The 230,686-nt window shown below is 40.2% G+C and carries 217 protein-coding genes, 6 tRNA genes, 1 other RNA gene and 2 pseudogenes (2 of these 226 cut by a window edge); 115 read left to right on the top strand and 111 right to left on the bottom strand.

What is annotated here, in order from left to right; genetic code table 11:
- The 8 genes from ACWIWK_RS03160 to efp all read right to left on the bottom strand — a co-directional run.
- A protein-coding gene (locus tag ACWIWK_RS03160) for an RNA ligase (RefSeq protein WP_454150758.1) crosses the window boundary here: on the bottom strand, positions 1–2,380 show its 5' portion. 65 nt of this gene lie to the left of the window's left edge; only the first 2,380 of its 2,445 coding nucleotides appear in the window; it begins with the start codon at positions 2,378–2,380; the stop codon falls past the left edge of the window.
- A 62-nt stretch (positions 2,381–2,442) separates the two neighbouring features.
- Entirely contained in the window at positions 2,443–3,036 is a 594-nt protein-coding gene (locus tag ACWIWK_RS03165; protein ID WP_454150760.1) for a hypothetical protein, read from the bottom strand.
- On the bottom strand, positions 3,033–3,866 hold the full coding sequence (locus ACWIWK_RS03170) for a 4-(cytidine 5'-diphospho)-2-C-methyl-D-erythritol kinase (protein WP_454150762.1): 834 nt from the start codon (positions 3,864–3,866) through the stop codon (positions 3,033–3,035). Before ACWIWK_RS03170 ends, ACWIWK_RS03165 begins: the two co-directional genes overlap by 4 nt.
- Position 3,867: 1 nt before the next feature.
- Positions 3,868–4,107, bottom strand: a complete 240-nt coding sequence (locus ACWIWK_RS03175) for a carbon storage regulator (protein ID WP_454150763.1) — start codon at positions 4,105–4,107, stop codon at positions 3,868–3,870.
- Positions 4,079–4,969 (bottom strand): tRNA pseudouridine(55) synthase TruB, encoded by an 891-nt coding sequence (gene truB, locus ACWIWK_RS03180; protein ID WP_454150765.1) that lies wholly within the window; start codon positions 4,967–4,969, stop codon positions 4,079–4,081. The genes ACWIWK_RS03175 and truB overlap by 29 nt, the downstream gene beginning before the upstream one ends.
- Positions 4,970–4,986: 17 nt before the next feature.
- Positions 4,987–5,766, bottom strand: a complete 780-nt coding sequence (locus ACWIWK_RS03185) for a hypothetical protein (RefSeq protein ID WP_454150767.1) — start codon at positions 5,764–5,766, stop codon at positions 4,987–4,989.
- A gap of 102 nt (positions 5,767–5,868) precedes the next feature.
- Positions 5,869–6,606, bottom strand: a complete 738-nt coding sequence (locus ACWIWK_RS03190) for a DJ-1/PfpI family protein (RefSeq protein ID WP_454150768.1) — start codon at positions 6,604–6,606, stop codon at positions 5,869–5,871.
- A 20-nt stretch (positions 6,607–6,626) separates the two neighbouring features.
- Positions 6,627–7,190 (bottom strand): elongation factor P, encoded by a 564-nt coding sequence (gene efp / locus ACWIWK_RS03195; RefSeq protein ID WP_454150770.1) that lies wholly within the window; start codon positions 7,188–7,190, stop codon positions 6,627–6,629.
- Positions 7,191–7,509: 319 nt separating this feature from the next.
- Here efp and ACWIWK_RS03200 point away from each other — a divergent pair, with 319 nt between their 5' ends.
- The gene (locus ACWIWK_RS03200) at positions 7,510–7,701 is read left to right on the top strand and encodes a hypothetical protein (protein ID WP_454150772.1); all 192 of its coding nucleotides are present in this window, start codon (positions 7,510–7,512) and stop codon (positions 7,699–7,701) included.
- A complete protein-coding gene (locus tag ACWIWK_RS03205; RefSeq protein WP_454150774.1) occupies positions 7,688–9,088 on the top strand; it encodes an alanine/glycine:cation symporter family protein in 1,401 nt (466 codons plus the stop codon). The genes ACWIWK_RS03200 and ACWIWK_RS03205 overlap by 14 nt, the downstream gene beginning before the upstream one ends.
- 30 nt (positions 9,089–9,118) lie before the next feature.
- Here ACWIWK_RS03205 and kdsB read toward each other — a convergent pair whose 3' ends face one another.
- Complete coding sequence (gene kdsB / locus ACWIWK_RS03210; RefSeq protein ID WP_454152017.1) at positions 9,119–9,841, bottom strand: 3-deoxy-manno-octulosonate cytidylyltransferase; 723 nt, start codon at positions 9,839–9,841, stop codon at positions 9,119–9,121.
- Between the two features lie 181 nt (positions 9,842–10,022).
- Between kdsB and ACWIWK_RS03215 the strand changes: the two genes are divergently transcribed.
- The 3 genes from ACWIWK_RS03215 to ACWIWK_RS03225 all read left to right on the top strand — a co-directional run bounded on the left by ACWIWK_RS03215 (position 10,023) and on the right by ACWIWK_RS03225 (position 15,364).
- Positions 10,023–12,839, top strand: coding sequence for a TonB-dependent receptor plug domain-containing protein (locus tag ACWIWK_RS03215; protein WP_454150776.1), 2,817 nt, complete (start codon positions 10,023–10,025; stop codon positions 12,837–12,839).
- Positions 12,840–12,892: 53 nt separating this feature from the next.
- A complete protein-coding gene (locus tag ACWIWK_RS03220) occupies positions 12,893–14,101 on the top strand; it encodes an FtsW/RodA/SpoVE family cell cycle protein (protein WP_454150778.1) in 1,209 nt (402 codons plus the stop codon).
- Between the two features lie 147 nt (positions 14,102–14,248).
- Positions 14,249–15,364 (top strand): Cj0069 family protein, encoded by a 1,116-nt coding sequence (locus tag ACWIWK_RS03225; RefSeq protein WP_454150780.1) that lies wholly within the window; start codon positions 14,249–14,251, stop codon positions 15,362–15,364.
- A 111-nt stretch (positions 15,365–15,475) separates the two neighbouring features.
- Here ACWIWK_RS03225 and ACWIWK_RS03230 read toward each other — a convergent pair whose 3' ends face one another.
- Genes ACWIWK_RS03230 through ACWIWK_RS03240 form a run of 3 tightly spaced genes read right to left on the bottom strand, consistent with a single transcriptional unit; the run spans position 15,476 to position 18,476 of the window.
- Positions 15,476–16,354, bottom strand: a complete 879-nt coding sequence (locus ACWIWK_RS03230) for a biotin synthase (protein WP_454150782.1) — start codon at positions 16,352–16,354, stop codon at positions 15,476–15,478.
- A 9-nt stretch (positions 16,355–16,363) separates the two neighbouring features.
- The gene (locus ACWIWK_RS03235; protein WP_454150784.1) at positions 16,364–17,335 is read right to left on the bottom strand and encodes a Gfo/Idh/MocA family protein; all 972 of its coding nucleotides are present in this window, start codon (positions 17,333–17,335) and stop codon (positions 16,364–16,366) included.
- Between the two features lie 16 nt (positions 17,336–17,351).
- Positions 17,352–18,476: a DegT/DnrJ/EryC1/StrS family aminotransferase gene (locus ACWIWK_RS03240; protein WP_454150786.1), complete on the bottom strand. Its 1,125-nt coding sequence runs from the start codon at positions 18,474–18,476 to the stop codon at positions 17,352–17,354.
- A 124-nt stretch (positions 18,477–18,600) separates the two neighbouring features.
- Between ACWIWK_RS03240 and ACWIWK_RS03245 the strand changes: the two genes are divergently transcribed.
- On the top strand, positions 18,601–20,160 hold the full coding sequence (locus ACWIWK_RS03245) for a flagellin A (RefSeq protein ID WP_454150788.1): 1,560 nt from the start codon (positions 18,601–18,603) through the stop codon (positions 20,158–20,160).
- A 74-nt stretch (positions 20,161–20,234) separates the two neighbouring features.
- Here the strand turns inward: ACWIWK_RS03245 and ACWIWK_RS03250 are convergent, their stop codons facing one another.
- Genes ACWIWK_RS03250 through ACWIWK_RS03265 form a run of 4 tightly spaced genes read right to left on the bottom strand, consistent with a single transcriptional unit; the run spans position 20,235 to position 23,096 of the window.
- Positions 20,235–20,588 (bottom strand): arsenate reductase family protein, encoded by a 354-nt coding sequence (locus ACWIWK_RS03250; RefSeq protein WP_454150789.1) that lies wholly within the window; start codon positions 20,586–20,588, stop codon positions 20,235–20,237.
- A 10-nt stretch (positions 20,589–20,598) separates the two neighbouring features.
- Entirely contained in the window at positions 20,599–21,648 is a 1,050-nt protein-coding gene (locus ACWIWK_RS03255; protein ID WP_454150791.1) for a sensor histidine kinase, read from the bottom strand.
- Positions 21,648–22,034: a hypothetical protein gene (locus ACWIWK_RS03260; RefSeq protein WP_454150793.1), complete on the bottom strand. Its 387-nt coding sequence runs from the start codon at positions 22,032–22,034 to the stop codon at positions 21,648–21,650. The genes ACWIWK_RS03255 and ACWIWK_RS03260 overlap by 1 nt, the downstream gene beginning before the upstream one ends.
- Positions 22,035–22,052: 18 nt before the next feature.
- Entirely contained in the window at positions 22,053–23,096 is a 1,044-nt protein-coding gene (locus ACWIWK_RS03265; protein ID WP_454150795.1) for a flagellar basal body P-ring protein FlgI, read from the bottom strand.
- 198 nt (positions 23,097–23,294) lie between these two features.
- On the opposite strand from ACWIWK_RS03265, the gene ACWIWK_RS03270 reads away from it, so the two are divergent.
- Positions 23,295–24,326, top strand: a complete 1,032-nt coding sequence (locus tag ACWIWK_RS03270; RefSeq protein WP_454150797.1) for a cytochrome-c peroxidase — start codon at positions 23,295–23,297, stop codon at positions 24,324–24,326.
- Between the two features lie 41 nt (positions 24,327–24,367).
- Here the strand turns inward: ACWIWK_RS03270 and dnaB are convergent, their stop codons facing one another.
- Positions 24,368–25,822, bottom strand: a complete 1,455-nt coding sequence (dnaB, locus tag ACWIWK_RS03275; protein ID WP_454150799.1) for a replicative DNA helicase — start codon at positions 25,820–25,822, stop codon at positions 24,368–24,370.
- A 16-nt stretch (positions 25,823–25,838) separates the two neighbouring features.
- Positions 25,839–27,113, bottom strand: coding sequence for a cell envelope integrity protein CreD (gene creD, locus ACWIWK_RS03280; protein ID WP_454150801.1), 1,275 nt, complete (start codon positions 27,111–27,113; stop codon positions 25,839–25,841).
- 154 nt (positions 27,114–27,267) lie between these two features.
- Between creD and nth the strand changes: the two genes are divergently transcribed.
- The 12 genes from nth (at position 27,268) to ruvB (ending at position 35,553) form a co-directional block, all read left to right on the top strand.
- On the top strand, positions 27,268–27,963 hold the full coding sequence (gene nth, locus ACWIWK_RS03285) for an endonuclease III (RefSeq protein ID WP_454150803.1): 696 nt from the start codon (positions 27,268–27,270) through the stop codon (positions 27,961–27,963).
- 72 nt (positions 27,964–28,035) lie between these two features.
- On the top strand, positions 28,036–28,470 hold the full coding sequence (locus ACWIWK_RS03290; protein ID WP_454150805.1) for a chemotaxis protein CheX: 435 nt from the start codon (positions 28,036–28,038) through the stop codon (positions 28,468–28,470).
- Positions 28,471–28,502: 32 nt separating this feature from the next.
- Entirely contained in the window at positions 28,503–28,862 is a 360-nt protein-coding gene (gene fliN, locus ACWIWK_RS03295) for a flagellar motor switch protein FliN (protein ID WP_454150807.1), read from the top strand.
- A 26-nt stretch (positions 28,863–28,888) separates the two neighbouring features.
- A complete protein-coding gene (locus ACWIWK_RS03300) occupies positions 28,889–29,839 on the top strand; it encodes a hypothetical protein (RefSeq protein WP_454150808.1) in 951 nt (316 codons plus the stop codon).
- 4 nt (positions 29,840–29,843) lie between these two features.
- A complete protein-coding gene (locus ACWIWK_RS03305; RefSeq protein ID WP_454150810.1) occupies positions 29,844–30,692 on the top strand; it encodes an energy transducer TonB in 849 nt (282 codons plus the stop codon).
- 77 nt (positions 30,693–30,769) lie between these two features.
- The gene (locus ACWIWK_RS03310; protein WP_454150812.1) at positions 30,770–31,189 is read left to right on the top strand and encodes a DUF4878 domain-containing protein; all 420 of its coding nucleotides are present in this window, start codon (positions 30,770–30,772) and stop codon (positions 31,187–31,189) included.
- A 61-nt stretch (positions 31,190–31,250) separates the two neighbouring features.
- Entirely contained in the window at positions 31,251–31,991 is a 741-nt protein-coding gene (locus tag ACWIWK_RS03315; RefSeq protein ID WP_454150814.1) for an RluA family pseudouridine synthase, read from the top strand.
- Positions 31,991–32,524, top strand: a complete 534-nt coding sequence (locus ACWIWK_RS03320; protein WP_454150816.1) for a hypothetical protein — start codon at positions 31,991–31,993, stop codon at positions 32,522–32,524. Before ACWIWK_RS03315 ends, ACWIWK_RS03320 begins: the two co-directional genes overlap by 1 nt.
- Complete coding sequence (locus ACWIWK_RS03325; RefSeq protein ID WP_454150818.1) at positions 32,521–32,874, top strand: hypothetical protein; 354 nt, start codon at positions 32,521–32,523, stop codon at positions 32,872–32,874. The genes ACWIWK_RS03320 and ACWIWK_RS03325 overlap by 4 nt, the downstream gene beginning before the upstream one ends.
- Positions 32,871–33,764: a prolipoprotein diacylglyceryl transferase gene (lgt, locus tag ACWIWK_RS03330; protein ID WP_454150820.1), complete on the top strand. Its 894-nt coding sequence runs from the start codon at positions 32,871–32,873 to the stop codon at positions 33,762–33,764. Before ACWIWK_RS03325 ends, lgt begins: the two co-directional genes overlap by 4 nt.
- Positions 33,745–34,536 carry a 3-methyl-2-oxobutanoate hydroxymethyltransferase gene (gene panB / locus ACWIWK_RS03335; RefSeq protein ID WP_454150822.1) on the top strand — a complete coding sequence of 264 codons (792 nt, stop codon included), beginning with the start codon at positions 33,745–33,747 and terminating at the stop codon, positions 34,534–34,536. Before lgt ends, panB begins: the two co-directional genes overlap by 20 nt.
- On the top strand, positions 34,537–35,553 hold the full coding sequence (ruvB, locus tag ACWIWK_RS03340) for a Holliday junction branch migration DNA helicase RuvB (RefSeq protein WP_454150824.1): 1,017 nt from the start codon (positions 34,537–34,539) through the stop codon (positions 35,551–35,553).
- Here ruvB and pgeF read toward each other — a convergent pair.
- Positions 35,550–36,347, bottom strand: coding sequence for a peptidoglycan editing factor PgeF (gene pgeF / locus ACWIWK_RS03345; protein ID WP_454150826.1), 798 nt, complete (start codon positions 36,345–36,347; stop codon positions 35,550–35,552). The genes ruvB and pgeF overlap by 4 nt on opposite strands.
- A 263-nt stretch (positions 36,348–36,610) precedes the next feature.
- Between pgeF and nrfH the strand changes: the two genes are divergently transcribed.
- The 3 genes from nrfH (at position 36,611) to pflB (ending at position 41,472) form a co-directional block, all read left to right on the top strand.
- Entirely contained in the window at positions 36,611–37,114 is a 504-nt protein-coding gene (nrfH, locus tag ACWIWK_RS03350) for a cytochrome c nitrite reductase small subunit (protein WP_454150828.1), read from the top strand.
- Positions 37,115–37,172: 58 nt separating this feature from the next.
- Positions 37,173–39,023, top strand: coding sequence for an ammonia-forming cytochrome c nitrite reductase subunit c552 (locus tag ACWIWK_RS03355; RefSeq protein WP_454152018.1), 1,851 nt, complete (start codon positions 37,173–37,175; stop codon positions 39,021–39,023).
- A gap of 205 nt (positions 39,024–39,228) precedes the next feature.
- On the top strand, positions 39,229–41,472 hold the full coding sequence (gene pflB / locus ACWIWK_RS03360) for a formate C-acetyltransferase (protein ID WP_454150830.1): 2,244 nt from the start codon (positions 39,229–39,231) through the stop codon (positions 41,470–41,472).
- A 248-nt stretch (positions 41,473–41,720) separates the two neighbouring features.
- Here the strand turns inward: pflB and ACWIWK_RS03365 are convergent, their stop codons facing one another.
- Genes ACWIWK_RS03365 through ACWIWK_RS03375 form a run of 3 tightly spaced genes read right to left on the bottom strand, consistent with a single transcriptional unit; the run spans position 41,721 to position 44,905 of the window.
- Positions 41,721–42,875, bottom strand: a complete 1,155-nt coding sequence (locus ACWIWK_RS03365; protein WP_454150832.1) for an HNH endonuclease — start codon at positions 42,873–42,875, stop codon at positions 41,721–41,723.
- A 3-nt stretch (positions 42,876–42,878) separates the two neighbouring features.
- Positions 42,879–44,438 (bottom strand): DNA-methyltransferase, encoded by a 1,560-nt coding sequence (locus tag ACWIWK_RS03370; RefSeq protein ID WP_454152019.1) that lies wholly within the window; start codon positions 44,436–44,438, stop codon positions 42,879–42,881.
- Positions 44,405–44,905, bottom strand: a complete 501-nt coding sequence (locus ACWIWK_RS03375; RefSeq protein WP_454150834.1) for a DNA methyltransferase — start codon at positions 44,903–44,905, stop codon at positions 44,405–44,407. The genes ACWIWK_RS03370 and ACWIWK_RS03375 overlap by 34 nt, the downstream gene beginning before the upstream one ends.
- Positions 44,906–45,011: 106 nt before the next feature.
- Between ACWIWK_RS03375 and ACWIWK_RS03380 the strand changes: the two genes are divergently transcribed.
- Positions 45,012–45,227, top strand: a complete 216-nt coding sequence (locus ACWIWK_RS03380; RefSeq protein WP_454150836.1) for a DUF5131 family protein — start codon at positions 45,012–45,014, stop codon at positions 45,225–45,227.
- Positions 45,228–45,575: 348 nt separating this feature from the next.
- Here ACWIWK_RS03380 and ACWIWK_RS03385 read toward each other — a convergent pair whose 3' ends face one another.
- The 5 genes from ACWIWK_RS03385 to ACWIWK_RS03405 form a co-directional block, all read right to left on the bottom strand.
- Entirely contained in the window at positions 45,576–47,612 is a 2,037-nt protein-coding gene (locus ACWIWK_RS03385) for a restriction endonuclease subunit S (RefSeq protein ID WP_454150838.1), read from the bottom strand.
- Positions 47,613–47,791: 179 nt separating this feature from the next.
- Positions 47,792–48,052: a type II toxin-antitoxin system RelE family toxin gene (locus ACWIWK_RS03390; RefSeq protein ID WP_454150840.1), complete on the bottom strand. Its 261-nt coding sequence runs from the start codon at positions 48,050–48,052 to the stop codon at positions 47,792–47,794.
- The gene (locus tag ACWIWK_RS03395) at positions 48,045–48,323 is read right to left on the bottom strand and encodes a type II toxin-antitoxin system RelB/DinJ family antitoxin (RefSeq protein ID WP_454150842.1); all 279 of its coding nucleotides are present in this window, start codon (positions 48,321–48,323) and stop codon (positions 48,045–48,047) included. Before ACWIWK_RS03395 ends, ACWIWK_RS03390 begins: the two co-directional genes overlap by 8 nt.
- Before the next feature lie 47 nt (positions 48,324–48,370).
- The gene (locus ACWIWK_RS03400; protein ID WP_454150844.1) at positions 48,371–50,281 is read right to left on the bottom strand and encodes an N-6 DNA methylase; all 1,911 of its coding nucleotides are present in this window, start codon (positions 50,279–50,281) and stop codon (positions 48,371–48,373) included.
- Positions 50,281–50,436, bottom strand: coding sequence for a hypothetical protein (locus ACWIWK_RS03405; RefSeq protein ID WP_454150846.1), 156 nt, complete (start codon positions 50,434–50,436; stop codon positions 50,281–50,283). Before ACWIWK_RS03405 ends, ACWIWK_RS03400 begins: the two co-directional genes overlap by 1 nt.
- Before the next feature lie 165 nt (positions 50,437–50,601).
- Between ACWIWK_RS03405 and pflA the strand changes: the two genes are divergently transcribed.
- The 4 genes from pflA (at position 50,602) to ACWIWK_RS03425 (ending at position 56,159) form a co-directional block, all read left to right on the top strand.
- Positions 50,602–51,366, top strand: a complete 765-nt coding sequence (gene pflA, locus ACWIWK_RS03410) for a pyruvate formate-lyase-activating protein (RefSeq protein WP_454150848.1) — start codon at positions 50,602–50,604, stop codon at positions 51,364–51,366.
- A gap of 89 nt (positions 51,367–51,455) precedes the next feature.
- Complete coding sequence (locus tag ACWIWK_RS03415; RefSeq protein ID WP_454150849.1) at positions 51,456–51,596, top strand: hypothetical protein; 141 nt, start codon at positions 51,456–51,458, stop codon at positions 51,594–51,596.
- Positions 51,597–51,750: 154 nt separating this feature from the next.
- Positions 51,751–55,071 carry an N-6 DNA methylase gene (locus tag ACWIWK_RS03420; RefSeq protein ID WP_454150851.1) on the top strand — a complete coding sequence of 1,107 codons (3,321 nt, stop codon included), beginning with the start codon at positions 51,751–51,753 and terminating at the stop codon, positions 55,069–55,071.
- Complete coding sequence (locus ACWIWK_RS03425) at positions 55,029–56,159, top strand: restriction endonuclease subunit S (protein WP_454150853.1); 1,131 nt, start codon at positions 55,029–55,031, stop codon at positions 56,157–56,159. The genes ACWIWK_RS03420 and ACWIWK_RS03425 overlap by 43 nt, the downstream gene beginning before the upstream one ends.
- 69 nt (positions 56,160–56,228) lie before the next feature.
- On the opposite strand, the gene ACWIWK_RS03430 is transcribed toward ACWIWK_RS03425, so the two are convergent.
- Positions 56,229–57,581: an acetyl-CoA carboxylase biotin carboxylase subunit gene (locus tag ACWIWK_RS03430; RefSeq protein ID WP_454150855.1), complete on the bottom strand. Its 1,353-nt coding sequence runs from the start codon at positions 57,579–57,581 to the stop codon at positions 56,229–56,231.
- Between the two features lie 12 nt (positions 57,582–57,593).
- A complete protein-coding gene (gene accB / locus ACWIWK_RS03435) occupies positions 57,594–58,058 on the bottom strand; it encodes an acetyl-CoA carboxylase biotin carboxyl carrier protein (RefSeq protein ID WP_454150857.1) in 465 nt (154 codons plus the stop codon).
- Positions 58,059–58,167: 109 nt separating this feature from the next.
- Here accB and dcd point away from each other — a divergent pair, with 109 nt between their 5' ends.
- From dcd to luxS, 13 genes are all read left to right on the top strand, one after another.
- Positions 58,168–58,737: a dCTP deaminase gene (dcd, locus tag ACWIWK_RS03440; RefSeq protein ID WP_454150858.1), complete on the top strand. Its 570-nt coding sequence runs from the start codon at positions 58,168–58,170 to the stop codon at positions 58,735–58,737.
- A gap of 60 nt (positions 58,738–58,797) precedes the next feature.
- Positions 58,798–60,192 carry a phosphopantothenoylcysteine decarboxylase domain-containing protein gene (locus tag ACWIWK_RS03445; protein WP_454150860.1) on the top strand — a complete coding sequence of 465 codons (1,395 nt, stop codon included), beginning with the start codon at positions 58,798–58,800 and terminating at the stop codon, positions 60,190–60,192.
- On the top strand, positions 60,189–60,908 hold the full coding sequence (locus ACWIWK_RS03450) for a hypothetical protein (RefSeq protein WP_454150862.1): 720 nt from the start codon (positions 60,189–60,191) through the stop codon (positions 60,906–60,908). The genes ACWIWK_RS03445 and ACWIWK_RS03450 overlap by 4 nt, the downstream gene beginning before the upstream one ends.
- Positions 60,909–60,996: 88 nt before the next feature.
- The gene (locus ACWIWK_RS03455) at positions 60,997–62,553 is read left to right on the top strand and encodes a phospholipase D family protein (RefSeq protein ID WP_454150864.1); all 1,557 of its coding nucleotides are present in this window, start codon (positions 60,997–60,999) and stop codon (positions 62,551–62,553) included.
- A gap of 10 nt (positions 62,554–62,563) precedes the next feature.
- Entirely contained in the window at positions 62,564–62,941 is a 378-nt protein-coding gene (locus ACWIWK_RS03460; protein ID WP_454150866.1) for a hypothetical protein, read from the top strand.
- 65 nt (positions 62,942–63,006) lie between these two features.
- Entirely contained in the window at positions 63,007–64,212 is a 1,206-nt protein-coding gene (locus ACWIWK_RS03465) for a multidrug effflux MFS transporter (RefSeq protein WP_454150868.1), read from the top strand.
- A gap of 81 nt (positions 64,213–64,293) precedes the next feature.
- Positions 64,294–64,722, top strand: coding sequence for a 50S ribosomal protein L13 (gene rplM, locus ACWIWK_RS03470; protein ID WP_454150870.1), 429 nt, complete (start codon positions 64,294–64,296; stop codon positions 64,720–64,722).
- Positions 64,723–64,738: 16 nt separating this feature from the next.
- Positions 64,739–65,128 carry a 30S ribosomal protein S9 gene (rpsI, locus tag ACWIWK_RS03475; RefSeq protein WP_454150872.1) on the top strand — a complete coding sequence of 130 codons (390 nt, stop codon included), beginning with the start codon at positions 64,739–64,741 and terminating at the stop codon, positions 65,126–65,128.
- Between the two features lie 81 nt (positions 65,129–65,209).
- The gene (locus tag ACWIWK_RS03480; protein ID WP_454150874.1) at positions 65,210–66,151 is read left to right on the top strand and encodes a branched-chain amino acid transaminase; all 942 of its coding nucleotides are present in this window, start codon (positions 65,210–65,212) and stop codon (positions 66,149–66,151) included.
- A gap of 28 nt (positions 66,152–66,179) precedes the next feature.
- The gene (locus ACWIWK_RS03485) at positions 66,180–67,322 is read left to right on the top strand and encodes an SPFH domain-containing protein (RefSeq protein WP_454150876.1); all 1,143 of its coding nucleotides are present in this window, start codon (positions 66,180–66,182) and stop codon (positions 67,320–67,322) included.
- Between the two features lie 53 nt (positions 67,323–67,375).
- The gene (gene hisIE, locus ACWIWK_RS03490) at positions 67,376–68,056 is read left to right on the top strand and encodes a bifunctional phosphoribosyl-AMP cyclohydrolase/phosphoribosyl-ATP diphosphatase HisIE (protein WP_454150878.1); all 681 of its coding nucleotides are present in this window, start codon (positions 67,376–67,378) and stop codon (positions 68,054–68,056) included.
- On the top strand, positions 68,057–68,974 hold the full coding sequence (locus ACWIWK_RS03495) for a DUF2393 family protein (RefSeq protein WP_454150880.1): 918 nt from the start codon (positions 68,057–68,059) through the stop codon (positions 68,972–68,974).
- Between the two features lie 61 nt (positions 68,975–69,035).
- The gene (gene luxS, locus ACWIWK_RS03500; RefSeq protein ID WP_454150881.1) at positions 69,036–69,524 is read left to right on the top strand and encodes an S-ribosylhomocysteine lyase; all 489 of its coding nucleotides are present in this window, start codon (positions 69,036–69,038) and stop codon (positions 69,522–69,524) included.
- 16 nt (positions 69,525–69,540) lie between these two features.
- Here luxS and rplI read toward each other — a convergent pair whose 3' ends face one another.
- Positions 69,541–69,990: a 50S ribosomal protein L9 gene (gene rplI, locus ACWIWK_RS03505; RefSeq protein WP_454150883.1), complete on the bottom strand. Its 450-nt coding sequence runs from the start codon at positions 69,988–69,990 to the stop codon at positions 69,541–69,543.
- A 67-nt stretch (positions 69,991–70,057) separates the two neighbouring features.
- Here rplI and ACWIWK_RS03510 point away from each other — a divergent pair, with 67 nt between their 5' ends.
- Positions 70,058–70,687 (top strand): M48 family metallopeptidase, encoded by a 630-nt coding sequence (locus ACWIWK_RS03510; protein ID WP_454150885.1) that lies wholly within the window; start codon positions 70,058–70,060, stop codon positions 70,685–70,687.
- Positions 70,688–70,732: 45 nt separating this feature from the next.
- Here the strand turns inward: ACWIWK_RS03510 and ACWIWK_RS03515 are convergent, their stop codons facing one another.
- Entirely contained in the window at positions 70,733–71,674 is a 942-nt protein-coding gene (locus ACWIWK_RS03515; RefSeq protein ID WP_454150887.1) for an MBL fold metallo-hydrolase, read from the bottom strand.
- Between the two features lie 103 nt (positions 71,675–71,777).
- On the opposite strand from ACWIWK_RS03515, the gene mnmG reads away from it, so the two are divergent.
- The gene (gene mnmG / locus ACWIWK_RS03520) at positions 71,778–73,670 is read left to right on the top strand and encodes a tRNA uridine-5-carboxymethylaminomethyl(34) synthesis enzyme MnmG (RefSeq protein WP_454150889.1); all 1,893 of its coding nucleotides are present in this window, start codon (positions 71,778–71,780) and stop codon (positions 73,668–73,670) included.
- A gap of 10 nt (positions 73,671–73,680) precedes the next feature.
- Positions 73,681–74,058, top strand: a complete 378-nt coding sequence (locus ACWIWK_RS03525; protein ID WP_454150891.1) for a methionine-R-sulfoxide reductase — start codon at positions 73,681–73,683, stop codon at positions 74,056–74,058.
- A gap of 19 nt (positions 74,059–74,077) precedes the next feature.
- On the opposite strand, the gene ACWIWK_RS03530 is transcribed toward ACWIWK_RS03525, so the two are convergent.
- Genes ACWIWK_RS03530 through hslV form a run of 4 tightly spaced genes read right to left on the bottom strand, consistent with a single transcriptional unit; the run spans position 74,078 to position 77,948 of the window.
- Positions 74,078–75,097: a L,D-transpeptidase family protein gene (locus ACWIWK_RS03530; protein ID WP_454150893.1), complete on the bottom strand. Its 1,020-nt coding sequence runs from the start codon at positions 75,095–75,097 to the stop codon at positions 74,078–74,080.
- Positions 75,098–75,117: 20 nt separating this feature from the next.
- Positions 75,118–76,032, bottom strand: a complete 915-nt coding sequence (gene era / locus ACWIWK_RS03535) for a GTPase Era (protein ID WP_454150895.1) — start codon at positions 76,030–76,032, stop codon at positions 75,118–75,120.
- Positions 76,033–76,077: 45 nt separating this feature from the next.
- Positions 76,078–77,394 carry an HslU--HslV peptidase ATPase subunit gene (hslU, locus tag ACWIWK_RS03540; protein ID WP_454152020.1) on the bottom strand — a complete coding sequence of 439 codons (1,317 nt, stop codon included), beginning with the start codon at positions 77,392–77,394 and terminating at the stop codon, positions 76,078–76,080.
- Positions 77,395–77,402: 8 nt separating this feature from the next.
- Positions 77,403–77,948 carry an ATP-dependent protease subunit HslV gene (gene hslV, locus ACWIWK_RS03545; protein ID WP_454150897.1) on the bottom strand — a complete coding sequence of 182 codons (546 nt, stop codon included), beginning with the start codon at positions 77,946–77,948 and terminating at the stop codon, positions 77,403–77,405.
- A 129-nt stretch (positions 77,949–78,077) separates the two neighbouring features.
- On the opposite strand from hslV, the gene ACWIWK_RS03550 reads away from it, so the two are divergent.
- The 8 genes from ACWIWK_RS03550 to ccoG all read left to right on the top strand — a co-directional run bounded on the left by ACWIWK_RS03550 (position 78,078) and on the right by ccoG (position 89,016).
- Positions 78,078–79,490 carry an apolipoprotein N-acyltransferase gene (locus tag ACWIWK_RS03550; RefSeq protein ID WP_454150899.1) on the top strand — a complete coding sequence of 471 codons (1,413 nt, stop codon included), beginning with the start codon at positions 78,078–78,080 and terminating at the stop codon, positions 79,488–79,490.
- 65 nt (positions 79,491–79,555) lie between these two features.
- The gene (locus ACWIWK_RS03555; RefSeq protein ID WP_454150901.1) at positions 79,556–80,296 is read left to right on the top strand and encodes a hypothetical protein; all 741 of its coding nucleotides are present in this window, start codon (positions 79,556–79,558) and stop codon (positions 80,294–80,296) included.
- 9 nt (positions 80,297–80,305) lie between these two features.
- On the top strand, positions 80,306–81,706 hold the full coding sequence (locus ACWIWK_RS03560) for an aminotransferase class V-fold PLP-dependent enzyme (RefSeq protein ID WP_454150903.1): 1,401 nt from the start codon (positions 80,306–80,308) through the stop codon (positions 81,704–81,706).
- Between the two features lie 109 nt (positions 81,707–81,815).
- Positions 81,816–82,868, top strand: coding sequence for a glycosyltransferase family 2 protein (locus ACWIWK_RS03565; protein WP_454150905.1), 1,053 nt, complete (start codon positions 81,816–81,818; stop codon positions 82,866–82,868).
- Position 82,869: 1 nt separating this feature from the next.
- The gene (locus ACWIWK_RS03570; protein ID WP_454150907.1) at positions 82,870–84,627 is read left to right on the top strand and encodes a glucosyltransferase domain-containing protein; all 1,758 of its coding nucleotides are present in this window, start codon (positions 82,870–82,872) and stop codon (positions 84,625–84,627) included.
- A gap of 26 nt (positions 84,628–84,653) precedes the next feature.
- Positions 84,654–85,067: a GtrA family protein gene (locus tag ACWIWK_RS03575; RefSeq protein ID WP_454150909.1), complete on the top strand. Its 414-nt coding sequence runs from the start codon at positions 84,654–84,656 to the stop codon at positions 85,065–85,067.
- Positions 85,068–85,164: 97 nt separating this feature from the next.
- A complete protein-coding gene (locus tag ACWIWK_RS03580; RefSeq protein WP_454150911.1) occupies positions 85,165–87,417 on the top strand; it encodes a TonB-dependent receptor in 2,253 nt (750 codons plus the stop codon).
- 156 nt (positions 87,418–87,573) lie between these two features.
- A complete protein-coding gene (gene ccoG / locus ACWIWK_RS03585; RefSeq protein WP_454150913.1) occupies positions 87,574–89,016 on the top strand; it encodes a cytochrome c oxidase accessory protein CcoG in 1,443 nt (480 codons plus the stop codon).
- Between the two features lie 75 nt (positions 89,017–89,091).
- Here the strand turns inward: ccoG and ACWIWK_RS03590 are convergent, their stop codons facing one another.
- A complete protein-coding gene (locus ACWIWK_RS03590) occupies positions 89,092–89,925 on the bottom strand; it encodes a flagellar hook-basal body protein (RefSeq protein WP_454152021.1) in 834 nt (277 codons plus the stop codon).
- A gap of 128 nt (positions 89,926–90,053) precedes the next feature.
- Here ACWIWK_RS03590 and fabI point away from each other — a divergent pair, with 128 nt between their 5' ends.
- Together fabI and rimO are read left to right on the top strand one after the other, a co-directional pair.
- Positions 90,054–90,884 (top strand): enoyl-ACP reductase FabI, encoded by an 831-nt coding sequence (fabI, locus tag ACWIWK_RS03595; RefSeq protein ID WP_454150915.1) that lies wholly within the window; start codon positions 90,054–90,056, stop codon positions 90,882–90,884.
- A 3-nt stretch (positions 90,885–90,887) separates the two neighbouring features.
- The gene (gene rimO, locus ACWIWK_RS03600; RefSeq protein ID WP_454150917.1) at positions 90,888–92,201 is read left to right on the top strand and encodes a 30S ribosomal protein S12 methylthiotransferase RimO; all 1,314 of its coding nucleotides are present in this window, start codon (positions 90,888–90,890) and stop codon (positions 92,199–92,201) included.
- Between the two features lie 20 nt (positions 92,202–92,221).
- Here the strand turns inward: rimO and ruvX are convergent, their stop codons facing one another.
- The 7 genes from ruvX to modA all read right to left on the bottom strand — a co-directional run bounded on the left by ruvX (position 92,222) and on the right by modA (position 97,510).
- On the bottom strand, positions 92,222–92,713 hold the full coding sequence (ruvX, locus tag ACWIWK_RS03605) for a Holliday junction resolvase RuvX (RefSeq protein WP_454150918.1): 492 nt from the start codon (positions 92,711–92,713) through the stop codon (positions 92,222–92,224).
- A gap of 9 nt (positions 92,714–92,722) precedes the next feature.
- Positions 92,723–93,505, bottom strand: a complete 783-nt coding sequence (locus tag ACWIWK_RS03610) for a DNA-processing protein DprA (protein WP_454150920.1) — start codon at positions 93,503–93,505, stop codon at positions 92,723–92,725.
- Positions 93,489–94,436: a divergent polysaccharide deacetylase family protein gene (locus ACWIWK_RS03615; RefSeq protein ID WP_454150922.1), complete on the bottom strand. Its 948-nt coding sequence runs from the start codon at positions 94,434–94,436 to the stop codon at positions 93,489–93,491. Before ACWIWK_RS03615 ends, ACWIWK_RS03610 begins: the two co-directional genes overlap by 17 nt.
- Positions 94,437–94,520: 84 nt before the next feature.
- Positions 94,521–95,414: an ABC transporter ATP-binding protein gene (locus tag ACWIWK_RS03620; protein ID WP_454150924.1), complete on the bottom strand. Its 894-nt coding sequence runs from the start codon at positions 95,412–95,414 to the stop codon at positions 94,521–94,523.
- 27 nt (positions 95,415–95,441) lie between these two features.
- Positions 95,442–96,143, bottom strand: coding sequence for a molybdate ABC transporter permease subunit (gene modB / locus ACWIWK_RS03625; RefSeq protein WP_454150926.1), 702 nt, complete (start codon positions 96,141–96,143; stop codon positions 95,442–95,444).
- 16 nt (positions 96,144–96,159) lie between these two features.
- Positions 96,160–96,600 carry a hypothetical protein gene (locus ACWIWK_RS03630; protein WP_454150928.1) on the bottom strand — a complete coding sequence of 147 codons (441 nt, stop codon included), beginning with the start codon at positions 96,598–96,600 and terminating at the stop codon, positions 96,160–96,162.
- Positions 96,601–96,760: 160 nt separating this feature from the next.
- Positions 96,761–97,510: a molybdate ABC transporter substrate-binding protein gene (gene modA / locus ACWIWK_RS03635; RefSeq protein ID WP_454150930.1), complete on the bottom strand. Its 750-nt coding sequence runs from the start codon at positions 97,508–97,510 to the stop codon at positions 96,761–96,763.
- 576 nt (positions 97,511–98,086) lie between these two features.
- On the opposite strand from modA, the gene ACWIWK_RS03640 reads away from it, so the two are divergent.
- Positions 98,087–99,286, top strand: coding sequence for a hypothetical protein (locus tag ACWIWK_RS03640; RefSeq protein WP_454150932.1), 1,200 nt, complete (start codon positions 98,087–98,089; stop codon positions 99,284–99,286).
- 209 nt (positions 99,287–99,495) lie between these two features.
- On the opposite strand, the gene ACWIWK_RS03645 is transcribed toward ACWIWK_RS03640, so the two are convergent.
- The 9 genes from ACWIWK_RS03645 to ACWIWK_RS03685 all read right to left on the bottom strand — a co-directional run bounded on the left by ACWIWK_RS03645 (position 99,496) and on the right by ACWIWK_RS03685 (position 108,949).
- Entirely contained in the window at positions 99,496–99,777 is a 282-nt protein-coding gene (locus tag ACWIWK_RS03645) for a type II toxin-antitoxin system RelE/ParE family toxin (RefSeq protein ID WP_454150934.1), read from the bottom strand.
- Positions 99,770–100,108 carry a hypothetical protein gene (locus tag ACWIWK_RS03650; RefSeq protein WP_454150936.1) on the bottom strand — a complete coding sequence of 113 codons (339 nt, stop codon included), beginning with the start codon at positions 100,106–100,108 and terminating at the stop codon, positions 99,770–99,772. The genes ACWIWK_RS03645 and ACWIWK_RS03650 overlap by 8 nt, the downstream gene beginning before the upstream one ends.
- A gap of 110 nt (positions 100,109–100,218) precedes the next feature.
- Entirely contained in the window at positions 100,219–100,530 is a 312-nt protein-coding gene (locus ACWIWK_RS03655; RefSeq protein ID WP_454150938.1) for a hypothetical protein, read from the bottom strand.
- Between the two features lie 11 nt (positions 100,531–100,541).
- Positions 100,542–101,927 carry an NFACT family protein gene (locus ACWIWK_RS03660; RefSeq protein WP_454150939.1) on the bottom strand — a complete coding sequence of 462 codons (1,386 nt, stop codon included), beginning with the start codon at positions 101,925–101,927 and terminating at the stop codon, positions 100,542–100,544.
- Between the two features lie 23 nt (positions 101,928–101,950).
- Complete coding sequence (locus tag ACWIWK_RS03665) at positions 101,951–103,495, bottom strand: AAA family ATPase (protein WP_454150941.1); 1,545 nt, start codon at positions 103,493–103,495, stop codon at positions 101,951–101,953.
- Positions 103,492–104,358: an NAD(+)/NADH kinase gene (locus ACWIWK_RS03670; protein ID WP_454150943.1), complete on the bottom strand. Its 867-nt coding sequence runs from the start codon at positions 104,356–104,358 to the stop codon at positions 103,492–103,494. Before ACWIWK_RS03670 ends, ACWIWK_RS03665 begins: the two co-directional genes overlap by 4 nt.
- Positions 104,359–104,469: 111 nt before the next feature.
- Positions 104,470–106,557 (bottom strand): ATP-dependent helicase, encoded by a 2,088-nt coding sequence (locus ACWIWK_RS03675; RefSeq protein ID WP_454150945.1) that lies wholly within the window; start codon positions 106,555–106,557, stop codon positions 104,470–104,472.
- 18 nt (positions 106,558–106,575) lie between these two features.
- Complete coding sequence (locus ACWIWK_RS03680) at positions 106,576–107,673, bottom strand: SAM-dependent methyltransferase (protein ID WP_454150949.1); 1,098 nt, start codon at positions 107,671–107,673, stop codon at positions 106,576–106,578.
- A complete protein-coding gene (locus ACWIWK_RS03685; RefSeq protein WP_454150951.1) occupies positions 107,636–108,949 on the bottom strand; it encodes an acetylornithine transaminase in 1,314 nt (437 codons plus the stop codon). Before ACWIWK_RS03685 ends, ACWIWK_RS03680 begins: the two co-directional genes overlap by 38 nt.
- A 162-nt stretch (positions 108,950–109,111) precedes the next feature.
- Here ACWIWK_RS03685 and ACWIWK_RS03690 point away from each other — a divergent pair, with 162 nt between their 5' ends.
- Together ACWIWK_RS03690 and ACWIWK_RS03695 are read left to right on the top strand one after the other, a co-directional pair.
- Positions 109,112–109,717 carry a hypothetical protein gene (locus tag ACWIWK_RS03690; protein ID WP_454150953.1) on the top strand — a complete coding sequence of 202 codons (606 nt, stop codon included), beginning with the start codon at positions 109,112–109,114 and terminating at the stop codon, positions 109,715–109,717.
- A 105-nt stretch (positions 109,718–109,822) separates the two neighbouring features.
- Positions 109,823–109,899, top strand: a tRNA-Met gene (locus ACWIWK_RS03695).
- Between the two features lie 41 nt (positions 109,900–109,940).
- Here the strand turns inward: ACWIWK_RS03695 and hypE are convergent.
- The 6 genes from hypE to traF (ACWIWK_RS03725) are packed head-to-tail and all read right to left on the bottom strand — an operon-like array spanning position 109,941 to position 116,710.
- Positions 109,941–110,936: a hydrogenase expression/formation protein HypE gene (gene hypE, locus ACWIWK_RS03700; RefSeq protein ID WP_454150955.1), complete on the bottom strand. Its 996-nt coding sequence runs from the start codon at positions 110,934–110,936 to the stop codon at positions 109,941–109,943.
- A gap of 12 nt (positions 110,937–110,948) precedes the next feature.
- Positions 110,949–112,679, bottom strand: a complete 1,731-nt coding sequence (locus ACWIWK_RS03705; RefSeq protein WP_454150957.1) for an AAA domain-containing protein — start codon at positions 112,677–112,679, stop codon at positions 110,949–110,951.
- A 22-nt stretch (positions 112,680–112,701) separates the two neighbouring features.
- Complete coding sequence (gene hypD, locus ACWIWK_RS03710) at positions 112,702–113,805, bottom strand: hydrogenase formation protein HypD (protein ID WP_454150959.1); 1,104 nt, start codon at positions 113,803–113,805, stop codon at positions 112,702–112,704.
- 9 nt (positions 113,806–113,814) lie between these two features.
- Positions 113,815–114,075 carry a HypC/HybG/HupF family hydrogenase formation chaperone gene (locus tag ACWIWK_RS03715; protein WP_454150961.1) on the bottom strand — a complete coding sequence of 87 codons (261 nt, stop codon included), beginning with the start codon at positions 114,073–114,075 and terminating at the stop codon, positions 113,815–113,817.
- A 22-nt stretch (positions 114,076–114,097) separates the two neighbouring features.
- Positions 114,098–114,772, bottom strand: a complete 675-nt coding sequence (hypB, locus tag ACWIWK_RS03720; RefSeq protein WP_454152022.1) for a hydrogenase nickel incorporation protein HypB — start codon at positions 114,770–114,772, stop codon at positions 114,098–114,100.
- Positions 114,773–114,829: 57 nt separating this feature from the next.
- Complete coding sequence (gene traF, locus ACWIWK_RS03725; RefSeq protein ID WP_454150962.1) at positions 114,830–116,710, bottom strand: conjugal transfer protein TraF; 1,881 nt, start codon at positions 116,708–116,710, stop codon at positions 114,830–114,832.
- Between the two features lie 206 nt (positions 116,711–116,916).
- Here traF (ACWIWK_RS03725) and ACWIWK_RS03730 point away from each other — a divergent pair, with 206 nt between their 5' ends.
- The 6 genes from ACWIWK_RS03730 (at position 116,917) to folP (ending at position 122,014) form a co-directional block, all read left to right on the top strand.
- Positions 116,917–117,603: a tetratricopeptide repeat protein gene (locus ACWIWK_RS03730; protein WP_454150964.1), complete on the top strand. Its 687-nt coding sequence runs from the start codon at positions 116,917–116,919 to the stop codon at positions 117,601–117,603.
- A gap of 22 nt (positions 117,604–117,625) precedes the next feature.
- Positions 117,626–118,276: a tetratricopeptide repeat protein gene (locus ACWIWK_RS03735; protein WP_454150966.1), complete on the top strand. Its 651-nt coding sequence runs from the start codon at positions 117,626–117,628 to the stop codon at positions 118,274–118,276.
- A gap of 75 nt (positions 118,277–118,351) precedes the next feature.
- Positions 118,352–119,560, top strand: coding sequence for an aspartate kinase (locus ACWIWK_RS03740; protein ID WP_454152023.1), 1,209 nt, complete (start codon positions 118,352–118,354; stop codon positions 119,558–119,560).
- Between the two features lie 8 nt (positions 119,561–119,568).
- Entirely contained in the window at positions 119,569–120,138 is a 570-nt protein-coding gene (locus tag ACWIWK_RS03745; protein ID WP_454150968.1) for a HobA family DNA replication regulator, read from the top strand.
- 17 nt (positions 120,139–120,155) lie between these two features.
- Positions 120,156–120,827, top strand: a complete 672-nt coding sequence (locus ACWIWK_RS03750) for a DNA polymerase III subunit delta' (protein WP_454150969.1) — start codon at positions 120,156–120,158, stop codon at positions 120,825–120,827.
- A complete protein-coding gene (gene folP, locus ACWIWK_RS03755; protein WP_454150971.1) occupies positions 120,824–122,014 on the top strand; it encodes a dihydropteroate synthase in 1,191 nt (396 codons plus the stop codon). Before ACWIWK_RS03750 ends, folP begins: the two co-directional genes overlap by 4 nt.
- 37 nt (positions 122,015–122,051) lie before the next feature.
- Here folP and ACWIWK_RS03760 read toward each other — a convergent pair whose 3' ends face one another.
- The 4 genes from ACWIWK_RS03760 to ACWIWK_RS03775 form a co-directional block, all read right to left on the bottom strand.
- Positions 122,052–122,813, bottom strand: a complete 762-nt coding sequence (locus tag ACWIWK_RS03760) for a hypothetical protein (protein WP_454150973.1) — start codon at positions 122,811–122,813, stop codon at positions 122,052–122,054.
- 74 nt (positions 122,814–122,887) lie between these two features.
- The gene (locus ACWIWK_RS03765; protein WP_454150975.1) at positions 122,888–123,211 is read right to left on the bottom strand and encodes a hypothetical protein; all 324 of its coding nucleotides are present in this window, start codon (positions 123,209–123,211) and stop codon (positions 122,888–122,890) included.
- Positions 123,212–123,353: 142 nt separating this feature from the next.
- Positions 123,354–124,124, bottom strand: a complete 771-nt coding sequence (locus ACWIWK_RS03770; protein ID WP_454150977.1) for a hypothetical protein — start codon at positions 124,122–124,124, stop codon at positions 123,354–123,356.
- Between the two features lie 18 nt (positions 124,125–124,142).
- Entirely contained in the window at positions 124,143–124,454 is a 312-nt protein-coding gene (locus ACWIWK_RS03775; protein ID WP_454150979.1) for a hypothetical protein, read from the bottom strand.
- Positions 124,455–124,720: 266 nt separating this feature from the next.
- Here ACWIWK_RS03775 and ACWIWK_RS03780 point away from each other — a divergent pair, with 266 nt between their 5' ends.
- The 3 genes from ACWIWK_RS03780 to ACWIWK_RS03790 are packed head-to-tail and all read left to right on the top strand — an operon-like array spanning position 124,721 to position 128,029.
- Entirely contained in the window at positions 124,721–125,728 is a 1,008-nt protein-coding gene (locus ACWIWK_RS03780; protein ID WP_454150981.1) for a hypothetical protein, read from the top strand.
- A gap of 19 nt (positions 125,729–125,747) precedes the next feature.
- Positions 125,748–126,986 (top strand): exodeoxyribonuclease VII large subunit, encoded by a 1,239-nt coding sequence (gene xseA, locus ACWIWK_RS03785; protein ID WP_454150983.1) that lies wholly within the window; start codon positions 125,748–125,750, stop codon positions 126,984–126,986.
- Positions 126,987–127,039: 53 nt separating this feature from the next.
- Entirely contained in the window at positions 127,040–128,029 is a 990-nt protein-coding gene (locus tag ACWIWK_RS03790) for a catalase (protein WP_454150985.1), read from the top strand.
- A gap of 102 nt (positions 128,030–128,131) precedes the next feature.
- Here the strand turns inward: ACWIWK_RS03790 and ACWIWK_RS03795 are convergent, their stop codons facing one another.
- Together ACWIWK_RS03795 and ACWIWK_RS03800 are read right to left on the bottom strand one after the other, a co-directional pair.
- On the bottom strand, positions 128,132–129,529 hold the full coding sequence (locus ACWIWK_RS03795) for a 2-hydroxyglutaryl-CoA dehydratase (RefSeq protein WP_454150987.1): 1,398 nt from the start codon (positions 129,527–129,529) through the stop codon (positions 128,132–128,134).
- 21 nt (positions 129,530–129,550) lie between these two features.
- Positions 129,551–132,634, bottom strand: a complete 3,084-nt coding sequence (locus ACWIWK_RS03800) for an acyl-CoA dehydratase activase (protein ID WP_454150989.1) — start codon at positions 132,632–132,634, stop codon at positions 129,551–129,553.
- Positions 132,635–132,889: 255 nt separating this feature from the next.
- Between ACWIWK_RS03800 and ACWIWK_RS03805 the strand changes: the two genes are divergently transcribed.
- Together ACWIWK_RS03805 and pseC are read left to right on the top strand one after the other, a co-directional pair.
- Entirely contained in the window at positions 132,890–133,624 is a 735-nt protein-coding gene (locus ACWIWK_RS03805; protein ID WP_454150991.1) for a hypothetical protein, read from the top strand.
- A 20-nt stretch (positions 133,625–133,644) separates the two neighbouring features.
- Positions 133,645–134,811 (top strand): UDP-4-amino-4,6-dideoxy-N-acetyl-beta-L-altrosamine transaminase, encoded by a 1,167-nt coding sequence (pseC, locus tag ACWIWK_RS03810; protein ID WP_454150992.1) that lies wholly within the window; start codon positions 133,645–133,647, stop codon positions 134,809–134,811.
- 40 nt (positions 134,812–134,851) lie between these two features.
- Here the strand turns inward: pseC and ACWIWK_RS03815 are convergent, their stop codons facing one another.
- Positions 134,852–135,592, bottom strand: coding sequence for a hypothetical protein (locus ACWIWK_RS03815; RefSeq protein ID WP_454150993.1), 741 nt, complete (start codon positions 135,590–135,592; stop codon positions 134,852–134,854).
- Between the two features lie 176 nt (positions 135,593–135,768).
- Positions 135,769–136,575 (bottom strand): hypothetical protein, encoded by an 807-nt coding sequence (locus tag ACWIWK_RS03820; protein WP_454150995.1) that lies wholly within the window; start codon positions 136,573–136,575, stop codon positions 135,769–135,771.
- A gap of 105 nt (positions 136,576–136,680) precedes the next feature.
- On the opposite strand from ACWIWK_RS03820, the gene glyS reads away from it, so the two are divergent.
- Genes glyS through ACWIWK_RS03850 form a run of 6 tightly spaced genes read left to right on the top strand, consistent with a single transcriptional unit; the run spans position 136,681 to position 142,836 of the window.
- Complete coding sequence (gene glyS / locus ACWIWK_RS03825; protein ID WP_454150997.1) at positions 136,681–138,816, top strand: glycine--tRNA ligase subunit beta; 2,136 nt, start codon at positions 136,681–136,683, stop codon at positions 138,814–138,816.
- Entirely contained in the window at positions 138,813–139,757 is a 945-nt protein-coding gene (rsmH, locus tag ACWIWK_RS03830) for a 16S rRNA (cytosine(1402)-N(4))-methyltransferase RsmH (RefSeq protein WP_454150998.1), read from the top strand. Before glyS ends, rsmH begins: the two co-directional genes overlap by 4 nt.
- A complete protein-coding gene (locus ACWIWK_RS03835; RefSeq protein ID WP_454151000.1) occupies positions 139,758–140,054 on the top strand; it encodes a hypothetical protein in 297 nt (98 codons plus the stop codon).
- A 35-nt stretch (positions 140,055–140,089) separates the two neighbouring features.
- On the top strand, positions 140,090–141,103 hold the full coding sequence (gene purM, locus ACWIWK_RS03840) for a phosphoribosylformylglycinamidine cyclo-ligase (RefSeq protein WP_454151002.1): 1,014 nt from the start codon (positions 140,090–140,092) through the stop codon (positions 141,101–141,103).
- 37 nt (positions 141,104–141,140) lie between these two features.
- A complete protein-coding gene (locus ACWIWK_RS03845; protein ID WP_454151004.1) occupies positions 141,141–142,001 on the top strand; it encodes an SH3 domain-containing protein in 861 nt (286 codons plus the stop codon).
- Positions 142,002–142,008: 7 nt separating this feature from the next.
- Positions 142,009–142,836, top strand: a complete 828-nt coding sequence (locus ACWIWK_RS03850) for a shikimate dehydrogenase (protein ID WP_454151006.1) — start codon at positions 142,009–142,011, stop codon at positions 142,834–142,836.
- Positions 142,837–142,854: 18 nt separating this feature from the next.
- On the opposite strand, the gene ACWIWK_RS03855 is transcribed toward ACWIWK_RS03850, so the two are convergent.
- The 9 genes from ACWIWK_RS03855 to ACWIWK_RS03895 all read right to left on the bottom strand — a co-directional run bounded on the left by ACWIWK_RS03855 (position 142,855) and on the right by ACWIWK_RS03895 (position 146,717).
- A complete protein-coding gene (locus tag ACWIWK_RS03855) occupies positions 142,855–143,295 on the bottom strand; it encodes a hypothetical protein (RefSeq protein WP_454151007.1) in 441 nt (146 codons plus the stop codon).
- Positions 143,282–143,692, bottom strand: a complete 411-nt coding sequence (locus ACWIWK_RS03860; RefSeq protein ID WP_454151009.1) for a hypothetical protein — start codon at positions 143,690–143,692, stop codon at positions 143,282–143,284. The genes ACWIWK_RS03855 and ACWIWK_RS03860 overlap by 14 nt, the downstream gene beginning before the upstream one ends.
- A gap of 6 nt (positions 143,693–143,698) precedes the next feature.
- The gene (locus tag ACWIWK_RS03865; RefSeq protein ID WP_454151011.1) at positions 143,699–145,030 is read right to left on the bottom strand and encodes a UDP-N-acetylmuramoyl-L-alanyl-D-glutamate--2,6-diaminopimelate ligase; all 1,332 of its coding nucleotides are present in this window, start codon (positions 145,028–145,030) and stop codon (positions 143,699–143,701) included.
- Entirely contained in the window at positions 144,999–145,730 is a 732-nt protein-coding gene (locus ACWIWK_RS03870) for a hypothetical protein (RefSeq protein ID WP_454151013.1), read from the bottom strand. Before ACWIWK_RS03870 ends, ACWIWK_RS03865 begins: the two co-directional genes overlap by 32 nt.
- Before the next feature lie 16 nt (positions 145,731–145,746).
- The gene (locus ACWIWK_RS03875) at positions 145,747–146,175 is read right to left on the bottom strand and encodes a hypothetical protein (RefSeq protein WP_454151015.1); all 429 of its coding nucleotides are present in this window, start codon (positions 146,173–146,175) and stop codon (positions 145,747–145,749) included.
- Between the two features lie 140 nt (positions 146,176–146,315).
- Positions 146,316–146,392, bottom strand: a tRNA-Arg gene (locus ACWIWK_RS03880).
- 30 nt (positions 146,393–146,422) lie between these two features.
- Positions 146,423–146,499: transfer RNA gene (locus tag ACWIWK_RS03885), tRNA-Arg, on the bottom strand.
- Between the two features lie 36 nt (positions 146,500–146,535).
- Positions 146,536–146,612 (bottom strand) — tRNA-His (locus tag ACWIWK_RS03890).
- Positions 146,613–146,639: 27 nt separating this feature from the next.
- Positions 146,640–146,717 (bottom strand) — tRNA-Pro (locus ACWIWK_RS03895).
- Positions 146,718–146,890: 173 nt separating this feature from the next.
- On the opposite strand from ACWIWK_RS03895, the gene thiD reads away from it, so the two are divergent.
- The 10 genes from thiD to ACWIWK_RS03945 all read left to right on the top strand — a co-directional run bounded on the left by thiD (position 146,891) and on the right by ACWIWK_RS03945 (position 157,429).
- Entirely contained in the window at positions 146,891–147,835 is a 945-nt protein-coding gene (thiD, locus tag ACWIWK_RS03900) for a bifunctional hydroxymethylpyrimidine kinase/phosphomethylpyrimidine kinase (RefSeq protein WP_454151016.1), read from the top strand.
- Positions 147,836–147,948: 113 nt separating this feature from the next.
- The gene (locus ACWIWK_RS03905) at positions 147,949–148,833 is read left to right on the top strand and encodes a hypothetical protein (protein WP_454151018.1); all 885 of its coding nucleotides are present in this window, start codon (positions 147,949–147,951) and stop codon (positions 148,831–148,833) included.
- 88 nt (positions 148,834–148,921) lie between these two features.
- The gene (gene fliK / locus ACWIWK_RS03910; protein ID WP_454151019.1) at positions 148,922–150,325 is read left to right on the top strand and encodes a flagellar hook-length control protein FliK; all 1,404 of its coding nucleotides are present in this window, start codon (positions 148,922–148,924) and stop codon (positions 150,323–150,325) included.
- A gap of 15 nt (positions 150,326–150,340) precedes the next feature.
- On the top strand, positions 150,341–151,162 hold the full coding sequence (gene flgD, locus ACWIWK_RS03915; RefSeq protein WP_454151021.1) for a flagellar hook assembly protein FlgD: 822 nt from the start codon (positions 150,341–150,343) through the stop codon (positions 151,160–151,162).
- Positions 151,163–151,180: 18 nt separating this feature from the next.
- Positions 151,181–153,394, top strand: coding sequence for a flagellar hook-basal body complex protein (locus ACWIWK_RS03920; RefSeq protein WP_454151023.1), 2,214 nt, complete (start codon positions 151,181–151,183; stop codon positions 153,392–153,394).
- 145 nt (positions 153,395–153,539) lie between these two features.
- Positions 153,540–154,100: a pyruvate flavodoxin oxidoreductase subunit gamma gene (locus tag ACWIWK_RS03925; RefSeq protein WP_454151025.1), complete on the top strand. Its 561-nt coding sequence runs from the start codon at positions 153,540–153,542 to the stop codon at positions 154,098–154,100.
- 94 nt (positions 154,101–154,194) lie between these two features.
- Positions 154,195–154,599 (top strand): 4Fe-4S dicluster-binding protein, encoded by a 405-nt coding sequence (locus ACWIWK_RS03930; RefSeq protein ID WP_454151027.1) that lies wholly within the window; start codon positions 154,195–154,197, stop codon positions 154,597–154,599.
- A gap of 66 nt (positions 154,600–154,665) precedes the next feature.
- Positions 154,666–155,913 carry a 2-oxoacid:ferredoxin oxidoreductase subunit alpha gene (locus tag ACWIWK_RS03935; protein WP_454151029.1) on the top strand — a complete coding sequence of 416 codons (1,248 nt, stop codon included), beginning with the start codon at positions 154,666–154,668 and terminating at the stop codon, positions 155,911–155,913.
- A gap of 67 nt (positions 155,914–155,980) precedes the next feature.
- Entirely contained in the window at positions 155,981–156,130 is a 150-nt protein-coding gene (locus ACWIWK_RS03940) for a hypothetical protein (protein ID WP_454151031.1), read from the top strand.
- A gap of 333 nt (positions 156,131–156,463) precedes the next feature.
- Positions 156,464–157,429 carry a thiamine pyrophosphate-dependent enzyme gene (locus ACWIWK_RS03945; RefSeq protein ID WP_454151032.1) on the top strand — a complete coding sequence of 322 codons (966 nt, stop codon included), beginning with the start codon at positions 156,464–156,466 and terminating at the stop codon, positions 157,427–157,429.
- Between the two features lie 41 nt (positions 157,430–157,470).
- Here ACWIWK_RS03945 and ACWIWK_RS03950 read toward each other — a convergent pair whose 3' ends face one another.
- The 8 genes from ACWIWK_RS03950 to recR form a co-directional block, all read right to left on the bottom strand.
- A complete protein-coding gene (locus ACWIWK_RS03950) occupies positions 157,471–157,554 on the bottom strand; it encodes a hypothetical protein (protein WP_454152024.1) in 84 nt (27 codons plus the stop codon).
- A gap of 11 nt (positions 157,555–157,565) precedes the next feature.
- Positions 157,566–157,688 (bottom strand): hypothetical protein, encoded by a 123-nt coding sequence (locus tag ACWIWK_RS03955; RefSeq protein WP_454151034.1) that lies wholly within the window; start codon positions 157,686–157,688, stop codon positions 157,566–157,568.
- A 228-nt stretch (positions 157,689–157,916) separates the two neighbouring features.
- Positions 157,917–160,415, bottom strand: a complete 2,499-nt coding sequence (locus tag ACWIWK_RS03960) for a hypothetical protein (protein ID WP_454151036.1) — start codon at positions 160,413–160,415, stop codon at positions 157,917–157,919.
- A gap of 53 nt (positions 160,416–160,468) precedes the next feature.
- Entirely contained in the window at positions 160,469–161,128 is a 660-nt protein-coding gene (gene rpe / locus ACWIWK_RS03965) for a ribulose-phosphate 3-epimerase (RefSeq protein WP_454151038.1), read from the bottom strand.
- 82 nt (positions 161,129–161,210) lie between these two features.
- Positions 161,211–161,834, bottom strand: coding sequence for a phosphoserine phosphatase SerB (gene serB / locus ACWIWK_RS03970; RefSeq protein ID WP_454151040.1), 624 nt, complete (start codon positions 161,832–161,834; stop codon positions 161,211–161,213).
- Positions 161,835–161,837: 3 nt separating this feature from the next.
- A complete protein-coding gene (locus ACWIWK_RS03975) occupies positions 161,838–162,878 on the bottom strand; it encodes an alanine racemase (protein ID WP_454151042.1) in 1,041 nt (346 codons plus the stop codon).
- Positions 162,879–162,950: 72 nt separating this feature from the next.
- A complete protein-coding gene (locus ACWIWK_RS03980) occupies positions 162,951–163,250 on the bottom strand; it encodes a c-type cytochrome (RefSeq protein WP_454151044.1) in 300 nt (99 codons plus the stop codon).
- 176 nt (positions 163,251–163,426) lie between these two features.
- A complete protein-coding gene (gene recR, locus ACWIWK_RS03985; protein WP_454151046.1) occupies positions 163,427–164,017 on the bottom strand; it encodes a recombination mediator RecR in 591 nt (196 codons plus the stop codon).
- Between the two features lie 128 nt (positions 164,018–164,145).
- Here recR and dnaJ point away from each other — a divergent pair, with 128 nt between their 5' ends.
- The 4 genes from dnaJ to ACWIWK_RS04005 are packed head-to-tail and all read left to right on the top strand — an operon-like array spanning position 164,146 to position 167,536.
- Positions 164,146–165,252 (top strand): molecular chaperone DnaJ, encoded by a 1,107-nt coding sequence (gene dnaJ, locus ACWIWK_RS03990; RefSeq protein WP_454151048.1) that lies wholly within the window; start codon positions 164,146–164,148, stop codon positions 165,250–165,252.
- Positions 165,249–165,854 (top strand): hypothetical protein, encoded by a 606-nt coding sequence (locus ACWIWK_RS03995; RefSeq protein ID WP_454151050.1) that lies wholly within the window; start codon positions 165,249–165,251, stop codon positions 165,852–165,854. The genes dnaJ and ACWIWK_RS03995 overlap by 4 nt, the downstream gene beginning before the upstream one ends.
- Positions 165,841–166,725 carry an SAM-dependent methyltransferase gene (locus ACWIWK_RS04000; RefSeq protein ID WP_454151052.1) on the top strand — a complete coding sequence of 295 codons (885 nt, stop codon included), beginning with the start codon at positions 165,841–165,843 and terminating at the stop codon, positions 166,723–166,725. Before ACWIWK_RS03995 ends, ACWIWK_RS04000 begins: the two co-directional genes overlap by 14 nt.
- A complete protein-coding gene (locus ACWIWK_RS04005) occupies positions 166,679–167,536 on the top strand; it encodes a bifunctional riboflavin kinase/FAD synthetase (RefSeq protein ID WP_454151054.1) in 858 nt (285 codons plus the stop codon). Before ACWIWK_RS04000 ends, ACWIWK_RS04005 begins: the two co-directional genes overlap by 47 nt.
- On the opposite strand, the gene ACWIWK_RS04010 is transcribed toward ACWIWK_RS04005, so the two are convergent.
- On the bottom strand, positions 167,533–169,923 hold the full coding sequence (locus ACWIWK_RS04010; protein ID WP_454151056.1) for a tetratricopeptide repeat protein: 2,391 nt from the start codon (positions 169,921–169,923) through the stop codon (positions 167,533–167,535). The two genes, ACWIWK_RS04005 and ACWIWK_RS04010, sit on opposite strands and share 4 nt — an antisense overlap.
- Positions 169,924–169,934: 11 nt before the next feature.
- A complete protein-coding gene (serS, locus tag ACWIWK_RS04015) occupies positions 169,935–171,215 on the bottom strand; it encodes a serine--tRNA ligase (protein WP_454151058.1) in 1,281 nt (426 codons plus the stop codon).
- Positions 171,216–171,378: 163 nt separating this feature from the next.
- Here serS and tatB point away from each other — a divergent pair.
- The 6 genes and pseudogenes from tatB to ACWIWK_RS04045 all read left to right on the top strand — a co-directional run.
- Positions 171,379–171,571: pseudogene (tatB, locus tag ACWIWK_RS04020) on the top strand (Sec-independent protein translocase protein TatB); the annotation flags it as partial.
- A gap of 425 nt (positions 171,572–171,996) precedes the next feature.
- Complete coding sequence (tatC, locus tag ACWIWK_RS04025) at positions 171,997–172,782, top strand: twin-arginine translocase subunit TatC (protein WP_454151060.1); 786 nt, start codon at positions 171,997–171,999, stop codon at positions 172,780–172,782.
- On the top strand, positions 172,783–173,880 hold the full coding sequence (queA, locus tag ACWIWK_RS04030) for a tRNA preQ1(34) S-adenosylmethionine ribosyltransferase-isomerase QueA (RefSeq protein ID WP_454151062.1): 1,098 nt from the start codon (positions 172,783–172,785) through the stop codon (positions 173,878–173,880).
- Complete coding sequence (gene rsmG, locus ACWIWK_RS04035; RefSeq protein ID WP_454151064.1) at positions 173,877–174,482, top strand: 16S rRNA (guanine(527)-N(7))-methyltransferase RsmG; 606 nt, start codon at positions 173,877–173,879, stop codon at positions 174,480–174,482. Before queA ends, rsmG begins: the two co-directional genes overlap by 4 nt.
- Before the next feature lie 8 nt (positions 174,483–174,490).
- A complete protein-coding gene (locus ACWIWK_RS04040) occupies positions 174,491–174,751 on the top strand; it encodes a PP0621 family protein (protein ID WP_454151066.1) in 261 nt (86 codons plus the stop codon).
- Positions 174,752–174,818: 67 nt separating this feature from the next.
- On the top strand, positions 174,819–176,081 hold the full coding sequence (locus tag ACWIWK_RS04045; RefSeq protein WP_454151068.1) for an Opr family porin: 1,263 nt from the start codon (positions 174,819–174,821) through the stop codon (positions 176,079–176,081).
- Between the two features lie 20 nt (positions 176,082–176,101).
- Here the strand turns inward: ACWIWK_RS04045 and ACWIWK_RS04050 are convergent, their stop codons facing one another.
- The 7 genes from ACWIWK_RS04050 to traF (ACWIWK_RS04080) form a co-directional block, all read right to left on the bottom strand.
- Complete coding sequence (locus ACWIWK_RS04050) at positions 176,102–176,938, bottom strand: MnmC family methyltransferase (RefSeq protein ID WP_454151070.1); 837 nt, start codon at positions 176,936–176,938, stop codon at positions 176,102–176,104.
- A gap of 7 nt (positions 176,939–176,945) precedes the next feature.
- On the bottom strand, positions 176,946–178,133 hold the full coding sequence (locus ACWIWK_RS04055; protein WP_454151072.1) for a sensor histidine kinase: 1,188 nt from the start codon (positions 178,131–178,133) through the stop codon (positions 176,946–176,948).
- Complete coding sequence (locus tag ACWIWK_RS04060) at positions 178,123–178,833, bottom strand: response regulator transcription factor (protein ID WP_454151074.1); 711 nt, start codon at positions 178,831–178,833, stop codon at positions 178,123–178,125. The genes ACWIWK_RS04055 and ACWIWK_RS04060 overlap by 11 nt, the downstream gene beginning before the upstream one ends.
- A 47-nt stretch (positions 178,834–178,880) precedes the next feature.
- A complete protein-coding gene (locus ACWIWK_RS04065; protein WP_454151076.1) occupies positions 178,881–179,267 on the bottom strand; it encodes a DUF1104 domain-containing protein in 387 nt (128 codons plus the stop codon).
- A 106-nt stretch (positions 179,268–179,373) separates the two neighbouring features.
- Positions 179,374–179,598, bottom strand: a complete 225-nt coding sequence (locus ACWIWK_RS04070; RefSeq protein WP_454151078.1) for a hypothetical protein — start codon at positions 179,596–179,598, stop codon at positions 179,374–179,376.
- Positions 179,599–179,625: 27 nt separating this feature from the next.
- A complete protein-coding gene (gene traF / locus ACWIWK_RS04075; RefSeq protein WP_454151080.1) occupies positions 179,626–181,335 on the bottom strand; it encodes a conjugal transfer protein TraF in 1,710 nt (569 codons plus the stop codon).
- Positions 181,336–181,382: 47 nt separating this feature from the next.
- Positions 181,383–182,516, bottom strand: a complete 1,134-nt coding sequence (gene traF, locus ACWIWK_RS04080) for a conjugal transfer protein TraF (RefSeq protein ID WP_454151081.1) — start codon at positions 182,514–182,516, stop codon at positions 181,383–181,385.
- A gap of 159 nt (positions 182,517–182,675) precedes the next feature.
- Between traF (ACWIWK_RS04080) and ACWIWK_RS04085 the strand changes: the two genes are divergently transcribed.
- Genes ACWIWK_RS04085 through ACWIWK_RS04095 form a run of 3 tightly spaced genes read left to right on the top strand, consistent with a single transcriptional unit; the run spans position 182,676 to position 184,542 of the window.
- Entirely contained in the window at positions 182,676–183,350 is a 675-nt protein-coding gene (locus tag ACWIWK_RS04085) for a hypothetical protein (protein WP_454151083.1), read from the top strand.
- Positions 183,351–183,384: 34 nt separating this feature from the next.
- Positions 183,385–183,996: an orotate phosphoribosyltransferase gene (gene pyrE / locus ACWIWK_RS04090; RefSeq protein ID WP_454151085.1), complete on the top strand. Its 612-nt coding sequence runs from the start codon at positions 183,385–183,387 to the stop codon at positions 183,994–183,996.
- On the top strand, positions 183,997–184,542 hold the full coding sequence (locus tag ACWIWK_RS04095) for an RDD family protein (RefSeq protein WP_454151087.1): 546 nt from the start codon (positions 183,997–183,999) through the stop codon (positions 184,540–184,542).
- A 19-nt stretch (positions 184,543–184,561) separates the two neighbouring features.
- Here the strand turns inward: ACWIWK_RS04095 and purU are convergent, their stop codons facing one another.
- The 6 genes from purU to ACWIWK_RS04125 all read right to left on the bottom strand — a co-directional run bounded on the left by purU (position 184,562) and on the right by ACWIWK_RS04125 (position 192,010).
- Positions 184,562–185,539, bottom strand: a complete 978-nt coding sequence (gene purU / locus ACWIWK_RS04100; RefSeq protein WP_454151089.1) for a formyltetrahydrofolate deformylase — start codon at positions 185,537–185,539, stop codon at positions 184,562–184,564.
- Positions 185,540–185,694: 155 nt separating this feature from the next.
- Positions 185,695–185,943 carry a hypothetical protein gene (locus ACWIWK_RS04105; protein ID WP_454151091.1) on the bottom strand — a complete coding sequence of 83 codons (249 nt, stop codon included), beginning with the start codon at positions 185,941–185,943 and terminating at the stop codon, positions 185,695–185,697.
- 63 nt (positions 185,944–186,006) lie between these two features.
- Positions 186,007–189,702: a type ISP restriction/modification enzyme gene (locus ACWIWK_RS04110; protein WP_454151092.1), complete on the bottom strand. Its 3,696-nt coding sequence runs from the start codon at positions 189,700–189,702 to the stop codon at positions 186,007–186,009.
- Between the two features lie 70 nt (positions 189,703–189,772).
- The gene (gene sppA, locus ACWIWK_RS04115) at positions 189,773–190,654 is read right to left on the bottom strand and encodes a signal peptide peptidase SppA (protein ID WP_454151094.1); all 882 of its coding nucleotides are present in this window, start codon (positions 190,652–190,654) and stop codon (positions 189,773–189,775) included.
- Between the two features lie 26 nt (positions 190,655–190,680).
- Positions 190,681–191,241 (bottom strand): HP0838 family lipoprotein, encoded by a 561-nt coding sequence (locus tag ACWIWK_RS04120; RefSeq protein WP_454151096.1) that lies wholly within the window; start codon positions 191,239–191,241, stop codon positions 190,681–190,683.
- A 64-nt stretch (positions 191,242–191,305) separates the two neighbouring features.
- Positions 191,306–192,010, bottom strand: a complete 705-nt coding sequence (locus tag ACWIWK_RS04125) for an LPP20 family lipoprotein (protein ID WP_454151098.1) — start codon at positions 192,008–192,010, stop codon at positions 191,306–191,308.
- Between the two features lie 268 nt (positions 192,011–192,278).
- Here ACWIWK_RS04125 and ACWIWK_RS04130 point away from each other — a divergent pair, with 268 nt between their 5' ends.
- Together ACWIWK_RS04130 and ACWIWK_RS04135 are read left to right on the top strand one after the other, a co-directional pair.
- The gene (locus ACWIWK_RS04130) at positions 192,279–192,671 is read left to right on the top strand and encodes a winged helix-turn-helix domain-containing protein (RefSeq protein ID WP_454151100.1); all 393 of its coding nucleotides are present in this window, start codon (positions 192,279–192,281) and stop codon (positions 192,669–192,671) included.
- Between the two features lie 108 nt (positions 192,672–192,779).
- Entirely contained in the window at positions 192,780–193,244 is a 465-nt protein-coding gene (locus tag ACWIWK_RS04135; protein ID WP_454151102.1) for a MarR family winged helix-turn-helix transcriptional regulator, read from the top strand.
- Between the two features lie 8 nt (positions 193,245–193,252).
- Here ACWIWK_RS04135 and rnpB read toward each other — a convergent pair.
- Positions 193,253–193,664, bottom strand: an RNA gene (gene rnpB, locus ACWIWK_RS04140) — RNase P RNA component class A.
- A gap of 98 nt (positions 193,665–193,762) precedes the next feature.
- On the opposite strand from rnpB, the gene ACWIWK_RS04145 reads away from it, so the two are divergent.
- The 4 genes from ACWIWK_RS04145 to ACWIWK_RS04160 all read left to right on the top strand — a co-directional run bounded on the left by ACWIWK_RS04145 (position 193,763) and on the right by ACWIWK_RS04160 (position 202,361).
- Positions 193,763–194,911 carry an efflux RND transporter periplasmic adaptor subunit gene (locus tag ACWIWK_RS04145; protein ID WP_454151103.1) on the top strand — a complete coding sequence of 383 codons (1,149 nt, stop codon included), beginning with the start codon at positions 193,763–193,765 and terminating at the stop codon, positions 194,909–194,911.
- Complete coding sequence (locus ACWIWK_RS04150) at positions 194,904–198,488, top strand: efflux RND transporter permease subunit (protein WP_454151105.1); 3,585 nt, start codon at positions 194,904–194,906, stop codon at positions 198,486–198,488. The genes ACWIWK_RS04145 and ACWIWK_RS04150 overlap by 8 nt, the downstream gene beginning before the upstream one ends.
- Before the next feature lie 14 nt (positions 198,489–198,502).
- The gene (locus ACWIWK_RS04155) at positions 198,503–199,798 is read left to right on the top strand and encodes a TolC family protein (RefSeq protein WP_454151107.1); all 1,296 of its coding nucleotides are present in this window, start codon (positions 198,503–198,505) and stop codon (positions 199,796–199,798) included.
- Positions 199,799–199,955: 157 nt separating this feature from the next.
- Positions 199,956–202,361: a TonB-dependent receptor domain-containing protein gene (locus ACWIWK_RS04160; RefSeq protein ID WP_454151109.1), complete on the top strand. Its 2,406-nt coding sequence runs from the start codon at positions 199,956–199,958 to the stop codon at positions 202,359–202,361.
- A 79-nt stretch (positions 202,362–202,440) separates the two neighbouring features.
- Here the strand turns inward: ACWIWK_RS04160 and ACWIWK_RS04165 are convergent, their stop codons facing one another.
- Genes ACWIWK_RS04165 through tig form a run of 5 tightly spaced genes read right to left on the bottom strand, consistent with a single transcriptional unit; the run spans position 202,441 to position 207,704 of the window.
- Positions 202,441–204,042: a YifB family Mg chelatase-like AAA ATPase gene (locus ACWIWK_RS04165; RefSeq protein WP_454151111.1), complete on the bottom strand. Its 1,602-nt coding sequence runs from the start codon at positions 204,040–204,042 to the stop codon at positions 202,441–202,443.
- A complete protein-coding gene (gene def / locus ACWIWK_RS04170) occupies positions 204,035–204,628 on the bottom strand; it encodes a peptide deformylase (protein WP_454151113.1) in 594 nt (197 codons plus the stop codon). The genes ACWIWK_RS04165 and def overlap by 8 nt, the downstream gene beginning before the upstream one ends.
- The gene (locus ACWIWK_RS04175; RefSeq protein WP_454151115.1) at positions 204,600–205,715 is read right to left on the bottom strand and encodes a GGDEF domain-containing protein; all 1,116 of its coding nucleotides are present in this window, start codon (positions 205,713–205,715) and stop codon (positions 204,600–204,602) included. The genes def and ACWIWK_RS04175 overlap by 29 nt, the downstream gene beginning before the upstream one ends.
- A gap of 12 nt (positions 205,716–205,727) precedes the next feature.
- Positions 205,728–206,318 carry an ATP-dependent Clp endopeptidase proteolytic subunit ClpP gene (gene clpP / locus ACWIWK_RS04180; RefSeq protein WP_454151116.1) on the bottom strand — a complete coding sequence of 197 codons (591 nt, stop codon included), beginning with the start codon at positions 206,316–206,318 and terminating at the stop codon, positions 205,728–205,730.
- Positions 206,319–206,342: 24 nt separating this feature from the next.
- The gene (gene tig, locus ACWIWK_RS04185) at positions 206,343–207,704 is read right to left on the bottom strand and encodes a trigger factor (protein ID WP_454151118.1); all 1,362 of its coding nucleotides are present in this window, start codon (positions 207,702–207,704) and stop codon (positions 206,343–206,345) included.
- 123 nt (positions 207,705–207,827) lie between these two features.
- Here tig and fliI point away from each other — a divergent pair, with 123 nt between their 5' ends.
- Both fliI and galE read left to right on the top strand, forming a co-directional pair.
- Complete coding sequence (gene fliI / locus ACWIWK_RS04190) at positions 207,828–209,183, top strand: flagellar protein export ATPase FliI (RefSeq protein WP_454151120.1); 1,356 nt, start codon at positions 207,828–207,830, stop codon at positions 209,181–209,183.
- Between the two features lie 25 nt (positions 209,184–209,208).
- Positions 209,209–210,245, top strand: a pseudogene (galE, locus tag ACWIWK_RS04195) (UDP-glucose 4-epimerase GalE).
- A 25-nt stretch (positions 210,246–210,270) separates the two neighbouring features.
- On the opposite strand, the gene oadA reads toward galE, so the two are convergent.
- The 3 genes from oadA to ACWIWK_RS04210 are packed head-to-tail and all read right to left on the bottom strand — an operon-like array spanning position 210,271 to position 214,208.
- Entirely contained in the window at positions 210,271–212,088 is a 1,818-nt protein-coding gene (gene oadA / locus ACWIWK_RS04200; RefSeq protein WP_454151122.1) for a sodium-extruding oxaloacetate decarboxylase subunit alpha, read from the bottom strand.
- A 38-nt stretch (positions 212,089–212,126) separates the two neighbouring features.
- Entirely contained in the window at positions 212,127–212,879 is a 753-nt protein-coding gene (gene yaaA / locus ACWIWK_RS04205; RefSeq protein ID WP_454151123.1) for a peroxide stress protein YaaA, read from the bottom strand.
- 3 nt (positions 212,880–212,882) lie between these two features.
- On the bottom strand, positions 212,883–214,208 hold the full coding sequence (locus ACWIWK_RS04210) for an NAD(P)/FAD-dependent oxidoreductase (RefSeq protein ID WP_454151125.1): 1,326 nt from the start codon (positions 214,206–214,208) through the stop codon (positions 212,883–212,885).
- A gap of 195 nt (positions 214,209–214,403) precedes the next feature.
- Here ACWIWK_RS04210 and ACWIWK_RS04215 point away from each other — a divergent pair, with 195 nt between their 5' ends.
- Positions 214,404–216,239: a sulfatase-like hydrolase/transferase gene (locus tag ACWIWK_RS04215; protein ID WP_454151127.1), complete on the top strand. Its 1,836-nt coding sequence runs from the start codon at positions 214,404–214,406 to the stop codon at positions 216,237–216,239.
- A 97-nt stretch (positions 216,240–216,336) separates the two neighbouring features.
- Here ACWIWK_RS04215 and ACWIWK_RS04220 read toward each other — a convergent pair whose 3' ends face one another.
- Positions 216,337–218,349, bottom strand: a complete 2,013-nt coding sequence (locus ACWIWK_RS04220; RefSeq protein ID WP_454151129.1) for an ATP-dependent helicase — start codon at positions 218,347–218,349, stop codon at positions 216,337–216,339.
- 93 nt (positions 218,350–218,442) lie between these two features.
- Between ACWIWK_RS04220 and ACWIWK_RS04225 the strand changes: the two genes are divergently transcribed.
- Together ACWIWK_RS04225 and tpx are read left to right on the top strand one after the other, a co-directional pair.
- On the top strand, positions 218,443–221,148 hold the full coding sequence (locus ACWIWK_RS04225) for a valine--tRNA ligase (protein WP_454151131.1): 2,706 nt from the start codon (positions 218,443–218,445) through the stop codon (positions 221,146–221,148).
- A gap of 127 nt (positions 221,149–221,275) precedes the next feature.
- Positions 221,276–221,779: a thiol peroxidase gene (tpx, locus tag ACWIWK_RS04230; RefSeq protein WP_454151132.1), complete on the top strand. Its 504-nt coding sequence runs from the start codon at positions 221,276–221,278 to the stop codon at positions 221,777–221,779.
- Between the two features lie 151 nt (positions 221,780–221,930).
- Here the strand turns inward: tpx and ACWIWK_RS04235 are convergent.
- Positions 221,931–222,018 (bottom strand) — tRNA-Ser (locus tag ACWIWK_RS04235).
- A gap of 72 nt (positions 222,019–222,090) precedes the next feature.
- The gene (locus ACWIWK_RS04240) at positions 222,091–222,765 is read right to left on the bottom strand and encodes a DedA family protein (RefSeq protein WP_454151134.1); all 675 of its coding nucleotides are present in this window, start codon (positions 222,763–222,765) and stop codon (positions 222,091–222,093) included.
- A 111-nt stretch (positions 222,766–222,876) separates the two neighbouring features.
- Between ACWIWK_RS04240 and ACWIWK_RS04245 the strand changes: the two genes are divergently transcribed.
- The 3 genes from ACWIWK_RS04245 to ACWIWK_RS04255 are packed head-to-tail and all read left to right on the top strand — an operon-like array spanning position 222,877 to position 225,761.
- A complete protein-coding gene (locus ACWIWK_RS04245; protein WP_454151136.1) occupies positions 222,877–223,524 on the top strand; it encodes a carbonic anhydrase in 648 nt (215 codons plus the stop codon).
- Between the two features lie 11 nt (positions 223,525–223,535).
- Complete coding sequence (kdsA, locus tag ACWIWK_RS04250; RefSeq protein ID WP_454151138.1) at positions 223,536–224,372, top strand: 3-deoxy-8-phosphooctulonate synthase; 837 nt, start codon at positions 223,536–223,538, stop codon at positions 224,370–224,372.
- Positions 224,373–224,393: 21 nt separating this feature from the next.
- A complete protein-coding gene (locus ACWIWK_RS04255; RefSeq protein ID WP_454151140.1) occupies positions 224,394–225,761 on the top strand; it encodes an MATE family efflux transporter in 1,368 nt (455 codons plus the stop codon).
- Positions 225,762–225,772: 11 nt separating this feature from the next.
- On the opposite strand, the gene flgG is transcribed toward ACWIWK_RS04255, so the two are convergent.
- Complete coding sequence (flgG, locus tag ACWIWK_RS04260) at positions 225,773–226,561, bottom strand: flagellar basal-body rod protein FlgG (protein ID WP_454151142.1); 789 nt, start codon at positions 226,559–226,561, stop codon at positions 225,773–225,775.
- A gap of 201 nt (positions 226,562–226,762) precedes the next feature.
- On the opposite strand from flgG, the gene ACWIWK_RS04265 reads away from it, so the two are divergent.
- The 5 genes in view from ACWIWK_RS04265 to ACWIWK_RS04285 are tightly spaced (at most 22 nt apart) and all read left to right on the top strand, a layout consistent with a single transcriptional unit that may run on beyond the window.
- Entirely contained in the window at positions 226,763–227,443 is a 681-nt protein-coding gene (locus ACWIWK_RS04265; RefSeq protein WP_454151143.1) for a trimeric intracellular cation channel family protein, read from the top strand.
- The gene (locus ACWIWK_RS04270; RefSeq protein ID WP_454151145.1) at positions 227,443–229,029 is read left to right on the top strand and encodes a DNA polymerase III subunit gamma/tau; all 1,587 of its coding nucleotides are present in this window, start codon (positions 227,443–227,445) and stop codon (positions 229,027–229,029) included. Before ACWIWK_RS04265 ends, ACWIWK_RS04270 begins: the two co-directional genes overlap by 1 nt.
- A gap of 22 nt (positions 229,030–229,051) precedes the next feature.
- Entirely contained in the window at positions 229,052–229,483 is a 432-nt protein-coding gene (gene tsaE / locus ACWIWK_RS04275) for a tRNA (adenosine(37)-N6)-threonylcarbamoyltransferase complex ATPase subunit type 1 TsaE (protein WP_454151147.1), read from the top strand.
- Entirely contained in the window at positions 229,476–230,198 is a 723-nt protein-coding gene (lptB, locus tag ACWIWK_RS04280) for an LPS export ABC transporter ATP-binding protein (protein ID WP_454151149.1), read from the top strand. Before tsaE ends, lptB begins: the two co-directional genes overlap by 8 nt.
- Positions 230,195–230,686, top strand: partial view of an RNA polymerase factor sigma-54 gene (locus ACWIWK_RS04285; RefSeq protein WP_454151150.1) — the beginning only. The gene runs 840 nt beyond the window's last position; 492 of the gene's 1,332 nt are visible here — the first part of the coding sequence; its start codon is at positions 230,195–230,197; its stop codon lies beyond the right edge, outside the window. The genes lptB and ACWIWK_RS04285 overlap by 4 nt, the downstream gene beginning before the upstream one ends.

The raw sequence follows: 230,686 nt of genomic DNA on the forward strand, positions 1-230,686 counted from the left end.
CACGCTCCACCAGCTCGCTAAGATATGCCCAAAATGCTAGGGCTTGTTTGTCGTGGATAAATGCTGGCAACACCATTTGTTGTTTATCAAGGCTTTTTTCAACCGCATTACGCAAACCTTTCCACATCGTGTAATATGGCAATTTTAACTTAAACATAAAGCCATTTTTATCCTCAATCACAAAGCCCTCAATGTGTCGTTTAGCTTCCTCTTTGTCGCTTGATTGTGCTGGATTCTCAAAGTCGCTTTGTGTTTCAAAGTTTGCTTGAAAATCCTTTTGAGAATACATAAAATCTGGGGCTTGCACTTTGTCGATGAAAGATTGCAACTCACCAAAATCACTAATTTCACACACTTTAGCCTTGTGCTCTATGCCAAGTTTTTTGGCTAAATCACACAGATAGCGGAAATCTATGCGCCTTGTTTGCAACGCATTAGCAAAGCCATCGAGTAAAATGACTTTAGGCGTGTCATACGCGATAATGTGTGGGTCGCGTATGGGGTCAATCACTTCAAACACAAGACTTATATCTCGCTCTACAATGGCATTTTTAAGTAGCTCACGCGCCTCATCGTTTAGTGAGTTAAATAAAATTTCTTTAAAATATCCGCTAAACGCACTTGTCGGGTCAGATTTAGAGGTAATCAAAAATTCATTTGTATGAGAATCTACGCTTAAGATTCCCAAAAATCCATTTTCTTTTACAAAGCATTTCAGTGGATAGCACAGCTCCTTTAGGTTTTCTAAGCGCGTTTTTGGCACTTCGTTGAGATTGAAAAATTTATCAAAACTGCGCGCTACCACTTTGTTATGCAAAACATCAATAAAAAGTCCTCTAGCCTTGCAAGTGAGGTCATTCCACGCTTTAGTGTAAAATACCTTTTGATTAAAGTTAAAGCTACAAATACGCCCATCAAAATATTGTTTTTCCCGCACAAACGCACTCTTACGCAGATTTTGTATAAGCTCTATTATGGCGTAAGTGTTTTGAAAATCTGCATTATTCCTATGCACAGGATTTGTAATTCTCACTTCGCCCCACCCATCTCGGTGGATTGTATGTGTGATGGCAAGTGAGAGCTCTTTTTGAGGCTCTTTGTGGGATTTTTGTGTGAGTGTTATTGTAGATTCTTGTTTTTTGTGAGAATCTGCGCCCTCAAGAGTAGCTATGCGTAATTCACCACCAAACTCTACGCCACCTTCAAGCACAAAACACCGCTCATTTACACGCATCGGCAATTTTTCCCTATTGCGATGCCCAAAGACCTGAAAACAATGTGCTGGCGTGTTTTGTTTCCAATTTTTGGTGCATTCATTCACATCACTATAACCACCACTTCCATAGATGAGCCCGCGCGTGCTTATTAGAGTGAGATTCTCTGGTAGGCTTGCTAGCCCTCCGTGCGTAGCGAGCACACGCTTGTCTTTAAAGTCATAAAACGCACATTGACGGAGTTTGCGCGTGAGATTGCGCGCGTCTTTTTGTGTAATGTGAGAATCTTTGAGTTCTTTGAGTGTGAAATGAGCAAATTCATTGGAATATTGTGTTGTTTGCTCTTGAGTGTTTGTTTGTATTTGCTCTTCACCCCATTTGCGTAGCCAACGCTCGTGATTGCCCTCTAGCAAGCACACATTTGGCAAGTCCATTATTGCCAGCATTAACGCTACGACTTGTGCATTTTCAATCCCTCTATCAATGTAATCACCACAGAAAATATAATATTCATCTGGGTTTAAAAGTGCCTTGTAATCAGTTATTTGCCCGCTAGATTGTGTGTGGTGATTCTTACATTGCCATTGTAAATACGCCACAATAACGGTGTAACAACCCTGCAAATCGCCTATGTGATGAATTTTTTTGTAGGCATTTAAATCAATGGGTGTAAAGAGGAGTTTGTGTATTTCGCTTGGTTTAATGATTTGATAACGCTTTGGCAATGGATTTTGCAGGCTTTGTATAAGTCGTTCGTGCATTGTGGTAATGATTGTATCACTTACGCGTTTGTATTCACGATTGGCATTGTGTTTGAGTGCTTCTTGTAATGTTATATCGCTAAAATCCACCACCACAATGTGGTAGCGATATTTTTCAGCCAAATCTTCATACGCTCTAATGGCTTTTGCGCTTATATGTGTTGCATCGATAATGCTCAATTCACCATTTTTCATACGCGATTCTAATATCTCAAAAAGTAGCTTCCACGCGGTTTTATCATTATCTTGGCTAATGGTGTAAGTGCCATTTTTACCTAAAATAGGCGAGGCGAGAGAGAGTCGCAGGGAATCTGGACTAAGCGCGTAAAGTTCTAAATTATGTTCTTTTAACCAACTACTTTTACCACTAGCTGGGATACCGCGCAATAAGACTAAAGTTCTCAAATATAATCCTTATTTTTTGAAATAAAAGCAAAAAATAAGCCATAAGTGCTTGTCAGTGAGAGCTACCATTCCTCGCCAATGCCAAACAAAATGCAGTTGTCAAATCTTGGAAGCACACACATCGCATAAATGCGTATATTATCTTGCTCTTTTAATAGCTCTAAGTCGCTAAAATAGCGAGAATCAAAGTGATAGTAAGTGGGCTTTGCGTCATCATCTGCTCGAAGTGTCCCGCTTATGCCTATGCCACCAAGCTCGCTGTATTTCATAAAGCCATTTGGATAGAATCTGCTTAGCACCAATGCGTTATGGAGGGATTTTTTTTGCGCATTATTTAGGGCGTTATACGCATTATGTTCAATAAGAGTGCGGGAGCGAAAATGCGCGTATTGTTTGTTTTGTGAGTTCCTTGCGAGCGTGTCATAAAAGGCTGCAAGTTTTTTAGAATCTTTATTTAGGTAATATAGCGCGTTATTTTCCCTTTGATACGAGCTTTTTGAGTTTCTTCCGCGCTCATCACTCTCGCCAAAGCCATAAGTCTTTTGTTCTTTTTTTGGGCGAATGGATAGCCTGCTTTCATCTGCAGGATAGCATAATAGAGCGTTTATACCTAATGCAAAAAGGATAAAGATTCTAAGGATTTTGTGTTTTTTCATCGTGCCAACCGAAAAAAACTTGACCCAGAACCACTAAAAAACCATTCATCACCCAAATCTCGTGCTACTTGCGCTAATTGCGGATAGGCGTGTAGGGCTGCGATATATAGCCCATTGAGATTCTCTTTTGTGTGTGTGCGTAGGATTTGTTCGCTTTTAAGAGCAAACAAATCGCGTGATTGCTTAGAATCTGCGTATTGCGCGAGTTTTTTAGCTACCATTTCATCGAGTGTTTGATACACAAGCGGTGTATTGCAAGCAATGCTAGGCGTGAAAATCTCAAATGTCAAATCCTCCTCGTTAAACTCCTCTACTACTTCGCCGACCCCCGAGACATTCGCGCTTGTATGACAATGGAGAAAAAATGCCACATCTGCACCACTTTTTTGCGCAATATGCAAAATTTCAGCGTTTGAGAGGGTGAGCTCAAAATGCGCACAAAATGCGTTGATAACAGCTCCTGCATTACTGCTTCCTCCACCAAGCCCAGCTCCCTTTGGGATTTTTTTTTCTACGGTGATATGGAGATTCTCCACCATATCAATACTATCATTTAAATGCGGGGTAGGGGATTTGCTATTATTTAGTCGCTTGATGAGCACTTCCTTGAGCGCGAGAATGGCTTTATAAATGGTGTTGTTTGGCATTTCGCAGCCAAAGTCGCCATCAATGTTAAGCATATTGCCTTTTTGTATGTGTATGGTGTCAAACAGCGCGCCTTTTGCTAAGACAAAGCGCGAAGCAATAGTGTGGAATCCATCGCTACGCCTGTTTAGAATCTGCAAAAAAATGTTGAGTTTAGGGTAGCTTTTTATGCAAAGCTTAAGCATATTATTTCTTTTTGATAATCCCTATTTCACTTGCTTGTGGAAGGACATTATTGTCGGCATTGAGTGAGGCTTGTTGGTTTTGTAGTGCGACTGCATCTTTAAGCTCGGAGCGCAAAATGAGCATATCTTTTGGCGCATTAAGTCCTAAGCGCACACTTCCCTTTTCGATAGAGATGACTTTGATTTCAATCTCATCTCCTATAATCACACCATCATCTTGTTTTCTCGATAGTATTAGCATATTCAATCCTATTGCATAAATATTTTACTTCCTTGTTTGGTAAAACTTCGATAAGTGAAAAAAACCTCTCAAAACACCATTTATATACACCACATTTCTGCGTAAGTAGCAAAACTTTACGCCCATTAAAGACAGCATTTTCAAATTCCTCACTCTGAACCTCCAATGTCTCAAAGGGCAGAATCTGCACGCTATCAAGGTGATACAATGGGTATTTCACTCCCAAATCGATAGAATCTTTACCTACACTTTGCATATAAGCAAGACTAATTCCACATTCTGCAATACGCTCTAGTGAGCTAAGGCAAGCATCTACACCAAGCCTATTTGCGATAATCTCACCTAAAGAGCGCACAAATCCGCCTCCAGATAGCGTTACCTCAAAATGTAAAAATGGGTGCGTGTAGTGGAGGATTTTTAGCGTAAAAATATCCATTACGCATTTTTTTAATCTTACCTCTTTTCCTTCTCTGGCGAGTTGATATGCTCTTTTGCCATTGATTTTCTTTGCGCTAAAAGCAGGTGGCGTGTATGAAATTTTACCCACAAGCGAGCTAAAGAGATTCTCAATCGCACTAATAGGGAATCTTGGCACAATATTCACATTTGAAATACCCTCAATATCAAGTGTTTTTGACTTTGCGCCAAGCCAAAGTGTCGCACGATAAGTCTTTTTAGCCTTATCTAAAAATGGCAAAAGTTTGGTATGTCCGCCAAACGCCACGACTAAAAGCCCCTTAGCAAATGGGTCAAGTGTGCCAAAAAACCCTGCCTTTTGACAATTAAAATGTTTTTTTAGCTTATTTAAAAACGCATTAGAGCTCATAAATGGTGGTTTATAAGTGGCTATAATGGCATTCATTGTGCTTGTTGTTTATGTTAAAATCCAGCATTTTGTAAAAACAACGATTTATCCACATTGGCTAATATTTTTTTCATTGTCCCCTTTTTGGTGGATATTTTAGGTAAGAGGTTTTCAAAATAAATTTCTTTTATAAATCGTTCTGTTGGATATAAAGAGCTTATGTAGATTCTATAAAAATCATCACTAGCCTTTTTACACGATTGTATTTTTGTGGGTTTCCAGCCAGCCCATTGAAATGGTCTGCCTCGTATGAGGGAGTAAATTTTACCATCTGTTTTGCCCAAAAGTTTGCCTTTATCAAATTCCGCGATAATATCGCCATCACTATCTGTATGTGTGTGTGATGCAACTAATTCAAAATTTTCTCCTTTTTTAGCGTAAGTGATACTATCTTGCTCAAATCTATCCCCCAAATCTATCAAACACTCTTTAAGTGTAAATTTTTGAGAATCTACAAAGCAAAAATAGCTTAATTCTTTAGCTAATTTACCACTTCCTGCCTCTATATAATTCCCAATAATTTCAATCGTATCTATACCCATTTTATGCAATAATCCACCCAACAATTTGTGCCTATCTTTATTTTCATTGTAAGGGATTTTATATTCCTTGATGACTTTAGGATTTTTTTGCATCATTTCACTTTCATTTTCCCAGCCATCTCTATATTGTCGAAATGCTGATATGCTCCCATATTGATAGTTTTGCGTGTGTTGGTATATCCTGCTTAATCCCGCACTTTGTATGTCGCTTGCCGATACAGAATCTATAAGATTGCTCTTTTTCAAAGCCATTTTATTATTCCTTTGTTTTTAAATGTATTTATATTATAAACAATTTAATTTTGGCATTTAAAACTAAAATTAGGCAAATTTGTATTTATCTAATCTGCAATCTCACAAATCCCGCACAATCTTAGCATTTGATTTGAGATAAGGCACAAGCATTTGCTCGGCTATCTCGTTTGATTTTGCTTGCCCCAAAAGGTAGCTTATGATTTCAAGCGCAAATAAAATCCCTGTGGCAGGACCCGCTGCGGTGATGAGATTGCCATTTCTCACAACACTTGCATTTGGCTCATACTCGCCATTTAGGGGCTTTGGCTGTGGTGTTTGTCTTGCTTTGTTATTGTTTTTGTCCGTGCTAGATTCTGCGTTTTTGTCTGCATTATCGCTCGCAGACTCATCTGTGAATGCCTCACAGCTAGGGTAGCACGCAAACTTCCCGCTTAGCACGCCTGCGCTATCTAGCACGATAGGCGAGGCGCAAATCGCGCTTACTAGCTTGCCCTGCGTTTTAAAATCGCGCAAAATATCGCGCAGTTTTTGACTAGATTTTAGGTTTAGCATTCCCTGCCAGCCCCCTGCCAAAGCTACGCCATCAAATCCCGCCAACGCGCTAGAATCTAACCCCTCCAAAGACACTTCCGCGCATATCTCTACGCCGTGCGCCCCTGTGTAGATTCCCGCGCTATTTCCACTTGCGCGCAAATCCTTTTTCACCCCTACTTCGTTAGAGCTATTAACGCCAGCGATGACTACCTCCACCCCAGCCCTACGCAAAGTATCTACAATGCTTACAAACTCGATTTCTTCAAACCCCTCTGCCAAAGGCACTAAGACTCTTTTTGCCATTTTTGTCCCCTTTTTACCCCCTACTTCACTTTCTCCACATATTCGCCTGTTTCGGTATTTACGCGGATAGTCTCGCCCTCTAGTATGTGAAATGGTATCTGCACCACCGCTCCAGATTCTAAAGTGGCGGGCTTTTTGCCAGCAGATGAGGTGTCGCCCTTGAAGTTTGGCGGGGTTTCTATGATTTTTAGCTCGACTATTTGAGGCACACTCACGCTTATCGCCTTGTCGTTGTGTAGCAGGACGCTGACATTCATACCATCAAGTAGCCATTTGGTTGCTTCGCCCACCTGCTCGGCACTCATCGCGGTTTGCTCATAGCTTTCCGTATCCATAAACTGATAGCTGTCCCCATCGTGGTAGAGGTATTGCATAGGCTTTTCTACGATGTTTGGCTCTTCGCATTTATCGCCCGCGTGGAAAGTCTTTTCGATGACTTTGCCGTCCAAAAACGACTTGATTTTGGCGCGCACAAACGCCGCTCCCTTGCCCGGTTTGACATGCTGATACTCTACGATACGATAGGGGATTCCCTCGATTTCGATTTTTAGCCCTTTTTTAAGCTCGCCCATTCCTATTGCCATTGTTGCTCCTTTGATTAGATTTTGGGGGCTTCTTGCCACATTATGATTGCCCCGCTTTTGATTTTGCATTTTTAAGTTTAAATTTTAAAACGCAAGGGGCAGAATTGTAACAAAGATTTTGCAACAAGGCAAGTTTTGGTATTTTGAGCTTAGCGCGGGCTTTTGTCGTTATTGGGGGCGTGTGCGAAGCAAAGTGAAACGAATACAAACGAAACAGTCCACTAAAAATACTTGCGAATCTGTGTGAATACAAATTTCCGCTATAATTGCGATTTATTTTAAACGGAGCGACAAATGGCAAAGATTATTTTTCAACGCGGTGGATTTAGGGATTTTTTGTGCTGTTTTTAAGGCACTCTGTGCAATCAAATGTCTGTATCCAAATGATGAGTTGTTCATTCATCATTACGGCATTTCGCAAGGTTTTATACAAAAAGTGGGCTTTATCGGTGGCGTGATTAACGCAAATGAGGTGGCAAAAAACAAAAGGAAACAAAATGCAAGTATTTAACGACTTTATAGGCAGTTTTAGCGGGTTTTTATACACTTATTGGCTCGTGTTTGCGTTACTACTTTGTGGGGCGTATCTTACCATTCGCACGCGTTTTATTCAGTTGCGATTTTTGCGCGATGTGTTTGCCGTCCTAAAAGAAAAAAGCGAGAAAGAGCATATTTCGCCATTTGGTGCGCTGATGATTTCGACTGCTTCACGCGTGGGCATAGGCAATATTGTGGGCGTGAGCGTGGCTATCGCTAGCGGGGGAAGTGGTGCGCTATTTTGGATGTGGGTTAGCGCGATTGTAGGCGGGGCAAGCGCGTTTGTAGAATCCACTCTCGCGCAAGTGTATAAACGAAAAGTCGGCACACACCGCTACAAAGGCGGTCCTGCCTACTACATAGAATCTGCGCTAAATTCTAGAAAACTTGGCATTATCTTTGCGATTTCGCTCATATTTTGCTTTGCGCTTGGGTTTAATGCCCTGCAGGCTTTCACGCTGACTTCGTCATTTGAGATTTTTGTGGGCAAAGAAGTGTTTGAAAACTCCCCGCTAACGATTTTTGTGGGGCTAATTTTAGCGATTTTGGTGAGTTTCTTTTTCTTTGGCGATGACAAAAAATCCGCGCTCATTTCCTCCATACTCGTGCCGATAATGGCGTTTGGCTACTTCGTTGTGGCACTCGTAGTTGTGGGGCTAAATGTGGATAAAATCCCGCTCATTTTCTCTAGTGTGCTAAAAGAGGCGTTTGATTTTAGCGCGATATTTGGGGGATTTGCAGGGAGTGCGATAGTCATAGGGATTAAGCGCGGGCTTTACTCAAATGAAGCGGGTATGGGCTCTGCGCCAAATGCCGCTGCGAGCGCACACACTAGCCACCCCGCTAAGCAAGGAATGGTGCAAACGCTATCAGTTTTTATCGACACGCTTATCATCTGCTCGGCAAGCGCGTTTATGGTGCTTTGCTCTACCGTGGATACAAGTGGATTAAGCGGAATGGCAGTGATGCAAGCGGTGATGAGGGGGCATTTTGGCGATTTTGGGCTTATCTTTGTAAGCGTGGCAATCGTGCTTTTTGCCTTTACTTCGCTTATTGGGAATTATTTTTATGCGGAGGCAAATTTTAAATTTATCACAGAGCATACAATCGCTTTGCAAATATTTAGGTTTTTTGCTGTGGTGATGGTGTTTGTCGGGGCGCAGTTAAATCTGGCTTTGGCGTGGGATTTGGCAGATATTTTTATGGGGCTAATGGCGAGCATAAATATTGTCGTAATTTTGCTTTTAAGCAATATCGCGTGTAAAGTCTTGCGTGATTACGAAGCGCAGAAAAAGGCGGGCAAAAATCCTGTATTTAGCGCACACAGCGTGGGAATCAATAATACGGAGTGTTGGAAATAGGAAATTTGTGATAAGCCATTGTCGAGTAGTTTATTTTTCAATGCGTTGCTTTGCTTTTTGTAAATCCTCTTGCGTATCGATACCTATGCTTTGTGTTTGCACGATTGAGAGTGCGATTTTTTTGCCATAATACAGCGCGCGGAGTTGCTCGAGCTTCTCAATGTCCTCTAGCGGGCTTTTTGGTAGAGTGCAAAAGGCTTGAAGATTCTCATTGATAAAGCCATAAAGTCCCAAATGTCCCAAATACGCGTGGCTAGCCTGCACTCCCTGCGCTCTATCACGCCAATATGGAATCCCAAGCCGTGAGAAATACAACGCCTCATTATTGGCGTTAAGCACAACTTTTACGAGATTTGGGTCATCTCTCTCATCAATGCTAATTTCCTTTGCCAAAGTATTCATAAACGCACCACTGCGTTGCGTGAGGGATTGAAGTGTTTGGAGTAAGGAATCTTCGATAAAGGGCTCATCGGCTTGGAGGTTTAAAATGATTTCTTTAGAATCTAGCCCTAAGATTCTCGCAGCCTCTGCGCATCTATCTGTGCCACTTGTGTGATTTTTATCAGTCATTACGCACTTAATGTTATGGCTTTGACACACTTGCATAATCGCTTCATCATCACACGCTACGATGACTTCATCGACTTTGCTGGCATTTTTTGCGCTTAGCACGACCATCGGTAGTCCGCCAATTTCGCACAGCACTTTTTGGCTTAGGCGGGTGGATTGTAAGCGGGCAGGGATTATAATCATCATAAATCCTTAATTTAAGTTTAGAGAGATTTCTAACATTGTAGCAAAAAGCGAGAAAAATTACATAAAAATTATCTTAAAGATTTAATTATAATAAAATTATTTCTCATTATTTAAGCTAAATTTAAGATTTTATGTGTTAGATTCCTACCTTTTATTTTATATTTTGTAGGAATTGATAATGAACGCTAGAATCTTATGTGTTGCATTTGTGCTCTGTGGCTTTGCATTAAGCGATGAGTTAGAGCAATCATCAAAGAGTCCCCCCCCCCCCGAAACACAAGATAACAATCAAGTAGAAAACAAAAAGGATTTGCAAAAAGTCCAATTAGGCAAGGTAACTGCTACGGCGGAGAGAGAATTTGAAGCCTATCAAAGTGGTAATCAAATTGGACGAGAAATATTAGATTCTAATCCAAGTGGGAATGGAGACATTGGCTCGATTCTTAGAATCCTCCCAAATGTGCAGTTTGATAATGCACAAAATCGCTCGACTACGCCGGGCGAGATTGACCCTGCGAGAATCAGCATTAGCGGGGGATTGCATTATCAAAACAATTTCCAACTTGATGGAATGAATATGAATAATGACTTAGACCCAGCTGGCTCTGCTGATTGGCTTGGTGGTGCTCCGGGCAGAAGTCAAGGGCTTGCCATAGACACAAATTTATTAGAATCTATCACCGTGCAAGATTCAAATATTTCTGCTTCTTATGGAGGATTCACAGGTGGCGTAGTGGAGGCAAACACACGGCGTCCCACCAAAAAATACGGCGCAAATATTTCTTATCAATTCACGCAGGGCAACGCCGACCCAAAGGCATTCAGTCTTACAAATTATCATCTTTATGGTAATGCAAGTTTGGAGAACTTTTTAGATTCTGTAACACAAAGCTACAATGACAACAACTCGCCATTTTTCACCAAGCACATTATCCGCGCAAGTGTAGAATCTAAAGTCAATGACAAATTTGGCATAATCGCTAGCTTTGCTACCACACAGAGCTTTATCCCGTTGCGCTATAATAGCGATGTTAGCACATCACAAGCCACACCCGTAGATCCAAAAGACTTAACTACGCGCAAACAAACCCAAAAACGCCAAATCTATAATTATTTCATTAAAGGTTACTATGACCCGAGTGATTCTGTGCGTTTAGAGCTCAGCTACACTTATGCTCCGCAGTTTGATTATCGCTTTATGAGTGGGACATTGGGAGATTTTTTTAGCTTTGATTCTGGGGGACATCAAGTGGGCTTTAAAACCACTTGGCAAAATGCGGTTGGAGTGCTTACAAATACTTTAAGTTACTCGTTTTTGGAAAATTCTACGATTTTGCACGGATTTGAGCATACAAAATATTGGATTACTTCAAGTAGCAAAAATTGGGGAAGGTTTGGCGTGTTTGTGCGTGAGGGAGGATATGCGCCTACGGCGAGCACACAGCATACTTTAAGCGAAAAAATCGTGCAAGATTTTACCCCATTTGATATATCTATCACCACGCACGCCTTTAGTGCAGGGCTAGAGCTAGGCTATCAATACGCACAATTTGGCTATACACAAGATTATTTTTTCGCCCGAAATAACGGCAATCAAAAGCAAATGACACAAGCGCAGCAAGCATTATGCACGGGACAATATTTAGAATGGTGCGACCCACAAAGGGCGTATTATTCTGGCGGTGTAGAATGGGCGTATGGACAATATTTTGGGCATGTAGAGCTCTATCGTAAGGCAAATGTTGATTTGCATAATGCCCTAGCAAGCGCGTGGCTAGAAGATGACATTACTATTCCCTTGCATAAAGCGGGCGAATTACACACGCGACTTGGTGTGCGATTTGATGCAGATAGCTATATGGGCAAGGCAACTTACGCGCCGAGATTCTCGCTTAACTACATCACACCCGCGCCAAAGGAGCTAACCACGCAAATCACTTTTGGTGCAAACCGCTACTATGGGCGCAATATCTTTGCTTATGCGCTCAAAGCAAAACAAAATTCTATGAGTGTGGGCATAGCAAGGGATAATCCTAATAAAGATTGGTATGAGATTTTAGAATCTGGAGTGCAATGCACAGGGAGCAATTATGATAACAGCGGAAAAGCGAATTGTATCACCCCTTATAAAGATGATATTAAGTTTAGCAAGTTAAAAGTGCCATTTGTCGATGAGCTAATGGCTGGGATTGTGCAACGCGTTTATAATGCTCATATAGAAGCAAAATATATCTATCGACTTGGCAAAGATGATATTCGCTATGTGCGAAGCGATTATGTGGGATTAGCCCCTGATAGCAACTACACGACTACTTATTACACTTATACAAATGAGGGCAAATCCTATACCGATGTCATTGTTCTTGTTGTATCGCACGACAATCCATTGGAACTTGGAGGCGTGAAGCATTATGCGAGTTTTAATGTGGATTGGACAAATGTGAAGCGAAATTTTGTTGATTATGCAGAAAGTGCGAATGCTTCACAAATAGCAGATGATGACATCGTATGGGAGGGCAAAGTCGTGCCTTATTCACAACGCCCTGCGAGTAACTTCGTCCGTCCTTTTACGCTACGCCTAAATACCACGCATAGCTTTAATATTGGCAAATTTAAGTGGCTCTTAAATAACTTTTTGCGCTATCGTTCATCATATAAAGCAGTGGCAAAAATCCACACTGCAGGGGCGAATTATGATAGATGTGCGACAAATTCGCGATTTTGCCCATCGCCAAGTTATGACCCCGCGCATAATGACAAAGACCAATTTATCGCTCAGATTTTAAAAGGCGCGTTTAGTTGGGATATGCGTTTGGGATTTGAGGTGGATATATGGCGTGGAAATGCGCTGTATATGAATATGGATATTTTTAACTTACTCAATGCCAAAAATCCTACCATAGCTACTACAAATTACGCAGGCACGAGCTCAAGCCCCACTATCGTATATGAAGTGGGACGACAATTTTGGCTACAAGTGGGGTATAAGTTTTAGGGGGATTTTTTATAAATTTCGCTACAATGAGCGCAAAAATTTTAAGGATAGCAGTGATTTGCTCAAAGCTCTTTTTTACCGCTGTTGGCTTAATGTGCGTGGGCGTGGTAATGTCATATTCACTGAGTTCATATTTTGTGGGCTTTTATCATTATGGAGAGTTTCATTTTTTGTGGCGTGAGATATTTGCCGCAGTGCTTGGGATAGTGATAATGTGGGTGTTTGCACAGCTCAACCCTGATAGTGGATTCCAAAAGATTGGTTGGCTTCTATTTTTGTTTTCTATTGTGTTAATGGTAGGAATGCACTTCTTACCACAAGGCTATGTAAGCTCGGCTGGTGGAGCAAAGAGATGGATTAGACTGCCGTATTTTTCTCTCGCACCGAGCGAATTTTTTAAGATTGGATTTGTGTTTTTCCTCGCGTGGAGTTTCTCGCGCAAGTTTGGGAGTGGTGAGAGACGCACTTTGAGCGATGAGATAAAGCTTTTTATCCCGTATTTGTTTTTGTTTTTAGTGGCAGTGGTGCTTATCGCTGTGTTGCAAAATGACTTAGGACAAGTCATTGTGCTTGCACTCACTTTGGCATTTATGCTACTTTGTGCGGGAGGGAGTTTGCGATTTTTGGGACTTTTGATGCTTCTTATTGCTGCGGTTGGGAGTATTGCGGTTATTTCTAAGCCCCATAGAATCTTGCGTGTAAAAACTTGGTGGGCAAACGCTCAAGATTCTATCCTTTCATTTTTTCCACAAGATTTAGCAAGTTCATTGCGTGTGGAGGACTTACCAGAACCATATCAAATTTATCACGCTACAAACGCTATTTATAATGGTGGATTATTTGGCAATGGACTTGGAGAGGGCGTTATCAAACTTGGATTCTTAAGTGAGGTGCATACAGACATCGTGCTCGCTGGCATTGCAGAGGAGCTCGGGTTTGTGGGGCTTTTGCTTATCGTGCTTGCCTTTATCGCGCTCAATTTTTATATTTTAAAAATTGCTAATCATTTGACAGATAACACGCATTATCTTTTTTGCGTTGGTGTCGCACTTTTGCTTAATTTTAGTTTTATCATCAATGCCTTTGGAATCGCTGGAATCACACCTATTAAGGGGATTGCTGTGCCATTTTTAAGTTATGGCGGGAGCTCACTTATCGCAAATTGTGTCGCTATCGGACTGGTGTTAAGTTTAGCACAAAAGGCGGATTTTAGCCCAAAACCACAACCACAGGAGAATCAAAAATCAACACAAGATTCCTAAAATTAAGAAAGACAAAAAGTGTTAAGCAGTGAAAATATCGTGCATAAGGGAAATTGTGTATAAATGTGATGGGCAAGTTGCATTTAATGGAATTTTAGGTGCGAATTTATGGTAGAGTCTAGGAAATCTATTTTTAAGGAGTTGGCAATGAAAAAGAGCATTGTATTTTTTGAAGCAAAGGGCGGAAGCGACAAAGGACCTGATGGGTATCGTAAAGACACGATGCCTATGGTAAATGCGCTTAAAGCAAAGGGTTGGAATGCAGAGGTAATCTTTTTTACCGATGAGATTTTGCGCGATGAATCTGCGCGCAATAAAATCTATGAGGAAGCAAAGGGCAAGTTTGATGGCTATGTCTCTCGTGTGAATCCGGGCAACTTAAAAGAGGAAAAACTCTACTTTGATGTGCTTCGCAAACTCTGTGATGCGGGGCTAGTGGGTATGCCTCACCCTGATGCGATGATAGGCTATGGCGCAAAAGACGCGCTTACCAAGCTCCGCAATACCGAGCTTGTGCCAACAGATACGCTAGCGTATTATGAGCCAAACGAAGCAGCGAGAATCGGCGTGAAATGGGAAGCAGGTGGCGAGCACGACTTTAAGAAAAATTTCCCCAAAACTTTAGCAAAGGGCGAGCGCGTGCTAAAGCAAAATCGTGGCTCCACAGGCGAGGGAATCTGGCGCGTGCGTCTAGAATCTTCTAGCGAATATGGCAAGGTAGATTCGCTACCTCTTGATACCAAAATCATCTGCACGGAAGCCAAAGACAACCACAGCGAAAACCGCCAACTAGGCGAGTTTATGGATTTTTGTGAAGCGTATCTAAAGGGCGATAATGGAATGCTTGTGGATATGACATTTTTGCCACGCATTAAAGAAGGCGAGATTAGAATCCTAATGCTGTATAAAACGCCTGTGTATGTCGTGCATAAAAAGCCAGCTGAAGGCGGAGATGCGTTTTCTGCGACACTCTTTAGCGGGGCGAAATACCGCTATGATGAGCCAAAAGATTGGCAGAGTTTGATTGATTGGTTTTTAGCGCAGTTGCCTGAGATTCGCCAAAAGCTTGGTAACTATGACTTGCCACTCATTTGGACGGCGGATTTTATCCTCGATACAGATTCTGCGGGCAAGGATAAATATGTGCTAGGCGAGATAAACTGCTCGTGTGTAGGATTTACAAGCCCTGCGGAATTTATGGAAAAAATCGCGCTAATGGTGGGGGACAATATCGTAGAAATCGTAAGCGAGAAAAAAGCGTAATAAAACACAAACGCGCTATAGCCCTAGCTTAGGCTAGGGTGATTTTTGATTCTCACGGCTTTTAGCAAAACTTCTATAAAACAAAATCACTTACAATCTATGATGTTAGCTTTAATGACAGCTCAGCGCAGGCACATAACCATAGGAGCGCAGACGCGCGACATCGTTTTTTGGTGCTTCCCCTTGCGTAGTAAGGTAGTCTCCTAGCACTACGGCATTTATCCCGCAGTCATAGAGGGCTTTTTGATTCTTGCCAAAGATATGTTCTCTCCCACCTGCTATCATTAAGCGCGTTTTTGGCAAGTATTCCCTAGCGAGAATCACGCATTCTAAGGCTTCTTGTTTGCTTAGCTTTTTTGTGCCAAGCGGTAAATGTGGATTGGCAATGTAAAAGTTGATAGGGCTTGAGTGTGGGGTAAGAGATTGGAGGGACTTTAGCAAGCTAATTCTATGCTCCCAGCTCTCCCCAAGCCCAAAGATTCCCCCGCTACATAATCCAAGCTCTGCACGCAAGGTATTTTCACAAGTCTCAAATCGCTCCGTCCAAGTGTGTGTGCTACAAATCTGGCTAAAAAACTCCTGCGCGCTTTCTAAGTTGTGGTTGTAGCTATCCACGCCATTTTTTTTGAGATATTTGAGGGAATCTAAATCCGCCCTCCCACAGCACGCGATAATATGCAATCCCAAATCAGCCTTTTTAATGGCGTTAGCGGCTTTGGCGATATATTCACATTTTTTAGAATCTAATCCGCGTCCTGAAGTAACCAAGCAAAACCCAAGCGCACCATATTCTGCTAGTGTCCTTGCTTCTTTGAGAATCTCCTCTATTGGCTTATTTTTATAGGTGTTTATGCCTGTGTTGTAATGCGAGGATTGCGTGCAGTATTTGCAGTCTTCTGCGCAGTTGCCTGATGTTACATTGCAAATTGAGCACAAAAAGATTTCTTTTGCTTTTTGGTTGGTTTGTGTGTTTTGTGGTGATATACTCATTTTTTCTCCTTAGTTGTTTTTTTGGTGGATAAGTTTTTGGATTTGGCTTGCTATAAGCATCGCATTTTTTCCATCTATTTCATTAGGTGGGCGCGTTTGCAATGTCTTGCCTCGCACCATTTCACTAAAATCAAGCAATTCTAAAAGTAACGCTTCTTGTGCGCGCACCTCGATAGATTCTGAGCGAGAAGAAATTGAAATGTTATGCAAGTGTTGCTCTAGGGTTTGTTTATTGACAAGCACTTCTTTGCTTAAAAGATTGCAATCCACATACATATCCTCACAAGTTACGCTGATTTGGCGGATTCTCTTTTCGGTTACGCGTGAGGCAGTAATGGTGCTAAAAGAGCCATTTTTGTGCGTGAGATTCGCACGCGCGTATTCGATGATTCCATTCATTACTACGCCGTGCGCGTGGATTTCCTCAACTTCACCATTAAAAAGCAAACTCAAATCAATATCGTGAATCATCAAATCCATTACCACATCGACATCGGTTATGCGGTTGCTCATTTTATTGGTGCGGGTAAAGTCAATGTTAAAGATTCTCGCGGAGTTTTTAAGAAGTTTTTTAAGCGTGTTGATAGCGGGATTATACCGCTCTATGAAGCCCACTTGAATGTTGAGATTTTTTTGCTTTGCTATTTCTACGATTGTTTGTGTGGTCTCAAGCGTGTCTGTTAGGGGCTTTTCGACAAAGATATGTTTGGTATGATTGGCGACTTTTTGGATATAGTCATAATGCGTAAATGTCGGCGTAACGATAATCGCACCATCACTTGCGCTTAGTGCAGATTCTAGCTCACTTTCATCGTGCAAGGCTTTCAAAGAAAATTCTTTGGCGGTTTTTTCCAGCAACTCCTTATTGACATCATAGATAAATCCCACTTCGACATTTTTTAGCATATTGAGGTTGCGTAGGTGGTTTTGCCCCATTTTGCCAATGCCTAAAAGCCCGATTTGCACAACTTTATTTTCCATTCTCTGCCTTATAACATTATTTTAGGGAATCTGTGATGTCATTAAGTGTTTGTATAATGTAATCTTGCTCTTCTTGTGAGAGAAAGGCACTAAAGGGAAGTGAAAAGATTTCTTTTGCGATTTTTTCGCTCACGAGGAAATCCCCCTCTTTATACCCAAGAGGACGCAAAGATTCTTGCAAATGCAGGGGAATGGGGTAATGCACGGCGGTTGGCACGCCTTTTTGGTTGAGTTGCTCGCATACACGCTCTCTTGCCCCCTCTTTAGAGATATTTGCATTAAGGCGCACGGAATATTGCGCATACACGCTTTCATAGTCCTGTGCGATAGTTGGCAGGATAAGATTTTTTAAATTATTGCCGTAGTGCTGTGCTTTTTGCGTTCGCACTTCACATTCTTTGGCAAAGTGCTTGAGCTTCACGCGCAAAACCGCACATTGGATAGAATCAAGCCGTGCATTAAGCCCGATGTATTTATGCACATAGCGCGCAGTTTGTCCGTGATTAAGCAGTGAGCCAATTTTGCTATCAAGATTCTCATCATTGCAAAACACCGCACCTCCATCACCATAGCACCCAAGTGGCTTTGAGGGGAAGAAACTTGTCGTGCCAATGGTAGAGAGATTGCACGAGAATCTCCCCTTATATTTTGCTCCAAAACTTTGGCAACCATCTTCGATTACGGGAATCTTATGAGAATCTGCAATAGCGTTAATGCTCTCCATATCCGCGCATAGTCCATAGAGACTTACGGGGATTATTGCTTTTGTGCGGGGCGTTATGGCGGATTCTAAATTTGCAGGGTTGATATTATAAGTGTGCTCATCTATATCTATAAATACAGGCTTGCCACCAAGCAATGCTATCATTTCCGCAGTGGCGATGAAAGTAAATGGCGTGGTGATGACTTCATCGCCTTCTTTAATATCAAGTGCCATAAGGCTTAGCAAAAGCGCGTCTGTCCCGCTAGATACCACGCGAGTGTATTTCGCACCACAAAATGCGCTAAGCTCCTCTTGCAACGCATTCATATCATCGCCCATTATATATTGGGTAGAATCTAAGACATTTTCCATAGCCTTATCAATCTCTTCTTTGTAGGCTCTATACTGCGCGTTTAGGTTAATAAAAGGGATTTTCATATCTTTGCCTTTTGTAGAAATTAGTGCAATTTTACCAAAATTCCATTAAAGTTTTATTTATTCGCCCGATTTAGACTACAACTTGTCGCACGGAAGCGCAAGATTTAAACACAAGGAGTAAAAAATGGCTTTTCAGGTCAATACTAACATTAACGCAATGAATGCGCATGTTATGGGAGTTTTTACCCAAACGGGTATTAAGAATTCGTTGGAAAAGTTGAGTTCAGGTCTTCGCATTAACAAAGCAGCAGATGACGCTTCTGGTATGTTGATTGCCGATAGCTTGAGCTCACAGGCAAACGCGTTAGGACAAGCGATTAGAAACACGAACGATGGTATGGGGATTATCCAAATCGCGGATAAAGCGATGTCGGAGCAAACAAAAATCCTCGACACCATCAAAACTAAAGCTGTCCAAGCGGCGCAAGATGGACAATCTAAACAATCGCGTCAAGCGATTCAATCAGACATTAGACGCTTGATTGAGAGTTTGGACAACATTGGTAACACAACAACTTACAATGGTCTTGCATTGCTTGCTGGAACATTCTCTAACAAAGAATTCCAAGTGGGTGCGTATTCAAACCAAAGTATCAAGGCTTCTATTGGTGCAGCGGTAAGTAGTAAAATCGGTCAAACGAGAATCGAAACAGGTCAAGTGGTTACATCGACAGGAAATGTGCAAGTAACATTTAAAAATGTTGATGGTATCAATGATGTGGTTTTGGAATCTGTGATTGTTTCTACTTCTGCGGGCACAGGGCTTGGCGCGTTGGCTGAGATTATCAACAAAAATAGTGATAAAACAGGTGTGCGTGGCTTTGCAAGTGTTATCACTACAAGTGATAAAGCGATTAAAGCTGGTAGCCTAGGTGGGGTACATATCAATGGACAATCTATCGGCGATATTATTGGTATTAAAGATAACGACAGCGATGGTCGTTTGGTTTCAGCGATTAACGCGGTTACTCAAGATACAGGCGTGGAGGCTTATACAGATAATGTGGGTCGTCTAAACCTACGAAGTATCGATGGACGCGGGATTATCTTTGGTATTACGGGTAAGGCTGGTGAGCAAGGCAAAAAAGCAGACCCTCTAGCGATTGAAACAGTCAATGGTAACTATAACATTATGATGAAGAAAAACGGCACAGGTGGGAATATCAATATGGGTCGTCTCTCACTCGTGCGAACAGACGCAAGAGATATTATCGTTAGTGGAGCAAACATCTCTGCGACAGGTTATGACGCTGATAACGGACAAAAACAAGCCCAAGAGACTGTAAACCTTCGTGATGTTACAGGAAACTTCGGCACAGATACTCGCTCTGCGGCTGGTGGAAACTACAATGGTATGTTTATCAATGAAGCTACTGACCTTGGTGCGGGTGTTACTTCGTTGCGCGGTGCGATGGTGGTTATGGACATTGCAGAATCTGGTATCAAAATGCTCGATAGAGTGCGTGCGGACTTAGGTTCTGTGCAACAACAAATGATAAGCACAGTAAATAACATTAGCGTAACGCAAGTGAATGTGAAGGCTGCTGAGTCTAACATTCGTGAGGTGGATTTCGCTGGTGAGAGCTCAGAATTTACTAAGCTTAATATTTTGGCACAATCTGGTAGCTACGCGCTTGCTCAAGCTAACGCAGTGCAACAAAATATCTTAAGACTTTTAAACTAAACCCCACTAGGAGATTTAGATAGTCTCATTCAAAGCCTAGAATCTTCTAGGCTTTGTTCTCCTTTGTATTACAATTACTTGATACTGCTTATTGTATCTTCATTAAATCCTATAATAAGATTCTCTACTTTGTTTGATTGGATAATTTCAATTACGGGTCGCTTGATAAGATTTGGCGATTGGTGCATCGCCTCTATTTTTTGTGTTTCATTAAGGTTTTTATCTTTTAACCCCAACTTTTTGTAAGTCTGCCCTTTTGTGTTAAGCACTATTTCAATGCCCGCTGTGCTTACCCATTGCGCTATTTGCTCTTTGCTTGGTGTGGTGGTTTTAAAGTCGATAAACTCATATTTCACACCATTTGCATTAAGTGTATCAAGGGCTTTTTTCACACTGCCACAATTTTTGATGCCATAGATTTTTACCATTATTTGCTCCTTATGAGAGAGTATTTTCATTTGGGATTTGTATGATGAAAGTTTTAGAATCTTTTTGTGATTGCAATCGCACTTCTCCGCCGTGTGCGTCAATAATCTGCTTGCTTAATGCAAGCCCAAGTCCGTTGCCTTTGAGTTTGGTAGTTTTAAACGGCTCAAAGAGAATGTCCTCATTTTCAATTTTTTTGCCATTATCGCTGATGAAAAACGCACTTTTGTGCTGCTCTTTAGTGTATTTTACGCGTATAAGTCCATTTTCGCATTCTCCCTCCTCAATCGCATCAATGGCATTAAAAATAAAATTTTGTAACACGATGATAAAGAGGTCAAAATCTACAAATATTTCTATGCCCTCATCAAGCATAAAATCAAAGGCGATTTCTTTGGTGTATGTGTAAGAAGCGATAGATTGCGTAATTTCTGTCTTAATCTCGCCAAGCGTGTGTGATTTTTTGCTTATGCTAATGCCTTTTGAAAAAAGCAATGTTGCGTTAATTAGTCGCTCAATGCGCCAAATGGACTTTTTAATCTCCATAGCAATAGGCATAGTTGCATTATCCCCGCGCTTAAGCAAGCTCGCAGTAAGTAGTGAGATTGAGCCCACAGGATTGCGGATTTCGTGGGCTAAGTGTGCAGAGATTGTCCCCATTGAAGCAAGTCGCTCTTGACGCTTTTGGGCAGTTATGTCAATGGCGGTGATGACAATTTTGTTTGAGAGAAAATCCACTTTATAGAGGTAAGTGTTTCCTTTATACTCCAATTCGCTTTCTTGTCTGGTGTGTGGGAGGATATTTTTTTTGATGATTTCTAAAATATGTGTAAGGGCGTAAGATGGTTTGTTTTGATAATACATCTCCAAAGTAGATTCTAAAATCCAAATCGCATCGGGGAGGAGCTCTAGCACATCATCATAGATTTTTTTTAATTCATTAAATTGCGCTTCTGCCTCGTGTGTGTTGTCAATAAGCACTTTTAGAAGGTTAAGAACTTCTTGCTTGTCTTTAGAATCTAAATTCTTAATAATGTTTTGGTTTATGAGGCTTTCAGTCATTATTTTTGCAAATCTTTAAGGTAGTTAAACAAAAGCTCACTATATCCAAAATCCCCGCTTAGAGAATCTGCGAGATTTTCTAAATACATTGAGTGATAAATATCGCTCCCGGGTTGCTTGGGGTAGAGCGGATTTTCATTTTTGATTGCGTCTTTTAGCATTATTTGGAGCAAGATTGCTTCAAAGTTATCTGTTTGCTCTCGTAGTTTTGCGTCCTCATCTTGGCGCATTTTTTCTAGGCTAGTTTTAGAATCTGTGCCTTGTAGCTCTTGTCGCATAGCATTTTTTGCTTGCGCCATTTTAGCGCGCATTTCTAGATTCTCTAATGCGTTGCTTTGTGTGCTTTGATTATACGCATTGAGTGTGCTTTGCGTGTCTATGGTCATTAGAATTCCTTTATAGTTTTAAATCACTTCGATTTCTGCGCTGATAGCACCACTGCGTTTCATTGTCTCTAAGATTGAGATGATATTTTTGGGACTTGCGCCCATTTTTTGCAATGCACGCACGACATTTGCCACGGTTGGTTTTTTGCCATTAGTTGAGAGAGTATTTTGCGCTTGTGAGATGCTTATATCATCGCCTAGCGAGACTGCGTCTGGGTCGCTTTGCTCCTCATCAGAAATCTTAATGGTGAGCTCGCCGTGTGTGATGATAATAGGCTCAATGGTAATGCTTAACCCAGCGACAATGGTCCCACTTTTCTCATCAATAACGACTTTTTGCTTTTGCACATAATCAATCTCTACTTCCTCTACAAGTGCCAAAAACTCTACCATACTCATTTGCTCTGGCTTTTTGAGTTTGATTGTGCGAGAATCGAGCGCGTTTGCCACATATTCATTAAATGTTTCGTTGAGTTTTTGTTGCATTTTAAGTGCGTTTTGGAGGCTTGATTTTTTCAGGCTTAGTGTCGCGCTATCTTGTGTAGCGATATTATAGCTTATCTCACGCTCGATAGTCGCTCCGCCAATAAGCGTGCCTGATAGCGAGTTTGAAGTTTCTCCAAGTGTGATTGCGCCTTGCGCTAGAGCATAAATGTTGCCATCGACTGCGCTTAATGGCGTAAGCACGAGTGTGCCACCATTGATAGACTTCGCATCGCCGATAGAGGAGACTTGTATATCAATCTTGTCGCCAGCCCTAGCGAATGGAGGCATTTTTGCCGTTACCATTACAGCGGCAACATTTTTTGATTTAATATCATTTGCCGAGAGTTTGACATTCATACCCTCAAGCATATTTGCCATACTTTGCATTGTGAATTTCGAGCCGTTTTTATCGCCTGTGCCATTTAGCCCTATGACTAAGCCATAGCCTACAAGTGAATTATCTCTAATGCCGACAATTTGTGCTAAATCAGAAATCTTCTGCGCCCATAGTGGCGAGATACAAAAAAGAAGTGCGATGAAAAGTTTTATCCGCTTTGCTACCATACTTGCGTTCATTCTATCTCCTTAAAATACAAAAACTTCCATAAATAAACAGAGCGTTTAAGGACTAAAAAGCAAAGAGCATTCCGCTTGGTGTATCTTTTTAGTATGCAGCTGATTATGAGATTTTATCAAAATGCTTATATTTATGATAAAATTGATTTGCAAGTTTATGGATATAAACTTGCAAATAAACAAACAAGGAGAAAAGGAATGATGAAAAAAGGTATTCTATCATCAAGTGCAGTGTTAATGTTAAGTTGCTCTTTTGCTTTTGGGAATCCTCTCTTACAGCAAGCAAAAGATGTCGGGCTAGCCCCATTGCCAAATAATCAAAAAGAGGTTGAAGCGATTTTAAAGGAAAATGGCGTAAAATTCAGTGCTTTTAGTGAGGCAAAGGCTGAGCTTGGAAAGAAACTTTATTTTGAGCCACGATTAAGCGCAAGCGGGATTATCTCGTGTAATACTTGCCATAATTTAGGATTTGGCGGAATCGATGGTGTAGAAGCTGCCATAGGGCATAAATGGAGCGCAAACCCTCACCATCTAAACTCCCCAACGGTGTATAATTCTGTGCTTAATGGAGTGCAGTTTTGGGACGGGAGGGCGAAAGACTTAAAAGAGCAAGCAAAAGGACCTATCCAAGATAACGCAGAAATGGCTGCGCCATCAAGCTTAGCAGTCAAAAGAATTGCTTCAATGCCTGAGTATGTCAATGAGTTTAAAAAAGTCTATGGCAGCGGTGTAACATTTGATAATATTGCTGATGCGATTGCTACATTTGAGCGCACTTTGATTACGCCTTCAAGGTTTGATGAGTTTTTGCGTGGCAAGGAAAATGCACTTAACGCACAGGAAAAAGAGGGCTTAAAGCTCTTTATTGATAAGGGTTGTGTGAGTTGCCATAGCGGGGTGAATCTCGGTGGTTCTATGCAGGCTTTTGAAGTGGCTGGAAAATATAAATACGCTAATGTCGGGGATTTTAAAGGCGATAAAGATGGTATGGTAAAAGCCCCAACGCTAAGAAATATCGCACAAACTGCCCCATATTTCCATAATGGGAAGATTTGGAGTTTGCAAGAAGCCATTAAAGAAATGGGGAAAATCCAACTTGATATAAAACTAAGCGATAAAGAAGCACAAGCCATAGAATCTTTCTTGCGCTCACTCACAGGCAAAAAGCCCGTAGTTACTTATCCACAACTACCAAACATTACAGATAAAACTCCAAAGCCTAGTCTTTAATCCACATTCCCCCGCAATTTGGGGGAATGTGCGTAACCAAATTACAAGTTTTCAATAGTTTTCATTAGCTCATCTTTAGCAAGCGAGGGTTCGTATTGGTTTGAGGGATATTCCATTTTTGTGGGTTGGTAATTAGAATCTAGTGGCTCTTCAGGATTCTCAAAACGCATAAATTTTTTGCGAAATTGAATATGCACGGTCTTTGTCTCGCCGTTGCGGTTTTTTGCTACGATGATTTCAGCAGGCTCAATCTCACGCTCCTCGTATTCTGGCTTAAAGTCCTTATCCTTGCCATCTTTTTTAAGCCTTGCTAATCGCTCCTTATCCTCACGCCGTTTATATACATCATCGCGGTAGAGGAAAAATATCATATCTGCATCTTGCTCAATCGCCCCAGAATCTCGCAAATCTGAAAGGATAGGGCGTTTATCATCGCGTCCTTCTACGGAGCGATTAAGCTGAGAGAGTGCGATTATCGGCATTTCTAGCTCTCTTGCAAGTGTCTTTAACCCACGCGAAATATCACTAATTTCCACATTTTTACCCAGACTTCTATCCCCTTGCATTAGTTGGAGGTAATCTATTATCGCCACACCGACATCTTTGTATTGCTTTTTAAGAGCGCGGAGTTTAGAGCGTAAAAGCGCGATATTAAGGTTGCTTTCATCATTGATAAAAAGCGGTTGCGCGCTTATTTTGTTGCTTACTTGGCTTAATTTTTCCCATTGATAATCCTCAAGCCTTGCATCTCGCAAAATTTGCATAGGGATACCACTTAGCGAGCTTAGCATTCGTAGCATTAGTTGGGTTGATGGCATCTCAAGGCTAAAAATCGCCACCCCAACACCAGAATCTAAAATATTTTGTGTGATATTAAGTGCGAGCGAAGTTTTCCCCATTGATGGGCGCGCACCAATGATAATCAAATCACCCTTATTAAGCCCTGTGGTAATATGATTGAGCTCGCTAAAGCCCGTGCTTATACCAGCTAACGCATTGCCACGACTTTTTAGCTCTTCTAAGGATTGTATGGTTTTTTGTGCGATTTGTTTGGAATCTTCAAAGCCCTTGCCCGTTATGTTGCCAATAGCAATGTCATTCACACGAGATTCTATGGTGTTGATGATTTCCTCTACGCCTATGGCTGTGTTTGTAGATTGTTCGCGCAAGAGATTTGCTAGCTCCCCTAAAGCGCGTTTGAGTGAAGATTTTTTAATCTCTTGTGCATACGCGGAGAGATTGACAATGGGGCTAATGGAGTGAATCTCGGCAATATCAGATTCTTTGAGCTTGCCTTGAGCGCGTTGTAAAATGATTTTTTCATCAATGGGGAGTTGGAGTTTTTCGCATTCCCCCATTAACTCAAAAATTTTGGCGTGAATGGGGAGGACAAAGTCTTTATGTGTGATGAGCGAGGCGATGTCCTCGTAATTACTCGGGGACATAAAAATCGAGGAGAGAATCGCTCGCTCAATGTTGATGATAGTTTCATTCATTGTCCTCTTTTTCCCTTTATCCTCTATGTAAGTTGCGCGTGAAATACATCATCGCATAGAGCACAGTCATCACTAATATACTGCCTAATAGCAATGAGTAGTTTTCAATCTTTAAGATTCCAAAGAGCACGAGATACATCGCGCTAAGTGAGCCACCAACGATTATGGAAAATTTCTTATCACCCAAGATTCCAAAACTATACAGCGATATAGGCACGATGACACAAAGTGCTGCAAGAATGTAAGCAAGAGAGAATCCAATCTGCTCGGATAAAGAGAGTAGAAGTAAATAAAATGCCACTAATGACGCACCAATAATACCATATTGCAAGATATGGAGTGATTTTTTCGTCCCTACATCACAGACAAAGAGTAATGAAAGCGTCAAAAGCACAAATAACACGCCATATTTGATACTGCGCTCAATAAGGCGGTATTGCGTGATAGAATCAAGAAGATTTACCCCGACATAATTAGCCCGTCCATCGCTATAACTCTCATTGGTAGCGTGAATCATTAGCACATCTAAACTATCCACATTAAGGTAAGTAGGTAATTTGCTTACCTCATAAAACGCACCAGAATCTGCATTTTGTGCATATTCATCAGGGAGCAATCCTGTGTAAGAAAGATTACTCCAAGTTGAGGTGATGTGAATTTTTTCACTCTCAGCCATAGGGATAAATGTGAATGATGAAGAGCCCTTAAACTCCAATTCAAGAGCAACATCTACTTGCCTATCTCTATCCATGGCAAAAGGTAGAACTACAAAGTTAATGTTATCGTTGTCTTTGCGGGTTCTAAATGAAAGGATTTGATTATTTTTTGTATTAGTGATTTTAAGCTCTGCACTTTCGTCCATACGAAAATATAAATAGGCCTGTGCATATTCTAAATGACTGATGTTGAACCCTCGATTCTTGGTTGCCTGCATAAACTCCTCTAAGTCATAATGCAAGGAAAGCTGTGCCTGTGCTTCATACACAAGGGCACGGTAGATTCCGCGTTTTTTGACTTTATCTTTTAAATCAATACTGCTTTGCGCTTCTTTTGCTCCAATCACGGCTAATCCCGCAAGATAGCGACCATTTGCTGTTGTCCCTATATAAGGCATAACGAGATAAGGGGTTGAAATTTGTTGCTCCTTGCCATAGGAGCGAGCGATACTTTCTATGGCTACTATTTCATTTTTTTTTCTATCGTTTAGCATATCATAAATAAGTGCTAGCGGGAGACACAGCACGATGACAATTCCTAGTAAAACAATGGCTTTTGTGGTATAAGATTTCATAATAATCCTTTTAATATTGGGATACAAAGTGTAATACTAAACTATACTATACTAAACTAAATGCACCTTTGCAATCAAAAATGATTCCTAAATATCCAAAATACACTATAATGCTACAAAAATACGCAAAATTGAGCACGAGGATTGTCAAGTAATGAAAACACAAAAAAATCCAAAAACACCATCTAAAAATCTCCAAAAACCACGCGCCAAAGTCTCTAATGCGCGTGTTAAAGAGATTAAAAAGCGATTTTTGCAACAATACAAAAACGCCAAAACAGAGCTGGTCTATACAAATATATATGAACTCTTAGTATGTGTGATGCTCTCAGCCCAATGCACTGATAAACGCGTAAATATCGTAACACCAGCACTTTTTAAGAAATATCCAAACCCCGCTACTCTTGCAAGCGCAGACATTGATGAGATTAAAGAGCTCATTAAATCTGTGAGTTTTTTTAATAATAAAGCAAGCAATCTCAAAAAAATGGCAATGCAGGTGATGAGTGATTTTGGCGGGGAGATTCCCACTACACAAGAGGAACTAAAATCGCTTGCAGGAGTAGGACAAAAGACTGCAAATGTGGTGCTTATTGAGTTTTTTGAGGCGAATTATATGGCGATTGATACACATTGCTTTCGCGTTTCGCATAGGCTTGGGCTAAGCAATGCTAAAAGCGCGCTTGAGACAGAATCTGAGCTTAGCGCACTTTTTAAAGACAATCTCTCTACGCTTCATCAAGCGTTTGTGCTTTTTGGACGATACATTTGTAAAGCACTCAATCCGCAGTGTTTAGAGTGTTTTGTGAGTGATTTATGTCATAATAAACAAAATTTTAAGCCAAGATAAAAAATATTACGCAAAAAGTTTAGGTATAATGGCAAGGATTTTTTGTGAATTTTATTGTCTAAGGAATACAAAATGGATAGCTTTCAACTTATTCGCCAAAGTTTTATCGAGGTGATGAAAAACAGCATTGCCAAAGAACCGCAAGATTCTATACTGCCGTTAAAAAAAGGCTATCTTACGCGTATAGATACACTTGATAGTGAAAACAAAACAATGCAAGATGTGGTGTTTTTGCTTTTTGATAAGCCCTTTTTACGAATAGTGTGCGAGGACTTTTTGGGTGATGATGACCCAGATGACCAAGCATTGGAGGATATGGCAAAAGAGCTTACAAACCTTATCGTAGGGCACGCAAAGGTGTTAGCCCAAGATGCAGGAGAGAAGAGCTTTAATATTTCATTGCCTGAGTATTTAGGAGTGAAACTTATTAAAAATTATGACAAGGGTTTGCATTTTAAGCTAGAGCAGGGACATTGCGGAATCTATATACGCAACTCGCACGCGTAAAGAAGCAATGAGATTATAACAAGGAGCATTCTATGGCAGGTGGGGATACAATCTTAGATAAACAACGCATTCACACTCCTAAAGAAGTCGAGTTGGCGACTTACTTAGAAGATATGATGCAAAACTACAACGGCTTGCTTGATATGGAAGTGATTTTTAACGCTGAATTGGGGAGCACGAAGATTCCACTTGGTGAGATTTTGCGCTTTGAAAAAGGCTCTATTATTGATTTAAACAAGCCCGCAGGTGAGAGCATTGAGACATTTGTCAATGGAAGGGTGATTGGCAAAGGCGAAGTAATGGTGTATGAAAAGAATCTCGCTATAAGGATAAATGAAATTTTAGATTCTAATGCGATTGTGTATTATCTCACGCGTGAAACAATCCAATAATTCTTTGTTGTGAAAAGGAGTTTGTAATGAGGATTATATGGCTTATAGGTATTTTTTGTATAGGTGCATTTGGAGTAGATGTCAAAAAGGCTGATATTATCGTCAATGCCAATGATGGAGAGCACGAAGTGATTTTGGAGTTTGATTCTGATTACACACTCACGCCAAAGACTAAGGAGACAAGCGGGTTTAGGGCGATAGTTTTTGAGGGGGTAAGTGCGAATTATAAGACTCGCCGTAATGAACGCATACAAGATTCCTTTCTCACAGAAATCCAAATTTTTAATCTCAGTGATGAGGGATTGCATATTCTTGGTATTGGAGATTCAAAGGATTTTACCATAAACCTCACGCGAGCGCAAAACACCTTTAAAATCACTTTTGCTAAAGCCACTCCACCACTCTCTCCGCTTGATACATTATTAGAAACCCCTCGCCCTATGCAAAAGATAAATCCTGCGCAAGCCCAGCAAGATTCCCCACAGGTGGAATCTACCCCAAGCACTTCATCGCCATTGCTTAGCGATGTCAAGCGCGAGCCTATGTCTATTGATTTATGGCGGTATTTCGCGCTTGTAGGAGTTATGCTTCTTTTAATCGCTGTGCTTATTTGGCTTAGGTCTTCTATGAAGGGCGGTGTGAAATCAAATGGCAACTTCACAAATATCTTTGGTGGCACGGCTAGCAAGGGAAATGTCAGTATAGATGGTTTTGATTCTAGCTTTAAAATCATCGCACAAAAAAAGCTTGATGCTAAAAACAAGATTCTCACTATTGAGACAAACGGCTATCGCTACCTTGTGCTAATGGGGCAAAATAATAACACTATTATTGATAGGTTTAAAATCGCTACAAATACGCCCAATGGTGCAAATGGCGTAAATATCAATAACCTTATCATTGAAGATACGCAGTTTGCCAAGCTCTTAGAGAAAAAGGAGCAACGCATAAAGCAACTCAAAAGTCAAAGTGTCTAGGTGTATGCGAGCTAATGATTCTCGTTTAAGTGTTTGTTTTGCTCTTTCATTTGCTATCCACGCACTTTTAGTGGGACTTTTGGTGTGGTATTTCCTCTCTGAAAATCTTCGTTTTAAAAGTGGGACAGGGCAGATTCCCAATAAAATTAAAATCTCTGGCTTTATAGAAAACGCCCCAAAAAGACATATCTTCACCCCGCCAAGCGCGAGCGGTGATGATGGAGTAAATAACGCCAATAGCCCACAGCTTAATGCAAGCTCGCGCGCTCAAGCGAGTAATTCCTCAAATGCTCCACTTTTGCAAAATATCCCAGAGGCTACCAAAGAAAAAAATGACCGCATACCTAAAGATTCTCTCAATCAAGCAAGCACGCCACAAACACAGCAAAATCTCACAAAAATTGATTTAAACTCCCTTACGCTTAATTCCCAAAGTGCCACCAAAAAGGGCAAAAGAGGCTCTATCGCTCAAGCATTTGCGCGACATAGCTATATCGATGAAATTACTAAAAAAAATATTTTTGAGCTTTATGGTGAGGAATTTGGGGATTATGGAATGGTCGAGCAAGATTTTCTCATCAATAATTTGCGTGATATTGGGCGCATTACACAGCGGTATCTCAAATATCCCCCAGATGCGATTCGCTTAGGACAGCAGGGCAAAAGTGCCGTAGAGTTTTATTTACACCCCAATGGCGATATTACTGAACTGAGAATCATCAAGCCTTCAGGCTATGAAATCCTTGATAGAAACTCAGAGCGCACTATCGAGCTAGCATATAAAGACTATCCACACCCTGTATCCAAAGTGCGGATTCGCATTTTTGTAGATTTAGGACTTTATTACTATTAAGAAGTGTTGAAATACACTTGCATTTGCACCTAAAAAAAGCTACAATGCGGACTTAAATTTATTTCAAAGGATTCGTAATGTTTAGAAAGTCTTTTATGTGGGCGTTGTTTAGCGTAGTGTTTGTAGCTTTTGTCGGTTGTGGTGGTAGTCATTCCAGCCCTGAGAAAGCCGCAGAAGAGTTTGTAAAACTAATGGTTGATAACAAAGTGCCCGAGCTTATGAAAGAAGTGCGCAAGGCAGATGGTAAAGAATTTAGCGGTGATGAGAGTGAATCTATGGGTGCTAAAATTTCTATGGGTATTATGGGGCTTAAAATGCAGGGCGAAGTCGCAAGCATAAAAACTCAAGAAGTAGAGTATAATAGCGATAAAACAGCTGCTAGAGTGCCTGTAAAAGTAGAATTTAAAAATGGCAAAGATGATATTGTCCCAGTTGATGTGAGACTTTTTGATGGCAAATGGTATGTAGTTTTAGAGTTGCCCGATTTTGGCTTTTAAATCAAAATTTTAATAAATCAAAAAAGCAAAAGTTTTCAAAAACTTTTGCTTGTAATCCACAATGGAAAAAGCCTACAAACTCCTAGCAAATGCAAAAAATCTCTCCCACAAACACGCTAAGAATCTTATAGATAGAGGATTGGTGCTCGCAAATGGACAAAAAATCCCCCTAGCACGCACACTTTTATCAGCTAAAAGCACTTTTGTTATCCAAGAGGTTCGAGCACCAAGTATTTTGCTCCACGATGAGAATCTACTTGCCATTGATAAGCCTGCGTTTGTTGAATCTTATGAGCTTTTATCGTGGGCTTTGACACACACAAATATAAAGGACTTCGTGTTGCTCCATAGGCTTGATAAGGACACAAGTGGAGCGTTGCTTTTTGTTAGAGAGGGAAGTGAGTTTGCTAAAAAAGCAAGGTTAGAGTTTAAAAATCGCCGTGTGTATAAGGAATACAGAGCTTTAGTAAGTGGCATAATCGCAGAATCTCACACAATCAACAAACCTATAAGCACCAAAAAGGGCAAATTCGCCAAATCAAAGATTGACAAAAATGGCTTAGAGGCGATAAGCCATATCGAGCCAATAGGCATTATAGGTAAAAAGACTTTGCTTAAAGTTGTCATTGAGACGGGCAGGACTCATCAAATCCGCATTCATTTGCACTCTCTTTCACACCCAATAGTTGGCGATAGCCTCTATGGCGGGATAAGCGCACCACGACTTATGCTCCACGCCTACAAGATTAGTCTTTTGGGCTATGACATCATTGCAAATCCACCCAAAGAGCTTGAATTATAATGCTCTATCGCACATTGCGCCCCAGCGTAGAGAATCTAAGTGGATTTATCGCCACATTGGAGCAGTATTTTAAGGGAGATAAAGGAAGTGAATGGGTGGTAAGTGCGTTTGAAACTCTTAGTAATATAATGGAGCATAATTTTTATGGCAAAAAGATTCCGAGTTTATCAATTTCTCAACTAAAACGAGAATCCAAAAAGCACCATAAACATAAGATTTTTGTGAAAATTTCTACGCAAAGCCTAATCCAAAATAAAGCGAGTGGGTTTCACACTTCACAAACGCCTAAAAGATTTGCCCTGCGTTGTGTTTTTACCCCCATATTTACTCCGCAGATTCTTTTGTCCCCGCGCTTGTATAAAAATATGGAATCAAAAAGTCGTGTAAAATCATCACAAGCACCGCGTTACAAATTTTGTAGGAGTTTTTCACAAAATGGTAGAGGAATGCACATAATTTATAGATTTTGCACCCTAAGACTTGTTAAAATTACACCCAAAAAATATTGCATAACATTAAAAGGATATGAATGACTATCTCAAAAGTGTCTTTGGCGGAGGGTGGCGATATTGTTAGGGTGGTTGGCAAGATTAGCAACTACCATACTTTTTTAGACTTCAAGCAAGAATTGTATTTCTATTTGCAAGCTTTCAAAAACAAAGACAAAGAGGGCAAATATGGAATGGATTGCGAGATTTTTAGAATCTATTTTGTGCGAAGTTATCCGCTTAATTCCTATGTGCTTGGCTTGCTTGCGAAGCTAAAAATGCACGATAAATTAGAATTAGAAGTAGTGGTGGATTCTCTTAGGGCGTTTTTGTTCCTTGAAGAGATTGGGCTATCAGATTTATTTGCGGTTAAAATCAAAGAGGATGAACAATGAACTCGCTCAATGCGTGGAATGTCTTTTATGCACATTTTGACCCAATCGCGTTTGAAGTCTTTGGGCTTAAGGTGCATTGGTATGGCTTATGTTATGTTATTGCTTTGCTTGGCGCACTTTTTATCGCTTCATTTTTTATCAAAAAGTATCCAAATCGCTTCAATATATCCTCACAGATTTTAGAATCATATTTTTTATGGGCGGAAATTGGCGTGATTGTAGGAGCGAGACTTGGGTATCTCGCGGTTTATAGTGATGTGGGACTTTGGTATTATCTTATCCACCCACTTGATATTTTTAATCCCTTTAACGCACAGGGGCAGTTTATTGGGATTGCTGGATTTAGTTATCACGGCGGTGTTGTAGGGTTTTTAGTTGCTACGATTGCTTTTAGCATATTAAAAAAACAAAACTTGCTTAGCATTTTAGATTTAGCCACATTTTCAATCCCTCTTGCCTATACTCTTGGCAGGATAGGAAATTTTCTCAACAAAGAACTTTTTGGACGCGTTATCCCGCAAGATTCTGCTTTGGGATTTTTGGGTGTGTTGGTTGATGATGAGTTGCGCTATCCAAGCCAACTTTTTGAAGCATTTTTTGAGGGGATTGTGCTTTTTGTGATAATGTTTGTTGTCTTTAAAAAAGTCCAAAAAACAGGTGCGCTTTGCGTTACTTATGGGATTGGATATGCTTTAGCGCGCTTTTTTTGTGAGTTTTTTAGGGAGGCAGATTCCCAAATGGGATATTATGCTTTTGGGCTTTCAATGGGGCAAATCTTAAGCGCAGTGATGTTTGTCGCTGGGCTTGGAGTTTTGGTATATATTTGCTTGCACGCAAAATCTGTGCCACCACACGCAAAGAGGAGAAAAAATGAAAAAAATAACGCTTAACACACTGAGACAATATAAACAAGATGGCAAAAAGATAGTTGCCATAACCGCCTATGATGCGCTAATGGCTGGAATCTTTGATGAGGTTGTCGATGTGATTTTAGTAGGCGATAGTCTTAATATGAGCTTTAATGCCAAGCACGACACTTTGGGCTTAAGCGTGCGCGATATGCTCTATCATACAAAGGCGGTGTGCTCTGGAGCAAGTAGAGCGTTTATTATTGCCGATATGCCTTTTGGGAGCTATGCCACAACGCAAAAGGCACTCAAAAATGCCCTAAGATTCTATACGCAAACAAATTGCGATGCGCTAAAACTTGAGATTAACGAGGATAAGCTAGATATTGTAGAATCGTTAGTTAAAGAGGGCTTTGCCATTATGCCTCATATTGGATTATGTCCGCAAAGCGTGAGAGGTGAGGGTGGCTACAAAGTCAAAGGCAAAGATAGTCTGAATGCAAAAAATCTCCTTAATCTTGCCAAAGAATGCGAGCGTGTAGGCGCGTTTGGAATTTTGCTTGAGGGTATTACAAGCTCTCTTGGCGCAGAGATTTCAAAAAGTCTTACAATCCCAACTATTGGCATTGGCGCGGGCGTGGATTGCGATGGGCAAATCTTAGTATGGAGCGATGCGTTTGGCTTTTTTGATGCGTTTAAACCCAAATTTGTGCGCCGTTACCTTAATGGCAAAGAGCTGTTACACAATGCAATTCAAAACTATGCTAGCGATGTGAGAGAGCGGAGATTCCCAAATGATGAGGAAAGCTATTAAATGGAAAAGGTAAGCCTAGATAGAATCATAGAAGTGCAAAAAATTGATTTAGAAGAGAATGACATTTCACTGCGTCCGAGTGTTTGGGAGGATTATATCGGGCAAGAGAGTGTAAAAAAAAATCTTAAAGTGTTTATCGAAGCCGCAAAGCTGCGCAATGAATGCTTAGACCACATTTTATTTTTCGGTCCTCCCGGACTTGGCAAGACGACACTAAGCCATATCATCGCCAATGAAATGAATGCAAGTATCAAAGTAAGTGCCGCGCCAATGATAGAAAAATCTGGCGATTTAGCCGCGATTTTAACCAATTTAGGCGATGGGGATATTTTGTTTATTGATGAGATTCATCGTTTAAGTCCTGCGATTGAAGAGATTTTGTATCCTGCAATGGAAGATTTTAGGCTTGATATTATCATTGGGAGCGGACCTGCAGCCCAAACACTTAAAATTGATTTAGCCCGTTTTACCCTCATTGGCGCGACTACGCGAGCAGGAATGCTAAGTAATCCTTTGCGTGAGCGATTTGGTATGAATTTTAGATTGCAATTTTATGAGCCAAGTGAGCTTAGTGAGATAGTGATGCGCGCGGCTAAAAAGCTCAATAAAGATTTGCACGCAAGTGCCGCGCAAGAAATTGCCAAACGCTCTCGTGGCACGCCAAGAATCGCACTTAGGCTTTTAAAAAGAGTGCGTGATTACGCCCAAGTGGCTAATGAAGATTCTATAACGCTTGAACGCACGCAATACGCGCTTAATGAGCTCGGTGTCAATGAAATGGGCTTTGATGAGCTTGATTTGCGCTATCTTGGAATCTTAGCGCAAAACAAACGCCGTCCAATGGGATTAAACGCTATCGCAGCAGCAATGAGTGAAGATGAGGTAACCATAGAAGATGTTATTGAGCCCTACTTGCTTTCACAAGGATATTTAGAGCGCACTGCAAGGGGGAGAATCGCCACCATTAAGACTTATGAGTTGCTTGGTTTTAGCAATGCAGGCAATACACTTTTTTAAAATATTTGTGCGATAAGTCCAAAACGACCACTTTTACCATCTCGGCGATACGAGAAAAATGACTTATCACAATGCGTGCAATTTTGAGATATATAAAAATCAATAATGCCTAGCGAAATGAACTCATCTTGTAACATTGCGCTTAAATCAAGCATATAAGAATTTTTGGGTGTTTTGCGCGTGTAAGATTCTCTTTGTTGCGTGCCAAGCCTCATTGCAATGTCTTCGCCCACTTCATAGCAACACTGCCTAATCCCAGCTCCCACGAAGGCAAAAATATCGCTCGCATTGGTGTGAAATGCTTTTTGCATTTGTGTAAAAGTGTGCGTGCAAATATGTCTAAAAACCCCCTCTCTTCCAGCGTGCATAATGGCTACAACACAATTTTTTTTATCAAAAAAGAGCACAGGATTGCAATCTGCTACGAGGATTAAAAGGTTAATCCCCCTTTGGTTAGTGATAAGCGCATCAGCCTCTCCAGCGTTGTGTATGCCATTAGGTTTGGTGATAGTGATTGAGTTTGTGCTGTGAATCTGTGTGAGGAAATTCACATTATCAGTGCGCAATAAGCGATTGCAATCTTTTATGCACGGCAAATCCTGCCCATTTTTAGCAAAATTTTGCAAGAGTAAATCAATGTTTTTTGCCACAGCATTTTGATTATCGCCCACATTAAAAGAAAGATTGAGACTATCAAATGGCGCATTACTCACGCCACCAAGACGATTACTAATCCCAAAGGCAACGCCACTATTTTTTGTCGCATTCATAACGCAATCCAAGTGAGAAAACATCGCTACTCCTTAAATCAATCTATAAAATTAACCCTAAAATAAGAGGGTATTGTATTATGTTTTGTAGCAAATTGTAACCGATAGTGTTTTTTTTTTAGAAAATAAACAAAAAGTAAATGGATTTAAGGAATCTTTAAAGCGAGATATATTAAAATTCCTATCGTGTCTAAGTATTTAAGAATCTAGGGCTTCCCAAAAATGATTTATTTTTGAAAAAGTCTTAGGTTTATAGACATTAACAACAAAGTCTTAAAGGAGGAGTTTTGAGTTCAAGCAACAATTCGTCTCTCTTATCCAAGATTTTTGCCTTGTTGGTTGTTGTCATTGTGGTGAGTGGGTGTTACACTTTCTATAATGCCAAAGGCTTTTCATATTTTAGCGACAGCCCGCAGGCGTGCAATAATTGCCATATAATGAATGAAGTGTATGACAATTATCTTGCGAGTTCGCATTCTCTTGTAGTCGCTGGGAAGGAGCGAGCGACTTGTGGAGATTGCCATTTGCCTCATAGCTTTGTCTCTAAATGGATAGCAAAGGCACGAAGCGGAGTAGGACACGCCTACGCTTTTACCTTTAAACTTGATGAATTGCCTGTGAATCTTTCAGCCAATCAAACGAGCAAAAAGATTGTAGAGCAAAATTGTATCAGTTGCCACACTGAAGTCGCGAGTAATGCTATCAATGCTACTACTCACGGAGGTTCAGATGTGCGGAGTTTAAGCTGTGTCTCTTGCCACGAGAGTGTCGGGCATAAGCGTGGCTTTTAAGTGTCATTAAATTCTAAAAATAGAGTGAAGGAGTGAAGAAATGCAGAGTAAAAGTAATATGATGCCAATTCTTGTTGTTTTGGCTGTGATTGTCGTGATAGGCTTGCTTTGGTTTAATTACGATATTGGCAAAAAGAGCGCGGAAGTCCCAAAAGTGGCTTCTAAAGATGTGGTGGAGCTTAGCGATGATAATCCGACATTTGATTGGTGGGGGAGAAACTATCCAGAATATTTAGATATGTATCTTATTGTGGAGAAAGAAGAGCCTAAATACACAAATTATGGCGGTAATTTGGCGTATTCAAAACTTATTCGTTATCCGCAACTTACACAACTTTGGGCTGGTTATCCGTTTAGTCTTGATGCAAATGAGGAGCGAGGGCACTTTTGGATTCAAGTCGATCAAATGGATACAGCAAGGAATAACAAAGATTTTCTTAATGCACACGGATTTGCGAAGTTTGGAGGGCAGCCTGCAGCGTGTATGAACTGCCATAGTGGTTGGACACCTTGGCTTATCAAAAATGCTGCTGGTGGAGATTTTACACGATTTAACTCTACGAAATATTGGACTATGATTAAAGGCGTGCCTCCTGTAAATGGTGCAACTGAAGGAGATGACCAGCACAGAGGACCACACGGAGGAACTCGAATGGGCGTTACTTGTGCGGATTGCCATAATCCTGATGGTATGGGACTTAGAATCACAAGACCAGCACTTATCAATGCTCTTGTTGATTTTAGAGGGTATGAGCGAGATGAGTATCAAGGCGTGAAAGCCGATAGAAAAGAAATGCGAACGCTTGTATGTGCGCAATGCCATGTGGAGTATTATTTCCGTCCAACAGGCACTAAAGTAACCGTAACAGGCGAGAGCATTTCTAAAGATGAAAATGCTAAGTGGTTTAATGGTGAGCAAAAAACTTATGAGGAATACGATGTATGGCGCAATGGAAATCAACCAATCGAAATTGAAGTCGATGGACAAAACCTTGTATTCCCTTGGTCAGCGTGGAAAAAGGGCGAGGCTTTTAGAATCGAAATGTTTGATGAGCATTATGACAAAGCACGAGCAGATGGTGTGTTTAAGCAAGATTGGCAACACAAAATTACAAAAGCGCCAATGCTTAAAATCCAACACCCAGAGACCGAACTCTTTAGCGGTGGCGTGCACGCGCAAAATGGCGTAGCTTGTGCGGATTGCCATATGCCTTATGTAAAAGGAACAGGTGGAAGAAAAGTTACTCAACACAACATTACTTCACCGCTTAATGAAATTAACGCGGCGTGTAAGACTTGCCACACTCAACCAGAAGAGTATCTTAAAGCACAAATTGCAGATATTCAAAAATCTGTCGCCTATGATTTAAGAAGTGCTGAATATGCGACTGTGAGCCTTATCCAAGATATTAAGCGACTGCGCGAGGAATTAGGCAAGCTCCCAGCATATCAAACCGAAGGTAAGGCTGATGATGAAAAAATCACTAAAGCCCTCGCAGAGCCACTAGAGTTACACCGCAGAGGACAAATGAGAGGTGATTTCGTAGGTGCTGAGAACTCAACAGGATTCCACAATCCACGCGAAGCAAGCAGAATGCTATTGCAAGCTGTGGAAATGGCGCGAATGGGTCAAACTAAACTTGTAGAGATTGCAAGCGATAATGGAATCAAAGGCTTTAAAACTTCTGACCTTGGCTTTGAAGACATACAGAAGTTTAATCCGGGTGAAATTACCTACAAAGTGGATTTGAATGGCAAAAAAGCTGGTGATAGATACTATGACCACCTTAATGTCAATGGTCCTGCACCAAAAGAGTTGCTAGAGCTTGATAAAAACACAAAGCCTTACAACTTTAAAGAAGTGGATAAAGTAACTTCTCAAATCACTACTTACAAAGGCGCACACTAAGCGCATTAAAGGGAGATGAACTCTCCCTTTAAATTTTTCTTTCTTATCTTCTTTATATTTGTTGAAGTTTTGCTTCAACTCCTTTGTTTTATATTTTTTTAAGTTTTACTAAAGCAACAAGGTTGTAAGATTCTATCTTAAGGCTATTTGTTTTAAGAATCTTTTAAGGCAAAAAATCACAGCCCACAAAAGAAAGGAGCGAGGAATGAGCGAAAATACAAAAGTGCAAATCTTAGGTGAATTTGAAAAGGGAATCTGGCAAGATGAAATCAATGTGCGTGATTTTATCGTCAAAAATTTCACGCCTTATGAGGGCGATGAGAGTTTTTTAAGCGTGCCTACAAATGCGACAAAGCAGCTGTGGGAGCAGGTTTGCGCACTAATGAAAATAGAGAGAGAGCGCAAGGGCGTGTATGATGTCAGCACGGATATTATCTCTAGCATTACTTCGCATAATGCGGGCTATATTGATAAAGATTTAGAAGTCATCGTAGGACTACAAACCGATGAGCCACTAAAGCGTGCGATAATGCCTTTTGGCGGGTATCGTATGGTGCTAAATTCGCTTAAAGCATACAACAAAAAAGAAGATTCTCAAGTGGCAAATGTGTTTAAATATCGCAAGACACATAATGACGGCGTGTTTGACGCATATAGTGATGAAATGCTTTTAGCGCGAAAAGTGGGAATCATCACAGGACTCCCCGATGCCTATGGCAGAGGGAGAATCATCGGGGATTATCGCCGAGTGGCACTCTATGGCGTAGATAGGCTTATCGAAGAGAAAACCAAAGCAAAGAAAAAGCTCACCCCCGATGTAATGAGCGAGGAAGTGATTCGCCTGCGCGAAGAAATCTCTGAGCAGATAAAGGCACTAAATGAGCTAAAGGAAATGGCTTTAAGCTATGGATTTGATATTTCTGCGCCTGCTAAGGATATAAAAGAGGCGATTCAGTGGCTTTACTTTGGCTACCTTGCCGCGATAAAGGAGCAAAATGGCGCAGCAATGAGCATAGGGAGAATCTCCACATTTTTAGATATTTACGCCCAGCGGGATTTAAGTCTTGGCAAATACACAGAGAGCGAAATCCAAGAAATGATAGACCATTTTGTGATGAAGCTACGAATGGTGCGATTTTTGCGCACGCCCGAGTATGATGAACTCTTTAGCGGAGACCCCACTTGGGTTACGGAATGTATCGGGGGAATGTGCCTTGATGGACGCCCGCTTGTAACCAAAATGAGCTATCGCTTCCTCCATACGCTTTATAATCTAGGACCAGCTCCAGAGCCAAATATGACCGTGCTTTGGAATACGCGATTGCCACAGAAGTTTAAGGATTTTTGCGCACGGGTGAGTATTGATACTTCATCGATTCAATATGAGAGCGATGAGATAATGCTAAAGGAATTTGGCGATGACTATGCGATTGCGTGTTGCGTAAGCCCGATGAAAATCGGCAAGCAAATGCAGTTTTTTGGGGCGCGGTGTAATCTCGCAAAAGCCATACTTTACGCCATAAATGGTGGCAAAGATGAAAAGCTAGGCATTCAAGTCGCCCCTATGCTCGCTCCTATAACGAGCGAATATTTGGACTATGATGAGGTGAGAGGGCGACTAGATATTGTGCTTGATTGGCTAGCACGGCTTTATATCAACACGCTTAATGTCATTCACTATATGCACGATAAATACTGCTATGAACGAATCGAAATGGCGTTGCACAATGAAGAAGTGGTGCGCACTATGGCAGGGGGTATCGCAGGGCTTAGCGTGATAGCGGATTCTCTCTCTGCGATAAAATACGCTAAAGTCAAGCCTATCCGCAATGAAGCGGGGTTGGCGGTAGATTTTGAGATTGTGGGGGATTATCCAAAATATGGCAACGATGATGATAGAGTGGATAGCATCGCGGTAGATTTGGTAAAAAGTTTCTCCCAAAAGCTCGCTTTGCATCCAACTTATCGAGAATCCACCCCCACGATGAGCGTGCTAACCATAACCTCAAATGTCGTCTATGGCAAGAAAACAGGCTCTACGCCCGATGGTAGAAAAGCAGGCGAGCCATTTGCCCCGGGGGCAAATCCTATGCACGGACGCGATACAAACGGCTGTGTGGCGAGCTTTTGCTCTGTGGCAAAACTGCCGTTTAAATACTCAAAAGATGGGATTTCAAATACATTTTCTATCGTGCCAAGTGCGCTAGGGAGCGACCGTGGAGCGCAGGAGCAAAATCTCGTATCGCTAATGGACGGGTATTTCGCCGATGAGGGCTATCATCTCAATGTCAATGTGCTACAAAAAGATATGCTAAAAGATGCTATGGAGCACCCCGAGAAATACCCACAGCTTACCATTCGTGTAAGTGGCTATGCGGTGAATTTCATCAAACTCACAAAAGAGCAACAACTCGATGTCATCTCAAGGACATTCCACGAGAAAATGTAAGATGTGTTTGTTTTTTTGACGCTTTTGTGGGATTCTTCGCGTTCAACTCCTTAAATGGAGTTATGTCCTATTTTCGTAGTTTCACGCTCAAAAACCCACAAAACGCAGTTTTTTTAGAAAATCATTCAAAGATACTTCCACACTCGGTTTTGTGGTATCGCGATTGTGCTTTATAGGCGACAAAAGGCACAAAAAATGGCGAAATACAAAATCTAGAATTTAAATTCTAGATTTTGTATTAGTTTTTATTATCTTAGTAGATAATGTTCTAAATTATATTCTAGTGCTAGTTTATCAGGATGGCATTCTATTTTTTGGGGCAATGATATATACAAGTCCTTTATGTTTTGCAAGATACCTTGTTTATCCATAATATTTTGTGATTGTGAAACTTTAATTTTTATCTTGCCAAAATCATCATATATAAAACCAAATAAACCACAATCAAACATTTTGTGCATTTCATAACTTAGCGCAATTCCATTGCTTGTAGCAAAAGAGCCACCGTCTCTATAAGGTATAATATGTGCAGCTTCTAATAAACAACGATTGCCTATAAAAATAGATTTTTGAGTTACAGCACATTTATAATCATAAGCTCTTAAAACATTATCTCTAAAAGCCCTTTGTTCTTTGGCAGGACGAGAATTATTTTGCGTCTGTTGATAAAACACAAAATTATTCATTTCTAATTCTACTCTATCCATAAAGTTATAATCAATGATGATATTATATGCCTCATCTATGACTAATGCAGTTTGCAAAAAGTTATAAATATATGAAATAGGTCTTTTTATCTCATTTTGTATTTCACCGCTTATTTCATTAAAAGCATTTTGGTTATATGTCATTAACAAGATTTGTTCTTTTGCGTTGGCTAGAATATTTTTTAGTAAATGTGGTTCTAATCGTTGTATGTTTTTGTTTTTGAGAAACTTTAAAAGTGCTAAATATGGGCGAATCATATCTGTTGTATCATAGTAAGATAATATTAGCTGGAGTATCTTATATCGATAAGAATTTGGATTGTTTAGCTCTAAATCAAAATTAGAAAAAATCTCTTTTGGAGTTATGGAATCTATATTGTTTCGATTCGTTTTTAGATTATTTTCACCATAAATATGCTGTGTTAAATTAGCATTATTTATTAAAAATTCGCCCTCTTGCGTGAGATTAAACACACAATCGCTAGGTTTATTGTATTCAATCAAGCCTATTTTTTTCATATCAGGGTATTTTGATTTGTAGTTTGTGGGTATGAGGCTAAGATATTTTTGCGTCCCAAGTGCAAATAGAGTGGGTAATTCAACACCAATCAAATTTGATAAGTTATGCTTAAAATGTTTAAAAGAATCAAAAAACAATTCTCTATTGTTTCTTTTTATTTTTTTGTGTGCCTGCATTTATCAATCTTTTTGCAAAACTATAATGCTTTCTCTTAAAGCTAACTTTGATTTATTATCTATGATTTTCATTTGCTGACTCGAAGTATTTAGTTTGCGAGCAATGATAAGGTCTATAAATTTAAAACCAATTTTTTGTGCTTCATTTGCTAGGATTTCATCTGTTACAATGGGTATACCTTTGTAGCAAGAGTTGCCCACAACAATAAAACAAAAACCTTGACTTTTTAGTGTTTTATAGCATTTGTGTAACACAAGTTGTAAGTCATAAAAATAGTTTTTTAGCATCGTTAGCGTATTAAATTCTAATTCATTGTTTTTAAGATTTTTTAATGTAGTTTGCAAAATTTGATTATTGATAAAATCATTAACATCTAAATTGGTATTTTTATTATTTCTCAATGCACTCTTTTTTAGTGTTCGCCACTCTGTATATCTTTTTATTAGCCCACTACTCCACAACTCCATTTTATACACTTCAAAATAGTCAAACAAATTTGCATAAGGTGGAGAAGTTAGCACGCAATCAACCTTAAAATCAAAATTACCAAAAACACTTGATTGATTGTATATAGATAAAGTTTTGTTGTGCTGTAAGTCAAATTGTTTTTTGGATTTTAGCGCCTTAATTAGCAATTCTTTTAAGCATAAGGTTATATCATCAATTTTAGATTGTCTAAATTTGATACCATTGCCATCTTTTTTATAATCAAGCATTTTATCAAGGTTAGAAATAACCACATATTTTATAAAATGATACACTTCAGAATCTAGTTTCTCAAATGCTTGTATAAAGTTCATTATTATGCTAAATCGCTTTTTGTCAGCGTATTTATTAAAAGATTTCCATTGTGGCAGGTCAAAAATTGATGTGGATTCTAAGGTAAGTGTTTTTAGTAGTTTGATTGCCTTATTGATAGATTCTTGTTTTAGTGGTTTTAATTTTGCTATTGTTATATTGATTGCAAGCGGGTTGGTATCAAATCCAAAGCATTTAGTTGTATAACTGCTTAAAAAACTGCTACCTACTCCGCAAAATGGGTCAAATATAGAATCAACTTTGCAATCAAATCTTTGCGATAAAAAATCTATTAAATAAGGACTAAATGCTTCTTTGTAGGGAAAAAATGTATTGAGAGATTCTCTTATGTCATCGTTATTGACTAATTTTGCAGTGTTTTTGTCAAAAGTTTTTATGTATATAAATTTGTCATTTTTGTTGCTTTGCAATCTTTGTAAAGCAAGATAGCAATATTGTTTTGATAGCTCAATACCAATAAATTGTCTATTTAATTTATAGGCTACTGCTGTGGTAGTGCCTGTGCCATTAAAAGGATCTAGCACAATGTCATTTTTGTAAGAATAGATTTTTAATAATCTCTCTATTAAATCCTCTGGGTATGGTGCTGGGTGAATGCCTTTTTTAGCATTATTGCTTGCGCATAAAATACTTTCAAAACCTTGTTTGTTATCTTTATCAAAATACCAAAGATTTTTTGTCCATTCTTTAAATTCATAACTTGTAATATCTATATGGTTGTGTTCGCCCCCCCCCCCCCGTATTTATGCACTCTTTGTTCTTTATAAAATACTAACACAGCTTCCCCAAGCGGTCTAAATGACGGGCAAGATGGGCTTTTCCAACTACCCCAAGCGGTGTTGTTTCCTTGAAAATGCTTAATGTCTTTGCCTTTGTGCCAAGAAATCAATTCAAATTCCCTAAAACCAATTTCATTTAGAATTTGCGTGATATAAATACTTAAGAATGTTACTTGCTTTGAAGTTTTATTTTTAACCGCAAAAGGCACATTTACACAGATTCTCCCACCACTTTTTAGCACACGATAACATTGGCTAAATATCTTTTTCATAGAATCTAAATAGGATTTATATTCTAAATCATCATCGTAGTTTTCATATTTGTGCGCTACATTATAAGGTGGCGAAGTTATGATTATATCTACCAAATTATCAGGGATATGATTTTTAAGAATGTGGTAAGAATCGCCATTGTAAAGTTCTTGTAGCATAAAAATCCTTTTATATTTTTTGCAAAACAAATTATACAATAATCACATAAATTCCGTTCCAATATCGTTATTTACGGATTTTTGTATTTTTTGTTTTGATAAGTTTATGCAGGAATCTTGGGTGTTAAATATCAAAAATCAATGCGATGCACAAAAAGTGGCGTTTTTCTTTAAACAATGGGGTGCGTGGGGAAGCGATGGGATAAAGCGAAGCAAAAAAGAAAACGGCGCATTATTAGGTGGCAAAATCTACCACAGCTACCCTAAATCAGCCACACAACTAAACCTCATAAATTACGCAATCAAAAATCATAAAACCTAGATTATAGCGAAGTCTAAGCAATTTATCCTTTGTGATATTGTAGGCTTTGAGGGGGCTAAAATATCCATATCCTCATATTGCTATTTAGCAAAAAGCGAAATCCCACATTTTGCGCTATTTGCGATACTTCACACCCTTAATATCACAAGGGGCTTGTCCCTTCATTAGCACAGAGGGGGGGCTTTGGCGTGGGTTTTTTCCTCGTCATTGCGAGATTCTAGGATTTTGTCAAAAAGCCTAGATTTGTGATAATCCGTCATTGTATCATTGCGAGCAGTCGGCACGACTTCGTGGCAATCTAGCTCTTTATTGTCATATTAGCGTAGCACTTAGCGCGAAGTAAAATCTCTATTTCGCGCTATTTTCTATGTTTTGCTCGACTTTGGCTTTGGCGGATTGTAGCAAATCTTTTGCATTTTTACGCAGAACGAAACTTTTTTGGATTTTGGAGGCGATTTGCTCTTGCAATTTAAAATCAAGCAATGGGATTAGCACATTTTCAATCTCGCTTATTTTCCAATGCGCTATGATAGAACCGCCAGAATCTCGCTCGGCTTGTAGTTTTACAGCGATAGAATTTAAAATCAGGCTTAAAACTTGGGGCAAAATTTCATTTTTATCTTTGACTTTTAGGTGCAAAATCGCCCCGCTTGTGATACATTCTAAATCCTCTTCCAAACAATAACTTATGCCGATACTGCCGTCTTTGCTTAATAAAATCGTTTCTTTTTTGGGCGCAAGTTTTTCTAGCTCTTTGGCAAAATTTTCTCTACTTAAACAAATATCGCTTTTTGAGATTCCAAATTTGCTTAGATTCGCCACCCTTACAAATTCTATTCCTTTATCTTGGTAGGCTTCGCTACCGGGCTCGATAGATTTTTGGATAGTTACTAAATCGCCTAATTTTTTGTGGGAAAAGCCTCTAATTTTGCGCTCGATGGCGTCATATTTGGTTTGATAATATTCGCTATCAAGTCTCCCGCTTATGCCATAGCTTTGGGAGAGTGGGCGGATAGAGAGATTTAAATGCGGGTATTTTTCAACCCACCCCCTAGCCCCCTCCGCAAGGGAGGGGGAAAATTGGGAATCACTACGCGCAAGGGAGGGGGAATTTACATTGTCATTCTGAGCAAAGTGCGAAGCACGAAGCGAAGAATCTAAATGGTTTTGCGAAATTGTGTTTGTATTTTTGGATACTTCGCTACGCTCAGTATGACAAAGTGGGGAGCGAGTATGACAAGATAAGGTGTCATTGCGAGAAAATTCGTTAGAATTTTCGTGGCAATCCATAACATTGTCATTTTGAGCTTTCGTAGAAAGCGAAGAATCTAAATTGTCATATTGAGCCTGTGAAAAAGGCGAAATATCTCTATTTTGTGGGTTATTTGAGATACTTCGGGCTACGCTCTCAGTATGACAAATGGTTTGTTCCCCCTCCCGTGCGGATGGGGCTTTGGCGTGGGTTTTTCCCTTGTCAATGTAAGAAATGGATTGCCACGAATCTGCATTCGCGGATTCTCGCAATGACGGAGAAAATTCATTGTCATATTGAGCGTTAAGCGAAATATCTCTTTGCGTGTTATTGTTTGAGATACTTCGGGCTACGCTCTCAGTATGACAATAGGTTTGCAAAGATTCAAGGGGATTGTGTGAATCTAGCCCTAATGCTTCGTATAATAAATTCTCCGCTTCTTTGTAAAGAGCCTTTGAATCCTCTAATGCCTTATGCGAATCTTGGACTAGATTTTGGATTTCTAATTGAAAATCTTGTGGAAATTGGGGGACATAAATATTTTTCAAATAATATGGTGCTATCTCTGGTTGTAATCCGCCATAAATGCCCCTATTTATTTGCTTTTTCCCGTATTGAGTATTTAGAAATACAGCCAAAAAACATTGATTAAAAAACGAATTTTTAGCTATTAAAATATGAGAAGAAGCTATTGTTTCTATATCAATATTATAAACTGCACAATCTCCACAATTTGCGCCCGTTCTAGTGATTAGAATATCATCTTTTTGTATAAGATTCTTTGCTAGTCTTTTCGCATCTTGTTTTGATATAAAAACTTGATTACTTTCAGAATCTATGAATAAAGGTCGTAAATTTTGTGTGCGAAAAAACCATACGCCATTTTCAGAATCTACATAGTTTCTTTGAATCTCGGCTGGGTGCTTAATTGAAATATCCGTGTCTTTTAATTGTATAGGATTTAAATTTAAAAGCCTTGCTTCGTTTTCCAAATACTCTTTTTTAAAATACTCGCTATCAATGCGTTTGGATTCATTATCCTTTTGCACTTGGGAGAGTGAGAGGACGGATAGCTCCAAATGCAGATATTTCGCTTGCAGGGATTCGTTTAACGATTGATTTACATTTTGCATTGTTTTTTGCCTTTTTTAAGTTTATTTTTAAGATTTTGTGCTAAAATTCACTCGTTTTCTAGGCGGCACTTGCCGCCACCTTTTACTTCTCTTAAAACCTCTTTTATCACACGCATTACACATTTTCCCCATAAGTTACTAACCTTGTATCAAAACTAACGATTAAGTCGTTTAAGAAATCATTTATACACATCGCCACGCGAGTCGGCTTTGTAAGCATAGATGACTAAAATCTGATTTTCGCGCACTTCATAAAGCACGCGATACTTCCCCACGCGTAAGCGATAGTGATTTTTTTGCCCTTGTAGTTTGGCTATATCGCAAGGGTTATCATAAGGATTTTGCGCGATAATTTCTAGCTTGGCGATGATTTTGGGAGCTAAATCGCGGTGCTTGGCAAAAAACTTATCAAGTTCTTTGCTTGTATCGACTTTATACATTACAATATTTCCTCTTTAGCTCCTCTAGGCTGATTGTTTCACCTCGCTCTAGCTCTTTTAACGCCTTTTTATACGCCTTTTTGTCTTCTTTTGTCATTATGGTATCAGGGTCGATTTCCGTGCTTGGCGTGAAAGGAATCTCACCCGTTTTTAGCACTTTTTTAGCAAACATTCTAAAGGCTGTGCCTAAATCTAATCCCATATCTTTAAGCATTGCCTCTAACACATCTTTATCCTCGCTATCCATTCTAAACTGCACTAACGCATTCATTTTGTCTCCTTTTGTATGGTTTTGTCGTATTTTAGCATACATTTATTTTAATCTTTGGAATCTTTACAATCTTCTCGCCAAAAGCTCAAATTTTCGGCTCTCGCAAAGTCGATAAAGGCTTCGGCGATGCCCTCCGCAGTCAAATTATCGTGGTTAAATAAATCGTGCTCGATGATTTTATGCCCGTGTGAATCAAGCAAAAATCCACCTTGCGCGTCTTTTAGGTAGATTTTCTCGCCTGAATTATCCTTGCTAGGCTTACTCATAGTCGCAAAGAAAATGTTGTAATCCTCGACTTTGGGGCATAGTTCGCCCCCATTTTTATCGCCATTTTTGCCACCATTTTCATCGACACCGCCCCATTTTTGGATAATCAGCACGCTTGTTTTTGTGCCTGTGTGGGGTTTGAAAACATTGCCGTGTAAGCCTATCACAGCTAAAATCCGCGCTTTGTCCGCGATAAATTCGCGTATATATTTATCGCTAGAATTATTAAACCGCCCCTGTGGCAAAACGATTGCCATTCGCCCGCCATCTTTTAGCATATTGAGATTGCGCTCGATAAATAAAATATCGCGTCCCACTTTGCTTTGTGCCTTGCCATTTGCATTTTTGCCGAGTTCATATCGCGCTAAGATTCTGCTTTCTTTTATATCGCCTGCAAAAGGGGGATTTGCCATCAAAATATCAAAGTTAAAATCCCTATTTGCGTCCTTTTCAGCGCGGAGCTTTTTTAGCCGCTTCCACCCCTCGTAATAAATATCCTCCCATTCATCGTTTTTCGTCCATTCCTCCCAATGCTCATAATCAATAGAATTTAGATACAGCACATTGGTGTGCCCATCGCCTGCGATGAGGTTTAGCATTTTTGAGACGCGCACGGATTTGTCATCAAAGTCGATTCCAAAGATTTTTTCTTTGACATAGTCGGTGCACTCAGCGATTTTGGATTCTGCGGTGAAAAGGTGGCTTTGGCTTAAGCCTTTGTCCCTATAAAGTCGCTCCCATACATAAAAGCAAGTATGAATGGGGAATCCACAGCTCCCACTTGCTGGGTCTATCATTGATTCGTGTGGCTTTGGGTTTAGCATTTTTACGCACATATCGATGACATAGCGCGGGGTGAAATACTGCCCTTTTTCGCCTTTGGCGGATTTATTGACTAAGTATTCAAAGGTTTCATCGATGACTTCTAGGTTGGAGTTAAAGAGTTTGACATTTTCTAGTGAGCCTACGCATACGCTAAGATGTGAGGGGGAGAGCTTGATTTTATCATCTTTGCTAAATACGCCCTCCCATTTTTCTTTTGCCCTGTCAAAGAGCTTTTCGATTTTTGCCTTTAGCTCAGAATCTGATTCGCCGTAGTTTTTAAATTCTAGATTTCGCGTGGCATTTCTAGCCCCCTCTAGCTCGTCATAAAGTTTGATAAAAATGAGCTTAAAGACTTCCTCAAACACATCTACGCCCGCGTTTGCTAGCACTTCATCTTCCATATCCAAAATGATATTTTTTAGGCTTGTTTTTTGCGTGCGGAGAATGTCCTTTGCTATCAAATCGCTAAATGTAAAATCCTCTTGCAAAATGTCTTTTAGGCTTTTATCCTGCGTGGGGATATTTGGGATTGGCTCGAAATAGTTTGGGTCTTTGCGGTGATAAAAGCTAATTTGGCTTCCATTGCACCATACCGCCATAGTCGCGCCTGTGGCGTTGCAATAGCTTTTTAGCTGCTCTTTGCCCTCTTTTAATTTAGGCTTTTTGACTTCGATTATTATGTAGGGCGTGGTAGGTTGGAGTTTATCCATAATGATAATATCTGCGCGTTTTACCTCGCGCCCAAAATGAATGGCACATTCGACTTGAATGCGCGATTTTGGATAGCTGTATTCGTGTATGAGTTTGTCTAAATAAAGCTGGCGGATAATCTCTTCTGGGGTGAGTTTGATTTCTTTTTCGCGCACTAGGCAGGGCGCGTAGCAAGTATGTTTATTCCCCCCCCCCCATTAGCGTTTTTAACGATAATGTTTGCCTCTAAATTTGCGATAGATTCCTCGCTAAAAAGCTCTAATCTATACTCGCTGTCTTTGAGAATCTGTGCTAGCTGTGGAGTGTGCATAGTGTGTCCTTTGTATTGCTTGTATCTTGCTTGTGTGTTTTATAGGTTTTTAAGAGGGTTATTGTAGCCAAGTTGTGCTAAGATTTTGGCGTTGTTTGTGGATTTTACATAAGAAATACAATGTGTAACAAATCATCTCATCAAAGGCATTAAGGGGCAAGAGCGTTGAAAACAATCATTTTGCAGGATTTTTTGAATCGTTATAAAGACATAAAAGCCCGCGTGCATTCATTTGAGAGCTTTGGGGGGAGCGATGGTCCGGGTGTGCGCTTTGTGCTATTTTTGCAGGGCTGTCGCTTGCGCTGTTTATACTGCCATAACCCTGATACTTGGGATTTGCACAACGGAGTTGAGATGAATCTCAAAGATATTCTTAAAAAGATTTTGCCTCATAAAAAGTTTTATCAAAACGGTGGGGTTAGCATTTCAGGGGGCGAGCCACTGCTACAAAGCGAGTTTTTATATGATTTTTTAGTCGCGCTAAAATGGCTAGGATTTCACACTGCGATTGATACGAGCGGGAGTGTCGCTATCGAAAAATCCAAAAAGTGCATAGATGAGGCAAGTATGCTTCTGCTCGATATTAAGGAAGTAGATGAGCGCGATTGTGTGGGATTAACAGGGGCGAGTGGCAACAATACGCTAAAAACGCTTCACTACTGCGAGGAGGTGGGTAAGCCCGTGTGGGTGCGTTTTGTCTGCGTGCCAGAGCACACTTTGCAAACGCATAAAATCCACGCATTAGGCGAGATACTGCGACCACTACAATGCGTGCAAAAAGTGCAACTCCTGCCATTTCACCAGCTAGGCGCGCACAAATACGAGCAACTAGGCTTACGCTACAAGCTAGCACATCTCCCCACGCCCACAAATGAAGCAATGCAAGAGGCAAAAGAGATTCTCTCTAGTTATGGATTAGCACTTGGGTAGATTTTGCTACAATTATGCGCAAAATCTCCTCTGCATTTATAAATGTAGAGGGCTTAATTACAATCAAATTAAATGTCAAAGGAACACAAATGATAACCAAAGATAACTTGCAAGATTTGCTTCTCTCACTTGGATTTGTAGAATCTAGCGCGCAGATTCTCACCAAAAACTTTCAAAGCGCAAAAATCCCTAGCGGGGGGGGGGGGAAATACTACTACTCTAAAAGTTGATTTTAAAGCAAAAACAATCAGCTATCTTCCGCTTGATGAGGGATTTAGAGAGGGAGAATATCCAAGCAAAGATAAGCCAAGCAATGGCTTTATTATCCACCGCCACACCACGACAAATTTAACCTCAAATGAAAATTTTGTCTGCCTTTTGGCTGTGGATAGACTTTTAAGCAAAGGTTATGAAGCAAGGCATATCATCTTAGAGCCGACTTTCAAAGTCGGACATAAACCGAAAGTCTATGGTGATATTTTGGTGCTTAATCAAAATTTTGAAAATCTTATTTTGATTGAAAACAAAACCTATGGCAAAGAATTTGACAAAGAATGGCAAAATATGCTTAAAGATGGCGGACAGCTTTTTAGCTACTACGCGGTAAATAAAACACCATTTTTGTGCCTTTTAGCGTATGATTTTGATTTTGCGTCAAACAAAATTATTTACAAAAGCCACATTATCACTACCAAAGACAATAAAGAGCATTTGCAACTTGTAAATGACGGAGTAGAAAAAGACAAACAAAAACTAGGCTTTGAGGATTCTGCAAACGCCAATGCTAAAGATTATTTCAAAGTGTGGAGCGAGACTTATCAGTTTGCCACTACGACAAAAGGATTGCTTGAAGATGATATTTTGCCATATTTAGTAGGCAAAGAAAAATACACACTTAGCGACTTACAAGTCGTCCCTTACAACGAGATTGCAAACATTTATCACACATTTGCTACTATTTTGCGAAATAACGCCATAGGCAACTACGAAAACACATTTTATGTGCTTGTGGATTTATTTTTATGTAAAATCATCGATGAGCAAAGCAACCCGCAAGATTTGCAGTTTTATTACAAAGGCGTGAGTTATGACAATCCTTTTCACTACATAGATAGATTGCTAAATCTCTACGAAAAAGGCATTGACACGCTTTTTAAGAAAAAAGTTGTCAATATCTCAAAAAGTCAAATAGATTCTCTTTTTACCCAAGCCAAACGCTACAAAGGAGAATTTAAAGCCAAAATTGAAAGCATTTTTGACAAACAAAAGTATTTTAATATCAAAAAATTTAACTTCATCGAAGTCGAAAATGAGGAGGAATTTTTTATTAACTTCAAAGTGCTTATTCAAATAAGCAACCTTATCCAAGATTTTTATATTACCCAAAGTGAAAACAATCAATTTTTAGGCGACTTGTTTGAGGGATTTTTAAACCGCTCTGTGCATCAAACAGAGGGGCGATTTTTTACCCCTACGCCTATTACAAATTTTATTATTTCCTCATTGCCTACGCTCTCATCACAGCCAAAAGTGCTAGATTTTGCTTGTGGAGCGGGACATTTTTTGACAGAATTTATCACGCACAATCAAAATGCTAAACTTTATGGCATCGAGAAAAACAAAGATTTAAGCAAAGTCGCCAAAACAGCCTGTGTCCTGCATAATGCAAGTCAAACGCAAGTGATTTTTCAAGACGCGTTAGATTTTGTCAAAGAAGCATTTGCTAGGGATTTTGAAAATGGCAGTTTTGATATAATCATTTCAAATCCACCCTACTCTGTCAAAGGCTTTTTAAGCACACTTACACAAAAAGCATTAGCAAATTTTGAGCTAAGTCAAAGCATCGATACTAAAAGCTATGACAAAAATGGCTCTATTGAATGCTTTTTTATCGAGCGTGCAAAGCAGTTTTTAAAAGAAAATGGGCTTTTGGTGCTGGTCTTGCCTGTAAGTGTATTGCAAAAAGGACAAATCTATGAAAAAACGCGCGAGATTTTATTTGCACATTTTAAACTTCTCGCCATTGTCGAGCTAAACTCACGCACTTTTGGCTCCACAGGCACACAGACAATCATTCTTTTTGCCAAAAGGGTAGAAAAATACGCCAAAGATTTGATTTGCGCTTTGCAAGAAGCAAAATTTGATGACGAGCGAATAGCAAATGATTTTGATAAAAAAGACTTTTTGAGGGAATATTGTGATTTTGTGGGCTATGATTATGATGAGTTTAGAGCGTTTATGGGTGGAGGCGATTTAGCACAAAATCTAGCACAAAATGAAGTTTTCAAAGACTACAAAAGCGATTTTGACTCCACTAAACCAAAAGTGTTTAAAAAAGTAGCTATTAAAGAAAGCGACAAAAAAGATTTATTTGAGCAATCAAGCTTTTTTGTGCCAAACCTAAGCCCAAAAGAATCAAAACAAGCCCTTCATAATTTTGAAAAAAGCACAGAATTTAAAGAAGCTACAAAGGCATTTTATGTGAAGCAGTTTTTAGCGCAGATTCGCCATTTAGAGCAAGAAAAAATGCTTTATTACGCGCTTATTTGCGATGAAAAAGTGCTTGTGCTAAAAAGCCCAAATGACAAAAACACCCAAAACAAAAGCAACAAAGCAAATATAGTCAAATTTCTAGGCTATGATTGGAGCAAACGCAAGGGCGATGAGGGGATTAAATACCAAACCACCACGCTAGAAAACGATGAGTTAAAAGAGGGCAAAGATGACAGCGATGAGGAAAAGAAAAGCAAAGAAGCCCTGCGCAATATCAACTCTGTCAAATACATTAGCACCCCACTTTATAATCCAAATGACAAAGAGGACAAAAGCAAACTTGCCTTTGGTATCAAATCTTTTATACGCGCCCAAGAGCAAGATTTAGATTCGCAAGATATACATAGTGAGCTAGAAGCGATTTTGTCAAATCTACAAAGCAAAGAAGCAGATTCTTATAGTCTTTTTGTAAGCGATATAAAATCTATGCTTGATTTTACCCGCGCAGAGTTTAGCAAAGCGATTAGCCTAAATCCTAAAAATGCGACAACACGGAATCCATTTGCAGATTCTAAATTTGAAATGGTGAGATTAGGCGAATTTGTAACAGAGATTCAAACCGCAAAACGACCAAAAGGTGGGGTAGGAAACTATGAAAGCGGTGCTTTAAGTTTGGGTGGCGAACATATAGATAATATCAATGGCTATGTAAAACTTGATTCGCCCAAATATGTGCCTATGGAATTTTACGAGAAATTTGAAAAACAAAATAAAGGTATCGTAAAAGAAAATGATATTTTGATTTGCAAAGACGGCGCATTGACAGGAAAAGTTGCACTAGTGAGAGACGAATTTAAAAATCAAGTAGCGATGATAAACGAACATATATTTTTGCTTCGTTGTGATGATTTGACAAAGCAAAAATTTCTTTTTTACATTTTGCATTCACAAAGCGGACAAAATCTTTTAAAATCAAAAGTTACAGGTTCTGCGCAAGGTGGATTAAACGAACCGAATTTAGTATCAATACAAATCCCTAAACCGCCGCTAGAAATCCAAAAGCAAATCGTGGCAGAATGTGAAAAAGTCGAAAAGCAGTATCAAACTATACGAATGAGTATTGATGAATATAAAAAGTTGATTGAAGCTATTTTGATTAAATGTGGTGTTTGCGAGAGAGAGAGAGAGAGAGTGATTCCGCCCAAGACATAGACAACCTTATAGATTCTATTCTTGCAAGTATTATCAATCTAGAATCTAGACTTGAACCCTTATTTTGTCATACTGAGCGAAGCGAAGTATCTCAAAAAGATTTTTCTTGTCATTCTGAGGGAGCGCTTAGCGCGACCGAAGAATCTCAACAGAATCCACAAAATAGAGATATTTCGCTAAACGCTCAATATGACAATAGAGATTCTTCGCTCGTTGCACTCGCTCAGAATGACATACCCACCCCTAAATCCTCTCTGCAAGGGAGGGGACTTGATTTGCCCCTTGCGATAAATACCCCACCCGCAAGGGGACTTGATTTGTCTTTTGCGAATGACGCCCCACCCCAAACCCTTCGGCTAAGGGAAGTGGCTTATTTTGATTCCTCCCTTGCGGATGTTAAATCAACTTGTCCCCCTTCCTTTGCGCGTGGCGAATCCACCGATTCCCCCTCCCTTGCGGAGGGGGTTAGGGGGTGGGTAGAATCTCTTACCGACTTACTAAAATCCCTCCCCACACCACCAAAACAGGGTTGGGAGAGAGTCAAACTTGGGGAAGTTTGTAGCGTTGCAAGTGGCGGAACTCCCAAACGAGAAGTAGCGCAATTTTGGAATGGAAATATAAATTGGCTAAAAAGTGAAGTATGTCAAAATTGCTATGTTTATGAAAATCAAGTGAGCGAAAAAATCACGGAATTAGGTTTGCAAAAATCATCAGCAAAAATACTAAAAAAGAACTCTGTTTTAATTGCATTAGTGGGCGCAACAATAGGTAAAATTGGATATTTAACCTTTGAAAGCACAACTAACCAAAACATAGCTGGTTTATATCCATTAAATGAAAAAAATTTAATGACAAAATTTTTGTATTTTGCAATTATGGGACTTTATCCAAAATTTAAAGAAAGGGCAGGTTTTAATATGGCAAATTTGCCTTTTATAAAAAACCTTAAAATCCCTTTACCACCTTTACGCGAGCAAGAAAAAATCATCGCTTGCATTGAGAGCATAGAATCCAAAATATCTGCGCTAGATTCCACCCTCCCTGCGTTAGAACGCACCAAATCCCAAATCCTGCAAAAATATCTTTAGCATAGTGTGAAATCATCGCATTAAGTGGTGGGGTGGTGTGATTCACACCACAGGGTTATTGAAAATAAGTTATTTTAAAAACTCTTGTTCTAAGTATTTGGTATGGATTTTTGAGAGGTGGAAATCTTTGTTTTCCATCATTTTGATATGGAATGGGATAGTAGTCTTAATGCCCTCAATGCAAAATTCCTTAAGTGCGCGGTGCATTCGCCTAATCGCCTCATTCCTATCACTCCCCCACACGATGAGCTTGCCAATCATAGAATCATAGTGCATAGGCACGGTATAGCCACCATACGCGTGCGTGTCTAGGCGCACATTCGCACCACCCGGACTTATCCATTTAGTGATTTTACCCGGGCAGGGGTAGAATTTCTCAGGGTCTTCGGCGGTGATTCTGCATTCTATGCTATGCCCTTTAAATGTGATTTCCTCTTGGCTTGGGAGCTTCTCGCCCTCTGCCACGCGCACCATCCACTCGACTAAGTCAAGCCCGCTTATCATCTCGCTTACCGTGTGTTCAACTTGCAAGCGTGTATTCATCTCCATAAAGTAAAAATCCTCATAATTCGCATCAAGCAAAAACTCAAATGTCCCCGCTCCCACATAGCCGATATGCTTGGCTGCTTTGACTGCGGTATCAAGCAATCTTTGGCGCACTTCTGGCTTTAGCACCACAGCGGGAGCTTCCTCGATGAGCTTTTGCTGGCGTCTTTGCGCAGAGCAGTCGCGCTCGCCTATGTGGAGGACATTGCCGTGCTTATCCGCGAGAATCTGCACTTCGATATGCTTAGGCGAGCGGATAAACTTCTCCATATAAATCGTCCCATCACCAAACGCGCTTAGAGCCTCACTCTCAGCGGCTAGATAGAGATTTTTTAGGAGTTCGGGCTTTTCTACCACACGCATTCCTCGCCCTCCACCTCCAGCAGCAGCCTTTAAAATCACGGGATAGCCGATTTCTTTTGCTACTTTTTGGGCTTCATTCGCGTCTTTGAGTGCGCCATCACTTCCCATTATCACGGGCACGCCCGCTTCTTTCATCACATCTTTTGCTTTAGATTTATCACTCATTAGCACCATTACTTCACTGCTAGGACCGATAAACTCGATATTATGGTGCGCGCAGACTTCTACAAAGTTTTGATTCTCACTTAAAAATCCATATCCCGGGAAAATCGCATCAGCCTCAAAGAGCTCTGCTGCACTCATAATGGCTGGGATATTAAGATAGCTTTGAGAGGACTTCTCCGCTCCTACGCAGACTTTGGCATCGGCTATATCAAGGTAATGCGTGTCTTTATCCGCAGTAGAGTAAATCGCAATAGCCTGCTTGCCCATTTCTTGAATCGTGCGGATAGCACGAAGCGCAATTTCACCGCGATTGGCGATAAGGATTCGCTGTATTTTTTTAGACTTCATAGAGGGCTACTTTTAGAGTTTTTGGATTTTTACAAGATTGGTGCTAAACTCGACAGGTGTAGCATCATCAACCTCAATAGAGAGAATCTTGCAATCACATTCTGCTTCGATTTCATTCATTATTTTCATTGCCTCAATAATGCCGATAGTCTGTCCCTTTTTGACTGTATCGCCCACATTGATATAGGGCGAAGCACCCGGACTTGGGCATCGGTAAAATGTGCCAACCATTGGTGAAGTGATAAAATCGCCACTTGAGCTACTTTGTGCAGGTGTCGCCTTGTGAGATTCTGTGTTTTGGGTGGATTCTTGGACTTGAGGGGGTATAGGAGCACTTGGAATGCTTACTTGTGTGCTAGCACTTGGTGTAGCATATTTTTCAATTTTTAACTCAAAGTCGCCGTTTTTCACGCTAAGTTTGGCGATGTCGCGCTCATCGAAAAATTCCATTAGTTTTTTAATTTCTGCTAAGTTCATCTTCCGCCTTTTTTGTGAGATTACACACCTTAGGTGTGCTAATAAAAATAAACTTGCTATAATACCACATTTTCTCTACAAAAGATATAAAATTTTTAAGGAGTGTAAAATGGGGCTAAAGAGTGATTCTTGGATACGACAAATGAGCCTAGAGCACGATATGATACAGCCATTTTGCGAGAAGCAAGTGGGCAAAAATATCGTATCTTTTGGGCTTTCAAGCTATGGCTATGATATTCGCGTGGGAAGCAAATTTATGATATTTAGCAATGTGGATTCTATGGTGGTAGACCCCAAAAATTTCCACGAAAATAATGTCATCACCAAAGAAGCAAAAGACGGATTTTGCATAGTCCCGCCAAACTCCTTTGCGCTCGCACACACGGTGGAGTATTTTAAAATGCCACGCGATACGCTTGCAATCTGTCTAGGCAAAAGCACTTATGCGCGGTGTGGAATCATTGTCAATGTAACGCCTTTTGAGCCAGAATTTGAGGGGCATATCACTATTGAGATTAGCAACACTACGCCACTGCCTGCCAAAATCTACGCAAATGAGGGTATCGCTCAAGTGCTGTTTTTTCAAGGTGATGAAATGTGTGAAGTAAGCTACAAAGATAGAGGTGGCAAATATCAAGGACAAAGGGGCATCACACTCCCTAGAATCTTAGAGAAATAAATATAAGGAATAACGCCTTGAAAGCATTGCCACGCATTAACATTATAGTAAGGAAAATAAATGAGCGAATTTGATTTTTTGCGCCCGCTTTTTGCTAAAAGGAAAATTTTGGTGGTTGTGAGTGCGTCTGTGGCGGTGTATAAAACCCTTGATATTATAAGCACACTGCATAAATTAGGCGCGAAAATCCGCGTGGTAATGAGCAAAGAGAGCACAAAGTTTATCAATCCGTTGCTTTTTGAGGCGTTGAGTAAAAATGTCGTCTTGTGCGAAGATTCTCAAAGTTGGAGTGGCAAAAAAGCACCAAATCATATCACTTATGCTAAATGGGCGCAAGTTGTCTTAATCGCGCCTGCTACGGCGAATATTATCGCTAAATTTGCGCAAGGAATCGCTGATGATATAAGCACTTGCACACTCTTAGCCTGCAATGCTGAAAAAATCCTCGCTCCTGCTATGAATACGACAATGCTAAATGCCCCTCAAACACAAGCAAATCTTACTACACTACGCAATTTGGGCGTGCAAATAATCGAGCCAAAAATCGCGCTTTTGGCTTGTGGAGATGAGGGAAAGGGAGCATTGGCAGATAAGGCTGAGATAATTTTTGCCCTTTTGCGCTCTCTTATAAATCTAAATCTTAAGCATTTGCCTATAAAATCTTTTAGGGATAGCGAGATTGAGCGAATGACAATTCTTCGTAATAGAGTTGAGAATCTTGCATTTTGGCGAGACAAAGAAGTCATCATCACGGGCGGAGGAAGTAGTGAGAACATTGATAGTGTGCGCGTGATTAGTAATCTCTCAAGTGGCAAGCAAGCATATTTTTTAGCCCTGTGTCTTTACACGCTGGGGGCGAAGGTAACGCTCATTAGCTCAAAGCCACAAGATGATTTACCACCATTGCCTCATAGCATTGCGCAAGCAAGGGTAACTACAAGCAAGGAATTTTATGACGCGATTATAGAATCTAAGCGCAAGTGCAAAAGTATCCCCTATCTTTTTATGAGTGCAGCGATTGCGGACTTCACCCCAAAATCCCCCGCCAAACACAAGATAAAAAAAGATCAAATGCAAGATTTGTGTATCGAGCTTGTGCGTAATGTGGATATTCTTGCAAGTTTAGATTCTAAGGAATTTTATAAAATAGGCTTTAAGGCCGAGAGTGATGAAAAAACTGCCATTAAAAGTGCTCAAACAATGCTTGAGCATAAGCAATGTCTTTGTGTGTGCCTTAATGTCATAAACGCACAAAATAAAGCCTTTGGAGAGATGAATAATACAATGCAATTTGTGTGGCAAGATAGCATTAAAGCATTAAACCACGCACTAAGTAAGTTTGCTCTCAGTTTTGAGGTTGCTAATATTGCGCGTGTGGCTAAACAAAGCATTCATACAGATTCACGCCCACAGCATCGCAAAGATTGTAATAAAAGGGCTAAAATAGGGCAATGAAACACATTGGCACTCTTTTTAGAGCGTTTAACTCTACTCATATAGCACATTTTAATGCGAGCTTGCCAATAGTGATTAGCGTGCGCCAAAGGCTTAGCTCCTCAAAATATCTTTTAGAAATTGGCAATAAAACACTTCAAACCACGAGTTATAAATCTCTCAAAGTGGGAGAAAAATATTGGGGGACAATGCAAGAGAGCTCAGATGGTGCGATAGTGCTTAATAATCTTTTACACCGCCCAGCAATTTTAGACTTTTTGCCATTTGCTCCACAAAAGTTTGACCTCACACAACTTGAGGAATTTTTAGAATCTAAAAATATCTTTAAACGCGCCCTTGATAGAAATTTAGAACAAATGGCAAACGCAAAAAACAAAGAGGAATTTGAGTTTTTTAGCTTTGTCGTGCTTGGATTAAAAGAGGGTGTGCTAAGCTTTGTGGTCATAAATGAAAAAAAAGAGAGTCTTTTGCAAATCCAGCGACAACAAAACGCCATTATTTTTAGCGTGATAATGCCTCATCTTGGGGCTATTGAAGGGAAAATATCGCCAAGCAACGCAATCATTATAAAAGCAAATTTTGAAAATTCTCTCGCATTGCTTCAAACAAATGCCAAGCAATTAAAGCAATATGCGTCCATAGAATTTGTGCTTGATAAGGCGATAAAGCCACTTTTTGTCCCGCAAGGCGAGAATCTGCTAAGCTATCTTGTATAGTGAAGTTAAGAATTAAGAAGCAAAAGAAATCGATAAATTATTTTAGCTATAATATCCCATTTAATTATCAAAAAGGGGTTGCGTGCAAATGCGCTTAATGCTAGGTCTAAGTAATATTTTTATAGCATTTTTTATGTTTGTCGGGTGTGCTCAAGGGGTAATCAATCTCAACGATGTCCCTAGAGATTCTCTCCAATCAAGCCTAGAAATAGAATCTTTTGAGCCATCTCAAACGCATATTGGCAAAATTTATAGCGAAGAAATCACAAAAAACAACGGCAAAAGTGGCGCGTTGCTTATCCAAGACGGCTCGCAGGCTTTAATCCATCGCTCAGCATTAGCAAAAATGGCGCAAAAAAGCATTCTTTTGCAATCCTCAATTTATCGCGATGAGCTCTCTTCAAGGGTGCTTATGCGTGAGCTTTGGCTTGCGGCAAATCGTGGAGTAAAGGTGCGACTTTTAATTGATGATAATGGGCTAGATTCTGATTTTAGCGATATTATCGCGCTTGATTCTCACCCTAATATCGAAGTAAAGATTTTTAACCCATATAAAAATCGCTCAAAACTTCTGCGATACCCAGAGATGATATATGGCTTTAGTCGTATTTCACGCCGAATGCACAATAAAATTTTCGTGGTAGATGATATTGCGCTTGTCATTGGTGGGCGCAATATCGCTGATGAATACTTTAATAGCAACACAGATATTAACTTTACAGATACAGATGTGATTTTTATCGGTCCTGTGGTGCAAAAGGCGGTGGAAAACTTCAATGAATATTGGGCGTATGAACGCTCGATTCCAGCGTATTTACTCCCCTCTAAACGAAGTATGAAAAAATATGAAGAAGACATAGCTAAAACTATTGATACACTTGAGAATCCTAAAGAATTTGAGCAATATAATCATTTGGTAAATGAATTTGTGGAGGATTATAATGATAAAAAATTCCCAATTTTGTGGGGAAGTGCGACTTTTATCGGCGATAAACCACAAAAAATAGAGCAAGAATTAGAAAGCACCCCCATTTATGATACGCTCAAAGATATATTTACCTCGACAAAAAATGATGTCTATATCGCTGTATCTTATCTTGTGCCCGGTAAAAAGTCATTAGCCCTTATAGATTCTCTAAAAGCGCGTGGCGTGCAAACATATATATTAACCAACTCACTCGCCTCCACAGATTTGCTTGTGGTGCATTCAGCGTGGGAATCATATCGTAAAAAGTTTGTAAAAAATGGCGTAAAAGTCTATGAATACCACTATCACGGGAAAAAGGAGCGCAGTGGTTTGCGTGGCAAACTTAAAAAAACCAATGTTTCATTGCATAGCAAAACCATTGTGTTTGATGAGCGCATTACTTGGGTGGGAAGTTTTAATCTTGACCCGCGCTCGGTAAGTCTCAACACAGAATCGGTGGTGATTTTTGACAATCCACAATTTGCCCTAGCACTCAAAAAAATGATACAATCTCAAATGCGAGAATCGTGGGAAGTCGTGGAGTTTGGCGGAAGTATTCATTGGCGTGGATATAATAATCTTGGAGAATATGAACTTCACTCAAGCTCCCCTAATGCAAGCATATTGCTTCGTGTGGTAAATGTGCTGGCAAAAATTTTGCCTGAAAAACAAATCTAAAGGATTGCGTATGTTGATAATTGGGCATAGCGAGATAGCATACCAAAAGTTTGTGCGTGTGGAATCATTAGAGCAAATCACACAAAGTAGGAATGATGAAATTGTGTGGTTTCCTTACAATGGAGATTTTCGTCTTCTTAAGCATTGCGCGAGTAATGAAATTGCCTTTGGAGTGCTCGTTGAGAGTGTGAGTGATTTTGTGTTGAGTGCGAGCTTTATGCCACATTATCTTATCGTGCGTCATAGTGCGCAAACTTTCCAACAAGTCGCCCAAAACTATTTGTTTGATAGCAAAGTGCTCTATGTGATTAAGAGCGAAGATGAGATAGAATCGTTAGCAAAACTTGGTATTGATGGTGTGATTTTTGCAGATGTGTTGCGTTTATAGTTTATTTAATTAAGTTACAATTATTTCTCTATCAAACATAACATTACTCAAATCTAAGGAATCTGATGTCAAACGCAACACAAAATCCTACTACTAAAGATAGCCAGAGACGCAATTCTCGAGTGTATTTGCTCATTGTGCTTGCTTGTTTAAGTGCTTTTGGTCCTTTTATTACGGACTTTTATCTGCCTGCTTTGCCAAAGATTCAAGAGCTTTTTCATTCAAGTGAAACTTATGTGCAACTCTCTATCACTTGCTCGCTTTTGGGATTGGGGCTTGGTCAGCTTGTGATGGGTCCATTTAGCGATATGTATGGGCGCAAGAGAGTGCTTCTTATCTCACTTTTTTTATTTGTGTTAAGCACGATTGCGTGTATTTTTAGTTGGGATATTGGCTCATTTATTGTGTTTAGGTTATTGCAAGGTATTGCCGCAAGTGGCGGGGTTGTTATTTCTCGTTCTGTGGTGGCGGATTTGTTTAGAGGAGAAGAGTTAGCGAAGTTTTATGCAATGCTTGGGGCGATTCACGGGCTTGCGCCAATTTGTGCGCCCGTGCTTGGTGGTATAATGCTCGAATTTACCCAGTGGCGTGGAATCTTTGTGGCTTTGCTCGGCATTGGTTTAGCCCTTTTAATCGCTGTGCTTTTCTTCCACGAAAGCCTCCCGTTAGAAAATCGCCTCAAAGGCAAGATTTATGAAAGTTTTTCATTTTTGGGGATTGTCAAAAATCGCACTTTTATGCTCTATACAGCAATCAATGCCGTTGCTATGGGATTTATGTTTAGTTTTATTGCTTCGAGTTCATTTATTTTTGAGAATCATTTTGGGCTAAGCGAATTGCAATATGGCTTTTGTTTTGGTGGTGCGGCGTTAGGGCTTACTATTGGTGCGAGCGTTACGCCATTATTTAAAAGTGAGCGTAAGGCATTGAAAACGGGCATTGTAGGATTTTTTGTGTTAGGACTTATTACAAGTGCCATAGTGCTTTGGCACGGCAATATGTGGATTATGGAATCAAGCATTGTGCTTACGCTCGTTTTTTTGGGTATGATTTTGCCATCAGCTACTGCATTGGCAATGGAAATGGAGCGCAAAAATGCGGGTAATGCTTCTGCGGTGCTTGGATTCTCACTTTTTGCATTTGGAGGGATTGTCTCACCACTTACAGGGCTTGGAGATATTTTTGTTTGCACAAGCGCGGTAATGGCAAGTTCTGCAAGCTTTTTGGCAGTGTGTGGGATATTTGTATTGAGGAAAAATCATTCCTTATAATTAGCTTAAATTAAGTTAATTTTAAGCGAAAATTTTTTATAATCCCAATTAGAATTTTACTTCATACTAAAAGGATTCTTAATGAAATTTACAAAAACACCAACACAGAGCGAAATACAACGCCAATGGATTGTGTTAGACGCCAAAGGCGAGGTTTTTGGTCGTCTTATTACCAAGGCGGCAAGTATCTTGCGTGGCAAACATAAGCCAAGTTATACACCAAATATGGATTGTGGAGATTTTGTGGTTATTGTGAATGCCACAGAAGTGAAGTTTAGCGGAATGAAGCTTAATGACAAAGAGTATTTTACACATTCTGGTTACTTTGGAAGCACAAAGAGCAAAACTCTCCAAGAAATGCTCCAAAAGCACCCAGAGAAACTTTATCATCTTGCTGTGCGCGGTATGCTACCAAAGACAAAGCTCGGGCGCGCAATGATTAAAAAACTTAAAGTGTATAAGGGCAGTGAGCACCCACATAGCGCACAAGTAGCAAAGAATAAAAAGTGAGACAAGGAGCTAAAAAATGACAAAAATTTATGCAACAGGGAAACGAAAAACAGCCATTGCTAAGGTGTGGTTAAAAAGCGGGACAGGGAAACTCAATATCAATGGACAAAGTCTAAATGAGTGGCTCGGTGGGCACGAGGCAATTAAGATGAAAGTAATGCAACCTTTAGTGCTTACAAAGCAAGAAAAGTCTGTTGATATTATCGCACATACACTTGGTGGTGGATATAGCGCGCAGGCTGAAGCGTTGCGACACGGAATCTCAAAGGCATTGAATAATTACGATAGTGCATTTCGAGCGATTCTAAAACCAAAAGGATTGCTTACTCGTGATTCTCGTGTGGTTGAACGAAAAAAATATGGGAAGAAAAAAGCTCGCCGAAGCCCACAATTTTCAAAACGCTAGAAATTATTGCAAAAATAAGAGTATGGCTTATAGAATTGTGGCTTTTGTAGGCTCTATATTTGAATTTTTAAGGAGTTGTAAATGGCACTAAAAGAATCAAGCTACATTTGGAAAAATGGCAAACTCATCGCGTGGAAAGACGCTACCACACATATTTTAAGCCATACTATTCATTATGGAAATGCCGTGTTTGAAGGCACTAGGGCATATATGACGCCAAAGGGATTAGCGATTTTTCGGCTTGATGACCATTGCAAGCGATTGTTAAATTCTGCAAAAATCGCTCGTATCAACTGCCCTTACGATTTAGCGGAGCTAAAGCAAGCGCATATTGACTTGTTGCGCGCAAACAAGGCAGACTATAATGGCAATGTGTATGTTCGTCCATTTATCTACTTGGGCTATGGCGTTATGGGCGTGTATCACGCAAACGCGCCTGTGGAGACTGCTATCGCCGCGTGGGAGTGGGGCGCATATCTTGGCGAAGATGGCATAAACAACGGAATCAAAGTCAAAATGAGCTCTTTTGCGCGAAATTCTGTCAAAAGCTCGATGGGCAAGGCAAAAGCTGCGGCAAATTATTTCAACTCTCAAATGGCGAAATACGAGGCGATTGCGTGCGGGTGTGAAGAGGCGTTGTTGCTTGATGAGAGCGGGTTTGTGAGTGAGGGAAGCGGGGAGTGCTTTTTCATCGTGCGAGATGGCAAGCTCATCACCCCGCCGCACGACTACACTTTAGAATCTATCACCCAAGCCACCACCATAGAAATCGCCCGTGATTTGGGCATCGAGGTGGTGGAGCGCAATATCACGCGTGATGAAGTCTATATCGCTGATGAGGCGTTTTTCACAGGCACAGCCGCAGAAATCACGCCCATAAGAGAGGTGGATTTCTACCCAATAGGCGTGCAAAGTGGCGAGGGCAAGGCAGGAGCAATCACCAAAAAACTCCAAGCAGAGTTTAACAAAATCATAAACGGCGAGAATCCAAAATACGCCAAATATTTAACTTACATTGATTAAATGGTAAAATACACATTAAGGAGCAAGTATGCCAATAGATTTAAACGAACACTTAAAGCGCAAAAGAGCGCAAATCCAAGATAAGCCTGATTCTAAAAAAGAAGACAAAAACACCGACAAAAATGACGGCGGTGGAGGAAATGGCGGAAATTGGAATTTTGGTGGAGGCGATGGGTTTAATAACCTAAATGACTTTTTGCCAACAGGCAAAAAACTTACAGTGTGGGTTATTAGCATTGCCATTTTACTTATTATCATTGTGAATAAACCTTTTGTTATTGTGAGTTCAGGGGAAGTTGGGATTAAATCGACCTTTGGTGAATATCAACCAAATCCACTTAAGCCCGGCTTGCATTTGTTTATGCCATTTTTGCAAGATGTTATCATTGTAGATGCAAAGGTGCGAAAGATTGACTTTTCACGCACGGAGGATATGGGAGTAGTGGGAAAGAATCAGGGAATTTTACGCAATGATGCGATAAATGTGCTAGATTCTAGAGGTTTGACTGTGCTCGTAGAGCTTACCGTGCAATATCAGCTTAACGAAGCAAATGCCCCTCTAACCTTTGCTACCTATGGCGCAGAATGGGAGCAAAAAATCATTAACCCTGTGGTGCGTGATGTGGTGCGAAGTGTTATTGGTCGCTATCCTGCAGAGGAGCTCCCTACAAAACGCGATGATATTGCCAAAGAAATAGCACTCAATATGGAAAGTGAAATTGGAAAATTTAAAAATAATCCCGTAATGATTACTTCGGTGCAGTTTAGAGAAATTGTGTTGCCAGAAAAGATAAAGGCACAAATTGAGCAAGTGCAAGTCGCTAGACAGGAAGCCGAAAGAGCAAAAAACGAGGTAGAACGCGCAAAACAAGAAGCTGAAAAAGTCGCGGCGTTGGCAAAAGGTGAAGCTGATGCTAATCGTGTGAGGGCGCAAGGTGTGGCTGATGCCATTACGATTGAGGCACAAGCACAAGCACAAGCAAATAGGCTGATTGCAGGCTCGCTTAGCAATCAACTTTTAAATTTGCGTCAAATTGAAGTGCAAGGCAAGTTTAATGAAGCACTCAAAGAAAATACGAACGCACAAATTTTCTTAAGTCCCGGTGGGGCTGTCCCAAATATCTGGGTAGATTCTAAAAGCAAAAAGCAAAGCACAATGAGCGCGCAATAAAATTCATATTGTAATACTGTTGTGAATTGCGGAGTTTGGTTAAGGGGTGGTTTTTGAGTGGCAAAGAGAGTATCATACAATCACTAAATTGGGATAAAACACCTCTTATCCCTACGATTGCGCAAGATTCTCAAAACAAAGAAGTGCTAATGCTTGGGTTTAGCTCTAAAGATTCTTTATCTCTTAGCCTTGAGAGTGGATTAGCGCATTATTTCTCGCGCTCTAAGAATCGCATTTGGAAAAAAGGCGAGCAAAGCGGACATTTACAGCACATTAAGCAAGTATTGGTGGATTGTGATAATGACACGCTTATTTTTCTTATCAGTCAAGAAGGGGTAGCTTGTCATAACGGCACAAGGAGTTGCTTCCGTCCTTTGGATTGTGAAATTTCCTCAATGCCTAGCGAGATTGATACGAGTGCAATTTATGGAATCATCGATGCGCTTTATCACACACTTCTTTTGCGCAAAGACGCCAAAAGTGATACTTCTTATACAGCAAGTCTTTATGCTAAGGGCACAAACACTATCGCTAAAAAAATCATCGAAGAAGCAGGCGAGCTTACTTTTGCCCTTAAAGATGGGAGTAAAAAGGATATTATTTATGAGTGCGCGGATTTAGTCTATCACACGCTTGTGGGACTTGCCTTTAATAATATAAGCCCAGATGAGGTGCGCCAAGAGTTGCTTAGGCGTGAGGGATTAAGTGGCTTAGAAGAAAAGAGATTACGATAAATGCAGTATTACAAGGATTTTCTCTATAACTTTTTTAACCTTTTTGGTCTTTATGAAATTGCCATTATGGGCTTTTTCTTTATCATTTTTTTTATATTTTTCTTGCTTGGATTGCTTTTGGCTGGACGCAAAATACTTCCACATCTTATGTTTTTCCTTGCCACGGCTGTTTTTATCTTTGCCCCTATTGGGTTACAGATGAGTATGCAGAAATTTTTATATACTACTGAGGTGCGCATTACAGAATCTAAGCGACTTTTGTATATTGATGCGTTTTTCTTGCAAGGGCAAATCACTAATGTTGGGTTTTCGCCCTTTAGTGTGTGTGAGGCTAGTGTGAGTGTTTTGCGGAGTGGTATTTTAGGGTTTCTTAACCCCATTTTTCCTTTGGAAAAATATTCAAAAACTATAAAAATGCCATTAAAACCCGGCGAAAGTGCAGAATTTAGCGTAGTGTTAGATAACTTTAGCACACAACTACCATTTGAATATCGCGTTGATATTGATTGCCACAATGTAAGTGGGCTTATTAAATCTGCATTTGAGGAAGATTCTCATACAAATGAAGATACGGAACAAGAGCTAAATCGCACACCAAGCGATACGCAAGAATCTACAAACACTAAAGAGCAAGATGAGAAAAATATCAAAGATGAACAAAGCAACCAAGAAAGCGCGCCACAACCTAGCGTAGATTCCAATGAGGCAAGCAGTAATGCAAGCGATACACAAGAATTGCCAGCTCAAAACCAAATAATGCCTTTATTGCAAGATAATGCTAGCCCAGACACACAAAGTGAAATTAAAGAAAATGCGCCACAACCTAATGCCAATGAAACACAAAACCAAGACACCAATGAATCTCCCGCACAATCTAACACGCAACCAAACAACCAAAATTCCACACAGCCAAATTAAACCCCAGATTCCAAAAACTTGCTATAATGACACACTAAATTATTATTTTAAAGGAGAATCTATGCCATTACTAGATAGTTTTAAGGTGGATCACACTATTATGCCAGCTCCTGCTGTGCGCTTAGCAAAGACAATGGAAACGCCAAAGGGCGATAAAGTGTGCGTGTTTGACTTGCGCTTTTGCAAGCCAAATGAGGAAATTTTAAGCGAGAGGGGAATCCACACGCTAGAGCATCTTTTTGCAGGATTTATGCGCGAGCATCTCAATGCCTCAAGTGTCGAAATTATCGATATTTCGCCGATGGGCTGTCGCACGGGATTTTATATGAGCGTGATAGGCACTCCAAGCCAAGAGAGCGTCAAAGAAGCGTGGGAAGCGAGTATGAAAGATATTTTGCGCGTCAGCGAAATCCCAGAGGCAAACAAGTTTCAATGTGGCACTTATGCTATGCACTCGCTTAAAGAAGCCCAAGACATCGCCAATGATACGCTAAATAAGGGCATTGGCATAATGGATACACAAAAATTGCTACTCAAAGAGTTTGCGTAAATTTTAAAAATAAATGCTAGTGTAGTGGTAAGATATGGAGCGTGATTTTCGCGCTTATCCCACTTCCTAGCTTTACCTCGATGGTGAAATCCCCTGTGTGCTTGATGGGTTCATTTATGATAATGGATTTTTTATCAATGGTTGTTTTGATATGTTTTTGAATCTCATTTGCTACTTCATCTTTAGTGATAGAGCCAAAAAGCGCGTTATTGCTCCCCACCTTTTTATGTAGGCTTAGCTCTATGCCTTCTAAACTTTGTGCGAGTTGCTTTAGTTCAGCAAGCTCTAGGGCTTTAGATTCTGCGAGTTGTCGTTGTTTAGCGTTGTAGCGATTGATGACTTCATTTGTCGCTAACAGGGCTTTATTTTTAGCAATAAGAAAATTTTGTCCATACCCATCTTTGACTTCACACACTTCGCCAGCTTTGCCTAGTCCTTGCACATTTTCTAATAACAGCACTTTCATTGTAATCCTTATGTGTAGATTTGAATGTATTTTGTATAATGCCAAAAAATTTTCACAAAGTAGCAAAATGTTTGAAATAAAAATCACTAAAAAACGCGTAAAGTATGCACGAATGCGGATAAAAGATTCTCAAACACTTTTAGTTAGCGTGCCTTTTTATTATTCAAAGGCGCAATGTGAGGACTTCATCGCGCAAAATGATGTATGGATACGCACCACTTTACAAAAATTTAAACACATAGAATCAACGCGCCTTGCCGAGCGAGAAAGCAGGAAAAACACTATTTTGTATTTCGGGCAGTGGGTGCAAAAAGATTGGCTTACAACACACTTTAATAAGCAGTTATTGCAAGATGAACTAAGGGATTTACTTTTGGAGCAGTGTCAAAAATTCTCCTGTGCAATGAATCTTTCATACAAGCATATCACACTTACTCAAGCAAAGAGTTATTTTGGAATCTGCACGAGCGATAATTCTCTGCGTTTCTCAACAATGCTTCTTTTCGCTCCAAAGCCTTGTATCGAGTATGTCGTAATCCACGAGCTCGCTCATATAATGCACAAAAACCACTCCAAAGCATTTTGGGGTTTGGTTGAGAAGTATTGCTTAGAGTTCCGCTCTAGGCGAGCATTTCTACGCCAAAATGGACAAATATACAAAGAAATGCTCCAAGAACTTCATACGCTTTTTGCATAGCTTAAGCAAACTCAATTTGTATGCTAACACCAAGCAAATTTATTGCTATTTGAGTGGGATAGGGCGGAAAGTTGGAAAATGCGAACCAACAAAAAGCGCGTTTTTATATGCCTTATCTTTTTTAAACTTTTTCCATAGTTGCTCGCGTGTAGCCACAGCCTGTGCCTTGTCGTTATCATATTGTATCGCAATGGCAGGATTTGTATTTTGAATCTTAAAGTAATGCACCAAGTCGCTTATAAACACGAGCTTTTCCCCAGCAGATTCTATGCTAAAGATAGTGTGTCCGGGCGTGTGTCCGTAGGCTTGTATAGCGTTAATTTTGGCTTGCTTGGTGGCAAGAATTGGCGCACTATGAGCAAAAAATTCTTTTTCTTTAAAAGAGAGCAAAGATTTTTTTGCAAGTTCATTGTTTGAATTTGTCCAAAAATTATATTCAATTTCATCAATCAAAACTTTGGCATTGGGAAAAATATTGGCACTTTTGTAAGTTTTTTTGCTCTTTGGGGAATTTGGCAAAATGCCACCTATGTGGTCTGGGTGGGCGTGGGATACAATAATGTGTGTAATATCTTGCGGTGCGATTCCTATTTTTTGGAGTTGTGTAATGAGAATCTCTTGAGTATGGGTAAATCCCGTATCAATGAGCGCGATAAATTCCTTACCTTTTAGTAACATTACATTGTGATGATTTATCGCCTTGTCATTTGTCATTGTTTGTAATAACGCGCTTTGTTTATCATCACTTGCGATAAGTTTATCAAATGGCGCATCAAAATTGCCTAGTGAAATGACAAATACACTTATATCGCCAAAATCTTTTTTATACATATTTTGACTTGTGAGATAGGCATCTTGGTCGGTTTGTTTCATTGCCCGCATTGCTTCTTTGCTTATATTGTTGTTAGCATTGCTGCTAGGTGCGCCAAAAGCTCCGCTAAATAACGCCATACATACAATCACTACTCTCAAACATTGCATTCCCATACTTCACTCCTTGAATTTTCTTATGATTGTATCACATTTATGCACGCAAGAAATATTTGTATTGTAAAATTGCGTTTTTTAAGATTCTCACATAAGGAAAAAAATGAATAATTTTGATGTGGTTGTGATTGGTGGTGGGCACGCTGGACTTGAAGCAAGCATTGCTAGTGCTAAAATGGGCGCAAAAACTCACCTATTTACTATCCTTATTCAAAATATTGCGCTAGCAAGCTGTAACCCTGCCATAGGTGGGCTTGGCAAGGGGCATTTGGTTAAAGAAATTGATGCGCTTGGTGGCGTAATGGGTGAGATTGCAGATATTTGTGGGTTGCAATTTCGCACACTTAATGCCTCAAAGGGACACGCTGTGCGTGGCACAAGAGCACAAATTGATATGGATACTTACCCGATAGTAGCTAAAAAATATGCCCTTAATACGCCAAATTTGAGCGTATCTCAAGAGCTCATCACAGATTTATTGCTTGAAAAAAGCGGAGGGCAATTTAGAGTTGTTGGAGTAAAAAGCAATCTTAATAAAACCTATTATGCAAAGAGCGTGATTCTCACCACAGGGACATTTTTACGCTCACTTATCCACATTGGCGAGCAAAAGCTCCAAAACGGGCGTTTTGGCGAGTTAAGTGCGCAAACACTCTCACTCTCCTTGCAAGACTTGGGTTTAGAAATGGGGCGATTAAAAACAGGGACTTGCGCGAGGATTGATGGGAGGAGCATTGATTGTAGTAATTTAGAAGCACATTATGGTGATGAGAATCCACCGCATTTTAGCGCACGCACAAGGGATTTTAACCCCGTGCAGATTCCGTGTTTTGTAACTTATACCAACCAAAAAACTCACAGCATTATCCGTGATAATTTTCATCGTGCGCCACTTTTTAGCGGGCAGATTCAAGGCGTTGGCCCGCGCTATTGTCCAAGTATAGAAGATAAAGTCAATCGTTTTGCACACAAGGAGCGACATCAACTTTTTTTAGAACCTCAAACACGCGAATGTGTGGAATATTATATCAATGGTTTGACTACTTCACTGCCAACTGATGTGCAAGAAGAGATGATACATAGTATTGAGGGATTAGAAAATGCGAAAATTACGCGTTATGGCTATGCCATAGAGTATGATTATATTCAGCCAACAGAGCTTACCCACGCACTTGCGTGTAAAAAATGCGAGAATCTCTTCCTAGCTGGACAAATCAATGGGACGACAGGCTATGAGGAAGCAGCCGCACAGGGCATAATCGCAGGCATTAACGCCGCACTTTATACACAGGGCAAAAATCCCTTTATTTTACAACGAAACGAAGCCTACATTGGTGTGATGATTGATGATTTGGTAAGTAAGGGCACAAATGAGCCGTATAGACTTTTTACTTCGCGTGGAGAATATCGCTTGCTTTTGCGTGAGGATAATGCGTATTTGCGACTAAGTCAAAAAGCCTTTGAGCTTGGACTCATCGCTCAAAGTGAGTATGATGAGGCGATGAATGACAAAAAAGCTATTGCGCGCGTTTTGCAATCCTTACAAGAAAATACAATAACTCCAAGTAAAGCAAATAATGAATTTTTAGAGAATCTTGGATTAAGAACAATAAGCGATAAAGCCACACTTTTGCAAGTCATAGGAGTGAATGTCCCAGATTCTCATAATCTCATAGCTTTTTGTGAGCATTTTGGAGTGAGCATAGCGGATTTAAGCCAAAGGGCATTAGAGCAGGTGGTTATAGAATCTAAGTATGCAAATTACATCATAAAGCAACAAGAGAGCATTAAAAATATGCAAAATATGCTAAAAGTCGCCATTCCAAAAGATTTTGTATTTGATGATATACCCGGTCTTAGCCTTGAGGTGGTTGAGAAGCTAAAAAAATTCAATCCAAAATCGCTTTTTGAGGCAAGCGAAATTAGTGGCATAACGCCAGCGAGCATTGATGTATTGCATTTATACATTCACTTGCGCACAAAAAAGGCAAATTAAAGGAGTGATTTTGAGTCAAAAATACAACACACTAAGCAAAGAGCAAGAATATGTGCTTTTGCATAAAGGCACAGAACCGCCATTTAGCGGAGAATATACCGATGTGTTTGAAGAGGGAGAGTATGTTTGTGCGCAGTGCAATGCGCTTTTGTATCATTCAAGTGCGAAGTTTCATTCTGGTTGTGGTTGGGCAAGTTTTGAATCTAGTGAGAAAGGCGCAGTAAGTGAAAGCTTAGATTCTGATTTGCGCCGTATTGAAATTACTTGCACGAACTGCGGAGGGCATTTGGGGCATATATTTAGAGGCGAGGGATTTACTGCTAAAAACACGCGCCATTGTGTAAATTCCCTCTCGCTTATTTTTCATAAGCGAGAGAATCTTGTGTGAGATTGCGTGGTGTGGGTGATTACTTCTCGCTTAGGATTTTCATCTTTCCATTATCAAGCCATACAAAAAGGTCTTTGCGGTGGCTTGAGTTGTAAGTTACCTTGCCATTTAACATAGCCTTATAATTTTGTCTAAAGCTAATGCGAAACATTTGTTTTCCGTTTTCGTTGATAAATGGTGAAATGTCAATGGCACTAATGCCAATATCTTTCTCTTCATTTTTGGCAAATACACGCGTCTTGTGTTCGACAAAGGCTTTATATGTCATACCATTCTCGCGGATAAAGTCCTTGCTATCATAAAAACTTAGATATTTTTGTAGGTTGTTGTTTTGCCACATTTCACGCCATTGATAGAGTCCTGATAGGAGTTGAGCGATGCTTTGGAGTGATAGTGCTTGAGGTTCGCCCTCGCTTATAATGACAATGGTATCTCTATAATTGATGAGTTTGTCATATTTTTTTAACAATTCATTATCTATGGCAATGCAACCTCTTGTGTTGAGCTCCTCTCGATTCCCATCTAATGGCAATCCGTGTATCCAGATTCCCCCACCTGTTTTTTTAAGCGATTTGTCATAGACATTTGGATAATTTGTCGCAAGTGCGAGTGGTCCATAGTATGGGGGAAGTCCTGTCAAACGAGCGGTCAAATCATACACGCCAATGGGCGTGGTCAAATCGCCCTCTAATTTCTTATGCCCCTTGCCCTTTGCTACAAGCGCAGATGAGCTTCCAAGTTCTTCAAAGCCTTTTTTGGTGATTTTTAGGAGTCTCAAATCAGGAGCGAGTTTATTAGAGATAAAGACAAATTTTGCACTTTCATAATAGCCGTAGCGCACATCTTTGCCCTCTAAGATTTTTAGCCAATATTGAGGAGAGAGCAAATATTCATCAAATTCTTTTTGCACCGCACCAATGCCACGCTCTTGATAGATTTTAAGCAATTTAAATACATCGTCGCTTATTGGTTGCAGAGAATCTGCACTAAGAAACCCGCCAAACAAACTAAATACACATATTGCCAAAACTTTTTTCATTTCCAATCCTTGAAGTTAATCTAATCCATAATATAGCCAAATTTCCGTAATTCATCTACTTGTTTATCCCAACCCTTGCGTAATTGCACCTCAAGCTTTAAAAATACCTTTTGTCCTAAAAGTCGCTCTAGCTTTTCTCTAGCATTTATTCCTATGCGCTTTATAGTTTGGGCATTTGTGCCAATGACAAGTGCCTTTTGACTTTGTTTGGAAACGATTATTGTAGCATAGATTCTATGAATTTTTCCCTCTTTGTAACGCTCAAGTAACACATCGCTTTGATATGGCACTTCATCGCTTAAGTTTTCAAAAACGCTCTCTCTTATAAGCTCTTTTGCAATATCACGCAAGCTAGCATTGGTGGCACTTTCATCATCATATAAAAATACGCCATCTTCTAAATGCTCTCCTAATACATTAAGAAGCTCTTGGAGTGTTTTTTCGTGCTTTATGCTTAGTGGTATAAGCGCAAGGTAGCGGTTTTGGTAATTTTGGTATTGCGCGATTTTTGCGAGGATTTGCTCATTGCTCGCAAGGTCAATTTTGCTTAGCACGACAATATGATTTTGTGCGATTTTTGTATTTGCCGAGAGTGCCAAAAACTCCTCATAATGGGTAATATCATCACTTATTGGTGCGAGATAAATCCCCAAAGTGCAATCATTCATCGCCTTTAGTGATTGTTTTAGCATATATTGATTGAGTAATTTCTCTTGGTGGTGAATGCCCGGTGTATCGACAAAAATCATTTGCGCCTTATATGCTCCACGAGAATCTGTGCTTGTATGGGAGATGATAATTTGTAGCTGTTTGCGCGTGGCATTTGCTTTATGTGAAGTAAGGGCGAGATTTTGCTTGGCAATGGCGTTAAGCAGGCTTGATTTGCCAGCATTTGGTCGCCCTAATGTTGCTATAAAGCCACAACGCGTATTCATAAAAGTTCTTAATGATACAACACTGCGTAGCGCATAGTTTAATGCCTACAAAATATAGCGCGCCAAATCGACATTTTCTACTAGCTCACCAAGTTTATCGCGCACCATTTGGGCTGTTATTACGACTTTTTTGCCCGCATAGGATTCACACTCAAAGCTTATATCCTCTAGCACACGCTCTATTGTGGTATGCAGGCGTCTAGCACCAATATCTTCTGTTTTTTGATTGGCATTAAAGGAGAGTTTAGCAAGCTCTCTAATCGCCTCATCATCGAATTCTAATGTAATATTTTCTGTTTCTAGTAAAAGTTGATATTGACGGACAATAGAGCTTTTGACTTGGGTGAGAATCTTATACAAACTCTCTTCATTTAAGTTTTCTAATTCCACGCGCAGTGGGAATCTCCCTTGCAATTCGGGGATTAAATCACTTGGTTTAGCAAATGCAAATGCTCCAGCAGCGATAAATAAAATATAATCCGTGCGGATTTGCCCGTATTTTGTATTCACCACGCTTCCCTCTACAATGGGGAGCAAATCTCTTTGCACGCCTTCTTTGCTTGGGTCTTGTCGTGAAGAATCTTTGCTTCCCACAGCGATTTTATCAATCTCATCGATAAAAATCACCCCCTTTTGCTCGGCGCGTTTTAGCCCCTCAAGTTTGATTGCTTCATAATCAAGGCATTGCATTGTAGCCTCGTAATTAAGGGCTTCCTTTGCCTCTTTTACACTCATTTCGCGTTTTTGCTTTTGGTCTTGGGGATTGAGGACTTTGATGATAGATTCTTGCACGCGCACGACCTCTGGCGGTAATCCCTCATCGTTAAAGTTTGTGTTTTTACTTACTTCGATTTCAATGACAAGTGTATCTACTTCTCCATTTTCGACCTTTTTTTTCATTTTTTCAAAGCTCTGCTCGTATTCAGCCTTTTTGCTCTCACTCACACTTGAGGGTAGTGGTGGGAGGAGCTTTTGTGTAATTTTATTAAGGATATATTCTTTAATCGCTTCTTGGCTTGATTGCTCTTGTTCTTTTTGGACGAGATTCACACTTGCGAGCACCAAATCACGCACCATAGATTCCACATCGCGCCCCACAAATCCCACTTCTGTGTATTTGCTTGCTTCTACTTTGACAAATGGCAATCCCATAATTTTTGCCATTCGGCGTGCGATTTCTGTTTTGCCCACGCCCGTTGAGCCTATCATTAAAATATTTTTAGGCGTGATTTCTTCTTGGATTTCTTTTGGGAGCTTCATTCGGCGATAGCGGTTTCTTAATGCGATTGCCACATTTTTTTTGGCTTCATTTTGCCCTATGATGTATTCGTCTAAATACGCGACAATTTCTTTTGGCGTCATATTTTCCATTATGCTAACTCCAAAATTTTTATGTTTGTGTTGGTATAAATACACAGCTCGCCTGCGATTTTGAGAGATTCTTCTACAAGTTCTTTTGGGGCAAGATTCCCAAATTTATCTAATGCCCTTGCTGCGCTTAGTGCGTAGTTTCCGCCACTTCCAATGGCAGCGATTTTGCCATCTTGAGGTTCGACCACATCTCCTGTGCCACTTAGGATATAGATATGTTCTTTATCAAGCACTATCATCATTGCTTCAAGTTTGCGTAGATATTTATCACTTCTCCATTGTTTGCTAAATTCTAGCACAGAGCGCGTAAGCTCGCCTTTTTTGCCCTCTAAGATTCGCTCAAACATATCAAACAAACTAAAAGCATCAGCTGTGCTACCTGCAAATCCACTTAAAATTTTATCATTATAGAGCGTGCGCACTTTTGTTGCATTTCCCTTTAGGACACAATTACCAAATGTTACTTGCCCATCGCCCCCGATAATAGCGTAATCTTTGCCATTATATTGTCCCTTATATCCCAATATGGTGGTTGCTTCAAACATATTTTTCCTCTATGATAGGTGTAAAACTTCCTTGCTATTTTAACAAGATAAGTTCGCCATTTTAGCGCAATTTATGGTAAATTTACACAAATCTTTTTACAATTATCACTTTTTAAGAGAGCAGACACAATGAAATTTTTACAATCTAGCCGTTTTATCACTTCTATCACTTCAAAGGCTTCTATTTTGCGCACGCAGACACACATTCCGTCATTTGAAGATGGGATAGAATCTTGTTTGAAGCGTATTTTTAAAAAAGAGCTTAATCCAAAAGCATTTTCTTATAAACTTTGCATTATCGTTATAGACGCATTTTTAGCGTTTTTATTTTCTGCGCCAATTTATGTTTTAACGCTTTGTAATGTCGCCTTTAATGCTGATACTCCACTTATTTTGGGAAGTTTTTTGGCACTTTTAAGTATATATGTGTATTTGAGAATCCCCAAAGAGAGACGCTTTGGTTTTGGCTTTTTTGTGGGAGTGTTTTGGTTTTATTGGGCGAGTTTGAGTTTTCGTTTTGTTGATTTAGAGATACTTATCCCCTTTATTATTGGTGCTATTGCATTGATATATGGAGGCATTTTTTGGCTTTTGCTTTTTTGTGAATGCCTTGTAATTCGGCTTTTGGGGTTATTAGTAATGCACTTTATCACGCCATTTGGCTTTGATTGGCTTGTGCCTGAAGCAGTGCTTGCGTATAGTTATTTTGATGTGAGCTATTTGCATTTCGCGCTTGTTGTTTGTGGATTGTATTGTTTTTTGACCCCGCATAAATGGCGATTTAAGAATCTTGCTGGGATATTTTTCCTTATCCTCGCGCTTGATTTTGGGTTAATCGCGTCAGATTCTAAAGAGACACAAAGCCATACAAACACTCAAATGCTCCAACGCATTTATCTTTCACATACGAATGTCCCTCAACATTTAAAGTGGGAAGATGAGCAAATTGCCACAAGCATACAAGAGAATTTTGCCCTTATTCAAAATGCGATTGCAGAGGGAAAACAAGTTATTGTTTTGCCTGAAATTGCTTTTCCAATGGTGTTAGAATCTGGTGGAGAGTTTGGTGAATTTGTCATAAGCAGGCTTAAACAATATGCCAAAGACATCACCATTATTGCTGGGGCGTTACGAGTGGATAAGGGGGAATATTACAACAGCACTTTTGTTTTCAATGGTGATGAAGTTTTTTTCATCGATAAGGTGATTCTTGCGCCATTTGGAGAAAATATCCCATTGCCAGATTTTCTTGTGCGCTCATTTGGAGTTTTGCAAATGTTTCAATTTGCTTCTGGCAAAGAGTTTGGTGATATTGGAATCTTTGGAATGCGCTTCCGCAACGCCATTTGCTATGAAGCCACTTCAAGGAAATTATACGCAGATTATCCTCAATTTGTCATTGCTATGAGCAATAATGCGTGGTTTTATCCAAGCATTGAGCCATTTTTGCAAAAAATGCTTTTGAAATTTTACGCACGCAAATACCAAACTACGATTTTGCACTCGGGCAATATGAGTCAAAGTTATATCATTACGCCTTAAATTAACCAAATTGTGTTTGTTTAGGGTAAAATGACGCAAGATTTTTATATTGATAAGGAGTAAATATGCGAGCAAAATATTTATTGTTGTGTGCATTGCTAAGTTTTGGTGCGTGCGATAAGGGCTCTACGCCAAAACTTTCTTTAGAGGAAAAAACACAAACAATCCAAAAAGCCCTTGATGAGAAAAACCTCCCTTTTAAAGTGGTTGAAATAACTGACATAGGACATTCCTTAGACCTTGTCGTAGTGCAATCAAATGATGGCACACAAGAAGCACTCCTCTCTACAAGTGATAGTGAGGTGCTTATGGTCCTTGATGGAATCGCATTTAGTGCTGATAAGAAGCTAGTAGATACAATAAGCTCTAAAACGCAGAGTATAGCAAATGCAAACAAGCAAATGACAGATTCAGTCGTTAAAGAGGTTTTAGAGAAGTATAAAGATAGGGCAATCCACTTTAGTGCGAAATCACCAACCAATAAACGCCTTATAGTCATTTCAGACCCTAGTTGTATGTATTGTGCTAAGGAACTTGCAGGGCTTGATGAACGATTGGAGCAGTATAATGTAGATATATATATTGTGGCGTTGTTAGGACCAGATTCAATCACGCGTGCAAGCTACATAATGGAGCATATAAGCAGTGATGAAAACGCAAATAAAACACTTCTGCAAAATGTGTATGACAAAAGCTTTAATGTTGGCAAAGAGCGAGAATCTGTGGCAAAAGATGTTGTAGAGTTTAGCGGAGTTTTAATAGAATCTGGTGTAAGAAGTGTGCCTTATATCATTGAAGTTGAGTAAGTATATTGAATGCAAATCACGCCCATTGTTGAGAGTTTTTTTGCCCCGCTTTTAGATGAGGACTTAGATTTAGGCGAGAAAGTTCAGCAGGTGCGTGAGAGTGTCATTATTGATTCTCAAAGCAAATATTTTGATTGGACAGCTTCGGGGCTTGCTCATAAGGGTATAGAATCTCGCATTGCTCAAATTTTGCCATTTTATTCTAATACACATTCTTTTAGCTCAAGCCACTCTAAAATCACTTCTGCGCTCTATGATGAGGCAAGAACACGCACTAAGCGAGCATTAGGACTAGGCGATGAGTTTTTGCTCGTTGCTTGTGGGAGCGGTGCAAGTGGCGCGATTAAGAAGTTCCAAGAATTGCTTGGTATTTATATCCCTCCACAAAGCAGACGAAGAATCCAAATACCAAAGCAATCTCGCTTACCAAAAGTGTTTATTAGCTCTTATGAGCATCATTCTAATGAAATTTCTTTGCGCGAGGGGCTTTGTGAGATTGTCAAAATTGGGCTAGATTCCACAGGGCGATTTGATATATCTGCCTTAGAAACACAATTACGCCAAGCTCAACAAGAAAATGCAGAGATTATCGGTTCATTTTGTCTTGCTTCTAATGTCAGCGGGATTCTCTCTCCACAAGAAAAAATCGCCAAACTTTTTGCCAAATACGCACCAAACGCACCGCTTGCCTTTGATGCAGCGAGTGCGAGCCCACATATTGATATGCAATCTAAACATTGCAACGCACTCTTCCTTGCCCCTCATAAACTCTTAGGCGGTGTGGGTTCTTGTGGGCTTTTGGCGATGCACAGGCACTTTTTTCAAACGCCAAGTCCGAGCTTTAGCGGTGGAGGCGTGATAGAGTATGCGAGTAATGACGGGCATTTGTATGTAGAGGATTATGAGCGTAGAGAGGAGGCAGGCACGCCACCGATTATAGGGCTTTTGCGTGCGGCATTGGCGTATCAGCTTCGCAATGAGGTGGGGTTAGAGAATATTGCTCGCCGCGAGCGAGTTTTAAGCCAGATTCTTTTAAATGAGCTTAAAAAAATCCCTGCCATTAGTTTATATGGTGATTGGGAGAATCCTAAGGGCGATTCTTTAGGCATTGTAAGTTTTAATATCGCGTGTGTTTCGCCATTTGATTTAAGTGTGCTTTTAAGTCAAAAGTTTGGAATCCAAACGCGCGCTGGGTGCTCTTGTGCAGGACCTTATGGGCATTATTTGATGGATTTAGATTCTCTTAATTTTACCAACCAAGAATCCAAAAAGCTCCTTTATTCGCTTCTTAAAAATCCACAAAAAAGACCGGGTTGGCTTAGAGTGAGCTTGCATTACACACATAATTTAGAAGATATAGAATATTTAGTCCAAAGCATTCACGCTGGCATAAAAATTTTGCGTTCATAGGAATCACGCTTAAAATAATTCACACAAAATCATTTGTTAATAAAACATTCAAAAAAACGCTATACAATATCCACTTCAATCTATAAAATTATCGCGTAAGGATTATAAAATGAGCACGGCAAATACCCCTGCAAATAGTTCTAAAAGTGCTTCACAAGGCATTTCAATAGTAGTGCCTTGCTATAACGAAGAAATTTCACTGCCAAAGTTTCAAAGTCAAATCGCCCTCACAATGCAACAAGTCCAAAAGGAATTTCCACATATAACCTATGAAATAGTCTTTGTCAATGACGGGAGCAGAGATAAAACTTTAGAGATTTTACAAGATATGCGCTCAAAGGCAAAAAACATTAAAGTGCTTTCTTTTTCGCGTAATTTTGGCAAAGAAGCAGCAATTTTAGCAGGTTTGAGAGAAGCAAGCGGGGAGGGCGTGATTTTAATTGACGCGGATTTGCAAGACCCTCCACATTTAATCATCGAAATGGTAAGAATCTGGCTTAATTCTAATCGCACAACAAAAGTCATCTACGCCAGACGCACTACGCGCGCTGGAGAGTCCAAAATCCGTGCGGCTTTAAGTGAAATTTTTTATAAACTCTCAAACTTGCTCTCAGAGGTAAAAATCGAATCTGGCGTGCGGGATTTTCGCTTAATGGATAGAGAAGTAATAGAGGCGATTTTAGAGCTTAAAGAATATCATAGATTCTCAAAAGCGATATTTGCGTGGGTTGGGTTTAAGCGTGAGTGCTTAGAATATGAATATATCCCGCATTTTAAGGGCGCATCGAGTTGGAGCTTTTGGAATCTCTTTAAATACGCCATTGAAGGAATCGTAAGCTTTAGCACTGCTCCACTGCGTATCGCTTTTGTGCTCGGGGGGCTTATGAGTATTGTGGCGGTGGTGTATGGAATCCACCGCATTATTGATACGATTGTGTATGGTAACCCTGTGGCTGGGTATCCTAGCCTTATGGTGGTTATTACCTTTATTGGTGGGATTCAGTTAATGCTTCTTGGTGTGATTGGCGAGTATATTGCTAGGATTTATGAGCAAGTCAAAATGCGTCCGATTTATATCCTTGAGCAATTTAAGGACAAGCAAGCTACACAAGCAAACAAAAAGACAAAAGCAAGCACTACTAAATCTAATAAAAAGGACTAATATGCCACGACATCTCTCTCGTAGTATGAAGGAATTTGTTATTGCCTCTTGGGCATTTTTCCATACGCAAGGATTTTGGAAATATTTTTTAATCGCCTTTAGTCTCTATCTTTTAGGGATTATGAGCATTATCCGCGCTGATGTGTATTATATCGATGATTTGGGGCGCGCTGTGATTGGCTATAAAGAATGGGATAATTTCTCGCGCTATATTAGTTGGTTTTTATCCACTTTTGTGCATATGGATACCGTGCTTACTGACATCGCGCCACTTACGCAAATCGTGGCTATTGCTTTTTTAAGTTTTGCGAGTATTATTTTGGTGTGGAGCATTAGAGAGATTATTTGGAAAAGCGAGGATTTATTGTGGGAATCGAGCGAACTCCCAAACAAAAAGCGTCTTACAGTTCTTGGCATTATTGCCTCTATTCCTATTGGGCTTTCACCTTATTTTTTGGAGGATTTGTCTTTTCGCTTTGATTCTCCGTATATGGCGTTATCTGTGCTTTTTAGTGTGATTCCATTTGTGTTTATTCATCACATTCGTGCGTATATTCCTGTGGGTATTTTGTGCTCGCTTGGTATGTGTATGACTTATCAAGCAAGTAGCGGGATTGAGATTATTTTGGTGTCATTTTTTGCGTTTTTAATGCTTAATCAAACCAACGCAGGGCTCAAAAAAACTCTTACTTTTGTGTTGGTGTCGTTTTGTAATTATGCCTTTGCTTTGCTTATTTTTAAACTTTTTATAATGCACGATTTTGGGCACGCTCAAGCAAGCACCAAAATGCTAGAATCTAGTGAGTTATTAGAGGGCATTGTAAAAAATATCCAAATGTATGTGGGCTATTTGTGGAATGACTTTGGGTGGAGCGGAATTAAGATTTGTTTTCTTGCCTTACTTGTGGCATTTGTGTGTTCGGCAGTCTATCAAGCAAAAATCAATAAATTCCTTTCATTTCTACTCGCCATAATTGTCTTATGCGTGGGAATCGTATGCTCGTATGGGACATATTTGGTGCTCTCTGTGCCTCTGCCACGGCCACGGGCGTTTATTGGGATTGGCGTGTTTGCAGCGATTTTAGCGATTTATGTGGCGAGTGCGTGGCGAGGCTGGGCGTATAAAAAGCAAGATATTAAGCGCACGGATTCTACCGCGCTTTCATCACGCGAGACACAAAGCAGAATCTTTTTTGTCTTTAGCGCGGTGGTTGTTGGGTTTTTCTCTTGGTCGCTTATTGTGTTTTCTAACTCCTATGGTAACGCACTTTCAGCCCAAGATAAATACCAAAATTTCCGCTTAACCTTGCTCCTTAATGATTTAGTCAATGTCGTGCCAAAAAAGGCAGCGGATTACCAAAATTATCTTTATCGCATTAGAGGGTGGGTTACGGCAAGCCCTGTGTTAGAAAATTCCTCCAAAGAGAATCCCATAATGAAGCGATTAGTCAAAATCACTGATGGGAAGTATTGGGTGCGAATGGCGATGAAGCACTATGGTTGGGGTGATGTGCCAGAATCTCAAATCGATGAAACGCCTATCAACGAAGACCACCAAAAGCTCGCAGAAAATCCGCATTGTATCCCAGAATCTGCGGGCAAATTGCTTACAAAGGTTGATAATATTTATCATAGAATCGAAGTGTATCCAAACTGCACGATTATTACCTTTAAAGGAAAGGAAAAATATATCCACGAGGAAGACAAACAATTAGAAGAGGAATCACAAGAAAAGCCTGATGACCCGAAGGCTTCTTAATCTTTAATTTGACTTAAGAGTGATAAATGCGAGGATTGATTGGCAAACTTTTAGGAAGTAGCCTTGTTGTATATGGGCTCGTGGGTGTGGCAAACACTTGTGTAGGACTTGGACTTTGTTTGTTACTGACTTTTTTAGGGCTTGTGCCTGAAGTGGCAAATTTGCTGGGTAACATAGCAGGCGTAATTAACTCCTATTTTCTCAATAAAAAATTTACCTTTAAATCCAAAAATTCTCATAAGCAAGATGCGTGGCGATTTGGCGTGGCAATGGGCATAGCATATCTGGCAAATTTAGCAACGCTAAGCATTAGTCATAGAATCTGTGGGATTGATGTGTATATTGCACAAATTCTCGCAAGTGTGGTTTATACCATTGTGGGCTACTTTATCAGTAAATTTTGGGCATTTAAAACCTCGCAACACCAAGACTTTGTATAATTTTTCTAAAATTTTTACTCTATTTCCAAATTATTTATATCTTTTTTTTTTAGAAATTAAGCTATACTTTTGATAAATTCTTATTAGAGGTATAAAAATGATAAAAAAGTCATTGCTATTTTTTACTCTCGTTTCTTTGGTGTTTTTGCGCGCTAATGAGGCACAAGTAGATGATGAGGTTACAAATGCGAATGAGGCTGAGAAAGTGCGTTTGGAAAAATCCAGCGTAAGCACAGGTGTTGCACTAGAGAGTGATATTGTCAATATTCCAGCGAGCATTACGGTGATAGATTCCACTCATATCCAAAAAATGCCAAACACAAAGATTGCTGATATTGTCAATGTTATCTCCGGTGTGCGTGTGGATAATAATACAAACTTTAATGCACGCCCACAAATTCGCATTCGTGGTGTAACTTATGGCACGCTTGTTATGCTTGATGGGGTGATTTTAAGTGATTTGGAGGGCGAGGCGAGAATCTTAAACCAAATATCCCTCTATGATGTGGAGCGTGTAGAAGTCGCAAAGGGTGCGTATTCTAGTCTCTATGGCACGGGCGCGATAGGTGGCGTGATACATTTCATCACAGCAATGCCAGAAAAGTTCGAGCTCCAAGCAATCGCAGGCTATGGCAATGAAATCCAAAAAGACACTGCAGATAAAAATACTTTTAGATTCTATGGAAGTGTTGGCGATGTGTTTTTTGATAAACGATTAAAGGTAAAGTTGAGCGCGGGATTCACCACCACAGATGGATATTCTAGCTACCCTACTTACCTATCAAGCACCAATGCTGACGCAAATGACGCAATAGCCGCAGGGGCACAGCAAAATAGCGCAGGGCAAGTGATTTTAGGCACGGGTGGTGATAGAGTGCTGCAAAGTTATGACATTTCGTTTAAGTCAAGCCTTGAGCTAGGTGAGCGTGATGAGGTGGGATTATCCTTGCGTCTTTCTAACCATAACTACGATATTAAAAACTTTCAGTCCTACTTGCGCGATAATCAAGGCAACCCTACTTATTTATTGAATAATAAAAATTATTTTATAGGCTCTGGGCTTGGTGGCATAGGGAGTTATACACATATTATAGGCAATCTTAACTATCTGCATAGCTTTGAGCAAAGCACACTCAAAATCACACTCTCAAGTATGAATCTCCTAAGTTGGTGGCAAGATGCCACTCAAGATGGCAATCAAAGTTTTAGCAGTGGTGCTGGAAGCACGCAAGATACGGATTCTTCAAGTAATTATTTAGATTTTATTTATGCAGATACTCATTTAAGCGACCATATTATTACCTTAGGAGCGCAGTTTCGCTACTATACCTACACACAAAAACAGCGTAATATGACAAATTGGCGTGATTATCATTCACGCACAGATTATCGCGTCCGATTTGGCACGGAGGCAGTGGCAGGTTCTGTGTATTTTAATATGGATTCATTATGGGTAGATTCTCCTAAGTTTGGTGCATTTGGCACCAGTATTGGATTGCGTTATGATTATTGGCGCAATTTTAATGGCTATTATGATAACCTCCTCTCTAATCCACAAGAACACAAACAAAATCAAAGCAATAGCGTGTCTATCCTGAGCCCCAAGTTCGCTGTGATTTATACTCCGCTTGATACACAAGAGCATACACTAAGGCTAAAGGCTTCTGTGGGACGCGGATTTCGTATGGCGACTTTGCGAAACAAATACCAATTCACCCACGCACAAACTTATTGGGAAATAAATGAGAATCTAAAAGAGGAGCACGCTATCAATACAGAAGTTGGCGTGGAATACGATAATAATGCGTTGCGCACGAGTTTGTATTTTTATAACCTTGAAATGTTTGATATGATATATCGCTCAGGCTCTGGTGCGCAAGCTGACCCATATAAATATATAAACGCAGGGAGAGGGAGGATAAATGGAATCGAGTTTGATATAAATATTCCTATTTGGCACGCGCTAGAGATTCAGGCAAATTACACACTAAGCAATGCCAAAGTGCTAAAAAATACTGCGCGTCCAGATTCTGTGGGGAAACAATTTGTAGGACTTCCTTTACACACGCTTAATGCAGGGGTTAATTATTTGCCACAATATGGCGTGTTTGCTTCTGTTTGGGCACATTATACACCAGCTTTTTATAATGATGATAGCAATTCGCCCATTATCCCAAATGTCTATGGAAGCTATGATTCTCAATTTGCCTTGAATGCCAAAGTCGGCTATACCTTTAAAAATAATTTACAGCTCTGCGCGCAATTCCTTAATATCACAAATAACCGCTACTATGATTTTTATCGTGTGGCAGGCGCGAGTTATTATCTCCAAATCGCGTATAAGTTATAAAGATTTTATCCACGCTACAAACAAAAAATGTAACTTTATTACAAACTTTTTGTTTTAAAATTCCTAAAATTTAGGTAGTTTTAAGACAAAAAGGCTTACAATGTGCGCGGAATTAGCAACAAAGCAATAAACCCAACACAGGCAAAAGGATAAAAAATGCAGGCAAATACAACTATAAGCACCACTCCACACACAACAAATTACCGAAAACATCGCTACTTGCTTTATTTTAGCGCGATGATTTTTTTTCTTGGATTCCCTTTTATCACCATTGATGGCAATCATATCTTTTTGCTTTCATTTGCGCACGGCGAGTTTCATCTACTTGGCACGCGTTTTAATATGCAAGAGCTCTATTTGTTGCCCTTTTTGCTCATAATCCTTTTTGTGGGAATCTTTTTCCTCACTACGCTAGGTGGTCGTATGTGGTGTGGCTGGGCGTGCCCGCAAACTATCTTCCGCACGATTTATCGCGACTTATTGCAAACCAAAATTTTTAAACTTCGTAATAAAATCTCAAATAAACAACGACCTTTGCGCCTAGATTCCCTAAGTGATAAACTTAAAGCAACTTTGGCATTTGTGATAATAATGTTTTTGTGCCTTGTGGCTACGGCGAATTTAATGTTTTTCTTTGTGCCACCGCTGGAGTTTTTTGAGGCTTTGGCTAACCCAAGTCAGCACCCGATTTTAATGGGATTTTGGCTTGGTTTTGGACTTTTTTTTACCGCTGATATTGCCTTTATCCAAGAAGTGTTTTGTGTGTATATTTGTCCTTATTGTCGTGTGCAAAGTGTGCTGTATGATGATGATACTATTATGCCAATTTATGATAGCAGGCGTGGTGGAGCGATTTATAATGCGGATTTGCAAAAAATCCCAGAAAAATTAAAGTTTAGAGAGCCTCAAGCAGAATGTGTGGAATGTGAAGAGTGTGTGAAAGTCTGCCCCGCGCACATTGACATTCGTAAAGGAATGCAACTAGAGTGCATAAACTGCCTTGAGTGCGTTGATGCGTGTGGAAGTGTGCAGGCACGATACAATCGAGCTAGTCTAGTGAATTGGAGTTCGCCATTTAGCACACAAAATAATGTCAAAATCCGCTATTTTCGTCCTAAGACTATCGCGTATATCGCCGTGCTTGCCATTGCGTTTGTAGCAATTTTGGTCGTGAGTGGCAAAAAAGAGGGAATGCTCTTAAATGTCAATACAACCACGCAAATCTATCAAATCACGCAAAAAGATGAGGGTGTGGTAATAAGCAATAGCTTTAAGGTGCTTTTTCATAATACTGATAGCGTGCCACACGAATTTTATATCGCTATTGAGAATCCAAGCAAAGATTCTGCTATTGCAGATAAGTTAAAAATAAGCAAGCCAAAAGAGCCATTTTTAGTAAAAGCTGGGCAAAAACGCACCGAAATTGTTACCGTTCAAGCATTAGAGCCACTTTCAAATAATCAAAAAGATGATAGTATTTTCCCATTTGTATTCCGCGCGTATGCGCTTGATGATGAGGAGAAAACCTTTGCTAAGCGCAAAAGCAACTTTACTTATCCAAGCCAAAAAAACATACAAGCACACTCTAACAAAGAGTAAAATGCCTCTATTAAGAATCTAAGATTCCTAATAGAGCGATAAAAAGCGGAGTTTGTGTAGATTTAATTTTATTTTTTACGCTCGAACGGCGAGTTTGTTAATTGCATCAGTGTTGAGTTCGTCCATATGTGAGCGCATTACGCGTTGATACATATCTACGAGGCGGTTTGTTTCGATGAGTGCGCTCATTTCTCGCACGGCATTGACATTGCTCTTTTCTACGAAGCCTTGTAGCATACCCATACTTCCAGCGAGGAGCTCTCGTTCATTTAGTCGCTCTTCTGGGAATTCATAGAGATTTTTACCGATTTTTTTCAAATAGCGTGGATTCTCAAAGCCAACTACTGCTAAGCCACCAATAGGCACTATTTCAGCGATTTCATCATTATTGAGCGCGCGCAAGTAGAGATTGCCATTTTTATCTGTCTCTAAATGCAAGCCCTCAGGCACAGAGATAGTCCCCTCAGAATCTAGCCCAGCGCGTGAGAGCACAGGGAAGCCTTCTTTGGTGCTTAAGATTCCATCGCTGTTAATGCTAAAGCTCCCATCTCGTGTATATCGCACGCCCTCAGGTGTGAGGATAGCAAAATACGCATTTTTGTTTTGCAGGGCGAAATCAAGGGGATTTTCTGTTTGTGCCATTGCCCCCACTTCTGTATCGGTGTATTCCTCGCTAATGATTGGCACTCTATCCATTGTGCGATTGAGGAATTTCGAGGCTTCGCGCGTGTGATTATCGATAGGAAGTTCGTGTTTGTGTGTTTGATAAAGTCGCAAGTAATCCCCGATGACTACATCATCGCGTTTAAACCCATTGGTGTTAAGATTTGCTAGATTGTTTGAGACAATATCAAGTTTGCTAAATTGCGTTACGATACCGCCTGTCGTGTTGTAATATCCACTTTGCATATAAACTCCCTTTTTAATGTAGATTCCAAACTTAAACTGCCAAAATTTAAACAAAAAATATTCCTCAAAATTCACATTAAATAAAACCGCTTATAATTGCAAGAAAATTCATCAAACAAGGAGCGCAAATGATAATGCAGGGCAAAAAAGGTCTTATCGTGGGAGTGGCAAATAATCGTTCGATTGCGTATGGTATCGCTAAGGCGTGCAAGGAGCAGGGCGCAGAGCTTGCTTTCACTTTTCTTAATGAGAGCTTAGAGAAGCGCGTGCGTCCAATCGCACAAGAGTTAGATTCCCACTTTGTATATGAGCTTGATGTGAGCAAGCCAGAGCATTTCAGCGCACTAGCGAAGAATCTTGCCAAAGATTTTGGCAACCTTGATTTTGTCGTGCATTGTGTGGCTTTCGCTCCCAAAGAGGCATTAGAGGGCGAGTTTATCAATACAAGCAAAGCCGCGTTTAACACTGCGTTAGAAATTTCGGTATATTCGCTTATTGAGCTAGCTCGTTGCACACTTCCATTACTCAATAAAGGCGCGTCTATCCTCACACTTACCTATCTTGGCAGTGTGCAGTATGTAACCAATTACAATGTAATGGGCGTGGCAAAAGCAGCATTAGAATCGAGCGTGCGTTATTTAGCCTATGACTTAGGGAAGCGAGGTGTGCGCGTGAATGCGATTTCTGCGGGACCTATTAAGACACTTGCAGCAAGTGGGATTAGTGATTTTAGCATAATGCTTAAATGGAATGAAGCAAACGCTCCATTGCGCGAAAATGTGAGTATCACACAAGTGGGGAACTCCGCAATGTATCTTTTAAGTGAGCTCTCAAGTGGCGTAACGGGCGAGATTCACTATGTGGATTGTGGGTATAATATAATGGGAATGTGCGCCACAGAGGAGCTAGATGGCAAGCTCACTCCGCGCTGGGATATAATCAAAAATCAGCAAGCCTAATCAATGCAAAAAACACTGCACCTCATTTCGCTTGGTTGCACCAAAAATCTTATTGATTCTGAAGTGATGCTAGGGAAGCTATCAAGCTACAAGCTAGTAGAGCAAGCGCATAATGCTGATGTTATTATCATTAACACCTGTGGCTTTATCCAATCTGCCAAGCAAGAGAGTTTGGAAAAAATCTTTAACGCCCATAGCGTGCGCAAAAAAGATTCTCTACTTGTGGTGAGCGGGTGTCTAAGCGAGCGATATTATGATGAGCTAAAGAGCGAAATCCCTGAGATTGACATTATCACGGGCGTTGGGGATTATGATAAAATCGATACAATGATAGAATCTAAACGCTCCTTGCATTCTCAAAAAGTCTTTTTGGCTGATGAGACGCATTCACGCGTGGTGGCAAATTCGACCTTTCACGCCTATATCAAGCTAAGCGAGGGGTGCAATCAACAATGTAGCTTTTGCGCGATTCCGCATTTTAAGGGCAAACTCCATTCGCGCACGCTGGATTCCGTGATTAAGGAGCTAGAGATTCTCTATAATCAAGGGTTTAGAGACTTTAGTTTAATCGCACAAGATAGTAGCTCATTTTTGCGCGATTTGGGTGTGAAAAATGGACTAAGTGCCCTTATTAACCGTATCGATAGTTTGAATCTCCCCATAACCGTGCGGATTTTATATCTCTATCCAAGCACCACTGATGAGAATCTTATTGAGAGCATTGCAAACTCATCAAGTTTTTTGCCCTACTTCGATATGCCATTGCAACATATTTCAAATGCTATGTTAAAAGTGATGAATCGCGGGGCAAACAAAGCCCACCACTTAAAACTTCTCAAACTAATGGATAGCGTGAGGGGGCGATTTTTGCGCACGGGATTTATCATAGGACACCCCCAAGAGAGCGAGCGTGATTTTAGCGAGTTGTGTGAGTTTGTGCGTGATTTTAGGTTTGATAGGATTAACGCCTTTGAGTTCTCTCCTCAAGAGGACACGAGGAGCTTTACAATGCCTAAGTTAGATTCCAAACTTATACAATCGCGTCTAAAAGTTTTTGAAAACATTATCAAAAAAAAGCACAAAGCCACACTAAAGAATCTGCTCCACCAAAAGTTAGAAATTATCATCGAGGGGCAAAGTGAGCTAAGCGAGCATTTTTATAATGCGCGTGCGCGACTTTGGGCGAAAGATATTGATGGCACTATCCTTATTAACGAAGTTGCCAATGGCATTGATATACGAGATAGCGCGTATGAATGTGAGATTACGCAAGTCAAAGATGAGTTTATTTTTGGCAAGGTGCTAAAAGCATTGTAGCGTTGCAATATGACTAGATTCTAATGCCTATTTATCACACTTGCATTAAGGAAATTTTGCAAAATCTCACACGCACTAAGAGAATCTACTCTCCCGTCTTTTTGTGCGCTTTGGCGGTTTTTACGCCCTAAATGCGCGAGTTTATCCTCGCTTTGCTTTGAGCTATAATCCTCATTGACAAAGTAAATTTCCCCGCTAAAGTTAAGGGTTTTGATACAATGCCAAATACGCAGTTGAGTTTGCCTAATCGCTTTATTTTCGCTTAATTCACCCGCTTCAAATGCACTATTAAGCGCACTTTGTGTTTGCACTCCGCATAAATGTGGCATACCCACCACGAGAGTCTTCGCTTGCCTTTGGACGAGGAGATTTTCTAGCTCACTTAGGGCTTGAGTTTTATTTTTGCGCGTAATTGCGGGCAATGGCAGGATTATCCCATTAAGGATATGTGCTAATCCAATGCGCTTTAGCCCCATATCACACGCGATAAGATTATTTTTTGCTCTATTCACTCTATTGTCCTAGATTATTACGCGCACGATTCCATTTTCGCGCACGATTTTTCCCTCTAGTTCGTATTCTAAGAGTATATCGCCAAACTTTTGATATGCTAACTCGAAACTTGGTGTGTTTTGACAAAAGCTTAGCACTTCATCATCACTTTTATCTTGCACGCCAAAGATTTCACTTATAAATGCACCAATGTCATAAATGCACCGCGCTTTGTTAGTTGAGAGGAGTTCTTGTGTGCCTAAACTTTCGTTTATCCTATGTGGCAAGACAAAAAGTGGCGTGTTAGATTCTAAAGCTAGCCGTGCGGATTGCAAGCTCCCAGAGCGTAAATCTGCTTGCGGGATTATGACTATATCACTTATGCCTACTACGAGGCGATTGCGCTCTAAGAAGCTGTGTTGGTGTGGCGTATAGGGACTTTCATACTCGCTTAAAAGAAGAGATTCTCTCCTTATGCGCTCTATGATTGTTTGATTTGCCTTTGGGTAGGTAATCTCAAGACTCGCTGGGGAAAACATTATCGTGTTTGGCAGGGCATTTGTATGTGCGATTATATCCACGCCAAGCGCACCACCGCTCACTACTACCCCGCCAGCTTTAGCAATGCTCGCGCTCAAGGTCGCACACACTTGCTTTGTGTATGGGTTTGGTGCGCGTGAGCCCACGATAGCCACTTTAATTGGAGAATCTAAAAGCCTCAAATCCCCCTCATAAAAGAGTTGTTTTGGCGGATTGCTTAGTGTGGAGAGAGCAGGGGGAAGCAAATCTAGTGTATTAAAAGTTTTGGGCATATTGAAATTTTGAGCGGTTATAGAGTTTGATATTTTGCGTATAGAGGTGGTGTTGGAGTTCGCTTGGGCTTATGAGCTCCACTTCGCTAAAGTCCGCTCCTCTAAGTGCTTGGAGTGTTTCTTTGTGTGGGTGGCATATAGCAATCGCATAGCCCTTTTTCTTTGCTTTGGCTATGGCGAGATTGATTTGCGTGGCGATACTTTGTGTGTGAATGGTGTTGTCTAAAAATATATCGCGTTGCATTATGAGCCGTGATTGCTCGCGTGCGATTTTTGGGCTTACTATATGCTCGCTTGTTACGCTATCGATGAATTCTAATCCAAATTCATCAAGCACTTCAAGGAGATTTTGCATATCTTGTTTGCTTGAAGTGAATTTCGAGCCCGTGTGGTTGTTGATAAATTTGAGATGAGGGAAGTCGCCCTTAATGCGTGAGAGCACTTCACGCAGGGCGTCTTTGCTCGCGCCCACTTCGATTGGTTCTAGTTCGTTTTGAGCGAAGTTGATTGCTTGAAGTGGCAAATGCACCATATATTCGCCCTCCCAGCTTTGCGTGAAGTCTTGGATAAGTTGTGGAGTTTTTGGCGAATAAGGTGTCTTTGGGAAAATTGATGGCGTGATATTAAGCCCCAAATTTGCAAGATTATTAAGTTGTCTTTTAGTGTGAATGTCGTCCATAATGATAAGGAGCTTTGGCTTTTGCCCGTCATTAAGCGCGGTTGTGGGCGTGGATTTTGTATCTTGTGGTGGAGTATTTTGTGCGGTGTTTGTGTGGGCTTTTTTGTCTTGCTTGGTGGGGTTATGTGTCGCGTCATAGAGCTTTTGCGCTTCTTGCCATTCCTGCACAAAGTGCGTGATAATGGAATCTGAGAGCAACCATTCGCCAAAGGCGCAAGACACAAGGAAAAACGCAATAACAAAAAATCTCAAAATGCCCTCACTTATGGTAATATCAAGTCTTATGTAGGAGAAACTTATCGCAGAGATTCTATGATTTTTGTGCTAAATTTCTGCTTAAATTGGATTATGAATCTTAAAAAGCAACGGATTGTATGCTTTTGTAACGATAAGCACTTTATCCCCTTCTTTGAGGTCTTGCGCGGATTTTGTATCATAGAGAATCTGCGCTATTTCGCTTCCACATAGCACTTTTAATATGCACGATACACCATCAACGCGTTTTTCTAAGATTTCCCCGCTCAAATTCACCTTGCCACTTAGCTTTGTGTGCGCGAAAATCTCGCTTGCATTTCCCTTGCACTTGATTTTGCCATTTTCTAGCACCCAAATTTTACTCGCAAGTTTGAAAATCTCACCAATATCGTGGCTTACAAGCAAGGTCGTAATGTTAAGATGATAATGAAGTTTAGCGATTTCATCTTGCAAACTCGCACGCATAGCAGAATCGAGCGCACTTAGTGGCTCATCAAGCAATAAAATCTTTGGCTTGCGCACGAGCGCGCGTGCGAGTGCTACGCGTTGGGCTTGCCCGCCAGAGATTTGGTGTGTGCCAGATTTGAGGATTGGCTCTAGCTCCATTAGTTTGATAAGCCAATTTGCAAAATCACACTCCTTTTTATTTTCTAAGCCAAAGAGGATATTATCAAGCACGCTTAAATGCGGGAAAAGCGCGTAATCTTGAAACATATAGCCAATAGCGCGCTTTTGTGGTGGGAGGAATGTCTTGCCATCTTGCCATACTTGCTCGCCTACTTTAATGTAGCCAGAATCTGGCAAAGTAAGCCCGCTTAAGATTCGTAAAATTGTGGTTTTCCCCGCGCCACTTTTGCCAAAGAGCGTGAGAAACTCGCCAAATTTCAACCCCTCCTTGATATGCAGTGAGATGTTATGCGAGCCTTGAGCGGAGTAGCCAATGAGCTTTTTGCTAAAGTCAAGTTCTATATCCATTTGCGCGCTCCTTAGATTCGAAGAATCTTAAATAATGTTGGTTATTTTTTTATCAAAATATTTGCGTGTGATGTAAAATATCGCACACAAACTCACAAAGCTAACGATAAACAAGCACAGCGCGTATTGGTGCGCGAGCGCGTAATTGAGGCTCTCTACTTCCTCATAGATTGCGATACTTGCGACTTTTGTCTCTCCAGCGCGTGAGCCACCTATCATCATCACCACGCCAAATTCCCCAATCGTGTGTGCGAAGCTCGTTACACACCCTAGCAAGATTGCAGATTTCACATTCGGCAATAGCACAAAAAACAGCGTGTAGAGCTTACTTTTGCCAAGTGTGTAGCTCGCTTCTTTAAGCGAGTTTGGCACAGAGCAAATGCCGTTTTTAATGGGATTTACCATAAATGGGAGGGAAAAAATCACGCTCGCAATCACCAGTCCGCCAAAGCTAAAAGTGATTTGAAAATTAAAATGCTCGAGCAAAAATTTCCCCAAAAAGTTATGTTTGCTCAACGCCACGAGCAAGTAAAATCCAAGCACGCTCGGAGGCAACACTAAGGGCATCCATATAAGGGCTTCAAGCATTGTGCTAAACTTAGAAGTTGTGGCATAAAAAAAATACGCCAGCGCGATACCGATAGGCAAAAGCACCGCCGTAGTGATAAATGCCAGCTTAAAGGTAAGAATCATAGTTTCTAAAAATTCTTCATCTGCAAATGCTTCCATTTAAACTCCGCTTAGATTATGCTTGTAACTCAAGTAAAATATCGCTTGGAGCGACAAGCCACGCGCAATCTTGCCCCACTTCTAATCCATTGTCATCTATGCTTGCTATGAGCGCGCTTATGCCAGCCTCGCATTCCACACGCGTGAGAATCTCCTCGCGCTCAATCTCTACAATCTTGCTTATAAAGTAGTTTCGCGTAGGCAGTGAGAATTGTGGCGCATTAGACTTGAGTGAATCTTTTGTCCCATTGTGCTTAAAAGACTTGCTAAAATCCACCTTGCACACCAGCACTTGCGTTTGTTTAAAAATCGCTTTGACTTTATCGCCCACTTTCCACGGTCTGCTTTCATCAACGACAATAAGCGTATAAATCTTCCCAAACACACAATCCAGCGTGATAAGCGCGAGATTTGCGCTTTGTGTGATATTTGAGATGATTGCATTAAGTTGATTCATTGTCCTAATCCAAAGAGATTCTAAGTTATGTTTTTGATTAGAGAGTTTATAAATAAAAAAAACGCAAGTGCAAAAGCGTCCAAAGCACTTCCACACTTGCGCATCGCTACACTAGCAAAAGCCGTGCCTACTTTAAACCTTTATCAAAGTCCAAAGTGCCTTATGGCTTATCATAGCCATAATCTGCAAAGACTTTTTGCGCCTTATCGCTGAGCAAATACTCCGCGAACTCTTTTGCAAGTTTTGAGTTCTCCCCCGCTTTTGTAACCACCAACGCCTGCACGATTGGGTCATAATATTTTTGGTCAATTATGGTGTAAGTGAGGTCTGGATTCTCATCTTTTACCTTGCCTTTAGCCACCATTGATAACGCGGTGAATCCCACATCAGCAGAGCCTTGTAGCACATAAGTAGTCGCCTCGCTAATAGATTGCCCGATAGCAAGTTTCTTATTGAGAGGTTTTTCTTGCTTGGTTTTCTTTAGATAGCTTTCAGTCGCGCGTCCATAGGGAGCTACTTTAGGATTAGGCATTGAGATATGTTGCACTTTGGAATCTTTTAAGATAGCCTCGCTACTTGCGTTAAAGTCTTTGTTGATACTAAAAATCACAAGTTTGCCTTTGACATAGTTTTTTGCCTCGCCTGCGGCATTCCCATCAGCGACTACTTTCGCAGGATATTCGCTATCAGCCGCGATGAAAAGCTCCGCCTTAGCCCCCTCTTTAATCTGCGCATACGCATTCCCCGAAGCGATATAGCTTACCTCAATCTTATCTTTTTTGTGCGTTTTGAGAAAATCCTTTTTAATATCCTCAAGCACGAATTTTAGGCTTGCCGCCGCTAAAACTTGAATCTTTTCTGCAAATGCACCGCTAAAAAGCAATGCGCACACTAAAAGCACTCGTAACATACAAACTCCTTATTTGGAAAGATATAAAATCGCTCTTGCAATTCTAATAAACCTATCGAACTTAAAAAGCCAAAAGTATTCGCATAGTTGTCATACTTAAGGGCTAAAAGCCCGAAGTATCTCAAAATTTCACAAAGTAAAGTTATAGAGATATTTCGCTACGCTCAATATGACAAATTCGTGTTTGAATGCTTCAACCAAGTCGAAAGTTTTTAAAAATCGCAAATGATTTAAGCTAAGCATTGTAGCAATTTTTTAGTCAAATGCTATATTTTTTGATATATTTTGTAAAATCTTTTACATAGAGTGTAAAATCTTTGCAAAAAAGTCGCCTATTACTTGACAAACGCCAAAGAGGGTATTATACTTTTGGTGTCTTTTAAGGCTTATTGTGAGTTATTAAGGACTTTAATCTTTGGTGTATTTTAAAGCATAGAGCGACTTTGATAGACTTTTGATAGATTTAAAGAAGTCTAGGAGAGTTTGTATATGTTTTTTTTATAAACCTTAGTTGAATCTCTTTATTAACGCGCTTAAACATTAAAAGATGAAATTTAACCCCAAAAAGGAGTTTATATGAAAAAGATTGCAGTTTCTAGCGCGTTATGCGCTTTGTTGGCGTTGCCAAGTGTAGGACTTGGTATGAAAGTCTATGATAGTGATGATAAATCACTCGATTTCTATGGAAGTATCCGTGGCTTTGTCGGCGGTGGTGCTCCTGTGGGCACAGATATGCTTACTTCTAGTAGTAGCGTTGACAATGGTGCTTTCACTTCGGGTATACAGTCAATACCGGGCTCTGGCTATGGCTCTTACCTTGCAGGCTTGCAAAACAACACCCACTTTGGTTTTAACTTCAAATCTGGCAAAGTCAGCGGTAAAATCGAAGTAGGTATGAGAGAGGGCGGTGCGCTTGGAAGTTCTGATGGCAAGGATGCAGGATTCCGTTATTTTTACGGGACTTATGACTTCGATGGCGCAGGCAAGCTCTCATTTGGTAAGATTGGGACGATTTCTGCTGAGGGCGGATTCACCAGTGATTTTAACAACAACAACTCGGCTGGGCAAGGTTTTGGTTCAGTAGCAGCAGCGTCTCGTCATCTCCAACTCCAATACCAAATCTCTAGCTTCACTATCCAGCTTATCCAAGATAATAATAACGGCATAGGCGACGGCTGGACATTCGCTCCTATTGGCTATTCTGCTACGCCAAGGGTGGCTATCGGCTGGACACCAAAGATAGAGAATCTGAAGCTTAAAGTCGCAGGGACAATCAAAAAATATGCTGGGAGAGACTTTGCCGCTACGAGTGCGACTGCGTGGCATATCTTCGCTGGTGTGCGCCCGACCTTTGGGAGCTCCTATCTTAGCTTTGTGATTAACTATGGTATCAACGGACATCTCTATGGCGAGCAAGCGACTAACGCTTCTAGCGGTCAATATGGCTACAATAACCTCAATGCAGCTGCAGGACTCGACGCGAAGCGATTTGGCGCGCACTTGGAGTATGGTTTAGGACTTGGGAGCACGACTAAACTCATCATCGGTGCTGGGTATCAGCTCACTTATGGTGGTGTAGGGCAAAGTGAAACTTCAACTAATAATATTAGAGACATAAACGCTGCAAAAGTGTTTATCCAACTCCCAATCAAACCTAGCAAGGAATTCACTTTCGCACCACAAATCTCATATATGGATACAGCCGTTACGACTACCACAGGCACGAGTCATATCTCTGGTGCAGTGGGTATGGTGCGCCTAATGTATGACTTCTAGGAATGACTCATTTTGGAATGACTCATTTTGGAATCCTAAAGATAAAGTAGCTTTATGCTACTAAAGCCCCTCTTTATTAAGGCGGGGCTTATATTAGGGCTTTGATTTAAGTCCTAATGAACCTCCTTGTAACAAAATTTTGTGCTTTGCATATTTCAAGGCTTGCGGGGATACAGAGCCCCCAGCCTTGCTTTCGTTGGCTTAATGTATCACTTACTAAATCGCTTAAAAAGGTTGTTGTGGTTGTCTATTGCATAAAGTGTGAGTGTGGTTTCACTAATTGCATAAAGCACTAAAATATCGCCCTTTAGATGAAACTCTCTATAATTTTTGAGTTTGCCTTGTAACTGATGGTCTTTATATTTGGATTGTAGAGGTTTGCCATTGCGGAGGGTATCTAACAATGGATTTAAGGATTGTAGGTCAAATCCATTTTTGGTTAATGCTTGTGCGTCTTTTAAAAAGGATTTCTTATACTCAAGCTCACGCATTAGGAATTAGTCCCGCTTCTTTCGCCTCTTTTATAGCCTTAAGTATATCTGTTGGTTCATTTGCTGGAGTGATAATGGCTGTTTCACTCGCCAAAGATTCTAGGCATTTTTTAGTTGGTTTTAGCTCCGTTTGTGCTATCTGCTTTTGGTGTATCTTTATCTTTGCTTTTTGAACTTCTACTAAGTCGCTTTGTAAATTTTTAATTTTCTTTTCAGCTTTGAGTTTTAGTGTATCAAATTCTTTTTGTGTTTGTATGATTTGCTTATGAATCTTCTGCTCGAGGTTTGTTAGCTTTTTGTTTGAATAAGTTTCTAATACTGCTATATCCATTTTTTATCCTTGTTAGGTATATTCAATCTGTAAAATTATACCATAAACAAACCACACCTTAGCCATAATGCAAATAAAGGGAGAGGTTTTATAGATTCCTAAAAATAGAGTTACGCCTTGACATTAAGCATTCCCTCGTAGTAATACTCTTGGGGTTTTTTATCCTCTTTTTGCTCGATTTCCCATTGCTTTTTTGCTTGCTCTTGGCGTTGTTGCTCTTGTTTGTTGCGCCCATTTTCATTGATAGCTTGGGAATCTTCAGTCCCGCTCACTTGCGCGACTTCTTGGAGTTTGCGCTCAAACTCGTTTTTGTTTGATTCTTGGATAATGTCAGGGCGACCCTGTGCGTTTGCAAGCTGTGTAGAGCCAGCTTGCGCGTTTTGGTTAATGTAGGTAATGTTTCCAACTAAACTTACTGCCATTACACACCTCCTTATTTTCTCAGTTCTAGGGTTTTATGTTTCGCGTAAATCACATTTGCTCCTTGCATAATTTTGACAAATCTGCGTTGAGTATAATCGACACTAAAGCTCCCTGAATGAAGCGCACACAATCCAATGAGAATCTCTCCAGCCTTGTGGATAACCTCCTCGCTTAATCGTGCCTTACCACAAAAGATAAGCAAATGTGAGCTAGGAATATCTCTAATGTGCATCCACATATCATCGGCGTGTGCGAGCTTTAGCAACTCTTGGTTTTGCTTAGCATTTTTGCCAATGCCAATCTTAAAGCCCTGTATATAAAACACTTCAAAATTCGTTCCTTTTTTTTGTATTTTTTTATTATTTTGTTCTTTTTGTGCGTAAATTTTAATGTCTTGGAGGCTTAAAGCGTTTGCTACAAGGTTGCTTTGGGCTTGCAAAAACGCAAGGGAATCGTGTATGTTTTGGATTTGGATATGCAGATTCTTTGCCTTTTGGCTGAGTTTTTTGCTTTGGGTGAAATATTGCTGGGCGAGGTGCGAGAGTGTTTTGCTCCCCTCTAGTGTAGGGATTTGTAGTGTATTTTGGGCGTGAAACTTCGCGCGTGTATCGCGAGGCAATTCACTACAAGGCAAATCATCAAATGGTGCATTTAGGCTAAGGCAGGGTGCGTTAATGCTATGAGGCGCAAGCGTGTGAATGCGCGCTAAGATACTTTTCGCATAGAATCCAAAAAGCGCGCTTTGTGTGTCTAAATCCTTTTGGTTTGGCAGAGAATCAAGCGTGCAAAGGAGCTTTTGCTTTTTAGATTCTAAGGATTTAAGCGCGCTTTGCTTGGCGTTTATAAGCGTGTCTTGCAAATAAGAATCATAAAGCGTGGCTAAAAACTCCACACTTACGCTCACTTTATCGCTATTTTTTGGTGGATTTGCTGGCTGGGGCAAGGGACTTAAGACTTTGCCAACTTGGACTTGGCGCAGAGATTGCGTGATATGGCGCAGAGATTCTAAGACAATGTTTTTTTCATTAAGTAAAATGGCGTTGGTGTATTTGCCTGTAAATTCCAAAACAAGGCAAAAAGATTCTTGTTTATAAGAGTTTTGATTTGCGCAATGCAACTCTAAAATGCGATTGTTCCCATCGATTGTAGAATCTAAAAGTGTGGCATTGGTGCAAAGGGCTTTGAGTTTGTTATCAAATGGAGCTTGGTAGTTTTTCGGGCTTAGTGGCGCATTTGAGAGGCTATAAATCCCACTTTTAGAGCGTGCTAAATCAATGAGAAAAAGTGTGCCTTGCAGGTTTAATAGCAGTGCATTATCATCAACGCGCTTGCAAAAATATATTTTATCAAATGTGTTAAAGAGCTCGCTTACGCCCTTTAAAATGCCTAGATTCATAGTTTGTATCCATTGTTTAAGCGTTAGACTTTGTTTTTGCTTAGGGCTTGCTTGGCAAACTCTAAGGCTTCTTTTGTAATTTGTGCCCCGCTAATCATTCGCGCGATTTCATTCGCTCGCCCAGCAGAATCTAGGAGCTTTACCTCGCTTTTATCCCCGTTTTTATACACAAGATAGTGATTATCCGCTAAGGTTGGCATATGGGGCTGATGAGAGATTGCAAAGATTTGATAAGAGGTGGAGAGCTTTTTAAGAATCTTTGCCACACCCTCGCTTTCTTGTCCGCTTAAATTTGCATCGATTTCATCAAGCACGAGGATTCCCGCACGCTTGGCTACACTCGCGTCAATACACATAAGTCCAAGTCGCAAGCGATTATATTCCCCAGCACTTAGCGTGCTAATGCCACTGCCACCGAGCGTGATAGCGCATTCATCGCTTCCGCGCTCGGTCTTTGTGTTTTGGTTTAGCGTGATAGAGAGGGGCTTTAGGTGGAGCTCATCAGTGAGGGAGCTTAGGGCATTTTGGAAGTCTTTAAGTGCGTTTTGTCGTGTAGTGTGTAGTTGCGTATCAAGTGTATGGAGAGAATCTTGGAGGGCTTTAGATTTTTTTACCAAGTCATTTTTGGTAAAGTCCATATTTTCGTATTGCTCGAGTTTTTGCTTTTGCTCTTTGGCGTGGTTGAGCGCGTTTGCCACAGAGCCGTATTTATGCACGAGCGTAGAAATGCTTGATATGCGTTCTAAGATTTGCTCGGGGTTGGTGTCCTCTAGGGATTGGAGTTGAGAGAGCTTAGATTCTATAATCGCTTCTAATTCTCTCACTCCCTCGCTAAAGGCGATACAACTCTCATCGCTTAGGGCTAAAAAGTTATCCACGCACCCCGCTTGGTCTAAAAACGCCTGCACGCTTTTAATCCCCTCAGCGATTTTTTCTTGTTTGCTTAGTGTCTTTTTAAGCTCTAAAAGCTCCTCGTATTCGCCCTCTTTTGGCGCGATAGAATCTATTTGGTTTATCTCAAAAGTGGCGATTTCTTTGAGCGAGGCGATTTGAGATTCTTGAGTTTTAAGCGTTTCTAGCGCGTTTATCGTGTCTTTTAACTCTACAAATGTCGTTTTGTATTCTTTGAGAATCTGTGCGTGCTTTGGTGTGCGCGTAATGATAAAATCATCAAAAATGCGTAAAATGTTTTTCGCACTCATATCCTCATCACTGCGTGCGCTAATATGCTTGCCAAAGCCAGAGACGATTTCATTTAGTCGCTTTTTAGAGCTTGATTGATGATTGAGAAAATAGCGCGTTTTTTCTTTTTTTAAAATGCTAAGCACGATTTCTTCATCATCTAAGATTCCATATTCATCGAGGTTGATTTCTAGCTTGCTTGTGGCGATATTTGCCTCGATGAGCTCGGCATTGCTATCTTTAATGCCAAAAATGCCAAGCAACGATTCCATAAAGACGGATTTTCCACTCCCGCTTGCTCCACTAAAGACATTAAAGCCATTTTTTAAATGCAATTCTAAAAGCGAGAAAGCGGGCGAGTTGTGAATCAAAATGCGTGTAATCATAGCTCACCCCATTTAAACTTTTCGCGCAGGATTTGGAAGTAATTGCGCTCTTTTGGGTAGATAAGCAATGCGCTATGCTTTGAAGAGTGGATAAAGATTCTATCTTGTGGCAAAAGTGTGTGGCTTTGTTGCCCATCGCATAGCAAGGTAGCGGGACTTTTAACGCTAAATTCTAAGCGCATTTGACTATCGATAATAAGCGGGCGTTGAGTGAGAGAGTGCGCTGCGATTGGCGTTAAAAGGATATTTTTACAATATGGATATACCACGCACCCTCCCACTGAAATATTATACGCCGTAGAGCCTGTGGGCGTAGCGATGATGAGCGCATCGCAAAAATAAGTATTAAAAAGCTCGCCCTCAATTTTTGCTGTAATATCAATAATCCCTGAAATACTTTGTTTAGAGATAAAAAACTCATTAAAGGCATAAAAAATCTTAGGTTTTTCTCCCTCGCGGATAATTTCACACTCAAGTATTAAGTGCTCTTTGATTTCATACTCACCTGTTTTAAGTTTAGGGATAAAGTGTGCAAATTCATTGGGATTCATCGCAGTTAAAAATCCAAGTCGCCCCGCGTTTATCCCCATACAAGGGATATTTTTCCCATAGCATTCGCGGATTGTCGCAAGAAGTGTGCCATCGCCTCCAATGGAGAGCAATATATCAGCCCACGCGATTAAATCTGCAAAGTTCTCTCCATTTGTATGAAGGCTTTTGGCACTTGTGGAATCTAAGCGCGCTTGTATCTCATTTGCTCTAAAAATATCACACAGATTCTCAAATGGAGATTTAAGCTCTGGGCTATCAGGGCGTAGAATCACGCCCACTTTGGTAATATTTTTACAATGTGTAGTTTTCATTCACACTCTTTATTGTAGAATCTTAGCAACTTATAGGCTTGTATTGTAGCATAAAAAGATAATTGTGCTAAGCACACTGCGCTTAAAGGATAAAGCGATTGATTTATAACTCTATTTTTGCACAAAATCACTTGTAATCTTGCGCACCATACCACCAAAATTGATTTTTAATATGGTGGTATCGTTGTTTTGTTCAATTTCTATTATGCGTCCATTACCAAAAAGTTTGTGATTTACAATGTCATTTAGTGCGAAATTTGTATCGTTATTTTTATTTTGTGGTATGGGTGATATATCCTCTCCATTTGCGCCACTCTCCGCGAGAAATCGTGAGCGCACAAGGTGAGGCTCTCTTTTGCCGTGAAAGAGCCGTGATTGTGCGCTTGAGAGGTAGAGCTGCTCCTTTGCACGAGTAAAAGCCACATAGCCAAGTCGCCGCTCCTCTTCTAAATCTGTGTCAGTCAATATCATAGGGAAAAACCCCTCTTCTAATCCAATCACAAAGACGCTCTCAAATTCTAAGCCCTTAGCACTATGCACACTCATACAACTCACACATTCACTCGCATACTCATCAGCACTTGAGCTCAGTGAGATATTGTTTAAAAATTCTTGCAAGCCCTCATCTGGATTTTGCCTAAAATAGTCATCTAAAACACCATAAAATTCATCAATATTTGCCATTCTATCTATGCGTTCTAATGGCGTAAAATCACTACTAAAATCAAAACTTTCTTTAAATTGCGTGATAAATTCAAGCATTGAGTCCTCTTGCGTGAGCTTTTTTAGAGAATCTAGCAATGCAAAAAACTCCTCTAGTGTGTTATAATTCTTTTGTCCAATGAGAGTGGCACACTCCTTTGGGTAGGCACAAAAGCACGCATACACACTCAAATCTTTTTGCTTAGCGATGGCTTGCAATCGTTCTTGGGTTGTTTTGCCAATCCCACGCTTTGGTTTGTTGATGATACGCATTAGCGAGAAATCATCATTTGGGTTAATAAAAAAGCGCAAAAAGCTAATAATATCTTTGACTTCGGCACGCTCATAAAATCGCTGTGCGCCGATGAGTTTGTAGGGAATCTTCGCACGATTAAGCGCATCTTCAATACCACGACTAAAGGCGTTAAGACGAAACAAAATGGCAAAGTCTTGCGCGCTTTTGCCTTGCGTGAGTGCTTCTTTAATGATTGAGGCGATGAGATTGCCCTCAGCTATCTCATCGGGCGAAGTGAGGACAGAAACAGCACTGCCAGAATCTTTTTGGCTTTTGAGATTCTTCCCCAATCGTTTTACATTATGCGCTATAAGGGTGTTTGCAAGCTCTAAAATCTGTGGAGTAGAGCGATAATTTTCCTCGAGTTTAATTGTGCGTGCGTTGCTAAATCGCTCTGCAAATTGCAAAATATTAGAAATATCAGCCCCCCTCCAGCTATAAATGCTTTGGTCATCATCACCCACCACACAGATATTTTGGTGCGTGCAAGTGAGCAAGCATAAAATCTTATATTGCAATTCGTTGGTATCTTGGTATTCATCAACCATAATGTAGTTGTATTGTTCGCTTTTTTGCTTAGCGAGATTCTCATTTGAGCGTAAGATTTCATAAGTAAGGGAGAGCAAATCATCAAAATCAAGGGCATTGTGAGCGAGCAAGTATTCCTCATAGCGCATATATGCTTTGCTTAGGGCTTTAAATTCTGGGGAGTGGGCGTCTTTTAGCGCGACTTCAGGCTTAAGGCATTTGTTTTTATATGATGAAATATAGGCAAGCGTGCGTGCGGGTTGGATTTCTGGGGCGAGTGTTTTGGCGATTTTTTTACAATCTTGCGCATCAAGGAGAGTGAAATTCACATCGCGACCAAGCAAGTGGATATGGAACTTTAAAAATAACAAGCCAAAACGATGAAAGGTGCAAAGCAATGGCGGGGCTTGTGTGCTTTGACCAAGAAGCTCCATAGCACGCATTTTCATTTCATTTGCTGCCTTGTTAGTGAAAGTAAGCGTAAGGGTATTTTGCGCGGGGATTCCCACTTCTTTGATGAGGTAAGCTAAGCGCGTGGTGAGAGTCTTTGTCTTGCCACTGCCCGCACCTGCTAGCACGAGGAGCGCGCCATCAATGTGTTTGACTGCTTGTAGTTGCTCTGCATTAAGGCTTTTGAGACTTTGATGAAGTGGAGAATCTTTTTGGTTTTGCATAATTTTCCTTGCAATATCTCAATTTTGCGCGTTATTATAGCAAAAGCAAGCACATTTAAATCGCTCGCCTAAAATTTGTGGGTCTAGCAGACTTTTTGCCTTAGCGACTTCTCTAAGATAGAGTGCATTATGTGTGTGTTGCGAAAAGATTTCTAAAAGTTTTGTGATTCCCATTTTTTCCACAAGGGCACGATTTTGCGGGAGATAAAAAAGTCTATCCATTCCATTAAGCGCAAAAAGTTCTCCAACAAAATCAAAATCTACATCAGCAGTTATATCAGCACATTGATAAAAGGATTGCAGGCCTATTTTTTGCATATCCTCAAAGCTAAAAACTTGATGATTGATATAGGAGCGGATATAGGAGCGTGGATTAAGGCTTGAGTGTGTGTCATAATCAAAGGTAAGAAAATATGCGTTTTTAGCGCATTTAGCGCATTTGGCAATATCGCGTATAAATGCTGGCAGAAATGGACTTATCGCGCCATTACGAGAATCTAGCGCGTTTTGCTTTAAGAGATTTTGTAGAAGCGCGTTTTGTGGAGCGAACGCATTGTGAGATTGTAGCACTTTTTGTGCTTTTGGAATGCTAAGCCATTGGAGTGAAAAATTTTGCACAAAAAGCATTGTTTTATCCTCAAAAATATCCACACCAAAAGAGTCAAAAAGCTCATTACTCACAAAAAATACGCTTGCGTGAGAATCTATGCTTACTTGGATTTGGGCGAAATTTTCATAGATGATAAAGTTTGGAATCTCCGCGTTTTGTTGGGATTGGCGTAGCGATATAAGTGGCTCAAGCGTGGCAAATGTAGTGTGCTCCATCACACCATAAGAGAGCGAATGTAAAAAGTTGGCAATATCACGCAATAAAAAACCCTTGTCCGCACCAATTTCAATAATATAAAGTGGTAAGGAAAGTTTGCCCTGCTCTAAGAGTGAGAGTATGAAGTTCGCAATGCTCCCACCAAAGAATCTGCTCGCGCTTACCGAAGTGTAAAAATCCCCATCTTTACCCACGCGAGAAGTGCTGTGATAGTAGCCTTTATCTGCGTAAAGGCTCTCTTGCATCCACGCGCTAAATGGTTGTAGTTCGTGGTTTTTTTGGTTTGGCATTAGTGCGAGATTTGGGCTTTACACTGCTTGCTAAAGAAGCAGGAGCATTTGTCGTTTTAGGTGTTTGATTCTTTGTTTTAATGCTTTTGAGTGCCTTTTGGAATCGTCTAAATCCCTCATCAATCTCACGCTTGCTAATAAGCAATGGCGGGAGGAATCGCACCACGCCTCTACCTGAGCGGAGCACAAGTAGTCGTTGGGTAAAGCACGCTTGTAAAATATCTTGTTGGACTTGCTCGCTCTTTGCCTTTAAGCCACACATTAGCCCAAGCCCTGTTTTGTGGATAAAAAGCGTGGGGTATTTTTTAAGTAGAGAATCTAATTTGGCGTTAAAATACACAATCGTGCGCTTTAGTTTCCCGCTATCATAGGCTTTTTCTAGGATTTTTATAGCCTTTAAACCAGCACTTGTGCTTAAGAAATTGCCCCCAAATGTGCTCCCGTGCTCACTTGGCGCGAAAATATCAACACGACTTGTCATACACGCGCCTATTGGCACGCCACCAGCCAGCCCCTTTGCCATTGTGATGACATCAGGCTCTATCCCATAGATTTTAGAAGCAAAGATTTCACCGCTACGATAGATTCCGCTTTGCACTTCATCGACCATTAGCAGGACATTTTTGGACTTTAAGAGCTTTGCAAGCTCAATCACTTGAGCTTTATCCATTTGCTCAATCCCACCTTCGCCCTGCACGAGCTCTAAAAGCACGGCGCAAGTTTGAGAATCTAGCACATTAGCAATGTCTTTAATATCTTTTGCATACACAAATCCATCGGGATACGGACCAAAATGTTTGTGCATTTTGTCCTGTCCTGTGGCTTTGAGCGAAGCAATGGTGCGCCCGTGAAAGCTAGAATCGAGCGTGATAATTTTGTATCGCCCGCTTGGATTCCCAAATTTGCGTGCTATTTTGATAGCGCATTCATTTGCTTCTGCCCCAGAGTTTGAGAAAAACACACGATACTTGGTGTTTGAGCGAGAATTTTTTGTATAGCAATCGATGATTTTTTTTGCAAGTCTTGCTTGTGGAGCGATATGGTAGAGATTTGAAGTGTGGATAAGTCTTTTTGCTGCTTTGTTGATTGCTTTTGCAAGAGCTTTATTTCCGTGTCCTACACTCACTACGCCAATACCCGCACCAAAATCTATATAATCTCTTCCTGCTTCATCATATAAAGTTGCGTTTTTTCCTTTTTTAAAGGCAACATCTGCGCGCTTGTAAGTATGGAGCACATATTGTGTATCAATGGTTTTAATGTCTTGTAAGTTCATTCTCTCTCCCACTATTTAGTTTAAAAATGAGTGATTATATCCTAAAAGCCACAAAAATGCGACACAAAAGACTTGCAAATCTTAGGCATATTGAGTGATTATAAATATGGATTGTTTTTTGCTTAAATGCTCATACATACATTTTATTTTTGGAGCTGTATTATGCAAATTAGCGCGTTTTCACCATATACACCACAGCCCTCCACTCTTGATTCTCTAAGCAGGCAAGGCACGGGAGACTTCGCACAGAGTGCTTCTGGGACTTCAAATACTAATGCCAATTCCAATGGCTATGAGGCTAATGGACGCGAAGAGAGAGCAAATGAGGCAAAAGATAAGCCTCAAAATTTGCAAAGCACTGCGGATAGAATCGCACAACAAGGCGTGAATAAGAGCTCTTTTGATGATGCTTTGGAAGTAAGTCAAAGTAGCCTCCAAGATTCCCTGCCAGAGCATTTTGGACGCATTACTTATGGATTGGCACTCATAGAGCAAATGAGCGATAATGAGTATCGTGCATTTTTACGCGCCACAGAGGGGTTAAGTGATAGTGAAAAAATAACAATGGCACAAAGTCTCTATCGCTTTACAGACCTCTATCAAGGGCGCGAGGAATCAATTAATCAAGACCCAATCTTACAAGAAAAGTATAAAGCCTTTGGTGTGAGTGATAAGGAAATTACTTCGTTTTTAAACCGCTACAAAAACGCGTATATGGAGATTGCAAGTCAAAATATCTCACAAAGCAATGTGGCTATGCTCAACTAGCCACCAAAAACCTTGAAATTAAAAAGAGCAAAATTTAAAGACTTTGTAAGCAAAGTTTTTTTATAATCTCATCTTTGCTTACAAAATACGGTTGTTTTGCGAGTTGTCAGGGTAGCTCAGCTGGTTAGAGCGCTGGTCTCATAAGCCGGAGGTCGGGAGTTCAAGTCTCCCCCTTGACACCAACCATAAGCCAATCTTTTAAATCTATAAATCCCCTAATTTCTTAGCAGATTCTTGGTAGGAGTTCGCCTTGTGGATATTCTAAATATCTCTTTCCGCCAAAAGCATTGTGTAAAATCACTTTTTGTGGATTTTGTGTGGTTACTTTACCTATGACGGACGCATTTTTACCAAGTGGGTGGGCGTGCAATATATCAAGGATTTTTTCACACGATTGCTTTGGCACGCTTAGCACGCATACTCCCTCATTGGCAAGTGCGTAAGGCTCTAATCCAAGTATCTCACACACACCTTTAACGCTCTCTAGCACGGGGATTTGCTCCTCAAAAATCTCGATTCCCATATTGCTTGCTTGCGCCCATTCGTTAAGCACACTTGCAATGCCACCGCGTGTCGCATCTCTTAAAGCGTGTATTGAGAGATTGTGTGTGAAAAGTGGCTCAAGCATTGGAAAAAGTTGCGCGCAATCGCTTTGCAGATTTGATTGCAGAGCGATTTCATTTCTCGCACAATAAATTACAGAGCCGTGTGTGCCTACATTTGCGCTTACGATAATGCAGTCATCTTGTGCTAAGTTCTTTTGACTTAGGTTTGGATAGATAATGTCCCCTAGCGCGGTGGTGTTTATAAATATTTTATCGGCACTGCCCTTTGGGACGACTTTGGTATCAGCACTAAGGAGCACAAGATTTAGAGAATCTAGCTCTTTTGCCATTGAGGAGACAATGTGCTCTAATGTGCTTAATTCTAATCCCTCCTCAATGATAAAACCCGCACTTATAAACTTCGGTCTTGCACCCATCATCGCTACATCATTGCTACTTCCACACACGCTTAGTTTTCCAATGTCTCCTCCACTAAATATACAGGGCGTAACCACATAACTATCCGTGCTAAGCGCGAAATTTCCAGCACTTTTGCCAATGCCTGCGTCCTCGCCACTATGTGGCATAAACTTACCCAAATGACGCAAAAATACCTTATCGATGAGCTGCTTAGATTCCACTCCGCCGTTGCCGTGTGATAAAATCACTTCCATTTTAACACCTCCTTAAATATGTAAAATTTGTGCTTGCTGTAATAATTTACTAAGAAATTGCGTAGGTTTGCTTTGCCAAAAGCTCCTATCACACACGATAAAAAGCTGTTTTTTAATCCTGCTAATCGCCACATTAAGCCCAAAAAGGGCGTTTATCTGGGTAGAATCTGTCAAGTGATAATGCAATCCCACAGGTGAAAAAATCACACTATCCCACTCACGCCCCTGCGAGCCGTGAATCGTAGAGACTTCAGCACTTGGCAACGCCCGCGCAATCTCCTTTTTTTGACGCACAAATGGCGTGATGATTCCCACAGAGAAGTTTGCTCTATCCTTGCTTTGGCGTATGAGATGTGTATAGAGATTTGCCACAGCGCGCACTTCATTGGCACTCATCATAGAATCTACCTCGCTCTTTTTCCCGCAATCTAAGCAAACAACCTCAATTTGTCTATCCTGTCCTTGCAAGCCAATATGATAAATGTGAGAATCAAGGAGTTTTGCGAGATTGTCCCCATAGCGATGTGTGTAGCGAAGCGTAGAGATAGAGCTTATATTTGGCGTATGCGTGGGAGTTTTATCAAGCAGAGCAACGGGATTATCGCTTAAAAATTCCTCGATAAAAAGCGCGGAGAGATTCCATAGATTGACTTCTTTTTGCTTGGCAATGTCTTTTGGTGGCATTTCACAAATTGGCATTAGTTGCTTATGGTCGCCAAAAAAGCTAATGGGCACATTTTGTGTGCATAAAGCACAAGCCTTAGATAGCGGGGCGAACGCACATTCATCAAGGAAAAAATGCTCAAACTCCACGCCCAAGCTATCAAATCGCTTGATAAAGCCATCAAGCGTAAGTCCCACGATAAGAGATTCTTTAAGGCGGGTTTTAAGTGAGATTCCCTGTGTGAAAAGTGAAGAGATATTTTTTTTATGGACTAAATTTGGGTCGCAACATTCGGGGTAAAGACGCATAAATTTTTGCGTAGGCATTCCTAAGCGAAGTAGGTTGCTTAGCTCAAAGTTATGTTTTTTAAAATTTTCAATAAGTGTGCTAAAAATTTGCTCTAATGCAGAGTTCGTGGGTGCTAGCACGCAAGTTCTTAAGCCATTTTTGGCATACCATAGCAACGATTCAAAAAGCACTACTTGGGTTTTCCCACTGCCCGGTGGTCCCCATACATAGCTAATGGGTTTTTCAAAAACCATTTGTAATGCTTGCTTTTGGTATTCATTAAGATAGTGAGGAATCTCTTTTAGCTCCAAAGGTTTCCTACTTGGCAAGCAAAGAGAATCTTCGTGTTTAGCGATGAATTCCGCGACATTTTTTACTAAGAATTTTAAATCACTAAAAAGTTTGAGTGAGGGTTGCTCCATTATGTTTTGTGGAGTTTTTTTGTGTGATTTTTGTGTATATTGTGCGAAAAGATGTTGCAAGGCACTTAGGAGCGTGAAGTTTGGGAAAATCTCTAAAAAAAGCCTATCTTGGTCAAAGTTCATATCACAATGGCTAGCAAGCTCAAAACTTTGCCCTCCAAACTCCAAAATAAGCCCCTCTTGAGAGAAAAGTTTGCGTGAGAGCTGTAAGAGCAAAATATCATTTTCAAAAATTGCGCGCACTATGCGAATTTCATCTAAGCCTAAATTATGAGAATCTAAGTAGTCATAGTAGCTTTTTGCCGAGTGTAAAAGTAGAGCAACTTGGCTTTTATGTGGGCTTTGATTCTCTTGCAGGGCTAATGACATTGCACACTCCAAATGTTATGGCTTATGCGAATTTGCCATATTTATAATACGCCGCACACGCTCCCTCTGAGCTCACCATACAGCTCCCAATAGGCGAAGTGGGCGTGCAAGATTTGCCAAAGACTTTGCAATTATATGGCTTCGCATTGCCTTTTAAGATTTCTCCACAAATGCACGCTTTGCTGTCATTCACGCGCACTTTTGGCAAAATGTCATCAAACTTTTTGCGTGCGTCAAGGTAGGCAAACTCCTCTTTGAGTGCCAATCCAGAATCTGCAATCTCACCCAAGCCACGCCACTCAAATACACAAGGTGTGAAATATTTGCTAATGAGGTTTTGTGCCTTTGTGTTGCCTTCAAAGCTCACTATGCGCGAATACTGAATCTCCAACTGAGGTTTTTTCTCAATGACTTGCTTGCAGAGCGAAAGCACACTTTGCATCATATCAAGTGGTTCAAATCCACTTACCACGATTGGGATTTGGAATTTCTCCAAAATGGGCGCATAAATTTTGCTTCCACTTATGGCACTCACGTGAGATGGTGCGATGAGAGCATTTATACTGCAATCTTTAGAATCTAAAATTGCATTAAGCGGTGGCGGGACAAGGATATGGTTGCTATGAAAGGATACATTACTAAGGTTTTGAGCGATGACAGATTCTATAAGTGCGGCAGTCATTGGCGTGGTGGTCTCAAAACCAATGGCAAAATATACAATGTGCTTTTGTGGGTTGTCTTTGGCGATTTGGATAAGCTCAAATGGCGAGTATAAAAAGCGCACATCTGCGCCTTGCGCCCGCGTCTTTTGCAAGCTTCCTTGACTTCCGGGCACTTTAATCATATCGCCTAAGGTAAGCAAAATCACATTTTCTTGCTTAGCGATAGAGTGTGCCTCATCGATTCTGCCCTTTGGCATTACACACACAGGACAGCCCGGTCCGTGTATGAACTCAATATTTGGTGGCAAAAGTTTTGTGAGCCCATATTTCATCAGCGTGTGTGTGTGCCCGCCACACACTTCCATAATTTTAAGTTTGTGTGGGAGCTTTTGGCTTAGCAGTTTGATAGCTTTGGCACACGAAAGGATAGAATCTTTATCGCGGTAAGTGTGAATGTAATCCATTGAGATTCCCTAATTTTGCTGACTTTGCGCTAAGTCCTCTTGCTCGATGTCGCGCACGATTTGTTCATAGAGTTCTAAACTTGCTTGTGCCGCACTCTCATCAATCTTACTTACGATAAAGCCAATGTGTAAAAGCACCCAATCGCCCACATTTATTTCTTCATTGCAGAGTTCTAATCGTGCTTCGCGTTGCACGCCCATTGTATCGACTATGGCGGTGTTTTGTTCGGTGTTTATTGAGATGATTTTTGATGGGATTGCTAGGCACATACGCCCTCCTTGTAATGTTGTGTTAAAAAATATGCTTACTTTTATATCGTGTTTCGCGCATTTTTTGAATGTGATTTTTGAGATTCTCTACACTTTTATTGTCTTTGGTGCTAAGGCAAAAAATAGGGATATGCTTATTAAGATTTGCTAAATCACTTTTGACTTGCTCTAAATTAAAGTTAAAAACGCTAGCCAAATCCCATTTTGAGACTACTACCAAGTCCGCACACAAAAACATACTTGGATATTTGAGAATCTTATCATCACCCTCAGGGGTGGAGAGAAAGACGATATTAAGCGCAGCCCCCAAGTCATAGCTCGCAGGGCACACCAAATTGCCTACATTTTCGATACACAGATACTCGCATTCATTGAAATCACATACTTGCCTTAGCACGCTAAAGCCAGATTCTATCATTTTAGCATCTAAATGGCAGGCTTCTCCTGTGGTGATTTGATGCGCTTTGATACCTTTATCTTGCAATCGTTGTGCGTCTCTATTGGTTTGTAAATCTCCCTCTAACACACAGAATCGAAAGTCTTTAAACGCGCTTAAGTGTTCCAAAAAGCTCGTTTTCCCACTGCCCGGTGAGCTCATTAGGTTGATGACATAGAGATTGTTTTGTTTATAGAGTTCGCGGAGTTCGTTGGCTTTTTTGTCGTTTTGGCTTAGGATTCGCGCTCCAACGCTTATCATTGTAGAATCTAAGTTAGCGTTGTTTTGCAGTCGTTGTGCGCGCGATTCCCCTCTCAATTAAAAGCTCCACTGCGCTCCGATTCTAAGAGCGAGATAGTTTGAGAGTGTGTAGCCATAGATTGTAGGATTTTGCCCTAGTCCATATTGCACGCTCACATCAATGCCTAGCGCATTGATACCGCCTGTGAGGATTACACCCTCGCCATATTGACTACGCAAGTCTTTCATTGCGCCAAATTTGAAATCCACATATTTAAAGTCTGCTAAAACTCCTCCACCTATGGTTTGAGAATATGGGCTTGTGAGTGAGAGTGTGTCATTTGGGAGTAAGTCCATATCAAACGCAAAGGTTAAGAATCTTGAGAGCTCATAGCTCGCACCAAATCGCACTTGGCGGTTTAAGATAAAGTCGCGTGTTGTAAAAGCAATTTTTGGGGCGTTGATATTTTTTACCACAAGTCCAAGATTGAGCTTTTTGGCAAAGCTAGGGGTATAGAGCACGCCCAAATCCGCGCCAAAAGTGTGAGTTTCTTGCTGGATTAAGTCCATTCCTTTTGGCGTGACTAAACTCCCCGTTAAGTCATTGACTTTAAGTGGGGAATCATAGGTATATCCAAAGGCTTTGATAAATTTGCCAGCCAATCCAATATTGATATTACCAATACTTGTATAAATCGTATGCCCATAGCCCACAGGAAGCTCTATGATAGAGAGCATTGTGCCACTTATTCTATGATTTGCACTTGAGCTAAGGATTGAGTTATTATTAAAATCTTGCTCTCCTTTTTTCGCAAAGTTCACGCCACTCCCACTCACACTAAGCCCAAAGTAATCACAATTTGCCGCAGTAGGATTAAGGGAATCACAATCTGCGCCGTTTTTCCCCACGCCTATGATAAGTTGATTATGTGTCTTATCGATAATAGCTGAAGCATTCACAAAGGATTGAGGCAAAATCGCTATGGCGATAGCCCCGCGCCCTCTTTTGTCCTCGCTTACTTCTACTTTGCCTACGCCCTCGACATTGATATATTTTTTAGGTTTTGCTCCACCCATTTGAAACACAAGTCCATTTTGTGTAGAAATATTGATATTATTGGTTTGCAGGGTATTATCAATCATTACAAACGCATCTAAGATTTTATCCACATCGGCATCTGTCCCGCGCGGGATAGTAATACTGCCAGCTGCAGCTAGTATATCCTCTGCTTTAAACCCTTTTCCCTCGCTAATTTTTTCAATGATATTAGAGATACTCTCGCCACTTAAACCATTTACAATACCACTAAGCAAGCCAGAGCCTGTCGCATTTGCTGCAGTAGAGACTTCGTCTTTAATTTTATTTTGCAAATCTGGATTATCTTTTGCCTCCTTCTGCAATTCTTTGGCTATTGTATTAAGGTCATTTCCATTACAATTTTGACAACCTACCTTGTTGGCAAACTCTTTTAATTTCGTTTCATCAATAGTCCCACCACTTTTTACACCAAAAAGTTTCATTAACGCACTCGCAAATACACCTTCGACTTTTGTAGTGCCAAAATTCACACTACCGCTCTGCGCTGTGGTCGTGGCAGTCGCGCTCGTAGTAGTCATAAATGTCGTTGTCTTCCCACTCCCACTGCTTACAGGGTCAAGGAGCTTTTCTTGTAAGACTTTACTAAAGCCTTTAATATCGCTATTTGGGTCTAAAATCATACCAGCGGCTTGCCCGATATTTTGGTCTTTTACTTGCACGCCGAAGCTAAAGCCAAGTTTGGAGCGTTTATCTGCGCCAAGAAGAGCGGGGTTGTAGTAGATTCCCCACGCGGAGTTTTTCACTGCGACACCAGCACCGCCGATACCACTTGAGACACCACCCATAGTGCCAAACTCTAAGCCAAACAAAAACGCGCTAAAGCTAAGTGCCAGCGCAATTATTCTTTGCAATTTTTTCATAATGCCCACCTTAATTTAGGATTTCTTTCAATCTCCCTATTTAGAGAAACCAACTAACTTAAGTTTAGTTAAGAAATTATTATACCCCTTTTTTGCATTTTTGGGTGTGATTTATAGAAAAATTGTATAAATCCTCTATGAAATCAAACAAAAACACATACAAGATTGTATAATTACATCGTAACAAATGCTTATGGAGTGCGATAATGAGTAAAATACCACTTATAAAATCTCAAAGCAAAAGCCTAGCTTTGTCGGTTAGTTGGCGTTTTTGGCGTGCTTTGTTTGGCGTGCCTTTTGTGTGTGTTTTGAGTTTTGGTGCGAGTATTGATGAGCTCACTTCTTTGGAGCAATTACTTCATCACAAACAACAACAAAGCATAAGCGCGCTCCAGCGACAATGTGATAAAAGTGAGCTATACGCGTGCTTTCATTTGGGAATCTTATACAGCGGTAGTGAGAATGCAGACTACAAAGCAAGCGTAAGCTATTACGCAAAAGCGTGCGAGGGCTCGTTAATGGCAGCGTGCAATAATTTAGGTGTGATGTATCAAAAGGGACAGGGCGTGCGACAAGACGATGAAAAAGCCATAGAGCTCTACCGTGCTGCGTGTAATGGCGGAAGTGCTGATGGGTGCAATAATTTAGGCGTGAGCTTAGAGCTTGGCATTGGATTAAAGAAAAATTACGCACAAGCGGGCGTGTATTACGCTGTCGCGTGTGAAAACAAAAGCCCCAAAGGGTGCTCTAACCTTGCAGATTTAACGCTTAAAGGCAGGGGTGTAAAAAAGAATAAAGAGCTTGCTAAGCAGTATTATGGACTTTCTTGTGATTTTGGCTTACAAGAGGGCTGTGAGAAATATAGAGAACTCAATACCGCTAAGAAAAAGTAAGTAGCGTCCTTAAGGAGAGAGAATGAAAATGCAAAGATTGCTTATAGGGATTGTGTTTGTAGTGATTTTAGGTGGATGTGCGATTGGCAAGAAAGAATCTAAGCCAGATTCTCAGCTTGCTGATGTCAGTATGGAAAACATAGAAACTCCGCTAATGTTTGAAATGGTGCAGGGGTATAAAGACGCGTGTGCGAGTGGAGATTATCAAAAATGCTATAACACAGGCGTGCTCTATGCTAGAGGCGATGGCAAGACGCAATTTTACAACAAAGCCGTGCATTATTTCCGCACAGCGTGTGGTGGAGGCTATGTCAAAGCCTGCACGAAACTTGGCACAATGTTTGAAGAGGGTGTAGGTGTGCGATATAGCTTAAACACAGCATTGCGTTATTATCAAGGCGCGTGCTCGCTAAGCGAGCCTGATGCGTGCAACAACCTTGCACGATTTGCAGAGCAGGGGATTATCGTTGATAAAGACATTAAATATGCAGCACTTCTCTATGAGAAATCTTGTGCTGGAGGCTCTCCTAGTGCGTGTCTCAATATCGCCAAAGCCTACCTTAAGGGCAAGGGCGTGAGCAAAGATAAAAAAATGGCAAAGAATTTTTTTGGTTTAGCGTGTGATGCTGGTGTGCAAGAAGCGTGCAAGTCTTTTAAAGCACTTGGTGATTAAGATTGCTATGCGATAATTGCGCGTAAATTTCAAAGGTTGATTGTAAGGATATAGGGAAATATGCAGGAAAATACAATGTTAATCGTGCAAAAGTATGGTGGCACGAGTATGGGTGATTGTGAGAGAATCCAAAATGTCGCAAACAAGGTCTCAGACACGCTGAAAAATCGCAAATGTCGCCTTGTAGTCGTGGTCTCGGCAATGGGTGGCGAGACAGACAAATTGCTAGGGTTTGCCCATCATTTCTCTAATCTTCCAAATACACGCGAAGTGGATATGATGCTAAGTGCTGGAGAGCGTGTGAGTAGTGCGCTTTTAGCTATTGCGTTAGAATCTATTGGGATTAAGGCGATTTCGCTCTCTGGGCGTGGAGCGGGAATCATCACAGAGAATCTCCACACAAAAGCACGCATTAAGCGCATTGATACAAGTCATATACAAGCATTGCTTGATGAAGGGTATGTCGTAATTGTCGCAGGATTCCAAGGAGTGAGTGAAAAAGATGAGGTAACCACACTTGGGCGCGGTGGGAGTGATTTATCCGCGGTAGCTTTGGCTGGGGCTTTGAGTGCAGATATTTGTGAGATTTATAGCGATGTTGATGGGATTTATACCACCGACCCACGCATAGAATCTAAAGCAAAAAAGATTGAAAAAATCAGCTATGATGAAATGCTCGAGCTTGCCTCAATGGGTGCAAAAGTGCTACTTAATCGCTCTGTTGAGCTTGCTAAAAAACTCAGTGTAAAACTCGTATCAAAAAGTTCATTTACACAAGGTGAGGGGACGATTATCACAAATGAGGAGGACATAATGGAAAAGCCCATTGTAAGTGGCGTGGCACTCGATAAGAATCAAGCACGCGTAAGCATTGTCGATGTGGCAGATAGACCGGGTATTGCTGCAGAAATTTTCGGTGTGCTCGCACAAAGCAATATCAATGTGGATATGATAGTCCAAACTATCGGGCGTGATGGCAAGACAGATATTGATTTTACGATTCCACAAACTGAAGTAGAGCTCGCTAAAACCGTGCTTGAGCGATTTAATAGTGATGTAGGAAATATCGAGTATGATTGTGATATTGCGAAAGTATCAATCGTAGGCGTGGGAATGAAGTCGCACACAGGTGTAGCAAGTATCGCGTTTAACGCACTCGCAAAAGATAATATCAACATTATGATGATTGGCACAAGTGAGATAAAGATTTCTATGATTGTGGATATTAAATATGCTGAGCTCGCTGTGCGCGTGCTCCATAGTGTGTATGAGCTTGATAAATAAGGCGGGCAATGGAGAGAGCATTAAAGCTTGATGTGTGGCTTGATAAAGAGATTAGGCAAGCTGATAATAAGGGCATTATGAGCGGGTGGTTGCACGAGAGGCGATTAGAGATTGTCCCGCTTTTCCGTCAAACGCTTTTACATATTATTGGTGGCGGAAGTTTGATATTACTCACTGATACGCAATACAAATGGCTTGGGAACTATATCACTCAGCATATCAATCCGCCAAACAAAACGCGCCCATTTTTTCCAATCTATGAGTTAAGTTCGCTTGGATATATGATTGATAAATCATTGCGAGATTCTGAAGATAAGATGTTTAGCGTGATTGTCAATATGCTTAATCTTTCGTTTAAAAAATACGCGTTTTGGTATATCGGCAGGCGCAATCCACGCGCGGAATTTGTGCTTTCTCAAAGCCATTCATTTGTGTGGCTAGTCGATGAGAATCTCCCTAAAACCTTTAACCTTAGCTCAAGCGATGAACTCCTTGATTATAAGTTATTGCAACTTTATAGGTTGTTTGAAAACGCGCTTTGTGCGAGTGCATTTGGGCAAATTTCTTTAGAGTTTTGACACATTAAAGAGGGGATATGATTAAAGACAATGCAGATAAGAGCGAGGGGTTTTTCGTAGGGGAGCTTCATATTTGCGCACACGCCCAAAATCTCATCAACAGCATTATCGCACCTCTAAGTGGGGAAGAGTATGTCGTGTTTTATCCTAAAGATGATAAGGGCAAGGAAATGGAGTTTGGCATCGCGCTAGCGAGGGAAGTCATCGCTCAAAGTTATCTTGCAAGCGCAAAGAAGCGATTTATCATTTTAAGTGCGCCAAAATTTAGCATAGAAGCACAAAATGCTTTGCTAAAGATTCTCGAAGAGCCACCTAAAAAAGTGCAATTTGTGATGATTGTCCCAAATAAAAATGCCATTTTACCCACTATTATTTCGCGTTTGCAATGCACCAACCACAAAGACACAAAGGCTTTACCACTTTTTTCACTCAATCTCGCGAGGTTAAATTTGGAAAGCATTTATGAGTTCCTTAGAGAATGTGATAAAGCCAATCGCACACCACACGAAGTCAAAGAGCATATCCAATCACTTCTCATCGCCGCACATACCTATAAGATTCCCCTTAAGCAAGCGCATTTGCAAGATTATGATAGGGCGATAAAGCAAGCGGATAATTATGGCAGGGAAAGCTTTATCTTTCTCCCGCTTTTGCTAAAAATCCTCCATATCAATAAGGGCAAAAAATGACCACCACACGACTAAATCAAAGCACCATTTTGCAATCTCTAAAGCGCGTAGGAAGCGATAAAACTGGCAATGCGATAATGAGTAAAAAAGCACAAATACTTTATTTTGAAATTAAAGATTTAGACTTTGTGCCAAGCGCGATTTTAAAGCAAGAGGCATTAAGTTTGGGTGCGGAGTATGCTACGCCACGAGAGCAGATTCTCTACAAGGGGCAAAAGCAAGGTGTGCTTATCATTTCTCAATCTCAGCTTGAGAGGCTTTGTAAAAAGTTGCACCACCAAGAATTTGGGTTAAAATCGTTGGCAAAAATGTTGGAATCCCATTTAGATTCTCAAAGCAATGGTGCATTTGCTAAGACTTTGTGCGACCCAAAGTCGCGCATTATGCCTATCGTCAATATCACGCCTGATAGCTTCTATGAGGGCTCGCGTAATGATAGCAAGCAGGCTATTGAGCGCATATATGCGCTTTTGCAAAAAGGCTTTAGCCTTATTGACATTGGCGCGGCAAGCTCGCGTCCGGGAAGCGAACTCATAGAATCTAGCGTAGAAATCGCACGCCTTGAGGGCGTGTGTAATGAGATAAAGAGCCAAAACCTCCACACCAAAGTCACTTTTAGCATTGATACTTATAATCCGCAAACTGCGCAATACGCACTAGAGAGCGGGTTTAAAATCATTAACGATGTGAGTGGTTTTAGCAATCCACTAATGGCAAAAATCAATGCAAGCTATGGCGCGTATGCTCTGCTAATGCACTCTAAAGGCACACCAAAAGATATGCAAAACACCACAAACACCAATTACGCGGATTTATTTGGCGAGATTGATATGTTTTTTACGCGCAAGATTGAGGAGATTCTCAACGCTGGGGGCAAAGAGATTATTTTAGATATAGGGTTTGGCTTTGCGAAGACACAATCCCAAAATCTCGCATTAGTCAATCATCTCGCGCATTTTAAGCACTTTGGCTATCCATTACTTTTGGGAGCGAGCAGAAAAAGCACGCTAGGCGAGATTACAGGCAAGCCAGCCAATGAGCGATTAAGTGCGACTTTGGCTCTGCATTTACTCGGTGTGCAAAATGGCGCGGACATAGTGCGCACACACGATGAGGACGCACATTTAGATAGTTTGTTGGTGTTAGAAGCGATGAGGGAAAATTCTTTAGGGCAGGGCGTGTTATAGAATCTAGATTCTATAACACCTGCTAAATAAAGGGAGTCTAAAACTCCACTCCCATTTCAAGCATTCCAGCGTAGTTGTTGTTCGCAGGATAGCGCAAAGGCGTATTGTCATAAGTGATAGTCTCTGAGGCGTTAATATGCTGAAATCTACCAACAGCACGGATAAATACTACATAATCATTTTCAAATTTATAGCTCACACCCACATTGGCATTAAGCTCGAAGTTGCCAATTGACCTTGATTCTGCAATTTCATTGCTCTGATAATAACGAAAGGCTACGGGTTTAGAATATGTATAACCCATAACTAGCCAGCCATAGCCCGCACCATAGCTTAGTATAAGGTTTGACGCAAGAGGGACTTGCCCATCGATTTCTATGCCCAAAAGTGCTTGCACATAGCCAAAGTTCTTTTTGTGTGGGGTATTAAGAGTAAGACCAAGCGTGAAGTTTATAAAAAGTGGAGTTTGCTTGCTAAGCACATTTTTGCCTAACTTTGCTGTAAAATCCACAAAAATTGCATTAAGTGAAGTAGCAAAGCTAGCAGGAAAATTGTTCCCCTGCAGAGTATTTCTCCCACCACCTATGCGCACATCAGTATCAAACTTTATGCGTTGATTGTGGATAAACCCTCCACCAGCATATAAATAGCCCACACTGCTACCAAAGTCAGAATCTAACGCATTAAAAGAATAGCTCCCCACACCTAAACCAACATTGCCGTAGTAGCATTTTTTTACTTCACAATATTCTTTAAAGGTGCTAGAGGCGAAACTTGCTGCACTAAGATAAGTTGCCAATCCTAGTGCGAAAGAAATAAGGCATATTTTTATGTAAAATAAATGCAACTTTATTACCAATTCTAAATTAGGAGTTAAAATAACGGAATCCTTCCCTTTGTTTCAGGAATATCCAAGTCGCAGTTTTTAAAACCATTGACTATTCCACAAATGCCATAAGCTCCAAGACCAATAAGAATATTAGCTCCCAATGCAACCCAAAACTCACCCTTAATCTCTTTCATCTCTTCTTCGCTCAGCACAGCGACATTTACGCTGTTAGCATTCGCACCAAAGAGCATTTCCATATCTTGCTTTTGCAAACCTGTTGTAGGTTTTTGTGAGATTGTCTCACCTGCATTAAGAGAGCAGATTCCTAACACCGCCACTAAAACCATTGAAAAAATAGACTTATTCATATTGAACTCCTTGGGAAAATTCACCTTAGAGCCTGTTATCACTAAGGCATATTTCAATTATAGTAAAAAACAGCCATAAAATAACAAAGTTACAATATTTAATACTTGTTGCGATAGGTTACTTTTTGTTGTCATAAACTATCTAAAACTCCACTCCCATTTCAAGCATTCCAGCGTAGTTGCTACTCTTAGGATAGCTTACAAGAGCATTGTCATAAGTTGCCTCGCTTGAAGCACCAATGTTTTGGTATCTGCCAATAATGCGAGCGAAGTAAGCATAGCCACCACCAAACTCATAGCTAATCCCCATACTTGCATTGACTTCAAAGTTTTTAAGAGAATTTTCAATCTTTGCAGATGTATCATTACCATACCAATATCTGGCATAGAGCCAACCATATCCTGCACCATAGGTAAGCTTAAGATTCTCTCCTATTGCCACATTGCCATCTAACTCCACGCCAAGCAACGAATATGCACGACCAAAGCTATTTGAAGGAGTTTGACTTACCATACTGCCAAATATATTGATAAAGAGCGGATTGTCTTTACTCAGCACATTAAATCCCCCCTTTAGCTTTGCATCATAATAGAAATATCCCGCATTTGTCTTTAGTGTAGTTGGGAATGTGCCTTTAAGGTTGTTTTTCCCAGCACCTATACGCACATCAAATCCAAACTGCGCTCTTGCACTCCATACATACTTCGCGCCAATATAGAGGTAATAGGCTTGCGAGAGGACATCGCTCGCATTTAAGTTGTAATACGCCCCACCAATGCCAACACTCTCATAGAGACAATATCGCTCTTTGCAATCCGCACTCGCAACACTTGTCTCATAGCTTGCGGCACTGAGATTGACTGATAAAATACTACACAAACCAAGTGTAAAGATTTTGTATCTTATCAACATTGTTCTATCCTCCTAGATTTAAGGCATTAAATCTATTTCAAACTTAAAGTCGCAATCCTTACCGTTAAAAATTCTACAACCCCCATATTGTATCCCACTAAAAAGAGCAGCCCAGCCTAATGCAACCCAAAACTCACCCTTAATCTCTTTCATCTCTTCTTTGCTAAGCACTGCGATATTTAAATCTTTCGCATCTGCATTCGCACCAAAGAGAAACTCCAACTCTTGGCTTTGTAAGCCACTGATACCTTGCTGAGCTTGCACTTCACTTGCGCTAAGCATTGAAGCACTCAACATACCTGCGAATAAAAAAGCAAACAACTTTTTCATTGGCTACTCCTTGTGTTAAATTTTTATCCTTTGCGCAAAATTGCACAAAAGACAAAAGCATTATATATAAATATTGAAGTTTTTACAAGCCATAAAGCGCACATTTTACAAACATTTTACATTTGATTGGTTTTGTAAAAGTTATGTAAAATATATCAGGTATTATAAAGCAAAATAATTTGAGAATCTTTACATAGTTTGTGGCTACTTTTGTTATAATTTTATCTTTAAAGATTTTAGTAATTTTGTGTCTTAAGGAGAGCGCAATGCCAATGCAAAAAATCATCACGCGTAAATCTCAAGAGGAGTTTTTGCTTCACCACGACTTTGAAAAGGCGCAACTCCAAATTATGAACTCTCAAGAGATAAAAGAGCAATATGAGAGTGTAACGCGAAAATCTATCTATGCCTTTATGCAGGCGACAATGGACGATAATGGTGTCAAGGGCATTGATACTTCTGGGATTATCGATGTCGAGCAAGTCAATGCGTATAAAGAACGATTGCGTGAAGTGATTGAAGATTCTGTGGAGACTATTAAGGTGCTTTTAGAGGGATATGAGGCTTTTAGTTATGCGGAGGTGAATGATTTGTTTGAAGCTGTCTCAAGGCATCTCCCAGCACACAGAATGCAAAAAATCTCTCGCACGGCGTATCGCCAATACCAAGAAATCCTCTTAGCAAGAATCCAAGAATCCCTCAAAGAACTTCCCGATGAAGAAAATAAAATGCTTGTAGAGCATTATGAAGAAAACAGAGAAAACATTATCCTTTTGCAAGATACGCTTAAAAAGCTCGATGACCCACTCACTAGAGAGCAGCTTTTAGCCACTTCAAGGACAAAACTCCTTATCGTGCAACTCTTTTTGCCAAATATTTTAACCGAAACTTATGATAAATATTTTAACAACACACCACAAAAGCTCGAACTCGTAGGCAAGATTATGTCTCTTACAGGACTTTACACCAAAGACCAGCTAAAGGTGCTCCCTATCGAGCAACTCCAAGAAATACACGAGGAAATACTCGAGCATAATCGCCAAGAAGAAGAGGACAAAAAAGTGTTCTTAAAATATTCACAAGCCATTTCTGAGGCTATGTTTAACAATGATGATGATACATTTAGTGAAGTGTGTTCAATCGCAGTTACGCATCTAACCACCACCCAACTTCAAATGCTCGTAGAATATATGTCAAATCAAAACCCACTTTTTACCGCGAAGTTTGAAACCATAATGCGCGAATATAAGAAAAAAATGAACTTTAAGCGATAGTGTAGTCCTATAATAAAATATGCAAGTTCTCACGCCAAGCACGCTTAATAGCCAAATAAAAGCTCTTTTGGAGAGCACATTTTTACAAGTAAGCGTAAGAGGCGAGGTAAGCAATCTTACCATTCATAGTAGCGGTTTTATTTTTTTTAGCCTTAAGGATAGCAATTCTCAAGTGCGTTGTGTGATTTTTAAAGGCAATGCAAGCAAGCTAAGATTCCAAATGCAAGAAGGATTAAACCTCATTGTGCGTGGAAGTGTGAGTGTATATATACCGCGTGGCGAATACCAAATAAACTGCCTAGAAGTCCTGCCAGATGGTATAGGTGAGCTTTCGCTCGCCTATCAGCAGTTAAAAACCTCGCTTCAAGCAAAGGGATATTTTGATAACAAAAAGCCAATTCCAGTATTTCCAAAGCGTGTGGCGGTGCTCACCTCTACCACAGGTGCGGTAATAGAGGATATTAAAAAAGTTGCACAAAAGCGGTGGAATCTTGCGAAGTTTTTTGTGCTTAATACCCTCGTGCAAGGCGAGAAAGCAAAGGAATCTATCGCTACAAATATTGCATATATTGATAGCTTTTTTGGGACACCTAAAGGCTTTGATGTCATTATCATTGGCAGGGGCGGAGGCAGTATGGAGGATTTATGGGCGTTTAATGAAGAGATTGTCGCGGACGCTATTTATAGTGCTAGGACACCAATCATTAGCGCAGTAGGGCACGAGAGTGATACGGTAATGAGTGATTATGTCGCTGATATGCGCGCCCCTACGCCAAGTGCTGCGATTGAAATGCTATTGCCCGATAGATTTGAGTGGCTACAACGAATCGATGATATAAGTGAGAATCTTACACAAAGTTTTACACAAGTGTTTCTTGCTAAAGTTGAGCAGTTAGGATATTTAAAAGAAATGTTACAACATTTAAGTTTTGAAGGGGCAATCAATGCAAAGCATTCGCAACTTGCAATGCTTGAGGAGAGTATAAACTTCGCTATTCAAAGAGCGTTAAAAGATTGTGAGTTTGCGCTTAGCCCACTTCCAAATGCTCTAACGCAGGGGATAACACATAGATTTGAGTGCGCCACAAATGACATAGAGCAATTATGTAATGCCATAAGCGCGCGAGACCCACACCGTTTAAGCGCATTTGTGCAGATTGAAAAAGATGGGGAAATAAGGACATTGCAATCCTTAGTAAGTGGTGATGAGGTGCAACTCATAGGAATCTCACAATCTAAAAGCGCGAAGATTCTCTAAAGAAAGTTTTATGCTACAATGTTTGGATTGTAAATTATTGTAAGGAAGTAAGAATGCAAAAAAGAATTTCACAAACTTTTGTTTGGAATGGACTAAAAGTGCTTGTTGTAGTATTTTTGGGATTTTTTGGTGTGCTAAGAGCAGATGTGCAAGATGATGCACAAGAGATTGTAGAGTATTTTTACACACTTAATGCAGAGGAGGCAAATCCACATAAAAAAATCAATCACGCTAAGGGTTTTTGCGCTATTGGGGAGTTTATCCCTAATAAAGAAGTGGCAAAGGACTTTGCTATCCCGCTTTTACATAATAAAAGTAAAGTGAAAGTGCGATTTTCTCTAGCAGGTGGGAATCTAAAACAAAGCGATAAGTCAAAAAATCGCTCCTTAGCACTAAAAATACAGGGCAAAAATGACAGCTGGGAAATGGCAATGACAAATGCGAGGATAACTTTTGCCACTAATGCGAGTGAGTTTAAGCAGTTTATGCGATTGCAAGTGCAACAAAAAGAGGGTAAAATCACGCAAGATAAGGCAGATAAACAACGAGCAAAAGTGCGCTCGTTTGCAAACTTTGCCAAAGAAGTTCAATCTCTGCCAATTACACCTAGCTTCGCAAATAGCGCGTATCATAGCGTGCATACATTTGGGTTTTTGCAATCAAATGGAGATTTGCTTTTGGCGCGCTTTAGCTTTATCCCAAAGGCGGGTATAAAGGGTTTAAGCAAAGAAGAATTAGATGGACTAAATGATGAATTTTTAGAATCTGCGTTCAAAAAAGCACTATCAAAAGCTCCTGTGGAGTTTGATTTGACGCTTATTGTGCCAAATAAAACTGATAGGATTAAAGACACTGCATCAGTTTGGGAAGGAGCAAGAGAGAGCATCGTTCTTGGCACGCTAAAAGTTAGTAAGTTTGATGGGTATGGTTGTAATGGCGAAGTTTTTATGCCAAGTAATTTGCCACAGGGTATTCAAGCACCAAATGATGATATTTTTGAGCTACGCAACCTCGTGTATGCACTTAGTGCTTCAAAAAGATAATCTTAGTTTAGGTGATTTTAGTGATTTGTTGTGAGGTTTGTGAAAATTGAGCGTTTGCAACCTTTGAGATTGTAGAATCTCAAAGGGGTTGTGGCTCATATTTTATGCTTCTTGTAATGCTTTTTCTTGCATTTCTTTTTTTGCGTTTGAAAGCATTAGTTTAATGCGGTTTTCTTGATTGACACGCGTAGCACTTGGGTCATAATCGATTGAAACAATGTTGCTTTGCGGATTTTTCTCCTTAATGACTTTCATCATTCCGCGTCCTACGATGTGGTTTGGCAAGCAACCAAAAGGTTGCGTGCAAATGACATTATTTACACCTTGCTCGATAAGTTCAAGCATTTCAGCAGTAAGCAACCAACCCTCGCCCATATTCATCGCTTCACTTACATAGCCATCAGCAAGTGATTTGGTGTGTTTGAAAGCTGCTGGTGCGCGGAAAACCCCGTGTTTTTTAATGATGTTGATAAGGTCTTGTTGTTTGCGACAAAAATACTCAAACACGATTTTATAAATAATCCTTGTGGAGAGCTTACCACCATACATTTTGTTTTCCACAATGCTATCGTTTATGCAGTAAAGACAAAAATCCAAGAATCCCGGTATCACAACCTCGCAATTCTCTTGCAACAAGAAATCCTCTAGGTTGTTATTCCCAAGTGGCGAGAATTTGATATAAATCTCCCCCACGATTCCCACTTGCACCTTGCGTTCTTTGCTTCTAGGGATAGAGGCGAAGTCATTGAGAATCTCCATCATATCGCGTTTTTGTGCTTTATAGTTTGTAAGTCCCGCGTTTGTGCCCACAGTGCTAAGTCTAGTTACCCATTTATCCACCATCGCGTCAGTATCGCCTTTATTAAGCTCATAAGATTTGCATTGATTAGCGATATTCATTAGCAAATCCCCATACACAATCGCAGATAGGAGGTTTTGTAGCATTGGACGCGTAACGCTAAAGCCTTGACCGCTTTCTAACCCGCTAAAGTTGAGCGAAATCACAGGGATTTGCCCAAATCCAGCTTTATTCAACGCCTTACGCAAAAGGTGGATATAATTACTCGCACGGCAACCACCACCTGTTTGTGTGATGAGCAGGGCGACTTTGCTTAAATCCCATTTACCACTTTTAAGCGCGTCTATCATCTGTCCAATCACAAGCAAAGCAGGATAGCAAGTGTCATTATGCACATTTTTAAGTCCCTCATCAACCACGCCTTTGCCATCGTTATGAAGCAACTCCGCCTTATATCCGTGCAAACGCAAGATATTCACTAAGAAGCGGAAGTGAATGGGGAGCATCATTGGCACTAAAATGCTGTGCGTTTCTTTCATCTCTTTTGTGAAAGGGACTTTGATAATTTCGCGTTCGCCTTTTAGTGTGGCGTTATTGCTTGCCACACCCACATTCCATTTTTGCACATTTGGAAGATTGTTTGCAGAATCTAAGCCTTGAAACCCCATAAACCCTTGTGTCATTGTCATTTTTTGTGTCATTGTGTATCCTTTGTGTTGAGTTTAGTTTGTCAATGCGGTCATTTTGCGCATTTCTTGTTGTATATTATTGTAGAAAAGAATGCTTGTGTGCGGACTTTTCTTGCCTGAAATCTTTTCTTCCATAGCACCAAGTAGCGAGCGGATTCTGATTTTGACTGCGCCAAGGTTGCTAATCTCATCAATTTTGATTTGTGTGTAGAATCTACCGCGTGCTTCTAAGATGTCGCGCACTTCATCAGTAGTAATAGAATCTATCCCACAACCAAAGCTCACCAACTGCACGAGCTCAATATTTTCGTTGTGGCAGACAAACTCAGCAGCATTATAAAGCCGTGAATGGTAGCTCCATTGATTGAGGATTTGGAGATTTTGTGCATCGCCTAAGTGTGATATGGAATCTTCACTCAAAACCACCAATCCAAGCGAATTTATGAGCTTGTCAATGCCGTGGTTGATTTCAGGGTCGATGTGATAAGGTCGCCCGCTTAGCACGATAGCTTTAAGGTTATGTTCTCTTATGTGAGCGAGCACGCGCTCACCTTCTTGTTGAATGTCATCAAGCCACGCTTCTCTATATGCGTATGCTCTCTCAAGAGCTTTGGCGTATTCTTTTTTAGACACTTTGAGTTCTTTAACAAAAAAATCAAGAGATTTTTTATAAAACTCATCTTTTTTATGTAAGCCCACATACGGATAGAGGAATCTCACTTCGCGTAATCTATCGACATTTGAGTTTAATAACTCTGGATAGTAAGCTACCACAGGGCAGTTATAGTTATTTGTGCTTGTGTCTTTATGCTTTTCATCAGATTCGAAGTTGTAACTCATACAGGGGTAAAAAATCACCTCCAAACCTTTGTCCATCAAATCTTCAATATGTCCGTGCTGAAGTTTTGCAGGATAGCACACGGTATCGCTTGGGATTGAGTATTGTCCGCGCGCATAAGTCTTGCGGGTAGTCATACTAGAGACGACTACCTCATATCCAAGCTCACTTAGTAGGGTGTGCCAAAATGGCAGATTCTCATACATATTAAGCCCTAGTGGGATTCCAATCTTGCCTTTTGAGCCAAATTTCACTACACTTTGTTCTTTATTGAATCCTTTATAGGCAAATAAATCACGCAATTTCTCAAGTTTGTATTCATACATATTTGGCAAATGCACAATTTTCTTAAAGCCTAGTGGCTTATCACAGCGATTCCCAGAGATGAATTTTTTTGCTCCATAAGTATCACTAAAGCGGTTAATGGTAAGATTGCAGTGATTCCCACAGAGGCTACACACAGTGGCTTTTGCGTGATGATTGAAGTTCTCAAGTGCCTCTTTGGTAATGATTGATGAGCTATCAAGGTTTAGTCCCTTGGCATAAAGTGCTGCACCAAATGCACCCATAAGCCCACTAATTTTAGGGCGAATGACATTGCGTCCAATTTCTTTTTCAAAACTTCGTAGCACAGCGTTGTTGAGGAATGTCCCACCCTGCACGACAATTTGTTTGCCTAAATCATCAGCATCGCGCGCACGGATAACCTTATAAATAGCATTTTTTACCACACTCATTGAAAGCCCCGCGCTAATATCTTCAATGCCCGCGCCTTCTTTTTGTGCTTCTTTAACCGAGCTATTCATAAAGACCGTGCAACGACTTCCAAGCTCCACAGGGTGCTTAGATTCTAACCCAAATTGTGAAAAAGTTTGCACATCATAGCCCATTGACCGTGCGAAAGTTTCGATGAAGCTCCCACAACCACTCGAGCACGCTTCGTTAAGCATTATAGAATCAATCGTAGAATTTTTGATATAAAAGCATTTCATATCCTGCCCGCCAATATCAATAATAAAATCAACCTTTGGATTAAAGTGTTGAGCGGCTTTTAAGTGTGCTATGGTCTCTACAAGTCCAGAATCTAGGTTAAACCCAGCCTTGATAAGCTCCTCACCATATCCTGTAACGGCACTGCCTTTGATAGTGATTTTATCGCCAAAGTGCTCATAAATGTATTGGAGTTGGTGGTGGATAACGCTTGCAGGATTGCCTTGATTGGAATTATAGAATTGATAGAGGATTCTATAAAATTCATCAATAATGACAAGTTTGGTAGTCGTAGAGCCACAATCTATCCCAATGTAGGCGTTAAGTTTTTTGTAATCATTGCGTTTGAATGCCTCATCAATGTCAATTTCATCGACACTCGCGCTTTCGTGCCTTGTGATAAACTCCTCATATTCTTTTTTATTGGCAAAAAGTGGCTCAAGGTATTTGTTGCTTGAGGCGACATTTTTGGATTCTTTGAGTTTTTCTAAAAGCCCATCGCAAGTAAATTCTTTTGAGTTTGCCCTCGCGCAAAGTGCTACGCCGATAGCAACAGAGTATTGCGCATATTCTGGGAAAATGGCGTGTTCATCATCAAGTTTGAGCGTTTCTTGGAATCGCTTTTGCAATCCCTTATAAAAGAATAGCGGTCCGCCCAAAAACATCACTTTTCCCTTGATTTTACGCCCTTGTGCTAGTCCGCTCACGGTTTGATCGACTACGGCTTGGAAAATGCTTGCCGTAATGTCTTCTTTATTCACGCCTTGATTGAGCAGTGGCTGGACATCAGTTTTAGCAAACACACCGCAACGACTTGCCACAGGATAAATTTTGTTGTGTTGTAAGGAGATTTCATCAAAAGTTTTTGCATCAATGGCAAGCAGGGTTACCATTTGGTCGATGAATGCACCTGTGCCGCCAGCACAAGAGCCATTCATTCGCTCCTCTGTCCCACCGCTTAGAAATAAAATCTTGGCATCTTCTCCACCCAGCTCGATAACCACATCAGTATCAGGTTCTAAGAATTTGATTGCCTCCGCGGTCGCAAAGACTTCTTGAGCGAAGTCAATGCCCACAGCCTTACAGATTCCAAAGCCAGCAGAACCAGAGATAGACACCTTAAAGCTCCTATCTCCAATAAGCGGGCGCAAGCCCTCCACAATCTCAATGCTTTTTTCACGCACTTTGGAATAGTGTCGTTCATATTGCCTGTAAATGATATTATCATCTTCCATTAGCGCGATTTTTGCGGTCGTGCTACCAATGTCAATGCCTAAAGTCAAACCCATACAAATCTCCTTAAGTAAGTTTAAAGATTCCCTGCTTGCCTGAATTTTGGGCTATTTGTGAGAATCTCGTTTAAAGAATCTAAAGGCGTAAAAAATACGCACTACTTTAGCGAGTTTTTTTCAATATGTTGGTAAAAAATTACATTTTATCTGTATTTTATTGTCGAATTTTACAAAGTTTCACTTTGTTACGAATTTGGCTTAAATTTTGCTTATTGCAACCATAAAAGATTTAAGGAATTTAAGGAGAATCTTATGACTATCACGCCAACCACAAATACTCCAGCAACAGGAAGTAATGCCGCACCAAACAATCCAAAAGTAAAACTTGGCAATGAGTCAGGGACTCAAGCCACACAGCCACCCACACTTAAATCGCTCATACAAAAGCCCACCACTTCTGCCACAGATGATATAAAAGATTCTCACTCTCCATTTGCATCAGAGCCTATAAAGTCCGCAAATGCAAGTATTGGAAAACTTCAAACACTCAAAAAATCCCTTGATTCTATTGACTCTCACGCACAAAAAGCTCAAAAGGTGTATGACAACCAAAAAAAACTAGGCGAAATCCGCGCTAAGGTAGATAATATCATTGATGAATCAAAATTTGAGGGAAGCAAGGTTTTTGGCGTGGATATTAAGGATTCTAAAGGAAGTGTGGTTTTAAAGGCAATTAAACTTGATACTTCGCTATTAGAGGGAGATAAACGCGAAATAGAAGTGTTTAATTATGAGGTTAAAGAAATTAAAAAGCAAATCAAACCAGCCATAGATAGACTTTCTATTGACATAAACAACAACCTTAATGCCCAAGAAGAAAATGCAACCAAAGATGTCAAAAGTCAAGGTCTGCTTAAAAACCTCGACAAAGAACCTAAAGAAGAAGGCAAAATCGCTAAGTTTTTTAGAAATATGAGTAATTACTTGCGGAGCTCACATAATCCTAATAGACTTGATAGCGAGCGCGTTTCAAAGCTCCTTTCTTAAAAACTTACAAGATTCCTTAGATGAAAGTGTATCCTTATAGCACACAACTTATAGAATCTGATGATAGAGAGAGCGTTTGTCGTGCGCTAAAAAGCTCGCATTTAACGCAGGGAGAGATTACAAAAAGATTTGAAGATGCCCTCGCACAATTTGTAGGCGCAAGATATGCGCTTGTGCTAAACTCCGCCACCTCCGCACTTTATGCGACTTTTTTCGCGCTGAAAGCCAAATATTGGGCGCGAGATTCTCATATTTATGCTATTACTACGCCCATAACCTTTGTAGCGACAAGTAATATGATGCTTCAAAATGGTATTACACCGATATTTGCTAATATTAAAGAAAATGGCAATATCGACTCACAAAGCATTAAAGAAATTTTACAATCCCACCCCAAAAAAGATATGATTAAGATGATTGTAAGTGTGGATTATGGCGGGCAAAGTGTGGATTGCGATGAGATAGCCTGCATTACCAAAGAACATAATCTTATTTGGGTCTCTGATAGTTCGCACTCTTTTGGCGGGAGTTATAAGGGGCGCAAGATTGGCGGGATTGCCGATGTGAGTATTTTTAGCTTCCACGCGATTAAGCCTATTACCACTGCTGAGGGTGGAGCGATTATGACAAATGATGAGGAAATTTATGCGTTCGCAAGCAAGATTCTTAATCACGGCGTTATAAAAGGTGAGGCGTGGGAGTATGACTGCACTCATAGTGGATTTAACTTTCGTCTAAGTGAGATTGGCTCGGCTCTAGGATTATCACAACTCACAAAGATACAATCTTTCCTCTCTGGGCGTGGAGAAATTGCAAAATTTTATGATGAAGTCTTTGCTAACAATGAGTTTTTTGACACAATGGCGCGAGATTCTCATATAATGAGCTCTCATCATCTCTATCCTATTTTTTTGCGCCCCGATTTAGCACAGAGAAAAAAAGAGATTTTTGCTTCATTGCATAAAAATGGAATGCTCGTGCAAGTGCATTATCGCCCAATTTACCAGTTTAGTTTATATAAGCAACTTTGCCAAAAAGATTTCTTAGTGAGTAAGGAGGTGCGTGAATGTGCGGATAGATTCTACAATGCAGAGCTTTCAATCCCTTGTGCGCAAAGTATGAGTATGCAAGATGCAAAGATTGTAAGCGAAGTGATTATGGAGGTGTTTAAATCTGTGGCAAGTTGAGCCTTAAAGAGTCAATGAAGATATTTTATTGACTCTTTCTTTATTTTTGCGTTTGGTCTATGAGTTCGTATTGTGTAGCAAGAGGAGAGAGCTCATTCCCATAGAGGGCTTCGCACACGCCTTTAGATTCAAATTGCCCGATGAGTAAAACCCCCTCTCTTTTGGTGATGAGAATCTTACAAAGTGTATTTTGCGCATAGATAATGTGAGCTTGCGTGCTACTAAGGGGTTTTAGATAAAACTCTGCACTAGAAGTTTGTTGATTGGGGCTTTGTCCTATTTCTATCACAAATCGCAAAGTCGTTGTATCTCGCTTCTCAATGCGAAATTTTGTGTCTTTTTGTGTAGCTGTGGCAGTGTTGATATTTTCCCAATCTTTGCTAAATCGTGCTCCATCAATATACGCGCACGATGTTTGCTCCACTAAGTAATGCTCTTCTTGTGTTTTTTTGGAGTTTTTGATTTTTTTGTTTTGTGTGAGGATATTAGAATCTGGCGTAATGCTATATGTTATAAGCGGATTTGTTGTATCTGTGAAAATTATGGCTTGTGCGTCATTTTGTGCCGTTTGATTTTGTATGCGTGCGTAGATGGCTCTTTGCTCAGCTTTGTCAAAGAGATACAAGCACTCCATAGATTGTGAATCTTGCTGGCAGAGGACAGGGAGCTTGACATACCATTTTTGGCTTTCATAGCATTTTGGTATCTCTTCTTGTCCGTGCAAGAAAACCATAAGAGACATCAGCCAAACAACCACTACACTACATCGCATATTTTTCATTCTCATTCCTTGCATTACTTTAAGTAAGAATGCCAAAATTTGGTTGAGCTATGGAGTTGTGTAATTGTGAGGCAATGCCCAAAAACTCCACAGCCTAAGATACATTAGTGTAAATATCGGCGAAATTACTTACTTATAGTAAATAGATTTGAAAGAATAGCAGTTATTTTTGTGGTTTATTCATTAAGGAGGTAGAATTTGCTTGTATAGGCGTTTGTATTGTGTGCTTTGCTTGTGGTTTGTGTGCTTTTTGTTATTGTTTGTCTTTGTGTAACGGGTTTTGAGAGTGTGTTGGATTGATGTGTCATTATGGGTTGTTTTTTGTTTGTTGGTTGTGTTTGTGTTGCTGGTGTAGCGACTTTATGTGTCAATGGTGTAGAATCTCCACCAAGTGAGGCAATGGCAATATCATTTTTTGCTTTTTTTGCAAGGCTTGAAGAGATTTTTGGGATATAGTTTTGGAGGAGTTGGACGCATTTTTTTACATCTTGGTAATACTCATTTGCCATTTTGTTGCGTTGGGTGTCTTTTTCCCAGCTAAAACCTTTGTTGTAAGATTTTATGATTTTTTGCCAATCACCCTCGCGCACTTTATGCCAATACAAGAGCTCCTCAAGAGCAAGTTTTGAGGCATAATCATCATCGCGCATAAGTAATTCAGCGACCATATTACGCATAAAAGAGCTATCTTCTTCGTTGTGTTTTTTGATTACGCCTGGTATGTAGGCGTGATAAATGCCAGCTGATGGGTCGCTTAAATTTATGCGATATTCCCCTGCGCAAGATTCTTTCCACGCGATAGCTGCCATTGTGTAGCCATAGCCACTTTTTACCCCGTAATTAAAGGCTTTAATAATGATGGCTTTTTGTTTTTGATTAAATTCATCAGGTGAGACACACTTGCCCCTAATTTTGTCAAGTGGCAACGCATTTGCAAAACACACAATAAGCGTGATGAGTGCTATCCATTTCAGTCTTTGCATTTTTATCCTTATGAAATTGGCGTTGTATTTAGCGATTTAGCTTTGCATTTTTCATCTTTGCGTGCTAGAATTACGCCTTATACATTTTAATTTTGGGAGATAGTTTTGAGCACCACCACACTTTTAATTGAGATTCTAACCCAAGAACTTCCTGCTATTCCGTTTCTTAAGGAATTTCCCAATATCAAATCCAAATGGCGTGAATCGCTAAAACACTATCATATCCACGATGATGAGGAAGTAAGCATTTTTTATACCCCTCGCCGAATTGTGATTTTTTCACCAAAATTCCCACTAAAAAGCAAAGAGCGTGTTATAGAATCTTTTGGTCCTCCTGTGAGCATCGCATATCAAAATGGCGTGTTAAGCAAGGCTGGTATTGCCTTTTGCGCAAAAAATGGCATAGAGGCAGATTCTAAAGAATTACAAAGAGCGAGTAAAGATGGAAAAGAGGTGTTGTATTACAAGCAAAATATCGCGGGGGTAGATTGTGCGGATTTGCTACAAGAAGTTTTTAGCGCATTTGTGAAGTCTTTGCATTTTGGTAAAAGTATGCGCTGGGGGAATCTAAGCGATGAATTTATCCGCCCTGTGCAAAATATCTGTGCTTTTTTGGGCGATAGGACACTAGATTTAGAGGTTTTTGGTGTTAAATCTATCCCACAAACCTTTGGACATCGCGATATAGATATGAAACCAACCAAAGTAAAAGACATACCTGCATATTTTGAGACGCTTAAAAGACACAAAGTTATCCTTAACCAAGAGGAGAGAAGGGCAATTATCCTCTCGCAAATCAAAAATATACAATCTGCGCATAATGTTGTGGTCGAACTAGATTGCGAGTTGCTTAGTGAGGTTGTAGCAATCACGGAGTATCCTACTTGCATTTTAGGAAAGTTTGATGAGCAGTTTTTGTCCTTGCCAAGCGAGGTCATCATCACTTCTATGAAAGAGAATCAGCGGTATTTTGCTATCTATAAAGAAAACACACTTTATAATGGCTTTATTGTGGTTTGTAATTCTACGAGTGATGATACCTCACTTATTGCGGCTGGGAATGAAAAAGTGCTTCGTGCGCGATTGTGCGATGCGGCATTTTTTTATGAAAATGACTTAAAAAAGGGGTTAGATTCCACACATTTGCGCGATATTTTGTTTGTGCAAGGGCTCGGGACACTTGCTGATAAAATTGCGCGTGAGGAAATTATCGCTAAATTTTTATGCCAAAAATATGCCAAACATTTTAGGAATGATGAGTTTGTAGGGAAAAATAACAAAGATATACAATCCCTGCTTTTAGAGAGTATCGATTTAGCAAAAGCGGATTTGCTAAGTGAAATGGTGGGCGAGTTCCCTGAATTGCAAGGAATTATGGGGGGATATTATGCGCGTGCATTGGGCAAAGATGAGCGTATCGTGCGTGCAATACAAGAGCAGTATTTGCCAAATGGTGAAGATGATGAGCTCCCATCGAATCTTTTAAGCGCGATTGTGAGTCTATCAAATAAGATTGATAGTATTTTAGCCCTCTTTAGCATTAAGAAGATTCCAAGTGGCTCAAAAGACCCTTATGCCCTACGCAGAGCGGCAAATGGTATCATTAAAATTGTGCAAAAATTTGGTTTGCATTTTGATATACACACAGATTTGACACAGATTTATGAGCAGGTGGGCTATGCTAAAGGCGATATGCAGGCAATACAATCCTTTTTCTTAGAGCGATTAGAGAGCACACTCAAAGTCAATCCGTCTATTTTTAGTGCTGTTATTGCTGGACTAAATAGCGAATCTAAATCACAGCGAGACATTGTGCGCATACGACAAAACGCGCTTTGTCTTATCCAAGTGCTTGAGCAAGGTAGCGATAAAGCAACGCTTCTTAGCACATTTAAGCGTGTGGCAAACATTTGCAAGCAATCGGGCATAAGTGATGTAAAAAATATCCATATCACGCCATCGCTTTTTACTTCCACACACGAGCAAGTCCTATACGATGAAATTTGCAAGATTAAGCAACGCTTTGCAGATTTGCATAATGCCACAGATTTTGTGCAAGATTCTGTGATTGTGGAGTTTATCCAAGCCCTCTTTGGATTAGAGCAGTCTTTATCGCAATTTTTTGACAATGTGCTTGTCAATGACAAAGACGCTACAATCAAGCAAAATCGTGAGAATCTTATTTTGTGTATTTATGCGGAATTCTTGCGTGTAGGTGATATGAGCAAGATTAGTTTATGAAGCTAGCCCATATTCCTATCTTAAAAGATACGCTTGTAGATTCGCTAAAATCTCATAGCAACGGCATTATTGTTGATTGCACTTTGGGCTTTGGCGGGCATAGTTTGGCACTTTTAGAGACATATAAGCAATGCAAGATTGTTGGCATTGATAGAGATGAAATCGCGCTCAATCTTGCCAAAACGCGATTTGAGCAAGCTGGACTAAGCGATAGAATGGAATTTTTTCATAGTGATTTTGGCAGTGCGCTTAGTGGGTTATCAAAAGAGCAATTACACCAAGTGCGCGCTATCATCGCTGATATTGGTGTGAGTTCAATGCAGCTTGATGATAAAGTGCGTGGGTTTAGTTTTCAATCAAGCAACTTAGATATGCGAATGGATACAAGGCAGGCTAAAAATGCCAATAGCGTGATAAATACATATAGTGCGTATGAATTAGAGCGCGTATTTAGGGATTATGGTGAAATTAGAGAATCTAAAAAACTTACAAACGCTCTTATGCAGGCAAGACCGATTACAAGCGGAGTAGAGCTGTGTGAGATTGTGGGGAAAGTTTTGCCTCGCACAAATTCATTGCACCCAGCCACAAGGGTGTTTCAAGCAATTAGAATCGAAGTTAATGGCGAGTTGGCGCAATTACAAAGCCTTTTAGATTCTCTTAAACAACTTGCGCGTTCTAGTGATTTAGCGAATGTGCGTGTGTGTGTTATAAGTTTTCATTCACTCGAAGATAGGATTATTAAAAATGCTTTTAGAGATTTTTCTTTGCGTTGTATTTGCCCTGCAAATGTAATGAAATGTGAGTGTGGCGGGAATAATGCGCTTGGTAACATCATAACCAAAAAACCTCTCTTGCCAAATGAGAAAGAAATTCAGTATAATCCGCGTGCAAGAAGTGCTAAAATGCGTATATTTGATATTCAAAAGAAAGGGAAATAAATGCCAAGCGATGCCACACAATCTCATAATAAACAGGATTCTATCAATACACAACATAATTTGCGCGCACGCCACAAACTCCCCTTTGCATATCTTTTAAGTGCTCTGCGAATATTTTTCATTGCCCTTGTGCTTTTTTGCCCTAAAGTGTATTTAGCCAATAACATTTATTATATCAGCAAGGAGATTGCTAACTTGCAAGTGAGTCGGGATATTTTAGAAGAGCAAAACAAGCAATTAAAGAGAGAGCGAGAGGATATTGAGTTTGCCTTTAGGGTGCTTAATGTTACAAATTAGTGCTACAATACACACTTTAGCGTGAAGGATATAGAATGAAAAAAGCTACCTACAAAGAAAGTGGGGTTAATATTGATGAGGGGAATGCCCTTGTAGATGGCATTAAACCTATTGCTAAAAGCACTTTTAATAGCAATGTTATCGGCGGGATAGGCTCATTTGCTGGCGCGTATGCTTTGCCTAGCGGATATAAAGAGCCAATTTTATTTGGCGCAACTGATGGTGTGGGGACAAAACTTCGCCTTGCTATTGATAGTGGGAAACTTGATAGCATTGGAATTGACTTGGTCGCGATGTGTGTGAATGATTTGATTTGTAATTTTGCCACACCACTTTTTTTCCTTGATTATTATGCCACAGGCAAACTTAATAAAAAAAGCGCGTTGGAAGTCATTAGTGGGATTGCAACGGGGTGTAAAATGGCGCAGTGCGCACTTATTGGTGGAGAGAGTGCCGAAATGCCATCAATGTATCAGGGCAAGGACTTTGACTTGGCTGGCTTTGCTGTGGGGGTAGCAGAAAAAGGGGAGTTACAACATAATCCAAAAGTGGCAAGTGGCGATGTGATAATCGCGCTTGCTTCAAGTGGATTGCACTCAAATGGATATTCTTTGGCGCGAAAAGTGATTTTTGAGAATCTTCAAATGCACTTTGACACACCATTTGAAGGTCGCACGATTGGGGAGATCCTCCTTGAGCCTACAAAGATTTATGTCCCAATTTTTCACTCCCTGCGCACTAAAATCAAAGCCCTAGCACATATAACGGGCGGTGGCATTATAGAGAATCTTCCGCGTGTGCTAGATTCAGAGCTTTGTGCAAAAATTAACAAAACAGCATTGTTAAAATTAACACAAAAATTACCGATTTTTGCATTGCTACAATCTCAGGTTGAGGAGCAAGAGGCACTGCGCGTATTTAATATGGGTGTTGGAATGGTGCTTATTGTCGATAAAAAACACGCAGATGAGGTAATTACCAAAAGCGGTGGTTATGAAATTGGTGAAGTTATACAAAAAAGTGGTAAAATTCAGGTAAAATTTAGCTAAAATAACAAAAAAAAAAAAACGATATGGAGAGAAACCATTGAGATTTAAATTACTAAGAATCTACTTTATCCCAATTTTAATTATTATTGTGGCGATGGGTGTGTATTTCTTTGTATTTCTTGGTATCAAAAATGATATATTGCCAAAGACACAGCGGTTGCACCACGATAATTTACAACAGACGCAAGACCCTATGGATTCCTTGCTTGCTTTTTTAGGGATTAAGCGTGGTTCTAGCACGCAATCACCTCCAAATCAAGAATCTCCCATTGCCTCTACTCCTACTAGCACTCCTAATCCCCAAGAGCCACAAGAGATTGCTAGAGAGCTTGCTCAAGCAGAAACTCCTAAGCCCATTGAGCCCACTCAAGCAGTTGAGCAGCCTTTTAATGTTAGTGAATCTAGCAACCAAACTAAGCAAAATGATGAACAAAAACAACAAGAATCTACGGAATATGTATATGCGTCTGTGCAAGTGCCAACGGCTGTGGTGCGCTCTGCTCCAAGCACACAAAGCCCACCTATCACTGCTTTAAGTTCGGGCAAGAGGATAGAGGTAGCCTCCTTTGATGATGAGTGGTTTAGGATAAAAGAGCCTATTGGTGGCTACATTGCTAAGCGTTTAGTGAGGGTGGCTGAGAGTGGAGCACAGCAAGCACAAGCAACTCCAGCACAACCTACACAAGGGACAGAAATCTCTAGTGATTCTAATGTTTATGAAGTGCTGGCTAATAGGGTGAATGTCCGCTCCGCTCCAAACACAGATGCGCCTATCATAGCGTCTCTTTCGTTAGGACAGACGGTGAGAGTGAGTGCTCTTAGTGATGGTTGGGCTACTATTATACTTGATAGCGGGAGAAAGGCTTATATCGTATCTCGAGCTATCAGAAAAATTTAAGAAACTTATGCGGCAGTTTTGCGTCTTTGGTAATCCAATAGCACATTCAAAATCCCCTCTTTTACATAATGCGACATTTAGATTTTATGATATAGATGCTTTTTATGGACGCGTTTTGTTGCCATTGGCGTTTGCAAGTGATAAGGTTTTAGAATCTAAGAGCAAAGATTGTTTGTATGCGAGTTTTTTAGAGCTTGGTTTAAGTGGGGCAAATATCACGGTGCCATTTAAGCAAAGTGCATTTTTGCAAGCTGATGAGGTGCGTGGCATTGGGCAAGAGATTGGCGCAATCAATACTTGGGTGCTTGAAAACAATGCAGTGATAGGGTATAACACCGATGCGCAAGGCTTTTTTATGTGCTTGCAGGATTGGTCGGCTAAAATTTCAAATGCACTTATTTTAGGGGCTGGTGGCTCTGCAAAGGCGGTAGCATTTGCATTAAGGCAAAATGGCATTACACCAACGATTTATAATCGTTCTTCTGCGCGTTTGGAGGAATTTTTGCAAAATGGCTTTGCGTGTGTAGAATTCACACAACTCAAAAATTGTCAAAACTCCTTTGATATAATCATAAACACCACGCCAGCAGGGCTAAACGATGAGAATCTCCCGTTAGATTCCGCGCTTTTGACCTCGCTTTTTGCTCGTGCGCGTTTTGCTTTTGATTTGATTTATGGGGTAAGGACACCATTTTTGCGCACAGCGCAAGATTTGGGGTTAGCAGTCCAAGATGGTAAAAATATGCTTATCAATCAAGCCGCACTAAGTTTTGAGCTATGGAGTGGAGGGGCAATCAACACACAGCAAGCTCTTGCCGTAATGCAACGATATTAAGATTCTAAGCAAGATGCGTTAATCTTTGTGAAATTGTGCTTTGACATCACAGATTGGAGCACGATACATAGCAGTGCTCACTATCATATCTACTCCACTGCTTGCAAACTCCTCCACATTTTTGATATGTATCCCTCCCGTAGCGGAGAGTAAAATGTGTGGAAAGCGCGTCTTTATCTCTTTGACGACACGGCTTAACTCTTTGGCACTTAATCGCTCGCATTGCAAAATATCTGCGCCCAAAAGCGCAAACTCCTGTGCTTCTTTAAGTGTTTCAACTTCAACGATAATTTTGTGCTCTTTGAAAGTATTTTTTAGTCGTTTAAAATCATTTTGAATATTTTTGCAAAGCAAACGATGCTCTTTAAAAAGTAAGATACTATCGCTTAATCCCAATCTATGTGGCAATCCACCACCGCTTACTAAAGCCTTTAATAAAAGTTTTTTAGCAAAAGGCATTGTTTTTCGTGTGCCAAGTTAGGGCGATATGTGGATTTTTTCCCCTTGCTAGACTAAGCATTTTGTGCGTATAGGTGGCTACTGAGCTTGCGTATTCTAAGATATTTTGCAATGTCTTTTGCGCGCTCAATAATCTTTGTGCATTGCCCCACAAGGTGAGAAATACCTCTTTTGGTGCGATGCAATCCCCATTGGTTGCGTGAGTTATGTATTGCAGATTCTCAAGCTGGGCTAGCCTTTTGCACTCATCGATGCCACAAAGGATAATTTCCTCATTTTTAGGGAAAAACTCCAAGTGCGCATCGCCACTAATGTTTAACCCAAAGCTCGTATTATCAAGGTATGGCACATCTTGATGTAATAAATCACGCAACTCTTCATCACTAAAGTAAAGCATTGCTATTTATTCTTGTTGGTTTGTTTGTGAAGTGCGTTTAAGAATCTCGCGGATAATTTCTCTATCATCAAAAGGAATTTTTTTCTCACCGATAATTTGATAGGTTTCATCGCCTTTGCCAAGCACAAGCAACACTTCATCGCTGGCTAAATCACGCAGGGCAAGCTCTATGGCTTTTTGTCGGTTTGATTCTATAATGGTCTTGCTACGCTCGCTAATACCCTCTAAAATCATAGCGATAATGGAATCTGGGTTTTCATTGCGTGGATTATCGCTTGTGAGATAGATTCTTTGTGCGTATTGCTGTGCTACTGCGCCCATTTTCGCGCGCTTGCTCATATCTCTATCTCCTCCTGCGCCAAAGAGCACTACAATTTTATGGTGCATAAAGGCTTCAAAAATCTGCTTCATTCCATCGTGAGTATGCGCGAAATCAACGATTACAAGAGGATTTTGACTAATGATTTCCATTCTTCCGCTTACCCCACCGAAATGTTTTAGCTTTTCACAAATTTCATCAAGAGTGGCATTGGTGAGAATCTTGCACGCGCTTACGGCACAAAGGAGATTGTAGAGATTATATTTGCCATAGAGATTTGAGTGCATTGTGGATTCTTGGGGTTGTGGCGTTGTGGGTGTGCTTTCATTCCACGCAATATGCGCGCAAATGCCATATTTAAGGCTATATGCACGGACATTCATATTAGCTGGAGATTCTATGCCGTAGCTAAGGGCATTTTGTTGATTATATGTGGCTTGCTTTTCATCGGCATTGATGAGTTTTAGCGTATCATTAGTAAAAAAGCTATTTTTCACGCGCACATATTCCTCCACATTGCCGTGGAAGTCCAAATGGTCGCTTGTTATGTTAGTGAGAATCTTTAAGGCAAAATCCACGCCCGCAATGCGCTCTTGCGCGATGGCGTGCGAACTTACTTCCATTATGAAGTAATCACAATCTTGTGCGCGCTCAAAATTCTCATATAGCTCAAGCACAGGTGGTGTAGTAAGCCCTTTTGGCTTAATTTCCTCGCCATTTATAAAAAATCCTCGTGTGCCAAGCAATGCCACCTTATAACCCAAATCAAGCAAGATAGAGTAAATACACGCTGCGGTGGTGGTTTTGCCATTTGTCCCTGTGATACCTACAATATGCTTTGGCAAGGCAAAAATTTCGGGCAAATCCTTTGCCTCAATAGATGGGGATTGTATTTTGTCGCAATATTTGGCATTTTGCGCTGTTTTGACAAGGAGCGTTTGAGAATCTGCACACCGATTGTCATCAGTGATTGCGCTAAAATCGTGGTTATGGTAGCTTAGTTTTTTTGTTAGGCGCATACGAAATTGCCTTTTTGATGATTTTTTCAATTTCTGCGTCATAATCTTGCGCCTCTAGGCTATAAGCGTATTCAAGTCCAATTTCAGCAAAGCCATTATCAATAAGCTGATGTAAGAAATGATAAAAATCCTTTTTTTTGGTAAAAATCAACTTGCTACTAAACATAATATCTTCAAATGCCTCTTTAAAGCTCCCGCGAGTGCTCACGGCTTCCAAAAAATCACCATATAAAACGCCATCTAAACTTTGCGTTTTTTTGCTATCAGTGTTTTTGAAATTGTTTGAAAGCACTAAAGTCGCCTCGTCCATTGATTGAATAATTTTTAGAATCTGTTTTTGTGATTTGAGCCTAGAAGTCCCTGAAGAGAGCAAATGCTGGTAAAACTCATAGGTCGTATGCGCGCTATCTGGGTAATCTTTAGCGTGCTCTGTGAGGAAAAGCCCTATTTTTGCTTCTTTGTTTTGTGGAGCGAGCAAAAATGCCCGCTCAAAATAATTATATGCCCGCCCATAATTTTTATGTCTAAAGAGTTTAAAGCCATCTTTGAGCAATTTATTGACTTGTTGGCGCAAGCTAATGGTTGTGAGTGCTTTAGTCTGTGGGCTTTGTGCTATTTTGTCATCAATGTGTTTGGGCGAAGATGTTTCTCCTATGTTTTGTGTGGTTTGTTGTGAATCTTGCCCGCTTTTTTTTTGCATTTTTGTCCTTTAGATTCTATATTCGTTTGCTTTTCATATCGCGGTTATCAAGTCCGCGTGTAAGCACCTTATTAAGCTCAGAAAGCATATGAGGATTCGCAGCTTTTAAATCTTCATCTACTTTTAAAATAAGCTCTGGGGTTACATTTTGATGAATGATAAGCGCAAAGAAAAACGCCTTTTTCTTGTAATCAGAAAGCTCCAAATCATCGTAATGTTTGAAAAAATCATCTACAGCTTGGCTTAATTCTACAATAGAGCTTTTTTGATTATCCAACACACGCATAATCTCATTCATCATTGATGTTGGGGTTGGTGGTTCTGGCTCTGGGGGAGGAGGCTTGGGGGTTGGACCAAAGGCATAAAATAACGCCACTACGGCAAATAAGACCGTCGCAAAAAAACTTACTAAAATAAAAACTGCCTGTGGTGAAAAAGTATCCATACTATATAAAATCCTCTACTTTAAGATTACAACTTAGCGATTATAGCCAAAAATCGTCAAAATTTTCGCAGTATTTTTCGCTTTTCTTTAGGTTTATGGGATTTTAAGGGGCTTAAAGAGTAACCAAATACAACAATAAGTGGCGCGCCCAAGAGGATTCGAACCTCTGACCTACGGCTTAGAAGGCCGTTGCTCTATCCAGCTGAGCTATAGGCGCAAGTTTTGCATTTGTGCTTTTGAAGTTAAGTGGTGCGCTCGGAGGGAGTCGAACCCCCAACCCTCAGATCCGAAGTCTGATGCTCTATCCAATTGAGCTACGAACGCCACTAAATTACCAATGTTTGCTTATAAATTATGTAATGGGGTGGGTGATGGGGCTCGAACCCACGACCCTCAGTGCCACAAACTGATGCTCTAACCAACTGAGCTACACCCACCATCAACAATATAAGAATCTCCATAAGTGGTCGGGGCGAAAGGATTCGAACCTTCGACCCCTTGGTCCCAAACCAAGTGCGCTAACCAGACTGCGCTACGCCCCGACAAAAATAAAAGCACTGATTATAACGCGCTTTGCATTAAAAAAGACTTAAAAATGCAAAAAAAATTAAAACTTGTGTTAGAATCGCGCTTTTTGAGAATCTATGGATATTTGAAACACAACATTAAGACTTTAGATTCTTAAAAATGTTAAAAATTTAGACAAAGGCATACAATGCAGGCGAAAACAACAAAAGCCACACCTATACTTACCATAGCGGGGAGTGATTGTAGTGGTGGAGCTGGATTGCAAGCGGATTTAAAGACTTTTAGCGCGCACGGATTATTTGGTATGAGCGTGGTATTAAGTGTGGTGGCTGAAAACACTGCTCGTGTGATTTCGAGCTTTGATGTGCCACGACAATACATTGATGAGCAGTTTGAGGCGATTTTTGAGGACATTCCACCAAAGGCTATAAAAATTGGAATGCTTGGCTCTAAGGAAATCATACAATGCGTCAAAGAGAATTTAGAGCGATATGCGCCTAAAAACTGCGTTATTGACCCTGTGATGTTTGCTAAAAATGGATTCGCGCTAATGCCTAGCGAGATTTGTGAATTTTATGGACAAACAATGTTGAGATTTGCTGATGTGCTTACACCAAATATCCCTGAAGCACAGGCACTTTGTGGCTTTGCGATACAAAATCTCGATGATATGAAGCGCGCCGCATTTGCTCTGCATAAAAAAGGCGCGAAATCCGTCTTGTTAAAAGGCGGGCATTATAATGATAGTGGCATAAACCATAAAAGTAGTGATATGAATGGAGAGATTAGCTCTATTAAGACGCATACTATCGCGCTCACATTGGAATCAAGTAATACACAATCCGCCACACAAGGAAATCTAAGTGTGCGTAGTGATGATGTGTTTTTTGATGGGAGGGAGTTTTTTATCCTGCCTTGTGAGAGAATAGAAACAAAAAACACACACGGCACGGGTTGCACGCTATCTAGCGCGATTGCTAGCAATTTAGCACTTGGCAACAGCGTGTTAGATTCTATCAAGCAAGCAAAAGAGTATGTGTATAATGCGATTTTACATTCTCTCGCGCTTGGTAAAGGAAATGGACCAACAAATCATTTTCATAAAAAGTTACAACCCCCATATATTGTGTAAAATCTCATCAGTCGTTGTTTTATCGCTATTGTAGCGTGTGGGTGCTATGATTTATTAGGAATGTTTTTTGCTTCAAACCTCTCAACTTAAGTTCAAAGAATATGAGGTGCAAAATGGTAGAAGAAATCACACAATCACAAAATATCGTTCCATTTGAGGTTGGCAAAAAACCTAACACAAAGAGTCAAGATAGCAATTTTAGTAATTTTTTAAAAGAAACACAAAATGAATTTAGCGCAAAAGAATCAAATATCAAAGGAGCGCAGGAGAGCACCTCTAAAGAACACACTTCAAAAGAAATCCACGCCAAAAATGCCGATAAAAAAGAAGAAGCAAGCAAAAGCACTTTAGCCAAAGGCGATGAAAGCAAAGGGACAAAGAACGCTAAAAGTGAGGAGCTAGAGCAAAAAGGAGTGAAAAAAACTGCCCAAAAAGCCAACGCAAAAGACGATGGCGATGAAGTGGTAATTGAAGATTCTCTCTCCTCTCATAAATTAGCAAGTGCGAAAAATGTCAATCAAAATGTGGCGACTTCAGTGCTTTCTCAAGCTCTAAATCAACAAAAAGACGCTTCACAAAGTCCAGCGCAAAAAGCAAGCGAGGATACTAAAGATAGCGCGTCAAAAGATTCTAAAGATTTGGGTGCTACAAAGGGGAATCTCGCAAATGCACAAAGTCCCAAAACACTTCAAGATGTGAGAAATCTCGCACAACTCAATGGATTAAACCCTACAAAAGTCGAGGCACTCCAAGATGAAGCAAGCGCACCAATAGTGCAATCAAAAGCAAAAGAATCAAGTGAAGATGTAATCCCAGAATCTGCCAAATATAAAGTCCAATACAAACTAGATAATGGAGAGTATGTGGCGGTTATCCATCGTGGCACACAAAAGCCTCAAAATATTACGACTAAAATTTCAAGTATTTATGAAAGTATAAAAACCGAAGAATCTACGCCAACGCTAAGTTCGTTATTTGGCTTAAAGGATTTACCCTAACGCCACTAATGAAGTCTCAAAAGTAACGCTAAGCAATCATCACATCACGCTAGGTGGTGATGAGGTAGATTCTAAAATAATAGATGAGATGCTTTCTAAGCACTTTGTCGCTTTGGAATCTAAGAGCGATTCCAAAGTGCTTGGGCAAAAGGCTACACGCACAAAAAATGCCAAAGCCAAGCCCACTGCTAATAATCAAATTCAAGCACAAAAGCACACACAACAAGAGGCAAACGCTATTGCACTTCCTCAAAAGACTCTCACAGCCAAGCAATTAGCACAGCTTCAAAACTCTAAACAAACAGCCACTATGCAATCTAGCGAATTAGGTGAGCTCCCTGATTTGGCGCATTTGTTGCAAGATGATTCTAAGCCAAAGCTAAAAAACACACGCACTAAAGCAAAAAAAGCAATCCAAAAACAAGAAGATACGAACGCACCAAAAAATGCCAAAACCAAGTCGAATGCAAACACAAAAGCACGCCAATCTAAGCAAACACACGAGAATCTAAAGATTTCCACAGAGACTACAAAGACGCTTATAAATAATGAAATCAACGAATCTAGCGCACAAGATTCTCTCAAAGAGCATTTCCAAGAGCACATTATAGAGCAACTTGCAGAATCCACAAACGAGCAGGCACAAACCATTCAAAATACGCACAAAGGGGCACAATCTCGCATTACGCGCGATGTTGCCAATACTCCCAAAGAGAGTAGGATTGAAAATGAACAAAAAGGCGCGCAATGGCTTGCAGGCAATGCCAAAGATTCTAAACAACAAGGTGGTGATTCTTCTAAACAAAACTCTAAAGATTCCCAAAGCACACTGCAAGTAATCAAAAATGAAGCCCAAGTGCATATACAAGAGGACTTTCAAAATGATTTATTAGAGAGTTTGGAGCAGGGCACGCAAGCTATGGAGGAATTTGAGCTTGGCAAACAAAAGGCATTGCACAACGCACAAAAATCTTCTAGCACACAAAACGAAAAAACCACAGAATCTAAGCAAACACAACAAACCAATTCAGGTGTAAAGGCAAGCCAAGAAGCCCAAGTTTCTCAGCGCGCAACGCTTGCTAGAGAAACCATAAAAACCTTTGCCCAGCAAATACGCGATGAAGTAAAAAACTACAAACCACCAATCACGCGGATTTTATTGGAGCTTCATCCGCAGAATCTAGGCAAAGTCGAGCTTACTATTTCAAAACGCGGTAAGGATTTGGTGCTTCAAGTGCTCTCTAATCAAAACGCCATTACACTTTTTTCACAAAATCAAGTGGAGTTACGCACAAATTTAAACCAAATGGGATTTGAAAATGTTGATATGAATTTTAACACCCCACAAGATGGGAAAGGAGAGCAAAATGCTAAGCAAGATTCCCAATCACAAGAGTTCGCACAAAGTGCTGATAGAAGTGAAGAGGAAAATCAAGGGAATAAAAATAGCTTGAGTAGCGTAATGGAGATTACTATCCCACGATATGCGTAAGTAAAAGGAGTTAGAATGGCAGTTGATTTAGGCGAAATAACAGGAGTGAATGCTCGAAACGAGAAAAATAAACAAAATCCAAGAAATATCAATGAGCTTGATAATCAGGCGTTTATGCGACTTTTTTTGGAGCAACTCAAAAACCAAGACCCAACTGCGCCAATGGAAGTGGATAAAATCATCACTCAGACCGCCCAGCTCACTCAAGTCGAAATGCAAGAACAAAACAAACAAACAATGCTAGAAATGGCAAAGGCAATGGAAGCGACAAAAGAGACCAACCAAGAGTTAAAAGAATTTCAAGCTAAAATGAAAGAATCTTTAGAAGGACTTACAGATGGGATAAAGACAAACGCAGAATCCACTCAATCTATGGCTTGGTTAAACGCGCTTAATTCTGTGGCGATGATTGGCAAAATTGCCGAGACTGATGTATTTGGCGTGAAGTTAGATTCTGGTGATAGTGTGAGATTTCAAATATTTTTTGATGAAAAAATTGATTCACAAAAAGGCAATCCAAATGTTTATATTTATAGCCAAGAAAACGAACTTATCCGCACTTTGCCGTTGCGTAATTATGATGGCAAAAGTGGATATTTAGAGTTTGTTTGGGACGGGCTAGGTGATAATGGTAAGCAAGCTCCAACAGGGAGCTACAATGTAAGAGCCGAATATAACTACGACCAAGCAACAAGTCAATATCACGGAGCGAGAGTTGGCAGAGGCGAAGTGCAAAGCATTATCTTTGATAAGGGCAAGCCAATGATGAGAATGGGCGATATGATTTTGCCACTTCAAAGTGCGATTGAGTTTTATGAACGACAAAGCACACTTTAAATTTTAAAGGAATCTATGATGAACTCTACGCTTATCAACGCATCAAGTGGCATTAGGACACATCAGTTTGGGTTGGATTCTCTGGCAAATAACATTGCCAATGTCAATACCACAGGTTATCGAGAGAATGTGCCACAATTTGAGAGTCTTTTTGCCGCGCCAATGGAAACACTTAATTCCACTTCGCCTGTGAGCAATGACTTCAACTACGGCACAACAAAAGCAAGCAATGCTATTTCGACAAGAAGTGGAAGTTATAGAAATACTGATGGCGATTTTGATGTCGCATATTCTGGTAAGGGGTGGCTTGTCGTAGGAGAGAATAAGAATGGCGAATTTACTATTACTGATGATGGATATGAAAGCAAGCAAAAAACTTATTTCACTAGAGATGGTGGGTTTATGCGTGATGGCGAGGGATACATTGTCAATGCGCGTGGATACTATATGTATGGTGTGAATCTAGGTAAGATAGAAAATGAAATATTTACTACTTCTCAAGGTTCTGATGAAGACTTTGTAAAACTTGGCACGGGCACGCTTACTCCTATCCAAATCCCACAGAATCTGTATTTTCGCCCTGTGGTTACTACAAGGGTAGATTTAGCACTAAATATCAATAAAAGCGCGCATTCAGTCAATGTAACCAAAGTGTATATGGATTCTGATGAAAAGTTTGATGAAGAGGCTTTTATGAATGCGGATATTAACAGCCTAAGCATAGAGGGCGACCCGCTTAATGCAAGCGTGTATGATACCATTAAGGTAAGTATAAAGACAAATGGGCGCAATGAAGATTATGTGTTTGCCTATGGTAAGGACTTTCGTAGCTTTAAAGAACTTCAAGAAGCTTTATTACAAAAGAGCGGGCTTGGCATTGATATTGAGCGATTGCCTGATGGTAGTGTCGGTCCAAAAGTCGCAATGAAAGTCTTTAACGCTACTTTTTCTACGCGCAGTGTAACCATTAGCGGGAGTTTAGCAGATAAACTTCATATCTCTGGGCGCAATGACAACTTTAAAAGTGGCATTGATAGAGAATACAGCCCAAACAAAGTGTATCAAAATGGCGATATTTTGAATCTAGATGGCGTGGCTGTGCGCTATATAGGAGAAGAGGGCAATTCTAATCCATTTGAAGATACTGCGAATTGGGAGATTATGGACACAAGTGCTTTAGGCGAATGGAAGCAAAATACAAGCTATAAAGTCGATGAAATGGTAAATTACGAGGGCAGAGTGTATCGTAAAATAGAATCTAGTGGCAATTCTCGCCCAAATGAGGGTGGTTGGGAAGAAGTCGCTCAATCAACAATGAACTTACCACAAACTTATGAGGATGGCAGGGAGTATAATCCAAAAGATATTGTTTTACATCAAGGGAATTTATTCCAAAAGCTCACACAAGGTAGTGCGGGCAACCCTCGAGTAGATTCTGTGGGTTGGAGAATGTTGCACCAAGATATTTTTGAGAGTGCGTATTTAGAGACACCTACTTATCAAACCAATGTGGAAATTTTTGATGAAGGGGGGAGAAAGTTTTTACTCCAAAGTCATTATTATTTGCTAAGCTCTTTAGATAAAGAATCTCAAGACCCAAAAAATGAGCTTTGGGAGGTTCGCACGCGTATTTTTGATAAAGATGGACTTATCCCACTAGGTGAGCAAATCACACATAAATTAGAATTTGATGAAGCAGGGAATGCGATTGCAGAGCCTATTTCTGTGCCTTTTGATAGTGGCGAGATAGCGTATAACATCGCAAATACACAGAATCTAAAAACCACAAATCGTCCCTATCAGGAATCTAGCATTTTGCAAACCGAGCAAGACGGCAAGAATGACGGGCATTTGGCAAATTTGCGTATTGATAAAGATGGGCTTATATTTCTCTCATTTACTAATGGTGTAACCGAAGTTATGGGGCGTGTAGGGGTTTCAGCCTTTGTCAATGACCAAGGGCTTAAAAAAGTGGGAAATAATCTCTTTGAAATGACAGAGATTACCAATGGAGAAGACGCGCATATCGCAAGTGGGAAACCATTGCTTGGTTGGGATGGGCAAAATTTGCGCTTTGGCACCGTTATGTATAAAAAGTTAGAGACAAGCAATGTCAATGTGGGCGAAGCACTCACAGATTTGATTGTTATGCAGCGCGGATATTCGATGAATGCTAGAGCTTTTACCACAGGCGATGAGCTTATCAAAGAGGCACTTAACCTCAAACGCTAGAATCTGGCAACTTCTATAAAATCATAAAAAAGTTTAAATATTTTTTAATTTTCTTAGTATTCTTACTTGACTTTTTATGTTTTGGCATTTATAATGTCATTTTAGTAAAAAGGTTTTTATAAATCTTTAAGAATAAGGAGATAATATGCTAGAAATCAGGTGGCATTCTCGCGCTGGGCAGGGTGCTGTAACGGGTGCAAAAGGGCTAGCAGATGTCTTTGCTAGCACGGGCAAAGAAGTCCAAGCCTTTGCGCTATATGGCTCGGCAAAGCGTGGTGCGGCGATGAGCGCGTATGATAGAATCGATGATAGCCCAATCCTAAACCACGAAAAATATATGGAACCAGATTATGTGCTTGTGATTGACCCCGGAATCGTCTTTATCACCGATATTTGCGCCAATGACAAGCCAAGCACCAAATACATTATCACCACGCATTTAAGCAAAGATGAGCTCGTGGCAAAAAAGCCCGAGCTAGCGGGCAAAGAACTCTATGTGCTAGATTGTATCAAAATCGCGCTTAACACCATCGGCAAGCCTATCCCAAATACGCCAATGCTAGGGGCTTTTATCAAAATCTCGCAAAGCCTAGAGCTAGAGTATTTCAAAAAGGCTTTCACAAAGGTGCTTGGCAAGAAGCTCCCACAAAATATCATTGACGCAAATATGAGTGCGATTGAGCAGGCGTATAACGCGGTAAAGTAGCGACAAGAGTAGCAAAAAGAAGCAGCGCAAAATCGCCACTAGATTTTGCACATTTTAAAATTTAAACAACAAATTCAACAACAAGGAGGCGTAGATGAAAGATTGGACGCAACTAGAAATGGGCTCGGTGCTTTTTCCATTCGCCGAAGATGGCAGAGAGGCACTAAGAGAGCATAATAACGAGCGAAGCTATACCAAAGAGAGCTCCTATGGCACGAGCGTGGCGCATTGGCGCGTGGATAAGCCCGTGCATAATATGGATATTTGCATAAATTGCTTTAATTGTTGGGTATATTGCCCTGATGCCGCGATTTTGGTGCGCGAGGAGAAAATGCGTGGCGTGGATTATCAGCATTGCAAAGGTTGCGGTGTGTGCGTGAGCGTATGCCCTACCAACCCAAAATCCCTGCTAATGTTTGATAATAATGAGAGCAATGAAAACGCGCTAGGGAACTGGCCAGCTAAAGAGCCAAAAAAGCCCGCTAGCGAGTCAAATTAGCGCGAAAATGTAGAATCTAGATTCTAAAAAATCTCAATCGCTAAAACAACAAAAAGGAGAAAAAATATGCCAAAAGAAATGGAACTCGATAAAGTAGTCGTGTGGGATGGCAATATGGCAGCCTGCCAAGCGATGCGCCAAGCCCAAATCGATGTAGTCGCAGCCTATCCTATCACGCCCTCCACGCCTATCGTGCAAAATTATGGGACTTTCACAAGCAATGGTTACATTGATGGTGAGTTTTTGCTCGTAGAATCTGAACACGCCGCGATGAGCGCGTGTGTGGGCGCAGCAGCAGCGGGCGGGCGCGTGGCGACTGCGACTAGCTCGCAAGGCTTTGCGCTTATGGTAGAGGTGCTGTATCAAGCCTCTGGTATGCGCCTGCCAATCGTGCTAAACCTCGTAAATCGCGCCCTTGCCTCACCTCTAAACATTCACGGCGACCATAGCGATATGTATCTAGGACGCGATGCAGGCTGGATAAACCTCTGCGCGTATAATCCACAAGATGCCTATGATTTGAATCTTATGGCGTTTAAGATTGCCGAGGATATGGGCGTGCGCCTCCCTGTGATTGTCAATCAAGATGGCTTCCTTTGCTCACACACTGCCCAAAATGTCCGCCCGCTAAGCGATAGCAAGGCGTATGAGTTTATCGGCGAGTATAAGGCTAAAAATCCGCTTTTTGATTTTGCCCACCCCGTTACCTACGGAGCGCAAGCTGAAGAGGAGTGGCACTATGAGCATAAAGCCCAGCTTCACAACGCGCTAATGCACTCAAATGAAGTCATAAAGCGCGTGTTTGGCGAATTTGCTAGCCTCACAGGCAGGGAGCATAATATCGTAGAAACTTATGATTTAGCAGATGCCGAAGTGGCGATTTTCGCGCTTGGCACGACGGTAGAGTCCGCCCGCGTAGCAGCACAAAACGCCCGCAAAAATGGCATCAAAGCTGGCGTAGTAAGCCTCAAAGTCTTTCGCCCTTTCCCTTTTATTGAGGTTGCAAACGCACTAAAACACTGCAAGGCAATCGCAATCCTTGATAAAAGCCTGCCCGCTGGGGCTATGGGCGCGCTCTTTAACGAAGTAAGCGCGGCATTGTATAGCGCAACCTTTGGGAGCGGTGGCAGTGGCGGTGCGCAAAGTCGCCCTGTGCTAAGCAACTATATCTATGGGCTTGGCGAGCGCGATATGACGCAAAAAGATTTGGGCGAGATTTTGGCTGAAATACATAACGATGCAAAGGAGGGCAAATTAACGCACGCGGTGCAGCAGTTTGTGGGGCTACGCGGACCCAAAATGAGCTTTTTTTAGCTTTGTGCGTGTCTTTTGCGTGCTTTTGCGGGAGTCGCGTTAGAATCTAGATTCTAACGCTCGCTTCGTGTGTGGCTTCGTCATTACCGCTTTAGGTAACTCCTCGCCACACACTCGCGCAACCCACAAAATCATCGCAAAAACCACCGCACAAAGTGCTAGGGCAGATGTGGATTTTCGTCATTGCGAGCGAGCGTTAGCGAGCGTGGCAATCTAAAAGAATCTTTTGTCATACTGAGGGAGCGCAAGCGACCGAAGTATCTCAATCACAAATCAAAACAGAGATATTTCGCTTCGCTCAATATGACAAATTAGAATTTAAATTCTAGAATTTAAAAGGAGCGACAAAAAGTAAACAAAAGGAGCAATCAAATGTGTAAGGCGAAAGCCAAAGAACAACAAATGCGTGAAGTATTTTTGAAATAAAATCGTGGTTTTGAAGCGCGAAGCGAGGGAGTTACCTAAATGGTAATGACCGAAGCTAAGCGCGCACAATCCGCGATTTTAGCTAAAAAGACAAGCGCAACCAAAATTTAACAAAGGAGCTAAAATGGTAAAAGAAGTTAAGAATCTCAAGCAGTTTTCCAAATCTGCCGAAAAATTTGAAGGAGCGCATATCCTCTGTCCGGGGTGCGCACACGGCATCATTATCCGTGAAGTGCTAAATGCTGTCGATGGACCGCTAGTAATCGGCAACTCCACAGGCTGCCTCGAAGTCTCAACCGCCGTGTATCCGCACACTAGCTGGGATGTGCCGTGGATTCATATCGGCTTTGAAAACGGAAGCACCGCAGCAGCGGGTGCAGAGACAATGTATCGCGCTTTGGCAAAAAAGGGCAAATATCAGGGCGAGAAGCCAAAATTTGTCGCATTTGGTGGCGATGGGAGCACTTATGACATTGGCTTTCAATTTATCAGCGGGTGCTTTGAGCGCGGGCACGATATGACTTATATTTGCTTAGATAACGAAGTGTATGCAAACACAGGCGGGCAACGCTCAAGCTCTACGCCGATTGGCTCTAGCACGACTACCACGCCTGCGGGAAGCACGAGCTATGGCAAAAAGGAGCGCAAAAAAGACATTCTCTTTGTGATGGCAGCGCACGGAAGCCCCTATGTCGCGCAAGTCGCGCCAAACAAATGGAAAGATATGAATAAGAAAATCAAGCAAGCGATTGATACGGAGGGACCGACATTTATCAACGCGATGAGTGCCTGCACGACAGAGTGGAAGTTTGAATCACACAAGACGATTGATACTTCGGATTTGGCGGTGGATAGCCTTGTGTTTCCGCTGTTTGAAATCATCGGTGGGCGTGAAGTGCGTATCACTTATCGCCCTAAAAATGTCATTCCTGTGCGCGATTATCTAGCGGCACAGGGGCGATTTAAGCATCTCTTTAAAAAAGAAAATGAGCATATTATCGAACTATTCCAAAAAGAAGTAGATGAGCGGTGGGAGCACCTCCAGCGACTAGAAGAGGCAAATAATATCGTGCTAGGCGAACGGGCGTAAAATCTCATAACAAGGGTGTGGGATTATCACATAAGTGCAAATTAAATCCAAAATAGTTTGCTATGTGAGCCCACACGCAGACAAGTAAGCACTAAAACATCATTTTGTTTCTTATAGATGAGCAATAAATCTAGCTCTATGTGGCATTCCCTTGTGTCTTTATATATTTTGCGTCCAAAATATCGCCTTTTTCTAGCTTCTCAATTACACTATCTCTGATTTTAGTCTTGCCATACTTAGCGATTTTATAGTCTTTCATTGTTTGTTAAACTCCATTTAATCTCTCAATCACGCGCAAAGTTTCAATATTTGCATTCTCTATAATCAAAGCCCTATTAGCTCCCTTAATGTTTCCCCGCAATTATAGCTAAAATCATATTTTCCTATGGATTTTGTTTGGATTCCTTTGTAATCAATGGCAAAGAATCTCCGTAAGGTCATCAAATAGAGACTAGATGAATCTCAAAATACTTAATATTTGTAGTATTTATTTCTTTAAAAAGCCGTATTCATAGACTTTTGGCTGTATTTTTGTGGCTAAATCATTGAGAGTTAGGCGCAAGTTTGCTAGCAAATCATTATAGTGAGAATCTTCACTTTTTGCATTTAGTTTGCCCTGCTTGCCGTTTTTAGATTCTGCTCGCCCTTGAAAATACTCTTTTATGTCATACAAACTTGCGTCATTTAGGTATTTTTCGCTAGATTTTGCCTGCGCGTGATAATATCGCCATAGCTCTAATCCTGCGTTAAAAACGGCTTTTGCCTCGCTTGAAAAGATAATTTTTTCATTTGGGATAAAACAATCGCAAAGTGTCCCATTTTTGACTTTGCCTTCGATAAATCGCGTCATAAAATCACTTCTAAACGCTTCTTTTGCACCGACTTCTTGCTCGCTAAATGGGATAAAGTGATTTATGTCATCTTTTGCAGTGATTTTGTTTTGCCCCTCATCAAATAGTGCATACGCCAAACAATCATTGTAAAATTCTTTATCTTTTTGCCATTTATTTTTTGGGTATAAGAAATTGTCTTTGTTGTTTAACCACGATGGGCTAATGACTTGTCGCACGGCAAAATATACGCAAAATGGAATCAAATTATATTTTGTAATTGGCGTATAAATTATGTGTGCCGTGCCTTTTTTGCTTTGCAAGGCTATATGGTTATTTTGTTGAAAATCTGGTGCGTCTGCCATTAAAATGCCAAGCGATTCATTATCTTTGTCATAAAATTTTTGCAACCACGCCGTGATATATTTTTCCCCTGCATAAAATGTTTTTTTACCAATTTTTTTATTGCTTTCATTGAAAATATCTACTTTTACTTTAAAATTATCCACTTTTGCATTTTTCGTTTCCTGCTTTTTGCCTAGATTCCATACCCAAAAGCCGATAGGAAATTCACCCGCAACATTATCAAATGTCCAAGCAGGCACGATAAATCCTTTTAAAAATTTAGCTTGAAATCTTTGCCTGAATTTGGTTGAAGTGTATGAGTTAATATATTTTGGCGTAGAAAAACTCCCTAAAATGCAGTTTGGAATCTCCTCATAGATTCGTATAAAAAATTGCGTGTAAAGCTCATCGCTTAATGCGCTAAGGTGTTTTTTATATTTGAAATATGTATCTGTGTCTTTGGATACTTGAGATTTGTGTGAGCCTGTGCCTCTTTGCGTTCTTGCATTGCCACTTGTGCTATATGGTGGATTGATAAAAATTACTAACTTTTGTGGCTCATTTTTGATGATTTTTTGCAAAGATTGTGGGAGTTTGGATTTTGCTAAAATCTTGCCACTTTTTTCATCGACTTTGTCAAAAAAGCTATCGTTTAGAAAATCAAAAGCAAAAATATGACTCTCTAGTAGATTCGCGCCATTTTGCCTGCGCTCTTGCATCACTTCCGCATCTGCACTATCTAGCGTGGAGGCATAAATATTTCTCGCATTTGTTAATCCTGCGAGCAGATTGCCCGTTCCTGCGGCACAATCCCAAATATAATACTGCTCTTGCCAATCCTCACCAAGCGCATCTGCTAAATATTCCTGTGCTTTTGTTACCCACACACGCGGGGTAAAAAACGCCCCCTTGCGTTCTCTAATGTCCTGAGGCACAAGCAAATCACGCCGTTGTATAATATAATCCCAAAATTCCTCTTTTGGCGGACGCTCATAGATATTCCAAAAGTTTTTATGCGCGTCTTGCTTATCTGTAAAGCCAAATTTAGTAAAGCTAAACTGCGTGCGCTTCAAATCTCGCGCTTCTAGCTTGACTTCATAATAATCGTGTTGCAACAAAATCCGTAAATTTTCATAAATCTCTTTTGTAGAATTATTGCGACTTAATAAATCCGCCAAATAAAAATCACTATCCACAATATCTGGCTTTTCAGCCTCCCAATCTGCACTAATAGTGGGTTTTACGCGCTTAAGCCACTCTAAATATATGTTGAAAAAATTATTTTTTGTAATGTTGATTTTTTGCGTCCCTTGTGAATCTAGCGTGAAATTATCCTCTATAAATTCTCTCAATTCATCGCTTTGCGATGCGAATCTAAAAAGCAAATTTTCGCATTCAAGTGTTTTGACTATGAGTTTGTAGAGTTGCTTAAATTCTTTTGATTCGTGGTTACTAGGCGTAACGCTCCAATTAAAATCATTTTGACTAAAAATATGTGCGATTTTGCTAAACTCGATAAATGCGATTTTTTGCGCATCAAACGCACCCAAAAAGTGCGGTGGCATAAGCAAATCTTGCAATTTCGCCTTGCCAATAGTTAGAATTAACTGCACGATACTTGCGTAAATGTCGTTTTTGTTGCCCTTTTTTGCTTCTGCCCAGAGAAAATATTGTTTTTCTTGCTCGTGCTGGCGTTTGGGTGCGATTACAAAATCGATATTGTTGGGACGCTCTGTTGTATCAAACGAACCAAAAAAGTCCCGTGCGACTTTGTTTTTTGGCTCTTCTTCGGGTATGGTTACATCATACATTGTTGTCCTTTTGGATTTTGGGTTTGTGGCTTCTTAACTCTTATTTTTAGAATCTACTGATTTTGGCATTTTAAGCTCTCCACAGCCTTTTTATAATCCCTACTTCCAAAGATATAGCTCCCAGCGACAAGTATATCTGCACCATTTTGGATAAAGAGGGGAGCGTTTTTGTCGTTGATTCCGCCATCGATTTGTAATAGACATTTTGGATTAAGAGAATCGCGCATTTTGGCTAAATCACACAATTTATCAGCGACATAAGGCAGGCACTTTTGCCCGCCAAAGCCCGGATTTACGCTCATTAGGAGCACTAAATCGACTTTTGGGAGGATATAGCGTAGAGATTCAAGGCTTGTGTGCGGGTTTAGCACTACACCTGCACCGATTCCTTGCGACTTTATAGAATCTACAAGTCTATCTAAATGGCGCACTTCCTCGATATGCACGCTTAAAAATGCAGGCTTTAGCGGAGCAAAGAGTTCTACAAAAAATTCTGTGTTGTTTGTCATTAGATGAATATCAAGTGGCTTTGTGGCGACTTTAGCGATTTTCTCAACCACAAGCGGACCAATGGTTAGGTTTGGCACGAAATGCCCATCCATTACATCAATATGCAAAAAATCACAAGAAGTCGCACATATCGCCTCTACTTCTTTTCTTAAATGCAAGAAATCTGCTGATAAAAGACTTGGAGAGATTAAGACTTTTTTCATTGTTGCTCTTTTATTGTGGATTTATATTTTGTGATTGTAGCAAAATTTCACCGCTCTTTATCTTTGCGTGCTGGAATTTGTATTATGGTAAAAATTTTTCAATAGCACACAAATTAGGCTCATCAATGATAATATCCGCATTTTGTTTGAGAATCTCTTTGGCACAAAAGGCAATCTTTGTCCCAGAGTATGCAAACATACTTAAATCATTCGCTCCATCACCTACACATAGCGTATCTTGCTGAGATATATCAAGGAGATTTTGCAAGCGCACGAGCATATCGCCTTTTGAGTGAGAAAACATCATTTCCCCGCCGACTTCGCCACTGAGCGTGTCATTTTTGCTATGTAAAATATTACTAAAGTGAGAATCTAACCCTAAAACTTTAGCAAAATGCCCTGTGGCAAGGCTAAATCCACCGCTAAAGCACACTACTTTATAGCCTTTTGTGTGGAGGGTTTGGATTATTTGTTTCGCGCCATTATGCAGGGGGAGATTCTCACAAATTTCTTTAGCACGGGCGAATGGAAGTCCTTTTAGCAAGCTTACGCGCTTTTTTAAACTCTCATAAAAGTCTATTTCACCTTGCATTGCGCTTGCTGTGATTTTCGCTACTTGGCTTTCTACGCCACATTCTTTGGCTAAAAAGTCTATGGTTTCGCCATTCATAAGCGTGCTATCAAAGTCAAAAACCGCTAATTTCATACATTATCCTTCATTGATTATTATGCGCGGGATTGCAGGAGAGAGATGTGTAAGGATTTCATAGGTTATGGTGTTAAACGCGCGAGCAATCTCACGCACATCGCTAAAAACACAAATTTGACTTTTTTCACTCTCACACGAAAAGCAATCCATCGAAGTGCGGGGCAAAATCAGCTCGCCACTCGCACAATGAATGCGTAGCCCCTCATCTATACGAGGGAATCCATCGCCATACCCAATGTCATAAGTGCTAATGGTGGTGTCTTTTTGGAGCACACTCTTGCCACCATAGCCGATTTTATCGCCTTTATGGAGTGTTTTTGTATTGATTTTATCAGCGAAAAGTGCTGCCACAGGGCGCAAGTCTTTGGCTATTGGGAGGTTAGATTCTAAATAACCATACGCGCCAATGCCTATACGCACAAGCCCATCATCGATTGCTTCCGCTCGTAATGCCCCAGAAGTGCTTAAAAAATGAAATCGTGGAATCTGCAAGCCTTTATTTACACAAATGTTTTTTATTTGCTCTTTGATGTGCGTGAATGTCTCGCGTGATTGTGTGAAGTCCTCTCCTCCATCATCGCCATAGCCATTGTGAGCAAACACGCCAAAGAGGTGCAAGCCTTTGGATTGTATGATTTCAATATACTCTTTGATTTCATCAATGGCGATACCATTGCGATTCATTCTTGCATTGACTTTGAGTTCGACTTTGTCGTTTGGGCGCAAGGAATCTATAATTGCTTTATTGTTGATTGCTATTGCCATATTGGGCGCGAGTGTGCCTTGTGGTGCGCCATAAAGGAGAGTGATAGATTCAAAAAATGGAGCGATGAGCTTTGCTTCGGCGTGATTTTTGACAAACACATTCTTAATCCCATTTTGTTTGGCGAGTTGTGCCATTTCAAGTAAGCCGTGTCCATAGGCGTTATCTTTAAGCACAAGAGCGACTTGAGAGTGCCCGTGTGAAACGCGTTTAATGTGATTGGTGATGAGGTTAAGATTGTGTTTGAAATGCTGAGCGTTAAGGGTAATTTGTGCCATTTTCTCTCATAAAATTTAAATAGGCTTTAGTTGCCTAAGCCAAAAGCATTAAGCAACTAAAAAGCCCTTAGGTTACTTAGCTAGACCAGAAATGTAAGTCGCAAGCTCCTCAATTTGCTCATCACTGAGCTTTGCAGCTTGAACAAACATATTCGCTTTCGCTTTGCCGTGTTTGTCAAGTGTTTTTGCGCGATACCCTTTTAGGTCTGAGACGATTTGGTCTTTTGCCATTCCAGCAATTACATCATTACCAAATGATGTCTTTTTGCCATCAGCACCGTGGCACGCTACACACTTTTTCCACTCTGCAGGCTCTGCTGCCAAGCTTGCGCTTACTAAACCAGTTGCTACAAATACAAGCACCTTTTTCATTCCTTACTCCTTGTTGTGATTTTGTTACTTGCTTAATCGCTTAAGACAAGAACAACCACATTGTAACACAAAATTTATGTAAAGATTCTTAAAATAATCAAATCTTTAGAATAAATCCTACAAGGTTATATGAAAATTAAACTTAAGTAGGTGTGGCAGGATAGTTAGGTTTTGTGTTAAATTTTCACTCTCGCGCTTAACGCCCTTGAGAGTGAAAGCTGGTCGATAGAATCTAGTCCAATCCCCGTTGGCACACCTTGCGCTATTTTGCTAAATGTGAGATTTTCCTTTGCGAGTTTATCCTCAATAAAGAGCATTATTGCTTCGTTAGCGAGGGTTGGTGAGAGTGCGAAAATCACTTCTTGCACACTCTCGCGTTCAATGCGCCTTAAAAGGAGTGAAAAATCAATATCTTGCACGCTTGCTTTAGAATCTAGCACAAAATATCGCCCACCAAATTCACCCATTGACTCTAAAGTAAAGATGTCTTTATGGTGGGCTACGATGCACAGCTCGCCATTTGCACGCGATTCATCAAGGCAAATCTCACACAACTCGCCCTCGCTTAATCCTAAGCAGTTTTGACATATTCGGACACTTCGCGCTGCCTCTTCTATGTAGTGCGCGAGTTTTAGGCTTAGGAGCTTATTTTCCACACAGAGATTGAGTGCGATTTTTTGCGCGCTTTTTTTACCAATGGCGGGGATTTGCTCTAAAGATTCTATGAGTGAAAAAAGCGTTTTAAGCCCCATTTTGTATGTATTCATTTTTCCTCCGATGCTTTGGCTCACTTTTTAGGTTAGTATTTTAATTTTATTTTGCTACAATCTTGCGTTTAAAAGCAATTTTCTCTTAAAAATCACATTTTTATATCAATGCAACTAGGAGTAGTTCTATGGAATCTTTAGATTATTATGAAGTGCTTGAAGTTACGCGTAGTAGCGATAAAGAAAGCATTAAAAAATCGTATAGAAAACTTGCGTTAAAATTTCACCCCGATAGGAATCCTAACGATAAGGAAGCAGAGGAGCGATTTAAATTCATTAACGAAGCCTACGAAGTGCTAAGCGATGATAAAAAGCGCGCGATTTATGATAGATACGGAAAAGAGGGGCTTTCAGGTGGTGCTGGGGGCTTTAGTGGTGGGTTTAGCGATATTTTTGAAGGCTTTGGAAGTATTTTTGAAAATTTCTTTGGCGAGGGGTTTGGGAGCGCACAGGGCGCACAACAGCTTGATTCTTTACAAGAAATCCATTTGAGCTTTAAAGAAGCTATCTTTGGGTGCAAAAAAAGCGTGCAAAGCACTTATAATGTGCCTTGCGAGAAATGCAATGGCACGGGCGCAAAAGATGGTAAATTACAAACTTGTAGTCTATGTCAAGGCAGGGGCAAGACTTATTCAAGGCAGGGCTTTATGACTTTCGCCCAAACTTGTAGGGCGTGCAATGGCGCAGGGAAACAAAAGCTAGAAAATTGCCAAGAGTGCAAAGGTAGGGGCTTTGATAAAAAGCAAGAGAGTTTTGAAGTAAATATCCCAGAGGGCATTGATTCTGGTAATAAGCTCCGATTGAGCGGACGAGGCAATGCAGATTCTCGTGGGAATCGTGGTGATTTGTTTTTAAGCATTAGCGTGGAAGATGATGAAAACTTTATCCGTGATGGCGAAAATGTCTATATTGAAGTGCCTGTGTTTTTTACTTCGGTGCTTTTGGGTGAGAGCATTAAGATTCCAGCGTTGCGTGGTGAGCTTGAGCTCCACATACCCACAAATGCAAAAGATGGACAGCAATTTGTCTTTGATAATGAGGGGGTGAAGTTCCTTAATTCTTCTCGTTATGGGAAGTTTGTGGCACAAATCAAAATCACTTATCCTAAAAAGCTCAACACACAGCAAAAAGAGTTGGTTACACAATTACACCAAAGTTTTGGTAAAGAAAGCACCCCGCATTTAAGTGCGTTGGAGCAAGCCTTTAATAAAATAAAGTCGTGGTTTGAAAAATGAGAATCTTTGGCGTAAAAACGCCTACTTTAATACAAACAGATAAAGATATGCAAGTGGTTTTAATCCGCCACATTGCCTTAAGCGCGATATGTTTAGTTATCTTTAGTGCGTGTGGTGATGTGCGACACCTCTCCTTAATCCCATCAGCAAAAAATGATGACGAAGGAACGCAAAAAAGACTTGAGCGCAAAGTCCAATTCTCTCGCAAATCTCAAATTATAAAAGACGGACAAACGCGTTTTATGGCGATTGTGAGCTATCTTAACGAAGTGGATAATATCGAGCAAAAGCGTGAGGTATTTTTGTTGGAGTTATATGAAAAATTTCCTAATCCAAATATCCAAAAAGAACTCACTATAACTTTACGCAGTGATACCTTAAGCGAGCAATCACTTTTTATCACGCAACTTAAAGATTCTCAATATACCGATGTTTTGCAAAGTAAAAACACTTATAACAAACTTTTTGTCGTGGAATTCGCGCAAATAAGCAAAAAACATCGCGAAGATATGAATGTAGAGGTTAGCATTGAGGGGGAGGGTGCAATGCACTTTAATTTTGGGTATCCTACCTTACGGAGTAAGCTCTATGAGATTAGATAGCGCATTGCGTGATTTAAATGTGTTTTCAAGTCGCAATAAGGCAAAGGAAGCAATTTTACGCGGAGAAGTGCTCTATGACGGGAGACTATGTGATAGACCAGCTATTGAGATTACAAGAGAGGGGAGCGAACTTTTTTTCCAAGATAGAGTTTTTGATATTACGCTTTTGCGCACAGAGCCGTATTTCGTCTCTCGTGCAGGGTATAAGCTCGCTGGATTCTTGCTTGATTATAAAAATGGTGTATTGCAGGATTTAGAGGCATTTATTAGGGATTTTATGGCGACAAAGACCAATGAGACATTGCTTAATGCCACAGATATTATCCACGCGTTGCGCTCATTACAAATAGATGAATGTATGGGTAGCAATGCACTTGATGTGGGTGTAGGCACGGGTGGATTTAGCGAAGTGCTTTTGGCGTGCGGGGCGAAACACATCACTTGTGTCGATGTGGGGGATAAGCTCAGTGATAAATTGCGCACAGATTCTCGTATAAGTTATTTTGGAAATTGTGATATACGCATTTTTGCGCGAGATTTCATTGAGAATCCACACCAGAAATCAGCCTTTGATGTAATTGTGTGTGATGTGAGTTTTATCTCGCTTACTTCTCTTGTTGATACGCTTAGTTGCTTTAATGCGCACACGCTTATTTTGCTTTTTAAACCACAATTTGAAGTCGGTAGGGCGGTGAAACGCAACAAAAAAGGTGTGATTAGTGATAAAGATTCTATTGCGCGCTCACTTCGCTCATTTAGCGAGATTCTCTGTCCTACGCACAATCTTTTATTTACCACAAGTCATATTTTAGGAAAGGAAGGCAATGTCGAAATTTTTATCCTCGCCACACGCAAAAATCCACCCAAATGATGTGGTTTCGCTTGCTATTGGCAAGTTTGATGGTATGCACCTAGCACATTTGCATCTTTTGGAGAATCTTTGCGATAAAGGTGCGATTTTGTGCATACAAACAAATGAGCCAAAAGCTCTAACACCAGCAGATTCTAAGGAACAATATACAACCATTCCATTTTTTTATCTCGCTTTAGAATCTATAAAAAACTTAAGTGGCAAGGAATTTGCAGAATTTTTATGCGAGAATTTTTCGCATTTGTGCTCTATTATAATAGGATATGACTTTAGATTTGGTAAAGGCAGGGAGTTTGGGGCGAGTGATTTATGCTTTTTGCTCCCACATATAAAGATTACAATTTTTAAGGAATTTTGTGTGAATGATATGGGCGTGCATTCTAGCCTTATCAAAGAATTTATCGCATTAGGTAATATGAAAATGGCAAATGCGTTGCTTGGTCGCACTTATGGGATTTTTGGTAAAAGTATTAGAGGACAGAATCTTGGTAACAAGGAACTTTATGCGACTATCAATATGGATAGCGGGCAATATTTTTTGCCCCAAAATGGCGTGTATGCGACTTTTAGCGAATTGAATGGCAAAAGATACAAAAGCGTGAGTTTTGTGGGGAATCGACTAAGCACAGATAGACATTTTAGCGTCGAAACGCATATTTTAGATAATGTGATTGAGTTTTTGCCCCCACATTTAAGTGTGTTTTTCGTCCAAAAAATACGCGACAATGAACACTTTAGCACACTTAGTGAATTAAAAGCCCAAATTGGCAAAGACATTAAGAGCGCGCGAGAGATTTTGGCAGATTCTTAGTTGGATTGTTGCTGATAGGCGTTTAACATTTCACTTGAGTCGATTTCAAAGTCAAAATATTCAGAGACAAAATTGTGTGTAGAAATTTTATTATAATGGTCGCTTGCGGCTTTAAAGTTTTTGGCTTCTTGGTAGAGCAAGCCTAGCGCAAATCTGGATTCTAAGTTAGAATCAGATTCTATTTTGGCAATTTGCAAAAGCGCGATGGCGTTTTCGTGTCTGCCTGCGCCAAGTGCCGCGACAGCCCCTAAAAACTTGGTCGCAGAATCATCTTCTTTATATTCATCAATAAGCGTATTGTAATACACGAGGGCTTTTTCATATTCGTGTGTGTAGATATTAAGCAAGCCTAAAACTTGCAAAATCCCTGAAGCATCGCTCTCTTGGCTTAAAAACTTTGCTTCAATTTCTGGCTCTATGGTTTGGAGCGCACCTGTTACAAATGCGGTGTAAATATAAAGTTCTCGGGCTAGATTTGGACCAAAATACACACTATTCATATCAATGGCATTTTTCTTATAAATTTCATTGAGTTCTAAAGCGACTTCCTTTAAGTCTTGTTTATAGAATCTGGTGAGCTCAACCATAATATTTGAAACTGCGTCATTAGGAAAAATCTCTTTTAATTTGCCAAAAGATTCTCTTGCGAGCTCTTGGTTATCTTGCATTAGCGCATAGACACTTTGTAATGCGTAAAACATAGGGTTTTGTTGTTTGCTTTGCTCGATAAAATCAAAACTTTCAATAGGGACATTGTTTAAATAGCGCAGGAGGCATAATAAAAACTCCTTATATACGGGGCTTTCAAACGCAATGTCTTCAAAATCCGCACTAATGGAATTAACTATCCTATCAGTGTTACGATAAGTAAGTCTGCCTGCTATCACAGCTAAAAGCCCCGAAAGTACATCGTTGCTATCAAGGTGATAAGCACGCAAAAAATGTTGATAGGCATTGTCATAATCTCCCATTTGTGCGTATATAAGCGCAATGTTGTAATGCAAGATAGAATGGTTTGGATACATTGCCAGAGCTTCGCGCATTATTTCTCTTGCTTTACGCAAGTTGTTGCCTCCAAACTCTCTTAAAGCAAAGATGATTTGTTGATTTACCTTTGATAGGCTTCCACCCTCGCTTAACGCACTTTTAGCTATTTGGACATTCCTTATTTTAGCACTTAGAGAGGAATCTTGGATATTTTCAAGCGCGCCTTTTGCGTCAAAAATCCGCATTGGCGCGTAATAATACAAAATCTTGTAACTTAAAATATTTTCGTGCTCAAAGCGACGATTCCAGAAGTTTTCCTGTGCGACATTTATATCAAAAAGCGATTCTTTTAGTTTAATGCGGATAGGGTAGGTGTTTAGTGCGCTTTCGTTTTTTTGTGCTACGCGAGTTATCACACTTGCGCTTTCTTTAAAGTTTCCAAGTTTAATTTCTACAAGTTGGAGTGCCATTAGCGCATTAAAATCATCGGGATATGAACCTAAGTATGCGTATAAATATTGCCTCGCTTGTCTGTATTCCCCAAGCCTTGAGTGCAAAAGTGCAATAGCGAAATTATCGCGTTTATCATAGGATTTTTTAAGGCTTTGCAAGGCATTAAAATCATCATCAAACATCACAAAAAGCCGTGAAGCAAGTTTGTTGTTTTGCTCATCATAGCTTTGTGAGTTTGGATTAAGCAATGAAGAGAATCCTTCAAAATAAAATCCTCTGTAAATATCAATAAGGCTATACAGATAGGAATAAAGTGGCTGGTGGCTTATTTGGTGGAGATGTGAATAGCTAATGCCTAAATAATAATCCATTAAGTCCAAGCGATTGAGTTTGTGTGCGGCATACGCAGCATTAAGTGCGCTAACTGCGACATCTTCTCCCGCATTGATAGCATTATCAAACGAAGCAATAGCCTTATCATATTGTTCTTCTTTTAGTTTGATAACTCCTAAGTTATAGCTCGCAAGAGATTGTGAAAAAATAGAAATATGCTCAAAAAGATTGAGGGCTTCTGCTTTATCGCCTTGCTCATAGAATAAATTTGCTTTTTTAATCATATCACCAAGCTCAGTATCATCAACGCCGCCTTTTTTGGAGAGCTGATATACAGGTGGTGCTGGCTCGATTACCACAGGTGGTTTGTGTAACTCTAAAGATTCCAAATCCTCAGCGGGTTTTTCACCAAAATATGTGAGAAAAAACACAACAAAAACCAAGATAAACATCACAAGACTTAACGCCCCAAGAATGAGTGCAACAAGAATCATTTTGTCTTTTTTCATCGCGTTTATGAGCGATTGAATAAAGCCTTGTGGTGCTTGTGTTTGTGTGGCTTCGCCCTCTTCGCTACTTGTAGAGTTTAAATTCACTTCTTGTTCTTCTGCCATTTATACCCTCATTATAAATATTTTTGCAACACTTTTGGAATCTCAATGCTTCCATCGCTTTTTTGATAATATTCCATTATCGCTATAAGCGTGCGCCCAACTGCTAGTGATGAGCCATTAAGTGTATGTGCCAAGACATTTTTTTTCCCATCTTTAAAGCGGATTTTTGCTCGCCTTGCTTGAAAATCTCGCGTATTGGATACAGAGCTCACTTCTCTATAACGATTTTGCCCAGCACACCACACTTCAATATCCACCGTGTTGCTCGCGCTAAAGCCTAAATCCCCACCGCAAAGCTGAACCAAACGATGAGGTAGCTCCAACTCTTGTAAGATTGTGCTTGCTGTTTGAAGCATTTTTTGCTGGATAGCATAACTTTGCTCGGGGTGTGTGATAGCCACAAGCTCGACTTTGTCGAATTGGTGCTGACGCATAATCCCACGAGTATCGCGTCCTGCACTGCCAGCTTCTTTGCGAAAGCAAGGTGTATGTGCTGTGAGCAATATGGGGAGATTCTCTTGTGGGATAATGCAATCAGCGTATAAATTTGTAAGCGTGATTTCTGAAGTAGAGATGAGGTAGAGCTCATAGGCACTTTTATTTGCGCTATCTAACTCTTCAATTTGGGTTTGTATTTTAAACATATCCTCTTCAAATTTTGGAAGTTGTCCTGTCCCAAACAAAGTATGAGGATTCACAAGTGCGGGCGTGCAGACTTGCTCAAACCCAGCGCGTTCATTAGAATCCAACATAAAGTTAATAAGCGCGCGATTAAGTTTTGCCCCCATTCCCCTGAGCACACTGAAGCGACTTTTAGCAAGTTTCACTCCTGCTTCAAAGTCTATCCAGCCATTTTGCTCTGCAAGCTCCCAATGTTCTTTTGGCGTGAAGTCAAAAGTTTTTGGCTCTAGCACTTTTTTTATCTCCACATTGTCGCTTTCATCTTCGCCATTTGGGGTTAGGTCATCGGGGAGATTTGGGATAGCATAAAGTAAATTATGCAAGTGAGATTCTATTTCTCTTAGTTTGTTTTCATTATCTGCTATGAGAGTTTTGTTAGAATCAAGCTGTTGTTTTAGTTCGTTTATGTCTTTATTTTGTGCCTTATATTGCCCAAAGAGTTTGGAGGATTTGTTTTGAAAGGCTTGAAGTTCTTCTAAGTTTTGTTTGCATTTTTTGTAATCAGTCGCAATGGTATAGAGCTCTTGGAGAGTGGTTTTTGGCACTTTTTTAATGGCGAGTTGCCTAGAAGTTGTTTGAAAATCATTGAGTAATAATTTTGTATCAATCATCACATCTCCTAAATATCGCTGAGTAATTTTGCGTAAAATCGTTGAAAATTGCGTAAAAAAAGCATTTCTTATTCCTTGAAATATTTGGTGATTTTAGTATAAAATAGCGTTATGTTTTTGTAATTTGTTAAGAATCTAAAATTTTTATTTTTTAAGAGGTTAAATGTTTGGCATAGGTATTTTTGAAATTTTAGTAATCCTCGTTGTAGCGGTGATTTTCTTAGGACCTGACAAGCTACCACAAGCGATTTTAGATATTACTAAGTTTTTTAGAGCGGTCAAAAAAACCATCAACGATGCCAAAGAAACCTTTGATAAAGAAGTGCGAATGGAGGAGTTTAAAAAGCAAGCCCTTGATTATAAAAATAGCGTGCTAAAGGATATTGATGATATTAAAAAGGGCACAGATTCTCTTACCAAAGAGTTAGATTTCAGTGATTTTAGCTTAGAATCTAGCAAGCAAGAGAATGGCTCTGCCCAAAAAGGCGAGGAGAAATCCCCACAAAAAAGCAAAGAAAGCCTTGCTTTAGAAAATCTTAATTTTCAAAGCGAGCTCCTTGATGCAGATATTGAAGCCTTTAATAACGAGCGTGCAGAGCACGATAATACCAACACTCAAGCGACAGCTAGCACCAAAAGGCTTAAGGACAAAGTTTCTCAACCTAAAGATTCCACATCACGCACAAAAGCCAAAAAAAAAGACTCTAAAGTCGCCAAAAAAGATTCTAAACAAACACAATCTAGGGCGACAAAAAAGCCAAAGAACACATAGAGGTAAAATATGTTTGAAGATTTAAAGCCACATTTAGAAGACTTGCGCAAGCGATTGGTTATATCCACACTTACTATTGGCGTAGCGTTTTGCGTGTGTTTTGGATTTTGGGAGGTGATTTTTGATTGGGTGGCTTTCCCCATACAAAGCGCACTCAAAAATGAAAGCATAAGAGCGCATTTAGCAACCCTTACCGTGCTTGAGGGGGTGTTTGTCGCGTTAAAAGTGGCGTTTTTTGGCTCATTGGTGATTGCTATGCCTGTGATATTTTGGCAGTTTTGGCTTTTTGTCGCCCCGGGATTATACAAGCACGAAAAAAAAATAGTCCTGCCTTTTGTGGCATTTGCAAGCACGATGTTTTTTTGTGGTGTGGCGTTTGCGTATTATGTAGTGCTACCTGTTGTGGTGGAGAATGTCTTGCTTTTTGGAAATGGGAAGTTTGAGGGGAGCATTAGTGCGGATAATTATGTGATGTTTTTTACTCGACTTATTATTGGCTTTGGCATTGCATTTGAACTCCCTGTGTTGAGTTATTTTTTAGGCAAAGTGGGGCTTATCACTGATGAGAGTTTGAAAAACTTTTTTAAGTATGCTGTGGTGATTATTTTTGTCATTGCCGCGATAATCACTCCACCTGATGTGCTTTCGCAGATTTTTATGGCGATTCCGCTTATTGGGCTTTATGGGTTGTCTATTGTGATTTTAAAATTCACAAATCCAGCACCCAAAGGTGATGAAGAGGAGCAAGAAGGTGAGTCAAGCACACAAGATTCTAAAAACAACAAAGGTGTGTAAGTGAATGCCTTAGATGTAAGTGATTTTTATGTGCGTAGCTATGACTATGAGCTGCCAAGTCATCTTATAGCTTCTAAGCCGACAAGTCCGCGTGAAAATGGCAAACTCCTTGTATATAATCGTTTAGATAAAAGTATTACACACGCATTTTTTAGGGATTTTTGTGATATTGTGCCAAATGATTATACGCTCATTTGCAATGATACAAAGGTGATAAAAGCAAGAATCTACGCATATAAAGATTCCACATTGCAGGGCAAAAAGTTGGAGATTTTTTTTCATAAGCCTTTTGGCAGTCTTAGCGATACACAAACCCCTACATTTTTAGTCCAAATTCGTGGGAAATTAAAGCAAGGCGCGTGTCTTTTTGTAGAATCTAGCACACAAGATTTGACACATTATAGCGCGGTGGCTCGCGTGGAGAGCCTTTTAGAGAATGGAATGCGTTTGGTAAGCTTTTGGCGTGATAACGATATGAAAACTTCACTTCGCACAAACCAAGTGCTTGATTTATTTGAATCTATCGGGCATATCCCACTTCCGCCATATATCAAGCGAGCAGATACTCTTAGCGATATTAGGGATTATCAAAGTGTGTTTGCTAGGCATATTGGTGCGGTCGCTGCTCCCACAGCGAGCCTACACTTTGAGGATAAAGACTTTGAGAAACTTAAAAAGCATTATGAAATTGCTTATCTTACATTGCATATTGGTGCAGGGACATTTGGAAGTGTGAATTGTGAGGATATTAGAGATTTTGCAATACATACAGAATCTTTTAGCATTTCGCCTTTAGCACAAGAGATTGTGCGCGATAATGCCAAAAAGATTTTTTGCATTGGGAGCACTTCGGCGCGTGTAGTGGAGTATTTTTATCGCACGAAAAAAAGCGATGGGGAGTGTGATATTTTCTTACACCCTAAGAATCCACCAATGCGTGTGAATGGCATTTTAACTAATTTCCACCTGCCTAAAAGCACGCTTTTAATGATGATAAGTGGATTTGTGGGGAGAGAAGAATGCCTAAGAATCTATGAATGCGCAAAGCAAAAAGGCTATAAATTTTATTCCTATGGCGATGGAATGGTGATAATATGATGTTTGTAGATTCTCTAAAGGGATTAGATTTGTATTTTAAAGATTTGGGCGTGCGTATAGATTCTTCTGCCATTGGTGCGCTTGAGATTTATGCTAAGGAACTTTTACATTGGAATAAGACACATAATCTAAGTGGGGCAAGCACATTTGAGAGTGTAGCACGAAACATTATTGATTCGCTTTATCCATTGCGCTTTGTTGATGAGTTTAAAAGTTGCCTTGATGTTGGCTCTGGTGGTGGATTCCCAGCTATTGCGCTTGCTATTGTGAAAACACACAGTGCATTTTTCCTTAGCGAGCCTAGAGCGAAGCGGTTTGGTTTTTTGCAGCATATTGTTGCTACTTTGGGGTTGCAAAATACGCAGGTTTTTGATGTGCGTTTGCAAGATATTCCTATTACGCAGGTTAATAATATTGATTTAATCACTTCGCGCGCGAGCATAAGTGTAGAGGAAATTATGCACTATGGGCGTAAGTTTTTAAGTTTTAATGGACATTTTTTGCTTTACAAGGGCTCGAAGTTTAAGCAAGAGATAGAGCATTTGAGCGTGGAGGAATGCTTCATACGAGATGAGAGAATCTATTTTTATAAAAAAGGATAGGAGTTTGTATGGTTAAAATTGCTTTGCTTATTGCGCTTCTTGCATTTGTGTGGTTTATGATTGTGCGTCCGCTACTAAAGGGACAAGATGATAAACACAATCACACCAAAAGCTCATCAAAACATAAACAAATACAAAGCGAAGAGATGTGTGAATGTGGAGTGTGCGGGACATTTTGCGCGATAAATGAGGGTGTTAGACAAAATAAAGAGTTTTTTTGTTCTAAGCAATGTTATGAGAAATTTATAGAATCTAAAAAGCAAGATTAGAGGGATTTTTATTCCTAATTATTCGCATTATGCTAAACTTACACATAAGCAAAAACAAGGAATGTAAATGCAAAGAGTGCGATGGATTGGCGCGATTATTATGAGTATATCATTTGCGGGCGTGGAGCTGGCGTTTAGCTATGAAAATATTGATGATGCGCTTTCAAATGGAATCTCTAATGGTGATGTTGTTTTTTATGGTGTGCATACCACTGATACTATCTCACAGCAAGGCATACCAAATGCAAATGCAGGTTATGGTGCTGGCAGTATAGGATTGGCATATCGTTCGGAGTTTTATAAAAATGTCCGTTTTATGATAAGTTTTCGCGCAAGTTCGATGTTTTATCAACTCCACACAGATTCTCTGTGGGGCGATGATATAAACTCTCCGAGCAGAAATGGAAGTAAGGGTGATGGTTCGATGGATTTTTATGCGAGCTATCGCACGATGCTTGGACAAAGTTATGTAGAATATTCAAATGGTAAGACAACCGTGCAAGCGGGGAGAATCTTTGCCAAAGCACAATGGGCGGATAGGCTTGTTGATGGGGTTTATATTAGCAACAAATCCCTACCAGACACTCTTATAGAAGTCTTTTGGGCGAAAAATAATGGCTATGTGCAGTATAACAAAATGACAGCAATGAGCAATGTCAATCCACACAATGTGCTTGGGTTGTTTGGAGTGAGATTAAAACATTCATTTTTTGATGAGATTCTTTCATTGGAGGGCTTTTATAATGGCGCACCAAGCATTTTTAACGCATTTGGCGTGAAACTTAACACAAAATACACGCATTCAAGTGCTTATGTGGGTGGAAGTCTTAGCGTGAGTTCAACATTAGAGGGGAGTCATAGCCTTAAGGGCAATAGTAGGGATAGCTTTGTTGTTGATGCGCGTGCGTATTTGGGGGTTAAGGATATTTTTGAATCAAGCGCAAATGGCTTGGAGCTTAGCGGTGGCTTTATCCAAAGTGGTGCAAATGGCGTTGGTAGCCTTAATATCATTGGGAATAATGTCAGTCCGTTTTTTATGTGGGGAGGGAGAGCGTTTTTGCTCGGTGATGAGGCAAGTCTTGGTTTTGGTAAGATTAACTTCACTCTACATAGAATCTCACTTGCCTTTGTGTATGGCACAACTCGATTTACTCAAAACGCCACGCAAAACGCAACATTTGATAGAGTAAATGAGCTTAATGTGCTTTGTGAGCTTGGTGTTAGTGAGCATTTTATGGTGTTATTTAATTTACTTAACACGCACGGAGGGAACAAGCTGTATTATCCACACCAAAATGCCTTGCACTTTGGGCTAAAGCTCTCATTTTAAGGCGTATGCAACATTTTGGCTTAGATAATACAAGGCTTTAGATGATAAAATTGTGATAAAAGCGCGTTATGGCTTATGTCTTGCTTGCTCATTAAACTTCCAGCGCGAATATCGCGTAACTTTGCCTTGCAATCATATACTAAAAATCCTTGAGATAGTGCCCTGTGCCGAATGACACGACTTTGTGAGTAGGTGCTTAAGATTCCATCTTGCTTTAAAAGGAGTGATAAATCACCAAAAAATTCTGTGCTCCATAGACTTGGATTCTCCTTTGGACTGAAGGCATCGTGGTAAATAATGTCAATACTTTGCTTGGCAAGCATTTTGAGGTAATCTTGTGCATTGCCGATAAAAAGCTCAATGTGAAGTTGCGGTGTGCTATATTGTTGTTTGGTAAGCAAATTATACAGAATCTCTGGGAGCGCAAGATTCTCAAATTCCTTAGGATATGGGAAGTGTGTAAGGTTGTTAAGCATTTTCTCATCAATCTCTGGAGAGTAGATTATGAGGCGACAAGGCAGTCCAAAAAGTGCGTAAAAATACAAAGTGCTAAAAGTGTTATATCCCAATCCAAAACAAATATCAAGGATTGCTAACTCTTTTTTGGTTTGATTGTATGAAATATGAGATAAATATTTTGTGAAAAATTGGTGAAAGTCTTTTGAATCACAGGATTGCAAATCAATATGAAGTTTTGTATCTGTCTCTTTATGTGCGTAGAGTAAAAAAGTCGGCAAAATGTGCTTATACAAACTCTCACTTAATGCCCCGCATTTAAGGCTATGGTAGCATTGAGAGAAGTCTTTGTTATACGCGCTAAAGCTTCCATCTGCGCTCTTGCGTAACTCCAAATTCATATATCCCCTAAGATTCCCAAGAAAGCTTAAAAGTCGCGCCTTTGTTTGGCTCACTCACTACTTGTATTTTTATGTTGTATTCATCACAAATGCGTTTGACCAAACTTAGTCCAATCCCAAAACCACCAGAGCTAGGATTAAAGCGACTATATCGCTCAAAAATTTTTGGCAAATCTTTTGATTGTATCCCAAAGCCCTCATCGCTAATTTCAAATATTCCTTTATCAAGCCTAAGGGCAATACTTCCGCCTTTTTTGTTGTATTTGATAGCATTGCTAAGCAAATTATCAAAAAGTGTTACGATTTTTTCTCTACTTGCCATAATACGCGCAGGCTTAGAATCTAAACTTATGGAGAGCTTTTTTTGTGTGAAAAATGGAGCAAAAAAGTCCAATCGCTCTTCTAAAAGGGATTGTAAATCCAAGTTAGATGTTTTGTCTTGCATACTATGGGGGAAGTTATAAGCTACCAATTCTCGATAAATGTGTCCTAATTGCAAGCACGCAAGTTTAATGCGTCCAATTTTTTTGCGCTCCTCCTCACTTAGATTGTGTGTCTTGAGGGTTTCAATGCTCATTAGCACAATGCTAATAGGCGTATTTGTCTCGTGTGTAGCGTCCTTTATGAAGTCATCAAGTCGTTGTATATGTTCGTTGAGGGGCTTTAAAAATAACCGCACAAGCACAAATGCAACAATGCTCATTATCCCCAGCACAAGCACAAAAATAAGGGCGAGGCGAACTTTGCTCGCAAATATAAGAGAATCTACTTTGCTATCTTGGATAAAGATTCTAAATTTTGAGCGTTTTTTGCTCTTGTGTGGAGAGGGGAGGAATTCTGGGTCGATAATGACTTTATCCTCCACTTCATACACGCCTTTTGCAAATTCATCATCACTAGGATTTTTTAAAAGATTTGAAAAGAGCATTGTTCCATCTCTTTTAAAAATCCCAATATTATGCTCTTTGTTTTGTAGGATTTCGGGCAATGCCTCATCTATGTCGTATTTGTATTTGTGTAAAATATCATTGATTTCTAAGGTCTCTTCACGCAGACTTGCGACTTGTGTAAGGAAAATATTTCGCACTTCTTTTTTGTAAAAAAAGTAAAACAACCAACACAGCAAAATAATGCTCGTGCCAAGATAGAGCGATAAGATTTGTATAATGCTCTTGCGTGTGGAGTTATGGGACATAGCAATAGCCTTTATTATGCTGATTAAGGATTTTATCTTTGCCGATGACTTTGCGGATATTTTTGATATACGCACGCACGCTAAGCTCGCTTGGCTCTTGCCCTAAATCCCATAGTTCATCAAAAATGCGCTCTAAACTCACATAAGTGTTAGGGTTTTGCAGTAATAGAGCAAGCAATTTGCTTTCTTTATGGGTGATACAAAGCACATTGTCATCTTTATAGAGGGTTTTTGTCAGCACATTAAATTTCACACCATTACCAAAGTCCTCAAAGTCCGCATTGCGATGAGAAAACGAACGCTTAAGTAGAGTTTGGATTCGCAATTTTAGCTCTACAAGCTCAAAAGGTTTTTTTAAAAAGTCATCACAACCAGCATCATAGCCTGTTTGTAAATCCTGCATACTTGAGAGGGAGGTGATAAAAATACAAGGCGTTGTTTGATTTGCTTCGCGTAGAAGTTTTAGCAACTCAAATCCAGCGAGTATAGCAGCATTTTGGGAATCTTTGGGGGTGATATATTCTCCCAAAGGCACTTTGACATCTAAAAGCCAAATGTCAAATTTGTTTTCATACACAAGAGCAAGTGCGCTAGAAGCCTCTGTGCAATGCGAAACTTCAAAGCCCTCCTCTTGCAAAAACTCACACAAAATTTCACTTAAAACAAAATCATCTTCTAAGAGGAGGACTTTTGCTGACATTAGATTCCTTGTTTTAAGTGTTGTTTAATCCATATTGTGTGTAAGCACTACTTTTTGCCTGTTGTTTTAGCACCCTTAGCATCTTTTTGCGATTTAGAATCGTGTGATGGTCCGCATTCATTTTTTGGGTCTTTGCAGAACTCATCAAAAGCCTTACTCACAGCCTCTTTTCGAGCTTTAAAGTCCTTTACTTTCATTTTATCAAAAACTTTTTGTTCTTGGTTTTTGATTTTTTCTTTAAGCTCGCGAGCTTCTTTGACCGTCATTTCTTGTGTGCGGTTTTTAACTTCAGCGTGATAGCTTGGCACATCACTTGGCGGTATGCTCCCAGCGATGTCGATAAGCTCTTTGTTGCTCGCTTTGCTAAAATCAGCTGCCATTACAAAACCAGCAAACGCCATACTTACAAATCCTACATACATAAATGCTCTCATTACGCACTCCTTAAAAAATATTAGACAACACAAAGGTTGTCTTAGCGCAAAATTATAGGAAAATTTTGTGAAAGCAATGTGAAGTAGAGAAATTTTCTTTTAAATTTTACATTAAAGCTCTTTGAGCAATTTTATCGCTTATAAGATATACAGAGAGGATAAATCCTATGGTATCAAGCAAAAAAACAATCCAAAATGCGATTGTTGCGTTATTTTCCCTTGCCCTAGAGCGCAACAAAACAAATATGCTTAAAGGAAAGCTAATAAATCCAAGTCCCATATAAATCCAGCCAAACGCACACAAAATGCTTGCGCTAATTAACCCACGCATTTTATTCCTTAATATACCATTGCGCTATTACCAAGTGATTTCGCCACCAATTCTCACACTAAAATACTGCGGGATAGGATAGCCTTGTATTTGTGAGAATCTTGTGCTTGTCTGCAATGCCACATCGAGTATGCCTAAGAGATTTACTCCACCTGTGAGGATAAGTCCATTATCTTGCGCAATATCCACCATCATACCAAACCGTGCATCAACCTTGTGCGTTACGATTCCCACGCCACCACCTATCATTTGAGATTTTTGTGTCTTAGTGGTAAAGGCGATAATGTCATTTTGTGTAAGGTCGGCATCAAAGGCTACATTAAACCCATCTTGTCTATAATACGCCACACCTGCGCGCACCTGTGGTTTAATGGTGATGCCACCCAGCGTGGATTGAAAGGTGGGAGAATTGACATTTTTTGCCACCAAACCAATGGTAAGATAGCGAAATGTTGGTAAATCAATCTCATAAAGCGCGCCTATATCTGTGCCAAAGGCATTATCCGCCCTAAGATTCTTAAAGTCTTGAGCGATATTTTTCATTTCCGCGCCTATGTCAGTATTATTTCTAATGGCAATTTCTTTTTGTTTGCTTAGGGCACTCATAATTTTATAACTTGCACCAAGGCTAAGATTCCCCCACGGAGTGTAAAATGTCCTTGCATACCCAATGGGAATCTCTGTTAAAACAAGTGAAGAAATAGTGATTTTATGTGCTTCCGCATCGCTTATAGTGCTCCCAAGAGAGCCAATAAGTGAGCTAGAATCGTAGGTATTTTTATCAGAGAGTTTGTAAGTATAGCCTGAATCAGAAATTTGAAGCTCATAATACTGCCCGCCAGATTCCAAAATAAGTCCAAGTCTATTTGGATTTGCTCGCAACGAAATGCTTGAATACATAGAGCCAAAGTATCCTGCTGCAAGTGTGCCAAGCTCCTCATTGATTGGAGCAGAGCCAAGCTGGAATACAACACCGCCTTGTGCGTTAAGATTGATATGATTATCTTGTAGAGAGCTCTTTACCGCGGCAATATCACTCATCGACTTATCAAGCCCCTTATCTGAGCCCTTGCTTATGGTGATGTTAAATGGTTTGGCGTTGCTACCACTTCCACCAACTCCCAAGCTATCAAAATCCACGCTCCCCATAACGCTATTAAGCAAATCTTTTTGCACTTGGGTAAAATCGTTTGATTTATTTACTTCGTTTTTAATAGCACTAATTAAATCACTGTAATCTTTGCTCCCACCCTTACTGTTAATGTAGGCTGTGAGCTTGTCTTGTGTGCTTTGTCCAGTGGAGCCTTGCGAAGCAAGCACAGAATCTAACGCGCTACTCACCGTTTTCATCACGCCACTTGTATCGCCACCACCTTTAAAGGTTTCTCCTAGTCTTGTAGCTGTATCTTGCATATTGCTTAAATCAATGCTCCCCAGCCTAGCGATATTTCTCTCACGGATATTTACTCCAGCGGAGTAACCCAATCGAATCTTTGGTGTAGCGGCGAGCAAAGCAGGGTTATAATAAAGTCCAAATGATGAATTCTTTAGTGCGACACCTGCTCCGCCCATACCAGCGGACATATTGCCCATTGTCCCAAATTCTAGCGCATTGCTCGTGCTGAGGCACACAGCTATGCTGAGGTATAGGAGATGAGATTTTTTACTAGATTGCGCAGAGAGTGGCTTGTCTAATTTTTTAAGGACATTTAAAAAAACATTCCTAGAAAATCCCATCGTATTCCTTTACTTTAATGTATCTCCTGCGCGAAATTTTAGAAGCGTTAAAAACTAAATCCTCCGCCTATTTGGATTGCCACATAGCGTGGGATTTGATTCCCATTTGTGTATGGGCTTGTTTGTGTAGAGACAGCGAGTGCTACATCTAAGATTCCAAATCCACCAAGTCCAAGTGATACAATCGCACCATTATCCTGTCGCAAGTCTTTTGCTATGCCCACGCGCAAATCAAAAAAGGCAACATCAAAACTCGCCCCCACACCAATTTTTTGTGAATGAATGATTCCATTGCCAAGAGAAATGACATCATTGTTTGTCAAATCCGCATCAGCAGCGATAGTGATAGAATCTAGCACACTAAAGCTCGCTCCTGCACGCACCTGTGGGCGGATTTTTAAATCATAATCACTAAAGGCAAATGTCGGGCTATTGAGATTTTTTGCCACTAAACCAATGTATAAATCTGAGATTGGCGAGTAGGTTAGCCCCAAATCCACGCCGAAGTTTGAGCGACTTTCTCCACTACCAAATTTGATTCGCTCTATGGTGCTATTCACATCGAAATTTGTATCAAGCGGGGTAACGCTCTTTTGAAAGCTTGCGCTTAAGTATTTCACACTCACGCCAAGTCCTAATGTGCCAATCGGTCCATCTAACTCCACTCCATACGCAAGCGGGACTTCAGTAAGCCTCACAGAAGCAAAGTTAAAGTTAATCCCTGCGCCATTGACATTGTTTCGATTAGTTGGTAAATACCCGCTAAAGCCCGCTGTGCCATAAGCATTCATCACTACACCAATTCCAGCTGTGCCATAGCCAAGTCCCCCAATTCTTAGCGAAAGTGCGCCTTGCAAGCGCGCTCGTAACTCATTGTCTTTTAGGAGAGTGTTAAAGTTTTGCACATCTTGTATGTTGTTGAGTTCGCTAGAAACTACTTTAAGCATATTTTTTTCATTGAAAGTGCCACCAGCACTATATCCTACTTCAAAGTAACTATTATTTGCGATAAGCGCAGGATTGAAAAACAAACTTTGTGAGTTGTTTTTAAACGCTACTCCAGCTCCGCCCATACCAAGTGATTTATTCCCTACTTCTATGAATTCCAAAGCACTTGCATTCGCACAAAAGCTCACACACGCTATACTTAAAATCCCTAATGATTGTTGCCATTTTTTCATTTTGTATCCTTTAAAGTGTTATTTTACATAATGTAGTTATTTCGCCACTTTGTCGTAAGATTGTAGCATAAAATTTCATCAACTCGCCATTGTTCCTCAAAATAAATGCTAAAATACAGCTAGGATTGTATTTTAAAATAAAGTTAGGATTCTAAAGAGATGAAAAAAGTTTTATTGTTGTGCTGGGCGTTTTGTATGGTGGTGAGTGCGGCATCTATCAGTATCACAAACAAACAACCACTTGAATTAGAAAACGACTTAATGCCACAAGATGAGGTTTTACAAGAAGTCGCAAAGACTAAAACCAAGCTTTTAGCACGGCTTGTCGATGAAAAGATTCCAGATGATAGAGATGTGCGTAATAAATTTTATGCAGGCGTTGATGTGGGTGTAGCGTATAATCCAAAGGGTGGATTTGGGTATTACATAGGCACGCAAGTGGGATACAATTTCGTGGTTCAGCAAAACAACTCTTTGCGTATATTTGCCTTTGCTGATAGATTTGGTAATGCTATTGGAAGTTATCATATTAGCTTTCCACAGCGTGATTTTAGCATTTGGCGTGTGGGAATCTCAGCAGAATATCGCGCTTACTTTCATCAGTATTTTGGGTTTAAGGTGCGACTCCTTAGCTATGGGATACGCAATCTCACGCACGAATATGCAGGCACTGCTCCTCGCGCAGAGAGAAAGGTAGGATTTTTGCCCACTATTGCCTTTGGTCCTGTGTTTAACTATAAATACCACGAAGTTTTTGTCGGCTTTGATATGCTTGATTATGATGTAAAAGATAGTATAAGTATGAACTTTTTGCAGTATAGTTTTAAATTTTAATATGTATTTTATCATTATGTAATGGAGAAAAATAATGCTTGATGTCAGGGAAATTTACACACAATCAAACGCTCTTTTAGAGGGGCATTTTTTGCTTAGCAGTGGGAATCATTCAGCTTTTTATCTGCAATCTGCCAAAGTACTAGAGAATCCAAAAATAGCTCAAAGACTTGCTGAGGAACTCTCACGCAAGATTTTGGATTTTGGGCTTAGCATTGATTGTATTTGCTCGCCCGCATTAGGTGGGATTTTAGCAGGGTATGAGCTAGCGAGGGCATTAGGCGTGCGCTTTATTTTTACCGAGCGTGTGGAGAGAGTGATGACTTTACGCAGGGGATTTGAAGTAAGCAAAGGTGAGAAAATTTTAATTTGTGAGGATATTATCACCACAGGTGGTTCTGCTTTAGAATCTGCGCATTGTGTAGAGGCTTTAGGTGGTGAAGTTGTGGGATTCGCTGGGTTGGCAAATCGGGGATTTTGCAAGCGCGTAGATTCTCCCATATCGCGCAAACCTCAAGCCAAACTCCCACAAGACAAGCCACTTTTTGCCCTAGCAGATTTTGAGTTTGAAATCTATGAGCCACAAAACTGTCCATTATGTAAAAATGGCTCAAAGGCAATAAAGCCGGGCAGTAGAGGGAACTAAATGCGTTGGCGTGATGTCAAAAAGGGCGCAAAAAAACAAGCCAACGATTACAACGATACGAAATCACCTAAAAAAGCTCCATTTTACCTATCACAGCGCATTATAGCCTTTATTACTGATATGTTTATGATAAATATGCCAATTTTATACATCGCTACTTATGTGGTTTTAGGCTCAAAGGAGGCATTTGTAGAGAATCAGGGCGTGATTTTTGTTTGTGGGTTACTCTTTGGCATAATCCTCTCTATTATGTTTTCGCTTAGCGGGCAATCTCTTGGCTACCGCTATGTGCGCTTAAAGCTCATAAGAGACAATCCACAAGCACAAAACACCCACCAACACAATGCTAGCGTAGATTCTGCTCCTAGCACGCAAGAAGTGCCTAGCTTTTTTATAGCATTTTTGCGTTATGTTTTGTGGATTGTAAGCGTGGTGAGCATTTTTGGAATCTTAATCGCACTTTTTCGCAAAGATTCTAAAACTTTATATGACATTGTTTGTCGCACGAAAGTCATCGCTATGAGCGAGCCACCACAAGCAAATTAGACTTAGACTTGAAATCCCCCTAAAACACAATCGTTTTATTCCCGCTCACAAACACCCTGTCATTTAGCACCAAATCAAGCGCGTGGGCGAACACGGACTTTTCCACATCTCTCCCCGCTTTTTGCATATCGCGCCAGCTATACGCGTGGTTTATGTGGATAATGTCTTGGGCGATGATTGGTCCTTCATCGAGTTTGTCGGTTACAAAATGCGCGGTCGCGCCGATGATTTTCACGCCTCTTTGGTGGGCTTGTTTGTAGGGATTTGCCCCGATAAATGCGGGCAAAAAGCTATGATGAATGTTGATGATTTTACCCGCATAACGCGCCACAAAATCAGGGGACAAAATCCGCATATATTTCGCTAAAGCAAGCAAATCAGGGGAGAATCTATCGATAATCTCGCGTAACTTCGCCTCGTGTGCTTGGCGTGAAATCCCCTCGCTATCCACCCAAAAAAACGGAATGCGAAACCGCTCTACCAAATCGCGCAAATCCGCTCGATTGGCTATCACAGCCTTTATTTTGGCGTTTAGCTCGCCACTCTCCTCGCGCAATAATAAGTCGCCTAAGCAGTGATTTTCTTTGGTGGCTAAAATCACTAGCGATTTTTTGCTTGCCTTTTTTAGCGCGATTTGCGCACTACTTGGCAAAATGGATTTTAGTTTGTCTTGTATGTCTGTTATAAATTTGCAATCTAGCACGGATTCTGAATCTTCCCCCTCCCGTGCGGAGGGGGTTAGGGGGAGGGTAGAGTCATTGCGAGAATCGCAACGCGATTCGTGGCAATCTCTTTTAGAATTTAAACCCCCGCTAAAATCCAAACTATCATTACAAACCTCCACCACAAAGCAAGTCCGCAGGAAAAACAGATTATGCTCGCTATCGACATACTCATCTTGTCGCTGTATATTTGCCCCCGCTTCATAGAGCACACGCGAGATTTTATACACCAGCCCCGCGCTATCTTGCGTGGATATGAGCAATGTATAACGCATTTTCACCCCTTTAAATTCTAGAATTTAAACCCTGCAAACGCGCTTTTATTTAAGAGTGCTAGATTTAATAATTTTCTTCTAAAGTAGCGTTGTAAATGCTATACGCAATCGCGCAAAATGCCAAAAAAATCGCCCCAAAAATCACATATTCCATTTTATTTCTCCTTTTTTGTTTTGTTAATTTTGTAGATTTCTTTGATGATTTTTCTCATTTTTTTGTTGAGAAATATCGCAAGCACAGCAAATATCAAAGAAGTGCAGCAAGCAACGATGACAAGCCACATTTGAGCATTGTTGTAGTTTGTCGCTATCCAGCCTACAAGGGCTAAAAAAGTCGCCACAACAATCCCAAAACAAAACTTAAAATATCCTAAATCCTCTTTTAATCCGTCTAGCTTGGGCATTTATTATCCTTAAAATCGACACTTGATATGCGATTATATCGAAAAATTATAATGTCGCATTTATCATAGCGATATTTGCGCGATTTTGGCTTGTATTTGCAAGGATTTATGCAAGGTTTTGATAATGCGTTCAAAGTGAGTATAGTCGATAGATTCGCCTTTGTGGGATTTGAGATATTTGTCTAAAACCGCGTAGCCACCGATTTTATACTCCCACACTTCCGCGCTTACTTTGTCAAAATACAAACTTGCATTAACAAAAAGCCGTTTAGATTCGGCATTGTAGGCGTTTTTTTCAATTCTCTCATTTTTGTTTGCAGTATCGTTAAAAATCGGTTCGCCCACAGACTCACCGCTCAAATCCACGCGCATTAGGTGCAAATCAACTAGCTCACACCCAAGCGCACTTAATGCCAAAAAGTCTTTTTTAGATTTCACAAATGGCACTTTTGGGAAGTCGATTTTCAAAAAATCCACATATTTTTCGCGGTAATCTTTGTGATATAAAATTGCGTAGATATATCCCAAAATTGTTTCAGGCGCGTAGATTTGTCCATATTTTTTATCCACAAATGCGCGAAATGTAGGCGTGAAGTTTTCGATTCGCAAATCGGATTCGATTAGGTAAAGTGGAAAAGCATACCCAGAACCACCATTTAAGTGTTTATCAATAATATTATTTGCTACGAAAAAATTATCCACATTTTGTAATTTGCAACCTTTATCACATACCAATCCCACATTATCATTACTTCTAAATTCTGCATTATTTTGTGGAGTGCTACCCTGCAATTCCCCCTCCCTTGCGGAGGGGGTTAGGGGGTGGGTAGATTTTGTGTCAGCAAAATCAGATTCCAAAGTCTCTTTAATCACGCATAAAACGCCCTCTAAATTTTCTAAAATCTCATTATTCCAAAAACGCAAAATTCTAAAATTTTGTGATTCTAAATAAAAATCGCGCTCAATATCCTCAAAATTTTGATTATGTTGTCCGCCATCACATTCGATAATAAGCCGTTTTTCTAAACACACAAAATCCGCAATATATTTAGAATCAATCACAAATTGCCGTCTAAATCCAAAGCCTAGCTTTTTGCCACGCAATTCTTGCCAAAGTTTATTTTCTGCGTCAGTGGGATTTTTGCGCATTTGTCGGCTAAACTCTTTCATATATGGTGCAAGTTGGCGGTGGTTTTGGTGTTTATTGGTTTTTACCCACCCCCTAACCCCCTCCGCAAGGGAGGGGGAATCTTTAATCTTGTTTTGTAATGGCAAAATAAAATGCTTCATAACCTCACTTCTTGGTCTATCTATTTTAGTTTTATCATAATAAATCTTGCGTATATCAAACGGACGATAGGCAATATCTTTGCATAAAATTTTATCAAATTCTTTATAATGTTCTTTGATTTGCGATTCTAAAATCTGCTCATTTGGCGCAATTAGTATTGAATCTTTGCCACTTACAATGCCCACGCTAGAAACCCTAAACATATCCTTTACACTTATGCCTTTGTCGTATTCACTGCGCAATGCTTCATTTTGCGGGATAAAGAGATAAAATGGGGCTTTTGGTGCAAGTTCGCTCCACGCGACAGATTTAAGAGAGTTGCCTTGCAAAAAGGCGTATTTGTCCTTGCGTCTGCCGTATAAATCATAATGATAAACCTTGCATTGTGGCGTGTTTGTGTATGTTTCCCATTTGATATGCGGAGGCGACTCAACCTTTATAATCGGTGGCGTGGGCTTATTTTGGTTGTGTAATTTCACAAACACGCTTATACACACGCCTTGCATAATGTCAAAGACATTGTCATCTTTGTTGCCATCGGGCGCGACTTCCTTTTTCCTAGCGTTGCCGTGCAAATCCACAATGTAGATTTTGTCAAATGTGTTTAGCAAATGCCATCGCATACCGCGAAATGTGGGATTATCGATGAATCCATTATTTGAAATGATTGCAACAATGCCGTTTTCTTGGCTTTGGATTTTGGATTCGGCGAATCGTATAAATTTCACATAATCATCTTGCAAGCCTTTGGGATTTTTTTTGTTAATATAAATAGGCTCGATTTTGTCGCCTTTATCGGCGTTTGTTTGGATTCCGCAATAAAAATAATGCGCTTGGATTTTGCTTAATTTTTTGGGCTTTGAATCTTTGGGCGTGTAAATGTAGTCGTATTGATTTATGCTTTCATAATTATACGGCGGGTTGCCTGTGATGATAAGAATATTGTTATTTTTGACTTTTTGGGAGGCTAAAAATTCGTTTGCTAACTCAATCATTCCTGTGAAAAGGTTGCTTTTTGATTCGCGCTCGTCCTTTTCGCTTTTGTCATAAAGCGTATTTGTCAGCAAAATATTGAGATTTTCATTGTCCTCTAATGGTGCGTTAAACTCTTCTTTGAAAGATTGTGAGATTTTAAGGTGCGCGATTGTGTAGGGCGCGATGAGAAACTCAAAGCCACTAAAACGATTGAGTAAATTTTTGGGTTTATAATGGAGCGAATTTTTAGGCGTGGATTCTAACGCCTTGCGAAAGGCTTGTAATAAAAATGTCCCCGTGCCTGTGGCAAAATCTAGTAGCGTGATATTGTCGTTATTGAGTGCGCTACCGAGTCCTTTTGCCTCGCCAAAGTCGGCTTTAAGTGTGGAATCTATCGCATTTATGATAAAGCTCACAACCGCAAAGGGCGTATAATACACGCCACGAAGTTCGCGCAATCGCGGGTCGTATTGAGAGAGAAAAGTCTCATAGAAATGCAAATACGGGTCTTTATGCAGGTAATCGCCTAGTAAATCTTTATCCGCGATTTTGTTTAGCTCTATGGTAATCTGCGCGGGGTCGATGTGATTTATAATGCTTAAAATCTCTTTAATCAGCCATTTTAGCGAATCTAACTCATCTAAATTATCCAAAAATCCGCTCATCGCGCGAATGAGGGGAAAAGATTTGGGGATAAACTTTTTGGCATTGTATAAATCAATAGATTCGCTTTGGTTTGGCTCTGTGGAGTTGTTTAGCCGTGCTAAAAAGAGCGCGTAGGTGAGCGTTTGAGCGAAGCTATCGCAAAAGGACTCAAAATCCAAATCTTTATATAAAATATCCCTAAAATTTTGGTAAAGCGTGGATATTTGGGGATTTTGCGGGTTTTGTGTGAGAATGTCAAATACAAGCCGTGTGCGCTGTGCTAGGGATTCTGCAAATTCTAGGGCGGTGTTTATGGGCTTTGGCGTGGAGCTAAAAAAGAGGGCGAAAAAATCTAAGATTTCGCTTTGTTTGGATTCTAGTGCGGATTTGTTTTTGAGAATTGCTTGAATCTCATTTATGGCGCAAATGGTGATTTCTTGGGTGATTGCGATTTTGCCTTTGTCATCTTTGGCGATGCGTAAAAAGCGCAGATAATCGGTGAGAATGAGATTGTCGCTTAGCGTGAGATATTTGGCGATTTGCTCGCGTGGATTTGCGTTTGACTCATCGATGAGACGCGCTAAATCCGCATTCACGCGTTTATTTTCAATGTAGCCTAGTGATAAGCCGTTTTGTTGAATAAGAAAATCAGGCGCACCAGCCTTGTTTTCGCTTTTGTCGTTATTTGGCTCGTGGATAATGGCAATGTTGCTAAAATCTTTGTGCGTGATTGTCAAATGCGCCAAAATCGCCTTAAATAAATGCTCTAACGCGCTTCGATGCGTATGCTCTTTGTCGCTCTCTTTTATCCCACAAATCGCGGTTAAATAATCGTGTAAAATCTGCATTTGCTCCCTTATTTTAGCCTTTTAAATTTTAAAATTTAAATCCACAAACTTCGCGCAATTTTACAAGCATTTAGCGCAACGAAAACCCGCCAAGTGTGCTATTTAGCCCGCTAAATGCGCCAAGCACAAGGCTAGCACTCCCCTCTATCAAGCTATCCATAAAGGATTCAAATTTATCCTTTTTTAGCCACCGCTCTTGCTTTACTTTGCTTAAATTTTTTAGCTCCTCTATGGCGTTATTTTGCGAGCCTAGCGCGTCTATTAGCCCTAGCTCCAAAGCGGATTTTGCCGTGAAAATCTTGCCCTCTGCAAATTTTGCAGAATCCTCTTTTTTAAGCCCTCGCGCCTCCACCATATCACTCACAAAAATGTCATACTCCTCATTTATGAGATTTTGCAAAAACTCGCGTTCCTCCTCGCTCCACGCGCGATATGGCGTGCCGATTTCTTTATACTCGCCCGCTTTTAGCACGGAGGGCTTGTAGCCGATTTTGCCTAGCAGCTCCTCGATATTGCTACCCGGGAAAATCACGCCTATGCTCCCTACCAAGCTCCCGCGATTTGCATAGATTTTGCGAGAGTATGCCCCTGCATAATACGCTCCGCTTGCCATAGTGCCTTGAGCGTGCGCGACTACGGGGATTTTGGCATTGAGCTCTTTGATTAAGTCCGCGATTTCCACGCTCGCACCCACCGCGCCACCCGGTGAGTCAATCACTAAAAGCACACCTTTTATGGTGGGGTATTTGTTGATTTGCTCGATTTGTGCGCGCACAGCATTTGCGTTTATAATCGCGCCTTTTAGCTCGATTTTAGCAAGGTTTGGAATCTGCGTAGGCTCGCCACTAGGGGATAAAATCAACGCCACGATAAACAAAAACACAAATACCTTGAAATATTTTGCAATGAAGTCTAGTGCGCCTTGCACTGCACCAAAAATCTTTTTTATCATTTTGCTCTCCTAATAGTAAGTTATGGTTATTTTTTTGTTGTGCTTTTGACTTTGTAGTCTTGGATTCCTATTAAAACGCCTGTTGTGATATTGTGAAAGAAAGTGTAGTCATTCGCACGCTCATAATAAATTTCTTGCTTGGACTTCACAAAGTGCTGGACAAGCGCGCCTTTTTCGTTTATTTGCTTGCCCTCGTTATTAAAAATATCACGACCTAAAATAATATCCTCAAACAAATCACCATACCCTACATCACCAAAAAATCCCCTTGATGTGAGCCATTTGCCACGACAATCGGTATTAAAGCAAATGTCAGATTTTTTTATGGTAATTTTGCCTATGCGCTTGCCAAGTTTGTAGAGTTCTATTTCAGTTTCTTTTTTCTTAAATTTAAATGTGGCGAAATCATAAAATGAAAATTGTGGTGAGCGAATTTGGAGGATTTTAAATTTTGTGGGAACTTCTATGGTTTCTTCTTCGCCGAATTTTGGCTTATTGTCCTGCAAGCCAAGCGATTCTAAGAAACTTGCACAAGCTCCTAGACCAAAGGCTAAAACAATAGAGATACCATAGCGAAAGTAACGCATAGAAATTCTTTATCTTAGGTGATGTGAGAGAATCTTTAAGGATTAAAGATTCTACCAAGGGTGTTTATTTGTTACCCATTAGCACGCGATGCCAAATCCTGCCATCAAGTTTTAGCTGCATACTAACTTGCATTACGCCATCTTTCCACACACTCTCGCTAATTTCAGCATTACGAATGAGGGCCTCAACTTTGGTTTTGACACTAGAGTTTTGCACCACCATATCTTTGACGGTATCTTGCGCATTTAAGCGGATACCATACATTTTTTCGCCGATTTGTCGGTAGGCGTCAATGATTGCAGCACGCTTTGCTAACGCCATTGCTTGTCCCGGAGAGATAGTGCTCTCTGGGGGAATCCCCATTCCCACAGCATTAAGCTCAATCACATTATTTTCTGTGAGCATTGGTGAGTTAGGGATAATGCTATCATTTGGGCGATTAGTAGGCGTAAGCACCTCATCTCTCTCAAACTTGTGTTCTTCTTTATTCTCAGGCTTAAGTCCAGCAATCTCAACTTTATCAACTACCAAAGTATCTATCTTTTTTGGATAGTTAGGATTCTGCGCTTGAAGCAGATTAGGGTTTGGGTTGTATGTCGGCATTGGCGGATAAGTTGGTGCTTGTATCGGTGCTTGAGGCGACAACCCCCCTTGCGCACTTGGAGGGACAAGCGCATTTGAATCTGCACCTGTGCCCATCATACTACAACCGCCAACTCCAAGCATAATCGCTGTGATGAGAGAACCTTTTAACGCTACATTTTTCATTAACATTCCTTTGACTTTGATGTAATTTTTTAGTTGTCCTTGTCGCTAAAAAGCAAATGGTATTCCAAAAATATTTATCCCCATAAAATTTAATTTTCTAGTGATTTTAATTTCGTCCTTTTGCTCTAATTTTGTATATATTACTTAGGGTTAGACTTTAATTTTAGCATAAATGTGGTTTATATAGGTTTTTTTTGTATAATTACATTGTATTTAAAGTATGCACAAACACCATAAATCCTATATTTATATTCTTAAGGAGGCACTTGTGGAAATTTACTCTAGGTTTTGGATTAAAAAAAGTGGTAAAAACTACTTAGGACTCGGGAGAATTGAGCTTTTAGAGCGCATTAAGCAAAGTGGCTCAATCTCAAAGGCCGCAAGACAAATGCGAATGAGTTACAAGGCTGCGTGGGATGGGATTGACATCGCTAATAAACTTTCAAGCCCCGAGAGTTTGGTCATCTCAAGTGCTGGTGGGGGGAAAGATTCTGGCACAAAAATCACAGAGCACGGGCAAAGGGCAATGGATACTTATAGGAATCTCCAACGATTGCACGATAAGTTTCTTGCTTATTTTGATGGTGTGGAGAGCTTTGAAGAAATGGATAGACGCGCACAGATTATAGAAACTGCACTCAATAGCGTAAAATTTAAGTAAGTCATACAAATTTTTTTATTGCATTGTATTTTTGGCGTAAAGATACTATTTTTATACTATAATATTTCGTTATGATAATTTATGTCTTAAAGAAAGGCTTGTAAAGAAGTGTATGATAAATCAATAACCTTTATGTGTGGGAAACTTGCTTGCATAATGAAAGAAAAAATACGCAACAAAGTGCACGAGAGTGCTTGGGGGCTAAGTGATGAGCGTGAAGTGGGAATCCTCTTTATTGCAGGCAAGCATAAGATTTCTCAAATCGAAATTGCCCATTTGCTAGAAGTGGATAAAAATACCATTCGAGGGTTTATTGATAATTTAGAAAAACTTGGTCTTGTTGTGCGTCAAAAAAACCCCAATAATCGCAAAGAGAATCTTATATTGCTTACTGATAAGGGTAAAAGTATTGTGCTTGAAATGTTTGATATGATTGTCAAATATGAGCGTGTGTTTTTGCCAATGTTTAGCGAGGAGGAGATTGAGACATTAGGCACACTTTTGCGCAAGTTCTTTTATTCACTTGATGACAAAGATTCTTTTGCATCTTATAAAAAATTATTACCCGCTTAGACATTTATGATAAAGGCATAGCGTAAGCCGAGTTCTGTCTTAGGGTGGCTATTTATCTAGGAGATATATCACTATATCCCTCAAGCGAAGAGATTTAGATTATAAGACTTTTACCTACTCTTCTTGCTACGGATTGGGTTTGCACGGCACTTCATATTACTAAAAAGTCGGTGGGCTCTTACCCCGCCTTTTCACCCTTACCAAGAACGCTTTTAGATTCTATAAAACACTTTTAAAAAGCAAGACTTAATAGAATCTAAGGCAGCAAAGTAGCACAATGACTCGCATATAAACTTGGCGGTTATTTTCTGTTGCACTTTCCCTTGAGTTTCCCCAGCCATTCGTTAAATGGAATCCTGTCTTTTGTAGCTCGGACTTTCCTCTTTTTGCATTACAAAAAGCAACCACCTGCTATGCCCTTAAGGTTTGGATTATAGCAAAAAGCACATTGTAATGCTTAAAAACGCATAAATTTTGCTACACTTTTGCTTAATAAATCGCTTTTAAGGAGATAGGCGATGAGAAAAATACTTGTGTTGCTACTAATAAGCCATTTTTGTGTATATGCTGAAGAGGTAGCAGTCATCACTAAACCCATAACTAAGGGAATTTTAGAATCACAAAATGCCTTTATCGGCACATTGCACTTTATGCAAAGCTCTAAAGTCGCTTCACAAACGCGTGGTGTGGTAGAGGAGGTGGATTTTGCTGTGGGGGATTATGTCAAACTCGACCAAAAGCTCGCCCAAATCAATGCCGATGTGCTAGAAAAAGAAATCCAAAGCAAACAAGCTCGACTCAAAGAAGCACAATATACCAATGAGCGTCAAGAGCGAGAGTTGGGGCGATATAGAAATCTTTTGCGCACAGAATCTGTCTCATTGCAACAATATGAAAGTATCGAATATGAGCAAAAATCCCAAAGTTCAAACATTGCCGCGTTAAGCTCAGAGTTGGAATCTGCCAAAATGGAGCTTACAAAAAAAACCATTCGTGCTCCTATAAAAGGCGTGATTGTGGATAAAAAAATCAATCGTGGCGAGTGGATTGAGGTGGGTGATGCGATTTGCGAGATTTTAGATACCACGAGTGCCGAAGTGATTGTCGATGTGCCTAGCTCTATGCTTGGGTATCTCAAAAATGGACAAGAAGTAGGCGTAAAGATTGAAAAGCGCAATTATATGGGGAAAATTTATGCCATTATCCCGCGCGCAGATAGTAACACGCGCACTTTCCCTGTGCATATCGCAGTAGAAAATGATGGGAGCTTTGTCGATGGGAATGCCGCACGCGTGCTCCTCTCAAGTGGGGGGAAGATTGAGGGAAATATGGTGGAGCGTGATTCTGTGGTGAATTACTTAGGTGCGCAAAGTGTATTTGTCGTGCGTGAGGATAAGGCGTATGCTATCCCTGTGGAAGTGCTCAGTATGCAGGGGCAAAACGCCATTATTCGAGGGAATCTTAAGCCCACAGATTTAGTAGTCATTCGCGGGCAAGATAGGCTAAAAAATGGCACAAGCGTGAGAGAATCTTCGCTTAAAGATTCTCTAAAAAATCCTCAAAAAGAATTTGAATCTTTTTTGAATGTGTTGCCAATTTTGCTCCCGCAAGGCAATTTTAAGCAAAAACTCCAAAACACCATAGATACTTACAAATCCAATGATTAACATAGTTTCATTCTCCCTCAAAAAGCCAATGGTAGTTTTTGTGTGTGTGGTATTTATGCTTCTTTTTGGATTTTTAGGTTTAAGCAAAATGCCCTATCAACTAATGCCTGAAGTGAGCAGACCTGTGATTAGTATTTACACAAATTGGGCTGGTGCGACACCGCAAGAAATCGAAAAAGAAATCATCAACCGCCAAGAGAAATATTTAAAAGGCATAGAGGGATTAGAGTATATTACCTCTACGGCACGCTCTGGCAGGGGGATTGTGGGGTTAGAGTTTAAGGGTGGAGTTGATGTAAATGTCGCCTTACTTAAAGTGAGTGCAAAAATGGACGAGATAAAGGGTTATCCAAATGATGTGGATAAACCTGTCATTGCTATAAGTGGCGAGAGTATCCCACCTGCGATTTATTTGTTTATGCGCACGCTGGAGGGCAATGAGCGTGAAGTAGATACTTATAAGACTTTTTTTGAAGATTATATCTTACAACATTTAGAGCGCATACAGGGTGTGGGAGAAGTATTTTATCCCGGTGGGCGTGCGAGTGAGATGCACATTTTGCTCGATTCTAAACAACTTGCCTTTCATAATGTCTCTATCAATGAAGTGATAAAGGCGATTACAAATCATAATAAAAACACCACAGCTGGGAGTTTAGATTATGGAATGCGCACATACAAAATCAAAGTGCAATCTGAATTTAGCAACGCAAGTGATATTTTGCACACGCCCATTAAACATTTTGACAACAAGATTCTCTATTTGCAGGACTTAGCGGTGGTAAGTGAGGGATTTGCCAAGCAGACAAGCTATGGATTCTTAAATGATACGCGTGCGCTAAGCGTGCAAATCGTGCCAATGACTGATGCCAATGTGCTTGAGCTCTCTAAGCAAACACGCCGTGTCGTGCAAGAGCTTAATGATGGAATCTTAAAAGACAATGGGTTGGAGCTTGTATGGAGTAGAGACCAAGAGGGCTATATCCTCTCAGCCATTAGCGTGGTAAAGGGTAACATCATTTTGGGAATCATACTCGCGTGTGTTGTGTTATATGTGTTTTTGCGGGGTTGGTATAGTATGTTTGTAGTGCTACTTTGTATGCCAATTTGCGTGATAAGTGCGTTTTTCTTTTTAAATTTGCTTGGTAGAAGCCTCAATGTGATTTCACTTGCGGGTATTAGCTTTGCGATGAGTATGCTTATTGATAATGCCATTGTGGTGGTGGAAAATATCTCACGCCATTTCAAAGAAAACAAAGATTATTTTAGTGCTTGTGTTAATGGTGTGCGTGAGGTTATCGGGGCGATTTTTGCTTCTGTGGTTACGACCATTGCTATTTTTATCCCTATTATGAATATGGGTGAGGATTTAGGACAGCTTTTTTATGATATTGCACTTAGTGTGTGTTTTGGACTTGGGATTTCGTTTTTTGTTTCGCTTTTTGTGATTCCCTCGATGCTTTATAACTTTGCACTTTTTAATGATAAAAAAAGCGTGGAGCTACGATACAAGGAAGTGAAGATATTTTTGCACAAGAGTGTGAAGCCAAAGATTGCTCTGCTTTACACTCACCTTTGTGAGGCGTTAGCCCCCCTTAAATTATGGCAAGCGTTTGCAAAAATACGCCCCCTTTTTGCAAAATGCAGGGCGTTTGCTTTGCGGATTTTTGAGAATCTAAAGCATCTTGCATTGCAGATTCCAAATGTGTTTGCAAGATTTTGGGGAGGATTTGTAAATGTGATAAAGAGCCTTTTGCCCCATATCTTGCGTGCGTGGAATGCAGCTCAACAATACATAGATAAGAGAGAATCTCTCAAAAAGCCACTTGATAGGATTGCAAGTAGCCACGCATTCGAGGCGACAAAAAATGCGACAAAAAATTTCACACCTTGCTTGCAAAACGCAGTTGTTGTTTGCAAGCAGGGCAGGGCATTAGATTCTTTGCACGATATTGGAATCCGAGCACAAAGCCTCATTATGGCAAAGCTAGAGGATTTGCTAGCCAACCCAAAAAATTGCATTCGTTTTATCCTTGCGTTTATGGGGTTGTGTGTGCTTATATCCTTAATTCTTTTCCCAAAATTAGATTATCTCCCAAAAGGGAATCAAAACTTTATCATTGGTTATCTTAACGCACCACCGGGCACTTCTTATGAGCAACGCAAAGAAATCGGAGAGAGTATTTTTCTCCAAAATAAGCATCTGATAGAATCATTAGGGTATAGACAAAAATCAAGCAGTGATTTGCCCCCTATTAAGCATTTATTTTTCACAGGTAATGAAAACTATATGCAGCTTGGAGTAACTTCAAGTAATCCAGATGAAGTCGCACGACTTATTCCACAAATAAGGAAAACTATCCAAAATATCCCTGATTTGCAAGCCTCAATCGTCCAGCAAGGAATCTTTGATAAAGGTTCAAGCACGCAAAGCATTTATATCAATATTGTGGGAGAGGAGCTAGATTCTATTATTTCTACGGCTATTAGTCTCCAAAACGCACTTAAGGCGAAGATTCCCTCAATGCAAGTGCGTCCATTGCCTGCTTTAGAAAACACCAACAGAGAAATTATGCTCTATCCTGATTATGTTGCTTTGGCACTTAATGGATTTGATGCGAAGAGTTTTGGTGAAATTGTAGATGTGGTGCTTGATGGCAAGCAAATTGATGAGTTTAAAACGCCAAGTGGCAAGACGATTGATTTGGTGCTTAAAGCCCTGCCAGACTTAAGCGCACAAAGCGTGCAGAGGGCAAAGGAAAGTATTGACTTTCAAAGCCCAGAGGATATTGGCTTTATACAAATTTATACTCCAAGTGGCAAGATTGTCCCGCTAAGCTCGCTTAGTGATATAAGGCAAGAATACACAATGGCACAAGTGCGACACTATGAGAGAGAGCGCACCATTTTGCTTGTGTTAAGCCCTCCAGCCAATATCCCAATCGAGGAAATTTTACAAACTATTAAGCAAGAAATTATCCCAGAGTTGGAATCTAGCGGTGAATTGCGTGATAATCGTTTAGTCTTTGGCGGTGCGGCAAAGGATTTACAAGATTCTAGAGGAGAGTTATTTTTTGGTTTTTGCCTCGCGCTCTTTATCACTTACCTTATTTTATGTGCATTGTATGGGAATTTCTCTTATCCATTTATTATTATTTTCACCGTGCCTTTTGCTGTGGCTGGAGGATTGATGGGATTGCGATTGGTGGATACATTTTTGCATTCACAAAACCTTGATATGTTAAGCCTGCTTGGCTTTATTATTTTGGTTGGAAGTGTGGTAAATAATGCGATTTTGATTATCTACCAAACACAATTTAATCTAAGCTATGGAATGCCCCATATTCAAAGCATTATAGAATCTACAAAAAGTCGCATTCGACCGATTTCTATGAGTATCCTTACAAGCGTATTTGGTTTGTTGCCTTTGGTGGTTTTTGGTGGAGCAGGGAGTGAAATTTATCGTGGGCTTGGCAGTGTGATTATTGGTGGTTTGCTTTTTAGCGGGGTGTTGAGTGTGTTTGTGATTCCGTGTGCGTTGCTCGTGTTTTTTAAATGGCGTTATAAAATCACATAAATATGGTGGTGGAAATGAAAAATTTTGTGCGAATTGGTGTTTTGCTTGCGTTGTATGCAACCCCACTTTTTAGCTTAAACCTTAGCGAAGTCATCGCATTTGCCATAGAAAATAGCGATAAAGTAAAAGAACAAGAACACCTAAGTGCCCAAAGCAAGAATCTAATGTATGCCCAATATGCCAAACTCTCCCCAAAACTTGATTTAAAATATTCTCTTACTCGTTCTAATCGCAGTATCGGGGATTACACGATTGGATTAACCGACTTAAATGCAAATTTTAATCTTTTTAATGGATTAAGGGATTTTTATGCCATTAAGCAGTATCAACATTTGCTTTCTGCGCAGAATTATCTATATGAAGCCACGAGAGAGGATATTATTTTGCTTGCTAAGACTTTGTATATCCAAATCCTCCAAGCGCGCGATAATCTTGCTATTTCAACAGAATCTATCCGCCTCTTAGAGCTCCAAAGAAGCCAAGCAGAAGAGTTCTACAAGCAGGGTATTCGAGCGAAGAGTGATTTATTGAGCGTTGAGGTTACACTTGCAAATGCCAAAATCACACAGAGTAATGATAAAAATATCCTTAATTACGCGTTGCTCTCACTTCAAAAACTCATTATGCAAGAGATTGATGTCGATACGCTTGAGCCCTTAAGCCTCCAAGCTGACACGGAAAAACTTGACTTTCAATACGAAGATTTGCAACACCAAATGTTTGCCTCACGCTCGGAATATCTGTATATGCAAAAACTTCTTAACGCGCTAGATTCTCAAAAGAAAGCCTCGTGGGGAACATTTTTGCCCTCTGTTGATGTGAGTTACTCGCGTCTTTGGTATGAGAGAAGTGCTGCCACACCTACTTATTCTGGGGCGAATCTAAACTCTCGCGCACAACTTAGCCTTTCTTGGAATCTCTTTAGTGGGTTTGGCGATAAATTTAGCATTGAGGCAAAAGGCTATGAATATTTAGCCCTACAAAGTCAAATAAGTGATATGAAAAAAGAGCTTAATCTCTCGCTCAATAAGGCATTAGATGATTTAAGTGTGGCAAAAACACAATATAAGGTGGCAAAAAATGCCGTGAAAATGGCGCAAGAGAACTATAAGATAGTCCAAAATCGCTACAAACAAAATATCGAAACTTCACGCGAACTTCTTAATGCCGAAGTCGCGCTCTCTCAAGCAAGACTGCATTTTAACCAATCTGAGCACAAAATACACCTAGCCCTTGCCAACTTAGAGCGCATTGTCCAAAATCCATTGCAAGATTCCCAAAACATACAAAATGGGATAAAGCAACCATAACTTTTCACAAAAATTTCAATTTTTCTTTCTTTTTAAGCAGTATTTAAGAATAAAACTTATAAACTTCCTCGCACAATTTGCAAGTTATTATCATTATTTTACGATAAATGAAAATACTCACAATAAGTGCAAAATAAAACATTAAAAAGGAGCGATAATGCAAACAAAAGCGTTAGTAAGTGCAACTTTAGCATTTATATTGATAAGTAATATTTCTGCAAAAGAGACAAAAGAGCGAGCGGGGGGGGGGCAATCATTAAACAATAATGCCACCCCGTTACTTCTTGCCCAAAATGATACAGATTCTCCAAATACACAATCTTCTATCCCTTCTGCACCAAGTGATAAAGTGCGATTAGAAAAATCTGTGGTTACCGCAAGCGGACACGAACAAGAATACACCCTTGCTCCTGCGAGTATCAGCACAGTAAGTCCAAAAGAAGTGATGAGCCGTCCTGTGCGGGATTTGGGCGAAGCGATACAATATGTGCCCGGTGTCAGCATCGATAGTGGCGTGTCAAAAACGAGCGGGTATAATATCTCTATTCGTGGCTCAACCGATGTGCTTACTCTCATCGATGGCAATCGTGTAACCACAGGTGGAGACGCGCTATTTCCCAATGGCTTTGGTGGTGCGGTAAATTACTTTATCCCGCCGATGAGTGCCATTGAGCGTATCGAAGTAATCCGTGGTCCTGCCTCCACACTCTATGGTAGCGATGCTATGGGCGGTGTGGTAAATATCATCACCAAAAAGAATTTTGAGAAGTGGGGTGCAAGCCTCCAGCTCAACACCACCTTGCAAGAAGAAAAGCGGTTTGGACATAGCCAAGGCTTTAGCTTCTATACCGCAGGACCGCTAAATGAAGCAAAAAATTGGGGGCTCACTCTGCGTGGGAGTCAATATGCGCGTTTTGGCGTCCCGCTAAAAAACTTAGTCCTACCACATTTAAGTGCAAATACAGCGCAAGCTAGCACGCTTGTAGGCATAGCACCCGGACAAATGTATAATATCGGCGGACGCTTGCAGTGGAATTCACTCGCCCAAGTAGGTAATGACTCTCGAGATTCTGTATATTTGGATTTGAATTATGGCGCGCAACTTTTTGATAACTCCGATGGTTTGCTCCTCTCAAATTGGTCTCAAGGGTGGCAACCGGGCAATGATACAAATAACCTAAGGCGAAACAATGGCTATGCCCCAGATTACAACATTTATCAGGCAAATGTCGTCCTAGCGCATAAAGGGAAATACTACTACAACGAGGGCGCGACATTTGAATCGTGGGGGTTAGATAACACTTTGCAGTGGAATTTCACACAAAATGACGGACGCACCGTGCCACAAAATACAAATATTCCGGGTGGGACACTTGCTAATGGTCCTTTTAATGGCGTAACCGCAGGCGATGATAGAGACTTAACCGCAAATGATGTAATCTTTGACCACAAAGAGAAAATGTTTTTTAACTTTGGCTCGTGGGGTGGGCTAAATCTAGGCATTGGTGCGCGCTATTGGTATAATACCTTTAATGATAAATTGCTCCAAGTAGTTGCACAAGGTGCGAGCTCACTCAAAGAGCAACATATCGGTGCGGTGTATGCGGAGGGCGAGTTTATGCTCTTTGATAGAGTGTTTTTGACACTTGGAGGAAGAGGGAACTTTAATTCTGTTTTTGGAAGTAATTTTTCCCCACGCGCGTATATCGCCTACAATGTCATTGATGATTGGCTAACCCTCAAAGGTGGTGTATCCACAGGATATAAATCCCCAGCACTTAATCAACTTGTCAATGGAATTGTGAGTTTTTCTGCTTCTGGAGCAAGCCCAACTTATGGGAATCCAAACCTAACTCCACAAACAAGCGTAACTTATGAGTTAAGCGCATTGAGCGATAATGATTATTTTAGTTTAAGCGTTACGGGATTTTGGACAGACTTTAAAGACAGAATCACAAGCGTGGGAGGATTTGCAGCAGGGACAATCGTTGGCAACACAGGGCAAACCTGTGGCGCAACAGGAGGCAACAACTGCTCGTATTATGCAAATCTAGGTGAGGCAAAGTCCTATGGCGCAGAAGTCGCACTAGGGCTAAAACCTATCGGCGTAGGCTATGGCGAAATCAGTGCGGATGCCGCATATACATACAACCACACTTATATCTCTCGCACCGCACAAGGCGCGACAGGTAGCACAGACCAAAGACTTACTAATGTCCCGCTTCACTCTGTCAATGCGAGCATAAACTATGACACACGCTACTTTGGCGCATACATACGACAAGAGGTAAAAACACATCTCTATCGCGGGAATCCAAACACGCCAAACACCGCAGCAGCCACACTTGGCGAATATTACAAGCCGATTTTGCTAACGCATTTGGGCGTCTATGGCAATATTACCAAAAATATGCGCCTAACCTTTGCTGTGTATAACTTGCTTAATCGCAACTTTGTGGATTATGAGCAATACCCAACAGCGACTTCAACGGCGTGGGCAAATAATTACAACTATATCCGCGAGGGCAGACGCTATTATCTTAGCTTGACTTATGATTTTTAAGCAATATGCACAAAGTCTCAATAAGAGAATGCAAGATTCTCTTATTTTAGGCAAGTCTTTGTTCTATCATTTAGATGTGCTACCACATTTTGCGATAGGATAGGGCTTGGAGTAAATGCTTTTTAGCAATAATTTCACTGCTATCTAAATCTGCAATCGTGCGTGCGACTTTTTTGAGTTTATCTTGGGCGCGCTGACTTAGGGCAAATCGTTGTGAGGCTTGAGTAAGCAGGCTTTTAGCCTCATCATCTAGCGTGCAAAATTGCTCAATCTCTTTTTCATTAAGTTTGCCATTAAAATGTTGTTGCCCTCGTTGTTTAGCAAATTTAAAGGCATTGAAGACCAAATTTTGCATTTGCGTGGAATCTAAACATTCTTGCGTTTTAGAATCTTCACTGCTCACACTTTCATTCATTTGTATAAACATATCAATCCTATCTAAAAATGGCTCGCTTAGGCGATTTTTATACGCTACAATGTCTTTATCTTGACAACGACACTCTTTGCTTTGGCTAAGTAAATTTCCACAAGGGCAGGGGTTTTGCGCCCCGATAAAAAGAAATGCCGTGTCATATTCTAACTTTGAATGCACGCGCGAAATCGCCATTTTGTTGTTTTCAAGTGGCTCGCGCAGAGATTCCAAAATATCGCGTTTAAAATGTGGGAGCTCATCAAAAAATAAGATTCCATTATGCGCGAGCGCGATTTCTCCGGGTTTTGGTTCATATTGTGTCGCAGAGCCTAAAATACTTGCCTTAGAGGCACTTTGATGAGGATTGCGAAACGGACGCAGTGGGCTATAAAGGCAATCTTGCGCATTTAGGGATTGGAGTTTGAGAGTTTGCATCATTTCTTTGAGGCTTATGGGTGGGAGAATGTAGCGCATACGATTGGCTATCATACTTTTCCCACAGCCCGGAGAGCCCTCAAAAATGATATTATGGAATCCTGTCGCTGCGATAAGCGCAGCTCTTTTGGCGATTTCTTGGTTTTTTACTTCGCTAAAGTCTTTATCAAAATCCGTAGTGTAAAAATATCGCTCACCACTTACTTCAACGCTTTCAAATCCTAAATCTATGTTAGCTGGCTCTTGTGGTTGCTTTGGCAGTGGCGAAGTGAGAATCTCTATGGCATTTTGCAAATTTGGGGCAAAATGCAAGCGCAAGTTTGGGATAACTTCTAAAATTTTGCGCGCGCATTGTGGCACGATGACATTTGCGCCTTTATGTGTGAGAGCTATATCAAAAAGGAGTGGATATATGCTTTGTGTGTATTTAATATCTCCATCAAGCCCCAGCTCACCAAAGGCAAACCAACCATCAAATTCATTTTGCAGTGAAGTATTCGTAGTAGGATTTTGAGAATCTAAGTCGTGTATATCTTGCTGATTATTTGTGTTTGTCCTGCTATCAGCTCGCAAAACAAGTGCGATTGGCAAATCAAAATAACTTCCGCTTTTGGCAATATCAGAGGGCGCGAGGTTTATAGTGATTTTAAGCGGTGGTAGTGTGAAGTTGCAATTTGCTAGCGCAGATTGCACTCGTTGTTTAGATTCTTGGATAGAGCTTGTAGCAAGCCCCGTGATAGAGAAGTTTGGCAAACCTCTAGTGAAAGCGGCTTCTATTTCAACGATTTTTGTCTGTGTGCCCTCAAGGCTTGCACAAAAGATTTTGTTACTCATTGCTTGCTTGTGCTCTTTGGTTTGTTCTTTGTCCTTGCTTTTTTGTTTTGTTGTTGTGTTCTTTTTGTTGTATTTTTGCTTCAGCTTGAGCTTTTTTAAGCTCTTTTTCAAATTTTTTACGGCGTAAAATAGGGAGTTTATCGACAAATAAGATTCCATTTAAGTGGTCGATTTCGTGCTGGATTGCCACAGCAAGAAAATCACTCGCTTTAAGAATCTTATCTTCGCCAAACCGATTTTTATACGCTAAGGTAATGTCATTAAAGCGTATAATGTTTTCATAGAAATTTGGCACGCTAAGACAGCCTTCATTCCATTCAATCTCACCATCTTGCTTTAGAAATGTGGGGTTGATGATTTCGAGCAAGTCCTCTTTATACTGCTCGCCATCTTCGCGCGGGATATTGATAAGGAGGATTTGTCGCTCTATCCCTACTTGGATAGCAGCTAACCCCACGCCATTGCTTGTTATCATTGTTTCATACATATTATCTAGCAATGTATGGAGTGCCTCATCAAATGTTTCGACAGGTTGAGATTTTTTGCGTAAGATAGGATTAGGATATTTCAATATTTCCAGCGTCATTGTCTTCTTTCTCACCACTCTTTAGAGAGGCTTCATCGCCGGGTGCATAGGTTTCAAAGTTTTTGCTTTGCGTTTTTGCTTTATGCACGGCAACTTTGGCATTTCTTACATTATCTTGCGCGCTAATTTCAGTGTTAAATACACTTGCCCCCATTATGACATTAAGGGGGACTTTGTCTTCATTGACAAATACATTGCTTTCTTGCAGGCGAGAGATGAAAGAATTTGCAAGAGATTCAATTTGTGAGGCTTGCAAGTTTTTGACAAAAATACCAAAATCTGCCTCGCCCAAGTGGCAAATAAAATCATTTCTACTCATCTCATCGTGTAAAATCTTTGCTACCATTTTTAACACAGCAAGGAGGGAATTTTTATCACGGACTTTGGCAAACACGCTAGGAGCTAGCTCTAGGGCAAAAACCGCATTAGGACCGCTAAATTCTTTATCAACCACGCGTTCTTGTTCCATTTTGGTAAGGAAAAATCGTTTGTTATGAACGCCAAGCACGGTGTCAAACATTGAATTTTTGCGAATATCAACAATGCTAGCATAGGTGCGGGTGTAGTTTTTCGCAATGTCTTTAATCTGCTCAAAAGTTGTGTGGTAGCCACTTTGCACTTCGCTTAGTAGGACTTTTATCGAGGTTTTTATAGTGAGGGGATTTTGAATATCATCAATTTCGCTTAATTTTTGTCGCGCCTTTTTTTCAATACTTTCTAACTGCTGACACACCGCTCCGATGTTTTGCAAAATAACTTTTAAGTTAGTAAAACTTTCGTTAATGCCCTTTTCGAGTGCGACAGAATTAGTAAGCGTATTGCGAGATTCCATAACTTTGAGAATCTTGTTGCGCGTTTCCTTATCACTATCTTGCTTAAGAAGTCGCTCAAAGAGGCTCTCAAAATTCTCAGGTAGCGGGAATATATTTCCCTCACCCAGCATTTTAATAGCCTTTTTGGAAATCTCATCAATTTTTTCTTTGGTATTTCCCGAATCTACAGAAGAGCCACCAGAGCCTGTATCACTCTTCTCGCTCTCTAGCTCTAAGCCAAGATTCCCAAAAAAATCGTTATTATCTTCTGGCATTATCAATCCACCCTATTTTAAACTTTTAGACAAAATCTCATCGACCAATCCATATTCCACCGCCTGTTCGCCACTAAGGTAAAAATCTCTTTCGGTGTCTTGCGAGATTTTTTTAAGGCTTTGCCCAGTGTTTTTTGCCATAATTTCATTTAGGCTTTTTTTCAGGCGCAAAATCTCTTGCGTCTGAATCTCAATATCGGTCGCTTGCCCTTGTGCTCCACCCAGTGGCTGATGAATCATTATGCGTGAATTTGGTAAAGAATACCTCTTGCCCTTCGTCCCGCTACTGAGCAAAAATGCACCAGCACTTGCTGCTTGCCCAATGCAAATAGTGCAAATATCGGGGCGAATGTAATTCATCGTATCATAAATGCTAAAAGCACTTGTAATCACACCACCGGGAGAGTTGATATAAAAACTTATATCTTTCTCTGGGTCTTCAGCCTCTAAAAACAAAAGTTGTGCCACAATGCTTGAGGCGACATAATCGTTGATTTCCCCACTAAGTAAAATAATGCGGTCTTTTAGCAAGCGCGAGTAAATATCATAGCTCCGCTCTCCTCGACCAGTGCGTTCGATGACATAGGGAATGTAGTTGCTCATAAATATCCTTTTAAGTTAATTGTATTAAGTATCGCTTTTTGCGCTCTTAGGTTTTTTTGCCTGTGTGCTTTTTGATTGAGGGTTGCTCTCTTTGGTGTTTGGATTGTGAGAATCAAGCAAAAAGTGCAACACTCTATCTTCAATCATCGCCATTTTAATTGCAGGCAAAATGTTGTTTTCTCTGTAATATTCAATGGTTTTTTGCGCATCTTGTCCCATCATCATCGCTTCATAATACACCGTTTGCAACACTTCGTTATCGTTAATAGTGATATTATTTTTACGCGCTAAGGCATCTATGATAAAGGTCGCTTGCACGCTTCTTTTTGCCTCATCTCTTAGGCTTTCTCGTTTTTGCTTTGCCTTTGTTTCATCATTTTTGAGACTTTCAAATTCTTCTTTAGAAACACCCGCAAGCGCATTGCGGAATAAAATATCCATCTCTTGCTCGATAATGAGTTCAGGCAAGTCAAATTTGATAGAATCGAGCAAAGATTCTAAAAGTTTCCCCTTTAGTTCTTTGTTGTAGAGTTCCGTTTTTTGCTCCATTTCGAGTTGTTCTTTAAAGGCTTCATTGAGACTTTCCACAGAAGCATCCTTGCCAAGCATTGATTTGGCAAACTCATCATCAATCTTTACAGCTTGCTTTTGTGAGATAGTGTGAAGTTTCACCTTAAACTGCGCATCTTTGCCAGCGAGTTCCTTTGCTTGATATTCATCTGGGAATCTCACATCAATGGTTCTCTCCTCGCCCTTTTTCATACCGATGAGCGCGTCCTCAAAGCCAGCGATAAATTGATTTGAGCCAATAGTAAGGCTAAAATTTTGCGCCTTACCCCCTTCAAAAGCCTTGCCACCGACAAAACCTTCAAAATCAATCAAAGCCACATCGTCTTTTTTTAATCCTCTCTTTTCATTCACTTCGCTTAGTGGTGCGCGACTTTTTGCGATTTCTTCAATGCGCTCATCAATTTGTTTTTGGCTAATTGGCTTGAGATTTACTTGAGGAATGCAAGATTGGATATTATCCACACTAAATTCTGGCGCAGTAGAGATTTTTATCTCCACCTCGATATACTCACCCTTTTCATCAAACTTACTAATAAGTGGGTTACCAATCATTTTATTTGGCGTGATTCCAAGCTCTTTTAACCCGCTATCAAGCAAATCTCTAATGGCTTCTTGTTTGCTATCAGAATCTATTTGGTCTTTGTAACGCGATTTTATGAGATTGGCTGGGACTTTACCCTTTCTAAACCCATCAATCTTTACGCCTTTGGCAATCTTCTTTATGACTTCATCAACTTTTTGATTTAACACTTCGCGCGAAATATTCCCGCTTAGTGATGCGTTGGCACTATCAATTTTTTTTGTTATAACACTCATACTTCCGCCTTTATTTCTACCTTTAGAAAGCTACTCTTAAAAATTATTGAAATTTTTTGTAGTATAATTTTTGTAAAATTCTACCAAAAAAAACTTAAAATTACTATAAAGATAGGAAAGCAAATGCCATTAAATGAAATTCGCAAAAAACTTGAGCAAAAGCCAAATCTTTCTCCAAGTTTTGGTTCTATTACAAAAATTATGCCAAATGTAGTCGTGGCTAGTGGCATTCGTCCTTCTGTTGGGGATATTGTGGAATTTTCTAGCGGGGGGCTTACACAATCCACCCCACATATAGATGGCAAAAGTTACACCAAAGAAACCTTAGGAATGGTAAGCGCAGTGGAGCAAGAGTGCTTTTATATCAATCCATTTTCTTTCGTAGAGGGGCTTAAAAGTGGCGATAGAGTGAAAGTTATCAATGCTGGGTTACAGATTCCCGTTGGGGAGGAGTTGCTTGGGCGTGTGATAAATCCACTTGGCACGCCGATTGACAACAAAGGAAGCATAAAAACAACGCACACTACACCGCTAATGCGTGAGCCAATAGGTGCAATGAAGCGGGGCGTGATAGATGAGGTTTTTAGCGTTGGGGTAAAGAGCATAGATGGCTTGCTTACTTGTGGCAAGGGGCAAAAAATGGGAATCTTCGCTGGTTCTGGCGTAGGCAAATCTACCCTTATTGGTATGATAGTTAATGGCGCAAAGACACAAATTAAGGTCATCGCGCTTATTGGCGAGCGCGGGAGAGAAGTCCCTGAGTTTGTGAAGCGCAATCTTAATAATGATTTAACCAATACCATAATTGTCGTGGCGACAAGTGATGATTCCCCATTGATGCGAAAGTATGGCGCATTTAGTGCGATGGCGATTGCAGAGTATTTTAAATCTCAAGGCGCAGATGTGCTTTTCATTATGGATTCTATTACGAGATTTGCTATGGCGCAGAGAGAGATTGGCTTAGCACTTGGTGAGCCACCCACAAGCAAGGGCTATCCGCCGAGTGTGCTTACAATGCTTCCACAACTTATGGAGAGAGCGGGCAAGGAAGATGGCTTAGGTTCAATTACGGCATTTTTTACCATTTTAGTCGAGGGCGATGAACTTAGCGATGACCCAATCGCCGACCAAAGTCGCTCGATTTTGGATGGGCATATTGTGCTTTCGCGCGAGCTTACGGATTTTGGAATCTACCCGCCGATAAATATCTTAAACTCTACTTCGCGGGTGATTACTGATATTGCTAAAAATCCTCATTTGCAAGCAGTGCAGAAATTTCGCCGACTATATTCACTACTCAAGCAAAATGAAGCACTTATACGAATCGGCGCATATCAACGTGGTGGTGATAAAGAGCTTGATGAAGCGATTGATAAAAAGCCGTTAATGGATGAGTTTCTCGCCCAAGAGATTAAGGAGAGCTGGGAGTTTGATAAAACACTCCAGCAACTTCAAATTATTATGAGTGAGCAATCTTAAGATTATCAAAATTTAAGGAGAAAGTATGAGAGTATTTCTTTTTACAGGGGCTGCGGGCTACATCGGCTCACATACAGCATTTTGTTTTTGCAGTCTTTACAAGATTGTAAGATTGTGATTTATGACAATTTAAGCACAGGATTTGCACAAAATATTGCTTATTTACAAGAGCATTTTGGTTCTCGTGTAGTGTTTGTTCAGGGCGATGTGGGAGATGTGGCAAAACTTGATTTGCTTATGTGTGAGTATGATTTTTATGCGGTGGTGCATTTTGCTGCTTCACTTATCGTAAGTGAATCTGTCTCGCACCCGCTTGAATATTATATAAACAACACTATTAAAACCACAGAACTTATCAACTTATGTATCAAGCATACGATTTGTCGTTTTATTTTTAGCTCCACAGCAGCGGTGTATGGAGAGCCAGATTTTACGCAGATTCCTATTATGGAATCTGCGCCACTTTCTCCCATAAATCCCTATGGTGCAAGCAAAATGATGAGTGAGCGTGTGCTTATGGATACGCATATTGCTTATCCAAAGTTTCATTATGGAATCTTGCGTTATTTTAATGTAGCAGGTGCAAGCAGTGCTAATACCTTAGAAATCTTGCAATCGCATAAAGGGCTGGGACAAAGGTCTAAAAATGCTACCCATTTGATTAAAGTAGCCTGTGAGTGTGCGTGTGGCAAAAGAGTGCAAATGAGTGTATTTGGAGATGATTATGATACACCAGATGGTTCGTGTATTCGTGATTACATTCATATTGATGATTTGGCAAGTGCGCATTTAAGTGTATTAGAGTTTTTGACAAAGCACCAAAAAAGTGAAATCTTTAATGTGGGGTATGGTAAGGGATATAGCGTATTTGAGGTTATTAAATGCGTAAAAGAAGTAAGTGGTGTAGATTTTGTAGTTACACAAGATTCTCGTAGGGCAGGAGACCCAGCTATTTTATTCGCTGACACGCAAAAAATTCGCAATTTAACAAAATGGTCTCCCAAATTTAATGATTTATCCATTATTATTAAGAGTGCTTGGGAGTGGGAAAAGCATTTATAAAATTTCACCAACGCTTAAGCAAAGATTATGCGATAAACATAATTGCTTCGTTGTTGCCTACCTGAGCTCCCTCAGTAGCATAGATTTCTTTTACTTCGCCATCGATTGGTGCGAGCACTTCATTTTCCATTTTCATTGCTTCGACAATGGCGATAGTTTGCCCTGCTTTGACTTTGTCGCCTACTTTTACCTTGATTTTAGTGAGATTGCCGGGCATAGGACTTTGCGCGTGTCCATCGGATGTAGCCTGTGGGAGTGCGCCTGATTTGGTGCTTGGTTTAGTATCAAGTTGATTTGGCGCATTGGCATTAAGTGCTTCGACATACACTTCTCGTAATTCCCCATTCACACGGACAAAGAATGGGCGCACACCCTCGCTTTTTTCGCCACTCCCTTCAATTTTGATGTTATAATGCTCTCCATTTGCCGTGATAACGAAATCTTTTGGCAACTTATCTGCACCCTTATCTTCAAAAAATTCCAAACTCTCAGGGTTAAGGGTATTGCTGTTACGCTCTTGTAAAAAGGCTTTAGCAATGTTGCCAAAAATGGCATAGGAAATGACATCAGTAGGGTTTTTGGCGAAGTCTTTGCACTCGCTCTTTGCTTGTGGGAGCTCATCTTCTAGTAAGTCCGCAGGACGCACGGTGGTAACCTTTTCATTATTTGTAAGCACTTTTTTAATAATGTCTTTTGAGATAGGCTTTGGTGTCTTGCCATATAATCCACGCACGATATTTCTTGATTCTGTGGTGATAGTTTTGTAGCGTTCGCCCATTAGCACATTAAGCACCGCCTGTGTGCCTACGATTTGACTTGATGGTGTAACAAGTGGCACAAAACCAAAATCTTCTCTTACGCGCGGAATCTCTTCCATCACTTCATCGATTCTATCGAGCGCATTTTGCTCTTTGAGTTGGTTTGCCATATTAGAAATCATACCACCGGGGATTTGTGAGAGGAGCACACGCGTATCAATTTGGTTGTAGATAGATTCAAATTTAGCGTATTTACGGCGGTTGTGGCGCAAAATTTCACTTGCTTCTTCCATAAACTTAAGCTCTAATCCCGTGTCATAGGGCGTGCCTTTGAGTGTGGCGACCATTGATTGAGTGCAAGGGTGGCTTGTGCCCTCGCTTAGGGCAGAATTTGCTAAATCTAGCACATCAGCACCAGCTTCTAATGCCTTTAAATGCGCCCCAAAGGCAAATCCAGCTGTTGAATGTGTGTGAAAGCTTAGTGGGAGGTTGATTTCTTCTTTGAGTGCTTTTACCAAATCATAAGCGACAAATGGTGTGATAAGTCCTGCCATATCTTTAATAGCAATGCTATCGCAACCCATTTGTGCGAGTTCCTTTGCATATTCTACAAAAGTGGCAATGGTATGCACAGGCGAAGTAGTGTAACAAATCGCTCCTTGCGCGTGCTTGCCATTTTTTTTCACTGCTTCTACACAAGTTTTGACATTTCGTGCGTCATTAAAAGCATCAAAGATTCTGAAAATATCCATTCCAGCTTGTGCGCTAAGGGCAATAAATTCTTTTACCACATCATCAGCATAATGTCGATAGCCAATGAGATTTTGTCCGCGCACAAGGCATTGAAGAGGTGTGGTTTTAAAAATATCCTTAAAAGTTGCTAATCGTTCAAACGGGTCTTCTTTAGTGTAACGCAAGCACGCATCATAAGTCGCGCCACCCCATACTTCCACGCTATGAAAGCCTACTTTTTCAAACAATTTTGCAGCTTCTATCATATCTTGTGTTCGCATTCTCGTGGCTAAAAGCGATTGATGTCCATCGCGCAACGAATTTTCTGTAACTTTTATAGCTTTTTTTGTCATTTTTTCCTCCGTATATGATTGGGCTGTATTATACATTATTATTTTTGCATAATTTCATATACAAGAGTTTTTATATGCTTTTTGTGAGTAATATCCTTAAGTGCGAGGTTTTCAAAAGTTAGATTCTCTAAGTTAAGGCGAGAATCTTTTGCATAGTGCTTTGAGAGTTCTTTAAGATAAAGCCCGCGATAATGTTTAGCGTAGTGGCTTAGTGTCTTGCCATTATAGAGAAATTCCGCTCTTAAGTGAGGAATCTCTGGCTCATAGACTTTAATATAGGCTTGAGCTCGCAAGTCAAGCACTTCTTTATCTGCCAAAAGGCTCTCCATATCCTTTTTTTGTGCCTTATAGATGGCTTTGAGTTCAAATGCCCCAAAGCCTTTGTTTTGGTGGAGATTATAAAATGGCAAGTTATCGCTCGCTCGCACAAAGCCAAAGAGATTGCTACAAATAAAGACATTACAAAGTAAAAAATGCCGAGAATCTGAGCTTAGATTCTTAAAATCAAGTGCCTTATACGCCACACCACTATACAGCTCGATAGCTGGCATTCTTGGCGTTTTTAAGAGATTTTGGCATAGGGATACATCTTCTAATTTCAGTGTTTTTGTGCCAAAAATTTTGCAAATCGTGGCATTATCGCATTGTTTGAGTGCCTGTATGTAGGAATCTATGGCTTTTTGCTTGTATGAGGTATTAGAGAAAAGTGCCTTAATTTGCGTGTCTTTTGGACTTAAGTTGGTGTCTTTCGGGGGATTTTTCCCCTCACTTGGGCTAAAGAGGATAATCATTGCTTAATTGCTCGTGCGATAGCGGAATTGTCCCTTTCTATATACCATTCTTAAGCCACCTATACTCAAAAGCCATTTGTTTTCTATGGTGTTTTTCATAAATGCTGCAAGCTCACCAGCTACATCTTTGCCATAGACTACGCCTATGCCATCGGTATGTCCTATGCTACAAACTGTGCCACGATGTTTGAAGGCGAAAGTTTTATTAGTTTCCTTGCCTAAGATAATCCTACTAAGCACTTCTGCGACATAATCGCCCATTTGTGCGGAGAGCTGGGCTGTGGGTGCGTGGATAATGTCTCGTGCCGTAGCGATAGCACAATCTCCAACTACAAAGATTTCAGGATATTGCGGGCAACGCAGTTGAGAATCTACGGGGATTCGCCCGCGTTTGTTTGGTATTGATGATTTTTCTACGATGTCATTACCGCGCACACCGACACTCCAAAGGATTGTATTGCCTTTAATCTCTTGGGTAATGGTATCAAATTCGGTATTTTGAGAATCTTTGTCCTTAGATTCTGTGTTGGGAGTGGATTTTGGGATTTTCTTTTTGATAGTTACACCATCGCTTTTGCATTCGATTACCTCTGCGTTGGTGATGAGTTCTACGCCAAGTTTTGCAAGTTTGTGTTTTGCTACATTTACAATTTCCTCATTAAACATTGGCAGAATCTGTGCTGAGCGACCAATGCAAGTAACCTTAGGGATATTGCGACTAATCCCAGAAATTTGGCATAAATCATCAAGCTGTGTGGCGAGTTCTGCGGCGAACTCAATCCCTGTGAATCCTGTGCCACAAACAATCACACGCAAATCTTTTTCATCTTGGTGTAAAACAAAATCTTTAAATTTGTTTTCGATGTTTTTTGTAAGTCGCAAGGCGGCATTAAGCGAAGAGAGCTTGTAAGCATATTTATCCACACCCTCGATACCATAAGTCTCTGGTTTAAAGCCAAGACCAATAACGAGATAATCATAAGAATAACCGCTACGCCGACAAATGATGTGCTTTTCCTCTGGGCAGATTTCCACAACTTTATCTTTGATGAAGGTAACTTTGTTTAAATCCAAAATTTTGCGATAATAAATTCTTGCCTTGCGCGCACTTAGTGTGCCTATGGCAACTTTGTGTAAAAGTGTTGTTTGGTAGTGGTAGTCGTGTTTGCTTACCATTGTGATTTCAGCTTTGCCTTGTGGGAGGATTCTCTGTAATCCTAATGCAACCTTTAATCCACCATAACCACCACCTAAAATAAGTATCTTTGGAAGCCTCGCCCCATCTTTACAATCTGCCTGCTTGTTTTTTGCATTTTTATCTATCTGCATACCTTACTCCTTAAGTATTTGATAAAAATATTAACGCTTTTTTATGTTTTTGCAGTTTTTTAGATAAAAATTTCTTTTACTTTTATAAAAATTACACAAAATGAGAATTTTTTACTAGCGAGTTTTTGTGGCAATTTCTTTTTGTCTTTTTTGCGTTATAATTACACTTTTTGTAAAATTGTATCTAGGAAAAATATGTGCGTAAATCTTAAATTTCTTTATATTGTGGTGTTAAATAGTGTATTTTACGGCATTTTACGCTATTTGAATTTCTTTGAATTTTTTACACAATTTGCCAAAAGTTTTTTGTTAGATTTTTGTGTGCTTTTTGCGTTATGTGTGCTTTTATCCAATCTGCCGTGCAAAATCGCTCCAAAAGCCACAAATTTCACACTAAATGTGCTCTTTATGTTTAGTTTTGTCGTGGGTGTTGTAAATATCTTTCTTTTGTTAAATTTTAACTCCACACTAAATCCTGCGTCATTTGAGATTTTTTTAGCGAGCAATTTGCGCGAGATAGAGGAATTTGGCATAATGTATGCAAATACCAAAAGCATAGTCGCGCTTGCGCTTTTTATCGCATTGAGCGTATTTTGCGCCACTTTTAAGCGTGATATTGCTATTTCAAAGCCTTTAAATATCGCCATTGTTTTCGCTACTGCGGTGTTTGTGTGCGTGGGCATTGTGAAATTTATTAAAAGCAAAAATTTTGGCTTTTTAGCCACGAACTTTGCGAATAAAAGCGAGATTTGTCAATTTATAAAGGTGATTTATGGCGGATTTGTGAGTGAAAATCAAATCATAGCAGAATTTCGCGCGATGGATAAAAAGCTAGATTTAGCATTGCAAGTCGCAAAAAGTGCGAATGGTTCGCAAAAATTAGATGTGGGGGGGGGGGGGATTAGTGGATATATTTCACAAAAGCGCAAGATTCCAAAGATTGTTTTAATTATCGGCGAATCCACGCAACGAAACTATATGAATCTCTATGGTTATCCGCTCCCAAATACACCGCGTCTAAATGCCCTGCAAGATTCACAAAATCTTTTTGTTTTTAGCGATATTATCGCACCTGCTGGAGATACAGCGACTGTGCTGAAAAAAGTGCTTACTTTTAGTAATTTTGAAAACAGCCACATTAAGTGGTATAAAAATATGAATATCATTGACGCGATGAAACTACTTGGCTATCGCACGGTATGGATTAGCAACCAAGAAGCAGTGAGTATGCACAATAGCTTTGATATTATCGCAAAACGCGCAAATATCCTGCGCTACGCTAGACTTATGGAATCTACGCCAAGAGCGATGAGCGATAAAGCCGTGATTGAGATTTATGATGGATTGCGTAAAAGGCATTTGGATAGTTTGGGGCAAGATTCACAACAAAATTTGCGTGAATCTAAACATATAGATTCTAAAAAAGTTTCACGCGACTTTGGGGAATTTATTGTGTTTCACTTGCAAGGGACGCATTATATTTATAATTGGCGTTATAGTGCTGATTTCGCGCTTTTTAGTGTGGAGGATTTGCAACAAAATGGGCTAGATAAATTTTATGGTGGCGCAAACAAGGGCGCAAATATAAGCACCAAACAAGCCAAAACCCGCGCGCATTATATCAATGCGATTGCGTATAATGACTATATCGTAAGCGAGATTTTCTCGCGATTTGCGAATGATGAAGCGATAATTTTTTATCTTAGCGACCACGGCGATGAAATCTATGATATTGGGGATTTTGCAGGGCACGGACCCGCTGAAAACTCGCGCTTTGTGCTTGAAATACCATTTATGATTTATGTAAGCGATAGCTTTAAATCTCGCAATCCACGCATTATGGAGCGCATAAAAAAGGCACAAAACCTTCCCTTTATGAGTGATAATTTTATCCACGCGCTTTTTGATTTAGTGGGGATAGAATGCGCAGATTGCAGGGCTGATTTAAGCCTTTTTAGTGATAAATATAATGCAAATCGCGCTAGAATCATAAACGACAAGGATTATGACAAAGAGATTCGCATAAATTAGAGCAAATTTAAGAGCGATTTTGAAGTGTTTTTACTTCGCTTACACCCACAAATGTAGGCAGAAAGATACACAAATTAAGTTTCATTGAGCGTTGATTTTATGAGAGAAGTCCCCCCTCATAGAGAAACCTTGAGGGTTCATAATCAATATTTTTCATTTCATCGCGTTTGGCATAGGAGAGAATGAGATTTTCCTTTGCCCGAGTAACTGCGACATAAAACAATCTACGCTCTTCTTCGAGGCTTCCGCCCTTGCTTATGAGTTTGGTATTTGGGAATCGCTCATCCATCAAATCCACAATATACACATCGCGGAATTCTAAACCCTTAGAAGCGTGTATGGTAAGTAGATTCACGCCATTACCCTCACTTGCTTCGCTTGAGCCTAGCACCATTGCATTAAGAAACTTTACCACTTCGGTATAATTGCTCGCTAAGTCTTGTAATAGCGCGATTTTTCTCTCAATGGAATCTTTGGCACTTTGATATTTGCCTTCATCAAATTCTCCATTTTTATCTTTGCTTCTTTGTGTGGCGAGTGATTGTGCGATTTCTTTAAAAAAGGCACTTGAAGCAATATGAGAGATGAGAAATTTTGGAGATTTTTGTGTTTTTATGTCTTGTATCATTACGAAAAAAGATTCTAAAAATCGCGCGCTTTGTGCATTAAGTTTGGGGTGAGCAAGGAGTGGGTGGGAAGCAAATTCGCTTTTTAGGGTGGCATTAAATCGTTCTTTTGCTTGCAGGGCGAAAAAATCATCAAATAATCCTAATGAAGCGTTTCTCGCACGCATTTCATAGGGATTGATAGTGGAATCTGGATTGAGCAAACCATTTAATGCCTTGCCCTTGCCAATGCGTAAAAGTGCCTCAAAAATATCTTTTGCCATAGAGCTACCAATTCCTTTGCCATAGCTTAGTGCGTTAATATATGCCATCATATCGCTGTGATTATGTGTGATAGAGCAAATATCAAGGATTAAGCGCACTTCTTTGCTATCAAAAAAACTTGCACTTCCCTTTCTTTTACACGGGATATGGAGTTCTCTTAAACTTGCCTCTAAGCCGTCTGCGCTTGAGTTGTTACGAAAAATAATGGCAATGTCTTGGTGGTTTATATTGCTTAGTGAGATTTTTTTGGCGATACCTTGATATTGCGCAAAAAGTTCATTATACACATCAAGTTTTGGTGTGCTAAATTCTCCCACTTTGACAACTTCGAGGTTTTTTTCGTAGATTCTAGGATTGTGTGCGATGACGGTGTTTGCTAAGTGCAAAATCTGCGCAGAAGAGCGATAATTTTTACTTAGGCTAAAGATTTTGGCGTCTGCGTATCGCTGGGTAAAAGAGCTAATGATTCCAATATCTGCGCCATTGAAGGCATAAATACTTTGGTCATAATCCCCCACACAAAAAAGACTTTTTGGATTCAATGCTTGAAGTATGGAATCTTGCAGGGGATTGGTGTCTTGGTATTCATCGCAGAGCACTTCGGCAAAGTTTGGCTTTTGTGTGAGGATATGCTCTTTAAAGAGTAAAAGTAAATCATTGTAATCAGCATAGTTGTGTGTTTTTTTTAGTTCGCTAAATTCCTCTAATACATCTTCATAAATGGCGATAAATGGAGCTTGAGGGGGCGTTTTTTGTGCTATCCACTCGCCAAATCCTAGATTTACTCCACTATTAAGATAGAGCGAATACAAGTCATAAAGATATTGCGAAGAGTAGGGTGCAATGGTGCTTTGTGCAAAGACGCGCTTTTCATAGAGACTTTTAAATACAATTTTTAATTCCTTTGGTTGTTTTAGACTAATGTGTATCCGCTCACGCAAATAGCGATATGCTACCGCGTGAAAAGTCCCAGATTCTATCTCGCTGGCAATTTTTTGGTTAAAAAATCTTCCAACGCGCTCAATCATTTCTGTACTTGCTTTGTTAGTAAAAGTAAGGAGTAAAATATCTTTAGGCGAGATTCCCTCTTGGAGTAAGTGTGCGATGCGTCCGACAATAGTAGAAGTCTTGCCTGTGCCTGCCGAAGCAATGATGAGGTTATAACCAGCCTGCGCGGTGGCAGCTTGTCTTTGCTGTGGGTTAAGCACTGAGAGTGGCATTTTTAAACCCTTTGGGATAAAGGCTTATACAAATCATATAAACTCCACAAATTTTGCTATAATCGCGCAATTATAATAAAAAAGGCTTAACCAATGCGAGAAAATTCTACACAAAAAGATTCTAACTTAGGGCAGAGCAAGCAAGAAAAAAAGGCATATAATCCCAAACGCATAGAGCAAGAGATTTATGAGATTTGCGAATCTCGTGGATATTTTGAGGTGGATTATTCCAAACAAAAATCTTTTTGCATTATGATGCCTCCGCCTAATGTAACGGGCGTGCTTCATATCGGACACGCACTTACTTTTAGTTTGCAAGATATTATTGCGCGCTTTAAGCGAATGGACGGCTATGCTACACTCTATCAACCCGGAATGGACCACGCTGGAATCGCTACGCAAAATGTCGTAGAAAAGCAACTCCTCGCACAAGGCATTAAAAAGCAAGATATTGGCAGAGAAGCATTCCTCACAAAAGTATGGGAATGGAAAGAAGAATCTGGGGGCAAAATTTTGCACCAAATGCGAAAATTAGGCATTAGCCCTGCGTGGAGTAGGCTACGATTTACAATGGATAATGGCTTGCAAAATGCCGTAAAAAAGGCATTTGTGGAATGGTATAATCAGGGGCTTATCATTCAAGATTCTTATATGATAAATTGGTGCACACACGATGGCGCGCTTAGTGATATTGAAGTGGAGTATAAGGAAAATGAGGGGTTTTTGTATTACTTGCGTTATCCCATCAGAGAATCGAAACAATCAAATGATAGGCAATATGTGGTAGTCGCCACCACGCGCCCTGAGACATTCTTTGGTGATAGTGCGGTAATGGTGAATCCTAACGATTCTCGCTATAAGCATTTGGTTGGCAAGGAAGTGGAGTTGCCACTCGTGGGACGCAAGATTGCAATTATCGCTGATGAGGCGGTGGATATGGAGTTTGGGACAGGTTGTGTGAAAGTAACACCCGCACACGATATGAACGACTATGAAGTAGGCAAACGACATAATTTAGAGTTTCTTACCACCTTTGATAAAAACGGAATCTTAAATGAATTAGCGGGTGAATTTGCGGGATTAGAGCGACTAGAAGCGCGTGATGGCATTATCCAAAAACTCCAAAAAGAGGGATTTATAGAAAAAATAGAGCCTTATATCAATCAAGTTGGCAGGTGTTATCGTTGCGGGAATGTCATTGAGCCTTATATTTCAAAACAATGGTTTGTAAAAAAAGAGGTCGCAACAAGAGCGATTGAGCGCGTAAATGCAAAACAAACGCAATTTTTTCCCGCACAATGGTTGAATAACTTCAATGCGTGGATGAGGGAGTTACGCCCGTGGTGCATTTCTCGGCAGTTGTGGTGGGGACATAGAATCCCTGTATGGTATTGTGAATGTGGAGAAAAAGTCGCAAGTGAGGTCGATAATCCGCAATGTCCAAAATGTGGCACACCCACACAAACACAAGATGAAGATGTGCTTGATACTTGGTTTAGTTCTGGGCTGTGGGCATTTAGCACACTTGGTTGGGGAAATGAATGCAATAAATCACAAGGCACAGATTCTCAAAATAATAAACAAAGTCTCTATGAAGCGCAAGATTTAGAGCGGTTTTATCCAAACTCTTTGCTTATTACGGGCTTTGATATTTTGTTTTTTTGGGTAGCAAGAATGCTCTTTAGCGGGGAATCTTTGCTTAATTCACTTCCATTTAAAGATATATATTTGCACGCGTTGGTGCGTGATGAAAAGGGTGAAAAAATGAGCAAGTCGCGTGGCAATGTGATTGACCCGCTGGAGATGATAGAGATTTATGGTGCGGATAGTTTGCGATTTTCTTTAGCGGCTCTTTGCGTGCAGGGGCGTGATATTAAACTCTCATATAACCAATTAGAGCTGAGTAAAAATTTTGCAAATAAAATGTTTAATGCTACACAATTTTTGCTTTTATACGCACAGCAACTATCCCCACAAGAACCGTATTTTAAGGATTTGAAAGTCTATAAAACACCTCTAGGCAGATATATGAAATCACGCCTAAATTATGCGACAAAATCGTTGCGTGCTTGTTTGCAATCATATCGTTTCAATGAGGCGACAAATGTGCTCTACCACTTTTTATGGAATGAATTTTGTGATTGGGGTATTGAGCTGGCAAAGGCACAAAAGGAGAGTATCTTTGAGATTGGCAGTGTGTTTAAGGACGCGCTTAAACTTCTCCATCCGTTTATGCCCTTTGTGAGCGATGATTTGTGGCATAGCCTTAATGGAAGCGACATTAAGCGCGCAGATTCTATAATGGTATCGGCATTTCCGTATGATGAAGAGCAAGATAGTGCGATAGAATCAAGTTTTGAGATTATTAAAGATTGTATTGTTTCTTTGCGCCGAATTCGGGCTAACTTAGAACTTGGCAATACACAGATACAAAATGCCTATCTTAAAATCTCGCGTGAAGTGGATTTGGACTTGCTTAAAGTCTTTGTATGCAAGCTTGCAAAAATAGAGAATCTTCACATTATCCAAGAGGGTAAAAATGGCTGTGTCAGTGATGTGAGTGATTTTGTGGAGAGTTTTGTAGATTTAGATGGCATTGATTTGGGTGCGATTAAAGCAAGATTGCTAACCCAAGAGACTAAACTACAAAAAGAAATTGCTAAATTAGATTCTATGCTTAGCAATCCAAACTTTGCCAAAAATGCGCCTGCCAATGTGCTCGCTCAAAACAAGGAAGCGTTGCAAAATGCCAATGAAAAACTCTTTAAAGTTCAAACACAGCTTGCAGCACTCGGGTAGAGCATTAGAATTTTAGCGAGGATTTACACCCCATTAAAGGTTTGTTTAATTTTGTTTTTTAGAGTTTAAAACACAAAAGAGATAGTCGATTGTGTTATCTCTAAACTTAAACAACAAAGGATATGCTATGTCAGTAACTTTTAAAGGAAGCCCAGCAAGCTTCGTAGGAAAACAGCTAAATGTAGGGGATAATGCACCTCAAGTAAGTCTCACAGATAAGGATTTAAATCCTATTGTAGTGGGTGGAGCACAGGGCAAAAAGCAAATTATTAGCGTTGTCCCAAGCCTTGATACAGGAGTTTGTCAAGTGCAAGCAAAGCGATTTAACAAAGAGGTGGCAAGTCTGCAAAATACGGTGGTGTATGTTGTGAGTATGGATTTGCCTTTTGGTGCGAAGCGGTTTTGTGAAGTAGAAGATGTGCACAATGTCGTGGTGGCAAGTGATTTCACTGATAAAAATTTTGGCAAAGAGTATGGATTGCTCCTTGCTAATACACCGCTTAAGGGACTTTTAACCCGTGCGGTTATCGTGGTGGATACAAATGGCAAGATTGTGTATCAAGAAATTTGCTCTGAAATTACTAATGAGCCAGATTACCAATCAGCTCTAAATGCCGCAAAATCTGTGTAACCTTGCTAACTCCCAAAAATTTCGCCAATTAGTAGAATCTATAGGGATTCTACTAATATCCAAATATTATTACTTTGAAAATAGCGGATATAAAAGATTGAAATCATCTTTGTAAGAGAAAGGAATCCCTTGTGTTGTGATGGAGTGTAGATGGCAGAGAGGAAGGGATTCGAACCCTCGAAAGCTTGCACTTTACACGCGTTCCAGGCGTGCTCCTTCAACCACTCGGACACCTCTCTAAAAGCAACTTTGCAAGCGCATTATAGCAAAATTTATAATTTCCTCATTCACAATTTATACACACAAAATACTTACTTATGGTTTTTTTTATATCTCCACCAAAGGACATAAAGCACGCTTACCACCACCACACAACCAAGTGTAATAAATCCAGCTGTTTTAGCATAGGACTTAATTTGACTTTCTTGCTCTGAAATTTCACTTGCAGTAAATGCGTGGATAATGTTACTCACTTCAAAGCCCTGTCCAAAAATATGCCCAATGTAATATCCAAGCGCGCTTAAAATAATCACCCAAATGCCAGCTCCCAAAGAAGTATAAATGCAAAATTTCGCCAGATTCATTCGTGCTAATCCAGCAGGAAGCGAAATGTATTGGCGCACACCCATTATAAGTCGCCCGACAAAAGTGCTTATTTCACCGTGCTTGGCAAAGTAAGATTCCATTTTTTCCATACTTGCTTGTGTGAAAAAGAAATATTTGCCAAAGCGGATAAGAAACTCTCTACCAAATGCCACAGCAAGATAATAATTAAACAATCCACCAGCCAAAGACCCGCCAATGCCACATAACACGGCAATAATAATATTCATCTCGCCTTTATATGCTAAATAGCCTGCTGGTATCATTAGCACTTCGCTTGGGAATGGGATAAAACTTGATTCTAAAAACATCATAGCAAATATGCCAAAATATCCAGCCGCACCTATAAAATTCACAATAAAATCAACTATTTCTCCAAACATACAATCTCCTAAAATAATGTGTTTTAAAATTTGGCATAACAAAGGGCGATATTATAACTTGCATTTGTTATAATCACAGCTTTAGATTTTTAAATTTTTAAGAAGGTGCGAATGAAAGAATTATTTGAAGGGGCTATAAAGTTCCAAGAAGAGGATTTTGTCGAATACCAAGAGTTGTATGAAAGTTTAAAAAAACAACAAAATCCGCATACACTTTTTATTAGCTGTGCTGATTCTCGTGTCGTGCCAAATATTATTACCAGCTCTGACCCGGGCGATTTGTTTGTCGTGCGAAACATTGGCAACATTATCCCACCATATACAGAATCTAATTCAATGCGTGGTGGGTATCTTGCCACAACTTCAGCGATTGAATACGCCCTCACAATCTTAAATGTGCGAAATATCATCGTGTGCGGACATAGTAATTGTGGTGCGTGCAGTGCGATTTTTGAGCCACCTGAGAATCTAAAAAACGCGCCCTATGTGCAAAAATGGCTTAAACTTTTAGAGCCAGCCAAGCAAAAAGTGCTCGCCCAAAACCCAAGCTCACGGGCGAAAAAGATTTGGTTAGCAGAGCAAATCAATGTGGAATTGCAATTAGAGAATCTAATGACTTACCCGTTTGTGGAGGAGAAGTTTGATAGGGGAGAACTTAATGTGTATGGTTGGTATTACATTATCGAAAAAGGAGAAATTTTAAACTACAATATGATTAAGCGTGAGTTTAAACCAATCGTGCCAAAAGAAAAACTCTAAAAAGGAAAAATATGCAAAAAATGATTTTAATGAGCGGACCTTGTGTGATTGAAAGCTATGATAATCTTGCCAAAACAGCAGAGAAACTCGCCCCCATTGCACAAAATCCACAGATTGATTTTTATTTCAAATCAAGTTTTGATAAAGCAAATCGCACAAGTTTAGATTCTTATCGTGGTCCGGGTCTGGAGAAAGGTTTGGAGATTCTCGCAAAAATCAAAAAAGAGTTTGGGTATAAAATTATCACCGATATTCACGAGACTTCACAGACAAAGGCGATTGCTGAAGTCGCAGATATTATCCAAATCCCTGCGTTTTTATGTCGTCAAACGGATTTGGTTGTAGAAGTGGCTCGCACAAATGCCATTGTCAATATCAAAAAGGGACAATTTATGAACCCAGCTGATATGCGCTATGTCGTGTTAAAAGCATTAAAAACACGCGATAATGCCATTAGCGAGGTAAGCTATGAAGATTCTCTTAAGCACAGAATCTGGCTAACTGAGCGAGGTGCTAGCTTTGGCTATGGGAATTTAGTAGTGGATATGCGTTCTTTAGTGATTATGCGCAAGTTTGCTCCTGTGATTTTTGATGCAACCCATAGTGTGCAAATGCCCGGTGGAGCAAATGGAAAAAGTGGCGGTGATAGTTCGTTTGTGCCGTATCTCGCAAGAGCTGCTGCAAGCGTGGGTGTAGATGGATTTTTTGCAGAAACGCATTTAAATCCTAAGGAAGCACTAAGTGATGGGGCGAATATGGTGCAAACAGATGCGCTCTTTGGGCTTGTTGATGATTTGCTTTGCATTACTCAAATGCTTCCAACCTTAAAAAGCACAAATATGAAGTAGTTTCAAACTCCCCTAAATAGAATGGAACACTACTACACACTCAATCAAAAACTTTCAAAAATCTTTTCTATTGCTTTGCCGAGTGCCGCTAAGTCTTCTTTTGAAGTGCTTAGTATGTTTGTGAGTTTGTATTGGATTGCTTCGTTTTCAAAAGAGCATATCATCGCACTTGGCGTGAGTATGGGGTTTATGATGATGGTTTTTGCGCTTACTACGATATTTTTTGTAGGCACAAGCGCGCAAGTGGCGCAGTATTATGGTGGCAGAAAGATAGAATCTTTGCGTGAAGTGCTTGGCAATAGTCTTGTGGTTGCACTTTTGGCTTCTATCCCAATGTGTGTGCTGGCATTTGGCACAAGCGAGTTTTACTTTGATTGGATGGGCGAGGGTGTGAGTGGAGAGGCAAAGAGATTAGGAATGGAGTATTTAAGTATTTGTGTGCTTGGGATTCCGGGAAATATCATTAGTAGCGTGTGTTTAGCAGGACTTTCTGCCATAGGTGATACAAAGCGCGTAATGTATGTCAAAGCAGTTGTCTCTGTGCTCCATATCGGACTGAATTATGTCCTTATTTTTGGGGTTGAGTTTTTGGGGATTCCGAGTTTGGAGATTTTTGGTGCGGGGTTGAGCTTGCTTATCACAAGTTATGTGGAGGCGTTAATTTTGGGTATGCTTATCTTTTATGATAAGTATTCTAAAAATAGAAAAAAGCCACTTGGTTTTAATTTTGTGCCAAATATTTTGTATTGCAAACGCATATTAGTTGTTGGATTGCCATCTGGATTGGAGCGGTTTTTGACTATTTTTTCACTTATTTTAATCCAAAAATTTATGAGCTCTTATGGAGCAGATGTGATTGCGGGATTTCAAATCGGCTCAAAGATAGAATCTGCGATTTTTATGCCCGGCTTCGCTTTTCAAGTAGCGACTATGGCATTGGTGGGGCAGAGCTTGGGGCGTGGGCGCATTGGCGTGGCGTATGATTTTATTAAGACTATTTTGGTTGTATCAAGCGTGATTATGGGGATTTTGGGCTTAGTGATTTGTATTTTTGGCGCGGAGTTTTCTAAATTTTTTAGCCAAGAATCAAGCGTGATTACACATAGCGTGTATTATTTATTAGCTGTTGGATTATCTCAAGTGCCACTTATTTGCATATTTTGCTTAGATGGGGCTTTGCGAGGTGGCGGAGCGACAAAACTTTCTTTGCTCTTGCAATGTTGTAGTATTTGGCTTTTGCGCATATTGCCGATGTCGCTCTGCGCGTATTATGAAATTGATGTGCGTGTAATTTTTGGGATTATCTTTTTAGAGACTTATATTCGGGCGGGGTGCTTTATCGCCATCTTTAAATACAAAATTTGGGAAAAGCACATTAGGAAATTTTAGATTCTAAAATTTTATCGTTTTAATCCATTGACCGTTTGCAACATAGAATCTGCGGTTTGAATTGTCTTTGAATTTGCTTCATACGCGCGTTGTCCCGTGATTAAGTCTGTCATTTCTTCTACGAGTTTGACATTGCTAATCTCTAAGAATCCCTGTCGCAACTGCCCAAAGCCATCAAGCCCGGGCACACCTACCACAGGCTCACCCGAAGCATTTGTGTTGATAAGGAGATTATCTCCAAGTGCGTGAAGTCCAGCAGGGTTGATGAAATTAACAATCTCAATTTGCCCAAGCACATTGGCTTGTGATTGATTACCCTCTAACACTGTTACCGTGCCATCTGTGCCGATGTTTATTTGCGTTGTGCCCTCAGGGATAGTGATATTAGGGATAAGTGCGTAACCATCAGCATTGACGACATTTCCCTCATTATCAAGTTTAAAGCTTCCAGCGCGTGTATAGGCGATATTTCCATCAGGGAGTTCGATTTGGAAGAATCCATTGCCTGTAATGGCAATATCAAGGTTATTTTCTGTTTCTTTTGGGTGTCCTTGAGAGAACATTTTTTGCACGGAGACAGGGCGCACGCCGATACCAACCTCAATGCCTGTAGGCGAAATGGTAGTTTCGCTTGTCGCTGTGCCCGCGTATTGTATAGGCTGATAAAACAAATCGGCAAACTCTGCGCGTTGCTTTTTGAATCCTGTGGTATTGACATTGGCGATGTTGTTTGAAGTAGTGTCAATTTGAAGCTGTTGTCCTAGCATACCTGTGGTAGCTGTATAAAGAGACCTCATCATAGTGCAATCCTTTGTTGTTCTTTCCAAATAATTTGGCGTAGGTTAGCAAATTTAGTTCCAAATATTTTAGAGAATCGCTATTTTAGATTCCATAATCCGTAAAAATATATTATAATTTCACCTTACAAATCATCTATGTAATCAACAAAACTAGCGTATGTGTTTAATATTACTAAAAAGATAAAATAGCAAAGGCAAAATATGAATATTGATGATGAAGTGCTTTTGGGCACGCTATTTACGCTAGGTATCACGGTTGAAGCGATGACAGGAGCACTTGCTGCAGGGAGGCATAAAATGGATTTATTTGGGGTGATGTTTATCGCGCTTGTTACAGCTATTGGCGGTGGCTCGATACGCGATGTGTTGCTTGGACATTACCCACTTACTTGGGTTAAAACTCCAGAATTTATCGTGCTTATTTGTGTAACGGCGATTTTGACTACAAAGATTCCCAAAAAACTTTTCCGCTTTGAAAAATTATTTTTAAGCCTTGATGCGTTAGGGCTTGTGGTCTTTACTATCATTGGCGCAAAAGTCGCACTAAGTATGGGATATGGCTTTGTTATTGCTATTACGGCTGGTTGTATCACAGGCATTTTTGGTGGAATCTTGCGCGATATTTTTTGCAATCAAATCCCTCTCGTGTTTCAAAAGGAGCTTTATGCGGGTGTGAGTATTATCGCTGCAAGTTTGTATTATGCGTTAGTCGAAGTTGTGCAATTTGACAAACTTGGCTCGGTTCTTGTTGTGCTTTTGGTTGGCACGATAATGCGTCTTTTTGCAATTCGTTATAGGCTTGATTTGCCTATTTTTGCCTATGAGGAATCTCCAAATCATAAACACGATTCCCCACATAACCAACCAAAGGGAGAGAAATAATGTCTTTAGCCCTTGCGTTAAAATATCGTCCCACTACTTTTGAGAATCTTATAGGGCAGCCAGCTGTCTCTCAAACGCTCTCTTTAGCACTAGATTGTGAGCACACTTCACACGCATATCTTTTTAGCGGACTTCGCGGGAGTGGGAAGACAAGTAGTGCGAGAATCTTCTCTCGTTGTTTGCAATGTGAGAGCGGACCTACTTCAAAGCCTTGTGGTGAGTGTCAAAACTGCAAGGCGGCACTAGAAAATCGCCATTTAGATATTATTGAGATGGACGCTGCTTCAAGTCGCAAGATTGATGATATTCGTGATGTTATTGAGCAAACCAAATACCGCCCAGCATTTGGTCGCTTCAAAATATTTATCATTGATGAGGTGCATATGCTGACAAAAGAAGCATTTAATGCCCTGCTTAAAACGCTCGAAGAGCCACCAGAGTATGTGAAATTTATTTTAGCGACCACTGACCCGCTTAAGTTGCCCGCTACGATTCTCTCTCGCACGCAGCATTTTCGTTTTAAGCAGATTTCACCGCGCCTTATCATTGAGCACATTAGTCATATTTTAGAGATAGAGGGCGTTAAGTATGAAAAAGAAGCCCTTGAAATCATCGCGCGAAGTGGCTCTGGGAGCTTGCGTGATACGCTTACTTTGCTCGACCAAGCCATTATTTTTTGTAAAAACAACATCACTACCACAGATGTAACAAGTATGCTAGGCATTGTCAATCCACAAATCTTGTATTCGCTCTTTGATTCCTTGCTTCATAGCGCAGAATTTGAGGCTGATGAAAGTCTTAGTTTGTTGCAAGAATATGATTGTGAAATGATTTTAGATGAAATGATGGTATTTTTAAAAGAGCGATTGATTGCGCGGGATAGTGAGTTTTCTGCGGTGGTGATGGATAGATTTTTTAGAATCTTGGTGGATTCTAAAACGCTTCTCTCTCTTAATACCGATGGTGGATTTGTGCTTCTTTTGACATTGTTAAAAATGCGCGAGGCATTAAAGATTAAAGATATTGATATGATGATTGCGGATTTGGAGGGCAAGATTAGCAACCCTCAAGGCACACAAAACGAACAAACTATATCGAATGCAAGTGAATCTGCTTCACAGCATATCACACCCAAGCAATCTAATATGTCTAATGTGGCGACCTCTAATGATTCTCAAAAGTTTAGTGAGCTAGTAAAAAAAATCTATGATAGAGATTATGAGTTGGGTGAGTGCTTTGAGAGAAGTGTGAGTTTTGTTGATTATGCGCAAGGCACCCTCACTTGGGAATCAAATGCTAGCAGTGAATGCAAAGAGGCTCTAAAAAAACATTTTCATATTATTAAAACCTTTGTTGATGAGATATTTGGAGTGGGGACAAAAATTAGCGTGGCAAAAAGCCAAACAAATGAGAATCATACAAACGCTCAATCAAACAATAAAGACACTATCGCTAGTGATATTCAAGGCGACATAGAGCAAAAAAGCTTTTATGATGAGCGTGATAAGGAATTTTTTCGCCAAAATAAGGATATTATCAATGGTATAGAACAGCATTTAGGCATTAAAGATGTCATAAAATCTTAAATTTCAACAAGGAGCGTTCAAAATGGAAGTGTATCAAAGTTTTACATTGGCAAAAAGCAATTTAAGTAGTTTGTGTGCGTGTTTGGAGGATTTAAATAAAAAACACCCACATATTTTTTTCTTGCTTAATGGGGATTTAGCAAGTGGCAAAACCACCTTAGTTAAAGCCTTTGTGAAAGCAAAGAGTGGCAAAGACCTCGTTACTTCGCCCACTTATAATGTCTCACAAGATTATGATGGGCAAATTTTCCATTATGATTTTTATCAAAGAGATTTTACTCATTTGCTTGAGGCTGATTTTTTAGAGCTTTTTGAGCGCGTGGGTGTTCATTTTATAGAATGGGGAAGCGAACACCTCAAGGATTTTTTAAAAAAATGCAATTTTGTGGCATTTAACATTGACATCAATGCTGGTGATTCTCAACAAAGGGAGTATATCATTTCTTATGAATAGTCTGCAGGCGCGTGAATTAAGCAAACTTATCAAACGAAATAAAATTGTCTCTAGTATTTCATTGGAGCTTAATAGTGGTGAAATAGTGGGACTTTTAGGACCAAATGGCGCAGGTAAAACCACTACATTTTATATGATTTGTGGGCTTTTGCATCCAAGTAGTGGTGAGGTATTTTTAAATGGAAAAGACATTACAAATATGCCATTGCATTTGCGCTCAAATCTTGGCATTGGATACTTACCGCAGGAATCTAGTATTTTTAAGGATTTGAGCGTGGAGCAAAATTTAATGCTTGCGGCTGAAGCGAGCATTAAAAGCGCAAAAGAGCGTAAGATTCGCATAGAGCAAATGCTTGAGGAATTTAATATCGAGCCAATTCGTGGGCGAAAGGGTGTGAGCCTTAGCGGTGGAGAGAGAAGACGCGTAGAAATCGCCCGTGCATTGGTAAAAAATCCAAAGTTTATTTTACTTGATGAACCTTTTGCTGGAGTCGACCCAAAGGCGGTGGTGGATATTCAAAACATTATTGTAAAACTCACAAAGCTAGAAATTGGAGTGTTGATAACCGACCACAATGTGCGTGAGACACTCTCAGTCTGCCATAGAGCCTATGTGATAAAAAGTGGCTCATTGCTCGCAAGCGGGAATGCAGATGAAATCTATCAAAATGCTTTGGTGCGAAAATATTATCTCGGGGAGCATTTTAAAGTATGAGTGTAGGCGGAAAATTACGAAGTAATGTAACCATAAAACCGCGTTTATCACAAACGCTGAAAAATTGGTTGCCTATTTTGCAAAGCGGGGCAAATGAGATTGAAGAAGTGCTCCAAAATTACAGCGAGGAAAACCCCTATGTCCAAATCCAATCTCAACGCACACAATCCATAGCACCCAACAAACAAGGTAGTGGCAAAAAAACCCAAAGTCAAAAAAACTCTATAACTGACAAAATAGAATCTCTTAGCGTAAGTGAGCAAGATTTGTATGAATTGCTTTTTGAGCAAATTACACCAAAACTTTTCCCTACAACAGATTCTCAAAAGATTGCGCATTGCATTATTGAGAATCTTAATGCAAGTGGATTTTTAGAGGGGGACATAAACGAGTTGGCTGATGAGGTTGGCGTGAATGTGGAGGACTTTGAGCGTGTGAGGGCGAGATTTAGTTATTTAGAGCCTTGTGGAGTGGGCGCGCGCGATATT

This window comes from Helicobacter sp. 23-1048 (genome assembly GCF_053654545.1).

Excerpts from the sequence above, each read along its gene's own strand:
- ACWIWK_RS03995 (WP_454151050.1), top strand. The coding sequence starts at position 165,249 with ATGAGAATCTTTGGCGTAAAAACGCCTACTTTAATACAAACAGATAAA.
- ACWIWK_RS03405 (WP_454150846.1), bottom strand. The coding sequence starts at position 50,436 with ATGCACACTCCACAGCTAGCACAGATTCTCAAAGACAGCGAGTATAGA.
- ACWIWK_RS03320 (WP_454150816.1), top strand. The coding sequence starts at position 31,991 with ATGCTCTATCGCACATTGCGCCCCAGCGTAGAGAATCTAAGTGGATTT.
- ACWIWK_RS03770 (WP_454150977.1), bottom strand. The coding sequence starts at position 124,124 with ATGTTGATAAGATACAAAATCTTTACACTTGGTTTGTGTAGTATTTTA.
- ACWIWK_RS03385 (WP_454150838.1), bottom strand. The coding sequence starts at position 47,612 with ATGCAAAATGTAAATCAATCGTTAAACGAATCCCTGCAAGCGAAATAT.
- nth (WP_454150803.1), top strand. The coding sequence starts at position 27,268 with ATGAAAACACAAAAAAATCCAAAAACACCATCTAAAAATCTCCAAAAA.
- hslU (WP_454152020.1), bottom strand. The coding sequence starts at position 77,394 with ATGACGCCAAAAGAAATTGTCGCGTATTTAGACGAATACATCATAGGG.
- ACWIWK_RS03495 (WP_454150880.1), top strand. The coding sequence starts at position 68,057 with ATGCAGTATTACAAGGATTTTCTCTATAACTTTTTTAACCTTTTTGGT.
- rsmG (WP_454151064.1), top strand. The coding sequence starts at position 173,877 with ATGATGTTTGTAGATTCTCTAAAGGGATTAGATTTGTATTTTAAAGAT.
- ACWIWK_RS03375 (WP_454150834.1), bottom strand. The coding sequence starts at position 44,905 with ATGCTACAAGAACTTTACAATGGCGATTCTTACCACATTCTTAAAAAT.
- purU (WP_454151089.1), bottom strand. The coding sequence starts at position 185,539 with ATGCGTTATACATTGCTCATATCCACGCAAGATAGCGCGGGGCTGGTG.
- ACWIWK_RS03690 (WP_454150953.1), top strand. The coding sequence starts at position 109,112 with ATGCAAATTAGCGCGTTTTCACCATATACACCACAGCCCTCCACTCTT.
- ACWIWK_RS03190 (WP_454150768.1), bottom strand. The coding sequence starts at position 6,606 with ATGGCAAAAAGAGTCTTAGTGCCTTTGGCAGAGGGGTTTGAAGAAATC.
- ACWIWK_RS03530 (WP_454150893.1), bottom strand. The coding sequence starts at position 75,097 with ATGAAAAAAGTTTTGGCAATATGTGTATTTAGTTTGTTTGGCGGGTTT.
- ACWIWK_RS03790 (WP_454150985.1), top strand. The coding sequence starts at position 127,040 with ATGCAAAAAAGAATTTCACAAACTTTTGTTTGGAATGGACTAAAAGTG.
- ACWIWK_RS03380 (WP_454150836.1), top strand. The coding sequence starts at position 45,012 with ATGCAGGAATCTTGGGTGTTAAATATCAAAAATCAATGCGATGCACAA.
- ACWIWK_RS03215 (WP_454150776.1), top strand. The coding sequence starts at position 10,023 with ATGAACGCTAGAATCTTATGTGTTGCATTTGTGCTCTGTGGCTTTGCA.
- ACWIWK_RS03255 (WP_454150791.1), bottom strand. The coding sequence starts at position 21,648 with ATGACTGAAAGCCTCATAAACCAAAACATTATTAAGAATTTAGATTCT.
- ACWIWK_RS03515 (WP_454150887.1), bottom strand. The coding sequence starts at position 71,674 with ATGGGAATGCAATGTTTGAGAGTAGTGATTGTATGTATGGCGTTATTT.
- ACWIWK_RS03465 (WP_454150868.1), top strand. The coding sequence starts at position 63,007 with ATGTCAAACGCAACACAAAATCCTACTACTAAAGATAGCCAGAGACGC.
- ACWIWK_RS03205 (WP_454150774.1), top strand. The coding sequence starts at position 7,688 with ATGCAAGTATTTAACGACTTTATAGGCAGTTTTAGCGGGTTTTTATAC.
- hypD (WP_454150959.1), bottom strand. The coding sequence starts at position 113,805 with ATGGATTACATTCACACTTACCGCGATAAAGATTCTATCCTTTCGTGT.
- ACWIWK_RS03645 (WP_454150934.1), bottom strand. The coding sequence starts at position 99,777 with ATGCGTGAGCTTGAGTATAAGAAATCCTTTTTAAAAGACGCACAAGCA.
- ACWIWK_RS04265 (WP_454151143.1), top strand. The coding sequence starts at position 226,763 with ATGAATATTGATGATGAAGTGCTTTTGGGCACGCTATTTACGCTAGGT.
- ACWIWK_RS03960 (WP_454151036.1), bottom strand. The coding sequence starts at position 160,415 with ATGTATGATGTAACCATACCCGAAGAAGAGCCAAAAAACAAAGTCGCA.
- ACWIWK_RS04225 (WP_454151131.1), top strand. The coding sequence starts at position 218,443 with ATGCGAGAAAATTCTACACAAAAAGATTCTAACTTAGGGCAGAGCAAG.
- hypB (WP_454152022.1), bottom strand. The coding sequence starts at position 114,772 with ATGATAAGCGTTGGAGCGCGAATCCTAAGCCAAAACGACAAAAAAGCC.
- yaaA (WP_454151123.1), bottom strand. The coding sequence starts at position 212,879 with ATGATTATCCTCTTTAGCCCAAGTGAGGGGAAAAATCCCCCGAAAGAC.
- ACWIWK_RS03925 (WP_454151025.1), top strand. The coding sequence starts at position 153,540 with ATGCTAGAAATCAGGTGGCATTCTCGCGCTGGGCAGGGTGCTGTAACG.
- ACWIWK_RS03800 (WP_454150989.1), bottom strand. The coding sequence starts at position 132,634 with ATGGGTTTGACTTTAGGCATTGACATTGGTAGCACGACCGCAAAAATC.
- ACWIWK_RS03920 (WP_454151023.1), top strand. The coding sequence starts at position 151,181 with ATGAACTCTACGCTTATCAACGCATCAAGTGGCATTAGGACACATCAG.
- ACWIWK_RS04155 (WP_454151107.1), top strand. The coding sequence starts at position 198,503 with ATGAAAAATTTTGTGCGAATTGGTGTTTTGCTTGCGTTGTATGCAACC.
- def (WP_454151113.1), bottom strand. The coding sequence starts at position 204,628 with ATGACGCTGGAAATATTGAAATATCCTAATCCTATCTTACGCAAAAAA.
- ACWIWK_RS03775 (WP_454150979.1), bottom strand. The coding sequence starts at position 124,454 with ATGAAAAAGTTGTTTGCTTTTTTATTCGCAGGTATGTTGAGTGCTTCA.
- traF (WP_454151080.1), bottom strand. The coding sequence starts at position 181,335 with ATGGGATTTTCTAGGAATGTTTTTTTAAATGTCCTTAAAAAATTAGAC.
- ACWIWK_RS03560 (WP_454150903.1), top strand. The coding sequence starts at position 80,306 with ATGCAAATCACGCCCATTGTTGAGAGTTTTTTTGCCCCGCTTTTAGAT.
- ACWIWK_RS03570 (WP_454150907.1), top strand. The coding sequence starts at position 82,870 with ATGCCACGACATCTCTCTCGTAGTATGAAGGAATTTGTTATTGCCTCT.
- ACWIWK_RS04125 (WP_454151098.1), bottom strand. The coding sequence starts at position 192,010 with ATGAAAAATGTAGCGTTAAAAGGTTCTCTCATCACAGCGATTATGCTT.
- ACWIWK_RS03740 (WP_454152023.1), top strand. The coding sequence starts at position 118,352 with ATGTTAATCGTGCAAAAGTATGGTGGCACGAGTATGGGTGATTGTGAG.
- ACWIWK_RS03355 (WP_454152018.1), top strand. The coding sequence starts at position 37,173 with ATGATGCCAATTCTTGTTGTTTTGGCTGTGATTGTCGTGATAGGCTTG.
- ACWIWK_RS04110 (WP_454151092.1), bottom strand. The coding sequence starts at position 189,702 with ATGCAGATTTTACACGATTATTTAACCGCGATTTGTGGGATAAAAGAG.
- ACWIWK_RS03935 (WP_454151029.1), top strand. The coding sequence starts at position 154,666 with ATGCCAAAAGAAATGGAACTCGATAAAGTAGTCGTGTGGGATGGCAAT.
- ACWIWK_RS03300 (WP_454150808.1), top strand. The coding sequence starts at position 28,889 with ATGAGGATTATATGGCTTATAGGTATTTTTTGTATAGGTGCATTTGGA.
- ACWIWK_RS03855 (WP_454151007.1), bottom strand. The coding sequence starts at position 143,295 with ATGCCTTTTGCTAAAAAACTTTTATTAAAGGCTTTAGTAAGCGGTGGT.
- dnaJ (WP_454151048.1), top strand. The coding sequence starts at position 164,146 with ATGGAATCTTTAGATTATTATGAAGTGCTTGAAGTTACGCGTAGTAGC.
- rplI (WP_454150883.1), bottom strand. The coding sequence starts at position 69,990 with ATGAAAGTGCTGTTATTAGAAAATGTGCAAGGACTAGGCAAAGCTGGC.
- ACWIWK_RS03660 (WP_454150939.1), bottom strand. The coding sequence starts at position 101,927 with ATGAATCTAGGCATTTTAAAGGGCGTAAGCGAGCTCTTTAACACATTT.
- recR (WP_454151046.1), bottom strand. The coding sequence starts at position 164,017 with ATGAATACATACAAAATGGGGCTTAAAACGCTTTTTTCACTCATAGAA.
- ACWIWK_RS04010 (WP_454151056.1), bottom strand. The coding sequence starts at position 169,923 with ATGGCAGAAGAACAAGAAGTGAATTTAAACTCTACAAGTAGCGAAGAG.
- ACWIWK_RS03270 (WP_454150797.1), top strand. The coding sequence starts at position 23,295 with ATGATGAAAAAAGGTATTCTATCATCAAGTGCAGTGTTAATGTTAAGT.
- ACWIWK_RS03485 (WP_454150876.1), top strand. The coding sequence starts at position 66,180 with ATGCCAATAGATTTAAACGAACACTTAAAGCGCAAAAGAGCGCAAATC.
- rimO (WP_454150917.1), top strand. The coding sequence starts at position 90,888 with ATGCAAAAAACACTGCACCTCATTTCGCTTGGTTGCACCAAAAATCTT.
- ACWIWK_RS04005 (WP_454151054.1), top strand. The coding sequence starts at position 166,679 with ATGTCGAAATTTTTATCCTCGCCACACGCAAAAATCCACCCAAATGAT.
- ACWIWK_RS03730 (WP_454150964.1), top strand. The coding sequence starts at position 116,917 with ATGAGTAAAATACCACTTATAAAATCTCAAAGCAAAAGCCTAGCTTTG.
- ACWIWK_RS04045 (WP_454151068.1), top strand. The coding sequence starts at position 174,819 with ATGCAAAGAGTGCGATGGATTGGCGCGATTATTATGAGTATATCATTT.
- ACWIWK_RS04065 (WP_454151076.1), bottom strand. The coding sequence starts at position 179,267 with ATGAGAGCATTTATGTATGTAGGATTTGTAAGTATGGCGTTTGCTGGT.
- ACWIWK_RS03670 (WP_454150943.1), bottom strand. The coding sequence starts at position 104,358 with ATGAAAACTACACATTGTAAAAATATTACCAAAGTGGGCGTGATTCTA.
- ACWIWK_RS04105 (WP_454151091.1), bottom strand. The coding sequence starts at position 185,943 with ATGCCCAAGCTAGACGGATTAAAAGAGGATTTAGGATATTTTAAGTTT.
- ACWIWK_RS03415 (WP_454150849.1), top strand. The coding sequence starts at position 51,456 with ATGATAACCAAAGATAACTTGCAAGATTTGCTTCTCTCACTTGGATTT.
- ACWIWK_RS03875 (WP_454151015.1), bottom strand. The coding sequence starts at position 146,175 with ATGGATACTTTTTCACCACAGGCAGTTTTTATTTTAGTAAGTTTTTTT.
- lgt (WP_454150820.1), top strand. The coding sequence starts at position 32,871 with ATGAACTCGCTCAATGCGTGGAATGTCTTTTATGCACATTTTGACCCA.
- modA (WP_454150930.1), bottom strand. The coding sequence starts at position 97,510 with ATGTTACGAGTGCTTTTAGTGTGCGCATTGCTTTTTAGCGGTGCATTT.
- tig (WP_454151118.1), bottom strand. The coding sequence starts at position 207,704 with ATGAGTGTTATAACAAAAAAAATTGATAGTGCCAACGCATCACTAAGC.
- serB (WP_454151040.1), bottom strand. The coding sequence starts at position 161,834 with ATGAAATTAGCGGTTTTTGACTTTGATAGCACGCTTATGAATGGCGAA.
- ACWIWK_RS03240 (WP_454150786.1), bottom strand. The coding sequence starts at position 18,476 with ATGAAAATCCCTTTTATTAACCTAAACGCGCAGTATAGAGCCTACAAA.
- folP (WP_454150971.1), top strand. The coding sequence starts at position 120,824 with ATGACCACCACACGACTAAATCAAAGCACCATTTTGCAATCTCTAAAG.
- ACWIWK_RS03930 (WP_454151027.1), top strand. The coding sequence starts at position 154,195 with ATGAAAGATTGGACGCAACTAGAAATGGGCTCGGTGCTTTTTCCATTC.
- ACWIWK_RS04175 (WP_454151115.1), bottom strand. The coding sequence starts at position 205,715 with ATGCCAGAAGATAATAACGATTTTTTTGGGAATCTTGGCTTAGAGCTA.
- flgG (WP_454151142.1), bottom strand. The coding sequence starts at position 226,561 with ATGATGAGGTCTCTTTATACAGCTACCACAGGTATGCTAGGACAACAG.
- pyrE (WP_454151085.1), top strand. The coding sequence starts at position 183,385 with ATGCTTGATGTCAGGGAAATTTACACACAATCAAACGCTCTTTTAGAG.
- ACWIWK_RS03265 (WP_454150795.1), bottom strand. The coding sequence starts at position 23,096 with ATGAACGCAAGTATGGTAGCAAAGCGGATAAAACTTTTCATCGCACTT.
- flgD (WP_454151021.1), top strand. The coding sequence starts at position 150,341 with ATGGCAGTTGATTTAGGCGAAATAACAGGAGTGAATGCTCGAAACGAG.
- ACWIWK_RS03905 (WP_454151018.1), top strand. The coding sequence starts at position 147,949 with ATGGTAGAAGAAATCACACAATCACAAAATATCGTTCCATTTGAGGTT.
- ACWIWK_RS03510 (WP_454150885.1), top strand. The coding sequence starts at position 70,058 with ATGTTTGAAATAAAAATCACTAAAAAACGCGTAAAGTATGCACGAATG.
- fliI (WP_454151120.1), top strand. The coding sequence starts at position 207,828 with ATGCCATTAAATGAAATTCGCAAAAAACTTGAGCAAAAGCCAAATCTT.
- ACWIWK_RS03235 (WP_454150784.1), bottom strand. The coding sequence starts at position 17,335 with ATGGAAAATAAAGTTGTGCAAATCGGGCTTTTAGGCATTGGCAAAATG.
- ACWIWK_RS04070 (WP_454151078.1), bottom strand. The coding sequence starts at position 179,598 with ATGCGTGGGTTAATTAGCGCAAGCATTTTGTGTGCGTTTGGCTGGATT.
- ACWIWK_RS03870 (WP_454151013.1), bottom strand. The coding sequence starts at position 145,730 with ATGCAAAAAAAAAGCGGGCAAGATTCACAACAAACCACACAAAACATA.
- ACWIWK_RS03225 (WP_454150780.1), top strand. The coding sequence starts at position 14,249 with ATGAAAAAGAGCATTGTATTTTTTGAAGCAAAGGGCGGAAGCGACAAA.
- ACWIWK_RS04215 (WP_454151127.1), top strand. The coding sequence starts at position 214,404 with ATGTGCGTAAATCTTAAATTTCTTTATATTGTGGTGTTAAATAGTGTA.
- ACWIWK_RS04165 (WP_454151111.1), bottom strand. The coding sequence starts at position 204,042 with ATGAGTAACAAAATCTTTTGTGCAAGCCTTGAGGGCACACAGACAAAA.
- ACWIWK_RS03175 (WP_454150763.1), bottom strand. The coding sequence starts at position 4,107 with ATGCTAATACTATCGAGAAAACAAGATGATGGTGTGATTATAGGAGAT.
- kdsA (WP_454151138.1), top strand. The coding sequence starts at position 223,536 with ATGCAAAAAATGATTTTAATGAGCGGACCTTGTGTGATTGAAAGCTAT.
- ACWIWK_RS03715 (WP_454150961.1), bottom strand. The coding sequence starts at position 114,075 with ATGTGCCTAGCAATCCCATCAAAAATCATCTCAATAAACACCGAACAA.
- tpx (WP_454151132.1), top strand. The coding sequence starts at position 221,276 with ATGTCAGTAACTTTTAAAGGAAGCCCAGCAAGCTTCGTAGGAAAACAG.
- ACWIWK_RS04040 (WP_454151066.1), top strand. The coding sequence starts at position 174,491 with ATGGTTAAAATTGCTTTGCTTATTGCGCTTCTTGCATTTGTGTGGTTT.
- ACWIWK_RS04145 (WP_454151103.1), top strand. The coding sequence starts at position 193,763 with ATGAGAAAAATACTTGTGTTGCTACTAATAAGCCATTTTTGTGTATAT.
- luxS (WP_454150881.1), top strand. The coding sequence starts at position 69,036 with ATGCCATTACTAGATAGTTTTAAGGTGGATCACACTATTATGCCAGCT.
- ACWIWK_RS03820 (WP_454150995.1), bottom strand. The coding sequence starts at position 136,575 with ATGCAAAGACTGAAATGGATAGCACTCATCACGCTTATTGTGTGTTTT.
- ACWIWK_RS03565 (WP_454150905.1), top strand. The coding sequence starts at position 81,816 with ATGAGCACGGCAAATACCCCTGCAAATAGTTCTAAAAGTGCTTCACAA.
- rplM (WP_454150870.1), top strand. The coding sequence starts at position 64,294 with ATGAAATTTACAAAAACACCAACACAGAGCGAAATACAACGCCAATGG.
- ACWIWK_RS03550 (WP_454150899.1), top strand. The coding sequence starts at position 78,078 with ATGAAATTTTTACAATCTAGCCGTTTTATCACTTCTATCACTTCAAAG.
- thiD (WP_454151016.1), top strand. The coding sequence starts at position 146,891 with ATGCAGGCGAAAACAACAAAAGCCACACCTATACTTACCATAGCGGGG.
- hypE (WP_454150955.1), bottom strand. The coding sequence starts at position 110,936 with ATGGAAGTGATTTTATCACACGGCAACGGCGGAGTGGAATCTAAGCAG.
- rsmH (WP_454150998.1), top strand. The coding sequence starts at position 138,813 with ATGAAGCTAGCCCATATTCCTATCTTAAAAGATACGCTTGTAGATTCG.
- ACWIWK_RS03705 (WP_454150957.1), bottom strand. The coding sequence starts at position 112,679 with ATGTCATTAGCCCTGCAAGAGAATCAAAGCCCACATAAAAGCCAAGTT.
- ACWIWK_RS04245 (WP_454151136.1), top strand. The coding sequence starts at position 222,877 with ATGAAAGAATTATTTGAAGGGGCTATAAAGTTCCAAGAAGAGGATTTT.
- traF (WP_454151081.1), bottom strand. The coding sequence starts at position 182,516 with ATGAAAAAATGGCAACAATCATTAGGGATTTTAAGTATAGCGTGTGTG.
- oadA (WP_454151122.1), bottom strand. The coding sequence starts at position 212,088 with ATGACAAAAAAAGCTATAAAAGTTACAGAAAATTCGTTGCGCGATGGA.
- ACWIWK_RS03310 (WP_454150812.1), top strand. The coding sequence starts at position 30,770 with ATGTTTAGAAAGTCTTTTATGTGGGCGTTGTTTAGCGTAGTGTTTGTA.
- ACWIWK_RS03980 (WP_454151044.1), bottom strand. The coding sequence starts at position 163,250 with ATGAAAAAGGTGCTTGTATTTGTAGCAACTGGTTTAGTAAGCGCAAGC.
- ACWIWK_RS03655 (WP_454150938.1), bottom strand. The coding sequence starts at position 100,530 with ATGGCAGTAAGTTTAGTTGGAAACATTACCTACATTAACCAAAACGCG.
- ACWIWK_RS04255 (WP_454151140.1), top strand. The coding sequence starts at position 224,394 with ATGGAACACTACTACACACTCAATCAAAAACTTTCAAAAATCTTTTCT.
- ACWIWK_RS03795 (WP_454150987.1), bottom strand. The coding sequence starts at position 129,529 with ATGACACAAAAAATGACAATGACACAAGGGTTTATGGGGTTTCAAGGC.
- ACWIWK_RS03630 (WP_454150928.1), bottom strand. The coding sequence starts at position 96,600 with ATGAATCAACTTAATGCAATCATCTCAAATATCACACAAAGCGCAAAT.
- ACWIWK_RS04060 (WP_454151074.1), bottom strand. The coding sequence starts at position 178,833 with ATGTCAGCAAAAGTCCTCCTCTTAGAAGATGATTTTGTTTTAAGTGAA.
- ACWIWK_RS03805 (WP_454150991.1), top strand. The coding sequence starts at position 132,890 with ATGACTATCACGCCAACCACAAATACTCCAGCAACAGGAAGTAATGCC.
- ACWIWK_RS04150 (WP_454151105.1), top strand. The coding sequence starts at position 194,904 with ATGATTAACATAGTTTCATTCTCCCTCAAAAAGCCAATGGTAGTTTTT.
- ACWIWK_RS03675 (WP_454150945.1), bottom strand. The coding sequence starts at position 106,557 with ATGCAAAACCAAAAAGATTCTCCACTTCATCAAAGTCTCAAAAGCCTT.
- purM (WP_454151002.1), top strand. The coding sequence starts at position 140,090 with ATGAAAAAAGCTACCTACAAAGAAAGTGGGGTTAATATTGATGAGGGG.
- traF (WP_454150962.1), bottom strand. The coding sequence starts at position 116,710 with ATGAAAAAATTGCAAAGAATAATTGCGCTGGCACTTAGCTTTAGCGCG.
- pgeF (WP_454150826.1), bottom strand. The coding sequence starts at position 36,347 with ATGTTTTCTCACTTGGATTGCGTTATGAATGCGACAAAAAATAGTGGC.
- ACWIWK_RS03230 (WP_454150782.1), bottom strand. The coding sequence starts at position 16,354 with ATGAGTATATCACCACAAAACACACAAACCAACCAAAAAGCAAAAGAA.
- dcd (WP_454150858.1), top strand. The coding sequence starts at position 58,168 with ATGGGGCTAAAGAGTGATTCTTGGATACGACAAATGAGCCTAGAGCAC.
- creD (WP_454150801.1), bottom strand. The coding sequence starts at position 27,113 with ATGAAATCTTATACCACAAAAGCCATTGTTTTACTAGGAATTGTCATC.
- ACWIWK_RS03315 (WP_454150814.1), top strand. The coding sequence starts at position 31,251 with ATGGAAAAAGCCTACAAACTCCTAGCAAATGCAAAAAATCTCTCCCAC.
- ACWIWK_RS03745 (WP_454150968.1), top strand. The coding sequence starts at position 119,569 with ATGGAGAGAGCATTAAAGCTTGATGTGTGGCTTGATAAAGAGATTAGG.
- era (WP_454150895.1), bottom strand. The coding sequence starts at position 76,032 with ATGAATACGCGTTGTGGCTTTATAGCAACATTAGGGCGACCAAATGCT.
- ACWIWK_RS03245 (WP_454150788.1), top strand. The coding sequence starts at position 18,601 with ATGGCTTTTCAGGTCAATACTAACATTAACGCAATGAATGCGCATGTT.
- ACWIWK_RS03260 (WP_454150793.1), bottom strand. The coding sequence starts at position 22,034 with ATGACCATAGACACGCAAAGCACACTCAATGCGTATAATCAAAGCACA.
- ruvB (WP_454150824.1), top strand. The coding sequence starts at position 34,537 with ATGGAAAAGGTAAGCCTAGATAGAATCATAGAAGTGCAAAAAATTGAT.
- tatC (WP_454151060.1), top strand. The coding sequence starts at position 171,997 with ATGTTTGAAGATTTAAAGCCACATTTAGAAGACTTGCGCAAGCGATTG.
- clpP (WP_454151116.1), bottom strand. The coding sequence starts at position 206,318 with ATGAGCAACTACATTCCCTATGTCATCGAACGCACTGGTCGAGGAGAG.
- fliK (WP_454151019.1), top strand. The coding sequence starts at position 148,922 with ATGCTTTCTAAGCACTTTGTCGCTTTGGAATCTAAGAGCGATTCCAAA.
- ACWIWK_RS03250 (WP_454150789.1), bottom strand. The coding sequence starts at position 20,588 with ATGGTAAAAATCTATGGCATCAAAAATTGTGGCAGTGTGAAAAAAGCC.
- ACWIWK_RS03170 (WP_454150762.1), bottom strand. The coding sequence starts at position 3,866 with ATGCTTAAGCTTTGCATAAAAAGCTACCCTAAACTCAACATTTTTTTG.
- ACWIWK_RS04050 (WP_454151070.1), bottom strand. The coding sequence starts at position 176,938 with ATGAATTTGGAGTTACGCAAGAGCGCAGATGGAAGCTTTAGCGCGTAT.
- ACWIWK_RS03610 (WP_454150920.1), bottom strand. The coding sequence starts at position 93,505 with ATGCCCAAAACTTTTAATACACTAGATTTGCTTCCCCCTGCTCTCTCC.
- pseC (WP_454150992.1), top strand. The coding sequence starts at position 133,645 with ATGAAAGTGTATCCTTATAGCACACAACTTATAGAATCTGATGATAGA.
- kdsB (WP_454152017.1), bottom strand. The coding sequence starts at position 9,841 with ATGATTATAATCCCTGCCCGCTTACAATCCACCCGCCTAAGCCAAAAA.
- ACWIWK_RS03430 (WP_454150855.1), bottom strand. The coding sequence starts at position 57,581 with ATGAAGTCTAAAAAAATACAGCGAATCCTTATCGCCAATCGCGGTGAA.
- ACWIWK_RS03305 (WP_454150810.1), top strand. The coding sequence starts at position 29,844 with ATGCGAGCTAATGATTCTCGTTTAAGTGTTTGTTTTGCTCTTTCATTT.
- accB (WP_454150857.1), bottom strand. The coding sequence starts at position 58,058 with ATGAACTTAGCAGAAATTAAAAAACTAATGGAATTTTTCGATGAGCGC.
- hslV (WP_454150897.1), bottom strand. The coding sequence starts at position 77,948 with ATGTTTGAAGCAACCACCATATTGGGATATAAGGGACAATATAATGGC.
- ACWIWK_RS03865 (WP_454151011.1), bottom strand. The coding sequence starts at position 145,030 with ATGCGCCTAACAAAAAAACTAAGCTACCATAACCACGATTTTAGCGCA.
- ACWIWK_RS04210 (WP_454151125.1), bottom strand. The coding sequence starts at position 214,208 with ATGCAGATAGATAAAAATGCAAAAAACAAGCAGGCAGATTGTAAAGAT.
- ACWIWK_RS04085 (WP_454151083.1), top strand. The coding sequence starts at position 182,676 with ATGAAAAAAGTTTTATTGTTGTGCTGGGCGTTTTGTATGGTGGTGAGT.
- ACWIWK_RS03460 (WP_454150866.1), top strand. The coding sequence starts at position 62,564 with ATGTTGATAATTGGGCATAGCGAGATAGCATACCAAAAGTTTGTGCGT.
- ACWIWK_RS04240 (WP_454151134.1), bottom strand. The coding sequence starts at position 222,765 with ATGTTTGGAGAAATAGTTGATTTTATTGTGAATTTTATAGGTGCGGCT.
- rpe (WP_454151038.1), bottom strand. The coding sequence starts at position 161,128 with ATGAAAAAAGTCTTAATCTCTCCAAGTCTTTTATCAGCAGATTTCTTG.
- ACWIWK_RS03955 (WP_454151034.1), bottom strand. The coding sequence starts at position 157,688 with ATGAAAGACTATAAAATCGCTAAGTATGGCAAGACTAAAATCAGAGAT.
- ACWIWK_RS03860 (WP_454151009.1), bottom strand. The coding sequence starts at position 143,692 with ATGCTTTACTTTAGTGATGAAGAGTTGCGTGATTTATTACATCAAGAT.
- ACWIWK_RS04000 (WP_454151052.1), top strand. The coding sequence starts at position 165,841 with ATGAGATTAGATAGCGCATTGCGTGATTTAAATGTGTTTTCAAGTCGC.
- fliN (WP_454150807.1), top strand. The coding sequence starts at position 28,503 with ATGGCAGGTGGGGATACAATCTTAGATAAACAACGCATTCACACTCCT.
- ACWIWK_RS04160 (WP_454151109.1), top strand. The coding sequence starts at position 199,956 with ATGCAAACAAAAGCGTTAGTAAGTGCAACTTTAGCATTTATATTGATA.
- ACWIWK_RS03165 (WP_454150760.1), bottom strand. The coding sequence starts at position 3,036 with ATGAAAAAACACAAAATCCTTAGAATCTTTATCCTTTTTGCATTAGGT.
- ACWIWK_RS03665 (WP_454150941.1), bottom strand. The coding sequence starts at position 103,495 with ATGATTACACGCATTTTGATTCACAACTCGCCCGCTTTCTCGCTTTTA.
- ACWIWK_RS03685 (WP_454150951.1), bottom strand. The coding sequence starts at position 108,949 with ATGAACTTACAAGACATTAAAACCATTGATACACAATATGTGCTCCAT.
- fabI (WP_454150915.1), top strand. The coding sequence starts at position 90,054 with ATGATAATGCAGGGCAAAAAAGGTCTTATCGTGGGAGTGGCAAATAAT.
- ACWIWK_RS03735 (WP_454150966.1), top strand. The coding sequence starts at position 117,626 with ATGAAAATGCAAAGATTGCTTATAGGGATTGTGTTTGTAGTGATTTTA.
- ACWIWK_RS04270 (WP_454151145.1), top strand. The coding sequence starts at position 227,443 with ATGTCTTTAGCCCTTGCGTTAAAATATCGTCCCACTACTTTTGAGAAT.
- ACWIWK_RS03390 (WP_454150840.1), bottom strand. The coding sequence starts at position 48,052 with ATGTATAAAGTCGATACAAGCAAAGAACTTGATAAGTTTTTTGCCAAG.
- ACWIWK_RS03590 (WP_454152021.1), bottom strand. The coding sequence starts at position 89,925 with ATGCAAAGTGGATATTACAACACGACAGGCGGTATCGTAACGCAATTT.
- ACWIWK_RS03650 (WP_454150936.1), bottom strand. The coding sequence starts at position 100,108 with ATGGATATAGCAGTATTAGAAACTTATTCAAACAAAAAGCTAACAAAC.
- pflB (WP_454150830.1), top strand. The coding sequence starts at position 39,229 with ATGAGCGAAAATACAAAAGTGCAAATCTTAGGTGAATTTGAAAAGGGA.
- dnaB (WP_454150799.1), bottom strand. The coding sequence starts at position 25,822 with ATGAATGAAACTATCATCAACATTGAGCGAGCGATTCTCTCCTCGATT.
- ACWIWK_RS03455 (WP_454150864.1), top strand. The coding sequence starts at position 60,997 with ATGCGCTTAATGCTAGGTCTAAGTAATATTTTTATAGCATTTTTTATG.
- ACWIWK_RS03750 (WP_454150969.1), top strand. The coding sequence starts at position 120,156 with ATGATTAAAGACAATGCAGATAAGAGCGAGGGGTTTTTCGTAGGGGAG.
- ACWIWK_RS03445 (WP_454150860.1), top strand. The coding sequence starts at position 58,798 with ATGAGCGAATTTGATTTTTTGCGCCCGCTTTTTGCTAAAAGGAAAATT.
- ACWIWK_RS03480 (WP_454150874.1), top strand. The coding sequence starts at position 65,210 with ATGGCACTAAAAGAATCAAGCTACATTTGGAAAAATGGCAAACTCATC.
- ACWIWK_RS03395 (WP_454150842.1), bottom strand. The coding sequence starts at position 48,323 with ATGAATGCGTTAGTGCAGTTTAGAATGGATAGCGAGGATAAAGATGTG.
- ACWIWK_RS03185 (WP_454150767.1), bottom strand. The coding sequence starts at position 5,766 with ATGGCTTTGAAAAAGAGCAATCTTATAGATTCTGTATCGGCAAGCGAC.
- rpsI (WP_454150872.1), top strand. The coding sequence starts at position 64,739 with ATGACAAAAATTTATGCAACAGGGAAACGAAAAACAGCCATTGCTAAG.
- ACWIWK_RS03680 (WP_454150949.1), bottom strand. The coding sequence starts at position 107,673 with ATGCCAAACCAAAAAAACCACGAACTACAACCATTTAGCGCGTGGATG.
- xseA (WP_454150983.1), top strand. The coding sequence starts at position 125,748 with ATGCAAGTTCTCACGCCAAGCACGCTTAATAGCCAAATAAAAGCTCTT.
- panB (WP_454150822.1), top strand. The coding sequence starts at position 33,745 with ATGAAAAAAATAACGCTTAACACACTGAGACAATATAAACAAGATGGC.
- ACWIWK_RS03555 (WP_454150901.1), top strand. The coding sequence starts at position 79,556 with ATGCGAGCAAAATATTTATTGTTGTGTGCATTGCTAAGTTTTGGTGCG.
- ACWIWK_RS04095 (WP_454151087.1), top strand. The coding sequence starts at position 183,997 with ATGCGTTGGCGTGATGTCAAAAAGGGCGCAAAAAAACAAGCCAACGAT.
- tsaE (WP_454151147.1), top strand. The coding sequence starts at position 229,052 with ATGGAAGTGTATCAAAGTTTTACATTGGCAAAAAGCAATTTAAGTAGT.
- ACWIWK_RS03765 (WP_454150975.1), bottom strand. The coding sequence starts at position 123,211 with ATGAATAAGTCTATTTTTTCAATGGTTTTAGTGGCGGTGTTAGGAATC.
- ACWIWK_RS03815 (WP_454150993.1), bottom strand. The coding sequence starts at position 135,592 with ATGAAAAATATGCGATGTAGTGTAGTGGTTGTTTGGCTGATGTCTCTT.
- ACWIWK_RS04220 (WP_454151129.1), bottom strand. The coding sequence starts at position 218,349 with ATGCCACTCTCAGTGCTTAACCCACAGCAAAGACAAGCTGCCACCGCG.
- ccoG (WP_454150913.1), top strand. The coding sequence starts at position 87,574 with ATGCAGGCAAATACAACTATAAGCACCACTCCACACACAACAAATTAC.
- lptB (WP_454151149.1), top strand. The coding sequence starts at position 229,476 with ATGAATAGTCTGCAGGCGCGTGAATTAAGCAAACTTATCAAACGAAAT.
- ACWIWK_RS03580 (WP_454150911.1), top strand. The coding sequence starts at position 85,165 with ATGATAAAAAAGTCATTGCTATTTTTTACTCTCGTTTCTTTGGTGTTT.
- truB (WP_454150765.1), bottom strand. The coding sequence starts at position 4,969 with ATGAATGCCATTATAGCCACTTATAAACCACCATTTATGAGCTCTAAT.
- mnmG (WP_454150889.1), top strand. The coding sequence starts at position 71,778 with ATGAATAATTTTGATGTGGTTGTGATTGGTGGTGGGCACGCTGGACTT.
- ACWIWK_RS03835 (WP_454151000.1), top strand. The coding sequence starts at position 139,758 with ATGCCAAGCGATGCCACACAATCTCATAATAAACAGGATTCTATCAAT.
- serS (WP_454151058.1), bottom strand. The coding sequence starts at position 171,215 with ATGATTGATACAAAATTATTACTCAATGATTTTCAAACAACTTCTAGG.
- ACWIWK_RS03640 (WP_454150932.1), top strand. The coding sequence starts at position 98,087 with ATGAAAAAGATTGCAGTTTCTAGCGCGTTATGCGCTTTGTTGGCGTTG.
- ACWIWK_RS04055 (WP_454151072.1), bottom strand. The coding sequence starts at position 178,133 with ATGTCCCATAACTCCACACGCAAGAGCATTATACAAATCTTATCGCTC.
- ACWIWK_RS04120 (WP_454151096.1), bottom strand. The coding sequence starts at position 191,241 with ATGCGTTACTTTCGCTATGGTATCTCTATTGTTTTAGCCTTTGGTCTA.
- ACWIWK_RS03290 (WP_454150805.1), top strand. The coding sequence starts at position 28,036 with ATGGATAGCTTTCAACTTATTCGCCAAAGTTTTATCGAGGTGATGAAA.
- ACWIWK_RS03620 (WP_454150924.1), bottom strand. The coding sequence starts at position 95,414 with ATGGATATAGAACTTGACTTTAGCAAAAAGCTCATTGGCTACTCCGCT.
- sppA (WP_454151094.1), bottom strand. The coding sequence starts at position 190,654 with ATGATAAAAAAGATTTTTGGTGCAGTGCAAGGCGCACTAGACTTCATT.
- ACWIWK_RS03780 (WP_454150981.1), top strand. The coding sequence starts at position 124,721 with ATGCCAATGCAAAAAATCATCACGCGTAAATCTCAAGAGGAGTTTTTG.
- ACWIWK_RS03365 (WP_454150832.1), bottom strand. The coding sequence starts at position 42,875 with ATGCAGGCACACAAAAAAATAAAAAGAAACAATAGAGAATTGTTTTTT.
- ACWIWK_RS03450 (WP_454150862.1), top strand. The coding sequence starts at position 60,189 with ATGAAACACATTGGCACTCTTTTTAGAGCGTTTAACTCTACTCATATA.
- efp (WP_454150770.1), bottom strand. The coding sequence starts at position 7,190 with ATGGCAATAGGAATGGGCGAGCTTAAAAAAGGGCTAAAAATCGAAATC.
- ACWIWK_RS03945 (WP_454151032.1), top strand. The coding sequence starts at position 156,464 with ATGGTAAAAGAAGTTAAGAATCTCAAGCAGTTTTCCAAATCTGCCGAA.
- ACWIWK_RS03975 (WP_454151042.1), bottom strand. The coding sequence starts at position 162,878 with ATGGCACAAATTACCCTTAACGCTCAGCATTTCAAACACAATCTTAAC.
- ACWIWK_RS03850 (WP_454151006.1), top strand. The coding sequence starts at position 142,009 with ATGCGGCAGTTTTGCGTCTTTGGTAATCCAATAGCACATTCAAAATCC.
- modB (WP_454150926.1), bottom strand. The coding sequence starts at position 96,143 with ATGGAAGCATTTGCAGATGAAGAATTTTTAGAAACTATGATTCTTACC.
- ACWIWK_RS03575 (WP_454150909.1), top strand. The coding sequence starts at position 84,654 with ATGCGAGGATTGATTGGCAAACTTTTAGGAAGTAGCCTTGTTGTATAT.
- ACWIWK_RS03325 (WP_454150818.1), top strand. The coding sequence starts at position 32,521 with ATGACTATCTCAAAAGTGTCTTTGGCGGAGGGTGGCGATATTGTTAGG.